Source organism: Mucilaginibacter pedocola (assembly GCF_002013915.1).
Lineage (GTDB): Bacteria > Bacteroidota > Bacteroidia > Sphingobacteriales > Sphingobacteriaceae > Mucilaginibacter > Mucilaginibacter pedocola.
On sequence record NZ_MBTF01000034.1, the window covers coordinates 288,231 to 518,916 of the forward strand.

194 protein-coding genes and 1 tRNA gene (1 of these 195 running past the window's edge) are annotated in these 230,686 nt (G+C 45.9%); 92 read left to right on the plus strand and 103 right to left on the minus strand.

Annotated features, from left to right (window positions below):
* Positions 1-93 precede the first annotated feature (93 nt).
* Positions 94-1,125: a 3-dehydro-L-gulonate 2-dehydrogenase gene (gene yiaK / locus BC343_RS21740; protein WP_238381826.1), complete on the plus strand. Its 1,032-nt coding sequence runs from the start codon at positions 94-96 to the stop codon at positions 1,123-1,125.
* A gap of 48 nt (positions 1,126-1,173) precedes the next feature.
* On the opposite strand, the gene BC343_RS21745 is transcribed toward yiaK, so the two are convergent.
* Positions 1,174-1,896: an RluA family pseudouridine synthase gene (locus BC343_RS21745; RefSeq protein ID WP_078349886.1), complete on the minus strand. Its 723-nt coding sequence runs from the start codon at positions 1,894-1,896 to the stop codon at positions 1,174-1,176.
* Between the two features lie 90 nt (positions 1,897-1,986).
* Positions 1,987-2,802 carry a 3-methyl-2-oxobutanoate hydroxymethyltransferase gene (gene panB, locus BC343_RS21750; protein ID WP_078349887.1) on the minus strand — a complete coding sequence of 272 codons (816 nt, stop codon included), beginning with the start codon at positions 2,800-2,802 and terminating at the stop codon, positions 1,987-1,989.
* Between the two features lie 150 nt (positions 2,803-2,952).
* Between panB and BC343_RS31090 the strand changes: the two genes are divergently transcribed.
* Both BC343_RS31090 and carA read left to right on the plus strand, forming a co-directional pair.
* Positions 2,953-3,123 (plus strand): hypothetical protein, encoded by a 171-nt coding sequence (locus tag BC343_RS31090; RefSeq protein ID WP_156088766.1) that lies wholly within the window; start codon positions 2,953-2,955, stop codon positions 3,121-3,123.
* Between the two features lie 183 nt (positions 3,124-3,306).
* The gene (gene carA / locus BC343_RS21755; protein WP_078349888.1) at positions 3,307-4,407 is read left to right on the plus strand and encodes a glutamine-hydrolyzing carbamoyl-phosphate synthase small subunit; all 1,101 of its coding nucleotides are present in this window, start codon (positions 3,307-3,309) and stop codon (positions 4,405-4,407) included.
* A gap of 100 nt (positions 4,408-4,507) precedes the next feature.
* Here the strand turns inward: carA and BC343_RS21760 are convergent, their stop codons facing one another.
* Positions 4,508-5,068, minus strand: coding sequence for a hypothetical protein (locus BC343_RS21760; protein ID WP_078349889.1), 561 nt, complete (start codon positions 5,066-5,068; stop codon positions 4,508-4,510).
* A gap of 324 nt (positions 5,069-5,392) precedes the next feature.
* On the opposite strand from BC343_RS21760, the gene BC343_RS31665 reads away from it, so the two are divergent.
* The 6 genes from BC343_RS31665 to BC343_RS21790 all read left to right on the plus strand — a co-directional run bounded on the left by BC343_RS31665 (position 5,393) and on the right by BC343_RS21790 (position 10,735).
* Positions 5,393-5,725 (plus strand): DUF6686 family protein, encoded by a 333-nt coding sequence (locus BC343_RS31665; protein ID WP_238381827.1) that lies wholly within the window; start codon positions 5,393-5,395, stop codon positions 5,723-5,725.
* A gap of 373 nt (positions 5,726-6,098) precedes the next feature.
* A complete protein-coding gene (locus BC343_RS21770; protein ID WP_078349890.1) occupies positions 6,099-6,950 on the plus strand; it encodes a helix-turn-helix domain-containing protein in 852 nt (283 codons plus the stop codon).
* Between the two features lie 79 nt (positions 6,951-7,029).
* Complete coding sequence (locus BC343_RS21775) at positions 7,030-7,743, plus strand: ferredoxin reductase domain-containing protein (RefSeq protein ID WP_143822304.1); 714 nt, start codon at positions 7,030-7,032, stop codon at positions 7,741-7,743.
* A 696-nt stretch (positions 7,744-8,439) separates the two neighbouring features.
* Positions 8,440-8,652, plus strand: coding sequence for a hypervirulence associated TUDOR domain-containing protein (locus tag BC343_RS21780; protein ID WP_078349892.1), 213 nt, complete (start codon positions 8,440-8,442; stop codon positions 8,650-8,652).
* Positions 8,653-8,736: 84 nt separating this feature from the next.
* Complete coding sequence (locus BC343_RS21785) at positions 8,737-9,504, plus strand: ABC transporter ATP-binding protein (RefSeq protein ID WP_078349893.1); 768 nt, start codon at positions 8,737-8,739, stop codon at positions 9,502-9,504.
* Between the two features lie 88 nt (positions 9,505-9,592).
* Positions 9,593-10,735: an ABC transporter permease gene (locus tag BC343_RS21790; RefSeq protein ID WP_078349894.1), complete on the plus strand. Its 1,143-nt coding sequence runs from the start codon at positions 9,593-9,595 to the stop codon at positions 10,733-10,735.
* Between the two features lie 21 nt (positions 10,736-10,756).
* Here the strand turns inward: BC343_RS21790 and BC343_RS21795 are convergent, their stop codons facing one another.
* Complete coding sequence (locus BC343_RS21795) at positions 10,757-11,404, minus strand: energy transducer TonB (protein ID WP_078349895.1); 648 nt, start codon at positions 11,402-11,404, stop codon at positions 10,757-10,759.
* A gap of 173 nt (positions 11,405-11,577) precedes the next feature.
* On the opposite strand from BC343_RS21795, the gene BC343_RS21800 reads away from it, so the two are divergent.
* The 10 genes from BC343_RS21800 (at position 11,578) to BC343_RS21845 (ending at position 19,740) form a co-directional block, all read left to right on the plus strand.
* Positions 11,578-12,312 carry a DUF2490 domain-containing protein gene (locus BC343_RS21800; protein WP_078349896.1) on the plus strand — a complete coding sequence of 245 codons (735 nt, stop codon included), beginning with the start codon at positions 11,578-11,580 and terminating at the stop codon, positions 12,310-12,312.
* A gap of 105 nt (positions 12,313-12,417) precedes the next feature.
* Entirely contained in the window at positions 12,418-13,713 is a 1,296-nt protein-coding gene (gene eno / locus BC343_RS21805) for a phosphopyruvate hydratase (protein WP_078349897.1), read from the plus strand.
* 265 nt (positions 13,714-13,978) lie between these two features.
* The gene (locus BC343_RS21810) at positions 13,979-14,242 is read left to right on the plus strand and encodes a type II toxin-antitoxin system HicA family toxin (protein ID WP_078349898.1); all 264 of its coding nucleotides are present in this window, start codon (positions 13,979-13,981) and stop codon (positions 14,240-14,242) included.
* Positions 14,235-14,603 (plus strand): type II toxin-antitoxin system HicB family antitoxin, encoded by a 369-nt coding sequence (locus tag BC343_RS21815; RefSeq protein ID WP_078349899.1) that lies wholly within the window; start codon positions 14,235-14,237, stop codon positions 14,601-14,603. The genes BC343_RS21810 and BC343_RS21815 overlap by 8 nt, the downstream gene beginning before the upstream one ends.
* Before the next feature lie 78 nt (positions 14,604-14,681).
* Positions 14,682-15,827 carry a serine hydrolase domain-containing protein gene (locus BC343_RS21820; RefSeq protein ID WP_078349900.1) on the plus strand — a complete coding sequence of 382 codons (1,146 nt, stop codon included), beginning with the start codon at positions 14,682-14,684 and terminating at the stop codon, positions 15,825-15,827.
* Between the two features lie 96 nt (positions 15,828-15,923).
* Positions 15,924-16,460 carry a signal peptidase II gene (gene lspA, locus BC343_RS21825; RefSeq protein ID WP_078349901.1) on the plus strand — a complete coding sequence of 179 codons (537 nt, stop codon included), beginning with the start codon at positions 15,924-15,926 and terminating at the stop codon, positions 16,458-16,460.
* A gap of 253 nt (positions 16,461-16,713) precedes the next feature.
* Positions 16,714-18,111: a DEAD/DEAH box helicase gene (locus tag BC343_RS21830; protein ID WP_078349903.1), complete on the plus strand. Its 1,398-nt coding sequence runs from the start codon at positions 16,714-16,716 to the stop codon at positions 18,109-18,111.
* Positions 18,112-18,273: 162 nt separating this feature from the next.
* Complete coding sequence (locus BC343_RS21835) at positions 18,274-18,570, plus strand: FtsB family cell division protein (RefSeq protein ID WP_078349904.1); 297 nt, start codon at positions 18,274-18,276, stop codon at positions 18,568-18,570.
* Between the two features lie 47 nt (positions 18,571-18,617).
* Positions 18,618-19,361, plus strand: coding sequence for a GNAT family N-acetyltransferase (locus BC343_RS21840; protein WP_078349905.1), 744 nt, complete (start codon positions 18,618-18,620; stop codon positions 19,359-19,361).
* The gene (locus BC343_RS21845; protein ID WP_078349906.1) at positions 19,348-19,740 is read left to right on the plus strand and encodes a hypothetical protein; all 393 of its coding nucleotides are present in this window, start codon (positions 19,348-19,350) and stop codon (positions 19,738-19,740) included. The genes BC343_RS21840 and BC343_RS21845 overlap by 14 nt, the downstream gene beginning before the upstream one ends.
* On the opposite strand, the gene BC343_RS31990 is transcribed toward BC343_RS21845, so the two are convergent.
* Positions 19,741-19,917 (minus strand): DUF5808 domain-containing protein, encoded by a 177-nt coding sequence (locus tag BC343_RS31990; RefSeq protein ID WP_394333385.1) that lies wholly within the window; start codon positions 19,915-19,917, stop codon positions 19,741-19,743.
* A gap of 80 nt (positions 19,918-19,997) precedes the next feature.
* On the minus strand, positions 19,998-21,782 hold the full coding sequence (locus tag BC343_RS21850; RefSeq protein WP_238381828.1) for a DUF885 domain-containing protein: 1,785 nt from the start codon (positions 21,780-21,782) through the stop codon (positions 19,998-20,000).
* Between the two features lie 94 nt (positions 21,783-21,876).
* Between BC343_RS21850 and BC343_RS21855 the strand changes: the two genes are divergently transcribed.
* Complete coding sequence (locus tag BC343_RS21855; RefSeq protein WP_078349907.1) at positions 21,877-22,350, plus strand: DinB family protein; 474 nt, start codon at positions 21,877-21,879, stop codon at positions 22,348-22,350.
* A gap of 98 nt (positions 22,351-22,448) precedes the next feature.
* Here the strand turns inward: BC343_RS21855 and BC343_RS21860 are convergent, their stop codons facing one another.
* The 5 genes from BC343_RS21860 to BC343_RS21880 all read right to left on the minus strand — a co-directional run bounded on the left by BC343_RS21860 (position 22,449) and on the right by BC343_RS21880 (position 28,454).
* A complete protein-coding gene (locus BC343_RS21860; RefSeq protein ID WP_078349908.1) occupies positions 22,449-24,554 on the minus strand; it encodes a putative porin in 2,106 nt (701 codons plus the stop codon).
* Positions 24,554-25,369, minus strand: coding sequence for a purine-nucleoside phosphorylase (locus BC343_RS21865; protein ID WP_078349909.1), 816 nt, complete (start codon positions 25,367-25,369; stop codon positions 24,554-24,556). Before BC343_RS21865 ends, BC343_RS21860 begins: the two co-directional genes overlap by 1 nt.
* A complete protein-coding gene (lpxK, locus tag BC343_RS21870) occupies positions 25,347-26,447 on the minus strand; it encodes a tetraacyldisaccharide 4'-kinase (protein ID WP_078349910.1) in 1,101 nt (366 codons plus the stop codon). Before lpxK ends, BC343_RS21865 begins: the two co-directional genes overlap by 23 nt.
* A gap of 35 nt (positions 26,448-26,482) precedes the next feature.
* Positions 26,483-26,674 (minus strand): DUF433 domain-containing protein, encoded by a 192-nt coding sequence (locus BC343_RS21875; RefSeq protein ID WP_078349911.1) that lies wholly within the window; start codon positions 26,672-26,674, stop codon positions 26,483-26,485.
* A gap of 70 nt (positions 26,675-26,744) precedes the next feature.
* Positions 26,745-28,454, minus strand: a complete 1,710-nt coding sequence (locus tag BC343_RS21880; RefSeq protein WP_078349912.1) for an amino acid permease — start codon at positions 28,452-28,454, stop codon at positions 26,745-26,747.
* Positions 28,455-28,537: 83 nt separating this feature from the next.
* Here BC343_RS21880 and BC343_RS21885 point away from each other — a divergent pair, with 83 nt between their 5' ends.
* Positions 28,538-29,206: a phosphatase PAP2 family protein gene (locus BC343_RS21885; RefSeq protein ID WP_078349913.1), complete on the plus strand. Its 669-nt coding sequence runs from the start codon at positions 28,538-28,540 to the stop codon at positions 29,204-29,206.
* On the opposite strand, the gene BC343_RS21890 is transcribed toward BC343_RS21885, so the two are convergent.
* The 10 genes from BC343_RS21890 to yihA form a co-directional block, all read right to left on the minus strand.
* On the minus strand, positions 29,203-29,862 hold the full coding sequence (locus BC343_RS21890) for a hypothetical protein (RefSeq protein ID WP_078349914.1): 660 nt from the start codon (positions 29,860-29,862) through the stop codon (positions 29,203-29,205). The genes BC343_RS21885 and BC343_RS21890 overlap by 4 nt on opposite strands.
* Before the next feature lie 134 nt (positions 29,863-29,996).
* Positions 29,997-30,506, minus strand: coding sequence for a glycosyl-4,4'-diaponeurosporenoate acyltransferase CrtO family protein (locus BC343_RS21895; protein ID WP_078349915.1), 510 nt, complete (start codon positions 30,504-30,506; stop codon positions 29,997-29,999).
* Between the two features lie 57 nt (positions 30,507-30,563).
* Positions 30,564-32,264, minus strand: a complete 1,701-nt coding sequence (locus BC343_RS21900) for a M3 family oligoendopeptidase (protein ID WP_078349916.1) — start codon at positions 32,262-32,264, stop codon at positions 30,564-30,566.
* Between the two features lie 98 nt (positions 32,265-32,362).
* The gene (locus tag BC343_RS21905) at positions 32,363-32,860 is read right to left on the minus strand and encodes a hypothetical protein (RefSeq protein WP_078349917.1); all 498 of its coding nucleotides are present in this window, start codon (positions 32,858-32,860) and stop codon (positions 32,363-32,365) included.
* A 52-nt stretch (positions 32,861-32,912) separates the two neighbouring features.
* Positions 32,913-33,842 carry an NAD-dependent epimerase/dehydratase family protein gene (locus BC343_RS21910; RefSeq protein ID WP_078349918.1) on the minus strand — a complete coding sequence of 310 codons (930 nt, stop codon included), beginning with the start codon at positions 33,840-33,842 and terminating at the stop codon, positions 32,913-32,915.
* A gap of 189 nt (positions 33,843-34,031) precedes the next feature.
* A complete protein-coding gene (locus BC343_RS21915) occupies positions 34,032-34,637 on the minus strand; it encodes a Crp/Fnr family transcriptional regulator (RefSeq protein ID WP_078349919.1) in 606 nt (201 codons plus the stop codon).
* On the minus strand, positions 34,625-35,479 hold the full coding sequence (locus BC343_RS21920; RefSeq protein WP_078349920.1) for a UbiA-like polyprenyltransferase: 855 nt from the start codon (positions 35,477-35,479) through the stop codon (positions 34,625-34,627). The genes BC343_RS21915 and BC343_RS21920 overlap by 13 nt, the downstream gene beginning before the upstream one ends.
* A 298-nt stretch (positions 35,480-35,777) precedes the next feature.
* Positions 35,778-36,677: an oxidoreductase gene (locus BC343_RS21925; RefSeq protein WP_078349922.1), complete on the minus strand. Its 900-nt coding sequence runs from the start codon at positions 36,675-36,677 to the stop codon at positions 35,778-35,780.
* Between the two features lie 78 nt (positions 36,678-36,755).
* A complete protein-coding gene (locus tag BC343_RS21930; protein ID WP_078349924.1) occupies positions 36,756-37,658 on the minus strand; it encodes a helix-turn-helix domain-containing protein in 903 nt (300 codons plus the stop codon).
* Between the two features lie 155 nt (positions 37,659-37,813).
* Complete coding sequence (gene yihA / locus BC343_RS21935; protein WP_078349926.1) at positions 37,814-38,452, minus strand: ribosome biogenesis GTP-binding protein YihA/YsxC; 639 nt, start codon at positions 38,450-38,452, stop codon at positions 37,814-37,816.
* 199 nt (positions 38,453-38,651) lie between these two features.
* Between yihA and BC343_RS21940 the strand changes: the two genes are divergently transcribed.
* Entirely contained in the window at positions 38,652-39,140 is a 489-nt protein-coding gene (locus BC343_RS21940; protein ID WP_078349927.1) for a VOC family protein, read from the plus strand.
* A 1-nt stretch (position 39,141) separates the two neighbouring features.
* On the opposite strand, the gene BC343_RS21945 is transcribed toward BC343_RS21940, so the two are convergent.
* Positions 39,142-40,050: a serine hydrolase gene (locus BC343_RS21945; RefSeq protein WP_078349928.1), complete on the minus strand. Its 909-nt coding sequence runs from the start codon at positions 40,048-40,050 to the stop codon at positions 39,142-39,144.
* A 116-nt stretch (positions 40,051-40,166) separates the two neighbouring features.
* On the minus strand, positions 40,167-42,128 hold the full coding sequence (locus tag BC343_RS21950) for a KUP/HAK/KT family potassium transporter (protein ID WP_078349929.1): 1,962 nt from the start codon (positions 42,126-42,128) through the stop codon (positions 40,167-40,169).
* Positions 42,129-42,964: 836 nt separating this feature from the next.
* Here BC343_RS21950 and BC343_RS21955 point away from each other — a divergent pair.
* The 11 genes from BC343_RS21955 to BC343_RS22005 all read left to right on the plus strand — a co-directional run bounded on the left by BC343_RS21955 (position 42,965) and on the right by BC343_RS22005 (position 52,069).
* Complete coding sequence (locus tag BC343_RS21955) at positions 42,965-43,465, plus strand: T9SS type A sorting domain-containing protein (RefSeq protein ID WP_078349930.1); 501 nt, start codon at positions 42,965-42,967, stop codon at positions 43,463-43,465.
* 202 nt (positions 43,466-43,667) lie between these two features.
* Complete coding sequence (locus tag BC343_RS21960; protein ID WP_078349931.1) at positions 43,668-44,279, plus strand: fumarylacetoacetate hydrolase family protein; 612 nt, start codon at positions 43,668-43,670, stop codon at positions 44,277-44,279.
* A 352-nt stretch (positions 44,280-44,631) separates the two neighbouring features.
* Positions 44,632-46,389, plus strand: coding sequence for a M23 family metallopeptidase (locus BC343_RS21965; protein WP_078349932.1), 1,758 nt, complete (start codon positions 44,632-44,634; stop codon positions 46,387-46,389).
* Positions 46,389-46,901: a hypothetical protein gene (locus BC343_RS21970; RefSeq protein ID WP_078349933.1), complete on the plus strand. Its 513-nt coding sequence runs from the start codon at positions 46,389-46,391 to the stop codon at positions 46,899-46,901. The genes BC343_RS21965 and BC343_RS21970 overlap by 1 nt, the downstream gene beginning before the upstream one ends.
* Before the next feature lie 57 nt (positions 46,902-46,958).
* A complete protein-coding gene (gene bcp, locus BC343_RS21975; RefSeq protein WP_078349934.1) occupies positions 46,959-47,420 on the plus strand; it encodes a thioredoxin-dependent thiol peroxidase in 462 nt (153 codons plus the stop codon).
* Positions 47,421-47,482: 62 nt separating this feature from the next.
* Positions 47,483-48,037 carry an RNA polymerase sigma factor gene (locus BC343_RS21980; protein ID WP_078349935.1) on the plus strand — a complete coding sequence of 185 codons (555 nt, stop codon included), beginning with the start codon at positions 47,483-47,485 and terminating at the stop codon, positions 48,035-48,037.
* A 51-nt stretch (positions 48,038-48,088) separates the two neighbouring features.
* The gene (locus tag BC343_RS21985) at positions 48,089-49,195 is read left to right on the plus strand and encodes a hypothetical protein (protein ID WP_078349936.1); all 1,107 of its coding nucleotides are present in this window, start codon (positions 48,089-48,091) and stop codon (positions 49,193-49,195) included.
* Positions 49,196-49,212: 17 nt separating this feature from the next.
* Positions 49,213-49,704, plus strand: a complete 492-nt coding sequence (locus tag BC343_RS21990) for a hypothetical protein (RefSeq protein WP_078349938.1) — start codon at positions 49,213-49,215, stop codon at positions 49,702-49,704.
* A gap of 175 nt (positions 49,705-49,879) precedes the next feature.
* Positions 49,880-50,251, plus strand: a complete 372-nt coding sequence (locus BC343_RS21995; RefSeq protein ID WP_078349940.1) for a DUF1634 domain-containing protein — start codon at positions 49,880-49,882, stop codon at positions 50,249-50,251.
* A 250-nt stretch (positions 50,252-50,501) separates the two neighbouring features.
* A complete protein-coding gene (locus tag BC343_RS22000) occupies positions 50,502-51,425 on the plus strand; it encodes a cation diffusion facilitator family transporter (protein ID WP_078349942.1) in 924 nt (307 codons plus the stop codon).
* Positions 51,426-51,661: 236 nt separating this feature from the next.
* Positions 51,662-52,069: a Dabb family protein gene (locus BC343_RS22005; RefSeq protein WP_078349944.1), complete on the plus strand. Its 408-nt coding sequence runs from the start codon at positions 51,662-51,664 to the stop codon at positions 52,067-52,069.
* A 262-nt stretch (positions 52,070-52,331) separates the two neighbouring features.
* On the opposite strand, the gene BC343_RS22010 is transcribed toward BC343_RS22005, so the two are convergent.
* Complete coding sequence (locus tag BC343_RS22010; RefSeq protein WP_078349945.1) at positions 52,332-52,835, minus strand: DUF5606 family protein; 504 nt, start codon at positions 52,833-52,835, stop codon at positions 52,332-52,334.
* A gap of 145 nt (positions 52,836-52,980) precedes the next feature.
* Positions 52,981-53,418 carry a peptidylprolyl isomerase gene (locus BC343_RS22015; protein ID WP_078349947.1) on the minus strand — a complete coding sequence of 146 codons (438 nt, stop codon included), beginning with the start codon at positions 53,416-53,418 and terminating at the stop codon, positions 52,981-52,983.
* A 388-nt stretch (positions 53,419-53,806) separates the two neighbouring features.
* On the opposite strand from BC343_RS22015, the gene BC343_RS22020 reads away from it, so the two are divergent.
* The gene (locus tag BC343_RS22020) at positions 53,807-54,988 is read left to right on the plus strand and encodes an asparagine synthetase B (RefSeq protein ID WP_143822316.1); all 1,182 of its coding nucleotides are present in this window, start codon (positions 53,807-53,809) and stop codon (positions 54,986-54,988) included.
* A 150-nt stretch (positions 54,989-55,138) separates the two neighbouring features.
* Here BC343_RS22020 and BC343_RS22025 read toward each other — a convergent pair whose 3' ends face one another.
* Positions 55,139-56,425 (minus strand): alpha/beta fold hydrolase, encoded by a 1,287-nt coding sequence (locus tag BC343_RS22025; protein WP_078349948.1) that lies wholly within the window; start codon positions 56,423-56,425, stop codon positions 55,139-55,141.
* A 208-nt stretch (positions 56,426-56,633) separates the two neighbouring features.
* On the opposite strand from BC343_RS22025, the gene BC343_RS22030 reads away from it, so the two are divergent.
* Positions 56,634-59,084, plus strand: a complete 2,451-nt coding sequence (locus tag BC343_RS22030; protein WP_078349950.1) for an outer membrane beta-barrel protein — start codon at positions 56,634-56,636, stop codon at positions 59,082-59,084.
* A 257-nt stretch (positions 59,085-59,341) separates the two neighbouring features.
* Here BC343_RS22030 and BC343_RS22035 read toward each other — a convergent pair whose 3' ends face one another.
* The 3 genes from BC343_RS22035 to rlmH all read right to left on the minus strand — a co-directional run bounded on the left by BC343_RS22035 (position 59,342) and on the right by rlmH (position 61,562).
* Positions 59,342-60,727: a S41 family peptidase gene (locus BC343_RS22035; protein ID WP_078349951.1), complete on the minus strand. Its 1,386-nt coding sequence runs from the start codon at positions 60,725-60,727 to the stop codon at positions 59,342-59,344.
* 100 nt (positions 60,728-60,827) lie between these two features.
* Positions 60,828-61,043, minus strand: coding sequence for a KTSC domain-containing protein (locus BC343_RS22040; RefSeq protein WP_078349952.1), 216 nt, complete (start codon positions 61,041-61,043; stop codon positions 60,828-60,830).
* Between the two features lie 45 nt (positions 61,044-61,088).
* Positions 61,089-61,562 carry a 23S rRNA (pseudouridine(1915)-N(3))-methyltransferase RlmH gene (rlmH, locus tag BC343_RS22045; protein WP_078349953.1) on the minus strand — a complete coding sequence of 158 codons (474 nt, stop codon included), beginning with the start codon at positions 61,560-61,562 and terminating at the stop codon, positions 61,089-61,091.
* 1,293 nt (positions 61,563-62,855) lie between these two features.
* On the opposite strand from rlmH, the gene BC343_RS31995 reads away from it, so the two are divergent.
* The 7 genes from BC343_RS31995 to BC343_RS22080 all read left to right on the plus strand — a co-directional run bounded on the left by BC343_RS31995 (position 62,856) and on the right by BC343_RS22080 (position 75,462).
* Complete coding sequence (locus tag BC343_RS31995) at positions 62,856-63,431, plus strand: MutS-related protein (protein ID WP_394333386.1); 576 nt, start codon at positions 62,856-62,858, stop codon at positions 63,429-63,431.
* 354 nt (positions 63,432-63,785) lie between these two features.
* On the plus strand, positions 63,786-66,566 hold the full coding sequence (leuS, locus tag BC343_RS22055) for a leucine--tRNA ligase (RefSeq protein ID WP_078349955.1): 2,781 nt from the start codon (positions 63,786-63,788) through the stop codon (positions 66,564-66,566).
* A 177-nt stretch (positions 66,567-66,743) separates the two neighbouring features.
* A complete protein-coding gene (locus BC343_RS22060) occupies positions 66,744-67,700 on the plus strand; it encodes an acyltransferase family protein (protein ID WP_078349956.1) in 957 nt (318 codons plus the stop codon).
* 112 nt (positions 67,701-67,812) lie between these two features.
* The gene (locus tag BC343_RS22065) at positions 67,813-70,392 is read left to right on the plus strand and encodes a TonB-dependent receptor domain-containing protein (protein WP_078349957.1); all 2,580 of its coding nucleotides are present in this window, start codon (positions 67,813-67,815) and stop codon (positions 70,390-70,392) included.
* 218 nt (positions 70,393-70,610) lie between these two features.
* The gene (locus BC343_RS22070; protein WP_078349958.1) at positions 70,611-71,801 is read left to right on the plus strand and encodes an aspartate aminotransferase family protein; all 1,191 of its coding nucleotides are present in this window, start codon (positions 70,611-70,613) and stop codon (positions 71,799-71,801) included.
* A gap of 378 nt (positions 71,802-72,179) precedes the next feature.
* Positions 72,180-74,456, plus strand: a complete 2,277-nt coding sequence (locus tag BC343_RS22075; RefSeq protein WP_078349959.1) for a glycosyltransferase family 4 protein — start codon at positions 72,180-72,182, stop codon at positions 74,454-74,456.
* A gap of 1 nt (position 74,457) precedes the next feature.
* Positions 74,458-75,462, plus strand: coding sequence for a glycosyltransferase family 4 protein (locus tag BC343_RS22080; protein ID WP_078349960.1), 1,005 nt, complete (start codon positions 74,458-74,460; stop codon positions 75,460-75,462).
* 164 nt (positions 75,463-75,626) lie between these two features.
* On the opposite strand, the gene BC343_RS22085 is transcribed toward BC343_RS22080, so the two are convergent.
* Complete coding sequence (locus tag BC343_RS22085; protein ID WP_078349961.1) at positions 75,627-76,022, minus strand: hypothetical protein; 396 nt, start codon at positions 76,020-76,022, stop codon at positions 75,627-75,629.
* Positions 76,023-76,343: 321 nt separating this feature from the next.
* Between BC343_RS22085 and BC343_RS22090 the strand changes: the two genes are divergently transcribed.
* Positions 76,344-77,240, plus strand: coding sequence for a hypothetical protein (locus tag BC343_RS22090; protein WP_078349962.1), 897 nt, complete (start codon positions 76,344-76,346; stop codon positions 77,238-77,240).
* Positions 77,241-77,384: 144 nt separating this feature from the next.
* Positions 77,385-80,114, plus strand: coding sequence for a DUF5695 domain-containing protein (locus BC343_RS22095; protein WP_078349963.1), 2,730 nt, complete (start codon positions 77,385-77,387; stop codon positions 80,112-80,114).
* A gap of 470 nt (positions 80,115-80,584) precedes the next feature.
* Here BC343_RS22095 and BC343_RS22100 read toward each other — a convergent pair whose 3' ends face one another.
* The 7 genes from BC343_RS22100 to BC343_RS22125 all read right to left on the minus strand — a co-directional run bounded on the left by BC343_RS22100 (position 80,585) and on the right by BC343_RS22125 (position 87,815).
* Positions 80,585-82,054, minus strand: a complete 1,470-nt coding sequence (locus BC343_RS22100; protein WP_078349964.1) for a glycoside hydrolase family 130 protein — start codon at positions 82,052-82,054, stop codon at positions 80,585-80,587.
* 178 nt (positions 82,055-82,232) lie between these two features.
* A complete protein-coding gene (locus BC343_RS22105; RefSeq protein ID WP_078349965.1) occupies positions 82,233-83,153 on the minus strand; it encodes a DUF58 domain-containing protein in 921 nt (306 codons plus the stop codon).
* A gap of 209 nt (positions 83,154-83,362) precedes the next feature.
* Entirely contained in the window at positions 83,363-84,082 is a 720-nt protein-coding gene (locus BC343_RS22110; protein ID WP_078349966.1) for a DUF2490 domain-containing protein, read from the minus strand.
* A gap of 161 nt (positions 84,083-84,243) precedes the next feature.
* Positions 84,244-84,843 carry a hypothetical protein gene (locus tag BC343_RS22115; protein WP_078349967.1) on the minus strand — a complete coding sequence of 200 codons (600 nt, stop codon included), beginning with the start codon at positions 84,841-84,843 and terminating at the stop codon, positions 84,244-84,246.
* Entirely contained in the window at positions 84,819-84,992 is a 174-nt protein-coding gene (locus BC343_RS31095) for a hypothetical protein (RefSeq protein WP_156088767.1), read from the minus strand. The genes BC343_RS22115 and BC343_RS31095 overlap by 25 nt, the downstream gene beginning before the upstream one ends.
* A gap of 63 nt (positions 84,993-85,055) precedes the next feature.
* Positions 85,056-86,078: a hypothetical protein gene (locus BC343_RS22120; RefSeq protein WP_078349968.1), complete on the minus strand. Its 1,023-nt coding sequence runs from the start codon at positions 86,076-86,078 to the stop codon at positions 85,056-85,058.
* Positions 86,079-86,090: 12 nt separating this feature from the next.
* A complete protein-coding gene (locus BC343_RS22125) occupies positions 86,091-87,815 on the minus strand; it encodes an ArnT family glycosyltransferase (protein WP_078349969.1) in 1,725 nt (574 codons plus the stop codon).
* 105 nt (positions 87,816-87,920) lie between these two features.
* On the opposite strand from BC343_RS22125, the gene BC343_RS22130 reads away from it, so the two are divergent.
* Both BC343_RS22130 and BC343_RS31100 read left to right on the plus strand, forming a co-directional pair.
* On the plus strand, positions 87,921-88,379 hold the full coding sequence (locus BC343_RS22130; RefSeq protein ID WP_238381829.1) for a DinB family protein: 459 nt from the start codon (positions 87,921-87,923) through the stop codon (positions 88,377-88,379).
* A 45-nt stretch (positions 88,380-88,424) separates the two neighbouring features.
* Positions 88,425-88,571: a hypothetical protein gene (locus BC343_RS31100; RefSeq protein ID WP_156088768.1), complete on the plus strand. Its 147-nt coding sequence runs from the start codon at positions 88,425-88,427 to the stop codon at positions 88,569-88,571.
* On the opposite strand, the gene BC343_RS22135 is transcribed toward BC343_RS31100, so the two are convergent.
* From BC343_RS22135 to BC343_RS22150, 4 genes are all read right to left on the minus strand, one after another.
* Positions 88,568-89,215 carry a nucleotidyl transferase AbiEii/AbiGii toxin family protein gene (locus BC343_RS22135; RefSeq protein WP_078349970.1) on the minus strand — a complete coding sequence of 216 codons (648 nt, stop codon included), beginning with the start codon at positions 89,213-89,215 and terminating at the stop codon, positions 88,568-88,570. The two genes, BC343_RS31100 and BC343_RS22135, sit on opposite strands and share 4 nt — an antisense overlap.
* A 1-nt stretch (position 89,216) precedes the next feature.
* Positions 89,217-89,714 (minus strand): helix-turn-helix transcriptional regulator, encoded by a 498-nt coding sequence (locus BC343_RS22140; protein ID WP_078349971.1) that lies wholly within the window; start codon positions 89,712-89,714, stop codon positions 89,217-89,219.
* Between the two features lie 135 nt (positions 89,715-89,849).
* Positions 89,850-91,433: a 2-oxoglutarate dehydrogenase complex dihydrolipoyllysine-residue succinyltransferase gene (gene odhB / locus BC343_RS22145; RefSeq protein ID WP_078349972.1), complete on the minus strand. Its 1,584-nt coding sequence runs from the start codon at positions 91,431-91,433 to the stop codon at positions 89,850-89,852.
* A gap of 111 nt (positions 91,434-91,544) precedes the next feature.
* Positions 91,545-94,364: a 2-oxoglutarate dehydrogenase E1 component gene (locus BC343_RS22150; RefSeq protein WP_078349973.1), complete on the minus strand. Its 2,820-nt coding sequence runs from the start codon at positions 94,362-94,364 to the stop codon at positions 91,545-91,547.
* Between the two features lie 121 nt (positions 94,365-94,485).
* On the opposite strand from BC343_RS22150, the gene BC343_RS22155 reads away from it, so the two are divergent.
* Positions 94,486-94,923, plus strand: coding sequence for a DMP19 family protein (locus BC343_RS22155; RefSeq protein ID WP_078349974.1), 438 nt, complete (start codon positions 94,486-94,488; stop codon positions 94,921-94,923).
* 3 nt (positions 94,924-94,926) lie between these two features.
* Positions 94,927-95,232, plus strand: coding sequence for a hypothetical protein (locus BC343_RS22160; protein WP_078349975.1), 306 nt, complete (start codon positions 94,927-94,929; stop codon positions 95,230-95,232).
* Between the two features lie 171 nt (positions 95,233-95,403).
* Here BC343_RS22160 and BC343_RS22165 read toward each other — a convergent pair whose 3' ends face one another.
* Positions 95,404-96,690, minus strand: coding sequence for a DASH family cryptochrome (locus BC343_RS22165; protein WP_078349976.1), 1,287 nt, complete (start codon positions 96,688-96,690; stop codon positions 95,404-95,406).
* Between the two features lie 157 nt (positions 96,691-96,847).
* Positions 96,848-97,348 (minus strand): RICIN domain-containing protein, encoded by a 501-nt coding sequence (locus tag BC343_RS22170; protein ID WP_078349977.1) that lies wholly within the window; start codon positions 97,346-97,348, stop codon positions 96,848-96,850.
* Positions 97,349-97,579: 231 nt separating this feature from the next.
* Here BC343_RS22170 and BC343_RS22175 point away from each other — a divergent pair, with 231 nt between their 5' ends.
* From BC343_RS22175 to BC343_RS22185, 3 genes are all read left to right on the plus strand, one after another.
* Complete coding sequence (locus tag BC343_RS22175; RefSeq protein ID WP_078349978.1) at positions 97,580-98,230, plus strand: TetR family transcriptional regulator C-terminal domain-containing protein; 651 nt, start codon at positions 97,580-97,582, stop codon at positions 98,228-98,230.
* Positions 98,231-98,431: 201 nt separating this feature from the next.
* Positions 98,432-99,109: an HAD family hydrolase gene (locus BC343_RS22180; RefSeq protein ID WP_143822307.1), complete on the plus strand. Its 678-nt coding sequence runs from the start codon at positions 98,432-98,434 to the stop codon at positions 99,107-99,109.
* Between the two features lie 6 nt (positions 99,110-99,115).
* Positions 99,116-100,441, plus strand: a complete 1,326-nt coding sequence (locus tag BC343_RS22185; RefSeq protein WP_078349980.1) for an ABC1 kinase family protein — start codon at positions 99,116-99,118, stop codon at positions 100,439-100,441.
* A gap of 73 nt (positions 100,442-100,514) precedes the next feature.
* Here the strand turns inward: BC343_RS22185 and BC343_RS30830 are convergent, their stop codons facing one another.
* The gene (locus BC343_RS30830) at positions 100,515-100,727 is read right to left on the minus strand and encodes a hypothetical protein (RefSeq protein WP_143822308.1); all 213 of its coding nucleotides are present in this window, start codon (positions 100,725-100,727) and stop codon (positions 100,515-100,517) included.
* Positions 100,728-100,868: 141 nt separating this feature from the next.
* On the opposite strand from BC343_RS30830, the gene BC343_RS22190 reads away from it, so the two are divergent.
* From BC343_RS22190 to BC343_RS22205, 4 genes are all read left to right on the plus strand, one after another.
* Positions 100,869-101,453: a hypothetical protein gene (locus BC343_RS22190; RefSeq protein WP_143822309.1), complete on the plus strand. Its 585-nt coding sequence runs from the start codon at positions 100,869-100,871 to the stop codon at positions 101,451-101,453.
* A gap of 60 nt (positions 101,454-101,513) precedes the next feature.
* Complete coding sequence (locus tag BC343_RS22195; RefSeq protein WP_078349982.1) at positions 101,514-102,956, plus strand: SDR family oxidoreductase; 1,443 nt, start codon at positions 101,514-101,516, stop codon at positions 102,954-102,956.
* 99 nt (positions 102,957-103,055) lie between these two features.
* Positions 103,056-103,961 carry a TIGR01777 family oxidoreductase gene (locus BC343_RS22200; RefSeq protein WP_078349983.1) on the plus strand — a complete coding sequence of 302 codons (906 nt, stop codon included), beginning with the start codon at positions 103,056-103,058 and terminating at the stop codon, positions 103,959-103,961.
* A complete protein-coding gene (locus tag BC343_RS22205; protein WP_078349984.1) occupies positions 103,954-105,264 on the plus strand; it encodes a cryptochrome/photolyase family protein in 1,311 nt (436 codons plus the stop codon). The genes BC343_RS22200 and BC343_RS22205 overlap by 8 nt, the downstream gene beginning before the upstream one ends.
* 4 nt (positions 105,265-105,268) lie before the next feature.
* On the opposite strand, the gene BC343_RS22210 is transcribed toward BC343_RS22205, so the two are convergent.
* From BC343_RS22210 to ggt, 4 genes are all read right to left on the minus strand, one after another.
* Positions 105,269-106,219: an FKBP-type peptidyl-prolyl cis-trans isomerase gene (locus tag BC343_RS22210; RefSeq protein ID WP_078349985.1), complete on the minus strand. Its 951-nt coding sequence runs from the start codon at positions 106,217-106,219 to the stop codon at positions 105,269-105,271.
* A 7-nt stretch (positions 106,220-106,226) separates the two neighbouring features.
* Positions 106,227-106,721 carry an FKBP-type peptidyl-prolyl cis-trans isomerase gene (locus tag BC343_RS22215; RefSeq protein ID WP_078349986.1) on the minus strand — a complete coding sequence of 165 codons (495 nt, stop codon included), beginning with the start codon at positions 106,719-106,721 and terminating at the stop codon, positions 106,227-106,229.
* 91 nt (positions 106,722-106,812) lie between these two features.
* On the minus strand, positions 106,813-107,253 hold the full coding sequence (locus BC343_RS22220) for a MarR family winged helix-turn-helix transcriptional regulator (protein ID WP_078349987.1): 441 nt from the start codon (positions 107,251-107,253) through the stop codon (positions 106,813-106,815).
* A 138-nt stretch (positions 107,254-107,391) separates the two neighbouring features.
* A complete protein-coding gene (ggt, locus tag BC343_RS22225) occupies positions 107,392-109,104 on the minus strand; it encodes a gamma-glutamyltransferase (protein WP_078350113.1) in 1,713 nt (570 codons plus the stop codon).
* A gap of 170 nt (positions 109,105-109,274) precedes the next feature.
* On the opposite strand from ggt, the gene BC343_RS22230 reads away from it, so the two are divergent.
* Positions 109,275-109,766, plus strand: coding sequence for a hypothetical protein (locus tag BC343_RS22230; RefSeq protein ID WP_078349988.1), 492 nt, complete (start codon positions 109,275-109,277; stop codon positions 109,764-109,766).
* Between the two features lie 106 nt (positions 109,767-109,872).
* Here the strand turns inward: BC343_RS22230 and BC343_RS22235 are convergent, their stop codons facing one another.
* Complete coding sequence (locus BC343_RS22235; protein WP_078349989.1) at positions 109,873-111,243, minus strand: IS110 family RNA-guided transposase; 1,371 nt, start codon at positions 111,241-111,243, stop codon at positions 109,873-109,875.
* 396 nt (positions 111,244-111,639) lie between these two features.
* Positions 111,640-115,392, minus strand: coding sequence for a S8 family serine peptidase (locus BC343_RS22240; RefSeq protein WP_078349990.1), 3,753 nt, complete (start codon positions 115,390-115,392; stop codon positions 111,640-111,642).
* Positions 115,393-115,940: 548 nt separating this feature from the next.
* Between BC343_RS22240 and BC343_RS22245 the strand changes: the two genes are divergently transcribed.
* From BC343_RS22245 to BC343_RS22265, 5 genes are all read left to right on the plus strand, one after another.
* Positions 115,941-120,521 (plus strand): T9SS type A sorting domain-containing protein, encoded by a 4,581-nt coding sequence (locus BC343_RS22245; RefSeq protein ID WP_143822310.1) that lies wholly within the window; start codon positions 115,941-115,943, stop codon positions 120,519-120,521.
* A gap of 5 nt (positions 120,522-120,526) precedes the next feature.
* Positions 120,527-120,757, plus strand: a complete 231-nt coding sequence (locus tag BC343_RS22250) for a hypothetical protein (protein WP_078349992.1) — start codon at positions 120,527-120,529, stop codon at positions 120,755-120,757.
* Positions 120,758-121,054: 297 nt separating this feature from the next.
* Positions 121,055-121,339, plus strand: a complete 285-nt coding sequence (locus BC343_RS22255) for a hypothetical protein (RefSeq protein ID WP_078349993.1) — start codon at positions 121,055-121,057, stop codon at positions 121,337-121,339.
* A gap of 97 nt (positions 121,340-121,436) precedes the next feature.
* Entirely contained in the window at positions 121,437-124,199 is a 2,763-nt protein-coding gene (locus BC343_RS22260) for a T9SS type A sorting domain-containing protein (RefSeq protein WP_162276913.1), read from the plus strand.
* Between the two features lie 11 nt (positions 124,200-124,210).
* Complete coding sequence (locus BC343_RS22265; RefSeq protein WP_078349995.1) at positions 124,211-124,411, plus strand: hypothetical protein; 201 nt, start codon at positions 124,211-124,213, stop codon at positions 124,409-124,411.
* Positions 124,412-124,467: 56 nt separating this feature from the next.
* Here BC343_RS22265 and BC343_RS22270 read toward each other — a convergent pair whose 3' ends face one another.
* Complete coding sequence (locus BC343_RS22270; protein ID WP_078349996.1) at positions 124,468-125,082, minus strand: DUF4136 domain-containing protein; 615 nt, start codon at positions 125,080-125,082, stop codon at positions 124,468-124,470.
* Between the two features lie 175 nt (positions 125,083-125,257).
* Positions 125,258-126,907: an NAD+ synthase gene (locus tag BC343_RS22275; protein ID WP_078349997.1), complete on the minus strand. Its 1,650-nt coding sequence runs from the start codon at positions 126,905-126,907 to the stop codon at positions 125,258-125,260.
* Between the two features lie 67 nt (positions 126,908-126,974).
* Here BC343_RS22275 and gldB point away from each other — a divergent pair, with 67 nt between their 5' ends.
* Both gldB and BC343_RS22285 read left to right on the plus strand, forming a co-directional pair.
* Positions 126,975-128,015 carry a gliding motility lipoprotein GldB gene (gene gldB, locus BC343_RS22280; RefSeq protein ID WP_078349998.1) on the plus strand — a complete coding sequence of 347 codons (1,041 nt, stop codon included), beginning with the start codon at positions 126,975-126,977 and terminating at the stop codon, positions 128,013-128,015.
* 68 nt (positions 128,016-128,083) lie between these two features.
* Entirely contained in the window at positions 128,084-129,142 is a 1,059-nt protein-coding gene (locus BC343_RS22285) for a hypothetical protein (RefSeq protein WP_078349999.1), read from the plus strand.
* Between the two features lie 73 nt (positions 129,143-129,215).
* Here BC343_RS22285 and BC343_RS31245 read toward each other — a convergent pair whose 3' ends face one another.
* From BC343_RS31245 to BC343_RS22305, 4 genes are all read right to left on the minus strand, one after another.
* Positions 129,216-129,401 carry a hypothetical protein gene (locus BC343_RS31245; RefSeq protein ID WP_078350000.1) on the minus strand — a complete coding sequence of 62 codons (186 nt, stop codon included), beginning with the start codon at positions 129,399-129,401 and terminating at the stop codon, positions 129,216-129,218.
* 61 nt (positions 129,402-129,462) lie between these two features.
* The gene (locus BC343_RS22295) at positions 129,463-130,470 is read right to left on the minus strand and encodes an NAD-dependent epimerase/dehydratase family protein (RefSeq protein WP_078350001.1); all 1,008 of its coding nucleotides are present in this window, start codon (positions 130,468-130,470) and stop codon (positions 129,463-129,465) included.
* A 114-nt stretch (positions 130,471-130,584) separates the two neighbouring features.
* Complete coding sequence (locus BC343_RS22300) at positions 130,585-132,363, minus strand: glycoside hydrolase family 9 protein (RefSeq protein ID WP_078350002.1); 1,779 nt, start codon at positions 132,361-132,363, stop codon at positions 130,585-130,587.
* Positions 132,364-132,414: 51 nt separating this feature from the next.
* Positions 132,415-133,899: an alpha-amylase gene (locus BC343_RS22305; protein WP_078350003.1), complete on the minus strand. Its 1,485-nt coding sequence runs from the start codon at positions 133,897-133,899 to the stop codon at positions 132,415-132,417.
* 263 nt (positions 133,900-134,162) lie between these two features.
* Between BC343_RS22305 and BC343_RS22310 the strand changes: the two genes are divergently transcribed.
* The 7 genes from BC343_RS22310 (at position 134,163) to BC343_RS22340 (ending at position 138,920) form a co-directional block, all read left to right on the plus strand.
* A complete protein-coding gene (locus tag BC343_RS22310) occupies positions 134,163-134,510 on the plus strand; it encodes an MmcQ/YjbR family DNA-binding protein (protein WP_078350004.1) in 348 nt (115 codons plus the stop codon).
* A gap of 138 nt (positions 134,511-134,648) precedes the next feature.
* Positions 134,649-134,843, plus strand: coding sequence for a hypothetical protein (locus BC343_RS22315; protein ID WP_078350114.1), 195 nt, complete (start codon positions 134,649-134,651; stop codon positions 134,841-134,843).
* Between the two features lie 239 nt (positions 134,844-135,082).
* Positions 135,083-136,312: a sensor histidine kinase gene (locus BC343_RS22320; protein ID WP_078350005.1), complete on the plus strand. Its 1,230-nt coding sequence runs from the start codon at positions 135,083-135,085 to the stop codon at positions 136,310-136,312.
* The gene (locus tag BC343_RS22325) at positions 136,312-136,722 is read left to right on the plus strand and encodes a response regulator (protein WP_078350006.1); all 411 of its coding nucleotides are present in this window, start codon (positions 136,312-136,314) and stop codon (positions 136,720-136,722) included. Before BC343_RS22320 ends, BC343_RS22325 begins: the two co-directional genes overlap by 1 nt.
* Positions 136,723-136,749: 27 nt before the next feature.
* The gene (locus tag BC343_RS22330) at positions 136,750-137,511 is read left to right on the plus strand and encodes a helix-turn-helix transcriptional regulator (protein WP_078350007.1); all 762 of its coding nucleotides are present in this window, start codon (positions 136,750-136,752) and stop codon (positions 137,509-137,511) included.
* 186 nt (positions 137,512-137,697) lie between these two features.
* Positions 137,698-138,102 carry a DUF1398 domain-containing protein gene (locus BC343_RS22335; RefSeq protein ID WP_078350008.1) on the plus strand — a complete coding sequence of 135 codons (405 nt, stop codon included), beginning with the start codon at positions 137,698-137,700 and terminating at the stop codon, positions 138,100-138,102.
* 95 nt (positions 138,103-138,197) lie between these two features.
* Entirely contained in the window at positions 138,198-138,920 is a 723-nt protein-coding gene (locus BC343_RS22340) for a DUF4397 domain-containing protein (RefSeq protein ID WP_162276914.1), read from the plus strand.
* A gap of 77 nt (positions 138,921-138,997) precedes the next feature.
* Here the strand turns inward: BC343_RS22340 and BC343_RS22345 are convergent, their stop codons facing one another.
* Together BC343_RS22345 and BC343_RS22350 are read right to left on the minus strand one after the other, a co-directional pair.
* Complete coding sequence (locus BC343_RS22345; RefSeq protein WP_078350010.1) at positions 138,998-140,299, minus strand: Na+/H+ antiporter; 1,302 nt, start codon at positions 140,297-140,299, stop codon at positions 138,998-139,000.
* 319 nt (positions 140,300-140,618) lie between these two features.
* A complete protein-coding gene (locus BC343_RS22350) occupies positions 140,619-141,662 on the minus strand; it encodes an NAD(P)-dependent alcohol dehydrogenase (protein WP_078350115.1) in 1,044 nt (347 codons plus the stop codon).
* Positions 141,663-142,006: 344 nt separating this feature from the next.
* Here BC343_RS22350 and BC343_RS22355 point away from each other — a divergent pair, with 344 nt between their 5' ends.
* Positions 142,007-146,233 carry a hybrid sensor histidine kinase/response regulator gene (locus BC343_RS22355; RefSeq protein ID WP_078350011.1) on the plus strand — a complete coding sequence of 1,409 codons (4,227 nt, stop codon included), beginning with the start codon at positions 142,007-142,009 and terminating at the stop codon, positions 146,231-146,233.
* Between the two features lie 251 nt (positions 146,234-146,484).
* Here BC343_RS22355 and BC343_RS22360 read toward each other — a convergent pair whose 3' ends face one another.
* Together BC343_RS22360 and BC343_RS22365 are read right to left on the minus strand one after the other, a co-directional pair.
* Positions 146,485-147,633 carry a DUF3095 domain-containing protein gene (locus BC343_RS22360; protein ID WP_078350012.1) on the minus strand — a complete coding sequence of 383 codons (1,149 nt, stop codon included), beginning with the start codon at positions 147,631-147,633 and terminating at the stop codon, positions 146,485-146,487.
* Between the two features lie 159 nt (positions 147,634-147,792).
* Positions 147,793-148,785: a ligand-gated ion channel gene (locus tag BC343_RS22365; RefSeq protein WP_078350013.1), complete on the minus strand. Its 993-nt coding sequence runs from the start codon at positions 148,783-148,785 to the stop codon at positions 147,793-147,795.
* A gap of 170 nt (positions 148,786-148,955) precedes the next feature.
* Between BC343_RS22365 and BC343_RS22370 the strand changes: the two genes are divergently transcribed.
* Positions 148,956-150,464: a glycoside hydrolase family 43 protein gene (locus tag BC343_RS22370; RefSeq protein WP_078350116.1), complete on the plus strand. Its 1,509-nt coding sequence runs from the start codon at positions 148,956-148,958 to the stop codon at positions 150,462-150,464.
* Between the two features lie 70 nt (positions 150,465-150,534).
* Here the strand turns inward: BC343_RS22370 and BC343_RS22375 are convergent, their stop codons facing one another.
* The gene (locus BC343_RS22375; protein WP_143822311.1) at positions 150,535-151,455 is read right to left on the minus strand and encodes a VOC family protein; all 921 of its coding nucleotides are present in this window, start codon (positions 151,453-151,455) and stop codon (positions 150,535-150,537) included.
* A 192-nt stretch (positions 151,456-151,647) separates the two neighbouring features.
* On the opposite strand from BC343_RS22375, the gene BC343_RS22380 reads away from it, so the two are divergent.
* The 3 genes from BC343_RS22380 (at position 151,648) to BC343_RS22390 (ending at position 153,931) form a co-directional block, all read left to right on the plus strand.
* Positions 151,648-152,760, plus strand: a complete 1,113-nt coding sequence (locus BC343_RS22380; RefSeq protein WP_162276915.1) for a S1/P1 nuclease — start codon at positions 151,648-151,650, stop codon at positions 152,758-152,760.
* A 70-nt stretch (positions 152,761-152,830) separates the two neighbouring features.
* Positions 152,831-152,904, plus strand: a tRNA-Ala gene (locus tag BC343_RS22385).
* Between the two features lie 169 nt (positions 152,905-153,073).
* A complete protein-coding gene (locus BC343_RS22390) occupies positions 153,074-153,931 on the plus strand; it encodes a DUF3800 domain-containing protein (RefSeq protein WP_078350015.1) in 858 nt (285 codons plus the stop codon).
* On the opposite strand, the gene BC343_RS22395 is transcribed toward BC343_RS22390, so the two are convergent.
* On the minus strand, positions 153,928-154,170 hold the full coding sequence (locus BC343_RS22395; protein ID WP_162276916.1) for a hypothetical protein: 243 nt from the start codon (positions 154,168-154,170) through the stop codon (positions 153,928-153,930). The genes BC343_RS22390 and BC343_RS22395 overlap by 4 nt on opposite strands.
* A gap of 89 nt (positions 154,171-154,259) precedes the next feature.
* Between BC343_RS22395 and BC343_RS22400 the strand changes: the two genes are divergently transcribed.
* Positions 154,260-155,951: a hypothetical protein gene (locus tag BC343_RS22400; RefSeq protein ID WP_078350017.1), complete on the plus strand. Its 1,692-nt coding sequence runs from the start codon at positions 154,260-154,262 to the stop codon at positions 155,949-155,951.
* On the opposite strand, the gene BC343_RS22405 is transcribed toward BC343_RS22400, so the two are convergent.
* The 15 genes from BC343_RS22405 to BC343_RS22480 all read right to left on the minus strand — a co-directional run bounded on the left by BC343_RS22405 (position 155,948) and on the right by BC343_RS22480 (position 176,293).
* On the minus strand, positions 155,948-158,305 hold the full coding sequence (locus tag BC343_RS22405; protein ID WP_078350018.1) for an AIPR family protein: 2,358 nt from the start codon (positions 158,303-158,305) through the stop codon (positions 155,948-155,950). The genes BC343_RS22400 and BC343_RS22405 overlap by 4 nt on opposite strands.
* Positions 158,302-159,261, minus strand: coding sequence for a PD-(D/E)XK motif protein (locus tag BC343_RS22410; RefSeq protein WP_078350019.1), 960 nt, complete (start codon positions 159,259-159,261; stop codon positions 158,302-158,304). Before BC343_RS22410 ends, BC343_RS22405 begins: the two co-directional genes overlap by 4 nt.
* Positions 159,261-162,239, minus strand: a complete 2,979-nt coding sequence (locus BC343_RS22415) for a Z1 domain-containing protein (RefSeq protein WP_078350020.1) — start codon at positions 162,237-162,239, stop codon at positions 159,261-159,263. The genes BC343_RS22410 and BC343_RS22415 overlap by 1 nt, the downstream gene beginning before the upstream one ends.
* A 4-nt stretch (positions 162,240-162,243) precedes the next feature.
* On the minus strand, positions 162,244-163,725 hold the full coding sequence (locus BC343_RS22420; protein WP_078350021.1) for an ATP-binding protein: 1,482 nt from the start codon (positions 163,723-163,725) through the stop codon (positions 162,244-162,246).
* 75 nt (positions 163,726-163,800) lie between these two features.
* Positions 163,801-165,384: a DNA cytosine methyltransferase gene (locus tag BC343_RS22425; RefSeq protein ID WP_078350022.1), complete on the minus strand. Its 1,584-nt coding sequence runs from the start codon at positions 165,382-165,384 to the stop codon at positions 163,801-163,803.
* Positions 165,385-165,460: 76 nt separating this feature from the next.
* Positions 165,461-167,905: an RAD55 family ATPase gene (locus BC343_RS22430; protein ID WP_078350023.1), complete on the minus strand. Its 2,445-nt coding sequence runs from the start codon at positions 167,903-167,905 to the stop codon at positions 165,461-165,463.
* 6 nt (positions 167,906-167,911) lie between these two features.
* The gene (locus BC343_RS22435) at positions 167,912-168,868 is read right to left on the minus strand and encodes a hypothetical protein (RefSeq protein WP_078350024.1); all 957 of its coding nucleotides are present in this window, start codon (positions 168,866-168,868) and stop codon (positions 167,912-167,914) included.
* 1 nt (position 168,869) lies between these two features.
* Positions 168,870-169,709, minus strand: a complete 840-nt coding sequence (locus tag BC343_RS22440; RefSeq protein WP_078350025.1) for a hypothetical protein — start codon at positions 169,707-169,709, stop codon at positions 168,870-168,872.
* Positions 169,710-169,809: 100 nt separating this feature from the next.
* On the minus strand, positions 169,810-170,229 hold the full coding sequence (locus BC343_RS22445; protein ID WP_078350026.1) for a very short patch repair endonuclease: 420 nt from the start codon (positions 170,227-170,229) through the stop codon (positions 169,810-169,812).
* A 33-nt stretch (positions 170,230-170,262) separates the two neighbouring features.
* Positions 170,263-170,550: a hypothetical protein gene (locus tag BC343_RS22450; RefSeq protein WP_078350027.1), complete on the minus strand. Its 288-nt coding sequence runs from the start codon at positions 170,548-170,550 to the stop codon at positions 170,263-170,265.
* Between the two features lie 259 nt (positions 170,551-170,809).
* Positions 170,810-171,352, minus strand: a complete 543-nt coding sequence (locus BC343_RS22455; protein WP_078350028.1) for a DUF1281 family ferredoxin-like fold protein — start codon at positions 171,350-171,352, stop codon at positions 170,810-170,812.
* Positions 171,352-173,334, minus strand: coding sequence for a conjugal transfer protein MobC (mobC, locus tag BC343_RS22460; protein WP_078350117.1), 1,983 nt, complete (start codon positions 173,332-173,334; stop codon positions 171,352-171,354). The genes BC343_RS22455 and mobC overlap by 1 nt, the downstream gene beginning before the upstream one ends.
* A gap of 170 nt (positions 173,335-173,504) precedes the next feature.
* On the minus strand, positions 173,505-174,806 hold the full coding sequence (locus BC343_RS22465; RefSeq protein WP_078350029.1) for a relaxase/mobilization nuclease domain-containing protein: 1,302 nt from the start codon (positions 174,804-174,806) through the stop codon (positions 173,505-173,507).
* On the minus strand, positions 174,794-175,183 hold the full coding sequence (locus tag BC343_RS22470) for a plasmid mobilization protein (RefSeq protein ID WP_078350030.1): 390 nt from the start codon (positions 175,181-175,183) through the stop codon (positions 174,794-174,796). The genes BC343_RS22465 and BC343_RS22470 overlap by 13 nt, the downstream gene beginning before the upstream one ends.
* A gap of 177 nt (positions 175,184-175,360) precedes the next feature.
* The gene (locus BC343_RS22480; protein ID WP_078350032.1) at positions 175,361-176,293 is read right to left on the minus strand and encodes a toprim domain-containing protein; all 933 of its coding nucleotides are present in this window, start codon (positions 176,291-176,293) and stop codon (positions 175,361-175,363) included.
* Positions 176,294-176,436: 143 nt separating this feature from the next.
* Here BC343_RS22480 and BC343_RS22485 point away from each other — a divergent pair, with 143 nt between their 5' ends.
* Together BC343_RS22485 and BC343_RS22490 are read left to right on the plus strand one after the other, a co-directional pair.
* Entirely contained in the window at positions 176,437-177,696 is a 1,260-nt protein-coding gene (locus BC343_RS22485; RefSeq protein ID WP_078350033.1) for an SMEK domain-containing protein, read from the plus strand.
* 102 nt (positions 177,697-177,798) lie between these two features.
* Entirely contained in the window at positions 177,799-178,086 is a 288-nt protein-coding gene (locus BC343_RS22490) for a hypothetical protein (protein ID WP_078350034.1), read from the plus strand.
* A 63-nt stretch (positions 178,087-178,149) separates the two neighbouring features.
* Here BC343_RS22490 and BC343_RS22495 read toward each other — a convergent pair whose 3' ends face one another.
* From BC343_RS22495 to BC343_RS22510, 4 genes are all read right to left on the minus strand, one after another.
* Positions 178,150-182,283, minus strand: a complete 4,134-nt coding sequence (locus BC343_RS22495) for an NACHT domain-containing protein (protein ID WP_078350035.1) — start codon at positions 182,281-182,283, stop codon at positions 178,150-178,152.
* Positions 182,276-183,019, minus strand: coding sequence for a hypothetical protein (locus tag BC343_RS22500; RefSeq protein ID WP_078350036.1), 744 nt, complete (start codon positions 183,017-183,019; stop codon positions 182,276-182,278). The genes BC343_RS22495 and BC343_RS22500 overlap by 8 nt, the downstream gene beginning before the upstream one ends.
* A 58-nt stretch (positions 183,020-183,077) precedes the next feature.
* Entirely contained in the window at positions 183,078-183,656 is a 579-nt protein-coding gene (locus tag BC343_RS22505) for a hypothetical protein (protein WP_078350037.1), read from the minus strand.
* 128 nt (positions 183,657-183,784) lie between these two features.
* Positions 183,785-184,375, minus strand: a complete 591-nt coding sequence (locus BC343_RS22510) for a UPF0758 domain-containing protein (RefSeq protein WP_078350038.1) — start codon at positions 184,373-184,375, stop codon at positions 183,785-183,787.
* Between the two features lie 110 nt (positions 184,376-184,485).
* Here BC343_RS22510 and BC343_RS22515 point away from each other — a divergent pair, with 110 nt between their 5' ends.
* A complete protein-coding gene (locus BC343_RS22515; protein ID WP_078350039.1) occupies positions 184,486-184,920 on the plus strand; it encodes a hypothetical protein in 435 nt (144 codons plus the stop codon).
* A gap of 231 nt (positions 184,921-185,151) precedes the next feature.
* On the opposite strand, the gene BC343_RS22520 is transcribed toward BC343_RS22515, so the two are convergent.
* The 6 genes from BC343_RS22520 to BC343_RS31105 all read right to left on the minus strand — a co-directional run bounded on the left by BC343_RS22520 (position 185,152) and on the right by BC343_RS31105 (position 188,490).
* On the minus strand, positions 185,152-185,385 hold the full coding sequence (locus BC343_RS22520) for a hypothetical protein (protein WP_078350040.1): 234 nt from the start codon (positions 185,383-185,385) through the stop codon (positions 185,152-185,154).
* Positions 185,382-186,476, minus strand: coding sequence for a S1/P1 nuclease (locus BC343_RS22525; protein WP_078350041.1), 1,095 nt, complete (start codon positions 186,474-186,476; stop codon positions 185,382-185,384). The genes BC343_RS22520 and BC343_RS22525 overlap by 4 nt, the downstream gene beginning before the upstream one ends.
* Positions 186,477-186,710 carry a hypothetical protein gene (locus BC343_RS22530; RefSeq protein ID WP_078350042.1) on the minus strand — a complete coding sequence of 78 codons (234 nt, stop codon included), beginning with the start codon at positions 186,708-186,710 and terminating at the stop codon, positions 186,477-186,479. It abuts the gene before it with no gap.
* Positions 186,711-186,762: 52 nt separating this feature from the next.
* Positions 186,763-187,389 carry a hypothetical protein gene (locus BC343_RS22535; protein ID WP_078350043.1) on the minus strand — a complete coding sequence of 209 codons (627 nt, stop codon included), beginning with the start codon at positions 187,387-187,389 and terminating at the stop codon, positions 186,763-186,765.
* Between the two features lie 168 nt (positions 187,390-187,557).
* Positions 187,558-188,334 carry a hypothetical protein gene (locus tag BC343_RS22540; protein ID WP_078350044.1) on the minus strand — a complete coding sequence of 259 codons (777 nt, stop codon included), beginning with the start codon at positions 188,332-188,334 and terminating at the stop codon, positions 187,558-187,560.
* A gap of 6 nt (positions 188,335-188,340) precedes the next feature.
* On the minus strand, positions 188,341-188,490 hold the full coding sequence (locus BC343_RS31105) for a hypothetical protein (protein ID WP_156088769.1): 150 nt from the start codon (positions 188,488-188,490) through the stop codon (positions 188,341-188,343).
* Between the two features lie 317 nt (positions 188,491-188,807).
* On the opposite strand from BC343_RS31105, the gene BC343_RS22545 reads away from it, so the two are divergent.
* Entirely contained in the window at positions 188,808-189,005 is a 198-nt protein-coding gene (locus BC343_RS22545; RefSeq protein WP_162276917.1) for a hypothetical protein, read from the plus strand.
* A 40-nt stretch (positions 189,006-189,045) separates the two neighbouring features.
* On the opposite strand, the gene BC343_RS22550 is transcribed toward BC343_RS22545, so the two are convergent.
* Together BC343_RS22550 and BC343_RS22555 are read right to left on the minus strand one after the other, a co-directional pair.
* Entirely contained in the window at positions 189,046-189,849 is an 804-nt protein-coding gene (locus tag BC343_RS22550) for an SOS response-associated peptidase (protein ID WP_078350046.1), read from the minus strand.
* 6 nt (positions 189,850-189,855) lie between these two features.
* Positions 189,856-190,344 carry a hypothetical protein gene (locus BC343_RS22555; RefSeq protein WP_078350047.1) on the minus strand — a complete coding sequence of 163 codons (489 nt, stop codon included), beginning with the start codon at positions 190,342-190,344 and terminating at the stop codon, positions 189,856-189,858.
* Positions 190,345-190,489: 145 nt separating this feature from the next.
* Here BC343_RS22555 and dinB point away from each other — a divergent pair, with 145 nt between their 5' ends.
* From dinB to BC343_RS22580, 5 genes are read left to right on the plus strand one after another with little or no spacing between them, the layout of a single operon-like run.
* Positions 190,490-191,647, plus strand: a complete 1,158-nt coding sequence (gene dinB / locus BC343_RS22560; RefSeq protein ID WP_078350048.1) for a DNA polymerase IV — start codon at positions 190,490-190,492, stop codon at positions 191,645-191,647.
* Positions 191,648-191,651: 4 nt separating this feature from the next.
* Positions 191,652-194,594, plus strand: a complete 2,943-nt coding sequence (locus BC343_RS22565; protein ID WP_078350049.1) for a DNA polymerase III subunit alpha — start codon at positions 191,652-191,654, stop codon at positions 194,592-194,594.
* A gap of 10 nt (positions 194,595-194,604) precedes the next feature.
* Positions 194,605-194,844 (plus strand): hypothetical protein, encoded by a 240-nt coding sequence (locus BC343_RS22570; protein WP_078350050.1) that lies wholly within the window; start codon positions 194,605-194,607, stop codon positions 194,842-194,844.
* Between the two features lie 36 nt (positions 194,845-194,880).
* The gene (locus tag BC343_RS22575; protein ID WP_078350051.1) at positions 194,881-195,576 is read left to right on the plus strand and encodes a hypothetical protein; all 696 of its coding nucleotides are present in this window, start codon (positions 194,881-194,883) and stop codon (positions 195,574-195,576) included.
* A gap of 23 nt (positions 195,577-195,599) precedes the next feature.
* The gene (locus BC343_RS22580; protein ID WP_078350052.1) at positions 195,600-196,037 is read left to right on the plus strand and encodes a hypothetical protein; all 438 of its coding nucleotides are present in this window, start codon (positions 195,600-195,602) and stop codon (positions 196,035-196,037) included.
* Positions 196,038-196,045: 8 nt separating this feature from the next.
* Here BC343_RS22580 and BC343_RS22585 read toward each other — a convergent pair whose 3' ends face one another.
* Both BC343_RS22585 and BC343_RS22590 read right to left on the minus strand, forming a co-directional pair.
* Positions 196,046-197,008, minus strand: coding sequence for an Abi family protein (locus BC343_RS22585; RefSeq protein ID WP_078350053.1), 963 nt, complete (start codon positions 197,006-197,008; stop codon positions 196,046-196,048).
* Positions 197,009-197,425: 417 nt separating this feature from the next.
* Positions 197,426-197,746 carry a hypothetical protein gene (locus BC343_RS22590; RefSeq protein WP_078350054.1) on the minus strand — a complete coding sequence of 107 codons (321 nt, stop codon included), beginning with the start codon at positions 197,744-197,746 and terminating at the stop codon, positions 197,426-197,428.
* 122 nt (positions 197,747-197,868) lie between these two features.
* On the opposite strand from BC343_RS22590, the gene BC343_RS22595 reads away from it, so the two are divergent.
* The 4 genes from BC343_RS22595 (at position 197,869) to BC343_RS22615 (ending at position 203,687) form a co-directional block, all read left to right on the plus strand.
* Positions 197,869-198,714 (plus strand): GNAT family N-acetyltransferase, encoded by an 846-nt coding sequence (locus BC343_RS22595; RefSeq protein ID WP_078350055.1) that lies wholly within the window; start codon positions 197,869-197,871, stop codon positions 198,712-198,714.
* Positions 198,715-199,088: 374 nt separating this feature from the next.
* Positions 199,089-202,817 (plus strand): DUF5977 domain-containing protein, encoded by a 3,729-nt coding sequence (locus BC343_RS22600; protein ID WP_078350056.1) that lies wholly within the window; start codon positions 199,089-199,091, stop codon positions 202,815-202,817.
* Between the two features lie 22 nt (positions 202,818-202,839).
* Positions 202,840-203,052, plus strand: a complete 213-nt coding sequence (locus BC343_RS22605; RefSeq protein WP_078350057.1) for a hypothetical protein — start codon at positions 202,840-202,842, stop codon at positions 203,050-203,052.
* A 332-nt stretch (positions 203,053-203,384) separates the two neighbouring features.
* Entirely contained in the window at positions 203,385-203,687 is a 303-nt protein-coding gene (locus tag BC343_RS22615; RefSeq protein ID WP_078350059.1) for a type II secretion system F family protein, read from the plus strand.
* 770 nt (positions 203,688-204,457) lie between these two features.
* On the opposite strand, the gene BC343_RS22625 is transcribed toward BC343_RS22615, so the two are convergent.
* From BC343_RS22625 to BC343_RS22640, 4 genes are all read right to left on the minus strand, one after another.
* A complete protein-coding gene (locus BC343_RS22625) occupies positions 204,458-204,943 on the minus strand; it encodes a hypothetical protein (protein WP_078350061.1) in 486 nt (161 codons plus the stop codon).
* A gap of 2 nt (positions 204,944-204,945) precedes the next feature.
* Positions 204,946-208,458 carry a DUF6443 domain-containing protein gene (locus BC343_RS22630; RefSeq protein ID WP_078350062.1) on the minus strand — a complete coding sequence of 1,171 codons (3,513 nt, stop codon included), beginning with the start codon at positions 208,456-208,458 and terminating at the stop codon, positions 204,946-204,948.
* Positions 208,459-208,896: 438 nt separating this feature from the next.
* Positions 208,897-212,001, minus strand: coding sequence for a gliding motility-associated C-terminal domain-containing protein (locus BC343_RS22635; protein WP_078350063.1), 3,105 nt, complete (start codon positions 211,999-212,001; stop codon positions 208,897-208,899).
* A gap of 306 nt (positions 212,002-212,307) precedes the next feature.
* Complete coding sequence (locus tag BC343_RS22640; protein ID WP_143822312.1) at positions 212,308-213,027, minus strand: hypothetical protein; 720 nt, start codon at positions 213,025-213,027, stop codon at positions 212,308-212,310.
* Positions 213,028-213,292: 265 nt separating this feature from the next.
* On the opposite strand from BC343_RS22640, the gene BC343_RS22645 reads away from it, so the two are divergent.
* Genes BC343_RS22645 through BC343_RS22655 form a run of 3 tightly spaced genes read left to right on the plus strand, consistent with a single transcriptional unit; the run spans position 213,293 to position 215,610 of the window.
* Positions 213,293-213,892 (plus strand): Crp/Fnr family transcriptional regulator, encoded by a 600-nt coding sequence (locus BC343_RS22645; protein ID WP_078350065.1) that lies wholly within the window; start codon positions 213,293-213,295, stop codon positions 213,890-213,892.
* A gap of 6 nt (positions 213,893-213,898) precedes the next feature.
* Positions 213,899-215,278: a hypothetical protein gene (locus tag BC343_RS22650; protein WP_143822313.1), complete on the plus strand. Its 1,380-nt coding sequence runs from the start codon at positions 213,899-213,901 to the stop codon at positions 215,276-215,278.
* A gap of 5 nt (positions 215,279-215,283) precedes the next feature.
* Positions 215,284-215,610, plus strand: a complete 327-nt coding sequence (locus tag BC343_RS22655; protein WP_078350067.1) for a hypothetical protein — start codon at positions 215,284-215,286, stop codon at positions 215,608-215,610.
* Between the two features lie 1,221 nt (positions 215,611-216,831).
* On the opposite strand, the gene BC343_RS22665 is transcribed toward BC343_RS22655, so the two are convergent.
* The 8 genes from BC343_RS22665 to BC343_RS22700 all read right to left on the minus strand — a co-directional run.
* Positions 216,832-217,437: a hypothetical protein gene (locus BC343_RS22665; protein ID WP_078350068.1), complete on the minus strand. Its 606-nt coding sequence runs from the start codon at positions 217,435-217,437 to the stop codon at positions 216,832-216,834.
* A 4-nt stretch (positions 217,438-217,441) separates the two neighbouring features.
* The gene (locus tag BC343_RS22670) at positions 217,442-221,080 is read right to left on the minus strand and encodes a DUF6443 domain-containing protein (RefSeq protein WP_078350069.1); all 3,639 of its coding nucleotides are present in this window, start codon (positions 221,078-221,080) and stop codon (positions 217,442-217,444) included.
* Positions 221,081-221,094: 14 nt separating this feature from the next.
* The gene (locus BC343_RS22675) at positions 221,095-224,439 is read right to left on the minus strand and encodes an RHS repeat domain-containing protein (protein ID WP_143822314.1); all 3,345 of its coding nucleotides are present in this window, start codon (positions 224,437-224,439) and stop codon (positions 221,095-221,097) included.
* A 148-nt stretch (positions 224,440-224,587) separates the two neighbouring features.
* Positions 224,588-226,171 carry an autotransporter outer membrane beta-barrel domain-containing protein gene (locus tag BC343_RS22680; RefSeq protein WP_078350071.1) on the minus strand — a complete coding sequence of 528 codons (1,584 nt, stop codon included), beginning with the start codon at positions 226,169-226,171 and terminating at the stop codon, positions 224,588-224,590.
* Positions 226,172-226,231: 60 nt separating this feature from the next.
* Positions 226,232-227,224, minus strand: a complete 993-nt coding sequence (locus BC343_RS22685) for a hypothetical protein (protein ID WP_078350072.1) — start codon at positions 227,222-227,224, stop codon at positions 226,232-226,234.
* Positions 227,225-227,456: 232 nt separating this feature from the next.
* On the minus strand, positions 227,457-227,975 hold the full coding sequence (locus BC343_RS22690) for a hypothetical protein (RefSeq protein WP_078350073.1): 519 nt from the start codon (positions 227,973-227,975) through the stop codon (positions 227,457-227,459).
* Position 227,976: 1 nt separating this feature from the next.
* Positions 227,977-229,176 (minus strand): hypothetical protein, encoded by a 1,200-nt coding sequence (locus BC343_RS22695; RefSeq protein WP_078350074.1) that lies wholly within the window; start codon positions 229,174-229,176, stop codon positions 227,977-227,979.
* A 1-nt stretch (position 229,177) separates the two neighbouring features.
* Positions 229,178-230,686, minus strand: the 3' portion of a protein-coding gene (locus tag BC343_RS22700; protein WP_238381830.1) for a type II secretion system protein GspD. Its footprint extends 447 nt past the window's final position; 1,509 of the gene's 1,956 nt are visible here — the last part of the coding sequence; its start codon lies beyond the right edge, outside the window; its stop codon occupies positions 229,178-229,180.

Here is a 230,686-nt window from a genome sequence, read left to right on the forward strand (position 1 = left end):
CGTATTATTTCACCGTTGCCAAAGCCATAACAAGCAAGGCCCAATTAAGTTGTAATTTTTTAACTTGCGCCCGGTGCTTAACTAAAATTACCTATGATGCTGAACCAGCCCATTAACCACTCCCCCGAACATAAAACCCTTCGAATACCTTACAATACTTTGAAAGCCGAATTTTACCGGGTATTGCTATCGCTTGGTTTTGAAGAAAGCAAAGCCGATGCCTGCGCCGGCATTTTTGCCGATAACAGCCGCGATGGCGTAGCCTCGCACGGGCTTAACCGCTTTGGTGTATTTGTAGATTATTTAAAAGAAGGCTTTATTACCCCCAATGCCGAACCGGCTTTGATAAATTCCCTCGGTGCCATTGAGCAATGGGACGGCAACTACGCCCCCGGCTTGCTAAATGCCCGCTTCAGTATGGATAGGGCCATTGCATTGGCAAAAGAAAACGGCATAGGCTGCGTAGCCATAAAAAACACCAATCATTGGATGCGGGGCGGCACTTATGGCTGGCAAGCTGCCGAAGCCGGTTGCGTGGGCATTTGCTTTACCAATACCATAGCCAACCTGCCCCCTTGGGGCGGCACGCAACCACGACTGGGCAACAACCCATTAATTATATCCGTACCCAAACAAGGCGGGCATGTGGTGCTGGATATGGCCATTTCGCAATTCTCGTTCGGCAAGCTTTGGCAATATGAGGCACAAAACAAGCCCTTGCCCCTGCCCGGCGGGTACGATGCCGAAGGCAACTTAACAACAGACGCCGCCGCCATTATAGCTACAAAGCGTGCACTGCCTATTGGCTTCTGGAAAGGCTCTGGATTATCATTAGTGCTTGATCTGCTGGCTACCATCTTAAGCGGCGGCAGTTCCACCGCTGCTATCACCCAAAGCGGACGTAAAGAAACCGGCGTATCGCAGGTATTCATCGCTATAAAAGCCGACGCGGACCAAAACGAAACCTTAATAAACGAAATTATCGCCTACACCAAAACCAGCGAAACCGCCGATGGCAGCGAGATACTGTACCCCGGCGAAAACATGCTGCGCACAAGGGAGAAAAATATGGCTGAAGGCGTGTTGGTGGATGAAAGAATTTGGGAAGAGGTGAAGGGGATGTAAAGCAGTTACCTATTTTATTCAGATAACTATCGGCACTGCATATCCAACCTACCTCACCAACCCCTCAAACTTATCCCAAAAGCCATCCTTTGGCAATGGTGCTTCTATTAATATAGGTTCGTTTTTTACGGGGTGGATAAATTGCAGGCGGCGGGAATGCAGGCAAATGCTTTTGCGGAGGCTGCCACGGGGGTAGCCATATTTATTATCAGCTACAATGGGGCAGCCCAGGGTTGATAGCTGCACGCGTATCTGGTGCGGGCGGCCGGTTATCGGGTCAACCTCAATTACGTAGTAGCCATCTAATTCGCCAACCAGTTTATAGTTCAGTTCTGAACGCAGGCTACCCTGCACTTCTTTATCGTGCGCCTTGGTAACGTTTTTTTGCGGATTTTTCACCAGCCAGTGTACCAGGTTGCCACTTTCGGGGTAAGGGCGTTTGCGCACAATGGCATAATAAGTTTTATGCATCTCGCGCCCCTTAAACATTTTATTTATTCTGTCTAAGGCCTTACTGGTTTTAGCGAATAAGATAACGCCGCTAACGGGCCTATCCAAGCGGTGCACTACGCCCAAAAACGCCCCATTGGGCTTGTTATATTTAGCGGCGATGTATTTTTTTACTTTTTCATCCAGCGGTTCGTCCATAGTATCATCTACCTGCACAATATCGCCGGCACGCTTGTTCACAGCAATAAGGTGGTTATCCTCATACAAGATATCCTTATCGGTAATAGCGTTATTAGTATAATTATGTTCGGGCTGAGCCATTGTTTTAAGTCTGAAGTCGGATGTCTGAAAGTCCGAAGTATTATATTTTCAATTCAAAAACTCCTCCGCTGGTTAGCGGAGGCTAGGGGCTTAATATTCCTCTTTCTCATTCGGGAAGCTATTCGCCCTCACATCGCTTACGTAGTTTTTGATTGCGCCATCCATCACATCAAAAAGGTTGGCGTACTGGCGCAAGAAGCGTGGCTTAAAGCCTTTGTTCAATCCCAGCATATCGTGTATTACCAATACCTGGCCGCTGCAATGTTTTCCGGCACCAATGCCGATGGTTGGAATATTGATACTATCGGTTACTTCTCTGGCCAGTTTAGAGGGTATCTTTTCCAGCACTACACCAAAGCAACCCAGTTCCTGTAGTTTTAAAGCGTCTTCTTGTAGCTTCGCAGCCTCAGCTTCCTCTTTTGCCCTAACGGTGTAGGTGCCAAATTTATATATCGATTGCGGCGTAAGCCCCAAATGGCCCATAACCGGGATGCCTGCGGTGAGTATACGGGTGATAGACTCAGCGATCTCAACGCCGCCTTCCAGCTTCACTGCATGTGCGCCGGCTTCTTTCATAATACGGATAGCCGAACTAAGTGCCTCTTTAGAGTTCCCCTGGTAAGAACCAAAAGGCAGATCCACCACCACCAGTGCGCGTTTTGCAGCACGCACTACTGATGAGGCGTGGTATATCATTTGATCGAGCGTGATGGGTAGCGTAGTTTCGTGGCCAGCCATTACGTTAGAGGCCGAATCGCCTACCAATATCACATCGGTGCCCGCCGCATCTACGATTGCCGCCATCGAATAATCGTATGCGGTTAGCATAGCTATCTTCTCGCCGCGGTTTTTCATTTCCTGCAAGGTGTGCACCGTAATGCGTTTTACTTCCTTATTTACCGACATATTTTTTGTGGTTGGAGTTTTATAAGCCGCAAAGTTAGAAAACTCCTTTCGCATTTTTCAGGTGGAAAAATTACAGGGCTTTGCACGGGTTGCATAATATTTTATATTTTAGTGCAGCCCAATTTTTAATGCTCATACTATTATATATTAATGAACGATAAAATATACCCTTGCTATTATTGCGGTAAACCCATGAACTATACCGACCGCAAGCCGCGTAATTTTTACCTCAGGAAATTCCTTCCTTTTTTGCCTATACGCCCCTATTGGTGCACGCATTGCCTTAAAACCACATTTTTTTGGGGGAAGAAAGGGGAATAACACCGCAGGTTGTAAATATTGATAGCGTTAAAAAAATTAAGGTGTAGGTATTCGCAAATTAAAATTTAATACCTACTTTTGCGGCGTGAATAAAGAGGTGTTTTACTTCATTCTTCCGTACATTTCTTCCGGAGCTTCGAGCCAGAAAATCCGAACAAATCACCCTTTCAATTTTTTTGCAAAATGAACCACTACACCAAGCTGCCTGCTGTATTGTTGTTAGCCGATGGCACCGTATTTTACGGTAAAGCCGCCGGAAAAATAGGTACCACCACCGGCGAGATCTGCTTTAACACCGGCATGACCGGCTACCAGGAAATTTTTACCGACCCATCGTACTTCGGGCAAATTATGGTTGCTACCAATGCGCACATTGGCAACTACGGCATCAGCAACGAGGAAGTAGAATCGGGCCAGATACAGATAGCAGGCCTGGTTTGCAAAAACTATAACATTGCCTACAGCCGCAAACAGGCAGATGAATCGATACAGGATTACTTTCAGCACCAAAATATAGTGGGTATATCTGATGTAGATACCCGTCAGTTGGTGCGCCACATACGCGACAAAGGCGCCATGAACGCCATCATCTCCTCAGAAATACTTGACCTTGATGAGCTGAAAGCCAAATTGGCCGAAGCACCTGATATGGATGGTCTGGAGTTATCATCGCAGGTATCTACCAAAGAAACTTACACTTTCGGCAGCGAAGATGCTACCTACCGTGTGGCTGTGCTTGACCTGGGTGTAAAGAAAAACATCCTGCGTAACTTTGACGACCGCGATGTTTATGCAAAAGTTTACCCCGCCAAAACCACCTTTGCCGAAATGGAGAAGGATTTTGCGCCATCGGGTTACTTCATCTCTAACGGTCCCGGCGATCCATCGGCCATGCCCTACGCTATTGCAACCGTTAAAGAAATTTTAGGTGCCGATAAACCTTTGTTCGGTATTTGCCTTGGCCACCAGTTATTGGCTTTGGCTAATGATATCCCAACCAAAAAAATGCACAACGGCCACCGCGGACTGAACCACCCGGTGAAGAACGTTATTATCAACCATTGCGAGGTTACCTCACAAAACCATGGTTTTGGTGTAGTGCCTGAGGCTGTGCGCGCTTCTGACAAAGTAGAGATCACTCACGTAAACCTTAACGACCAATCGATAGAAGGCATCCGCGTGAAAGATAAAAAAGCATTCTCGGTACAATACCACCCCGAATCATCTCCCGGCCCGCACGATAGCAGGTACCTGTTTGATGACTTTATTAATTTGATGAAATAGTTTTTGGTGATTACACCGATTAGGGACGATTCCACCGATTAGAATTGATTCCATAGATAAACGCCTCTCAAATGATAAACTTGAGAGGCTTTTTTATGGGTTATTGTTCCCCCTTCAGGGGGTTAGGGGGCAAATAATACGCCGGTATTGGCAGCGCCTTGCTTTCTACATCCCAAATAATACAGCTTACCTTCCAGCCTTTAGGTGTTTTTATGAGTTGAAAGCTGTTCACGCCACGCTCGGCAATACTATCGCGAGTATTTAAATAGGTATTGTAAGTACTTATACGATGGGCTATTTTACCGAACTGTTCCGTCTTGCCATAGGCTTCCTCCTCGTAAAACATCTCGATATGGTTGGTAGTTATAAAACTGCTATATAGTTCTTTAAACTTTGGCAACGTAAAGATTTCGAGCGTCCCCGTACGGAAATTTATCATTTGCGCCTCGGGTATAAAGTAATTGCCCACCTCATCAAACCTTGGTTTTTCGCCCTTTTTAAAACTGATGACAGCGTAAGCATCATGCACAGCTTTTGTAATGGCGCTATCATCGGGCACCGTGTATGTTGTCGTTGAGGCGGCTGTATCAACTTTCTTTTCGGGAGTTTGGCAGGCGGCTATAGCCATAGCCAGGGCAGCAATTACTACAAAGTTTTTCATAATGTGATTATGTGGTTTAGGCGAATATATTGATTTTGAATCATTTCTCAACATCGTAGAGACGCGGCACCTCGCATCGCTGGATTTATCAAATCCATGAATCCCATTTCTACAACACTTATATCATACGCGAAGTATCGCGTCTCTACATGCATAAAAATATTTCATTATTTTTATTTGGATTTATTCTAAATAAGGTTTTACTTTGTCAACGTTGAGCCGATAAACACGGCGATAAAAATCTTAAGCCCTGTTCTATGGCAAGTATTGATTGGTGCGATACTTTGCCGGTAGAGCAGGCACAAATTTTTTAACTATCTACCTATGTGCGACGCAAAAGTTCTTAGCCAACGAGGCCTAACGGTGATCAGCCGCTGCTCGGAATGCCGTTGTGTTTTCATCTGGAACCACAACCTTATCCTCAGTTTTTCGCCCGAGCAGTTTATGCAGTTTAAGGATTTTGCCAATGACCTGGATTTCACCGGGCACTCATTCCCCTTCCCCGACGGGCAGGAACGTATGGTGATGCGCACGCCAACAAATGATATTCAGTTTACTTTTACAACTGATGAGTGGGACGATTTTCATGCAGCTATGGACGAAGCCGCCTACATGCAGGAGGTGTACTCGCTGATGGACAGCCCACGAATAAGGTAAACCTCAAATGTAGAGGCGCAAGATATTGCATCTTAAAATATTCTCTTCCGCGCAAAGGCACAATGAAGCAAACAATTCATGGAGCGAAACAAAGCTGATTTGCTGCCTTTGCATGGAAGTTATTTGAGTGAACACGAATTTCACGAATAAGGCGAATTTCACAAATTTTTAAAGCGCACCAAGATTCTAAGCAGAATCGCCTTATTAAGATCAAAGCTCCCTTTTTATAAACTCATTAGACATTTTGCAAAGCTCTGTGCTTCTCTGTGCAACCTCCGTGCCCTCTGTGGTAAAATTCACCACCACACCATCCCAAATTTGTGAAATTCGAATCAATTAGTGTAATTCGTGTTCATTCAAATAGCATTTAATTATGAAGGACATCCCGGTACATCGAATGCAGGACAGGTGCAATATTGGCCTGGAGATAAAGCATTTTACGCCGGGATCGCAGCCCAAAGAAGTGGAAACGCTTGGCGTTCACCGCGATGATCATTACCTGTTCTTCATACTGAGGAATGGTAGTGCTTCACTGATGGTTGATTTTAACGAGGTACACTTTGCCGAAAGCTCTTTGTACTACCTCCTCCCGGGCCAGGTGCACCAACCTACGCGCTACAACATGGGCGATGGCTGGTTTGTGGCGGTAGACGCCCCTTTAATACCTCCCGATTACCGCATGGTTTTTGAAGGGCAACTGCGGCTACAACAACTCTATCAGCTAAACCCGCAGCAACTGGAGGAGTGCCATAATGTGCTTACCCTGCTGGAGAATAAATACAATAGTAACGAGGATGATGCCTTTTACCTGCCGGTGATACACTCGCTGCTGCAATCGTTTCTGGGGATGGTAGCCACATGCTATTGCAACGCTATACACGGCAGCAGGCAGCTACTGCGCCCTGCCCAGCTTTCGCAGCAGTTTAAAAAGCTGCTTACCGAAAATATGCGCACCCTGAAAAGCCCATCAGGTTACGCCATCAAACTTAATGTATCCGAATCGTACCTTAACGAGGCGCTCAAAAAAACTACCGGGCTATCTGTAAGTTACTGGATAATGCAGGAAGTAGTACTGGAAGCCAAGCGTTTACTCTACTACAGCGAATTGAACACCAAGCAGATTGCGCACAACTTGGGGTATGACGACCATACCTATTTCTCGCGGTTATTTAAGCGTGTGGCAGGCAGCACGCCATTGGAATTTCGCAGGCACTACCGTAAATAGTCCAATCATTACCCCAAAGCAGCCATTGCTTTGACAGCGCCCCCGGCATAACTTCGTGGTATTAAAAATATCATACCTTATGCAAACATCAACCCTACATAAATTAAAGGCCCGTGCCGCCCGCCTGCTCGAAAACAGGATGCTGCAAAGCGGCCGCGTGTTGGAGGTGCGCCACTGGGAGCCAGCCACCATGGTGGAGATAGACCTGCACCTCCCCTATGCCGACGTACAAAACTGGCAGGAAATACCTTATATAAAATTTAAGGTAGATGAATTTACTTACCGCGATTATACCCCCAGCGGCTGGGATGCCGAAACCAAAACCTGCACCATATATGTGGATGCAGCGCACAAAGGCCCCGGCAGCCATTGGGCAACCTCGCTGAAGAAAGACGACGCGGTAAACTACTTAAAAGTAGGCACCACCCGCCAATCGCCCGAAGGCACATCGGCCATTATTGCCCTGGGCGATGAAAGCAGCATGGGCCACATGCTTGCCCTGCAGCAAATGGTATTGCCGCGCGCCCGTTTTTCAGGAGCGGTTCTTATCGGCAACCCCGAGCATCGCAAGCAGTTTGAGGAGTATTTTTGGTCGCCCCTGCAACCGATAGAGCGTAGCGATGTTTACGGCCACCACAGCATGATACAGTGGGTAATACAACAACACTACGATATTGCACATACCGTATTTTACCTTGCGGGCAATAACATTATGGTGAACGAAGTACGCAAACTGTTGAAGCAATTGGGCTACCCTTCATCGCAAATTAAAACACAGGGATTTTGGGGGTAAGTTCAAATAACCACAGAGCTCACAAAGTTTTACATAAAGAGGCACAAAAAAGAAATTTATCACGCAAAGACGCCAAGCCGCAAAGAGTTTTCCGAGCAGCCTGGCGTTTTTGAGTTAACACGAATTCCACGAATTAATTTGAATTTTTCAAATCACAATGGCTATCAATGCTCTCAAAATAATTAGTGAAATTCGATACAATTCGTAAAAATTAGCGTTAACTCAATATAAGCTCTCTGCTTTTCTAACTGTGAATTCCGTGGTAAAATATCCGCTCACCGATTCAAAAACCTCCACTCACCGACAACCGCGCCATTCACCGATACCCGCCCCCCTGTTGGTTGCCGCTAAAAATCCATTCACCGACGTTTTGCCTCACTTCACCTAATAACGTTACCCCTTTTTTGCGTGCTGATGCACCTTTGTATTGTAAAACAACACAAAACATCATCATGACAACTCAACTTACCATCCCTTCGCTTTACTCCATCATGGCACTTGTAGTAGCCGTGGTTATCATCAGCGTAGGCTGCCTGGCCTGCTAACAAATACCTCCATCATATATCCGGATGCATTGGCCCGTAAGCCGAAACATCCGGCAGAATTTCTCCCTCGCCGGGCCTTATCAACCAACACCCCCCCACCGTCGCTGCAAACTGGCAGGCATATTGCTCCCAATAGTTAAAATAGCTATCAATGAAAAAGGGAGATACTGTACACTGGCAATGGGGAGCCAACGAAGCCGAAGGCAAAATAGAAAAGAAACACACCTCAACCGTTACCAAAACCATCAAAGGCAGTAAGGTTAAGCGCAAGGCAAGTGCCGATGAGCCTGCGTACGAAATAAAGCAGGAAGATGGCGGCAAAGTGCTAAAATCTGAAAGCGAATTGAAGAAGGGCGGCAAGTAGTTCAATTTAAAACTCTAATTAAATTCTAATCCTTAAACGCAAAGGTTGTATGCAAATAAATTATTGCATTGCTATATTTACCCAATGGCACAACAACCAATTATCACGGTTAACAATCTCACCAAAAACTATGGCGACTTTGCCGCAGTAAAAGGCATTAGTTTTGAGGTATTTGAGGGCGAAATATTCGGCCTGCTCGGCCCCAACGGCGCAGGCAAAACCACCACGCTGGAAATCATAGAAACCCTGCGCGACAAAACATCAGGCGATGTTATTGTAGGCGGATACTCAGTAGAAACCCATGCCGATAATATTAAAAAGATAATTGGTGTGCAACTACAGGCAGCGGGATATTACCCAAACCTCAACCTGTCTGAACTCATCGTACTTTTTTGCGGGCTTTACGGTATTGACAAAAGCCCCATGGAAATGCTGGAAAAAGTAGCGCTTACCGATAAGGCCAAATCGAAATACAAGGAACTCTCTGGCGGGCAAAAACAGCGTTTCTCTATTGCCACTACGCTGATAAACGACCCTAAAATTATTTTTTTAGACGAACCAACCACCGGCCTTGATCCGCAGGCCCGCCGCAACCTTTGGGACCTGATACGTGAGATTCGTGACAATGGCACTACGGTAGTGATAACCACGCACTATATGGACGAAGCCGAAGTACTGTGCGACCGCGTGGCCTTTGTTGACGGCGGCCATATTGTAGGCGACATTGACACCCCTGACCATTTTATTGACACCTTAGTTGCAAGTGGTTTTGAACGCGAAAAGAAAACCAAAGGCGCCAACCTGGAAGATGTTTTTATACACCTAACCGGAAAAGAATGGCGGGAAGGATAGTTAGCAGCTTGCAGTGGGCGGTTTACGGTTAGCAACCAAACGGCCAACAAACAATCCCCTACTAATGAACTATTGAACCAATAAACAAATGAACCATTACAGCAACACCAGTGCTACGCTGGCCATAGCCAAGGCCAGTTTCCGGTCAATACTCCGCAGTCCCTCGGCGGTTGTTTTTAGTTTAGCTTTCCCGCTGATATTTATTATTGTGTTTGCCAATATTGGCGAAAAGAGCGTAACAGTGGATGTAGGCATAGCCAAAGGATGCGATACGGTTGGCCCGGTTTATAAGGCACTAAAAAAGGTAAGCATGCTAAACCTGGTGACCGACGAAACAGAAGCAGAGATGAATGCCGAACTTTCAAAGGGCTCTATGGATGCAATTTTGAATATTCAAAAAAATGGCAACGGCTGGGTAATGCAACCCCCACTTTCTGCCCTGCCGAACCGAGTGCCATACACCGTTAATGTACAATACACCAAAGCATCTGCAAAAGGAGCTATATTGAAATCGGTGCTTACCAATATACTTGATGACATAAACGACGTTTTCAGGAAAGGCATTAAAGCCGAACAAGCCCCCGTACTGGCTGCCGTGAAGGAAACCACCATAGCCGGCCGTGAGTATAAATACATCGATTTTATTTTACCCGGGCAGCTGGGTTTTTCGCTACTCAGCAGCGGGGTGTTTGGTACGGCATTCGTGTTTATCAGCCTAAGGCTTACGCTGGTTATCAAACGTTTTTTTGCTACGCCGGTTAAACGTTACAGTATTATACTGGGTGAGGCGCTGGCCAGGATAACCTTCTCGTTACTGGGGGCGCTTTTTATATTATTAGTGGGTCACTTCGGCTTTGGCTTTACGCTGGTGCACGGGGTATTTACGGTTATCAATATGCTCATCCTATCGGCAATAGGCCTTATTATTTTTATGGGCTTTGGTTTTACGGTATCGGGCATAGCCAAAAACGAAAGCACGGTGCCGCCGCTATCTAACATAATCACGCTGCCGCAGTTCCTGTTATCGGGTACCTTTTTCTCGGTAACGGCATTCCCAAAATGGCTGCAGTACATAAGTAATGCACTACCGCTAACCCACCTTAATAATGCGATGCGTAAAGTAGCTTTTGAAGGCGCCGGGCTTGGCGATATTACGCATCAGCTTTTTATACTGATGATATGGGGTATAATTGTTTACGCCGTGGCTGTGAAAACGTTCAAGTGGGAGTAGAATATAGTAGCGATAAAAGTATTAGTCTTTTATCTTTATCAGGCATTTTTTGCTTTTCCTGTTCTCCTCCGGCTGCTCTAAAAATGATTTAATATAATCTATACGAGCTGAGCTAAATGTACTTCCTAATATAGGTTCGGCCTCGTTGATACTGTATACTTTGTCGCCAATTTGAAAATTGAACTTATAGGACGATTTCTTAAGTTCTTTCATAGAGATATCGGCGCGGGAAATATCAAACCTGAATGGCATTGTAAAAGTTTGCTCAACAGGGCGCCCATTTTGGATCGCCGGTTTCCAAAACGGTGCAGCGGCTACAGTAGCTAAAATATTTTTCTCGAACCCGGTACCGCTTTCACTTAGGGCTTGTATATTTTTCAGCCTGCCATCTTTTTGCACGGTAAAACTTATAACTATACGGCCTTTAAAGCCAAACAAGTTCACTAATTCGGGTGTGGTTGTTTTACCGGCTACAAATTCAACAAAGGCATTGTCATAAGTTCCAAAACTTGCCTGCTGTTCTACAAACACCTGCGAATTTGTGGCTTCGAGTGCGAGCGTCGCGCTGTCTTTTTTAACTTCAGGATTTTCGGGAATATTGGGCACCTCCTGCGCAAATAAACTACAAGAGATTAACAAAAAGGATAAGGTTAGGAAAGCTAATTTCATACAACTAAGGTAACATAATAAAATTATTAGTCCATGTTCAACAGCGCTGCAAAGGCTTTAATATTAACAACAACAACGCTTTGCGAATTAACATTAACTTAACATTAAGCTTTTAAAACTTAACATCATGGTAATATTGTGGTAATATATTTGCTGCAATAATTTAACAAACCATGTTTAAGCCCCTTGCTGCAATAGCAACTCTCACATTAATATTAACATTATCTTCATTAAAAGTTAACGCACAGGATAGCAAACTGGGTACCTGGGGCATAGTTACCATAGTAATGCCCGGCGATAGTGTACACCACTGGGGAGGCTATACCGAGTTTCAAACCCGTACTAACGGCCCCTTCAGCCAGTTTCAGTACTACGAGGCCAAGGGCGGTGTAAGTTATAATATCGACCAAAACTTTGTGGCTTTGGTAGGTACCGGTACTTACCACACCTTTGATTACCGCGACGTAGGCGCCGGCGCTACAGTGAACGAAACCCGTTTTTGGGAACAGATGACCATTAGCCAATACCTTAGCCGCTTAAAATTTGAGCACCGCTACCGTGCCGAGCAACGTATTGTGAACGATGCCTACCGAAACCGCTTCCGTTACCGCTTAAACATGTTTATTCCGCTCAATAACAAAAAAATCATACCCAAAACATGGTTCATTTCGGTGTTCGATGAGATATTTGTTAATAATAAAGCCCCAAATTTCGAGCGAAATCGTTTTTCTACTGCATTAGGGTACCAGTTCGATAAGAAATGGATAGCACAAGTGGGCTGGTTGAACCAAACTAACTTTACGGCAAGCACCAGTAGCGGTAAAAATAATATTATGCTAATGTTAATGTATCGTATAAACCGCAAAAACAGCCAGCAAAGAGAGCATTTACCTACTACAACCGATTAATAATCATTACAAATTCAAAATTAACGTTGCTATTTGCTGTATTTGCGCTTAACTTAGCCGACCAAACAGGTATAGTAAATTCCAAAAATCAGACAACAATAAACTATGAGCTTAATTATTGACGTTCATGCGCGCCAGATACTTGATTCGCGCGGTAACCCTACAATAGAGGTAGACGTTTTAACCGAAAATGGTGCACTGGGCCGTGCCGCAGTACCTTCTGGTGCTTCAACCGGTATGCATGAAGCTGTTGAGCTTCGCGATAACGATAAAGGTGTTTACATGGGTAAAGGTGTTTTGAAAGCCGTTGCCAACGTAAACGAAAAAATTGCCGCTGAACTGAAAGGCGTTGATGTATTTGAGCAAAACCTTATCGACAAGATCATGATCGATCTTGATGGTTCTGAAAATAAAGGCAACCTGGGCGCTAATGCCATCCTTGGTGTATCGTTAGCTGTTGCTAAAGCAGCTGCACAAGAAAGCCGCCAGCCTTTATACCGCTACATTGGCGGTGTAAACGCTAACACTTTGCCTATCCCGATGATGAACATCGTTAACGGTGGTTCGCACTCTGATGCGCCTATCGCTTTCCAGGAGTTCATGATCATGCCTATCGGCGCTTCTTCTTTCTCTGAAGCATTGCGTTGGGGTACCGAAGTATTCCACAACCTGAAAAAAATATTACACGATCGCGGTTTATCTACTGCAGTAGGTGATGAAGGTGGTTTTGCACCAACTTTTGAAGGTACCGAAGACGGCGTTGAAACCATCCTGAAAGCTATTGAAAAAGCAGGTTACAAACCGGGCGAAGATATCTACATCGCGTTCGATTGCGCTGCTTCTGAGTTCTACAAAGACGGTAAATACGATTACACTAAATTCGAAGGCGAAAAAGGTGCTATCCGCACCAGCGCTGAGCAGGCAGATTACCTTGCTGAATTAGCTACCAAATACCCTGTAGTATCTATTGAAGATGGTATGGCAGAGGATGACTGGGAAGGTTGGAAATTATTGACCGAAAAAATTGGCGACCGCGTACAATTAGTAGGTGATGACCTGTTTGTAACCAACGTAAAACGCTTACAACAAGGTATCGATAATGATACTGCTAACTCTATACTGGTAAAAGTTAACCAAATTGGTAGCTTAACCGAAACTATCAACGCGGTTTCGTTAGCACAAACCAACGGTTACACTTCGGTAATGAGCCACCGCTCGGGCGAAACTGAGGATGTTACCATTGCCGACTTAGCTGTTGCATTAAACTGCGGCCAAATCAAAACCGGTTCGGCCTCACGTAGCGACAGGATCGCAAAATACAACCAATTATTGCGTATAGAAGAAGAACTGGGCGAATCGGCCCGCTTTATCGGCAAGAACTTCAAATTTTTGAAAAAGTAATTTGACACGAATCTTTTCGAATTAAGTCGAATTTCACGAATTATTAAAGCCCCGGTTTTGCCGGGGCTTTTTTGTGTAAAAATGTTTTTTAATTTGCAACTAATTTTTAGTTGCAAATTAAAAGTTTGCAATTTATCTTTGTCTTACAAATTCAAAGGTAATTTGTAAAGTTCCGTAGGTAAAATGTTAAACTGTTAAATTGTTAGAATAGGAAGTATGATGGAACACATTAAAAATCTCATTTGCAACTTAATTCAAGACAAACATGTCTCGACAAGAAAAACTATTAAGCAGATTATTGGCCATCCCCAAGGATTTTACGTGGGAAGAATTATGTAAAGTACTAGCCTATTATGGCTACAAAGAATTAACTGGCGGAAAAACAGGCGGCTCACGACGTCGTTTTGTCGATGAAAAGAAAAACGTCATAACGCTTCACAAGCCTCACCCAGGCAATATTGTCAAAGGTTACGCGCTTCGTGAGGTAGTAGAACATTTAAAAGCCAAAGGATATATAAAAGATGAGTGACATCTTACAATATAAAAACTACTATGCCTCAGTACAGTTCAGCGCTGAAGATGAGGTTTTTCATGGAAAAATTTTGGGCGTAAGTGACTTGATTACCTTCGAAGGCGAATCTGTCAAAGAACTTAAAGCTGCATTTGAAGAAGCCGTTGAAGACTATTTGGAAACTTGTGCCGAAATTGGCAAAGAACCTGAGAAAGCGTACAAAGGTACTTTCAACGTTAGAGTTCCTTCATCTCTGCATAAGAACGCAGCTATCTTTGCAGCGGCTCATAATATAACGTTGAACGAGTTTGTTAAAAAAGCACTCGCTTTCACACTTGATAGGAAAGACCAGATGAGTCTGGTTTTAGATAACAACTAACAGAATCTGTTGTAGAATTACTAAAGCCCCGGTTTTGCCGGGGCTTTTTTGTGGTATATTGTGGAACTATATTACACCATGAAGATCCACACTTCTTTTATCCTAATTCTGCTTTTAATTACCGGCTTCTCCCACGCCCAAACGCGCACCCAGCGTTTCGATAGCCTGTTCAACTATCTGAAAGTCAACGAAGACTTCAACGGCAATGTGCTCTTTGCCGAGAAGGGCAAAGTGGTGTACAAAAAGTGTATCGGCTATGCCAACTTTAAAACAAAGGCGCGGCTGAGCGAGAACTCGATGTTCGAGCTGGCATCCTTATCCAAGCAGTTTACGGCTATGGGTATTATGATTTTGATGGAGCGGGGCAAACTGAGCTATGCTGATACGCTGGGCAAGTTCTTCAAAGGTTTTCCTTATGGTAATTTAACCATCCGCCCATTGCTGAACCATACCTCCGGTGTGCCCGATTATATGGATCTATTCGAGAAGCACTGGGATAAAAGCAAAACGGCGCATAATAAAGATGTGATAGCCTTGCTAAGCAAATATCACCCTGCGGTATCTTTCAAACCGGGTGAAACATTCGAGTATTCTAATACCGGCTATGCACTGCTTGCTTCGGTGATAGAAAAGGTATCCGGGCAAACTTATGCGGAGTTTTTGAAGCAGAACATCTTTATGCCCCTGCAAATGACACGCACCCGCGTTTACAACACCCGCCGTTCCAAAAAAGAAGTGATACCTAATTATGCCTACGGATATATCATTGACGAAAAAACAAAGAAACCTACCCTCCCCGATGACATGCCCGATTATCAGTATGTGAAATACCTCGATGGCATTACAGGCGATGGCACAGTAAATTCCACCATTATCGACCTGCTGAAATGGGACCGCGCGCTTTACACTACCAAACTGGTGAAAGCCGCTACATTGGCCGAAGCCTTCGAGCCGGTTAAATTTGCGAATGGCGGAATAAGTGGTTATGGCTTCGGCTGGGGCCTGCGCCCGGATAACCCAGAAACGGGCAGAGAAACCGGGCATAACGGCGCATGGGCAGGATACGACACCCACATTGGCCGGTATATCGATCGTGATAAAACCATTATTATCCTCCGCAACATTACCAACCAAAACGAAGTAAGCGGAGTTTACGAGGCTTATACGGATGTACTGTTCGGCAAGCCGTTGGTATTGCCCAAAATAACGCACCCGGGGAAATAGAGGGAGCGGCGGTGCCCCCATTCCATACGCAATCAATAAACGCCTCGACAACAACATAATTAGCAATTCTCAAAATCTCTTTTTAATTTCGTGCCGATGAATTGGAAAGCGTTATACCGGGCCGTTATTATTTTGTTTATACTCGCCCTAAACATTGGTTGCGACCAGGTTTCAAAATCTATCGTACGCAAAAAAATGAGTTACGACGAGCCCATCAGCTTCATCCAAAACCATTTCACGCTCATCAAAATAGAGAATACCGGCGCCTTTTTAAGCGTTGGCGATAACCTGCCCAACCCATATCGCTTTATCCTGCTTACGCTGCTGCCTGTTCTGTCATTATTGGCGGGGACCATATTTATGCTTACACAAAAGAATTTCAGCAGGCTTATTTTAGCAGGCCTTATCTGCATCATAGGTGGCGGCATCGGTAACATATACGATCGTATAGCCCACGGCTCCGTTACCGATTTTATGCACATCCGTTTCGGTATCTTCCAAACCGGCATCTTCAACGTAGCCGATGTATCTATTATGGTAGGTATTGGGCTGATATTGCTTGATGCTTTAGTGAAGCAGCGGGCAGAAAAGCGCTTGCAAGCCGCAACGCCAATAAATACAGCCGACGAATAAGACACTTCGACCTCATAAAAAAGCTGCAACGCTAATTAACAGCTAATTGCTCCATATCAGCAACACCACGGTCATTACCAAATCAAATCTGCACATCTGAAATTTGCACATCTGCACATCTACCCGTACTTGATATTAAAAAGCGTATCTTTGCGCAAACATTTACCCCGTTCAGTTACGGATTTGATCAATACACAACTCTTCAGATACGTTTAACGCCCGGCGTTAACACATCATACAATATATTAACTACATGTTATTTCAAGACCTTAAATTAATTGAGCCCATTTTGAAGGCTCTGCAAACCGAGGGCTATACCGCCCCCACCCCTATACAGGCGCAAGCCATACCCTACGTGCTGCAACAGCGCGACTTGCTGGGCTGCGCCCAAACCGGTACCGGCAAAACAGCTGCCTTTGCTATACCTACTCTGCAACTTTTATTCAACGACAGGCAGAAACATAAAGAGCAAAAATCCATCAAAGCTTTGGTGCTTACCCCTACGCGCGAGCTGGCCATCCAAATTGGTGATAGCTTTACTGCCTATGGTAAAAATACCGGCTTAAAAAACCTGGTAATATTTGGTGGGGTATCGCAAAACCCGCAAACCGACGCACTTAAACGTGGCGTTGATATTTTGATAGCAACGCCGGGCCGCTTACTGGATTTGATGAACCAGCGCTTTATTCATTTAGAGCACGTTAAAATGCTAATATTGGATGAGGCTGACCGCATGCTGGATATGGGCTTTGTGAACGATGTTAAAAAGATCATAGCCAAAGTGCCGCAAAACAGGCAAACCTTGTTCTTCAGCGCTACTATGCCTGCCGAGATACAGAGCCTTGCCGATTCGATACTGCAAAACCCTGCCAAGGTAGAGGTTGCACCTGTATCGTCTACCGCAGATACCATACAGCAATCGGTTTATTTTGTAGAGAAGAACGATAAAAAATTATTGCTCAATCACATCCTGAAGGATAAAACCATTAAAACAGCACTGGTATTTACCCGCACCAAGCACGGTGCAGATAAAGTGGTTAAAGACCTGACCAAGGCGGGCATTACTGCCGAGGCCATACACGGCAATAAATCGCAAAACGCAAGGCAGCGTGCACTTACCAACTTCAAAAATCGCACAACGCGCGTACTTATAGCTACGGATATTGCGGCCCGCGGTATTGATATTGACGAGCTTACCCACGTTATTAACTACGAGATACCCAACATACCCGAAACTTATGTGCACCGTATTGGCCGCACAGGCCGAGCTGGTGCCAACGGTATAGCCTTTACTTTTTGCGATGGCGAGGAGGAGATAGATTACCTGAAGGATATTCATAAACTGATAGCCAAGGAAATTCCTGTTGAGCAAGGGCACCCCTATCCGCTTAGTCCGCAAATGATAGCCGAAAAAATGCAAAGCAAAGCCAAAAATGCGCCTGCGGCGAAGTCTCAGGGCGGCAGAGGCGGGTCATCACGCGGTGGCCGTTCGCGCGGCGGTAACGGAGGTGGAAACGCGCCGGCTAACAATGGCGGTAACCGCAACGGCGGCGGCAGGCCAAATGGTGGCAACCGCGGAGGTTCGGGCAAAGCAGGCGGCAACAGCGGCATGAGTGGTGGCCCAAGTAGACGAAGTGGCGGTAGAAGATAGTGAATGGTTGATTGGGTTGATTAAGTGAATGGTTAAAAGCCCGCAAAAACCACTCACCTAATCAACTATTCTCCACTTACTAATTGTTAACAAGTTGATAATCCCTATTTTGCAACATCGCAATAAATTAAATAGCTTTATAATTAATTTTAGCAAGCAATAATGAAACGTTTGATAAGCCTCCTGAAGAATAAATTTTTCCTGGTAACGGTGGTATTCTTTGTTTGGATGGCTTTTTTCGACAAAAACGATTTTTACTCGCAGTTTCAATACCACCAGCAGTTAAGCAAACTTGAGCAGGAGCGCGATTTTTACAAAGCCGAAACCGAAAAAGTAAATAAGGACCTGGACGAACTTACTTCCGATAAAGCCAAACTCGAAAAATTTGCCCGCGAAAAATACCTCATGAAAAAGGATAACGAGGATGTTTTCGTGATAGAGCATCAGAAAGCGGACTGATATATTCTATGGTTCGAATTTCCTAAAAAAACTACCAATTCGAATAAATGCCCGCTAACAACCAACCTGATAGGCCGCAACAACTTAAGTTGGTTAAAGCATTAGGTTATAATATCATTAACGATTCCCCAATTGACTCTGAAAATGTGCTGCAACAACACTTCAGAGCTTTAAACCTGCATCATCTCGCAGAACTTATAGACAGTATTTTAGGTGAGTTAACAGTCGGAGATGTTCAAAAAACCATCACTGTAGATGCCGGCCCTCCTCCAAAATTATGTTTCGAATACTGTAATACCAATCCTTTAACTTTTGATGACGAGCTGTATTTACATCGAACATTTGAAAGTATAGAAGACGGGTTAATAGTTAAACATGACGTGTTAACATTGCCTACGATCTATCAGAAGCAGAATATTGGCAAAGCGGTATTAGCTGCTTTTTTGCAACAATATGAAGCCGCAGGCGTTAAAAAGATAAAGTTGTTAGCGGCGCTTTCAACCGGTGGCTATGCTTGGGCGCGAGCTGGTTTTAAGGCAATTGATAAGGCAGAAGTAGATATTATCCTTGCAAAAGCACGCCAAATGCTAAGTCCGTTAGAATATAGTATCATACAACGGCTCTACGACGGCCACTACAATAGCAACGCTAAAAACAGTGCATTTGCTATTGAGGAATGGGCAAGGCTAAAGTTTATGAAGCCTGTTTTGCTAAACAGTAAATGGCATGGGGAATTGGATTTGACAGACATCAAAGAATTATCTAAATTTAGGGATTATGTTACGCGATAGATCGACCGGTAAAGAAGAAGGCTATATAGCTGACGAATTGTTTAGCGATGAACAATACGAGCTTGAACGCCAATGCATGACAGTGGCAGACGTTGTTCAACGCAAGGTTCTATCGTTACAGGAAGCGCTTACAGCATACGAGGTAACAGAAGAGCAATATTTCAATTTTTTAGCCGCCAGTTATTTCACTAATATAACTTCCACTATTCAAGGCGATTCGGAAAAACTTGCCCAAATAAATGCATTGACTATAGTTGATAAGCTTTTGAAAAAGCTTTTTGCTGAGAATGGACAACACAAAGACTTAACCGCACTTTATTCTAGTCTCGGCAAAATTACCGAAGATGTTAAAAAAAATGAGTTGAAAGTGTCTTTATAGTTACTTAGCCAGCATACGAACCGTTATTGCTATCCCAGCAACAAATAGCAAAAACAACCATGATACTTTATGAACGAAGTTGAACGTCCAACCTAAACCGAAGCGTTTGGGGCATAACAACCTTCGAATCGTAGCGATTGTCATATACGATACCCCCCTTCCAGTGTCTTGCATCATTCCTGTATAACTCGTTCATCGTTACGTAACTTTACAAGTCAATTTAACACATCTGCACATCTGCACATCTGCACATCTGCCTATCCCCCATTTCCTTGCTGAGTATCTATTTTAGGCACGGCAAACATGGCCTCTTTAATGAGTTTTACCGGTGCGCTGCCATAGCCCAAGAACTTTTCGTTGAAGGCTTTTATCCTGAATTTATCGCCTTCCTTCTTTTTCCAGGCAAGCATCAGGTCGTTTATTTCTTTGTAGCCGGTAAAGTAGCTGGTTAGCTGCACACTGCTTACGGTTACTCGTTTCCATTTATTATCGGCCTCGGCTTGTTGTTGGAAGGCTTCGCGCGTAAGCATTTTTATAGCCTGCTCTTTACTCATGTTATTGGCGTGCACGCTATAATCCAATATGGCGTTGCATACCGAACGCAGATGCCACTTATACCACATCAATCGCATTTCGGGAGCGTTATCGCCAAAACCCGCATCCAGCATAAACTGTTCGCTAAAAACGGCCCAGCCCTCTACCATGGCCCCGCTGCCAAAAACCGATTTTACCATGCTTGGCGCTTTATTAGAATAAACCAATTGCGTATAATGCCCCGGAATGGCCTCGTGTATGCACAGTATCTCTAAGATGTAGTTATTGTACTCGCGCAGGTAGCTTTCCGCACGCTCGGGCGACCAGCCCGCAAGGCTGCCCACATTGTAATAGGTATTCCCTGTTTTATCGTATGGACCCGGCGAGGTAACCGATGCCCCTGCAACACCAGCCATATAACCTGGTTCTTTACGTATCACCAGCGGCTTGGTAGGGTCAAGTGTTATTAATTCTTTATTTTTTATGAAAGCGGTTAGCTTTGGTATCTCTGCCTCAATGGCCGCCTGGAACTCCGATGGCGCAACATGTTTAGCCGATAGCGTATCTATCATCTGCCCTATCAGGTCAAGCGAATCTGCCGGCATTTCTTTACTGCCAAAGTATTTTGGCCAAAGTGTTTTACTGATCTTGGCCATCTCGCGGTGCAGGTACTTTTTGCGCTCCATGGCGGCGTTGTATATCTGCTGTGCAGTAGCCTCAGCCTGTATCTCGTATTTAAACTTGTTTTCGTAAAACTCTTTACCCAGCCTAAAGCTGCGAGGTTTATCGTTCTTCAGGGCTTTTAAAAAGGCCACATAGCCCTTTATAGCATCAACCGATATACGCGCACGGTCGGCCATTTGGCGTTGCTCCGCTTCTGGTATTTTGGTTTTCTTCAACGAGTCGGTAAAGTCTTTTTCAATAACGCTAAGCCCGCCGGTATGCTGGTCAATGGCCAGGTCGGTTAGTTCAACTACCGGATTTTTAAGCTGTTTTTGAGCTTCTTTGTAATAAGCCGGAATGAACGACATGCGCTGGTAAAAGCTTTTCAAGCGTTTCTCCAGCGGGGCATAATTTTCGTTCAGGATAACCGCGAAACTGCTTATCACATTGTACGATGCCGGGTTCCACTGGTGTTCGCGTAATTGCTCCAGGTGCCATTGCATCGATTCCATTTGGTTTTGCATCATGCGGTGGTCTATCTTGTTGGCATCGGATAGCGAGCCCACCTCAAAACGGCTGAGCGAATCCATTTGCACTTTGGCAAATTTGATGGCCTTTTTACGGTTATCGTCGCTGGGTATTACCAGTATGCTGTCGTATTTATGATAACCCACCGTAGTGGCCCACTCGGGGTTCTCTTTCCAAAAATCATCTAAAAAGTGTTCTTCGTACTGCGTAAAAGCGGCATCGTCGCGCGCAGAAAGTTGCTGAACCGACGAGCCATCTTTTTTACAAGCGGTAAACGCGGCCACATATAGCGAAAGTAAAAGTAGTTTCCTGATCAACTTGGTAAGGGTTTGCTTTGGTTGATAAACTTAGAAATTTTGGCTGACATAAATCAATTATGTAGCCACTTTGTTAGAATAGAAACCAATAACCATGGACGAGCAGCATAAAATACTGATAACCGAACTGATAAAACTCATAGAAGGCGGCGGCGCGCACGCTACGCTAGAAGACGCCCTGAAAGATATACCTGCCGAACACCGCGGCGTAAAGCCGCATAACTTGCCCTATAGCATATGGCAATTGGCCGAACATATACGCATTGCGCAATGGGATATGCTGGAGTTTAGCAAAGATGGCAGCCACGAATCGCCAAACTGGCCCGATGATTACTGGCCAAAAGAAAGCGAACCAAAAGACGATGAGGCATGGGAAAGAACCATTGAACAAATATTTGCCGACCGCGCCGCTTTTCTGGAGCTTTTAAAAAGCGAAGATATCTACAAACCTATCCCCCACGGCACGGGCCAAAACATCCTCCGCGAAGCTTTACAAATTGCCGACCATAACGCCTACCACACCGCCGAGATCATATTATTGCGGAGGTTGCTGGGGATATGGAAGTAGTGTAGCGTCGCCCCCTAACCCCTTAAAGGGGGAATAGAATTTTAAGTGTTTATTTTTCAAAAGCTCCCCCTTCAGGGGGCTGGGGGGCTTGGCTCCTATTAATTATAAAACGTCCAGGCCACGCCTAATTTTAATACTGCATCCAGTTGCGGGTAGCGGTTCACGGTATAAAAACCTTTGCTGAACAGGCCCTGGTTGGCGTAATCGTACTGGAGGAAGATATTGGTACGCTGTAGCGTTGCTTTAAAAAACACGCTGGCTACAGGGTACGAAGTGAACGTTACATTGGCTCCGTTGTAAAATTGCCCGAGGCCAACGGCGTATGAGGGTGCTGTGTAAGCCGTGTTATACCTAACGCTTATACCGTATTGCGATTTCAGTACGTCGAACAGCGTTGAGCCATGATAAAGGCTGCTGTATGTATAAACTTCGGGGGTACGCAGCAGGGCCAGGTTGTCTGACTTTTGATAAACTACATAGTTATCAAAATGGAATTTGCGCCAGGTAAGGTTTTTGCCCACGCTTAGCTTCAGCATATTAATAGCGCTGCCAAATTGCATGGGCGCAGCATCTATACCGCCATTGCTTGCCGAAAAGTACAGATAATCGTTTATCAGGAAATACTCGGCCTTCAGGTCGAGTTTCAACACATCATTCACGTAGTTGAACGATAGGTTGGTAATTTTCTGCTTATTGAAACCGGGATGAAAAATATAGTGGTTACTGATCCAATCGGTATACATCAGCCCCGGCGAACTACTTTGTTGGTACGCCCCTAACACTATCCTGCCCGCCTTTTGTCCGCCTGCAAGGGTAAGTTTTACATCATAAAGCAAATCGCCAAAGTTGCGACCCTGTACAATTTGCCTAATGTCGCCATCAAGGTTTATACGGTCGCTAAAGCGGTAGCCAAGGCGCGCCTTTAAGGTAATGTTCTGGAAGTTCTCGTTTTGCATCCTCACTTGCTTCATTACCTTACGCCCAAACTCGTTCAGCACGGTATCGCTTACATACTGGCTATACTTATAATAATCCTGAACCAGCCCTACGTCAAGCTTCAATTCGTTTTTGATCATTTTTACCGATTTACCGCGCAGGTAAAAACTGTACGAAAAATCGTTTTGTAAATGGAACACACTCAGCGAATCGCGTGAGCGGGCAGCACTGAAAAAATAATCAGGGAAAACGCCGTAAGTATCCTGATCGTTCTGCAGGTATTCGTAGCGGCGGGTATTGTAGTACAGCGTGTACGATACACGCTGCGTTGGTAATACACTGGTGCTGCCGGTAGCCTTTTTGGCGGTATCAATATGCCCTATGTAGTAAAACTGTTTAACGTATATGCCGGTGTTTTTCCACGATGTGTAGCTGCTGGGCAACTTAACTGGGAGCGTGCTTTTGCCAAACGTTGCAGAGGAGAAGGCATCATCTTCTAACAGCCCTCCCGTCTCGGGTGCTTTAAGGTTGTTCACCAATATGTTGCCCAATAAGTTATACCTGTGGTTTACCGAGTGGTACCAGGTAAAAAAGCCCCCATTCATACCCGCCACGTTTTGCCGTAGTATGTTGTTATAACTGTAGTACCCCCGCGAGCCATTAAAGTTGAGCATAAAACCCACATTCCAGTTTGGTTTTACGTTTTGGGTATGCAGGGCCTTAAAGTATTGCTCGCGCGTACTGCCCAGCGTGTTATATAAGGATAGCAAGGTGTAAGGCGCACGGGCATTAAAATAGTTAATATCCTGCGGGTTTATTAAATAGGCATCAAGCGCATGCATGCTTTCATCGAACCCGATGGTTTTGCGCGGGTTGAAAAGCAAATCGCGCTGCGAAGTACCCAGGTAGCCTAAATGGATTTTAGGGTTACGCGGCTGGTTTAGCGGGCTGTAGTTCTCAAAGTTAACCAAACCGGTATCCAGCGGAAAAAGCTGTGTGCTATCGCTCAGCAAGCGCTCGCTGGTTACCTTGATGAATTTTGAGTTAAACTCTATGGAGTCTTTATTACGCGCCTGCCGTGCACGTATCGAATCGATATTATTGGCATCGCCGGGGCGGCCAGTTCTGCCACGGCTACTGGTGTCGCGGCTATAAACCGGTTCGCGAGTTTGCTGCCCGGGATAAGTAGATGGCACCTGCGCAAAAACCGTTTGCACGGCCGCGCAAAACAACAATAGTAATAATATGTACTTCAGCTTTGCTGCCATTAAAGCCCTGCAATAAGTTCTTTTAATATCTGTGTCAATTTAGGCTCGGCCTCGGTAGCGGTAGCCAATATCTCTTCCAGCGAAACGGGTTTCAATTCTTCGGGGAAACCTTCGTCGGTTAATACCGATATCGCAAAAACCGGCAAGCCCATGTGGTTAGCCACAATAACCTCGGGCACGGTACTCATACCTACCGCATCGCCGCCAATAATGCGCAGGTAACGGTATTCGGCCTTAGTTTCCAGGTTAGGGCCGGTAACCGCAACGTAAACGCCTTTGTGGCAGTTAATGTTGTTAGCGGCTGCTATTTTTAAGGCTTTATTGATCAGGACGCGTTTGTATGGTTCGCTCATATCCGGGAAGCGCGGGCCCATATCTGAGTCGTTGCGGCCGGTAAGCGGGTTCATGGGTTGCAGGTTTATATGGTCTTCTATCACCATCAGGTCGCCTTTTTTAAAGGCGGGGTTAAGCGAACCGCTGGCGTTTGATACGAAGAGCGTTTTAATACCCAGCAATTTCATCACCCTAACCGGCAAAGTTATCTGCTGCATGCTGTAGCCTTCGTAATAGTGCAGGCGCCCTTGCATGGCTACCACTTTTTTGCCTGCCAGCGTACCAAATATCAATTTACCCGAGTGGAACTCCAACGTAGAGATAGGAAAATCGGGGATATTGCTGTACATCAGCTGTTTTTCCACCTCAATTTCGTTCACTAAGCCACCAAGGCCGGTGCCTAAAATAATGCCTACCTCAGGTTCGAAATCGCCAATGCGCGATTTGATATATTTTGTGCTATTCTGAATACTTTCTAACATGATCAATTACTATTTTATTAAAAACTTCGCCTTCACCGTCCAAAAACTCCACCCCTATGGGCAGCACCAGTATGAACATCCTTGATACCTCGGGCAGCAAGCCGTGTAAGGCTAAACGTTGAGCATCCTTTTCTGTTGTGATGATCACTTTTTTTTGTGCTTTGCAGGCAGCAAATTCCGCAGCAAGTTTAGCGATATTTTTTAAGGTAAATTGGTGATGGTCGGGATAATTATGGTGGGTAATGCTATCGGTCAGCGTTGTGATATACTCTACCAGCGGAACAGGATTGGCGATACCCGTCAGTAAAAACACAGTTGTTTCGGCATCTATTTTATACCCTACCGGCCGCTGCTGCATATCGTGCAGGGGCAGGTAGTTTATGGTGCTGAAAAACAGGGGTTGGTTGCCATTCGGTTTTACGCGGTAATAGCATTTAGTTTTCTCCTCTTCGGATAGTGCCTGCGGGCATTTGGTTACCACCATAACATCAGCCCGCCACTTGCCGCTGAAGGGCTCGCGTAGGTTACCTGCCGGGAGCAGTAAATGAGCATCGAAAAGTTTATTATAGTCGAATAGCAAAATGCTTAACCCAGGTCTCAGTGCCCGGTGCTGGTAGGCATCATCCAAAACAATAACGTCGCCCGCGTGTGTAGATATTTCCGTTGCGGATTCCCTGTATTCTGAAAGGCTTTGCAACGAACGCAGCTTCTCTACCCCTGCTACCCTATCCTCACACACGGACACGGTAACATCCGGAAATTTGTGTTTGAACTGTGCGGGTTCGTCGCCTATTTCGGCGGCGGTAGTTGTTGTAGTGGCCAACAAAAAACCTTTAGTACTGCGGCCATAACCGCGGCTGAGTGTTGCCACGCAGTAGTCTTTCTTCAGTAAACGCAGCAGGTATTCAGTCATAGGGCTTTTGCCTGCGCCGCCTACTTCCAGGTTACCTACCGCTATTACAGGCATATCAAAAGCCGTGCTTTTAAACAACCCTGCATCGTAAAACCAATTGCGCAACAGCACCACCAAGCCATACAGCAAAGAAAACGGAAATAATGCCCGGCGCAGGTACTTCATAGAGGTTGTAAAGATAGGGAATTGAGCGCAGGGGTTTATGAAGCCACGTTTAATAGCGCAATGACCTGTTCCTTAAAAACCGATGGAAAGTCTTCCAGAAATTCATCCAAAGTAACACCAGCTTCCAAGTGATCGAACCGGGATTCAACAGGCACACGTGTACCTGCGAAAACCGGTTGGCCGCTCAAAACTTCTGAATCAATGCTAATTACCTGGTTAATATGCATATCCAAATTTACACAATTTATTCAAATACTGTTTTTGCTATAGAGATAGCGAGTATAAATAGCTTAGAAACTACTTCTTTACCACTTCTTTCCCCACCACACTATGCTTATATCCATAAACTGCATATATCACCAGCCCTATAAGCAGCCAGGCCAAAAAGCGTATCCAGCTTTGGTAGGTAAGCTCCGTCATGAGGTAGAAACAACTCAGCAGGCCCAATACAGGTATCAGCGATAATTGCTTCACTACGGCAGCTACGGTTAAACCTGCCGATAGCAGTATGAACAGGAAGAAAGGGAATTTCTCGTGAACGTTCTCGCCGGCTAATATGGTATGGAAAGTACCCCAAAACAGGTAAATGATGGCAGCGAAAACTATTGGCGCTATGTAGCGGGCGTTAACGTAAGGCAAATGGAATTTCCCCTGCACAGCGGCTTCGCGAGGCATTAGCAAAACACCGCCGCATACCAGCACAAAGGCAAACAAGGTGCCTATACTGGTTAAGTCGGTTACCTCGGTAAGGTTCATAAATAGGGCAGGCACAGCCACCACAAAACCAGTTACAATAGTAGCGAACGATGGCGTACGGAATTTAGGGTGTATCCGCGAAAAAGCCTTAGGCAGCAAACCATCGCGGCTCATGCTCATCCAGATACGCGGCTGGCCCAACTGGAATATCAACAATACACTGGCCGTGGCAATTACGGCACTTACCGATATTACATAGCTGATATTTTTCAAACCAACTTTAGCAAATACAAAGGCCAATGGGTCGCCCACTTGCAGGTCTTTGTAGCTTACCATACCTGTTAACACCAACGATATCAGGATGTACAGAACCGTACAGATCACCAATGAATAGATCATGCCGCGCGGCAGATCCTTCTGCGGGTTTTGGCATTCTTCGGCTGTGGTTGATATCGCATCGAAACCAATGTAAGCAAAGAACACGCCCGAAACACCCTTCATTACGCCCTGAAAACCGTTTGGCATAAATGGATGCCAGTTGGCCGGGGTTACATAAAAGAAACCTATTGCGATAACGGCAATTACAATAAGCACCTTTAAAACTACCATGGCGTTGGTAGCCTTTTTTGTTTCGCGGATGCCCACGTACACCAAATAGGTGATGATGATAACAATAAGCAGCGCGGGCAGATTAGCTATAAATTTAATATCGCCAATACCCGGTGCATTTGCCCAAGCGGCAGCGGCCGCTTTCATCCCATCGGTTATTTCGGCGGTTTTTCCGGCTGCAGTTAACTCAGCAATGGAGCTATGTGCCCTAAAGGCCGAAAAATAATCTAAGGTAAGATACTCGGGGACGTGGATGTGGAAGCCTTCTAAAAGGTTCACGAAATAGGTGCTCCAGGATATTGCTACAGCAATGTTGCCGATGGCATATTCCATCAATAGGTCCCAACCTATTATCCAGGCTATCAATTCACCGAATGATGCATAAGCATAAGTATAGGCGCTGCCCGCTACTGGTATGCGCGATGCAAATTCGGCATAACAAAGTGCGGAAAAACCACAGGTAATGGCCGTAATAACGAACAGGATAGAAACGCCGGGGCCACCGTAAAACGATGCTTCGCCTATGGTAGAGAATATACCCGCGCCAACTACGGCGGCTATACCCATCAGGGTAAGGTCTTTTACATTAAGTTCTTTTTGGAGCTGTGATGCGCTGCCGGGGTGTTCCGAATCGCTGAAACCACATTCAACATCGGATAAAATTTTGGCTACAGACTTTTTGCGAAAGATGCTTTTCGACATTTTTTAAGATCAGTTTTTTGTTCGTCATACCAAACATAACCATTTTTTTGCATTGAAAAACTATATGCGTTACTTTGTGGGCAATGAAAACAGGCGTTAGGGAGGTTTTATTCAGGATACGTTACTTTTTAATACCCTACCTTGTAGTTTTAAGCGGCTGTTTGATCATTAAACTACTTTATACCCGCCGCGAGATATATTTTACGGTAAACGCGGCTTACTATAAGCTCGGCGATATTTTAGCCCCTTACGTAACCGACCTCGGCGACGGGCTCACCATCATCATTATTGCTGCCGTTATTGCATTATACAATTACCGCAATGCATTTTTGTTAGCCAGCAGCTACCTGGTAACTTCCATATTTGCGCAAGGTATTAAGTACGCCGTATACAGCCCGCGCCCAAGGATTTACTTCGAGAACGAATTAAACAAGATACATTTTGTGAAAGATGTATACATAGTTGGTGGCATACAAAGCTTCCCTTCCGGGCATACGGTAACGGCTTTTTCGGCAGCTGTTGTACTAACCTATCTTATCAAAAACAAAATGTGGGGAACGGTTTTGTTGGTGGTTGCTATGCTGGTGGGTTACTCGCGCATGTATTTAAGCCAGCATTTTTTTGAGGATGTTACAGCCGGCTCGGCAATCGGGGCTTTTGTTACTATACTATGGTTAGGGTTTATAGATAGTAAACAATTTATAAAAGCCCCCCGTTGGCACAGGGGGCTTTTGAAGCGTCACGAAGATTAGCTTTCTAACTGCTCTCTTAATTTTCTGTTACGACGGCTGATATAAAAGGCCATCGAACCAATAACTATAACACCTACTACCACACCACCTATCAGGCCGGGCGAAATACCTTTTGCATCAGACAAGTATTGGTCGGTACGTTGTAACTCTGGCGAAACCTGTATCGAACTTGCAAATGTCTTATACTCGTCCTTGATCAAATCGGCACGGTTTTGCTGGTAATAATACTCGAAAGTATAGGTAATATCCTGCGTGTATATCACTATAAAATTACGCAGCTGTACACCGGCACCCTGGTCGGTAGACAAAGTAAACACTTTTGCTTTCAGGTGGCCAATGGTGGTGTCGCGTGCATTCAATGCATCCGAACCTTCTGCCTGGCCTTTCACGCCTTTTATATAATCCTTCATTACATTATTCAGGTCGCGCTCTTTTTTAAGCGGTTTGTTATTGGCATTTGGCTGGCGTATAACCACCATGTAACCGATATTGGTTTTACCTGAGTATATCGATTGGCCCAGGGTATCTTTCTTTGTAAAGCCTTCAGGTAACGAAACCGTAACAGCGCTATCTATCTCTACAGGTTTGAAGGGAACCTGTGCAAAACCCGTTGCTGCCAACAGCATCAGGCTTAAACTCATCAGTATCTTTTTCATATATTAATTTAACCTTTTGTAAACAACAAAGGTTCAAAACCGTGCCAAATATGGGTTAGGTATTATAATATTTAAGTAAGAATATTCTGAAAAGCTATGGTAAAAACCTCATTTCTACGCCAAAAAAGAAGTTTTTACGCTTTTAACGCAGCCTTTACCTTAGAAAGCCGTGTCAATCTTGCTCGGTTGTATTGTTGTAGTAAAATAGGACAAATATTGTAGATAACATTAGCCACCAAAATAATTATGGCTATTGGTATCTTGCCGATAAAAAGGGCAAAGGCAGTAGTAAGCAAAAAGAAAACAAAGCACAAAAAGTGGTAACGCTCATACATTACAATAGTGCTGCTATAACCAATGGCGCTTTCCCGCCCTTTGATCACCCTTAATTGTTGCCGGGTGTTTTTACTGATGCGCTTCACCAGGTCGCCGTTTTGTACAAATTTGCGGATGACCCGCACTCCCAGCTTTTCGTAGAATTTAGGGCTATTGCTTAATTGCAACAGCCGTGCTGGTATCAACAAGCTGATAATGCTAATGCTGCAAAAAATATAAAACCAGGTAGTAAGCCCTTCCGCGAACCAAAAGCCTATCACGGGGATGAAGCATAATATGGTCCAGAAGAAGTTTACTGCCTGGTTCATGGGCGTTGCGGTATAGATTTGACAACTTTTAAAAAGTTGTCAAATCTGCAGCAGGTACTATATCTTATCCATCTCCGCTTTCACAAATTCGGCAAGCTCTTTTACGTAGCCAGCGCTGAAATCGAACTTGATGCCTGCGGTTTCGTATATCTCGGTGATGGTTTTGGTATAACCCAATTTAAGGGCATCCAAGTATTGCTGCAGTCCTTTCTCGGGGTTTTCTTTATAGTTTTTCCAAACGGCAATAGCGCCAAGCTGGGCCATTCCGTATTCGATGTAGTAGAACGGCACCTCAAAAATGTGCAGTTGTTTTTGCCATAGGTTTTGCTCGGCAGCGGGGTTAATGCTCCAATCAACAAAGCCCGCACCAAACGGCTCGTATATTTTTAGCCATGCCTCGGTACGTTCTTCGGCCGTGTGATCGGGATTGGTATATATCCAATGCTGAAACTGGTCTACAACAGCTACCCATGGCAGGGTTTTCAGTACATCAACAAGCTGATCGCGTTTGGCGCGTTTCAGGTCTTCTTCGTTATCAAAATACACATCCCAATTATCCATCGATATCAACTCCATCGACATCGAGGCCAACTCGGCTACTTCGCTCGGGCAGTGTTTAAAATCGTTCAGCTCCAAATCGGCAGTCAGGAAGGTGTGTACCGCGTGGCCACCTTCGTGCACCATGGTAGTCAGGTCGCGGAAGGTGTTCGCCGAGTTCATGAAGATGAATGGCGCACCGGTTTCGGCCAGCGGGTAGTTATAACCACCTGGAGCCTTGCCCTTACGGCTTTCTACATCGAACAAGCCGTTATCTTTCATGATCTCTAAACGCTCGCCCAAATAGCGGTTAATATTGCTGAAGCACTGGATAGATTTCTCTACCAGGTCCTCACCGCTACTGAAAGGCTTAAGTGCGGCCCTGCCCGATGGATCAACATCCATATCCCATGGCTTCAAAGCGTCAAGGCCTAAGGCCTCTTTGCGTTTCTCGGCCTGCTCGCGCAGTATAGGTACGATCTCGGTCTCGATCGCTGCATGGAAAGCGTAGCAATCTTGCGGGGTATAATCAAAACGGCCTAAAGCCTGGAACATATAGTCGCGGAAGTTCTCGAAACCGGCATTCAGCGCAACTTTGTGGCGCAGGGCACGCAGGTGGTCGAACAGGGTGTCCAATACGGTTTTCTCCTGTAAACGACGAGCGGTTATCTTCTCCCAAACCTCCTGGCGTTTGGCACGATTGGTTCCTTTTAAAAACACAGATGCTTGCTCTAAGGTATATTCCTTATCATCCACATGTACCGACATAGCGCCGGTGATGCTCTGATACTTCTGCTGCTCTACCTGTATCTCGGTTTGCAACGGTATGTTCTCCTCGCGGAAAAGCTCCAGAGATTTTTTTACCGCGCGCAGCATAATGTAAAATTTCTCTTCGTTCAGGTCGGCTACGTATTCGCTTTCTACCAGCTTTTTATTAAGCTGATTGTTGAAAGGCGCGGTTTTAGGTTCGATCTCGGTAGCGAAGTACTGGAAGCTCTCCAGCAGGTCGGGGTTCATGGTATCGCAGGTCATTTTGATGTAGCGCCATGCGAAATCTTCTTCCAACGCGGCCTGTAGTTCGCTGCCGTCTTTCAGCCATTGTTCAAGCTCTTCAACCGAATTAATAGGGCGGCCTACCAATTCCTGGTAAATAGGTTCCAGCGTTTCCCATTTAATTTCAAGATCGGCCGGGATATAGTGTCGTGTTTTTTTATGGATCATGGTTTTTCAGATGTGTCCCGAACGTTCGGGACACATCTGCAAATGTGCAGATGATTTGGATGATGTGCAAATGTTGAGATAAAGGAAAAATGTTTTGACTAACCTTCGTGTTGTTCAACACTAACCACCTTGTCATTTAGAAATTTAATACACATATAGTCCGGATCTATATTACCGAATCCTGGTTTAAAGCCAAGTTCATAACACCAGCTACTATCATTATCTCGACCTTCGTCTGCGCCCAAAAGTCGTCGCACTTCCGTTTTCGTCTTGCCTATTAGCATTCTGCTTTCGATAAGGCTTTCAGAATATTCATAGCGCGTGTCTTTGTTGGTGTTCCATCCCTCCCTGTCAAAATCACGATCAGGGTAGTATGCCATTGCGGCAAAAAAACCTATTACTAATAACACGTAAAAAACAGGAGCAGCAGCAAGCATACAAGCCCAAATAAGTAGTGAACGTTTCCTTTTATCACCAATGCGTTTTCGAAATACGTTCTTAAAAATAAAATAAAACGGGATATTCAATACAGCCCAGATAACATAAACCTCAATACTTATTCCGAGAATAACGGGGATTTCGAGTAGCATGCTCATTGATAATGTTTAGTAACATAAAGTTAAACAAAATAAACAAATCAAACTTTTCCTATTCCGCCTTATACAACGTCTCCGACATCTTTTTTATCCCTTCTTGATACGGCGTTGGTTTAACATTAAAGCGTTTCTCGAACTTTGTTGAATCGAACACGTAATCATGGTCATACTGGTAATACATCTCCACCGTGCCGGCCACAACCTTCATAAACTTGCCTATTAACCATAGCATCCATTTTTTCAGGCTGAAGAAATTGGGTTTGATATCATAGATAGCTGCCGCCATATCGATGAATTGTTTGCCTGTGAGTGCCGGGGCGGTGGGCAGGTGCCATACCTGGTTATCGGTATCGGGGTTTTGGCCAAGCAGGTACATGGCTTTGCCCGCATCTTCAATAAAAATAAAGCAGTGTTTGGTGTTGGCATCACCTATCCATTGCGCGCTTTGTTTTTTGGCGTATTTGGCCAGTACCATCATATCAAAAAAGCTGTTGGTGCTATCGGTGCCGTAAAAATCGGGCGCGCGGGCTATGCTGGCTTTCAGGGTTCCTGCCTTTACCTCGTCCATTATAGCATTGGCCACGCCTACGCGAACTTTGCCTTTCTCGCTGGTGGGGTTATAGGGTGTTTCTTCTGTCATGGCGCCATTTACCAGTCCGTACATGTATACGTTATCAAAAAATATCAGGCGGGCGTTATTCTCTTTGGCAACGGCTATTACGTTTTTAATAATGATGGGCCATTGCGCTTTCCAGATATCGGCATCATAAACTAAACCTGCGCATAAATAGATAATGCCCGAACCCTTGGTTGCCCTGCGTAGTTCATCAAGTTCCAAGAGGTCGGCTTTTTGCCAGGTGGTGTTGCCCATGGTTTTTATTTCGCGGCGGCTCACCAGGCGGATGTTTTCGTTGTGGCTTTCTAACTCGCGGGTGAGGGCATTGGCTACCGGGCCGCCTGCTCCTAATATGGTGTGTATCATTTCTTTTTTGTTTTGGTATGATACAAATGTAGAGCGCTTAAGGCAGGCAAAACGTTAACAAAAGATAAGGAAATGGGAATTAGATATGAGTATTGAGACGTGAGATATGAGACTAAAACATCTTTTTACAGTAATATCTGAGAACGGTGTATTACATTCTGAAAATTCTAAAATTCTGGAAATTCTGATTCAGACAGTGAGTATCCGCTTCCGTATTCTGGATAGAGACACCGGCGTTATGCCAAGATAATTGGCTACATAGTGCTGTGGCATGCGCTTGAGTATGTCGCGACCGGTTTCGAGGAGTTTGAGGTAGCGTTCTTCGGGTGTTTGGGTAACAAAGGACGACAGGCGGTCTTCGCAGCAAATGAGGTAGTGTTCGGCTATCAGCCTGCCAAAGCGTTCTATTTTATAGGCCAGCATGGGGTTTGCCAGCATCTGGTCGAGGTTTTTCTTGCTGATGAGCATCATTTGCGTTGGCTCTAACGCTTCTATGTAGTTTACAGCGGTATCGCCGGTGAGGAAGCTTTTATAACTACTGGCAAAATCGTTCTCGAAGCTGAAGTAATTGGTTATTTCGGCACCATCCTTAATGTGGTAATACCTTACCGAGCCTTTCAGAACGAAGCCTACATATTGACAAACTTTACCTTCTTCGGCAAATAGCTGTTTCTTTTTAAAGTTTTGCAGGCTGATATATTGCGTAAACACGATCCACTCGGCCTCGTTGAATACCGCGTAGGGTTCCAACCCTTTACGGAAGGCCTCGAGTTGGGCCTGTGTTAGCGCATCCATACCCTATCCATTAAAAAGAAGGCCGCGAACACCACGCTGGCAATGCCGTTGGTGGTCATGAAGGCGATGTTTACGCGGCTCAGGTCGTTCGGTTTCACCAACAGGTGCTGGTAGATAAGCATAGCGCAGAAAAAGGCGATGCCCACGTAATACAACACACCAACATTGGTAAAAAACACGGGCATCATAATAAAGGCCGCCGAAAATACATGCAGCACGGTAGACAACCTTAAAGCGTTCACCTTACCCAGCCAGGCAGGTATAGAATGCAGGTTTTCGCCACGGTCAAAGTCCTCATCCTGCAAAGCATAGATGATATCGAAACCGCTTACCCAGCATAAAACTGATAGCGAAAAGAACACAGGTGTTAAAGCGAAAGCCCCGGTAACTACCAGGTAAGCACCGATAGGCGCTAACGATAAACCCAAACCTAAAACCATATGGCAAAGCGCCGTGAAACGCTTGGTTGCGCTATAGCCCAACACCACCAGTAAAGCTACCGGCGAAAGGTAAAAGCATAACGAATTGATGAACCAGGTAGTAAGTATAAACAACGCACAATTGCTTAGCGTAAACGTTAAAGCCGCAGCCGGACTAATACGCCCTGCCGGTATATCGCGTTGTTTAGTGCGGGGGTTTTTAGCATCTATATTCCTGTCGAGATAACGGTTAAAGGCCATTGCCGAGTTACGGGCAAACACCATACAAAACACCATCATAACCAGCTTTTGCCAAGAAAATGGGTGATCGGTTGTGGTTACTGCCAAAAAGAAGCCAATGAAGGCGAAGGGCATGGCAAATATGGTATGCGTAAACGTTACGAGGGAAAGGTATTTTTTCATGTATCCGAGGGCTGCAACACAAGCCTGTGCGGCTCTTATTTTTGATGCAAAGATACGTTGAAAATTAAATAAAACGCAGTGGTTGATATGGGCTGCGTTTTATTTACAACACGGTTGCATATAAAGCCTGCGAGTTAACTCACCCGCCGACGCTATCGCTGGACCACCCTCTCTACTCCGTAAAGAGGGTTAGCGAAACTTATTGTAGCTCACCCTCTTTTCCGCAGGAAGAGAGGGTCGAACAGCGGAGCGCATTCGGGGTGAGTTAATAGCCACGCGATATTTACGTTACAGCATGTTACGGATACACCACGCCTGTCTCCTTCTCACTATATTCCCATAACCGTTGGGCAATAACTTCATCCCTCCCACCTGATGTAATTTCAAATTCAGCGGGGTAGCCGCGGTAGCCGCCGTCCTGGTCGGGGCTGTAAAGTACATAAGGTTTAGCGGCAGGCTCCACGGCAGCGTATAATGATGGCAGCGCGCCCTGCCATGGTTCCATTAGCGGGCCAGTGCGTTTTACGGCAGCGTCGTAAACTGCTTTATCCATATAGCGGGCCAGTTCGGTTTTGTTAGCACCCGGCTGCACAGCAAGCGATAACACGCCATCACCGGCAGCATCTATCCTGCGCTGCAATTGCAGCGAAAACAAGACGTTGGCCAGTTTGCTTTGGCAATACTCGCGCATGGCATCGTAATCCTGCTCCGACTTTAAATTATCGAAATTGATGCTACCGCGCAGGTAGGCCATACTGCTTACGGTGACAATGCGCGCGCCTTCGGTAGCTTTAAGTACCGGGTACAGGTGCCCTGTAAGTGCGAAATGCCCTATATGGTTGGTACCGAATTGCAGTTCGTAGCCATCATCGGTTTTGGAGGCAGGCGTTAGCATAACGCCCGCGTTATTTATCAATACATCCAATCGGGTGTGTTTGGCTTTAAACTCGTCTGCAAATCGCTTTATCTCGCCGAGGTTAGAAAGGTTAAGGGCAATAAACTCCAGCGAGCCTTTGCAGCCTGTTGCTTCTAACTTACTTATCGCCTCTGCCGCTTTGGCTTCATCGCGCGACGCTATGATAACGTGTGCGCCTGCTTCGTACAAAGCCAGCGCGGTTTCGTAGCCTATGCCGGCATTTGCGCCGGTTACAATAATGGTCTTGCCCGATAAGTCTGGTATGTTTTTTTTAGTCCACATGGTAGTAAAATTTATACTACAAAGGTGAGCGTAAGTAAACGGGCGAGGATACCGATATGAAAGCAAAAACTACAAAAATCAAACCGACGCCTGCTGCCTGAATTTCATAGCTGTAGTTTTCGCGTGGCTTTTAAAAAAAGCGGAAAAGTGGTTGGGTTCTTCAAAGCCAAGGCACCAGGCAATTTCGTTGATAGTCCACGTGGTGCTTTTTAGCAGCAATTTTGCTTCGCGAAGTAGCCTATCGGCAATCAATTGCGAAGTAGTTTTGCCGGTGGTTTCTTTCAGTGCCTTGTTCAGATGGTTTACATGGATATTCATCTGCATAGCAAAGTCTCCCGGGTACCGCAGTTTGAGAGTTTGGCCGGTAGCATCTATTGGGAACTGGCGTTCGAGCAGGTCGGTGAAAAGTGTGCTTATCCGTTCCGCACCATTGGCGCCTGTTAAGGGTTGCCCTGTGGCTGGTTGCAGCTTTAAAGCTTCGTGCACTACCTCCATCAGTAAATTGCGCAGCAGATCGTATTTATAAGCGTAATCGCTTTGCAATTCGGTATACATCCGGGCGAACAAATGCTGAAAGCGTTCTAAGTTTTCATTCAAAGGCACTACTGCCGAGGCGGCGTTCTGAAAAACGGGGTAATCTTTAATATTGCCCGAGCGGCTAAAAAAGCCCTCAGTAAAAATGCATACAAAACCGCTGTGCCCGTCGCCAATGCGCTCCCAGGAGAATGGTATCAGCGGATTTGTAAATACCAATACGCCATTATCCACCTCGATGGTTTGGTCGGCATAGTGTATTTTATTGTGCCCTGTAACCAGGCTCACTTTATAAAAATCGCGGCGGGTGTAAGCAACGGGCTTGTTGCCGGGCAGCAGGGTATCTTCCACCCTAAAGATATTGAATCGCCCGCTATCGCTTTCGGGACCTTCTATCTGTTGGTTAAAATATTGGTAAAATGTATTTAAAGCAATTACCTTGGGCATAAGGTAAAGGTACGGAAATCAAATCCAAATGATAGTAAGCTATGGCTCCCCTCTTGAGAGGGGTTAGGGGTGTGTTAGTGGTTTTGCAAAGTCGTTACACCCTGCAGCCGCACTTTCTATCGCGCCCCCTCTCAAGAGGGGAAATTAATTCGACGTTATTTCGCCGGTTTATAATACTCCTCATTAAAAACCGGTACTTCAAAATTACGATTGATGCCGTCAATAAATTCCAGCACTTCATCGCGGCCGTAAAGCGTTTCAGATGAGGTTACAAAATGTTGTGGCGCTTCTTCAAACGTACTCATTATCGCCCTGCGGAATTTGGCTACATTCTGGTCGGTTTTTATGCTGCTTTGTTTATCGGCTTTGGTAAATACCAGTACAAAGGGCAGCCCTTTTTCGCCCAGCCAATTGCAAAACTCCAGGTCTATTTTCTGCGGTTCCAGCCGGCTATCTATCAATACCATTACGCATTGCAGGCTCTCGCGTTTATCTAAATAATTGCGGATGAATTTATTCCAGTCTTCTTTTTTGTTTTTTGATATACGGGCATAACCGTAGCCCGGCAAATCCACAATATACCACTGCTCGTTCACCAGAAAGTGGTTAATGAGCTGCGTTTTGCCCGGCGTTTGCGATGTTTTTGCAAGCCCCTTTTTCTGCGTCAGCATATTAATCAACGAAGATTTCCCCACGTTAGAGCGGCCTATAAAAGCAAACTCGGGCTTTAAAGGTAAGGGCAAACGCGATACCTGCGTGTTGCTGCAAACAAAATCTGCCGTTTTAATATTCATGCCGCAAAGGTAGGGTTTTATTTAGTTAATGGTTGGGGTAGGTTAGAAGGGTTGGAAAGGGTTAGGAAAAGTTAGAAGAGTTGGAAAAGTTAAAAAAGGGAAAATTGATTAATTTAAATGTTTAAACATTTAAATTGACTGAGTGGTGATAGGTATAACCTACAAACCTTGTACATTTACAACATTACAACAGAATAACATGAGCGAATATAAGATACCGGCACAAACCCGCATTGGGCATGTGCACTTAAAGGTGAGCGACATACAAAAATCGCTGGCTTTTTATAATCAGTTATTAGGGTTTGAACTGGTGACCATGTACGGCGACCAGGCGGCCTTTATTTCGGCTGGGGGCTATCACCATCACATTGGGCTGAATACCTGGCACAGCAAGGGTGCCGGCCGTGCACCCGAATACGCGCCGGGGCTGTTTCACACGGCAATCCTATATCCCGAACGTAAAGACTTAGCTGCAATATTACAACGATTGATAGATGCCCAATATCCGCTCACCGGAGCATCGGACCATGGCGTATCAGAAGCTATTTATTTAGATGACCCGGATGGCAACGGCGTGGAATTGTATTGGGACCGCCCAAAAGACAAATGGCCAACCGACGAGCACGGCAACCTTACCATGTACACCCGCCGTTTAGATGTTGAAGGGCTACTGGCCTTGCTGAAATAATTTATTCGTTCAGCATGTACTTATCAATGCCCGGGGCGGGTTTCCAGCTATCCTTCGGCTCGTAGTAGTGCCATAACAGGGCCGACACTTTGCGAATGAGGGTGGATGCTTCGTTCGTGGGCGTCCAGCTTTGGTCTTTATTGTTTTTGGTGATAACGGAGAATACATAATCGCCGTGCGGAGCATATACCAGCACCGTTTCGGATCGCGACTCGTCCACCGCGCCCGATTTAGACAGGCATTGAACATATGGCGGTATTTGCGCAAGGGCGTTGTTATCCCAATAAATGCGGTTGAGCGTGCGGGCCATGCGTTCGCTTGCTGCGGGGCTAACAACCTGCCCGTTGCGTACCATGGTAAACAGTTTGCACATTTCGTATGGTGTGGTTACGCCCCAGCCATATATGCTACGGAAGGCCTCGCGGCCCGGCGTACGCGAGTTAACCCGCATGCTTTTAAAACCATTACTATCCAGCCAGTTGTTAATGTGCGTACCGGTCACCAATTTTTGCAGCCACAAGCTGGCCGTATTGTCGCTCATGGTGATCATCAGCATGGCCACCTTGCTTAGCTGTATGGTATCTTTATCCTTAAACGAGCCTAAAATATCCTCCCCTGCATACAGTAACGAATCGCGGTAGCCCAGCTTTTGATTGTACCGCAGTTCGCCTTTCTCTATCTTATCCATCAACCCGCTCAGTATGCTCACCTTGATCATGCTGGCAGTGGGGAACAAAGTATCCTGATTAATAGCCGCGGTTTTACCGGTTTTTAAATTATGCACGTAAATACCTACCTGCCCATTAAAGCCTTTCACTGCTTCCTGCAATTGGGCGGTTAGCTTCCTATCGGTTTGCGCGAAGGTTGCGGTGGAGAATATCAGAATAAGGGCGAGGAAAAGGTATTTCATAACTGAAAAGGGTTTACCATCCTAAAGTAGCACTTTTTATTTAGAGAAGCATTTCAATGCCTACCAACAAAAAAGGGCTGCCCTAAAGCAACCCTTCCCATTCAAAATAATATCAATTAAACCACCCGCGTCAACTTCACCGTTTCGGGCGAGGTTAGCATAAGTGGTACTTTTTCTACGGTAACAAAACTCAGGTCGAGGCCAAAGTTGCGCTCTTCTGAGAGGCTTACGCGTTTCAGGTATGAGTAAATAAACATCACCACCCGCTCGTAGAACGAAAGGTTATGCGAGCGCGACAGCACCTTTTCGATCACCACAAAGCGGAAGTCACCCACAATTTTATGTTTGTTCAACGATTTGTAGGTGCTGGTAATATCAACCTCGCCATTCTTCACCAGGTCTTCCACCACACGGCGGAACAATAAGTTTATTTGCTGCTCTACCCTAAAGCCCAGCTTAAAATCTACACGGATAAGCTTGCCCGGTATCAGGTGGTCTACCTCGTACTCGCTTTTGTAAGGTTCATCCACTACATCTACGTGTACCAGCCAGTAAACATCGGCACGTTTGGGTTGCTTTTGCAGGATGGAATAAATGATCTTCGATTCTACTTCCGAATTAAAGTTGGCGCTGGTTAAGTAGATCAGCTGCGAAGCATATTTAGGCACACTCTCGTCTTCGCTCATCTCTTTGATGATGTTGTAGTAATCGTCTATCTCAATGAATTTCACATAGCGGTTCTTGATCTTGCGGGCAATGTGCCATGTCCACATCACCACGAACAATAAGAAGCCGATCGACAGAGTGAACCACCCCCCTTCGAGGAATTTGTGCAGGTTGCCCAGTAGAAATGTACCTTCTATCAATAAATAAACCGCCAGAAATATGCCGATGATATATGCCGGCACCTTACGGCGCTGCAGGAATTTCGACACCAGGATGGTAGTCATCAGCATGGCCATAGTGATACTTAAACCATAAGCGGCTTGCATACGTGCCTCGTGCTGAAAAAGCAATACCACACCAATACAGCCTGCACAAAGCAACCAGTTAGCGCTGGGCACATATAATTGCCCTTTTTGTTCGCTCGGGTAATTGATGCGCACCTTTGGCCAAAGGTTCAGCCTCACGGCCTCGGCTATCAGCGTAAACGAACCCGATATTAATGCCTGAGATGCAATAATGGCCGCAATAGTAGCTATACCTATACCAAATATAAGGAAGCCTTCGGGCATGATCATGAAGAAGGGGTTTTGCTTACTTATATCCACCTGCTGCCCTTCGCGCTGCAACAACCAAACGGCCTGCCCAAGGTAATTCAATATAAGGCAGGCTTTTACATATATCCAGCTTATTTGGATGTTTTTGCGCCCACAGTGCCCAAGGTCGGAATATAAGGCCTCGGCACCCGTAGTACACAGGAACACCGCACCTAATATGATGAAAGCATTATAATTACTGGTAAGCAATACCACTGCGTAATAAGGGTTGAGCGCCTTTAAAACCATAGGCATTTGCGCAATATACATAATACCCAAAACACCCATCATGGTAAACCAAATGAACATGATCGGCCCAAATGCTTTACCAACAAGCGATGTTCCAAATTGCTGTATGATGAATAGGCACGTTATAATGGCTATAACGATCTGCATTGTAGGCAGCCCCGGGTAATAGGTTTGCAAGCCCTCTATGGCAGAAGATATGGTGATCGGCGGGGTAATGATACCATCGGCAAGCAATGCACAACCACCTATTACGGCCGGTACTATAAGCCACTTAGCTTTACGGCGCACCAGCGAGAACAGCGAAAAAATGCCCCCCTCGCCTTTGTTATCCGCCCGAAGTGTTATTACTACATATTTAATGGTCGTTTGAAGCGTTAGCGTCCAAAAAATGAGGGATACGCCGCCAAGTACCAGTGTTTGAGAAATGGGTAACGATAAATTGTTGCCCTCGGTACCAATAATAGCTTTAAATACATAAAGCGGCGATGTACCTATATCGCCATAAATAATACCTAAACTTATCAGCAGCCCTGCCGCGGTAAGTTTTTGCAGATCTTTGTGATTCGACACGATTATTCTATTTAAAAAATACAGCAAAAAGCCCTTGTTTGTTTAGGCGGGCCTTTTGTTTTGTGATAAAGCCCCTATGCCGGGGCAGGCACTATAATGGCTGCCCTACAGAGGCAGTACTTTACTTACGCAACTTTTTACATATAATGCCGCAAGCCTTACCACTCATATATAGCCAATAGCCATTAAGCACGGGGCTAACATTGCCCTGCGGTAATTTATTGGCCAAAGGTTTTGCTGGTACTTGTGGTTTTGGCAGTATATACCGGTGGAGTAACGGCTGAACCGTTCATTATTTCCAAACTAACTGGTGGCCCATCGGCCTTTAGTTTTTGTAATTTTTTGTGACTCGACACCTTGTTATAAAAAGTCCACAAATTTATAAAAATTACATTAGCACAACCGTTATTTTAAAACTGTATATCGGCAACGTTAATATTTAGCGATAATTCGTACACGCCGCTTAGGTTTTGCATAATTTTTAATTGCGGCTTATAAAAGCCGCCTCAACTTGTAAAACTTACAATTTAATTTCGGGAGCGCTTACGCATTTTGGGAGTAGCCCATGCCCCATCACCCAACAAATTCTGCGTGCGGCGGCATGTTTTTATGATGTTGCAACAGTGGGCCATGTGCCCGTGTGGAAAACTACCACCCTATGTTAAATATTATTTACCAACTTAAACTATCAGTTAGCGTATAAGTCTGATATTATAAGTTTGTGAAAATGAATGCACAAATGCTTATATTGTTAAAAATTGTTAAAACTATTTAATTATCGGTTACATTACTGATTTGTAGCGAACAATATTTATACTTTTGCAGATAATATTGATATGGGTAAAAAGTTTACAAAAATTAATTCCTGGATAGCTTTAGCGCTGCTTGCCGTAATGGTGAACGTAGCCTTTGCAAAGGGAGTTGTTGCCCAAAAATCAGACACTTCGTACCTGAAGTATATCAATAAAGGCAAAGCAAAACCCATCAACAAAAACATCCTGCATTTATCGCTGCCGCCTATAAAGCCTGCCGTAATATCAAACACCAAGGTTTACGTACCCCGCCCCGACGATAAATTACTGAGCAATGTACAAGTTTACCCTAACCCGGTGAACGAGATACTTAACGTAAAGTATACTGTATCGCGCGAGGCATTTGTGAATATTAAGGTGATGGATGTATTAGGTAACGATGTACTTACCCTGTTCTCGCAACGGGTAGAAGTTGGTGAGCAAAGCATTACCTACCCGGTAAACAGCAAATTAAGCCGCGGCTTTTACTTCCTGCGCATAAACGTAGGTACCGAATCTATCAATAAGAGGATATCGGTACTGTAAGCCCCATTTAAATTTCGAACACCGAACACTGAATATCGAATGATGAAGTAAAACTTCGGCGTTGGGTATTCGAAATTCATTATTCGATATTAAAAAGCTATCTGCCTCTTAACTCGCAAACAGAATTTTTACAACGCAATTTTTCCTACTCTCTTTTGTTAGGGCATATAATTTTTAGCTTTGGGGTTATACGTTTTAACTCATGAAAATAATCGCCATTGGCCGCAACTACGCCGAGCACGCTAAAGAACTGAATAACCCGGTGCCAACCGTGCCGGTAATATTTATGAAGCCCGATACCGCCCTGCTGAAAGAGAATAAACCCTTTTATCACCCTGAATTTTCGCAGGATATACACCACGAGATAGAATTGGTACTAAAGGTTTGTAAGGAAGGCAAGCACATCAGCGAGAAATTTGCTGCTAACTATTACGATGAGATAGCCCTGGGCATTGACTTTACCGCACGCGATATACAGGCCAAACACAAAGAAAAAGGCCTGCCCTGGGAACTGGCCAAAGCATTTGATGGCTCGGCACCTGTAAGCAACTTTTTGCCCAAAAGCCAATTTGCGGACCTATGCAATTTAAGCTTTAAGCTGGACATCAACGGCGAAACAAAGCAAGAAGGCAACACCAAAGACCTGCTTTTTTCGTTCGAACGTATAATAGCTTTTGTTTCGCAATACATCACCCTAAAAAAAGGCGACCTGATATTTACCGGCACCCCACAAGGCGTGGGCAAAGTAGCCATTGGCGACAGGCTGGAAGGCTATTTGGAGGGAGAAAAGATGCTGGACTTTCAAGTGAAGTAATATCGAATGATGAATATCGAACACCGAATTTCGAAGTACTTCATTATTCGATATTCAACATTCGGCGTTCGATATTATTAAAGCCCACCGCCCATCCAGGCGTCCACGCCTATATGAGATCATTTGTAAGCGTCCACGCTTACCTTCGTAAAATTATCCGTAAGCGTGGACGCTTACAAACGTTATTGCGCCGGGCGTGGACACCCGGCACGGCGTAAAGAAATTGTAGCGATGGGTTTAAAACCCATCGCTACGGCACAGAAAAAAGAAAAATAAACCTTTGCGTCTTTGCGTGAAAACATCGCCAACAAAACGGACAACACACCGTTAAATAAAAAATTCAATAAAAAGTATGCGAGTTCGACCGTGCAGCCGATATAGAATACAAAAGCAGAATTGCAAAACCTTCGCAGCTATTTTAGTACTGCTATTAATAAGCTCATTAACACAAGCCCAGGATATCATCCAAAGCAAACAATACCCGCAAGGCTATTTCCGCTACCCTTTAGACCTTGCACCTACCACTGCAGGCTCATTCGGCGAGTTAAGGCCAAACCATTTCCATTCGGGGTTAGATTTTAAAACCATGCAACGCACGGGCTACCCTGTGCACGCTGTTGCCGATGGGTATGTTTCGCGTTTGCGCATACAGTTCGGCGGCTTTGGGCAAGCGTTATATATTACGCATCCCAACGGCTACACCTCCGTTTACGGGCATATCCAAAGTTTTACACCCGAGGTATTCAAATACATCCGCGAGTACCAGTACAAAAACCAAACTTTCGAGGCAGACATCGCCGTGCCGCCCGGAACCTTTAAAGTGCTAAAGGGCGATGTAGTGGCTATATCAGGCAACGAGGGAGCCTCGGCCGGCCCGCACGTGCACTTCGAATTGCGCGATACCGCTACCGAAGAAACCATTAACCCGCAATTGTTCGGGCTTACCATACCCGACGACGTTCCGCCAACTATTACCGCCATTGGCGTTTATCACCTCAACGGCAACCCCTTCAGCGAGAAAACACCCAAGGAGTTTTTAGGCGTAACCGGAGCGGCGGGCAATTACCACCTCACCGTGCCCAAAGTATTACAGCTAAGCGGCAACACAGGCTTCGGCATTGCCGTTACGGATCAAAACAGTGCCTCGCATAATCATAATGGCGTTTACTCTATCGAACTAAAGCTGGACGGGCGCACGGTTTACACTTTTGCTGTTGAACGTTTCGCGTTCGACCAAACACATGCCGTTAATGCCTATACCGACTACCCTACGTTTTTAACCAGCCGCCGCATGATACAAAAGTGCTTTATTATGCCAGGCAGCCGCATTAGTTTATACCCGCAATCGATAAACAGGGGCATCATCGCCTTTAACGATAACGAGGTGCACGATGTGGAATTTTTATGTAAAGATGTTGCAGGGAATATATCAACCGTAAAGGTAAAAGTACAATCAAGCGCCGTTGCCGCTAACCAGCCTCCCGCCCCGCCTACCGGCAAAATGATGTATTATAACGACCTCGGCGAGTTTACTACCGACCGCCTGAAAGTGTTAATACCCGTAGGCAATTTGTATGATAACCTCGATTTCCAATACGCATCGCTGGCAGCCAAACCGGGGGCTTATTCGGTTACCCATCGCCTCCATAACAGGTTCACACCGATACACGACAGCTATGAGGTTTGGATAAAACCCGACATCAGCCTTGGAAAATATACCGACAAGGCAGTCATTGTAAGTGAGGCAGCCGGCAGTATTGGTGGCGAGTACATCAACGGCTTTGTAAAGGCAGATGCCAAAACCTTTGGCGATTTTTATGTGAAGGTTGATACGGTGCCGCCGATTATTACGCCCATCAACATCCATAACGGCAGTAGCATGAAAGGCATCAGCGCCATACGCCTGCGCATGAGCGATAACCTATCTGGCATAAAAAGCTATAACGGTAAAATAGATGGTAAGTGGGTGCTGGTTGAACGCAGCTATAAAACCAAGATATTGAGCTACAATTTCACCAATGATATTGCTCCCGGAAAGCATACTTTTGAGTTTACGGTAGTTGACGCAAAAAATAATAGCAGTACATTTACTGCAGAGTTCACAAGATAATGTTGAGTCCAAGCCAGATCATTATCCACAAAAGCATCAAAGCAAAACGCGTTGTTCGCAAGATCAACGGTACGCTTTTAATTGAATATACTTTGATGTATTTCTTTGTAGCAATGATTCTTTCATTTGCCATCAGGCTCATCTTCTTTCGGCAGCCACAAGACGAAACAACACCACTATTTAGTATTGTGGTTGGCTTGCTGGCTGTGTTCATGCTGTTTAATTTATACTTCCGTAATAAATTGGTGAGCGTTAACAGCAACAGCTCTGAACTTATTATTGAGCTACTCAAAGAGAAGTATCCTAACGTTAAGCACTGGGTGGTAAATAAACCGTTAATAACAGGCGGAAGCCCTGAGACCTCAAATCACAGGAGCAAATTAATAATAGGGATCATTGATGATGATAGAACCTACATCAACGGCCAAACGGTATTTAAAGACGGACTGTGGTATTTCGACGGGTTTTATAACTACATAAAATGCAGGGCGGTAGCAAAACATTTTCGCTAAAAATTAAATAAAGCGGAGAATATCTTGATATTTACAGCCGAATTTACACGATAACCTATGGCAACTCTTAAAGCAGGCGATAAAGCCCCCGATTTTACAGCGAAGGACCAAAACGGCAAAGAGGTTTCTTTAGCCGACCACAGAGGTAAGAAGATCATCCTTTATTTTTACCCTAAGGATGACACCCCGGGCTGCACCGCCGAGTCGTGCGATTTTAGGGACAACTATCAGTCGTTGCTGAAAGAAGGCTATGACGTTATCGGCGTGAGTGTTGACGATGAGAAGTCGCATAAAAAATTCGAAACCAAATACAGCCTGCCTTTTACATTGATAGCCGATACCGACCACAGCATTGTTGAAGCTTATGATGTTTGGAAAGAAAAGAATATGTATGGCAAAAAGTATATGGGCACCGCGCGCACTACTTTTGTTATAAATGGCGATGGCATTATCGACCACGTGATAGATAAAGTGGATACCAAGGCATCGTCGCAACAGGTGTTGGACCTGGTAAAATAACCGTCAGCCAAACATATTAAAACAAAAAAGCTTTATATTTATTTAAAGATAAATTTTGATAAATGGCCATACAGGCAGAAGACGAAGAGATACTGAGCAAGTTTAGGGAAGAGAAAACCCGCAACGAAGCATTTAACATGCTGCTGAAAAAGTACCAGCAAAAGATATACTGGCATATACGCCGCATGGTGATAGACCATGATGATGCCGACGATATTACGCAGGATGTGTTCGTAAAAATATGGAAGAACCTGCCGGGTTTCCGTAACGATGCGCAACTATACACCTGGATGTACCGCATTGCCACAAACGAGTGCATTACCTTTTTAAATAAAAAGAAGCAAAAAAATAACATCCCGCTGGATGAGGTGGATTACGAGTTAGCGGACACACTATCGGCTAGCGACCATTTTACCGGCGACCAGATACAGCGCAAACTGCAGGAAGCTATATTAACACTGCCGGATAAGCAACGCCTGGTATTTAACATGAAGTACTTTGAAGATATGAAGTACGAAGAGATAAGCGAAGTGCTGGGCACCAGCGTGGGCGCGCTGAAAGCGTCGTTCCACCTGGCCGTGAAGAAGATAGAAGCTTTTGTTACCAATTCTGATTAAATTTTGAATTAACGTTAAACCTTTGGTAATTTTATTCATCTATAAGGGAGTATGAAAAGCGATATGGAGAATAAGGAGTGGGGCGACGAAGAAATGTCACTTAAACGGTTTACCCGAAATAACCCGTTTACAGTGCCGTCTGCCTATTTCGATGAAGCCGAGCAGCGCATTTTATCGTTAGTGAAATTAGATGAATTAAAAAGTACTGGCCCGGCAAATGGATTTACGGTGCCTGCAAATTATTTTGATGCGCTTTCGGCAAACATCAACAGCAGGATAAATATTGGCGTGGGCGCAAACGCGGAAGAAACCGGGTTTGCATTGCCTGCAAATTACTTTAACGAGTTGACGGCCAACATCAACAGCCGTATAAATATTGAGGTTGATGCCGGGGCGGAGAACCATGGCTTTGCTTTGCCTACCGGTTATTTTGACGAGCTTTCGGCTAATATTACCAGCCGCGTGAATATTGAAACAGAGGCAGAAGAGGAAACTTTTGCAGTACTCGCGGGTTATTTTGACGAACTTTCGGCTAATATTACCAGCCGTATAAATATAGAAATTGCGGCAGAAGAAGAAGCTTTTGCTATGCCTGCCGGTTATTTTGATGAGTTGACCAGCAAAATTCAAAGCCGTGTGGCTATTGAGGAGGCTGCCGGTGGCGAAGATTTTTTTACGGTGCCTGATGGGTACTTTGAAAACATGCAGCAGCAAATAACTGCCCGCATTGCTGTAGACGAACTATTAGAAGAAAAAGAAGCGGGCTTTGCCGTTCCGGATGGTTATTTTGAGGCGCTTAACCGCGACATTCTTAAAAAAACCGGAAACAAGGAAGAAGTTATACGTAAAACCATTGTGCGCAAGCTATTTGCCAGCAATAGCTTTAAGTATGCTACCGCTGCCTGCCTTGCTCTTATTGTTGGCGCAGGTGCCTTTCTAAGCCAGAACGGCTCGCAGGTTATTGTACCCGGGCAACCGGCGGCGCATCAGCATACTTTGCTGCACAGCGAGCTGGCCAATGTGCCTGTTGACGAAATAAGAGATTACCTTGAGCTAAATGTTGATGCCGGCGACGCAACCGGTTTGATACAGGATGATAAACAAATTAACACCAAAGCGCTGGCCGAAGACCTGAGCGACTATATTGATGTTAATTAAAATGCTACCCGTAAGTAATGAGTAAATTGTTCAGATATATTTTTATTGTATTATTTATTGCCGCAACAGCGGGCTACGAAGTATCTGCGCAAATACCTACCAATAGCCTGGTGCCCACCAATGGCGTAAAACGCAATTTACAACCAGGGGGTAACAAGGGTCTAGGCAAAAAAATAGAGGCTGCGCGCGATAAATTCCTTTCGCAGCAACTGGACCTTACCGATGACGAAGCCGATAAGTTTTGGCCGCTGTACCATCAATACCAGGAAGAACTAAAGGCCGTGCGCATACTGAAACGTATCAACAGCACCAGTGCATCTGGCAGCGCCCAGATTGATAAGGAACTTTATTACGACAACCAGATGCTTACTATCAAAAAGAAGTATCTGGATGAGTTTTTAAAGATCATTCCATCATCCAAAATAAGCATCCTCTACAAAAGCGAACGCGCCTTTAATGATGAGGTGATCAAACAACTCAGCGAACGCAGCATCAGAGCAGGCAATTAATTAGTTCACTTGTTCATTGGCCATTAGTTCATTGGTGGATAGCGGGTTAGCTTTTGTTGCTGATTTTAAAGCCCCGTTTGCCGTCCTCTTTCATTTTAAACCCTTAATTTTACCCGCATAGTACCACTGTTCATAGGCCTCTAAAACACCAATGAACAAATGAACCATTGAACTAATGAACAACAAAGAAATGCAATCTATCATCGGCTGGATACTCCGCGCAGGGGTGTTCATCTCTATGGCCATTGTATTTGTGGGTGGCGTGCTATACATCCTTCGCCACGGGCAGGAGCATGCCGATTATCATACTTTTAAAGGCATCCCGGCTTTCATTAATTCGCCAGAAGGAATTATCCATGGCATTTTAGAGTTTCGCGGGCAGGCCATCATACAGGCAGGTATTATATTGCTGATAGCCACCCCGGTTATCCGCATCGTATTTTCGGCCTTTGGCTTTGTTTTAGAGCGCGACTACCTTTACGTAGGCATTACGCTTATCGTTCTGCTCATCATCTTGTCGAGCATGCTGGGCGGGCACGCGGGGTAAAGGCCTCAGTTGGCTAATTTATCGCGGCACTATTGCATTCAGCGCCTATAGTTATCCTTCTGTTAAGTTTCGTTATCGCTGCCTTCCCTCCGACCTTCCCGCAAAAAGAGCTAAAAACTTTTATTAGCAATGCAGCTTGCCTCAAAAGGTAACCGAGTTTGATATTCAAAGTTGCATTTAAAAAGCTCCTCCGCTAACCAGCGGAGGCTTGGGGCCTCCTATTTGCACATCTTTTTTCTACCTTTACAATATGCATAGCCACGACCACAGCCACGCCGGACATCATCACCACGACCATGCGCCCAAGCTCGACCACCTCAACGCGGCCTTTATTTGGGGTATTGTCCTCAACTCGGCTTTTGTGCTTGTCGAAGCTATTGCCGGTTTTTGGAGCGGTTCGCTATCGCTGCTTACCGATGCAGGGCATAACCTTAGCGATGTGGCTTCGCTTGCCCTTGCGCTGCTGGCCTTTAAAATGAGCAAGGCAAAATCAAACAGTACTTACACTTACGGTTATAAACGTTCCACCATTATCGTATCGTTTTTCAATGCGGTAATATTGGTTGTCGCCGTAGGTTTTATTGTGTACGAAGCTGTAATGCGCTTTTTACAGCCCGAGAATATAGCGGGTGGCACGGTAGCATGGGTAGCTTTTATAGGTATTGCTATTAACGCTTTTACTGCCTGGCTTTTTGTGAAAGATAAAGATACCGACCTGAACGTAAAAGGTGCTTACCTGCACATGGCGGTCGATGCTATTGTATCTTTAGGCGTGGTGGTATCGGGTATTATTATCTACTTCAGCCATTGGTATTGGGTAGATAGCGTGGTGAGCATCATCATAGGCATTGTAATACTAACCGGCACCTGGAGCCTGCTGAAAGACAGCCTTCGCCTGGAGATGGATGGTGTACCCAAAGAAATGGACCTTGCCAAAATTAAGGCCGAACTGAAAAAGGCCAAAGGCGTAGTAGATGTGCACCACGTACATGTATGGGCCTTAAGCACAACAGAGAATGCACTAACCGCCCACCTGGTAATAAAACCACAGGACATGGCGGGTTTCAACGATATTAAGCACGACCTGCGCCATCGCCTGGAACACCTCTCCATCAGCCACAGTACCTTCGAACCCGAATTTCTAGATGAAGATTGCGGGCAGCCGAAGTGTTAGCAGCCATAATGAATAGCAAGGTAAAACTGCTGCTGCTGTTCTTTGCTGTGCTTTTAGTAGCATATTTTCTTTACAATTATAATCAACCATTGTGCGAGCGTTGTCTGCCAGGAAAGCAGTGCCCTCCCTGCGTTTCTAAAGAACAATATGCGCTTTTATACATTAGTGTATTTTTAGAATTAATAATTCTCTTGAGGCTTTTGTATATTTCGATAAAAAGGTAATTTACTCCGAAAATGAAAACCAACCGCAGAAAATTTATAGCAACCGCAGCAACCATGGCTGCCGGCGTGGCTGTTGCCAAAGCATTACCTCTTACAACTATGACAAATAAGTATCACATTGTGCACCATGCACTATTTTGGTTAAAAAATCCGGGCTCAATAGAAGACCGCGATAAATTGGTGGCAGGCGTAAAATCGCTTGGCAAAATAGCGCAGATAAAAGAGCTGCACGTAGGCATAGTAGCCAGCACCGAGAAACGCGATGTAGTTGATAACAGCTGGGCAGTATCAGAAGTGATGTTCTTTGCCAGCCTTGAAGACCAGGCCGCTTACCAAAGCCACCCTATCCATCAACAATTTATAAAAGACCATAGCCACCTTTGGGAGAAGGTTGTGGTGTACGATGCGATAGACGCTTAACACGATTTATGCTGGCTATTTGGACAGGATTAAGGGATTGATGGATTAAGACAAGATTTTTTCCTACACCGTTTCCAATTTGTCTATAATCCTTGCGAACAAAAGTTTGGAAGTTTTCGGGAGTACAGGCGCCATGCAAATCAGTTTTGCATTACTCCTACCTGCCGTGCTAAGTGCTGAAAAAACTCCAGCATTACGTTAGCGTGAAAACAATAAAGGCCCGATAGCAATACTATCGGGCCTCTTTGATATCTTAAAAACCTTATGCTTTTTTAGCAGCAGCTTTTTTAGCTTTTGGTTTTGGCGCTTCGGCTGGTGCTTCTGCTTCAACAGCTTCGGCAACAGGCTCAGCCGGTGCTTCTTCAGCAACAGGTGCGGTTGGCAATTCTTCGCTGAACAAAGGCAGATCTTTTAAGATCAGGAACCAGTTGATGATCTTCTTCATGTCGCTGGCGTATACCTTCTCTTCGTCATGATCAGGCGCTACTTCGCGGAAGAAGTTGCGCAGGGCTTTGCCATCATCTTTAACAGATGGTACGCTCGCAGCAGCTTTCATGCGTTCGAAAACGTCTACCAGTTTAATATCGTCTTCCAGCCCGAAGATGGTTATCTCGTTCAAAGCGGCCAATTTGGCGGTGCTCAGGTTGGCTATCAGTTTGGTTTTTTGCGCATCAAGGCTTTCTAAAACATAGCCGGTTTTGTTTTGCGCAAGCGCTTTCCACAAACCCGGTTTGCCCGATACCGCTACTATTCCTTGTAAATTCATTGTTCTTATATTGTTATGAGAGGTTATCAAAAGTTGGAAATGTTGAAAAGGTTAAAGAGGTTGGAAAACGTAATTTATCAAGCGATAAACATTTCAAACTATTTCAACTTCTCCAACCTTTCTAACTTTTTCCAACTTATTTTAACTATGCCTCAATTACTTCTACGCCTAAAATTTTATCACCCTGGCGAATGTCGTCAACTACGTCAACGTTCTCAACCACTTTACCAAATACGGTGTGGTGACGATCGAGGTGAGCAGTGTTTGCACGGCTGTGGCAGATAAAGAATTGTGAGCTGCCGGTGTTGCGCCCAGCATGAGCCATAGAAAGTACGCCACGGTCGTGGTATTGGTTTTCGCCGGTTAGTTCGCAGTCAATTTTGTAACCTGCGCCGCCAGCACCTGTACCGGTTGGGTCGCCACCCTGAACCATAAAGTTAGGGATAACGCGGTGAAACGTAACACCATCGTAAAAACCCGATTTAGCCAGTTTCAAAAAGTTAGCTACGGTGTTTGGGGCATCTTTATCGAAAAATTCAACGGTCATGTCGCCTTTTTCGGTTTTAATTATTGCTTTGCTCATAATTATTTTAAATAGGGTGCAAAGTTAATCATTTGAGGTGAAAGGAGAAAGCGCAAAGCTTAAGGCTTACAGTAGTACTTAATTAAGTATTTTGGGCGTTCCCTGCGGGCCGTGCTATACGCTGCAAATCCTCGCCCTTGCCTGCGCTAAAGGGCTCTCCCGCGGGCTGTGGGTTTTCCGCTGCTATCACTAACGCGGTTTATTTCAGCACCCCTATCCATTTCCACACCCTTGTAATACATTTATTCTTTAATCGTTACATTTGGTAATCATCAATCATATCAAAGTGATAAAAGCACTAAATAAATACTTCTCCCCTTTCACCTTTCTGCTTTTAGCTTTAAGCTTGCTGCCTTTCTTAACCAGGGCATCTTCCATTCTTATTCCTATGGACGAAGAACAGAAAGACCATCTTAAATCGTACGGAATTGCTTTTTGGGTGCTGAAGAACCAACAGGAGGTTGATTGGCTGCTGAACTATCGTGGCGGCAGCTTTTTAGTGAATTACGATAAAAAGATAGAAGATGAGTGCAAAATTCGCGGCGTAAGCTACGAGGTAATTGCCAATGCGGCAGCTACCCAGATCATTACCGAAGTAAGCGATCCATCAGTTAACATGGACCTGGTGAAACTGCAAAAGGCACCAAAAATGGCGGTGTATTCGCCAAAAAGTAAATTGCCATGGGATGATGCTGTTACCCTGGTTTTAAAATATGCCGAAATACCTTACGATGTTTTATACGACGAAGAAGTGATAAAAGGCGACCTGCCCAAGTACGACTGGCTGCACCTGCACCACGAAGATTTTACGGGGCAGTTCAGCAAGTTTTACGCATCGTACCGTTACGCGCAGTGGTATAACGATGATGTGAAAGCGCAAAACACCATGGCGCGTAAACTGGGCTTTCAAAAGGTATCACAAATGAAGCTGGCGGTGGTGGAGCACATACGCGATTTTTGTGCGGGGGGCGGCTTCCTGTTCGCTATGTGCAGCGGTACCGACACCTTTGATATTGCACTTTCTGCCTCCAATACCGATATATGCGGCCCCATGTTTGATGGTGATGCAGTGGACCCTGTCGCACAGAGCAAGCTGGATTTTACGCAAACTTTTGCCTTCCAGAATTTCCAGTTGGATATGAACCCCGAATCGCACCAGTTCAGCAATATTGACGTTACACCTACCCGGCAGGTAGATAGGACGAAGGATTTCTTCACCCTGTTCGATTTTTCGGCCAAGTGGGATGTGGTGCCCAGCATGCTCACCCAAAACCATGATAAAGTGATAAAAGGCTTTATGGGCCTTACTACCGCCTACAATAAAAACCGCCTGAAACCCGGCGTTACCATTATGGGCGAAATGAAAACCGCCAACGAGGCCCGCTACATTCACGGCGATTTCGGCAAGGGCCAGTGGACCTTCTACGGCGGCCACGACCCCGAAGATTACCAACACGCCGTTGGCGACCCGCCAACCGACCTGAAGCTGCATCCCAACTCGCCAGGCTACAGGCTCATATTGAATAACGTGTTATTCCCCGCGGCTAATAAGAAAAAGCAGAAGACGTAAGCCCCCTCCGCCCCCGGAAGGGGGAACTTTTGATTTGCAATACGAAAATACCTTAAAAGCGAAACGCAATGCCGACGGCATTGCGTTTCGCTGTTTCATCACATCAACTTCTGCTCCCCCTTCAGGGGGCTGGGGGGCCTGAGCTATGCTTTACTTCAGCCCATTCACAAACTCCACTATCGCCGTCACCAATTCAGGTTTTAGGGGCAGAGCTGGGTTGCTATAAGTAGCCATATTTTGCGTTTTATCGGCAGGGGCTTCTTTCAGCACATGGTTCATACCGGGGATAATTACCAGCTTGGCATCCGAATTGGCTTTTTTCAATTTCTCGGCATCTTCTACTGTTACCTGCTGGTCGGTTGTGCCTTGTAAAATTAAAGCCGGTATTTTAACACGCTTCATCAGCACATATGGGTCCCACCTAAACCACGACATGAGGTACGGTTGTATACTCGGTCTGGCTATATAATATAATTGGGGGTCTACATAATCGGTAGTTTTGCCTTTACGCAAACTATCAACAATTACCTTATACTGGTCGGCCAGGAATTTTGGCTGCGTTTTTTCTACTTGTTCCTGCACTATCTTTTCGGCGGGGCGGCCTGCGCCTGCAACAGATATAAAGCCTTTCACAGGCTGGTCGCGCACCGAAAGCATGCCGACAAGCGCACCTTCGCTATGCCCCAATACGATTACTTTGCTGAAACGCTGGTCTTCATTCAGCATTTGTACCAGGCTTACGGCATCGTCCACATAATCGGTAAAGCGCAGTTCTTTCTCTTTGGTTGATGATACACTTTGCCCCACCAGGCGTTTATCGTACCGTAAGGCGGCTATGCCGTTTTTACCCAGATCATTGGCCAGCATTTTATAGGTATTGCCATTAAGGCCGGTTTTAGAGCTGTTGCCATCGCGGTCGGTTGGGCCCGAGCCGGGAATGATGATAACTACCGGCACTTTGCCTTTGGCATCTTTAGGGATGCTTAACGTACCGGGGATAGTGCCGGTAAACATTTTTAAAAGCACAGGTTCCTCTTTTATAGAGGCATCCATTTGTATGGTTTTAGTTGCCTCGGTATAAGGCGTAAAAAAAACGCCTATCAATTTGTTCTGCGCGTTAAGCGAGAGATTCAGGAAAAATACCGCATTAGCAAATGTGGCCTTGTAAATAGCTGTTGGGGCTGCGTAGCGGTCTATAACCGCAGTGTTTAATGTACCCAACTGCGTTTTAATTTGGGTGGTGGTAGTATTCCATTTATCAGCCGGCATGCTGGCCTTCATTTCGGGGGCAAACATGGCGTAAATACTATCGGGCTTGTTGCTGTTATAAAACTGCGTAAATTTAGCAAGCACCGGGGCATAATTGGCCGGAACAGTTTGCGCCATGGCATTAAGCGCACAAACAAGGGCGAGAGCGGAAGCGTATAATTTCTTCATTCGGGGTTTAACCTGTTTATTCCTTGGGGTATTAGTGGCAAATTTATCAAAAAATAGAGAGCATTTTAGGCCATCTATTTTAAATTGCAGGGCAACTAATATGAATACCTAACGTAAAAAGGATATTAAGCATATTTAAAATTAATATTTTATTAAATTTGGAGTGTCCTAAACATACAATTATCGCATAAAAATCTACTAATAGTTAATGAGGGTTATAAAAGGGTGTTTGCTACTGCTAATGGTGGCGGTTTTTTATAGTTTTTGTTACGCCCAAACCGCATCAACAGTAATAAGGGGTAATATCTACATTCAAAATAATGCGGCTGCCGATGCTGCTACTGCCGTTTTGCTTAACGCTGCCGATTCGTCGGTAGTTGCCTCTGCTTTGGCCGATAATAAAGGCGCTTTCGAATTTAAATTTGTGCAGCCCGGTAATTACCTGGTGCTGGCGTCAAGGCTGGGCTATAACAAAGCATATTCGGCTGTTATTAAAGTAGCAGCCGGGCAGCAGGTTACTGTGCCATCAATTTATTTACAGCCCGCAAGCACCGAACTAAAAGAAGTTGCTGTTGTGGCTAAAAAACCATTCGTAGAAGTGCGCCCGGGCAAAACTATCATCAACCCGGCAGCAAGCATCACCGCCGATGGCAAAAACGCACTGGATATACTGGCCCAATCGCCGGGCGTAAAGGTGAGCAATAACGATGATGTAAGCATAAGCGGCAGGCAAAATGCCCTGATACTGCTCGACGGTAAAAATACCAACATGACGGGTGCCGACCTTGCAGCCTTACTCCGCAGTACCCAGGGCAGTAATATCGAGCGTATCGAACTCATTACCTCCGGCTCTGCCAAATACGATGCTACAGGCGGTGGCGTGGTGAACATAGTATTGAAGAAAGGTAAAAACATAGGCACCAACGGCACCATCAACCTTACGGCCGGCTATGGCAGGTATTACAAAGGCATTGCCGGCTTCACCTTCAATAGCCGCGGCAAGTATGTAAACGTATTCGGCTCGTACAATGCCAACGCCAATAAAACCTACCGTAATTTTTATACCGACCGAAACATCAATAGCGGAGGCGCACTTAGCAATTATTACCTTAACTACAACGGGCTGCAAAAAACCATCACCCATAATTACCGCCTCGGCGCCGATTTCACCCTGGCTGCCAACCATAACCTTGGCGTGCAGGTTTACGGCTTTGTTACCAATAACGATTTTGCCAAAAACAACAGCCTTAAAATATCTAACCAGGGCAAGCTCGATTCGGTGATACTGGTAGGCTCGTCAGTAGAGCGCGACTTCAGGAATATCAATTACAACATTAATTACTCAGGCAAGCTGGATAAAGCAGGGCGCACCCTTGCGGCAAGTGTAACTTATTTGCCCTACACCCGCCGGTCGGACGAGTATATTACCAATACATTTTTTGATGCAGCGGGTGCAGCGTATCGCGATGCTAACCAATTGCAAAACCTCTCGCCATCGCACAGGCGCAATATTACCGGGATGCTTGATTATAGCAACCCACTGGGCAAAACCGCCAAACTGGAGGCAGGTGTAAAATTCAGCCATACCAAAAGCGATAACGATTTAACCTTCGGGCCAAAAGTAGGCAGCGTTTATACTATCGACCCAACCTTCAGTAATAGCTTTTTGTATAAGGAAGATGTGCAGGCCGGTTACTTAAACTATACTGCCGCCTTTGGTAAATTTGATATGGTTGCGGGCCTGCGTGGCGAGTACACCCATGCGATTGGCAGCTCTTTAGGGGTGAATGAAACGGTGCCCAAGGTAAACACCTTCAATTATTTAAAGCTGTTCCCCAATGTGATGCTGCATTATGTGAAGAATGATAAGAACGAGTATACCTTAACCTTCGCCCGTGGCATTATGCGCCCCGATTACGAAAGCCTGAACCCGTTTTTGTATTACATAGACCCCTACGATTTCCAGAGCGGTAACCCGTACCTACAGCCCGAGTATACCAATACCGTTACGCTAACCTATCTGTATAACCAAAGTATTTCGGTAAGCCTTTATGCGGGACAGACTACAGGTGCAAACTTCACCTTCTACACCCAAAACGATGCCACCAAGGTGAACACTACCACCATGCGCAACCTGGGGAATGTAAAAGATATTGGCTTACAGGTAAGTTTGCCTAACGAGTTTACCTCCTGGTGGAAAAGCCAGTTGGATGTTAACGCCGGCTATTACCATTACAGCGCTTACCCCGAAAACGGCAGTTTTGAAAGAGGTGCAACAGATATCATCTTCAACACCACCCAAAGCTTCGCGCTAACCAAAAGCCTTGCGTTTGAAGTAATGGGCTATTACGAAACTGCCAACCAATACGGCGTACGCCGCTTTAGGCCAAATTATTATATGAATGCGGGGTTAAGCACGCTGGTATTAGGTAAGCGCGGCAAGCTAAGCCTCAACGTTACCGATATATTCAACACCAATCGCGACAGAGCCTACGCCCTTTACCAAAACATAGACCTGCGGGTGGCAGGCAAACCCGAAACACGCATAGCACGCTTAAGCTTCACCTACCGCTTTGGTAAAACAACCGTAAAGGCAGCCACCAAACACGAAACCGGTACCGAACAGGAGCAGGACAGGATGCGTAAGGCGACAAACTGATAAAGGTTGATAGAAGTTAGAAAAGTTGGAAGATGTTGGAAAAAGCGCGCCATGGGTGCGCAATGTTGGTAGAATATCATCAAGCCACATAAAAGCGCGCCGTTAGGTGCGAAACAAACGGTGTTGCATACCTGCGGCATGCCATAAACGTTTTGTGCGTTATCTACCGACATTTTGCACCGATGGTGCACCAAAATAAAAGCGTTATTTCATGTTGACGAATATCGTTTTTGCAGAAACCGGACGTGAAGTTTTTATTATCTCTCCAACGCTTCCTGCGCTTTTTGTATCCAGTTCTCTCCGGGTTTCAGGTATTTATCGGGCTTTATGCCGGTGGCATCTATCCCTTCGCCTTTATCAAGACGACGGCTGCGCGATGTAGAGTAACGCAGGATGTAAGGCATACACGAAAATGGCGCTTCTACCCAGTTAGAGTAATCCAACGTGCCCGAGGTATTTTCGCCCATCAGGGTTACTTTGCTGCTTTGGCGCGCAAACAGCAGAAATTGTTCGGTACTGCTGGCCACGTTTTTATTTACCAGGATAACTATTTTTTGCGGATAGGGAAGTTTGGTAAAATTATTTATCACGCCATCCGGCGAGTTTACCACCCATTTGCCTTTGTTGGCTTCCAGTAGTTTTACGGTTGCCCTAAGCGAGTTTTTATTTTCCTCCGAACGTTCTTCATCATCCAACTTTGCTGCCCAGCCTTTTATGTTGGCATCGGTAGATAGCAGGCTTGCGCCTGTTTGCTTTACAGGGTTAGTGTAAACATATTGCATCAGCGGGCCGTAGGTATAATCAGAACCGCCGCCATTATCACGCAGGTCTAATACCAAATTGGGTGTGGTTTTCAGCGCTTCGGCATTTGCCTTTACCACCGAATCGATGTTTTTTGCATTGTATGCCTCAAAGCTGGATATTTTAAGATAGAGCGTTTTATCAGATAATTTTCGTGAAGCCACGGGTTCCCATTTGCCGGAAGAACGGGCGGGTTTGGTGTTCTCGCGGTGCCAGTCGCCCCAGATGGCATCTTTGCCGAAGTAGAAGGTTTCGGGTTTTGGTTTGCCGTTCAGCATGTATAAAGCGCCGGCGGCCAGGCTATCGCTTACCATTTTGCCTTCCCATTTTATCATGCCTTTTTTCCATCCAGGCAGGTTCGAGCTTACAATTACGGCAATGTAATCGTGCAGCTCGGTTTTATCCTTCATCACCGCTATCTTGTACTTAGCCGCATCGTGAAAATCGTAAATGCCCTCAAAGCCTGTCGATTTGCGCAACTCGGCAATCTTCTCATCGCTTACCGGGATAATTTCGCGCTGCGCCATGTACGCCGAATCTAACTTGGCAGCATCAAAATTCATGCGTATGGCAACATGATGGTCTTTAAACTTGGCCAAAAACTGGTTGATGATGAGCAGGCATTTCTCGGGTGCGTTGGGCAGTTTGGTAAATGCCCTGTATTGGGCAACCAGCTTATCATATTTGGGCTTGGTCATCTGCGCCTGCTTATCTTTAAAGCCGGCGTAGTTTTGTTCCATAAAGTTTTTGATGTAGGTAAACTCGGTTTCGCAATTGCAGGTTTGGGCAGATACTTTGCCGGCTATGGCAATTGCAGCAATAAATAAAAGTAGGCGTTTCATTTTGGGTAGAGGGCTGTTTAGGCTCTCAATTTACAAGTTTAAACTTGTTATTGAAACGGGTCTATGCCTTTGCAACCGTTTCTTTACAAAAGCCCGGCGCTTAACCAACACGTTCTTCGCGGTATTTACCTTTGATATGCGTAACAAAGAAATTGCCTAACGATACGCTCCGAAGGAATTTCTTTAATACCGCCGGTTTAAAGTTGAAGTACTGCCAAACGCCGCTATTCTCTTTAAATTCTAACTCGAGCGTAAGGGTTTCAGCATCGTACCCAATGCTTTGCAGGGCCGATGATTGTACGGGTATCCGTTGCATATGTATAGAGCAACCGAAAGTAGAAAAGGTTTTTAGGGCTGCGCCCTACTGATGATGATACGGCTCTCCTTTAATTATCGTAAAGGCCCTGTACAATTGCTCTACAAAAAACAGGCGTACCATTTGGTGCGAGAAAGTCATGCGGCTGAGGGATAGCTTATCGTTGGCACGCTGGTAAACCGACTGGTCGAACCCGTAAGGGCCACCCACTACGAACACCAGGCTGGCTACCGAGCTGATGGCGCGCTTATTTAAATAATTGGCGAACTGTACCGACGTGAACTCCTGCCCTGCTTCGTCTAACAATATTAAATGGTCTTGAGGGGTTATTTTTTTCAGGATGAGTTCGGCTTCTTTACTCTTTTGCTGCTCCTCGGTGAGGGCTTTGGTATTCTTCAGCTCGGGTATATCTGCAAGTTCAAGCTTGGTGTAGTGTTTTAACCGTTTCACGTACTTTTCTATCCCTTCCTTCAGGTAAGCATCTTCGGTTTTACCAACGGTTATAAAAGTCACTCTCATTGCAGGCGCTAAATGTTGTGTATTTGTTGTAAAATTGAACCCGGGCAAAATTACCCAAAATAAAGCGCAGCTACCTCCATGAACCAAAATATTATAACCCGATACCAAACGCTGGCAACGCAAGCCGGGCAGCAGGCCGACGAATTTAGAAAGCTGGCCAATTTTTATTCACTGTCGCGCCTTGGCGTGTTCGGGTTAATGATATTCGCCGTAACGCTTACCATCTCGTTCGATAATTTTTACATTGCCGGCATAGGCATAGTTTTACTGCTATTGGTATTTGCCTGGCTGGTAGCGCGCCAGGGGGTATACGAGCGCGAGCGCGACTACTACCTCAACCTGCAAAAAGTGACATTAAACGAATTGGCCGACGATAACCTGTATAACAACGGGCAACAGTTCAATAACGATAAACATTTCTACACGTCGGACCTGGATATCTTCGGACCAGCATCCTTATTCCAATTGATAAACCGTGCGGCTACAGCAACGGGCAATAACAAACTCGCCGGCTGGTTAAAAGCGCCCGCATCGCGTAAAGTTATCCTGCAGCGCCAGCAAGCCACCACCGAGGTAGATACCGAATGGAAACTCCAGTTACAGGCGCTGTTACTCTTCGCCAATACCGAAGCCCCTACGCGCTTGCCCAATCTGTTTAGGTTTTTGCAAATGCCGCTCAACCTCCCGGGCGAAAAAGCTTTAGAAAAATACGCTAAAATTGCCCCTTACCTGTTGGCGGCAGGTATTGTTGCAGCGGTTTTTATGCCCGTATTAAAGGTGATACCTGTGCTGATGGGCCTTATCCATTTAGGCATTGTATTTTCAAAAGCGGCTTACATCCGCAAAACCGACGTAGTGGCCGATAAAATTGGCAAAGTGCTCAACAGCTATGCCGATGTTTTCCGCAAAATTGAAACCTACGATTGGAAAGCCGAATACACCGCTGCCCTGGCTCAAAAGCTGAAGGACGATAAAACATCTGAAAAAATAAAAGAGCTGGCCGAGCTAATTAATAAGCTTAACTACCACCTCAATATGATAGTCGGCGTGGTGCTTAATGCTTTTTTTCTGTGGGATATTAAGCAGATAACCGCCATTGAGAACTGGAAACGCAGCAACAGCAAAAACATAGAGGAAGCCTTTGATGTAATAGCCGAATTTGAGGCGCTCATCAGCATAGCGGTACCCACCCTTAATTATACCGATTGGACAGTTCCCGTTATTGCAGAAACAGAAGGCTACACGCTTACCGCCACCAACATCGCCCATCCGCTCATCCGTAACGGCAACCGTGTGGCTAATGATTACGAACTGAATGATGCCCTGCATATCGATATCATCACCGGCAGTAATATGGCGGGCAAGAGTACTTTTTTACGTACCATAGGCATCAACGCCGTGCTGGCGCTGGCGGGTGCAAAGGTTTGCGCATCGGCCATGCAGGTATCGGTAGTTACCATTGTAAGCTATATGCGTATTAAAGATAACCTGAACGAAAGCACATCAACATTTAAAGCCGAGCTCGACCGACTGCAAATGCTGCTGGCGGCCGTGGAGAACGAAGAGCGCGTTTTCTTTTTGATAGACGAGATGCTGCGCGGTACCAACTCGGTTGATAAATACCTGGGGAGCAAAGCGGTGATAGAGCAGCTAATAGCCAAAAAAGGCGTAGGCATGGTAGCCACTCACGACTTGCAGATAGCCCGACTGGAAGACAAATACCCGGCCTACGTACGCAACTATTATTTCGACATACAAATCATCAACGGCGAAATGCTGTTCGATTACAAACTGAAATACGGCGAGTGCAAAACCTTCAACGCGTCACTGTTGCTAAAGCAAATCGGAATTGAATTTACAGAGGATTGATGTGCAGATGAAGCTCTTTTTAAACATCGGAAAAAAATGCGACAGGGATTGGAAGGGTTTAGCCACGGTGCGGTGGGGGCGAGCGGGGCAACGGGGCCGGAGCGCAGCGCAGCCCTGGAAAGCCCGGTCCGCAGGGGGCGCCATCATCTCATTTTCGGAACTCGAATGTTAAAGAATTAAGCAAATGGGCAGAAATGAAAACGGATGATATATTGAATCCTCATTCTAACTTCTCTAACCTCCCCACCAACCACTCACCTAATCAACCACTCTCTTTCGCCCTAAACCCATAATCTCTACCAAACTAACCGTCATTTTTCTTATTTTCGCCCCCTCACACGCGCAATTAATAAAATGGACTATCAATTTAAGGAAATAGAGAAGAAGTGGCAGCAGTTTTGGGCAGATAACCACACCTTTAAGGCCGAAAATAATACCGATAAACCCAAGTACTATGTACTGGATATGTTCCCCTACCCAAGTGGTGCCGGGCTTCATGTTGGCCACCCGCTGGGCTATATAGCATCAGACATTTTTGCGCGTTACAAACGCTTAAAAGGCTTTAACGTATTGCACCCAATGGGCTACGACAGCTTCGGCCTACCCGCCGAGCAATACGCCATACAAACCGGGCAGCACCCTTTGGTAACTACCGAAGATAACATTGCCACCTACCGCCGCCAGCTGGACCAGATAGGTTTCTCGTTCGATTGGAGCCGTGAGGTGCGCACCAGCAGTCCGGATTATTACAAATGGACGCAGTGGATATTTATGCAGTTGTTCAACAGCTGGTATAATAAAGATGCGGACAAGGCTGCGCCGATAACTGAATTGGTTGCACATTTTGAAAGCAAAGGCAGCGCCGGCATAAACGCCGTGTGCGACGAAGATATTTTGAGCTTTACCGCCGAGGAGTGGAAAGCCTTTAGCGAAGCGGAACAACAAACCGAATTGCTGAAATACCGCCTAACTTACCTGCGCGAAAGTACCGTTAACTGGTGCGCCGCATTGGGTACCGTATTGGCGAACGACGAGGTGAAAGATGGATTTAGCGAGCGCGGCGGCTACCCTGTTGAGCAAAAGAAAATGATGCAGTGGAGTATGCGCATCACCGCCTATGCTCAACGCCTTTTGGAAGGTTTAGATACCATTGACTGGCCCGAACCTTTGAAAGAAATGCAGCGCAACTGGATAGGAAAAAGCGTTGGCGCTTCGGTTAAATTCCCTGTAGAAAATAGCAGCGAGGTTATCGAAGTGTTTACCACACGTGTTGATACCATCTTCGGTGTAACCTTTGTTGTGCTGGCACCGGAGCATGAGTTGGTTGCCCAATTAACTACACCAGAGCAAAAAGCTACTGTTGAAGAATACATTGCCAAAACCAAAAAGAAAAGCGAGCTGGACCGCATGGCCGATACAAAAACCGTATCGGGTGCATTTACCGGCAGCTATGTATTAAACCCACTGAACGGCGAGAAGATACAACTTTGGATAGCCGATTACGTACTGGCAGGCTATGGTACAGGTGCTGTAATGGCCGTACCAAGCGGCGACCAACGCGATTACCTTTTCGCTAAACACTTCGACTTGCCGGTAGTGCAGATATTGGATATTCAAAAGATAGATACCGAAGCCGACCCGACCAAGGAAGGCACCTACATCAATTCGGACTTTATGAACGGGTTGGATTACAAAGCAGGTACCGCCGCCGTAATTGCCAAACTGGAATCGATAGGCTCTGGTAAAGCAAAAGTGAACTTCAGGATGCGCGATGCCATTTTTGGCCGCCAGCGCTACTGGGGCGAGCCGGTGCCGGTTTACTTTAAAAACGGTTTGCCCTACTTAATCAAGGAAAGCGAACTGCCATTGTTGTTGCCCGAGATAGATAAGTACTTACCAACCGAAACCGGCGAACCGCCATTAGGCCGTGCTACGGATTGGAAACACGCCGAGGGCGAGTACGAACTGAGCACCATGCCGGGTTGGGCGGGTAGCAGCTGGTACTGGTACCGCTATATGGATGCGCAAAACGAAACGGACTTTGCATCGAAAGAAGCTATTGACTACTGGAAAGCGGTTGACTTATACATTGGCGGCAGCGAGCATGCCACCGGCCACTTGCTCTACAGCCGTTTCTGGAACAAGTTTTTAAAGGATATAGGCAAAACGCCGGAGGAAGAGCCTTTCAAAAAATTGATCAACCAGGGGATGATACAGGGCAGAAGTAACTTTGTGTACCGCCTGATAGATGCTGAAGGCAAAGGCACCAATACTTTTGTATCGCACGGATTGATAAAAGAATACAATACTTCGCCTATACACGTAGACGTAAATATTGTAGAGAACGATGTGCTTAACCAGGCTAAGTTTAAAGCATGGAGGCCTGATTTTGCCGAAGCAGAGTTTATATTAGAGAATGGCAAATACGTTTGCGGTGTTGAGATAGAAAAAATGTCGAAACGCTACTACAACGTAGTGAACCCTGATGATTTGGCTCAACGTTACGGTGCCGATACCCTGCGTATGTACGAAATGTTCTTAGGCCCGCTGGAGCAAAGCAAGCCGTGGAACACCAACGGCATTGAGGGTGTGTTCAAATTCCTGCGTAAATTCTGGAAGTTGTTCCACGATGCGGACTTTAATTTTAACGTGAGTGATGCCGAGCCAACTAAGGCAGAGTTTAAATCGCTGCATAAAATTATCCAGAAGGTAGAGCAGGATATTGAGCGTTTCTCGTTCAATACTTCGGTTTCCAGCTTCATGATAGCCGTGAATGAACTTACCGATCTAAAATGCAACAAGCGCGCTATTTTGCAGGACCTGGTTATTATTCTTGAACCATACGCACCGCATATTTGCGAGGAGCTTTGGGAGCTGTTGGGCTATACCAAAGGCAAATTATCATACGCAGCATACCCAACTTTCAATCCGGCTTATTTGGTAGAGGATGAGTTTAGCTACCCTATCTCTATCAACGGTAAAATGAAAACCAACATCGCTTTGTCGTTAGCCCTTGGTAACGATGAGATAGAGGCCATCATCCGCTCGCATGCCGACGTACAAAAATACCTCGACGGCAAATCGCCTAAAAAGGTAATTGTTGTGAAGGGCAGGATAGTGAATATAGTGCTGTAACAAAATAGCATACCGATAAAAGCGGGGGGATGTGCGATTCCTTCCCTGGGGAAGGTGTAGGAAGGGGTTTAGCCACAATGCAAATACGCTTGGCATTGTGGTTAAACCCCTCCCTGCCTTTGCGCTCATGCCCGGCACACCCCTCCCCCGGGAGGGAATTTTAAAAATCCCAATAGAATGCCTAAAGCAACAACTGCACCCAAACACATCCCGCAGGTAGACTATATCCGGGCAATTGCATCGGTCGGGGTGGCGTTGTTCCATTTGGGTGGCAAGGCTTTGCCGGTTTTAAAATATGGCTGGCTGGGGGTACACATGTTTTTTGTACTATCCGGCTTTATTATTTTTAAGGCCATCCCGCAAAACTACAGTTGGCGTTTGGCGCCGAAGTTTATTGCTAAACGAATTATCCGCATCGAGCCTCCTTATATTATCTCCATTGCGGTGGTATTGCTGATAAACCTTATTATGGCGGGCCTATCGCTGGCACCATATACCAAACCCGATTGGGCTAACCTTGCGGGGCATTTGGCCTATATCAACAATTTTAGCGATGCTCAATATGTTAACCCCGTTTATTGGACGCTGGGCATCGAGTTTCAATTTTACCTTTTTGTTGCTTTGGCCTTTCCGCTATTGAACAATAAATGGGGGGCTTGGGCTTTACTGGGCTTGTCGGTATTATCACATTATCTGCATTTGCCCGGAGCCAACCTATTGGGCTTATTCCCTGTTTTTGCGTTGGGTATATTATTTTACCTGTACTCTACCCAAAAAACAACGCTATTAACGGCACTACTTTTCGCCCTGCCCATAACCTTCATCAGTTATTTAAATATGGGCTGGATGGAAACTTCTGCTGGCTGGTTCGCGCTAATATTGCTGGCCTTGCCACTTAAGGCAAACCGCATTATCGGCTTTTTTTCCGCTATATCATTCTCGCTATACCTCACGCACGATACCGTTGGCAGCCGCCTGGTAGCCACTATGGGGCAGCACCTGCCTAAAACCTTTGGTTTTAAAGCACTGGAGTTTGGCACAGGCATTATTGTAAGCATCCTATTTGCCTATGCCTTTTACATTTTGGTAGAAAAACCCTGCCTCAAACTTTCCAAACGCATCACTTATAGCTAATTACCATTAGTGTAACATCTACATTACACTTGCCAATATTTTACAAAAAAGGGAGAATGGCTTGTAACATTTTAAGCAATTTCGCCTCCAATTACCAAAATTGAACATATACATGAGACGTGTACTTTTACTTTTAATGATCTTTAGTGCTTCCTTTTCTGCCAAAGCCCAGTTCACGGGCGGGGGAGGCGGCTCTTCTATAGTAGGGAAGATATCCGGTACGGTTATCGACTCGGTTACTAAAAAGCCGGTAGATTATGCTACCATCAGCTTGTACAGGAGCGGTGGCAAAGCGCCCATGAACGGTGTACTTACCGACGAAAAAGGTGGCTTTAAACTCGATAACATCAAAGCGGGCAGCTACAAGATCACCATATCTTTCCTGGGCTACCAAACTAAAACTATCGACCCGGTTACCACTACCCTATCTAAACCCGATGCCGGTTTAGGCAGCATCATCCTGTCGCCAAGCGCCCGTGCCTTAAAAGAGGTACAGGTAGTAGGCCAGGCCGCCTTGGTTGAAAACAAGATAGACAAACTGGTTTACAATGCCGAAAAAGACTTGACCGCTGCCGGTGGTAACGCTACCGACGTATTGCAGAAAGTGCCTATGGTATCGGTAGATATGAACGGTAACGTAGCCCTGCGCGGCGACCAAAACGTGCGCGTGCTCATCAACGGTAAACCATCGGGTGCAACATCTGCCAGCCTGAGCGATGTGTTAAAAACCATCCCTGCCGACCAGATCAAGAGCATTGAGGTAGTTACCTCGCCATCTGCCAAATACGATGCAGAAGGTTCGGCCGGTATCATCAACATCATCACCAAACAAAAAAATGCTACCGGTATTAGCGGTGGTGTTAGCGGTGGTGTAGGTACCCGTCAAAACAATGGTAACATCAACTTAAACTACAACAAAAATCGCTTTAACCTTTCGGCTAACCTGGGTGGTAACCTTACCTGGCCGCAAACTACGCATACCGAAAGCGACCAAACCATCCAAACACCGGCAACAGCCACTGCAGCGGCGGTTGATGTACACAACTTTGGTAACAGCAGCAGCCGTATGAAAAGGCATGGCGCTATGGGTTCTATCACTGCCGGGTACGAGTTCAACGGTTTCAACAGCATCAACAGCACCTTAAGGCTTAACGATGGTGGTTTTAACCTTGATGGCCAGGGCTCCAGCAACCGTGTAGATAATTTAGACCCTACCAAAAGCATGGCCTACACCAGCACCAACGTATCGCACAATAAGTTCAGCGGTTTCGACTGGAATATCGATTATACCCACAAGTTCAAAAAAGAAGGCCACGAGTTAACCGTATCGGGCCAGTGGAGCCACAGCATCATTAAAACTGATTTCCAAAACTTGTTCACTGCAGTTAACCCAAGCCAAAAAGGTGCTAATGATGGTAAAAATAACGAGTACACCGTACAGGCCGATTATGTATTGCCGGTAAGCAAACTATTAAAGGTTGAAACCGGTGGTAAAACCATACAGCGCCGCATTAGCAGTGTGTACGATATCTTCTCGGTTGACAACAGCGGCCTTAACCCGGTACGCGATAACCTAAACTCGAACCTTTACGATTACGACCAAAACGTATACGCAGGTTATGGCGTGTTAACTTTCAGCCTGCCTAAAAACTATTCAATTTTAGCAGGCAGCCGTTACGAGAATACCCAAATAACCGGCGACCCTAAAAACCCATACCAATCTTCGGGCAGCAGCAACTTCCAGGATCTGCAACCGTTCAATGCAAGCTACAATACCTACATACCAAGCTTAACTATCCAAAAACAAATGGGTACGCAAACCTTCAAGGTATCGTACAGCAAACGTATACAAAGGCCAAGCCTGCAGGTATTGAACCCGTTCATCAACCGCAGCAACGTACAGGCGCAATCGGTAGGTAACCCTAACCTTTCGCCCGAAACATCACAAACTGTTGAGTTGAACTACAACACTTTCATTAAATCGTCGGTGTTAAACTTCTCTGTTTACTATAAAAACACCAACAACCTGATAGAAGGTATTGCCAGCCCTATAAGCGAGGTGATCAATGGTAACAACATCGTAGGTACCCGTACCGAATCTAAGAACATCGGTAGCAACAATTCGTTCGGTGCCAGCTTCTTCGGTTCTATCAACCCTATTAAAATATTAACCATAAGGGGTAGTGTAAACGTGTTTACTTACAACCCAACGGTAGATGCTGCTTTCCTTAACGCGGTAAATCCTGATGCTTTGAAAACCCGTGCGCAATATACTGCCTTCGGTAGCGCACAGTTAACCTTGCCAAAAAACTTTATTGTGGAGGCGTTTGGTTTCACCAACTCGGCGCGCCGTACCATACAGGGTTCCAGCCCGGCATTCGGTATCTATGCAATGGGTGTTAAAAAGCAGTTCATGAACAAAAAGGCGTCTATCGGTTTCAACACCGTGCAGCCATTTGCGGTTAACAAATCGTTCAACCAAAATATATCGAGCACCGGTTTCAGCCAAACCAGCCGTACCAAGGTGCCGTTCCAATCGTTCGGTGTTACGTTTAGCTACAGCTTTGGTAAGCTAAGCTTCAGCAACCCGCAACAAAAGAAAAAAGGCGTAAACAACGACGACCAAATGCAGGGCGGCGACCAGGGCGGCGTAGGCGGCGGTGGTGGTGCACCATCAGGCGGCCGTCAGTAATTATTGCCAAAAACCCCACCACGGTTAAAACAGGCCTTCCGGTAAAACGGAAGGCCTGTTTTGGTTTGTCGTCTTTTTCTAATTTTTAGAATTTAGATCTTCACAATTAGAATTTCTTTCTTCTTAGAATTTCGATATTAGGAATTAGAATTTGCCTTTCTCCCTTTAGAATTTAGAGTTTCGGTCTTAGAATTTCCTAATTTCCTACCTTTGCCCCCATGCTTACTCTTCGCCAACTCTTCCTGAACAATAATGCCCAAACCACCAACTTCCCGTTGCTGCTGGAGTTTGAGCGTGCCGAAGGTGTTTATATGTACGACAAAGAAGGCCGGCCGTTTACCGACCTGATATCGGGCATTGGGGTAAGCAACCTGGGCCATAGCCACCCCGAAGTTGTGGCGGCCATAAAAGAACAAGTTGATAAATACATGCACCTGATGGTTTACGGCGAATACGTGCAAACCCCGCAAGTGCGTTTCGCTGAGAAACTGGCCTCGATATTGCCGGATAATTTAGCTTCGGTTTACTTTACCAACTCGGGTGCCGAGGCCGTGGAAGGTGCGCTGAAACTGGCCAAACGTTTTACCGGCAGGCAGCAAATAGTGGCCATGCACAACTCCTACCATGGCAGTACGCATGGTGCACTCAGTGTAATGGGTAACGAGGATTTTAAGCAAGCCTACCGCCCTTTGCTGCCGGGTGTACGCTTTATCCGTTTTAACGAACCTGCCGACCTGCAATATATCACCACAGAAACCGCCTGCGTGATCATAGAAACCGTACAGGGCGAGGCAGGCATCCGCGTGCCTGATGTAAACTATATGCAGGCACTGCGTAATCGCTGCACCGAAACCGGCACTTTGTTAATATTAGATGAGATACAAGCCGCCTTTGGCCGTACGGGCAAACTGTTCGCATTTGAGCATTTCGGCATAGTGCCCGATATTTTGCTGCTGGCCAAAGCGCTCGGCGGCGGTATGCCGGTGGGAGCTTTCATCGCATCTACGGAAGTGATGTCGGCATTGAAAGAAAACCCGATACTGGGCCACATTACTACCTTTGGCGGGCACCCGGTTTGCTGTGCAGCAGGTTTAGCAGCGCTGAATGTTTTATTGAACGATAAGCTGGTAGATGGTGTTGCCGAAAAAGAAGCGCTGTTCCGCAGCCTGCTGGTACACCCGGCAATAAAAGGCATCCGTGGCAAGGGCTTAATGTTGGCCGCCGAATTTGAAAGCTTCGACCTGAATAAAAAGATCATAGACCGCTGCATAGAGAACGGCTTGATAACCGACTGGTTCCTGCATTGCAGCAACTCCATGCGCATTGCCCCGCCACTCATCATTACCGAAGAGCAGATACGGCATGCTTGTGGGGTGATACTGGAAGCAATTGAGTTTTACGTCGGCTAATTTTACCGCAAGGGATACAAAGTTTTCGCAAAGAGCCGCAAAGGTTTTCAAGTCGACGCTATACTTTCTTTATCAAAATATTCTTTATTTTTTTCTTTGCGCTCTTTGCGGCTCACCGCCTTGCTAAGTCTCTGTGCACTTTGCGGTTAAAAAATACGATAACCTCAATTTTAATTAATACGATAATCTTAATGTAAAAACGCAGTTACCCGCAGCCTTGCGGCGTTAACTTGGTACAGTTTGTGCACTACAGTGCATGCCCGGCAAAAACCTGCTTTTTACCCCCGTAAATGCGCTTTTTAAGCCAACAATTGCATGTTTTTTGGGCCACAACGTTCTATTTCATCAAAACAAAAGTATCGGCATACACATCTACCTATGAAAATCGCTTATATATCTACCTACCCGCCGCGCGAGTGCGGTATCGCTACCTTCAATCAGAACCTGATGCGGGCCATCAACGCCAATTTTCCTAAAAGGAAAAGCGTACTGGATGGCGGCTTCGTTGTCGCCCTGAACGACTCGGAGGACCTGCAGGAATATGAATACCCTGAAGACGTGAAATACGTTATTCGCCAAAACAGCCAAAAGGATTATATCCGCGCAGCAAACTACATTAACACCAGTACGGTTGATGCTGTGATACTGGAGCACGAGTTCGGTATTTATGGCGGCGAAAGCGGTATTTATATTTTGCCCCTGATTAACAGGCTGGAGAAGCCCCTGATATCTATCCTGCACACTATCCTGAAAGACCCAAGCTACGTGCAGCGCATCATCATCCGCGAGATAGCCGAACAATCGTCAAAAATTGTAGTAATGAGCAAACGTGCGGTAGAGTTTTTGGTGAATATTTACGATATCCCTGCCGATAAGATACAGATAATAGAGCACGGCGTACCCGATCTGGAAGCGCCTGCCGATAACCCTGTTAAAAACATTACGCCATTTAAAAACCGTCGTGTGATGCTCACTTTCGGATTAATCAGCCGTAACAAAGGTTTGGAAACCGTAGTGAAGGCCCTGCCCAAAATCGTGGAGCAACACCCCGATGTGATGTACGTGGTGCTGGGCAACACCCACCCCGGCGTGGTAAAACACTCGGGCGAAGAGTACCGCGACCACCTGAAAAGCCTGGCCGCGCAACTGAAAGTATCGCAGCATTTGGCCTTTGTAAACAAGTTTGTAGCCGAGGATGAGCTGATAGATTACCTTACTGCCTGCGAGGTTTACGTAACCCCGTACCTCAACGAAGCACAAATTACCAGCGGTACCTTATCTTATGCGGTAGGTGCTGGTGCTGCGGTGGTATCAACCCCATACTGGCATGCTACCGAGTTATTGGCCGAAGGGCGTGGCCGTTTGTTCGATTTTAAAAATGCCGATGCGCTGGCTGCAACCGTGAATGAATTACTAAGCAACGATGCCGCGCTGTTAGAGCTGAAAGAAAACGCTTATGATTATGGTTTACACCTGCGTTGGCCGGTTATTGGTGCCGAATTTATTAAAACTGCGCAGGAAGCCGTTGACAAACACGATTTCAGCGAGAAGATATTAAAGAACAGCATTGTTGACCCCGAAGTGCTGCCAAAATTCAGCCTGGCGCATGTATTGCGTTTAACAGATGATACCGGTATCGTTCAGCACGCCAAATACGGCATCCCTAACCTGAAGGAAGGGTATTGCGTGGACGATAACTCCCGCGCCCTTATTATGGCGCTGATGGCATATCAGCGTAACGGCAGCCAGGAAGCATTCAGGCTATTGCCCATCTATTTGAGTTATATACATTACATGCAAACGGATGATGGCAACTTCCGCAATTTCCTCAGCTTCGACAGGCGGTACTTGGACGAAGTAGGCACCGAGGATTCCTTCGGCCGTACCATATGGGCGCTTGGCCATCTCATTAGCTGCGCTGCCAGCAACTCGTACCGCGAGTTTGCGCTGGAGCTGTTTCACCGTTCGTACCCGCACTTTAAAGCCTTACGCTACCTGCGTGGCTTTGCCAATACCATCATCGGCGTTAGCCTGTACCTTCAAGCCTTCCCGCAGGATGAAGGGATGGTGCACGAATTGAAACGGATGACCCAACCCTTGGTAGAAGCCTATGAGAACACCCGCAGCGACGATTGGGAATGGTTCGAGGAGAGTATGACCTATGATAATGCCATACTGCCGCTTGCGCTGCTGCATTCCTGCGAAATAACCGGCGACGAGAAGGTTAGGAAAATAGCATTAACTACCATGGGCTTCCTGGATAAACTCACCCTATCTAACGGTTACTTAAGCCCTGTGGGTAACGATGGCTGGTATTACCGTGGCGGCAAGTTCCCGGTTTACGATCAACAGGCCATCGAAACAATGGCCATGGTGCTGATGCACTTCCAGGCCTACCAGATATTCCGCAAGCCGCAATATATCGAGAAAATGTTCCTCAGTTACAAATGGTTCCTGGGCGAGAATACACTTCGCGCGCCTTTGTACGACCACGAGACCAAAGGCTGCTGCGACGGCTTGCTGCCAACCGGCATTAACCGCAACCAGGGCGCCGAAAGTACGCTTGCATACCTGATATCGCACCTTACCGTACTGAAGGCCTTTGAGCTGGAATACGAATACAACAAAGTTGGCGAACACGTAAAGATCTGCTAACGTGAAGGCCGCCATATTAGCACCCGTTGCCTGGCGCACACCGCCCAGGCACTACGGACCGTGGGAGCAGGTAGCATCAAATATTGCCGAAGGTTTAATAAAACTGGGCGTAGATGTTACGCTATTTGCCACGGGTGATTCTATCACCGCAGGCAAGCTGGAAGCCATTTGCGAACATGGGTATGAGGAAGACCGCACGCAGGATGCAAAGGTATTAGAGTGCCTTCACATCAGCAACCTGATGGAGCGGGCGGATGAGTTCGACATCATCCACAACAACTTCGATTTTCTGCCGCTTACTTATTCGGGCTTGATAAAAACGCCGGTGATCACAACCATCCACGGTTTTTCGTCGCCGCGTATCATTCCCGTTTATAAGAAATACAATTCGCGGGGGCACTACGTATCTATCAGCAATGCCGACCGCAGCGCCGAGTTGGAATACATTTCCACCGTTTATAATGGTTTAAATACGGCAGACTTCGCCTTTACTGAAACGCCCGAAGATTACCTGCTGTACTTCGGCCGCATCCACCACGATAAGGGCTGCGCCGAAGCGATACAGATAGCAAAAAAAGCGAATAAGAAACTACTGATAGCCGGCATTATACAAGATGAGAACTACTGGCGCGAAAAAGTAGAGCCCTTTTTGGACGAGCAGATACAGTACATCGGTCACGCCGGCCCCGAAAAACGTAACGAACTTTTAGGCAGAGCCGCTGCCCTACTGCACCCCATAAACTTCGCCGAGCCCTTTGGCATGAGCGTAGCCGAGGCCATGCTTTGCGGCACGCCGGTAATAGCCTTCAACAAAGGCTCAATGCCCGAACTGATACAGCATGAGCGCACAGGCTTTCTGGTAAACACCGTTGAAGAAGCCGCAGATACCGTAACGCAATTAGGCAACATTAGCCGCCAACGCTGCCGCGATTGGGCAAGCTCACAATTCTCCGCAGAGAAAATGGCTGAAGATTATTTGAAGCTGTATGAGCAGATATTGGCATAAATAAGAACCCGCTGCCGCGAGATCAGCGAAAGCGTATCTCGTGGCCGGCATGGTGGAAGCTTCCAGCTTCCGTCAGCTGAAAGCTGACCTTGTGCGCACCACGAGTTGAAAACTCGCGGCAGCGGAAAATGGCGCAATGTAAACCACTCACCACCCTCCACACACTACCCAATATCCCTCAACCCCTCGCCTACCGAAATATCGCTCAACTCAGGGTTGCTATCGTAGTTCAGCACCGGGCGTAACTTAGCTTCTGCGGCAGGTTTATAGGGAGTTTGCACTACCTCTTCGTTATAGCTGCCGGGCTCCATAGGGCGGGCATAGCTATAGCCAAGGCGTTTGTTCTCTTCGTCGATAAAGGTGAACAGGTCGCCAAGGGCAGAATGTACCGCTTGCAGGTATTTATAGTTGGTAGAAGTAAGGCATTTGCCCTCATCCTCGGGGCCTTTGCCGGGTTCCCAAAAATTGAGGCGGGTGATCACGCCGTTGGTCAACTCTACCTCAAACTTACCTTCGTTATGCCAGGTAAGGTTATTCTTTATTTCTCTGTAATGGTCCATGGTGTAGGGTATTAAATGTAAACGGGGGCTTTGTATCAAGCATTTAAACAGCGTATTGCAAGGGGTATGCCATGGCGCATGTTCGAGGGTGTTTATCAGTCATTTACGTGTAATAACAGCCTATGCTTAATTAAACATTAAAAAACTTGAACCCACATTAATATTCCTGTAACAAGCCCCCTCTCCGCACCCGAATAAAAAAGTTAAATGCCTTAAATACAGCACAGCGAAAATTTGCGTTTCAGCTTTTGTTCGGTAATTCATACACAACCTGTTTGTTTATTTATAGCCGATATTTTGTAACTTGCTTTGTATAAACCCATGCACAACAAGCAAAAATTAGCCAACCCGTTTTTTGTGGCCGCGGTAATTACCCTGCTGCTGAACGACTGGTATTTTAAGTATGCCTTTCATAACGCATTAACGGGCAAACTGTCGGACATTGCGGGCTTGTTTGCGCTGCCTTTCTTTTTGAGCACGTTTTGGCTTAGGGGAAAACATGGAATTTACATCGGGACAGCATTGGTATTTATACTTTGGAAATCACCGCTGGCGCAACCGCTGATTGATAGCATTAATGGTATCGGCATCCCCGTTAACCGCGTTGTAGACTTGAGCGACTGTTGGGCGTTATTGGTTTTACCAGTTTCATATTATGCTTTCCACCAAAGCAGTACTTACCAATTAAAGCCTATGCTAACGCATGCCATTATGGTAACAGCAGCCTTTGCTTTTGTGGCCACCAGCATGCCAAAGGGCAAATACACCACTTTCGCTAACATCAACAAAACTTATAGCTTCAATTTCTCCAAACGCGAATTAGTGTCACGCATTAATGCCCTGCAACTGGACTATGTGAAGGATATGCAAACCTACACTTTCAACCGAAACATAGTTTCAGGGGTGATGCAGCCCGATACCGCCCGCTTAGATTTTGACAGTAAGGCCAATATTTTTTACTACACCATTACCTTCAGCAAAAAGAAAGATACGCTGGCGCAGATACTCGACTATGAACAATTGAAAGATGCCGACACCATCCGCCTGCGCACCATGTTTTCGAAGATCAATATCTCTGGCGACAATGCACGTTCAGAAATTAAACTACTCAGCCTGAATAATTACGTGCAGCTAAAACAAAAAGGCGATGCAAGAGAAAGGGCCATCGGTATTTTTGAACGGTATGTTATCAAGAAAATAAGGAAGTATGGGAAATAGATGATAGGCAAGGTAAAATTTACCCCATCGATATAGCTTAACAACAAATATCCAGGTAATATTCTGCCATAATCAGGGAAATTCCTATTACTCCCCTCTTATTTATCAACTACATTTACATTACACAAACCAGCTTAATGTAATATGCGTTTCCCCTACTTTTTCCGTTTTAGCTTCCTCCTATACTTTTTGGTTGCGATACTTTCCGTACAGCAGGCATTCGCGCAAGACCCATGGAAAAACCTGGAGAAAAAACCATCTACACTGCATTTAGAGCAAGGCTATTCCAGCTTTAACACACCGGCCTTTCGGCTAAAATTGGTAAAAGCATCGCAAACGGTAGCTGTGTTGGAGCCTATTACTGAAAAAGACTTTGATTACACCCCCGGCGCACGTTTGGCGCAACGCAGCGGCAACGGGCTTTACCACTTAGGCGATATTAACCTGCGACTTAAAACCGCCAGCGATACTGCTTGGGTGAGCTATAGCAGCGCCGCAAACCGTGCAGACGTAACCACGCTTAAAAGTACCGAAACCGGCGTTTTAGCCGCTGCCGACCTCGCGCCTACCTTTCCCGCAAATATCCCGCTAAAAGTACAACGCTATTGGAAACAGGTGAACGGCAATCTGGTATTACTTTTCAGGTTGACCAACACCGGCACTAAAGCTGTGGAAATTGGCTCGCTGGGTATCCCTTTGATCTTCAATAATATTTTACAGGGCGAAGAACTGGAACAGGCACATGCCCGCAACGTGTTTTACGACCCCTACATCGGCCGCGATGCCGGTTACCTGCAAGCTACCCGCCTGAGTGGCAAAGGACCTGCCTTATTGGTGCTGCCTTACGGACATTCGCCATTTGAGGCTTACAACCCACTGCTGAACGACCCAACGCCTAAAGGCATCGATTTTGAAGGCTTTCATGAGTGGATGATACACAGCAAGGCCTACGCTGAAAATGAATGGAAAAAAGCCGAACCCTGGAACAAGCCCACCTCAGCGGTAGTACAGCCCGGCCAAACGGTAGAGTATGGCCTGCAATTTGTATTATCGCCCACTATCAGGGGCATCGAACAGAAACTAATTGAGCAACACCGCCCTGTTGCCGTTGGTATACCGGGATATGTATTGCCGCAAGGTACCAATGCGCAATTGTTTTTGAACTATGGTAGCAAGGTAAAGTCGATACAGGTAGAACCTGCAGGTGCGCTCAGCATTACCCCGGGTTTGGCAGAAGATAAAAAACTGCAGGCCTACAGGGTGAAAGGCTTGCAATGGGGCCGCGCCAGGCTAACCATCACTTATGCCGACGGGCTTTGCCAAACTATTAGCTACAAAGTAATAAAACCCGAACGCGAGCTGGTGAAGGACTTCGGGCATTTCCTCACTAACCAGCAATGGTTCGATAAACCGGACACCTTCCACCGCAACCCATCGGTTATAACTTACGATTACGATAAGAAACAACAGGTAACCCAAGATAGCCGCGTATGGATAGCCGGGCTTAGCGACGAGGGCGGGGCAGGCAGTTGGCTGGGTGCCATGATTAAACAATTGGTGCAACCCGACAAAGCCGAAATAGCCAAACTGCAGCAATTTGTGGATCACACCCTGTTTGGCAACATACAACATGCCGATGGGCCACAAAAATACGGGGTAAAGAAAAGTGTGTTTTACTACCAGCCCGATTCGATACCCAAAGGCATTTATAGCGACAGCCTTAACTGGAAGACCTGGGCCGCATGGAGCCATAAAGATGCCAACGATGTAGGGCGCTCATATAACTACCCGCACGTAACCGCGGCGCATTGGGTAATGTACCGCCTCGCGCGCAATTACACCGGGCTGGTAACACAAAACGACTGGCAGTTCTACCTCAATAACAGCTACGAAACCGCCATGGCCATGGTAAAACAAGCACCTTACTACGCACAATTCGGGCAGATGGAAGGCACAGTATTCTTCTTGTTACTTATGGACTTGAAAGCCGAAGGTTGGAGCGACAAAGCAGCGCTATTAGAAACCGAAATGCGCAAACGCGCCCAACATTGGGATACTTTGCAATACCCTTTCGGCAGCGAAATGCCTTGGGATAGCACAGGGCAGGAAGAAGTGTACGCGTGGTCGAGTTACTTTGGGTATAACGATAAAGCTTCGGTTACCATTAATGCCATATTGGGTTACATGCCCACGGTGCCACATTGGGGCTATAACGGCTCGGCAAGGCGTTACTGGGACTTTCTGTACGGTGGTAAATTATCGCGCATTGAGCGGCAACTGCACCATTATGGCTCGGGCTTAAATGCCATACCGGTACTAACCGAATACCGCAGCCACCCCACCGACCTTTACCTGCTGCGCGTAGGCTACGGCGGTTTACTGGGTTCGGTATCTAACATCACGCAGGATGGCTTTGGCCCGGCGGCATTCCACTCCTACCCGTCCACCTTAAAAATAGATGGCCTATCCGGCGATTACGGGCCGAACTTTTTTGGCTATGCGGTAAACTCGGCAACCTACATTACGCATGATAAAAACATGGGCTGGCTGGCCTTCGGCGGGGATTTGTCTGTAGAAAAAGGTATTGTGAAAGTGCAGGTAACTACAGCATCGGCACAACGGGTATTTATTGCGCCTGCCGGTTTATGGCTAACATTAGATGCCGGTATCTTTAAAACGGTTGCTTATAATCCAGCAACAGGCAAAGTAACTATTACTTTAAATGCGGCGGATGCATCTACCTCGAAAGCATTTTTACGGATAGAGAAAACGATAAAAGGCAAACTGGTTAAATTGAAAGTGGCGATGGAACGAGGGGCTTATGTGGTACCATTGGGACCGAAAGCTATAGAGCTTAGCATGGTAGTGAATTAACCGCAAAGGGCGCAAAGAAAAAACGCAAAGAAACGCAGAGCTTTGTATGCTTATTAGAAGGCAAAACTTTTCTTTAATGTTCTCGCAGGGTCTCCTGATAAGGGACCCTGCGATGGAACGAGACAAACGCACGGCCGCCTACTGAGCTTATCCATCTGAATGGCATTTCGTCAATAAAAAAACATCCGCTTCCGCAGGGTCCCTTATCAGGAGACCCTGCGGTGACGAAAGGGATATATAAAAAAGCAAATAGAAGAGAACCAAAATAGTTAGAGCAGCCACAAGTAAATGGGCTGCCCTAATGAGGCTGGCTTGATGCCGCCTTGAATAGCAAAAGTAAAAAATCATTTGGTAATCAACACAGAATCTTTGCGTGAAAACTTATTAACCAATTTGCAAGGCTCTGCGCTTCTTTGCGCTAACCACCTCGCAAATCCTTTGCGAACTTTGCGGTTAAATAGCGCCAACGGTTATTCCACCCCATCAGCCTTCAGTTTATTTAAAAGCTCATCCAGATCCACCTCCGCAAACGCCGTTGACGAATCCGACACACCGTAAGGTACTATGAGTTTATTGTTATGAATGATAGCCCCGCAAGAGTATAACACGTTAGGTACGTAACCCTCGCGCTCATCGCTGTTTGGGATTAATAAAGGTTCTTTCAGGCGGCCTATCTCTACAGCGGGATCATCCAGTTTCAGCAGGCTTGCTCCAAGCACATAGCGGCGCATAGGGCCAACGCCGTGGGTGATCACCAGCCAGCCTTCGGGTGTTTCTATCGGCGAACCGCAGTTGCCTATCTGCACAAACTCCCAGGTAAACGTAGGTTTTTGCAGTAATACGGGTTTCTCCCAAATGTTTATCTTATCCGAGTACATGATGTAGTTGTTGCAACCATCTATGCGGCTTATCATCATGTATTTACCATTCACCTTACGCGGGAATAGTGCCAGGTTTTTGTTTTGCGCACCGGCACCATAAAGCGGCATTATCTTAAAGTTATAAAAATCCGTGGTTTGGAGCAGCTTGGGCATGATGAGCGCACCATCGTAAGCCGTGTAGGTGGCATAATAAACCGAAGTACCGTCATCATTCACGAACTTCACAAAGCGCGCATCTTCGATACCCTTACGCTCGTATTCAGATATGGGGAAGATAACGCGGTCGGAAATATCAGTATCCAGCGAAAATACGATCTCGTAGTACGAATCTGCCAACCAGAGTACCTTGTCGTATTCCAGACGTTTCATATCGCTCTCCTGCAACTTCTGCGAATCAAGAATGATGCGGCGCAGGGTAGAGTATTCGAAATGATGATCGAGTTTGGCTTCCAGTTCGTTCAGGATATCGATATTGATCTGGGTGATGGCAGCCTTATCAAAGAAGAGTTTCTTGTTGTAAACGGCATTACGCACTATCTCCGCCTCATCTATATAACTACCTGCCGGCAATACGGTAATGTTGTTGGCCTTATCTATCATGGCGCGGCGGAAGGTAATGGAAGAGATGTGCCCCTCACCCACTGCCCTGAAGCTGATGATTACACGGCGCTGCCCGTCTTCCAGTTCGGTTTGGTCGGGGTCTTCCACAATAGATGGGTTAAAGAATGCTGCCGACTCGATAGAATACTCGTGCGTAAAGTACGAACCGATAAGTAGTTTGCGGTATACGGTAAGCGCATCAAAATCTATCCCCAGTTCCTCAAATAAGGGTTTCAGTTTGCTGCAATGGCGGTTTAAAACGCGGGTAATATTACGGTGGCGTTTAGAATACTCCTGCAACAACGGCGACACAATGCCAAAGGCAACATCCTCGCTGATGTTCATCACCCGTTGTAAAACTTCCTTAGCGCGGTCGTTACCGTTGAAAAAGAATCTTGCTATAACACGTTTCGGATCCGGATTTACTCTTACTGGTTTTCTTTCTATGGAAAGTCTCATCTAAAAAATAGTTTAATTGAAAAACGCAATTCGTACTTAATTGATCTGTTTAATTTCAATTATCACCGTTAAGTGATATTTCATTAACAAATGACCGCGCTAAGGCTATTGCGCGTTAAAACTTTTAGTAAAAGCGTTGAGACATGGAATTGTTTAACAAATCTGAAACTATCAGCCGTTAAAGCATTCGGTTGCGTTTGATGAGGTATTCGTTCAGGATATTGGTGTAGCCCTGCTCAATGTCGGCATCCACAATATCAATGTGGTACTGGGCGCATTTAAGTTCCAGTTGATGGCGGTATTCTTTAATAGAGGCTATATAGCTATCGCGGATTTTATTGGGATGCACGCGCACCTCTTCGCCCGTTTCTATATCCACAAAATGGTGCGGGCGGTTATCAAAGTCGAAATCGAGCTCTTTTTGTTTGCTGGTAACGTTGAAAATCACCACCTCGTGCTTTTTGTATTTAAGGTGCTGTATGGCAGCGAACAGGTCCTTAGTTTTTTGCGGGTTGAGGCTATTCTCCAGCATATCGCTAAAGATGATAACCATTGAGCGCTGGTGTATCTCGCCCGCCAAGTGATGGAGCACAGCAGAAATATTGGTGGCGGTATTGGCTTTAGGGTTGTTGTAGGCCTTCTCTAACTGGGCATACAAATAAAAAAGGTGCGCCGATGTAGAGCGCGCCGGGCTCATCCAGTCCATTTTTTCAGAGAACAGGCAAAGCCCGAAGGCATCGCGTTGTTTCTTGAACAGGTACATCAGCGAGGCAATGGCATAAACCGAGAATTGCAGCTTGCTGGTGCCCTCTGCCGGGAAATTCATGGATGAGGAGGTATCCAGCAGTAAATAACAACGCAGGTTGGTTTCTTCTTCGAACTGTTTTACGAACAATTTATCGGTACGGGCAAGCAGTTTCCAATCGATATTTTTTACCGATTCGCCGCTGTTATACAACCTATGCTCAGCAAACTCAACAGAAAAGCCATGGAAAGGGCTTTGATGCAGCCCCGTAATAAAACCTTCAACAACCTGCCGGGCAAGCAGCTCCAGATTGGCCAATTGGCGTACGTGTTGGTTGGTGTTTAACTGAGGCATACGCTAAGGTAGTGGTTTCGTTGTGAAACGCTAAATACAAACGCACGCGGAAGCGAAATATTTCGGCATGCATTGCTCAGCCGTCGGTTAAAACCGACGGCAATGAAAGTGGGGCGCTTGCTGGTTGCATGGATAATGAGTACCCCAACTTCATTGCCGTCACATTAATGTGATGGAGGACGGCATAGCTATTCAGCTAAGAAAAGCGCCTAAAACCTTGTATAAAACGCAGTTTGCACCACATGGTTTACAGTGTAAGCAGTGGCCTGTTTGGTGTATTGGTTAAGATACCCCACCTCGGCATCGAACTTTTTGCTGAAACGGAAACCGATGGCGCCATAAGCACGATTTTGGTCGAAGAAGTGTTTGTTTACTTTGTTCTTGTTCTGCACGTTCAGGAAAACTTCATTCTGCAAAGCAAAGAACGGGCCTTTGGTAAATACCGAATCGCTTTTGAAAGGGATAACCGCACGGGCAAAATAACGGAAGCGCTGGGCGAAATAACTATCGTTGGCGGTTGCTGATGTATTGCCAAGAAAGCGCTGTTCTAACCTTAGGCGGTGCTGCAAAGTTGCGTTACGGCTTATTTTATGGTTGTAGATAAATTGCTCCCAAATTCGGCTCTCGGAGCGGAAGGTATGGGCACCCGTTCCCGTGCGCCCGTTTGCGGTTACATAAGCATAACCTAATGCGCCTATTTTATTATTGGCGAAGTAATAGTTTACTGATGGGCGCAGTAATATATTCCGTAAGTAATCGAACTGGTCGGCAGAGCGAAACTGCCCGTCGAAGGACATGCCCCAGTGCTGCGAAAACCTTTGTGTATGGAACAGGGCGGCCCAGCCCGAAAATTGGTTATCCTGCGCCAATAGCTTACAGGGCGCCAAAAGCGTAAAAAGCAGCGAAAGCTGTAATAATTTCTTCTTCATAAAATAGCGGGTACGCGCAGCCAGTACGCATGGTTAATGGTTAAGCCTAAGCGTGGGGGGCACAGCTTGTTGTTGGCTTACGCCATCAAAAATAACATTTTAGATGTTAATTGATCCTTAAATTTTAAAGCCGCGCAACTTTGTGTAAATAAGGCAAGGTCTTAAAATTTGACATTAAACCGTGGCAGAAAGAATCCTTTTATGCAATTGGGGTTTCTTATGCATATTTGAACGTGATTCTTTTCTTTGAAACCTGCATTTGGGTAAGGAAATTCACCTTCAGTAAACATGCCTCTTACGGAATCATAACGATTTGATGGTTCGTTATTATTATGGATAGTTTCAATTACTGCGCAATCTAAATGTCGCATCAGCAACTCGTTCGATTTTCCAATTTTTAAATTTTCAGGTAGTTGTAAGCCTTCTGTTTCCAAAAGATCTTTTAGTGTTTCATACCCACTTTTTAGAATTTGCAGATTTGAAAACTCAGTAAGGTCGAGGCAATGCTTTAGATCGATCACTGCGCCAAGTACCGCAGGAGTACTTATCTTCTGGGTGCGCTTTTTAGAATTCCGTTGTAGTTCTTCGGCAAAGTCGAGAGCCCTTGCGGGACTATTCTCCCAAAAGTATATGCCATGCCCGAGCCAATCGTATGAATTGGTGCTTTTTCTTAGTTGTTCCTGACCTAATATTACTTTATCCCGCAGCTCGATGTCGCATCCATGAAAGCCAAGTACTAATCCTGACCTATCGGAATACATATCTCCTTGTATGCGTTTGAAACGTTGCCGGCTTTAGTTAAAATACCGAGTTTCTTTAGGAAAGCTGTTGTCTTAGATTTATCTCTGGCAATCTCCTTCCCATTCTTTCGAATCGAAAGAGCCACAGACTTTATTTCTTTATCGCTCATGGGAAGTTAAAATTAATAGCCTCTAACAAATATAACTATAATCTACAACATATGTTGGGTTTGTTACTCCTTAAATTTCGCTATTCGTTTCCTGCCCAGGTCGAATGATAACCTGAAGGCTTCCTGGTTACTACCGCTGCTAAACGGCGTTTGGTGGAAGCTCAAAATAAACTGACCGGTTAGGCCTTTGTATAAAAATGGCGTGTAAATAATATCCAGCCTGTTGTAGGTTTTGTATTGGTAATAAGCATCGCCGTAAGCCACGGCATGCCCGTCGCCTTTGTAAAACTCATCGTACAGGGCAAAGCGTTTGTAACTTAAGAAGGCATTGGCAACAAAGCCGGCAGGTTTTTTAAAACCCGATACATTACGTTCCCGCTCGAACGACATCATGCCACCTGCTTCGATATTTAATGAATCGAGGAAGGTTCTATGGCTAAAGTTCGCACCCAATTTTAACTGTATGGCGCCGTTATCGCGTATGTGGTCATCAGGAATGGGGATGGCGGGGCCGGCATCGTGCAGTAAAAAGAAATAATCGGCAACGTAAAGCGGGCCTTTTTTAAAGGGCTGGTACTTGCCCGAAAAGCCAAACAGGAACTGCTCGCGTTCGGTATCGGTTTGGCGGCTTGTCCAATCTATCCAAACGGCTTGTTTAAAATTGCCCACATGGTATTGGGCGTATAAACCTTCTACATTGGGGCGGAAGTACCGCAACGTATCGTTCAACAAGGCACGCGGATAATCGGTAAGCAAACCTTCGCGCGGGAACATACCGGCATTGAACAACCAGTTTTTGCCATTATGCTCGAAGTAGGCTACCGGGTTCACCTTTAAAAAATATGGTTTGGCACCAAACTCGTGCAAGCCGTTGGCACCAAATACAAAGCGGTTGGCGCTATCCAAATTCAGCCCAACGTCTAAAGCCAAGCGCGTGCCCGAGTAGGTGCGCGAGCGTATCAGCGATTCTTTATACTCCCTGTTATCAAAAAACACCGAGCCGTTAAAATGTATATCTACCGTTTGGGCGGCAGCGGCGCGGGCAATTAAAACAGTAACTAAAAACAGGTATATCTTTTTGTGCATGGTATCAAATTATTATTCCACTATAAATTTTATCAGGCGGCTGTTCTTGCTGCCGCGAAAAGGCTCGGTACGTATCGAGAACATCAGGTAATACGTGCGCTTCTCTTTGGGTGCTACTACCGAGGTATGATATGCCGCTGTTGCGCCCGGCTTCAGGCTGATATTGTTAAAATCGGCACCGGCGGGCTGCACATCCGCAATATCTGTTGGCCCGGTAAAAAAGCAGCTTTCCAGGTAAACCGGGTGCTTGTAGCCCAAGTTGGTAAAATTAACATCGTGCCCGTAAGGGTTGGTTATCTGCAAGTCAAATTCCACTTTCTGGCCGGGATGTAGCTTAACCTGCTGCGTTTTGGTATCAATGGCTATTTTTTGGTAAGTGCGCGCATCGTCTACCCAAACGCCGTACCAGGCGCCGGCATCCTTGGTTTTTATGGTATCGTTTTTATAACCATCCAGCGGACCGGCTGATACAACATAAATACGCTTATGCTGCAAGCTATCTTCCATGGGCCAAATATCGAACATGGTGCGCCCGTAGTACCGCGAATCGTAAGCAAAGCCTTTTAGCGTATGGTTATAAAAATCGTATTTAGAGGGGTTTTGGAAACCATCGTCCATTACCATCCATGCATCGCCTGCCTTCTCATGCACCTTTGCCGCCCATTCGCGGAAACCGAAATAAGTACGCAGGGCGATAATTTTCTTCACAAAGGGGAAGCCCGCCACCAGCGATATCCGCAGAACCAAAATAAGCGCAATGTTGACAATAGTGAGGCTGAACAGCCATTTAGGATGGTAGTTATTCCGTTGCAAATTGATGAGCGCCAAAGTAACCAGCGGGATAAAGCCAATAAGTGTATAATGTGGCTGAACATTGGCAAAAAAAGTGTTTACGCAAAAAAAGCCGAAGGTACCAATGGCGTTAAATATCAATGCACGGGTAAAAGTATCTGTAGCCTTTGTGCGGAACGCTTTGTAGAACAGAAACCAGCTGAGCAATATACCTCCCAATAACAGCTGCCCGCCAAGGTATTCGGTGGTAAGCGAGATGTTATACGTTTTGTCGGATGAGCGCTCGAACAACTGGTAATTTACCGCCGGGAAATTGCGCGCGGCCTGCCATAAAATGTGCGGCGTAAAACATATTAAACCCACCACTATCGCAAGGTAAAATGATGGACGCTTAAATAATTTCAAGTTTGATAACACCGTGAAGCCCACCAGCAGCACCCCATGGTATTTGCTGTAAAGCAAGCAGGCAACCACTATGCCTATCAGCAAGGCGGTAAGCCAACTATCTTCCTCTGTATATTTTTGATAGAGGTAGTAAAACAGCACCGCAAAGAAAAACAGCGGTGCATCAGGCGTGGTGGTAAAGCCGTAAACATGGATGATCAGCACACAGGATACCAGCAGGATAAACCATTTGGCCGTTACGGCATATTTTTTTACGATGAGCCATAGCAGGTAAAGCGCCAGGCTATTGGTAAGCACAGCTACCAGCCTTGCGCCAAACTCGTTGTGGAAAAGCGTGTAGCCAATTTTAATGAATACCGCCATCATGGGCGGGTGATAAAAATACCCCCAGTCGGGCTTTTGGGCATAGAGCCAATAATAGGCTTCGTCGCCATGTATTTCCAGCACATAGGCCTGCAGCAGGTTCAGGGCCGTCCAGCAGGCAATGAAATACCAAATGGGTTTATTGCTTTGTGCGGGATGGGTTGCAGTATTGGCCATGGAACAAATTATGCTGCAAAGGTAAAATAAATGCCGTTAGCCCAATGCGCCATTATTTTAGTGAAACACCTGTAGTATTCATTTAAAAAATCGAATATTTGAATTATGATAGCCAAACAGATAGACATAATGCGCCAGCCCCGTATGAAGATACTGGAAACGCTGCAAGCCTTCAGCCTCGATCAATTGAATACCATCCCCGCCGGGTTCAACAATAACATTTTATGGAACCTTGGCCATATGGTAGCCGCCCAGCAAGGTGTTTGCTACAAACGTGCAGGCCTGCCAGTGCACGTAAGCGACAGCTTCTTCAATGCCTACAAACCCGACAGCAAACCCGAAGGCTACATTGGACAGGAACAATTCGATGAGATAAAGTCGCTTTTAGAGAACACCCTTGTTCAATTAGAGCAAGATTACCAGGCCGGCATATTTACCAATTACCCCGCATGGACCACCCGCTACGGCGTACAAATAGCCAGCATAGAAGATGCCATTGCCTTTTTGCCTTTCCACGAGGGCTTGCATATTGGGTATATTATGGGGATGAGGAAGTTGGTGTGAGGAAGCCCCCTAACCCCCTGAAGGGGGAACTTTTGGTTAGCAAATATGGAAGACGAAGAAATAGAACTTAACGATTCGCAGTCTCAAATCATTGAAGCGCGGCGGGATGACTACTACGCCAATCCCTTAGCCGTAGAGAATTTTAATGAGATGATTAGAGAGATGGTAAACTCCGTCAGCAATTTAACTTAAGAAGACTTAGCAACAGCCTCCTTAATATCTTCTTTGATGAATACCCATTCTTTATGCTGAAGGCATATGGGGTCGAACTCATTATCAGCTTCATCGAAATTGGTTAAGTTTTCACGAATAAGTTTTTCGTCATGCGTCCACTCATACCTCTTTCGGTGGAGTGCTATCATATCCTTGATAGTATACCTGCCTAAAACTTCGTGCAGATCCCAAAAATCTTTCTTCCTGCCAACGCGTTGTATTACATCTATTTTCATGGCAATTATTTCTTCTATAGTTGCCATGCGTATATTCTCATCCATTTTTACCGGCTGGAAAAATGGATCCATAGCATAGTAAATGTCTACTTTTACTACTGAAGACGAATTATCTCCAACCAGATAAGATCTGCCCAGCCCGGCGTTCCCTCCGAAATCTCCATTCGCATAAGGGAAATTCGTTTTTAAAAACCGCTCGATCAATTCAAAGTCGATGGTTCCATAAGCACTATCTGTAAAAAGGTCGATATCAACCGACATTCGGTGCCCCAATTGTAAACTGAGTGCAGTGCCACCTATCAATCTAAAGTCCTTCAACTCGGCAGAACCCATTAACTGAATGAGCGTGCATTTTAGAGTATTTGTTACAGTATTCCAGAAAAGCATATCATTTAGCAAGGTGATTCATGATCGGGATCCTCTTATTCTCTGCGTTACCGATAACCGCAGCAACGCCTTCTTCTCCGTAAAAACGAATGATCTCCGCCCGTTCTTCCTCATTCCCGCGCTCGAAAACACGCTTAATTACAGCACGCTGATGCTTATGCCAGTCTATTTTCTCAATTGCGGTATCCCAAAAAAGGATGCGTCTTAATATCGTCAAATCCGGATGATTCGATGATGCAGTTTTTTCCTTTTCCCGCTTAATTTCATAATAAGCCTGAAGCACCAACATCGTTCCCTCTTGTAAACCTAATGCCTCATCGATTTTTAGCGACAATGCGGGAGTTAAACCTCTGCGGCCTTTGGTTATCTCGGTCAACGTTTGCGGATACTCCTGTAACGAAAGTGCGAACGGCCCTTTCCTCATCTTCCGCTTTTTTAATTCCCGTTCCAATATCAGCCCCGGGTGAATGCCTTTATACTTTTCTATCAACCCTGTCATATTCAAATATAAACAAATTTGTTTATATAATTTAGTTTATTAAGAATCATGAATAAAAAAAAGCCCGGCTTTCACCGGGCTTCGTATTTCTAAGATTTGACAAATTTAAAAAGTTGTCAAATCTGCTCATGGTAATTACACACCTAACAACAATCTTGTTGGGTCTTCCAACAGTTGCTTAACTCTTACCAGGAAGCTTACCGATTCGCGACCATCGATGATGCGGTGATCGTACGATAGGGCGAGGTACATCATAGGGCGGATAACCACCTGACCGTTTACGGCTACAGGGCGCTCAATGATGTTGTGCATACCTAATATCGCGCTCTGTGGCGAATTGATGATCGGCGTAGACATCATAGAACCGAATACACCACCATTGGTAATGGTGAAAGTACCACCGGTCATTTCGTCGATAGTTAGTTTGCTTTCGCGGGCTTTGCCGGCTAAAACCACAATGGCTTTCTCGATCTCTGCCAAGCTCATGCTTTCAGCATTGCGAATAACCGGAACCACCAAACCTTTTGGTGCAGAAACCGCGATAGAGATATCAGCAAAGTTGCTGTAAACAATCTCTTCGCCTTCTATACGGGCGTTAACAGCAGGCCATTCTTTCAATGCCTCTGTAACAGCTTTGGTGAAGAACGACATAAAGCCTAAGCCAACGCCGTGTTTCTCTTTAAATTTATCTTTGTATTTGCTGCGTACTTCCATAATTGGCGACATATCCACCTCGTTGAAAGTGGTCAGCATCGCGGTTTCGTTTTTCACAGCAACTAAACGCCTTGCAACGGTTTTGCGCAGCGACGACATTTTTTCGCGTTTGTCCGTACGTGAACCGGCAGCAGGTGCAGGTGCCGAAGCGGCAGGAGCAGCTGCAGGTTTAGCAGCCGGAGCAGGTGCAGCAGCGGCTGGTTTCTGTGCAGATAGTGCATCGCCTTTGGTAATGCGGCCGTCAACACCGGTACCGTTTACTGATGATGCTTCAACGCCTTTTTCGGCCAGTATTTTAGCTGCAGCAGGTGAAGGCACACCTGATGCATAAGTTGTGCCTTTTGATGGAGCCGCTTGCGGCGATTCGTTAATGGCATCTGCAACGGCAGGCGTTACAGCAACTTTGCCACCGCCCGATGAGCCGCCTTCTATAGTACAAACTACAGCGCCAATGGCAAGTGTATCGCCTTCAGCAGCTATGGTTTTTAATATACCTGCTTTTTCGGCAGTTAACTCAAAAGTTGCTTTGTCTGATTCCAGTTCAGCAATTGGCTCATCCATTTCAACGGCATCGCCATCTTTCTTGATCCAGCGCGAAAGGGTTACCTCGGTTATCGATTCGCCTACAGTAGGCACTTTTATTTCTAATGATGATGAAGCTTCGGCAGGTGCAGCAGCAGGTGCCGGTGCAGCAGGTTCTTCTTTAGCAGCAACAGGTGCTTCAGGTGCTTTTTCGGCAGCAGGGGCCGGCGCAGAAGCAGCGGCAGCGCCACCTTCGTCGATAGTTGCAACCACAGCGCCAATAGCAAGGGTATCGCCTTCAGCAGCTTTAGTGGTTAAAGTCCCGGCTCTTTCGGCGGTAAGCTCAAACGTAGCCTTGTCCGACTCCAGTTCGGCAATTACTTCGTCCATTTCTACATGGTCGCCGTCTTTTTTCTTCCAGGCAGATAAGGTTACTTCGGTTATCGATTCGCCAACCGGCGGAACTTTTATTTCTAAACTCATATTTTCTTAGTTAGTAGTCTTGTAGTTAAGTAATTGATGACAAGAGATGGATGATAGCTAAAAATGGTGAACAGAACTATTCTCTACTCACCATTCTCTATTCTCTAACCATCAATCAGCACCCGCATTCGCCATTTTCTCGGCTGTTTTTTTGATAGCAGCCTTTACGGTTTTACCAACAGGGGTATCAAATGCTTTGGCAACAATGTGCGCCTGTTGAGCGGCGTGCTGCTTAGCAAAACCTGTTGCGGTGCTGCTACCTTCAAGGCGCGATATCACCTGCAGGTTAAAGTGTTTATCGTTATGGAATTTGCGGCAGATGTATGGCCATGCGCCCATGTTCTCCGGCTCTTCCTGCACCCAAATAAACTCGGTGGCTTTTTCGTATTTCGCTTTTATTTTGATGATCTGCTGTATAGGTGTTGGGTACAACTGCTCTATACGTACAATGGCAACATCCTTTCGCTTGTCTGCCTGTTGTTTCTCTTGCAGATCGTAGTATATTTTACCGGTGCAAAGCAATACGCGTTTTACCTTTTTAGGGTCGGCGTAGTTATCGTCTATCAGCTCCTGGAATTTACCGTTAGTGAAATCCTCTATCGGCGATACGCATTTAGGGCTTCTTAACAAGCTCTTAGGCGTAAATATGATAAGCGGTTTGCGGAAATCGCGGTGTATCTGCCTCCTTAATATATGGAAGAAGTTTGCAGGCGTAGTACAGTTAGCAACCTGTATGTTATCATCGGCGCAAAGCTCTAAAAAGCGCTCAACACGTGCCGAAGAGTGCTCAGGGCCCTGGCCTTCGTAACCGTGCGGTAATAGCATTACCAAACCGTTACCACGCTGCCATTTTGTTTCGGCGCTGGCAATGTACTGGTCAACGATGATCTGCGCACCGTTGAAGAAGTCGCCAAATTGTGCTTCCCAAATAGTTAATGCGTTAGGGTTTGCCATGGCATAACCATACTCAAAACCCAGTACACCATACTCTGATAGCAGGGAGTTGTAAATACTCAACCTTGCGTCGGGGTTAATGCTTTCCAGCGGGCTGTATTCGTTCTCGCTATCGGCAAGCGTTAATACGGCGTGGCGGTGCGAGAAGGTACCGCGTTTAACGTCCTCACCGCTTAACCTTACGGGCACGCCTTCTTTCAGCAAAGTACCGTAGGCTAACAATTCACCCATTGCCCAGTCGAAAACGCCGGTTTTGTTTACCATGGCGTTGCGGTCTTCAAACAATTTCTCAATTTTCTTGAAGAACACTTTGCCTTTGGGCAGAGTAGTTATCTGATCGCCAATGGCCACAATGTCCTCTTTAGGCACTGCAGTATCAATAGCCGATATTAATTCTTTATGGTTGGCCAAATGCAAACCTGTCCATGCACCTTCAAACATCGGTATGGTATCGGTAAAGCGGTCGGCAGCTTTTGCTTCATCAAGCATCTGCTGCAGCTCGGCGCGGAAATCTTTCTCCAATGCTTTCACAAAAGCTTCGTCAACCGAACCTTCGGCAATCAGCTTTTTGCTGTATATCTGCAGCGGGTTAGGGTGTGCATCAATAGCTTTGTATAATACCGGCTGGGTGAACTTTGGCTCATCGGCCTCGTTATGGCCGTAGCGGCGGTAGCAAAGTATATCAATAAACACGTCCTCATTAAACACCTGGCGGTATTCCATAGCCAGGTTTATTACGTAGGTAAGGGCCTCAACATCATCACCGTTTACGTGGAAAACAGGCGAAAGCACTGTTTTGGCCACATCGGTACAGTAGGTGCTCGAACGGGCATCCCTGTAGTTAGTAGTAAAGCCTATCTGGTTATTGATCACCAGGTGAATAGTACCACCGGTTTCGTAACCATCCAGTTTCTCCATCTGCAATACCTCGTACACAATACCCTGGCCGGCAATAGAAGCATCGCCATGTATCAGTATAGGGGCAATTTTAGAGTGGTCGCCTTTGTATTTAAAATCAATTTTAGAGCGGGTGATACCTTCTACAACCGGGTCTACCGCCTCTAAGTGCGATGGGTTGGGGCAAAGGCTTAAGTGGACATTCTTACCGTTTTTGGTTTTCACATCTGTAGAGAAACCCAAGTGGTATTTTACGTCGCCGCCGAAAGGTGATTCAGAGTCGTAGTTTTTGCCTTCGAATTCAGAGAATACCTCTTTGTAGGTTTTCTCCATAATATTGGTAAGCACGTTCAAACGGCCGCGGTGAGCCATACCAATGATGAACTCCTGTATGCCCAATTCCGAACCTTGCTTGATAACCGAATCCAACGCAGGTATCAAAGCCTCGGCACCTTCTAAAGAGAAACGTTTTTGACCCAGGAATTTTGTACCCAGGAAGTTTTCGAAAACAACAGCCTCGTTCAGTTTCGAGAGCATCATTTTCTTTTCGTCCACATTGAACTTTGGCGTATTGCGGCCCGGCTCCATCCTGTCTTCAAACCATTTTAGTTTGATAGGGTTGCGCAGGTAGCGGTACTCGGCACCAATGGCGCGGCAGTAAGTGTCTTCCAGCAACTGGCGAATATCGCGCAGTTTTGCAGGGCCTAAGCCAACTTCCACACCGGCGTTAAACGTGGTATCCATATCCGCTTCGCTAAGGCCGAATGTCTCCAGCTCGCGGCCGGGGAAATACTGGCGGCGTTCGCGCACAGGGTTGGTTTTGCTGAACAGGTGGCCGCGTGTACGGTACCCGTTGATCATGTTCATCACATTGATCTCTTTCAGCAGGTTATCAGGTGTTGCGGCTGCCGATGGCTTGGCTGCGCCAGCTTTTGCAGGCTGCGATTCGCGGCCAAAATCAAAGCCTTCAAAAAATTTTTGCCATCCGAAATCTACCGATTCGGGGTCTTGTTTATAAGATTCGTATAGAGAGTCAATGTAGGCTGCGTTTCCGCTATCAATATAATTCAGGCGATCCATGAGAAACGATTGTAGTAAAACGCTGCAAAATTAAGCATAATAGTACAATAAGCCCCAAATTATATGTTATAACTTTGCAAGTAATTTCATGTTTTCGGGATAAATTATCCTTTAAATCAATATGCCGACATCTCAAAAGAAAACCCGCCTTGATTTTCCCGAATTATGGGAAACCGTTGCCGATAAAGCTTACAACAATTTCGAGGCCCTGAGCAGCGACGAACGCGCCCTTTTCACCGTTGGTTATTTGATAGACAGCACCAACAATGGCGGGATATTGGCTCACTACTGCAACATAGGTGCCAACTACAATGCCGAAACCCTTGCCGACCTGGAATACCTTGGCTTTACTGATGTCGCGGATATGCTGCGCGAGATAAATAAACTATTCCCCGGCGGTAAGGCACCAACCGACATAAACGAGCGAAACGAAGTAATGGAAACCTGGGAGTACAGCGAAAACGAAGACTTATTTGAGGACCTTGACCAGGATTTTTACAGGAGAGAAGAGGCGATGGAAGATGCGTTGGTGAAGCATATTGAAGGTAAGTTAGTTTAAATTATGATCATTGTAAGCAATACCGAGCTGAGTGAACTTTATAACAGAGCTATTGCAGGCTACTACAGATGTATAAGTGATGAGGACAACGCTTTTTTATCAGATGAAATTTCGATACCCATTGACGAAGTAGTATTGAAATACTTTAAGGCAAAAGCCGTTTTTTGCGACAATGTTTCCAAGATAGATTCCTGGGAGGTAGAGATAATTTTGTGGGACGAATCGTCTATGATAGGAAGATATACCCACATTGAAGACGATATGGGAAATGAGTTAGACGACAGTTTGGTTTTTGACTATAAAGGATAACCTACTTTGCAACCAATAATATCATTCGCTAATGCATCAGTTTGTGCAGGTAATTGCGCACATAGCCCAGCCCCTCTGCAAGCACGGCAAGCAAGCCTATAATAACGGTAAATTGCTCGAAGGAGTTCATATACTGGCCTATACGATATAGACAGCACGTTTATTGTTTTGTTACGCCGAAACCGGCAGCCAGGTAGTAATAAAATCGCTCTTGCTATCCAATTGGTTAACGGGTTTGGCGGCGTTAAAGTAACGGTTGCTCTTGGTATCGTTACCTACGCCGGCCACAAAGGCCCAGTTACCCCAGTTGCTTGCAGGCGAATAATCAATCAGCTTCTCTTCAAAGTAAAGTGCGCCTTTTGTCCAGTCTACCTCCAGCTCCTTGGTTAAATAAGCGGCAACTGCCTGGCGGCTGTAGTTGCTGATGAAACCTGTAGCATTAAGCTCGTGCATGGCTGCATCGATATAAGGTACACCGGTTTCGCCGGCTTTCCATTGTGCAAAAAGTTCATCCTGGTTAGTAGCGGCGGTTGGTGCTTCGTTGTTAAAGCCCTGCGCCCTAAAGTACTTTTGCCCGTGCTTTTTAAACATAAAGCGGAAGTAATCGCGCCAAAGCAATTCCAACATCAGCGCATCACTATTTGGCAGGCTGCTGCGGTGTTTCACCACTTCCCAATACACCTGCCTTGGCGAGAGGCAGCCCAAAGCCAGCCAAGGCGACAGGCACGAAGAAACTGCCGTAGCGTTCTTCCCCCCTTTTTGCCCGCAATTCTGCTGGTTTGCAAAGAACTGTTCCAGCCTGTGCAAACCTTCGGTTTCGCCGCCTTTAAATTGGTTGGTGGCACGCGAATCGTCAATGGGTGCGGGCACGCCCAACTCCTCTAAAGTGGGGATGGTGCCGGCATCGATAATTTCGGGCGTATGTATTTCGCCCGGTGTGGCAATGCTTTGGCGTACGCTGCTATCACGTTCTACCTTCTTTTTAAAGGCAACAAAGCTATCGGGAATATCTTTTATCGGGAACGGCAGGTCCTCTTTGTGGTACATGGTATGCCCGATGAAATGCTTCAGGTTCAGCTTCATCTTCCACAAAGCCGCCTCTACCTTTTCAGATACCGAGGTTTCTTCGGGAGCCACCTCGCGGTGATGGTACACTTCGCTTACATGGTATTCTTCTGCCAATTGGGTAAGCACTTCAGCAGGGTCGCCCGTACGTACTACCAGTTCGGCACCATGTTTTTGCAGGTTTTCGCGCAGGTTAGTAACCGATTCTACCAGGAAACGCGCACGAAAGCTCCCCGTTTTTTGGGTGCCATTGGCATCGGTAGTAAAATAATAGGGATCAAAAACATATACGGGCAGTACTTTATCGGCCTTGCGCAAGGCTTCAGATAATATCTCGTTATCATGTAAACGCAAGTCGTTCCTAAACCAAACCAGTATAGTCCTATCACTCATCGGGGAGACAATCTAAGCTATTTAGATTGAATACAAAGATGGTAATATTTTTTTTTTGAACAATAAAGCATACTGATAAATGACAGCATGCTAACATTTGTTGAAACACGTAATGTTTTGCATGGCCCAGCCCAAACATACATTATATAATATATAGCTACATGGTTGGCGATTGTTGATAGATACTCCATTGCTGGCTCTTATCGCCTTTTTTGGGCGCCAACACCACCTGCGCATTCACGTCTGCATCTGGCCCGGGTGCGGTAATATATTGTTTGGTGCCGCTTAGCTTTATCAGGTAGGTATCTTTCCCAACGGCTTCAAAATCGTATTGCTGGCTGCTTTTGCCTTGCTCCAATGGCTGCTCGTTAAATATAGCACCTGCATCGGTACCCAAGGCCTGCATAGTTTTATTGCTGAAAAGATTTTGCAGTTGATAGGTGTTACCGCTCACCTGTTTAAAGTCCCAGGTCATGCATTTCCAATCCTGCGGGTTATACAATACTATAGGTGTACCGTTTTTGGTGTTGGCATCTTTTATCCTTAATAACAGCCCGGTCTGCACATTTTTAATGGCGTAAGTACCTTTAATGGTTTGAGCACGGGCGGCCCCAACAAAAAGGGCGACTACTAAGAGCATACTTGCAAATAATTTCATAGGATGGCGTTTTGGTGTTATAACAAATTTAGCGGAGTAATTAATTCGCCTTTAGTTATTTACTATCATTTTGTGCGTCAGGTTGTCTCATCTTGATAAATAAACTCATGAATTGCAGCAATAGTTCCCCCTTCAGGGGGTTAGGGGGCTTGGGCTCAGGGTTTATAACACTTTTATGATATTTACGTTTATAATAAATTGGTAACTTTAACAGCAAAACCATCTTTTACTATGGCAACTACCGAAAGCATCCAGAAAGCCTACATAGACTTTGTACTTACCGAAGGCGCGCAACCCAAATCGGTTTACATCTTCGCCAAGAAAAATAAAATGGCCGAAGAAGAATTTTATAAGTTCTTTGGCTCCTTTGATGCCGTAGAGCAAAGCGTGTGGAGCGGCTTAACCGAACGCACGCTTACCGAGATACGCGCGCAAGAAATTTGGCCGCAATACTCGGCACGCGAAAAGGCACTATCGTTTTTCTACAGTTTTTTCGAACTGCTGAAAAGCAGCCGCAGCTTTGCCGTTTACAGCATAAAAAAACACCGCGGACTGGGTACGCCAAAGGTATTGGAGCCAACAAAAGAATTATTCGAAAGCTTTGCCGAAGGCATTTTGAACGAAGGTATAGAAACCCAGGAACTATCCGACCGTAAATTCTTCAGCAAACGCTATAAAGACGCCCTTTGGTTACAGTTTGGCTTTGTGCTCAACTTTTGGATAAATGATGATTCGGCCGGTTTCGAAAAAACTGATGAAGCCATTGAAAAAGGCGTAAACGTAACCTTCGACCTCTTTCAGCGCTCGCCTATTGATAACCTGTTCGAATACGGCAAGTTTTTGGCCAAGAACGGCGGGTTGAAGGAGAAGATGGGGTTTTAAGGAAGCCCTACCAAATACCGAAACGTCATGCCGAATTTATTTCAGCACCCCACACGGCAGGTAGCGTTCACGCAAATTCCGCTTAGCATGTTGAGATGCGAGATGGGGTACTGAAACAAGTTCAGCATGACGTATTTTTTGTAGCGATGGGTTTAAAACCCATCGCTATAGCACACCACAACACCCTTTTAACAAAACATATTGAGCACCACCCCACCTACTCCCTATTTCGCCGCTATTTTTGATATGGATGGCACTTTGGTTGATAATACGCCCTTCCATTACAAAGCCTGGCAGTTGCTGTTTGCCAAATACGACCTGCCCGAGCTCAGCCGCGAAACTTATAAGGCCAGCATCAGCGGTGTACCCATACCTGTTACCGTGAGGCGGTATTTTGCCGATGCGGATGAGGAGCTAATAAAAACCATCTCCCACGAAAAACAAGCCTTTTACCAGCAGGAGTACCGCCCCTACCTGCGTGCTATAAACGGATTGGAGAATTTTTTGGCAGAACTGAAAGATGCGGGCGTGAAAATGGCAGTAGCCACATCATCAGACATGGACGACGTGAATTTTATTTTTGATGTGGTGCCCATCCGCCAATATTTTGATGTTATTATTACCGGCGATAGGGTAAGCAAGCCCAAACCCGACCCGCAGATATTTTTAAAGGCAGCAGATGACGTGGGTGCCCGCCCCGAAAACTGCCTTGTTTTTGAAGATTCTACATCCGGATTACAAGCCGGCAATGCAGCGGGCATGAAGGTTGTGGGGATTACTACCGCCCACCCGGCAGAAACGGTTGCTAAAGTGGCGAGCCTTGTGATAGATGATTATGCAGGGCTTAGCCTGCAAAAGCTATCGGCATTATTTGATTGATATTTTATGAGCGATAATACCTCCAAAGAGCAAAACAGCATACCCACCACCAAGGTTGAACGCAGCGCCAAATTTGTAAAAACGGGCTTCAAAATTGGGGGCAATTATATTAAGCATTATTCGAAAAAACTGTTCAACCCCGAGCTGGATAAAACAGAACTGAACGAGGATAATGCCAGCGATATTTACCAGTCGCTAAGCGAATTGAAAGGCAGCGCCCTAAAGGTTGCCCAAATGCTCAGCATGGATAAAAACCTGCTGCCGCAGGCTTATGTAGATAAGTTCACGCAATCGCAATACAACGCGCCGCCACTCTCGGGGCCGCTTATTGTGCAAACTTTTAAAAAATACTTCGGCAAAGAGCCGGGGCAGATATATGATAAATTCAACATCCGCTCTACCAATGCCGCCTCGATAGGCCAGGTACATCAAGCCGAATTAAAGGGCAAAAAACTGGCGGTGAAAATTCAGTACCCCGGCGTGGGCGATTCCATTTCATCCGACCTGAAACTGATAAAACCTTTCGCCTTCCGGATGCTGGGCATGAGCGAAAAAGAACTGGATATTTACATGCGCGAGGTAGAAGAGCGCCTGCTGGAAGAAACCGATTACGAACTGGAGGTGCGCCGCTCGATAGAATTTTCAGAAGCTTGCTCTATCCTGAATAACGTAGTGTTCCCCAACTACTACCCCGAGCTTAGCAGCAAACGCATTATCACTATGGACTGGCTGGAGGGTAAACACCTGCGCGAGTTTTTGGCCACCAACCCTTCGCAGGAATTGCGCGATCGCATTGGCCAGGCGCTGTGGGATTTTTATAACTTTCAGCAGCACGAACTCCGCGCCGTACACGCCGACCCGCATCCCGGTAATTTCATGATAACGCCTGATGGCAAATTGGGTGTGATAGATTTTGGCTGCATCAAAGTGATGCCCGACGATTTTTATTACCCCTTCTTCTCGCTCACCTCGACCAATTTATTCGATAGCAAGGAGGATACTATTAAGGCTTTCCGGGAACTGGAAATGATATTACCGAACGACACGCCGGCGCAAATAGAGTTTTATTATACCATGTTTAAGCAGATGATAGGGCTGTTTGCCAAGCCATACATCACCAGCGAGTTCGATTTTGGGGAGAAAGCCTTTTTTGATGAGTTATTTGGCTTTGGAGAGAAGGTATCTAAGATGCCCGAGTTTAAGCAAGCCCGAGGCGTAAAACATTTCATTTATGTAAACCGTACCAACTTCGGCCTTTACAACATTCTACACGACCTAAAAGCCAAAGTAAAAACCGACACCTACAAACCACACGTTGCGGTTACAGTATAATCGGTGGGAAAAAATCGGTGAAATCAAGTCAATCTGTGAAATCACCAATAATAATCGGTGGAATCTGTGAAACTTAAATATAGTTGATTATAGCCACTACCGATAGGCCGAAGGTGGTTATCCAGGTCATGGTTTCTTTAATATTCCAGGCCTCCATATCGGCAACACGGCCCGTACCAATGTACGATTTGCTTTTACGGTTGCAATAAAAACCGTAAGCAACCAAAGCAGTCATGGCCAAAAAGAAAACACTAATAAGCAGTCGTTGAAAATCGTGTGTTAGCATAAGTAAATGTTAAAGCTTTTACGTACGTACGTTAATTTTGTTTATTTAATTTCAATATTTTTTAATTGAGCGCAAAACCACTCGTTGTACCTTCCTTTTAGGCGGGAATTTTATTACATTTATTGAGTAATTTCTACACCAGTGAGAACATCCGCCATTCTGTTTTTTGCCTTGCTTTTTATAGCTTGTAACCCCAAACCTGCTAAACCCACACTAAGGATCAACAAGATCACACCTGTTGCGCAAATAAAAACTGCAAGCAACACTTTAAATGGAGCCAATAATAATGCCATCTCACAGGCAGATTCGACCGAGAGCGGCATCGATGACCCTGATGCTTTCGCCGATTACTATGTTGTGGTTGCCGACACCGGGCTTAGCTACCATGAGCTGCATACTAAAATGTTGGCGTTGAACCAAACCCTGAACACGCCCATTGATACCATGGACCGCGGTTATAACAGCAAAAAAGACCTGATAGCCCTACCTGAGGATTCAGATGATGATATGTACGCCGGCGACTATTTCCCCAGGCGCTACCCATCAAGTGCTTTAAGCCTGGAGTATATGCAGTTTTACAAACCAAACTCGGCGGAGAAAACCATTGCTTTGGTAACCGGTATATATGAAAGTAAAACAAGTGCCGATAGTGCTTTGAATGCCTTAAAGCCTTCCGCCGGTGCTTTTGCTGTAAAGGCGCATATATATGTAGGCTGTATGCATTAATACTTCACATCTAAAAGCGCTACCCTAAAACACCCCGCCCTTTTTGTTGTTGCATGCCTTATGAAAGTATTGCTTGCAGGTGCAAATGGGTACATTGGTACGCGGCTTATACCGGTTTTGCTGGAGGCAGGGCATACCGTTGTTTGCCTGGTGCGCGATAAACGCCGTTTCCACGAGCAAAGCGATTATAGCGATAAAGTAACCCTCATAACCGGCGACCTGCTGCGCGAACAGAGCATAGAAGATATCCCTACCGATGTTGATGCCGCCTATTACCTGGTGCACTCCATGTCGCAATCGGCAGATTTTGCTGCGCTGGAGGCTTTATCGGCACACAACTTTTCGCAAGCGCTCGATAAAACAGATTGTAAGCAAGTGATCTTTTTAAGCGGGATAGTGAACGACGATAATCTATCAGACCATCTGCTATCGCGCAAGCACGTTGAGGATGTTTTGAAAGAAGGTAAAGCGCCGGTTACCGTACTGCGCGCAGCCATCATCATAGGCTCGGGCAGTTCATCATTCGAGATCATCCGCGACCTTACCGAAAAGCTCCCCATCATGACGGTTCCGCGCTGGGTGCATACCCGCTGCCAGCCTATTGCCATACGTGATGTATTAGGCTATTTGGAAGGTGTATTGCTGAATGACAAAGCATTCGGCAAAACCTTTGACATTGGCGGGCCCGATATCCTAAGCTTTAAACAAATGATGCTCGGCTATGCTAAGGTGCGTAAACTGAAACGTTATATTATTACCATTCCCTTCCTGTCGCCTAAAATATCATCGTACTGGTTGTACTTTGTAACTTCTACCAGCTACTCCCTCGCCCAAAGCCTGGTGGATAGCATGAAGAACGAAACCATTATGAAGAACCACGACATCGACAACGTGGTAAAGCGCGATTGCTTGCCTTACGAAGAGGCGTTGGCGCTTGCTTTTAAAAAGATAGAGCAAAACTCCATAGTGAGCAGCTGGAAAGATGCACTGAACAACGGCTACCTCACATCCGGCTTTATGGACCAGATAAAGGTTCCGCAGAACGGCACGCTGGAATATAAAGTAAAACAGCCCTTTAAACGCGAGAGCGCCGAGGTACTAAAAAACATCATGGCCATAGGCGGCAACCGCGGTTGGTATTATTGGGACTGGATATGGAGCATCCGCGGCTTTTTAGATAAACTATTTGGTGGCGTGGGCAGCCGCAGGGGCCGTACCAGCAACATCAACGTTTCGGCCGGCGATGTGATAGATTTTTGGCGGGTGCTGCTGGCCGATAAAATAAACCGCCGCCTGCTGCTGTATGCCGAAATGAAGATACCCGGCGAGGCCTGGCTCGAATTTAAAATAATTGAACGCAATGGCGGCACATTCCTGAGCCAGGTTGCTACCTTTAGGCCGCGCGGCTTATGGGGGCGCTTGTATTGGTACCTCATGTGGCCGTTCCACCTGTTTATATTTAACGGGATGGCGAAAAGGATAGTAAATTTTGAAGAAAGATAATATCGAATATCGAAGGCCAAATATCGAATAATGCAGTAAAGACACTGCGAAATTGGACATTCGAAATTCGGTGTTCGATATTAATTCTCACAGCATATCATGAATAAAAACGTACTCATCACCGGCGGCTCGGGGCTTTTAGGCAGGCAACTTACCAAAGCACTGCTGGCGCAAGGTTATTTGGTTAACCATCTTAGCCGCACCAAGGGGAAAGACCCGCATGTAAAAACCTTTTTATGGGATGTTGATAAAGGGCAGATAGATGAGCACTGTATAGATGGCGTTGATACCATAATACACCTGGCAGGCGCCGGCATTGCCGATAAACGTTGGACCGAAGAACGCAAACGCGAAATTGTGGAGAGCCGCACCAAATCTATAGCCTTGGTTTATGGCTTGCTGAAATCCAAAGCCCACCGTGTGCATTCGGTGGTATCAGCATCGGGCATTGGTTATTACAGCGACCGGGGCGATGTATTGCTTAGCGAGGAAAGCGCCCCCGCGCACGATTTTATTGGCACCTGCTGCATAGATTGGGAAAAGGCCGTTGACGAGGGCTTGTCAATGGGCCTGCGGGTTTTAAAATTCCGCACGGGTGTGGTTTTAACCAAAGAGGGCGGCGCACTGCCTCAACTGGCGATGCCGGTAAAGCTGGGCATTGGTTCACCATTGGGCACGGGCAAACAATGGGTGCCCTGGATACACCATGAAGACGTGCTGAACATGTACCTGCTCGGCATCGGTAACGAAAAACTAAATGGCGTTTACAATATGGTAGCGCCTGAACCTGTAACCAACGCCGGCCTCACCAAAGCAATGGCCAAACAATTGCACCGCCCGCTGTGGGCACCAAATGTGCCTGCATTCGCTATTAAATTGCTGTTTGGCCAAATGGGCAGCATTGTTTTGGGCAGTACCAAAGTATCGGCACAAAAAATAAGCGATGCCGGTTTTAAATTTAAGTTCCCCGATATAGCATCTGCCTTACAAGAAATTTATGGATAAAAATACGCCGATAACCATATTCTGGCACCGCCGCGATCTGCGAACTGAAGACAACGCGGGGCTTTACCGCGCACTTAAAAGTGGCAACCCTATTTTGCCCATTTTTATTTTTGATAAAGAGATACTGGATGACCTGGAAGATAAAGATGATGCCCGCGTAACTTTTATTTACGAAGCTATTGAAGCCCTGAAAGATGATTATCGTAAGCACCATAGCGACCTGGAAGTGTTTTACAGCAAGCCCGAACAGGTTTTTAATAAACTGATAAAAGAACATAAGGTAGCGGCGGTATATACTAATCACGACTACGAACCTTACGCCGCCGTGCGCGACAAGGCAGTTAAGGAATTGTTGGCCAAACACGATATCGAATTTAAAACCTTTAAAGACCAGGTGATATTTGAGCGCGACGAGGTAACTAAAGATGACGGCAAACCATACACGGTTTTTACGCCTTACAAAAACAAGTGGATGCAAAAGCTAAAGCCTTTTTACCTGAAGGCCTACCCTACCGGTAAATACTTCAAAAACTTAGCGGCGTTTAAAGCATCGGCAATACCAACCTTAAAAGAGATGGGCTTCGGGAAAAGTGATGCCAAATTCCCGGATAAAGGCTACGAAAAGTTTATTGACGATTATGCCGAAAAGCGCGATTATCCGGCCATAAAAGGCACATCGCACATTGGGCTGCACCTCCGTTTTGGCACCGTGAGTATACGCGCCTGTGCTACCGATGCAAACCACGCCCGTGAAAAAACATGGCTGAACGAATTGATATGGCGCGAGTTTTACATGATGGTGCTGCACCATTTCCCAAAAACAATGGATCATGCCTTTAAGCCCGACTACGACAATATTAAATGGATAAACAACGAGGCGCATTTTAAGGCATGGTGCGAGGGCAAAACCGGCTACCCTATGGTAGATGCCGGCATGCGCGAACTAAACGCCACCGGCTATATGCACAACCGTGTGCGCATGGTAGTAGCCAGTTTTTTAAGTAAACACCTGCTGATAGACTGGCGCTGGGGCGAACGCTACTTTGCCGCCAAATTGCTGGATTATGAAATGGCCAGTAACGTAGGTGGCTGGCAATGGGCCGCCGGCAGCGGAACGGACGCAGCACCTTATTTCCGCATATTTAACCCCGAGGCGCAGATGAAAAAATTTGACCCGAAGCTGGAGTACATAAAAAAATGGGTTCCGGAATATGCTGACTTCAGCAAGTATCCGCAACCCATTGTGGAGCACGCTTTCGCGCGCGACCGTTGTTTAAAAGCTTTTAAAGCCGCCCTTACATAGGGTACTATAAACTGGTTACCGTTGTAATCTGAAACTCAAATTTCAGCGGTGAAAATGCTGGTATAAGGCCGGTTGATTGTGCAACGTTGCCATAACCCAGGCCCGATGGTATTAATAATGATATTGATGTGCCTGCAGCAGCATGCTCTTTAAGGCCTTCTTGTACACCTTTTATCAACCCGGCAATACCGTCAGAAGATACCGGCGTAAATGTGTAAGCGGTAGTTTTAGAAGCCTCGTCGAAAGCTGTACCGTTTAGCAACGCACCGGTGTAGGTAGCTGTAACTACCGAAAGGTCGTTTATTTCGCCTATTGTACCTGTACCCGGGGTAACCGTTTTGTAATACACACCCGATGCTGTTTTAAGGTAACCGGTTAAGCTATTGGCTGTAATAAAATTACGTATAACCAAATCATCATAATCAGCCTGTTTGTCAATTACGTGCACATAGTATTCTAATGATTGGTTACCGGCAATACGTGTGTTAACGTTGGTGATACTACCGCTACCATAACCGCTTTTGCCATAAGCCAGGCGCGAGGGTATAAGTAAACGCATGCTGGCACCTTTGTATTTTAACAAATTATGAATGGCCGATTGTAAGCCTTTAGGCAAACCGTCCTGAGTTAAATGGCCCAGGTAATCGTAAAAATGGTTAGCAATAGTGTCGGCAGAGGTGTATTTACCATCAAAACTTTTCAAGGTAAACACCAATGCTATCTGGTCGGAGTATTCCAGTTGGGCGCCCGTTCCGGGGTTGATTATTTTATAATACATACCGGTAGTATCGCCGCCGGTAGTATCGCGTACAAACCCTGTAAGGCTATTTGATGCAATCCAGTTTTGTATCTGTTGTTCGTCGTACTGTTTTATATCAATATCCTGAACGTCTTTGCGGCATGAGCTTAAGCCGGCAACGGCAATCAGTAAAAAAGTAAAGATCTTTAGTTTCATTTAAAAATTAGTTCGTTACATCTAAAAGTTGTATATCAAAATCTACTACCGAATTGGCAGGCAACCCAATAGTTGGTTGGTCGTAAGGCCCGTATGCATAACGCGATGGTAGTAATAATCGTACCCGGCCGCCTTTGTTAATTTGCGGTATTCCTAACCGCCAGCCTCTAATTACCTCGCCAAGCGTAAACGACGGATGAAAATTATTGCTTTTGGCAAACTCCTTCCCCGTTGTTAGTATACTGCCTGTATAATCAACCGTTACGCGGGTAGAGGTAGTAAACAAGCTGCTGCCTGTGCCCGGTGCTAATACTATGTAATATACGCCGGTAGTATCAATACGCTGGGCGACATCGGTAAGCCCGTTGGCAGCTATATAGTCTTGCACTATCTTATCATCAATAGCCGCCTGCGCCCGCACCTCTGCCACTACATCGTACCCCTTTTTGCACGACGATAGCCCCGCAGCAAGTAAAAGTATGGCAACCAGTATCCTCTTCATTCGCGTAATAAGCCGCAAATTTATTGTTTTATATCGCAAAAACGGCAGGTTAACACTTTTTAACAATTCGGACGAGAAAACAAGGCCTAGATTAGGGCTTGTAGTTAAGGGTAAGCTGGTTAATTTTCTTCAATATTTCGGTTAAATATTGTTTATCGGCCTCGCTGATGTGTGCGTTAAGGTAGTTATTAAACTGTTTCACCACATCCTTAGCCATCTGGCGTTTCTCTTTACCAAGCGGGGTCAAAAATATTTTTACCGAGCGTTTATCACCTTTGTTGCTTTGGCGGATGATAAGCCCGGTTTCTTCCAATTGGTTAAGCATGCGCGAAAGGCTGGTTGATTTTAACCCAAGCAATGCAGCCGCCTGCGATACGGTGGTGCCTTCCTCATCAATATTAATAAGAAGGTAACCTATAGATTGGGTAATACCAAACTCGGTAACTATTTGGTTATACCTGTTAGCCACAGTTTGCCAAACTATCTTCAGGAAATAATCGATAGTTTCCTGGTGTTTTACATTGCTACGCATACGTTGACAAACATAGTATTTTTAGTCCATAGTCTTTAGTCCGAAGTCTTTAGTCAAAAGCCCTTAGTTCAAAGTCAAAAGAAGTTTAGAAGTACTTTTCCTACTTTAGACTTTTCGCTTTAAGCTTTCGGCTTAAAACTACCACCCCAGCTTGGTATCGTCCCCTCTCGGGTCGGCGCCACCTTCGTAGTAGCCCCATTGGGTTTTTAGTATACCGTCTACCCGGCCAATGGCACCGCGGTTTTTAAATTTATAACCCTTTTGCTGCAATTTCTGCACCGTGATACTGTCTAATGCATCTTTTTCAGCGGCAACCTCGTCGGGCAGCCATTGGTGGTGGAAGCGCTTTGCCGATACCGCGCCCTGCATACTTTTATCAAACTCAATTACATTAAGCACGGTCTGAAAAACTGAGGTAATGATGGTAGCCCCGCCCGGCGTACCTACCACCATAAACAGTTTGCCATCCTTTTCAACTATCGTAGGCGTCATGCTCGATAGCATGCGTTTGTTTGGTTGTATGCTGTTGGCCTTGCCGCCTACCAGCCCGTACATATTAGGCACGCCCGGTTTCGAACTAAAATCGTCCATTTCGTTATTCAGCAAAAAGCCCGCGCCGCCCACAAACACGTGCGAGCCAAAGGTATCGTTAAGGGTAGTGGTTATGGATACGGCGTTGCCCTCGCGGTCTACAATAGAATAGTGGGTGGTTTGGTCGCTCTCGTACCCTACGAATGATCCGGGCTGTATAGCGGTGCTTGGCGTAGCGGCATCCCATTTAAAGTTTGCCATACGGCCAATAATGTATTTGGTATTCAGCAGGCTATCAACCGGCACTTTGTAAAAATCGGGGTCGCCAAGATATTTGCTTCGGTCGGCATATACGCGGCGCTCGGCTTCAACTATTACCTGCACGGTCGAGTCGGAGTTAAAACCCCAACGTTTTAGCGGATACCCCTCAACCGATTTGAGCAACTGCACCAAAGCTATGCCCCCGCTGCTTGGCGGTGGCATAGTAATAATTTTATAGCCTTTATAGCCACCTATGATGGGGTTACGCCATACAGCATGGTAGTTTTGCAAGTCGGCTTTGGTCATGATGCCTTTGCCCCGCTGCATTTCAGTAACAATCAAGTCGGCAGTTTTGCCATCGTAAAAACCATCGCGCCCTTTATCGCGAATAAGTTCCAGCGTATGCCCAAGGTCTTCCTGTATCAAAATGTCGCCTTCTTTCCAGCCACCTTCTTTTTGCAGGTACTTTTTGCCGGGGTTTAGCGCTACAAACTGTGCATTATCGCCATTAATATCTTTAGCCAGCCGGGCGGTCATTTTAAAACCATTCAGGGCCAGGTTTATGGCGGGCTGCACCAAATCGGCCCATTTTAGTTTGCCATACTTTTTATGTGCCTGCACCATACCATCAACCGAGCCCGGCACGCCCGATGCAAAATGCGTGTAAAGGCTTTTATCGGGAATGATATTGCCGGCGCTATCTAAATACATATTGGTTGTGGCCTGCCCGGGGGCCTTCTCCCTGAAATCGAGCGTATTGGTTTTCCCCGAAGCCGAGCGGTAAACCATAAAACCACCGCCGCCAAGGTTACCGGCCTGCGGGTGCGTAACGGCCAGCGCAAACTGCACGGCTACGGCAGCATCAACAGCGTTACCTCCCTTTTTTAGTATATCTAACCCTGCCTGCGAAGCATCGGGATAAGCGCAAACCACCATTCCGTTGCGGTATTGGCCGCTTACGTTTTGGCCGAGCTGCCCTCTCACGCAGCCTGCGGTAAGGCATAAAACCAATGCAGAAAAACTTATTTTTTGAAATATACTAATTGGGGCTTGTTTCATTATCCGGAGATGTATTTTTTGCCAAATTAGTTTATTTAGCGCTAAAAATACAACGGGCAGCCGTGTAATTTTCTTTCTGGCAACCAAACAGATGGGGGCAAAAAAGCTTATCAACTTTTGTGGAATACGCATAAAACGCTAATTATGCCGTTTATTCGAAAACTACTGTGATGAAAAAACTTTTCTTAATTGCACTAACTGCCTGCACTTTTTTACTGATAAGCAACCGCTCGCAGGCGCAGGATTACAAAACAGCCGTAGGGCTAAAATTTGGAGGTTACGAGAACGGACTCTCTGTAAAATATTTCGTGGACGAGGGTACCGCGTTGGAAGGTATATTGGGTTTACGCTCGCACGGGGCGGTACTCACGGGGCTTTACGAATTACATCAGTCCGCCTTCAACACTGCCGGCCTAAAATTCTATTATGGTTTTGGCGCGCACCTGGGTTCGATAGGCAAAGGCGCGTACAAGGCTTTTGGTAAAGACCAGTATTACGATAGCACCCACATTTTAATTGGTGCCGATGGTGTGCTGGGACTTGAATACAAAATACAGGAATCGCCCATTGCTATCAGCCTCGATCTTAACCCTCGTTTAGAACTTGCTACCGGGCCTTTCTTCGATTTGGCACCGGGATTGGGGGTGAAGTATACGTTTTAAACTGTTGTGGCGATCTTAACCGCAAAGTTATACCGTTCAAAAGCAAGAGCTGTTCAAACAATTTTATATGTTTGTTTAGAGAGCAGGTAGTAAGCCCGTACATTCTTCAGCTTGAAGCTTGGGACGCTATCTGCTTTCTTATTTTTTGTTCTTTCCTTCGAGATATAGGAGCATCTGATGTTGCTTCCTGGAACCTGTGCTTTTTTTGTTTATTTATTTTCTTTTCAGCCTTATCCTGCTGCTCTTTTTCCTGTTGCTTGCCTGCCGCCTTTTGCTGGTTCAGTTCGTCTACTTGTGGGTTGAATGCTGTTTTATTTTTTAGTACTCCATAAATGATCCTCAAGAACTTATGCATAACAACACCCATAGCAGGATAATGCTTCATTCCCTTTACCCGGGCGTTCACATATACTTGTTTTAAGATAGGGTTATATCTGATAGCGCTCAAAGAAGCCATGTATAGCACAGCCCTTATTTCGCCCCGGCCTTTCTTGCTCATGTGGTTTCCCCATACCTCGTCCCCGCTTTGCTTAAAGGTAGGGTGCACACCAAAAAACGCCCCCAGTTTTTTCGCGCTCGCAAACTTACTGATATCCTCTATCTCTAATGCAACCGTAACTGCGCTGCTTTGCCCTAACCCCGGTATTGTTTTTAATAAAGCTACCTCTGGTGTATCGGCATGCAACGATGCCAGGTATTCCTTCTCATCCTTTACAACTCCTTCCTTATGCAGTATTTCCTTTGCTGTAAACTGTATGAGGTGAGCCACTTGAGGGCTTACATCCTGCACATTGTTTTTGGCTTTCCCGATAATGGCATCTGCTTTTGCCTTACTAATACTCTTTATCATCGCAAGCTTTACCGCCCCGGCTTTTATTGCCATAGCTGCTGTGGGGTATTTAGACAGCATGGTTAACAGCCAGGCCGGTATCCCATTCCTGCAGTAAACGAGTACCTCGCCAAAGTACTGATAAAGCAATTTTTCCAACTGGTTGCTCAATTGCACTTTCTGCTTTTGGTGCATCCTGATGCATGTAAGATGCTGCCTGCCTTCCTTAAAGGCTGTACCGGTTTCTTCCAAATGGATGCCATAATCAAGCTTTTCAGGGAAGCTGAGCATATAAACAGCTATATTCTCCGCGCTTACCGCATCAGTTATGGTCCGTTTCAATGAAGCATCGCTAACTGATTTTACGCCTTTAGGGTTAATACGGCATACATATACACTGCTCTTTTTAAGCGCCTTCAGGCATGAATACCAATTATTCTCATAGCCCCCCGTGCTTTCTACGCCGCAAAACAACTCTTCAAGCCCCTGCTGCTGCCAGCCTTCAATTAATTCCCTCAGCTTTTCGCGCCCATGTTTGTTATCATGTAACTGGAACCCCTCTTCTATGGCACTCTTGCTCTCATCTAAAAGAAGGAAATCCGAATAACCCTTACTTACATCGATACCTAAATACCCCTTTTTATTCATACTTAATATTTGATGGATAAAATATCAAGCCCCGTTCAGCCTTATCAGTAATGCGGCATCTTTGTGCCAAGTTATACCCCGAACTCAACTTGATGAAGAAGAAACTTTGCGTCGGCATCTTTGTGCCAAGACCGCTCCCTCCTTGCCATCAAAATTGATTAATCTTTCAAAAAACCAAACATATAAGGCCGCAAAGTTTTCGCAAAGAACACAAAGCCTTGCAAGTCGATTAATTATAACACGTCACCAACCGATCAACCATTTGCAAAGAACAGAAAAAGCACTTCTTTCTGTTCTTTGCACCTTTAGCTGAAGAATTGCAGACTATGCCCTTTGCATTCTTTGCGCTAACTAAAGAGCAAATCTCTGCGCACTTTGCGGTTAAATAACAAAGCTCTACTTCACAATAATTATCTTCTTTCCATAAACTTTTTTGCCCAGCGTTACCCGCAGCACGTAAGTACCCGGCAGTTGCCCGCCTGTGTTAACGGCTGCGCTGAAGTTACCCGCAGCAATAGTTTGCGATTGCGCGTGCACTACCTGGCCTGCGTTGTTTACTATCTCTATTTTAACATTCCCCGCTTCTTTGGCTACAAAAACAACGTTCAGGTTATTAATGGCCGGTATCGGGAAAAGCGTTAGCCCTATATCGGTACTCTTATCAGGGTTCTTGGCTACCAGCGCAAAATTGTAAGCATCAGATCGGCTTACGCAGCCTGTTTCAAGCGTTGCCTCTACCGTGTAGTTGCCGCTTTGTATAGGCGTGTAGGTAGCTGCAGTTGCACCGGGTACTGCAACGCCGTTTAAAAACCATTGGTTACCATCGGCAAAGCTCGATGTAAGTACATCTCCCGTTTGGGTAATAACCGGCTTACCTACCGTTACCGGCAAACGCTCCGCCGAAGGGCAGCCCATACTTTTCACATGCAAGTCGTAAAAATAGTAGTAGAAGCCTTTGTAATAGGTGCTATCGTTAGCGTTGTTAGGGTTTTGCGCATCATTACCCAAAATGCTGAATATATTGCCAAGTTTAAACGGATAGCCTGTAATGCCGGCATTATTGCGAAAGACAGTTACTGTATTATCATACGATGGCGTAATAGCATAGGTACCTGCTGTAGGCAGCGTTAGGTTAAGGTTTACAATGGTACCCTGGTCGTTAGCATCATCTGTTTGCCCCCCTGCGCCGGGTGCAGTGCGCGTTGCATCAGCATTAATGGTTGTTGATGATACCGTTTCGCCATTGGCATTGGTTACTGTAAAGGTTAACTTACCGGCATTGCCAAAATACATCCGCGCTGTTTCTAAAACTACCGGTACGTTGGTATACACTATTACCGAGGGGCCAAACTGGTTGTACCCTCCGCCTGAAAATACATTTTTGGTAGCAGGGCCGATGTTGCCGCTAAAATCATTTAACCCGGCGTAATAGGTATTATTAACGGGTGTGGTAGTTGTATTGGCTATAGGGCCGAAGGTAAGCGGCAAAGTGGCTGTTGGCGATGCATACCATAGCAGTTGCCCGTCGCCGGTGCCGTTGAGCTGGTACGAGTTGGTGTTGCTGCAAAGGTAGGCGCTCAGGGTACCTAATGCGGGCGGCAGGCTAATGGTGATGCTGCCGGTGGTTTTATCGTTATCTGCAATTGGGTCGCCGGGCAGATGGGTTTCGGCGCTGATGGTGTAGGTTGCGCCCGCTACCGTGTTAAATTTGCCGCTCAGGGTGAAATCAACTTCATCGAGCGGGTTAAGGGTTCCTGTATAAGTTTCGTTAAAGGTTGATACCGTGTTATTAGGCGAGGTAACAGTAACGGTTACCGGTATATTACTGATAGCAGCACTGCCGTAGTTTTTTAAACGCACCACTACAGCGGTAGCCACAGCGCATGATGTACCGTCTTCCGCATTAACAATGGCGGTTACACCTGCATCGGCAGTGGGTTTTAAAAATTGTACGCGGTAATCCTGCGTTTCGCCTTTGGCATAATTGCCGCAAGCGCTTATGGTTGCTGCATCCGAAGTTTCGGTAAGCACTACCCTAAGCAGCGTAGCATTACCCGGAATTACTGTTAAGGGCACTGTAATGTTACCTGTGTAAGTGGCAGTACCGTTAACCACGTTGGTAGTAGCCACCAGTTCCGAGGCATCAAAAACACCGTCGCCGTTCCAATCGGAAAATATTTTGGCGGCTTTATTAAAGTTGTTGCCGCAAGTGCCTAATGTAATGCTGAAGGGGTAGGTTTGGGCTTGCTCCAATTGTATAGAGAGGTTGGTATAATCTGAATACCCGGTGCAACCCGCAGCAGGTGTGTTGTTAACGTTTGCCAGTGTAAAATTATTTACCCGCGAATCGGCTGTTGAAAGTGGTGCCGAAGTGCAATACGCCGCCCCGCCAACACCGGTAGCAATAAGCGAGTAAGCCTGGCTGCCCGACGATAGTGTACCTTTATGCGTTACCGTAACGGTGTAAGTTTTACCGGGTGTTACACCTGCAATATAAACCTGCTCAATATTATCGCGGATGTTATCGCCGGTGGTGGCTACCGCCGAAGGGTTATCGGGCGTTAGTACATAAGGGCGAAAGGTGGTAGTACCATCGCTTACGCGGATATCAAGGTCGTTTACCAGCTTGGGGGTACGGCTATTGATTGTACCATCGGCTGTGGGGGTGCCTTGTGGGTCGGTCCAGGAGATGGATACCGCAAGCGGCCCGTTGCCTGACGCTGTTACGGTGAATACTTTGCTCTGGCCTTGCGTTAGCGTATTCTCGCTGATGAGGCTTTTGGTACCATTATCGGTAATGGCTTGTGCGGCGGCGCGCATGTTAAGCAGGCCCCAGCCATAAATATAATCGGGGCCAATGTTGCCTGCATCAAATGCGGTATGGCAGGCAAGCCCTTTCAGCGTAGCTGCCCGCATAAAAGCTCCCGAGTTTTTTTGCGCATAATATTCCTGCAACAAATACAGCGAACCAGTAACACTTGGGGCCGACATAGAAGTACCCGATAGCGTAAGGTACGAATTTGGGCTGCTTACCCCTGTAGATAGCACGTTTTCGCCATCGGCGACGATATCGGGTTTTATGCGCCCATCGTCTGTAGGCCCCCAGCTGCTGAAGTAAGATACCGCCACATCGGTACGGTTAACCGGCCCGTTTGGTAAAGGCGAAACTGCACCAACCGTTAAAATATTTTTGGCCGTGCCAGTGGTGCTGATGATATCGTACCCATCGTTATTACTGATGTTTGCCGGGCGCGGGCCTTTGTTGATGATGGAAGTATTGGTTTTGGTGGCATAACCATAATACGTTTGCCCAACCGCCGGGCCGTTGCTGGAGCGGCTGTTACCTGCCGACTCCACAATAAGGTAATAAGGCGCATTATAGGCTACCCTATCCCATGCTTGCGTACGTGAATCGTAAAAGCCAAAGTTGTAATCAACCGTATCGCCGGGCAGGCCGTACCATTCCCAGTGGCCCGTGCTGCTATCGTACTCCCAGCCTGCTACATCGCCATACGAGTGGTTAGATAGCAGCATGCCTGTGGCCGCCGCAGCGCTCATTTCCGAAACATCGTTATCAAAATCCCACGACGATAGCACGGGGGTATTGAAGGCCATGCCCCTGGCCGGGCCGTAAACGCCTTTGGCTATCATGGTACCGGCCACGTGTGTGCTATGGTCGAGCACCGAAGCGCCATCTTTAGAAGTTATCGTTTTGCCGCCGAACTCTACATGCGAGCTATACACCGAGCCACCATCCCATATACCCAGTTTGTTGTTCATGTAGGTGCTGCTGCCCGATAGGTTAAGCCCCAGTGCGCCACCCGGTTGCACGGCATTAGTGCCAATGGTAGCTGCCGAAATAGTATTGTTATGCGTAACCAAATACACCGGGAAGCCCAGGCTGTTTATTCCCTGCAATGCTTTAAGGTTGCCCGTACGCGTTTTACTGCGAATAGCCCACCCCCGGCTTTTAGCCATTGAAATTGCTTTTTGCTGCCCCGCATCAAATGCCTGCGCCGACTGTACAGACATACGATCGAGTTCTTGTTTTTTATTGGCATCTACCAGCGGGCGCTGGGCGTAGGCCGGGGCCATACAGCATAACAAAACAATACTAAACAACCATGCTGCAGCGCGCTTTCCCGTCATAACAAATTAAGAGTGATGTATCTACAAGTTTGCACAATTATCGGCGGATTATAAAATGGAAACGAAGACGATTTTTTGTTGGCTGAATACCTGGAAAAAGCAAAAATCATACTCCAAATATGTTTAAACAATAATAAGCGGAAAACAAGATGTGGAAAGCGCTTTCGAATTGGCTGCTTATTGGGGATAAAATTACCAACAAAAGGGCACGTATTACCCAATAGTTAAGGCAGTTAAACTGTCGATTACTGAAATATGAGCAAACCAACAAAACATAGTTTACGTATACAGCAATAATGCCCTTTTATGCGTATTTTAGGGCGATTTGCACTGTTTTTGTGTTATTTTCGCAGATATTAACTTTAATCTCGACGGCTTTGAAAAAACTGTTACTTTCTATCTCAATGTTAGCTGTATGTTTTATTTTTCAAAACAATATAGCTTACGGTCAGGAAACACTTTATTCCTCGGGAGGGAACAACTTTTACTATAACACATTTGATAATAGTTCCTATAATTCATTCGTGGCAGGGGGTACCACAGCTGCCATGGGATTTTCAGCGGCTGCTGCAGGAAACTTAAATCAAGTATCCGGCACGAGCGTAAGTGTTCAATCTACTACCACTACATCGGGTGCGGGTTCTATCAGCTATTCTATATTGCCAAGTGGTACAAACCTTAATGGCGCCAGCTATGAGTGGTCGTTACTTTACCGAACCACCACCACGACTGGTAATATTGTGGATCTACAAAACGGTACTCCCGCTTCCAACAGAGCGGGGTGGCGATATTGGTTAAACTGTACTGATGCTGTTCCAACTTCAACATCGCAAGGATTTTATGTTACTCAAATTGGCAATGCGATAGTAGTAAGGGCCAGAAACAGTAACTACAATACCGATATAATATCTTACACTTTACCTACCACCACCACTACAAACCCGGTTTACAATATCAAAGTACAAAGAAAGTATCAAAGCGGCACTGTCTACTGGTACTTAGCAGTTGGCGAAAGTAATGCTACCACGCCCGAAACCTATATTTCCGCCGGTTTTAACGGTTCCTCGGTTACACAGTATAACACTTATAATTATACTGTATTAGAAAGCTATTCGAGAATCGCCACGAACGGCATTTTCAGATGGGATGACCTCAAATTATATACAACTGTTTTAAACGTAACGGGCTTAAATACCGCAGCCAATGGCATAACTCAAAGTAGCACATTATATACCGGTTCTTCTTACGCTCTTTTTGGATTTGATGTAAACCCCAGAGGGCTAACGTATTTTGAACAACAAAGGGTACTAGTTTCAGGTATAGATAATATCAGTAAGCTCTTTTCGAGTTTTTCACTTGTGCTGTCTACCGACAATATTTATTCCTCAGATGACGCGGTTGTTACTACCACTACAGATATAACATCCAGTGCGATTCGCTTCGCAAACTTTAAACAAGGCTATGGCACTTCCGACCTAACCAGCCATTACTATTATTTCTTAGTTGGTACTGTTAAATCAAGCATTGCAACGGGCGACATGGGTTCAAATGTGCAATTTAAATTTGATTCAGGCGGCAATGCTACCGATGGCGCATTTGTGAATAACTCAAGTGCACCTTATACGCCATACTACTCATTCAACAGCTGGAATATAGTGAACAGTATCACGTATACTTTTGGCACACCTACCGATTGGACCGGCGCTTATAACACTAACTGGAATGACTCCAGGAACTGGAGCCCTGCTGCTGTACCAACCTCCTCAACATTGGTGCGTATTGGAGTTACAACCGGTACCATTACAGGTTCTACGGCAAGCGGAAGTTTAAATAACGGATCCTCAGGAACTTCGTTTATCTCTCAACCCACAGTAAATGCCAGCGCAACGTGTGCGCAGATCATTTTAGGAACAGCAAAGGCAATTACCCTAACCGTAACAAATACACTTGCCGTTTCGGGTGCTATTACCCAAAATCATAACACTACCACCAGCAACGTTACTACTACACTTACGGGCGGCGGTACCTTAACTGCATCATCCTTTACGGTTGGCGATGCCAGTACCCCGCCGGCTCCCAGCGGAGAATCGTTTTTTGGAACCGGTGGGCCGAAAACAGTAACAACCACTATTAATTCTGATGTAACTACCATGACCATAAGTGGTACAATTAATTTGAACACCACTTCTTCTGCGTTAGGTAATTATACTACTTTTTATATTCCACAAACAGGTTATTCGGTAAACAATGCCTATTTCTATCAGAATGGAGGCACGCTTACTGCAGGTAATTTAACTACAACAAACACCAGTTATACGGCAAATAACGCTGCAATATTTAGTACCGATAATACCAGTGCTAATACTACATTAAATTTGACAGGGGCTACACCTATTTCTGTAGCAACAGGCGGAACCATAGACTTTACGAACAACGGCTCAGGTACAGGCACCGTGAATTATTCCGCCACCTCCGGCACTCAAACGGTTTACACAACAGCAGATGCTATAGGGGTAGTAGATTACAACTATGATAACTTAACCCTATCGGGTGCTGCCGCAAAAACCGTAACCGGTGGTGCACTTACCGTAGGTGCAGCTATGAATACCAGTGGCGGTGCCGTTAGTTTGGCTAACAACCCTACCATTACCGTAACCGGTAGCTGGGCCAACTCTGCCGTAGTTACCCAAAACACCGGTTCAATAACCGTCGCCTCGACTACCAACAATGGCACTTTCAATGGCGGTGGCGGCACGTTTACCACATCATCAGGATTGCTCATCAATAACGGTACTTTTAATGCAAGCACCGGCACAATAACCACAGCGCAAACTTTGAATAATCAGGGCACTTTTAATGCAAGTAGCGGCACTATAGCAGTAGGCACAAATTTCAACAACAACACCAGCGGTGCCATTTTTAACGCTGGTACCGGCCAAATAACTGTTACCGGTAACTTTACAAACAATGGTACCTATACAGGCTCTACCGGTAATATTGATGTAAACGGCACAACATTTACCAATACGGGCACACTAACTTTAGCTGGCGGCACTGCAAACATTTCTTCTACAACTTTTACCAATACAAGCCCGGGTACTTTTATCGCCAGTGCCGGTACGGTAAATTTTGACCGTGGTAGTACACAAAGCATTATCAACACCAATACCGCAACACCGGTTACCTTTCAAGATCTCACTTTTAGTGGTAGTAATACAAAAACTTTTAACCCCACTCCCGCCAGCCAAACGGGCAAGTTTAACGTTAACAGCACCGGCACTATAACACTTTCGGGTACCGCAACGGTAGCAGCAGGCGACGGTTTTTTAACGCTAAAATCTGATGCAAACAGTACTGCAAGGTTGGCGCAGCTTACATCAACCAATAATACCATTTCGGGCAACGTAAATGTAGAGCGTTGGTTTACCGGCGGCGTTGCAGCCAACCGGGGCTGGCGTTTGATGAGTTCGCCAGTAAATAATACAAGCACTGCGCAATTAGCAGCTAACGGCAGTACTGCAACCTCGGCGGCATTCAACTTTAGTAGTTTAAAAACCAATATGCTTGTAACCGGCTCGGGGGGGAGTGGCCAGGGTTTCGACCAACCTACCGGCTATACGGCCAACGGCTCAACTATTTTGTTCTACACCCAACTAAGTACAGGCTATGGGTCCAGGTTCGACGGGCCCGCATCAATAATTTCAACAAGAGGTGTTGGTAGCGGTTTTTACTTTTATTTCAGGGGCGACAGAAGCAATGCTACCGGTAAACTAATTAGAACCGGTAACAACCCCTACCCGGCACCCGAGGCTGATGTGGTAGGTTTACAAACCGGGTACTTAAACCAGCACTCATTCAGGTACGCGCTTGGTAATATTGGGCGTAAATTCAATTTGGTTGGCAATCCATATCCTTCTTCTATTGTGCTACCCGCAGCAAATATGGTAGGCACTACCGGTTGGGTTTATACGTTTGCGCCCGGTGGAAATTCTATAGGCACAGGTAACCCGGCCGCCGCTGTTACACTGGCCAGCGGGCAGGGCTTTTTTGTGGTAGCTAACAACAACACTACTTATATTAACTTTACCGAAAGCCTGAAAACCGCCAGCCAACCTTCAGGAAGCTCGTTATTAATGGGCACCCCGCTTGATACCGAAGAACCGATGATCACCCTGAAAATGATACAGGATGATAACAATTGGGATATCTCGTACCTGCGTTTCCTGGATAGCTATAAAGATACTTTTTACGACATGGAGGATGCCGAAGACTTTGACGGCCCCAACCAGGCGACGCTTTTCAGCGCATTAACCAGCGATAAAAAATTGGTAGCGGTTGCCTCGCAACCTTTAGGCAAGCAACGCACGTCGGTATTTTTAAGCGTAGATGATACCGCTACAGGTATTTATAAAATACAAAGAACAGGTTTGGTTGGTATACCCGCCGAGTTTGATGTTTACCTGATGGACCACTTTAAAAAGGATTCGTTAGACCTTCGCGCCAACGATACGTACAACTTCAACCTTGATAAAACCAACCCGGCCAGCTTTGGTACCGAAAGGTTTGAAGTTGTTATCCGCAAGAAAATATTGCCTCCTTACAAACTGGTATCGTTTACCGGTAAAAAGGCCGGCACTAACGTAACGTTAAGATGGGATACCCAAAACGAGTTTGACTACACCAGCTTCGAGCTGCAAAAAAGTACCGATAATAAAACTTTTGACGCGGTACGTAATTCAAGGTCAACTTCATCAGGTACGTATACCTACACCGATAACTTTTTGGCCACAGATACCCAACCCATTTACTATCGCTTAAAACAAACCGATATTTACGATAATGTAACGTATTCTAAAGTTGTTATTATTGTCACCAACGGCGATGGTAAACTGAGCCTTTACCCTAACCCGGCAAGTAATAGCATACAATTTGTATTGGCCAAGCCTATCAAATCAAAGGTTAACTTAAGAATATATAACGCCATGGGTATATTGGTGAAAACAGGTACCTTTGCATCCGAGACCGGGCAACAGGATATCTCATCGTTAACAACAGGTAGTTACACCATCGAAATAGTAGATGCCAGCACTAAAGAAACTGTGCTTACCGGTAAATTCGTAAAACTTTAATATATATGTGGAAAAGGCTTTGTGCGCTGATAGCTGTTTTAGTATTAGGAACGTTTAATAATTTGGTACTTGCCCAGTGTAACGAGGTACCAAACCCCGGCGACCCAGATGACCCGGGATATGACCCTAACGGTTGCCCGGTGCCACTTGATACATGGGTTATAGTATTGGTTGTAGCAGCCTTCGCTTACGGCTACTACAACCTCAATAAAAAACAAAAGGCCCTAATGGCCTAAACGGTTTTCCGTAGATATTCTATAAAAATATAAGCCTGTTCATGAACAAAATGAACAGGCTTTTTTTATTCCACTAATCCTCTGATATACTGCTAAATACCTCCACTTCTACTGTTAGGCTACTTCTCCCCTCTTATTAAACCGAAACATTCCACCGACCTTTACGTACTCCTTATAGGAATATTTGGTTAAAATTTGCCAGCATATTTATGTATTAACCAGCTGTTCTGTTAGGGAATCCCTTATTAATTAAGCCCGACAAGAGAAAGATTTTGAGAATTAGCATTGGCCTTAGTTATGAAAAGATGTTTTACCCGCTGCCTGGTGGTATTGCTTTTTTTATTGGCATTTAACCCCATAAAAACCTATGCCCAGGATGGCGACCCGCCTGAGGACGGCTGCGATATTTACGATGGCTGCCCTGTACCATTGGATACCTGGGCCTGGTTATTGGCCGGTTCGGCTGCTGTTTATGCGTTTGGTAAGCTTAATAAACATCAGCAGGCCTTACCCGGAAAAAGGGATGGGCATACGATACCACAACATTGCAAGCAGATAAAAGAGCAGTTGAGCATTCAGTAGTAAAATTATGGCAACATTAAGGTTTACCCATTTAAATGTACGCTACACTATTTGCAACTGTATAAGGTTAGGTAAAAGGCTGCAAACAACATGCCTTATGCTTGCCGTTATCGTGGCGGTATCTTTAATGCCTTCCAAAGCCAACGCCGCCGTTTATTACTGGACAGGCAACGGCGGCAACACCGATTGGAATAATGTTAACAACTGGTATATATGGCCATTTCTGGGCGTTTTCACCGGCTACCCCGGCGCGGGCGATGATGCGTATATTGGTTCTTTTACTCCCATACTGGGCACCGATGTTTTTACAGGGCCATACTCGCCCACGGTTAATGTGGCCACAACCTGCCAGCGCGTATACGTTGGCCAAAATAAAGCAGCCACTTTAACGGTATCATCGGCATTAACATTAACAGGCGCTTTTTTGGCTACAGATGCGCTAACGGTTTACAGTGGTGGCACCGTAAATGCAACAGCAAACATTACCATATCTGCCGGGAGCAATGTATTCGCTAACGCCGGTGTAGTCAATATCAGCGGTGCTACACTGGCTTTAAGTGGCAGCAGTTCGTCGTTACAAAATACTTCCACCGGGGTAATAACTATCAACGGCACCTCTACGGTAACATTTGCCGGCAGCGCCGTTATCACCAATTCAGGCACTTTTAACGCGGGTACATCGGGATCGCGGTGTACACTTAACCTAAGCTCGGCAAGCAATTCCGTTACCAACAACAGCGGCGGCTTTTTTAATTTGGGTTCCACATCCATCATCAACCTAACGGGAAATTCGGCACGAGTTACCAATAGCAGCGGCGGGCGGTTTACCCTACAGTCGGATGCCTTGGGCTCGGCAGCCATAGGTAACATAAGCGGCAGCAGTGCAGGTCTTACGGGGTATTTTGACGTTCAGCGCTTTTTTACGGGCGGTGGGCTTACATCCAACAGGGGGTACCGCTTGCTTTCGTCGCCGGTTAACCAAAGCAACTCCACAACATCTACCAGTACATTCGGGCTTAGCTATCTTAAAAACCACACATATTTAAATATAACCTATACAGGTGTATTTACAGGAGGCACAGGTGGCACGGGCAGCGGGTTTAGTGGCACCAGCCTTGGCCCAAGCATTTATTTGTATAAAGAATCGCTCGCGGCCAGTAACACCAGCTATATATCGGGCAAGCATGTGGGTATAGCTTCTATCGCTGTAACCGGCTCGCCCACCAGCACTACTACCGGTACGCTATCTACCGTAAATACCGTGCATGCTACGGATGCCGCCGTAACCGGGCTAAACATCCCTATTGGCAATGGCTACCTTTTTTACTTTGTGGGCCCAAGTACCCGCACCACAGGCAGCGCTACCGGTGCCCCCCCGGTAGATGCCATTACCACCGCCAACGGCTATATAAACCAGGGCAACTTTGTGGTACACTTATGGTTTAACGGCACGGGGGTAAACACGCTATCGTACGCCGCGCCCGGTCCCGGTATAAAAGGTTACAATATGCTGGGCAACCCCTACCCTTGTACTATTGATTTGGCTACGGTTATAACCGATAACCCCGGGGTTGATAATTTCTATTTGCTTAACCAGCGTGCAGGCGGAACCAACCAAAACTATGTGGCTTATTCTAAAACCGGCGGTAATTCATCCCCACTTGCACAGCAATATGTGGTAAGCGGTGGCGGTTTTTTGGTGCACGCCATAAACGGTTCGCAAACTTTCACATTTAAAGAAAGCCAAAAAGTACCCACTATTAACCCAACGGGCACCGGCCTTATTATGAGTGCCCCCAAAGCAGAAATACTGGCGGTGAACGGCCAACTTACTAATGCACAACAACGCACCATGGCCATGCCCGCGCAAAATAACACTGCACTAACCGGCTTGTACATGAAAATGGAAAAAGACAGCCTGAATTTTGACTACTGCGGAATTTACTTCGGTACTAATTACGATGCAAAATTTGAAGACGGGGATGCGCGGTATATTAACGGGCCTAATAATGTGGTTACCATGGCAAGCCAATCGGCAGATGGTATTAGCAGTGCCATTAACAATATGCCCGACTACCACGCAGGCGGCCGTATAAAGCTAAATGTGAATGCCGCTGCTACAGGCCTCTATAAGTTAAAACTGGAAGGCGTACGCAATATTGATACCCTGTATGATATTTACCTGATGGACCGCTACATGAACGATTCGTTAGACATACGGCGGCACAGGGTTTACAATTTTAACCTAAACAAGGCCGACAGTGCTACTTTTGGCGCCAACAGGTTCGAGCTCTCCATTCGCCGCAGGCCCCTGCCCCAATACCTGCTTACCGATTTTTATGCCGCTAAAGTGACCGGGGGGATAAATATTACATGGAAAACCCAAAACGAAAGCAATTACACCGGCTTTACGCTGGAGAAACAAACCCGCGGCAGCAACGAATATACCTCCCTTTTTGATGAGCAAAGCGACGGCAGAGGCGCATACAACACCATAGACCGCCAGCCAACCTCCGGCAACAACGTGTACCGCCTCAAACAAAACAATGCCGACGGGCGCATTAGTTATTCGCAACCAATTACCATTTTTTACGATAGTCAGGCGGGCAACGGGCTTATCAATGTGTTCCCCAACCCTACCGCACAAATGATAAATGTGAGCATACCGGCAACAACAGCGGCGCAGCAAAATTATCGAATGAGGGTGTATAATTCGACGGGCTATATGGTAATGCAAAAAAACACACCGAACAATAACTGGACAGAGAACATAGCCGATTTTCGCCCCGGCGTATACGTGGTAGAGGTGATAAAAGCTGATGGCAGCACTTTAGGAAAGGTAAAATTCATTAAAAATTAACCCCTTATGCAATGGCAACCGCAAATAAAATACCCTTATGGCTGCTTGTAGCGCTTATATTGCTTACAGCCCCCATGCTTATACAAGCCAAGTATGTACTGCCCGTGGCCTGCAGCATGTGCTATAGCTGCACAGCCGGAGTAGAAAATTGGGTACTGGTTACCGGCATGTTAACTTTTTTTGTGCTGGTTTACTTGTCTGCCAAAAAGTAAAGCCCTTTTAGCTTTTACACCAAAAGGGCTTTTATATATTTCAGAATGTATGGGCTTTATGATTTCCTCATCGGCGGAGCCAAATCCAATTGTTTTATAATGCCTTCTACTACCTTTGGTATTTCGCGCAGGGTGCTTTTTGGGTTGTGCAACTCACCAACGCCGTAGCCGCGCCATACCAATACGTTGGTTTTAGGGTCTATTAGGTCGATAATGATGGTACCTTCTTTATACGGCACACGGGCAGGGTAAGCGCCGCCGCCATAAAACGGATAGCCGTAACCATAATAGCCATAGCCAAACGGGCGATACCAGCCATAACCAAAGCCACCATAATAGCCGCCATACATTGGAGTGTAATAATAAGTGATTTTGGTACCCTTACCCGTTGCAGTAGCGTAGCCTACCAACAGATCCGGGTTTTGCTCATCAAGCGTTAACCCTTTCCCTATGAGGGCCTCTTTTGCAGATTCTTTTAGTTTACCGTTACCAATTTCGGTGAGGGGGCGCCATTGCTTGCTGCTATCGCGCTTCATGGGCGCCCAGGCAAAGGTGTGGTAACTGCTAAGGTTTGTTTTGTTTCCGGCGGCAGTATAATAATTGTAACTGCTGCAGGCCGAAAGTGCCGATAAGAAGGACACCGCCAGCACGAGGTAAAGATATTTTTTCATGGCAACACCTTGTATTTATAATGCTTAGACTACGAAATGTAGAATGGTTTAATGGGAAATAAAAAAATATTCAATTAAATATCGAACACCAAATTCCGAATATTGAATTTCAAAGTTCAGGGGCCTATACTTCTATATTCGGCGTTCAATATTCATCATTAGATATTAAATAGATCTAAGAAAGGTATTTCCCAACAATCGGCATCCTCCTGCCCATACCAAAAGCCTTTGGCGATACGCGCAGTATAGGCGGTGTTTGGTAGCGCTTATGCTCTGCAATGTTTACCAGCCTAAGCACTTTACGCACAACCGCTTCATCAAATCCGAGTTTTATGATCTCTGCAGATGAGCGCCTGTTGAGTATGTACTCGTACAATATCGCATCAAGTATATCGTATTCGGGTAGCGAATCGGTGTCTTTTTGATCGGGGCGTAACTCGGCAGATGGTGGTTTTACGATAGTATTCTCGGGGATTATCTCGCGTTCTTTATTTATCTCGCGTGCCAGCTCGAATACTTGGGTTTTAAACACATCGCCTATGACAGATATACCGCCGCACATATCGCCATACAAAGTACCATAGCCTACAGCTGCCTCGCTTTTGTTGGATGTATTCAGCAATATATAGCCAAACTTGTTGCACATAGCCATCAGCACTACAGCCCTACTGCGCGATTGTATATTTTCTTCGGCAATATTAAAGGGCAGCCCGTTGAATTGCGGAGCAAGCGAACTCTCGAAAGCTTCCGTAATTTTGGCAATGGCAACCAGTTCGCTTTTGCAGCCCAGGTTCTTCACCAGGTCCTCGGCATCTTTTACAGAGTGGTCGCTGGAGAAACGCGAGGGCAGCAACACCGCCATCACATTCTCGGGGCCAAGAGCCTCGGCGGCTAAAGCACAAACTACAGCAGAATCTATCCCGCCGGATAAACCCAAAATGGCTTGTTTAAAGCCTGATTTTACAAAGTAATCTTTTATACCCAGCACCAGGCCACGGTGTATTTGCTCAATATCGCTTTCGCGTTCGGTACGGATGGTGGTTTCGTGCGCAAATGATACTGCGGCGTTGTCATCCAGATCGTAATAACGCAGGGCTTCTTCAAAGTAAGGCAATTCATCAACCAAATTACCTGCATTATCAAACACTAACGATCCGCCATCAAATATCAGTTCGGTTTGGGCGCCTACGTGGTTTACGTAAAACAGCGGAAGATTGTAGCGGCTTGCGTTATCTTTCAGTATTTCAATGCGCTCTTCATCGTGGTTATAAGCAAATGGCGATGCAGCAATATTGATCATCACATCGGGGTTCTGCTTTATTAACGAATCCATTGGGCGGGTTACATACAGCGGGTTTTCGATGGTGTTCCACAGGTCCTCGCAAATAGTAAGCGCTATGCGTTTGCCCTTAAAATCAATACAACTAAACTGTGTTGATGGCTCAAAATAGCGGTACTCGTCAAAAATATCGTAGTTGGGCAACAGCGCCTTATTCACTACAGCTTTAACCTGCCCGTTCTCGATGAAGTAAGCGGAGTTGTTCAGGTCTTTGCCCTCCGGTTTATCGTTAGGTGTGGGCAAGCCAATAATGCAGGCAATATCTGTACACTCGGCAGCAATGGTTTTGGCGGCTTCATCGCACAGGGTGATAAACTCGTTAAACTCCAAAAAATCGCGGGCGGGGTATCCGCAAACACATAATTCGGCAAACACCACCAGGTCGGCACCGTTTGCTTTAGCTTCGCGGATATGCTGGATGATCTTGCCGGTGTTCGACTCGAAGTTGCCTATATGGTAGTTTAGCTGGGCTAATGCTATCTTCATTGTTGTATGGTAGTAAGGGCTACGCGGTAATGCAAATAAAAAAATTATTTTTGCTAAAACGACAGAAATGGACTTCTATTCTCTTAAAGCAAGGCTTATTTATATTCTTTCTATCGGGCTGATACTATCTGCCTGTAACAAACATAGAAAAATTGATGTTAGCGATATACAGGTTGATGTAAAAATAGAGCGCTTCGACCATGATTTTGATTCGTTGCGCCTAAAACCGATGGACGAACAAGCCGGCGTGCTTTACAAAAAATACGGTGTGTTTTATACCGATTTTATTGAACGGATATTAAAGGCCGGAACCTCGCGCGATACATTGTACTATACTAAGCTGCGCGATATATTTGCAGATAAATCGTACGGCGAACTGAAGCATGATGTAGATGCCGCCTACCCTAACCTTGATAAACAAACCGAAGAGTTAACCGATGCCTTTAAGCATATTAAATACTTTTATCCCCAACAGCGCTTGCCTAAACTATATGCTTACCTATCGGGCTTTCAAACGCAGATAGCAGTTGGAGAAGGCTACTTTGGTATAGGCTTGGATCTTTTTCTGGGTGCCGATTCCCGCTTTTACCCCGCGCTTACCAATGCTTTCCCGCACTACATAAGCCGCAGGTTTACTGCTGATAACATTACACCGCGGGTAATAGAAGGCATGGCGCGCGAAGATATGTTCCCTGAGCGCGAGGCTGACAGAACGTTGCTGGCCAAAATGGTTTACAATGGTAAAATTATGTATTACATGGACCAGGTACTGCCTGATGTACCCGACTCTACCAAAATTGGCTATACCGATGCCCAGCTAAAATGGTGCGAAAGTTTTAAGGGCGATATATGGGGTTACTTTTTAGAAGAGAACCTGCTTTACGAAACCGATTACCAAAAACTTACCAAATACCTCAACGAGGCCCCCTTCACTCCCGGCCTTGGCGAAGAAAACGACTCAGCGCCAAAACTGGGTATCTGGACCGGCTGGCAAATTGTTAAAGCCTATATGGAGAAACACCCTGACATAACGCTACAACAACTAATGCAGGATAGGGACGCACAGAAGATATTGAACGAGGCTAAGTATAGGCCGAAGAATCCGTAGGCGCTGCGGGTAATGTAAAGATTTGGCAACTTTTGAAAAACTTAAATCCTCACCGTAAGCTGCACATCATGAGATCTTCGCCGCCAACAGGTTTAATTATCTTTATCTTACTTGTGTTTATATCGATACGGGCTGTTGGGCAAAAAGGCTATTTCCGGATAAAACCCATTACTAACACAAAATACACCGGTAAACTTCAATTTCCTATCCTGCTTAAAGACACATCAAAAGGGGTAGCAATTGAGAAAATAAATCAATTCTTGCAGTTGGCAGAGTTAGAACTACTAAATGGGCATCAGCACGATAATATTTTCGAAAAAGTAGCGGTTGGCAAAGTCGGGCTTTATGGAAACAAAAGCGATCTATCGTATTCTATCTATTCAAATAATAATAAAACGTTAAGCATTGGCCTGCAAGAAACGGCAAGCGGGATGACCATGCATTACTGGAGCAGTTATTATACCTTTAATTCGGGCAATGGGGATCTAATACAATTATCAGACCTGTTTACAAAAACAGGGTATCAACAATTCAGGAAGCAAGTGGTCAAAAAAGCCACCCGTCAATTAAAAGAACAAGTTGAGGAAATGGGCGATCAGGCCACATTCACATGGCTGACAGATGCTTTGGCTTCGTTGAAAGAGATAAATAATTTTGACTTTTACCTCCAACGCGACACAATTGTAGTAAACGCCGAAGCCATTCTTCCAAAGGAAGGCAGAGCGCAATTTGACATGCACCTAAAGTTTCATCTTTCTGAATTTAAACAATGGCTGGATGATCAAGGCAAATGTTTGTTCAATATCAACAAAGCGGATATAGCTTCGTATCGATGCCGGTCTCTCCCACAGCTTTTTGCAGGCAACATTGGCAAACACCGCATACTGCTTATCATAAGGCCAAGTTACGGCGATGAATATCAGGGAATTTATTGCTACGAAAAATTTGGCAAAGGAATTTATATGGAGGGCAAAATTACCAAGGGGCACATAACCATGGAGGAAAAAACAGAGGATTTTGATACACAGGCTACAATATCCGGCGTTTTTCGCCAAGACTCAATAATTGCTACATGGAAAAAAAACGGCAATTCGGTACGGTTGCCTCTCTTCGCTCATCGGAAGTAGATCGCAAGTTTTAATCGCAAAAAAAAAGCGTCGCCAGTTACGGCAACGCTTTTAAAATATATCACGATTAAATTTAATCCAGAATTTTAAATACGCCTCTTAATACTAAAGCAGAACCTATAACCAACAGTATGTTGGAAATGGCAGAAGCGTAGTGAAAATCGGCAAAGCGAAGGAATACGCCTAATAAACCTACAACAATTGCAAGTACTAAAAATTTATAGTGGCTTTCCGAGTTCGCGTTCTCCATTGATTGCATAGCAGTATTTGTTTTATGTTGCGACAAAAATAAAAATCTTTACCGAAAAACCGATAAATTTTTAAGCGTTTACGGCTTTTTTTGTCCAACCCTGCGGCAGGTTTTCTTCAATCTCGATATTCTCAAATTCGGCGCTCGCACGTGAGCCTACAACCTTGGCCCAGGCAGCCATTTTGCTGATGCCTTCTTTCAGGCTTACGTTTTGGCTTTTACCAAAAACACCGGCCGCTTTAGAGTGGTCGCTATGGGCGTGCATTACTTCTTTGCGGGCTTCCAGGTGGGTAACTTTTGGTTCAACACCCAATTCGCTGGCCACTACCTGCACCAGTTCGTTCACAGTGTATGGCTTATCGGCACCTACGTTAAATACTTCGTTGTAAGCAGCAGGCACGTTAACGCTATTGGCAATATGCGGCGCTACATCATCAATATAGCTAAAGGCGCGGGTTTGCTCACCATCGCCAAAAATAGTCATTGGTTTTTCCTGCATTATCTGGTTCATGAAGATACCGATAACGTTGCGGTATTTGTCGCCAATGTTTTGGTTTTCGCCATACACATTGTGCGGGCGGAAGATAACATAGTTTAAACCGAACATATGGTGGGCGGCTTTCAGGTCCATCTCCACAGCATATTTCGCTACGCCATACGGATCTTCGGGTTGTGGAACCAAATCTTCGCGCATCGGCAATTGGCCTGCACCGTAAACAGCTATAGACGAAGTGAACACAAAGCATTTTACTTTATGCAGTACCGATAAATTGATCAGGTTTACCGAACCAATAAGGTTGTTATTATAGTTGAACCTGCGGATAAAGTGCGATAAACCTTCGGCAGCATAGGCGGCCAGGTGGTACACATAATCAAACTTATGTTCCTCAAATAATTTCTCCAGCAGTTCGTAATCGTTTATCGAACCTTCAATAAACTCCACACCTGCGGGCACGTGGTCTTCAAAACCACCGCTAAGGTCGTCAAGTACAATTACTTTGTGGCCTAAGTTAAGGCAATGTTTAGCTACGTGTGAGCCTATGAACCCGGCACCGCCGGTTACCAGTGATGTTATCATAATAATATAGAAGTATGTTTAAAGTGTCAGTTCAAAAAATTTGGGGGCCTGCACTATTCCCATCCCGTCGTGCTCAAAGATGGCAAAAAAAATGCCAACGGCGCCCCTTACAACCTATTTGTTTGCGTCTACCGGCTGCGCCATTGCGGCCACGGCTTGCAAAAACCAAGCGGCGTGGGGGATCCATTGTTCGGTCCAACGCCACTCGTTGCCCGCCGCTTCGCGCTTAAAATCAATACCCGAGCCATCTGCACAGCCATCTTTACCTGTTACGCCGTTAGAAATGCCGCCACGTTCGCTGCCATGCCCATAGTTAGATGCCATATACGGCACATTATTTTTGCCGAAGCCATAAATAAAACTCATATCGTAAGGGTTGCAGCCCATTATCCACGATAGCTGGCGTTCGGCATAATCGGCAAGTGTTGCTTTTATTCCCCAATTCCCCTCGGCGGGGTAAACCAACCTGCCACCTACTACCGCAGCTGTAGCAAGTGAACCTAAGCGGGCGTTCTCTCCCTGCCACCACCAGCCCGTTTCGTTTTCATGAGGAATAAAAAAACCATCTTTCACTTTCCCCTTAAATAAAAAGCTTTGGCGGGCATAGCCAAAGGGATTGCTGATGCGGTTGGTAACAGCCAAATTGTAATCCAACGCCTGCTTAATGGTTTTTAGTGCGGAAACACGATAGGTTTCTTCTTTTTCCTTGCTTAGATAACGAGTTAAAGCCACTACCGGCAAGCCCGCATCTGATGCATGGAAGTATGGACGGTTAGCATCGTTAGATAGAAAATAACCCGCTGCCGTCATCCTGCCGTTTAGGTTTGCGGCGCGTTTGCGTGCTTCGGTGCGGTATTGTTCCTCGTCGGTAGCTATCCAAAGTTCGGTGGCTGCCATCAAGGCACAATAATCGTCTATAATATTTTCCTTGCCATCATCATCGTATTTGGTATTGTTGGCCAGAAGGTGGGCAAAGGCGCGTTTAGCACCGTCGAGATATTGTGCTGATGTAAAATCGCCATCCTTTTTCCATTGCGATATACGGGCAAGGGCAGCTATGGCCATGCCTCCACCCTCTCGGAAAGCACATTGGTACTGGTTAGTGGTAACACTATTAGCCAGCAAACCCACCACGCGGCGGGCATTAGGGTCTTTATTAAAATAGCTGAAAACGATCATGTAAAAATAATCGTCCTTGCTCAGGGCACGCATCATGTAATCGGCACCGTAAAGGGCTTCGGTTTCCAGCGAATCTTTAAGGTTCCATTTTTTGAGCAGGCCGGGGATGGCTTCATCAGCGCTAACCATGCTCCAGGTAACCAAGGGTATTTGCTGTGGCGAAAAGTAATTGGCATAGGCCAGGTGCGAAAAGTATTTGCTTACATCGCCTGAAGCATCGCACCAGCCGCCCCGCAAGTCTACCTTATCGTTACTGCCGAACAGCTGCATTTTAGCATCAGCCGCCAATTCGCCCGGGGTATTGGCGCGTTGTTTATTGTAATAATGAATAATGGCAGAAAGCGTGCGTTTGGCAACGGCATGTTCGCCTATCTCGAAGGGCGATGAGGTGTAAACCGCCCCGGCATATTTAATACGCAACCGGTATTTACCCGCCACCCGGAATGCCGAAAAGTTTGCCTGGAAGAACAATTTGCCCGGAGCCCAGTCGCTAATGGTTTCGGGCTCGCTTAACATGCCGGTATGGGCTACCCTGCCTGTAGCAATATTTACCAACTCAAAGGCGAAGGCTTTGGTAAGCTTACTATCGAACTGTACCACACCACTTTTGGGGCCATTGCTATCAAAAGCAATTTGGTTTACGTAGATAACGGGAGTAGCAAAAGCTGCAAAACAGGCGACTGAAAAAAGCAGGCTGAAGTATAGTTTCTTCATAGATAGGGCAGCCGCCGGGTGAGATGCAACGGCTGCCCTAAAAATAGCAACTTATTTTTTAATTGCCCATACGGAAACCGAACCGGCACGCACCGGAAATTCGGCCCAGCCTTCTTCGTTAATGGTTACCTCGGCATCGTGCTTGTTCAGGTAGTCTACAAATACTTTGCCTGCATGTGCTTTGCCTACTTCCATGCTTTTGCTGCACTCATCACCATTGGTTAATAGCACGGCGCAGCCCGAGTTTTCGTGCTCGCCGTCGCCTTCGCGTGTCCAGCCTATGCAGTTGGGGTTGTCGAAGTAATCGCGCTGGGTGCCGTAGGCAATATGCTTGCGGGTGTATAGCAGGCTTTCCATTTCGGCAACTGCGGGTAGTACCACTTCGTGGTCTTGCCCGTCGTCGCCTTTGTCGGTATATTTTGTACCGTACAGATCGGCATAGAAAACGCAGGGGTAGCCATGCTCGCGCAGCAATATCAGCGCGTAGGCCAGCGGTTTAAACCATTGCTCTACCGGCATGGCCAGCGATTGCAAAGGCTGGGTATCGTGGTTCTCTACCAGCGTTACTGCCCTTGATGGGTTTGCTGCAACAAGGGTATTATCGAATATTTTGGTCAGGTCAAAATCCTTACCGCCTGCCGATGCCTTGTGCAGGTTCTCGTGCAGCGGCGCGTCAAAAAGCGACAAGCGGCCTTCTGTTGCCGCAATGTATTCTTGCAGCAAGTCGACCTCGTAGCTCCAGTATTCGCCAACGGTAAACAATTCTTTACCGGTCTGTTCGCGCAGGGTATCCAGCCAATCGTTATAAAAATCGTAGGAGATGTGTTTAATAGCGTCCAGCCGCATCCCATCGAACTGCACGGTATCATGAAACCATTTGCCCCAGCGTTTCAACTCATCGCGCACGGCGGGGTTGCGGGTATCAATATCGTCAAGCATCAGGTAATCGTAATTGCCGTTCTCGTCGCCAACTACGTCTTCCCAGCCATCGCCATACTCATTCTGTATACTGTAAATGGCCGATTCGTTTTTGGCAGCATCATAATCAACACCGCTAAAGCATTGCCAGTCCCACACAAATTGCGAGTACTTTCCCTGCCTGCCGGGGAAAGTAAATTTAGTATAAGCCTCTATCTCGAAAGTTTCGCTGATGAACTCGTTACGGTCGTCGGGGTTTACCTTGCGTACGGTTACTTTTTCCTTTTCATCGGCACCGCCCATATGGTTCAGCACAATATCCATATAAACCGATAGGCCTTTGCTTTTGGCGGTTTGCACAGCATCTATCAGTTGTTGCTTGGTGCCATACTTGGTGCGCACGGTACCTTTTTGGTCGAACTCGCCCAAGTCGTAAATATCATATACATCGTAACCAACCGAATAGCCCCCTGCTTCGCCTTTATACGCAGGCGGAAGCCAAACCGCATCTATACCTATATTTTTAAGCCTCTCGGCATCGTTCTTTAAGTGATCGTATAAGCTGCCGTCGCCGGGGTAGTACCATTCAAAAAACTGCAGCATTGTAAAATTTTCCATAGATGAACAAGAAATTACATGTTTAAACAGCATACATAACTAAGCAACATGAAATTGGTTTGCGGTGCACTTTATTTGAACAACATATTTTAACAGGATTTTGAAGATGGAGGGATGAAGCAGGATTCTTCTCAGCGATTTTGAATCTATTGAAATTTAAAATAATCCTGTAAAATCCCTGCATCCTGTCATCCTGTAAAAACGCTTCAAAAGGTAATCGTAAAACAACCCGGTATTATCAAACATCTTGTTTACCTTTAATTATGGAAGACGCCGCCTTTATTTACCTGCAGTTTTTGCGAAATACGTTGTTGCCATTACCCGGCGTAACCGAAAAACTTTGCTTCGGCACGCCTGCGTTCTACGTAAACAAAAAGACATTTACCCGCATTTGGGAAGACGGCGAAACGCTGGTGGTAGGCTCCACCGAGCGGGATAACCTCATTGCCGCCAACCCCAACGTTTACTTTGTGACCGACCATTACCTCAATTACGATTACGTGCTGGTACACCTCGCCCAAGCCGACCCCGAGGAATTAAAACCGCTGCTTATACAAGCCTGGAAAAACAGGGCGACAAAGAAACTTTTGGGTGATTACACCGATAGGTAGAAATGATTCCACCGATTAAAAAAATCCTGTCTCAATCTTTAAATCCCTTAATCCTGTTAAAAAGGCTAACATCTCTAAATCTTGTTTGGCATCATCCTTGCAACCACCACTATATATTTACTTAAAAAACATAAAGTGATGGGCTTATTAAAATTTATAGCAATTGGTGCGGCCGTAGGTTACGGCGTAAACTACCTGATAAAGAAAAATGAAAACGGCCGTTCGGTGCTTGATGATCTTGTTGAAGATGCACCGCAATGGTTTGATAAAGTAAAACAGTTCGCCGAAGAAAAAGTAGAGCAAACTGTAAAAGCAGCACAGCCCAACGGCTGATAGCCAAGCCCCGGAAATATATTTCGGCGCACTCGCTAAAAGCACCTGCATTTATACCTGCAGGTGCTTTTTTGTTTATAAGCAACCGCACACAACTAAAGGGGGGCAAACCCGGGTTATTTAAACATCAATTAAGCCGTTTAAATTTACATTAAGCCCTACAAATCAACACTTAAATTATTTCGATAAGTTTTTAAGCAACATTTAATTAATTATATTTATTGCAAAACTTTCCAGCCTTGAAACTTATCGATAGCCTAAGCCACACAAGCAAATTGTGCGGCCCCGTTTGTGCCCCCGTAAAACCACCTGTAAAGGCCTCGTTAGGCACACAGGTTGCCGATTTTTTCAGCAATATATTCAGCACTGCCGATTGGCCCCCGCGCTGGCATTGCGGCAGCTGGAGCGATTTCCATGGCTGGCTGTACATTATATCCGACATTGGCATTTGGGCGGCCTATTTTGCTATCCCCATCATGATGCTTTTACTGTTGCGCAAGAAGAAAGATATCCCCTTTCATAAGATCTTTCTGCTTTTTGTGGCTTTTATACTGCTTTGCGGGCTCACGCATTTGATTGATGCTGCCATATTTTGGTGGCCCGCCTACCGCCTCAGTGCGTTGGTGCGTTTTATTACGGCTGTCGTATCCATATTTACCGTATATGCCCTGTACCGAGTAATACCCCTGGTGTTTAACTTGCGCACCGTTGCCGAGCTGGAGGCTGAAATAGAGAAGCGCCGCATTGTAGAAGAAAAACTAAGCCAAAATGAAATAGCCCTCAACCGCTCGTTGGAGCTTACCACGCAGCACAACCAGCAACTAAAAAACTTTACGCACATCCTATCGCACAACATACGCAACCATGCCAGCAACATCGCTTTAGTATCGAGCCTGGTTCAAATTGAGAAGCTGGATAAAACTAATGCCGAACTGTTCGAAAAAATAAACAATGTATCGCGGTCGCTCAACAATACGCTGGAAGACCTGTCGCACGCCATTAAAATAAAGGAGAGTGTTATCAAATCAACCACGCTTAATTTTGAGGCAGTTACCGATGGAGTGCTGAAAATATTCGAGTCGGACCTTAAGGTAAATAATGCTAAATTCGCCGCCGATTTTGAGGCTGCAGAGGTAACTTTCCCGCACATTTACCTGGAAAGTATACTGATCAACTTAATATCCAACGCCCTGAAATACCGGCGGGCAGATATTCCGCTGGAAATAAAATTAAAAACGTATATTAACAACCAGTTACGTACGGTTTTAGAGTGCAGCGATAATGGATTAGGCATAGACCTTACCCTGCACGGGAAAAAGATATTTGGGTTGTATAAAACCTTTCACAACCGTAAAGACGCGCACGGCGTTGGGTTGTTTTTAGTGAAGACTCAGATAGAATCGCAGGGAGGGCAAATAGAAGTAGAGAGTACACCGGGTAACGGTGCAACGTTTAAAATAATTTTTTGATGACTAAAGTTGATATTGCATGTGTGGTTGACGATGATGAGATATACACCTTCACCGTTAAACGCATCATAGGCCGATCTGAAATTGCTAACAAAACCATATTCTTCCATAACGGGCAGGCTGCATTAGATTTTTTTATAGCCAATGCGCACAACGCCGAAGCCCTGCCCGACCTGATACTGCTCGACATTAATATGCCTGTATTGGATGGGTGGCAGTTTTTGGCCGAATATGTAAAGCTGGTGCCCGAAATGGGCAAGAAGATCACTGTATTTATCGTTAGCTCATCTATCGATGAGGAAGACTACGCCCGCGCCCGCGCTATTGAAATTGTTAGCGATTTTATAGTAAAGCCGTTAACGGTAGATCACCTGCACGAAATTTTAAAGAGAGTACAGGAAGCGGAATAACACCACAAAGCTTTCTCCTGATGTTAAATGAGATTCCAATGCTACATACCCTGCAGTGCGCTAAAGCCGTATGTAAAGCAATTTGTTATTTCGGAAAACGCCGAGGCCCAAACCTATAAAGTACTCCCCGGCACATCGCTGGTAATGGGGTTCCAGTACTCGGGCACTTTAGCATTTGAAAACGGCTCTGCAAATGTTTCTCTCGCCACATCGGGCATTACGGGTTTACTTGATACCTACCGCGTATTTAAAAACTCCCCCAACATTGGTACGGTGCTGGTGATGTTCACCGAAACAGGTGCCGCCAATTTCCTCCGCCTACCGCTTAATGAGTTATTTGGCGAAAGCATTCCGCTCAATAATTTCTTCTCACATAATCAACTGGCCGAAACAGAAGAGCGGCTTTGCGCTGCAGGTACCGATACCGAACGCATTGCAATAGTAGAAAATTTACTGCTCGCTCGCCTAAACCCGCTCTCGCCCGACCTACTGGTGAACAAGGCCATCGAAACCATCTATCAACACAATGGCAACGTCCGAATAGCCGAATTGGCCAACCAACTGCATACCAGCCAAAGCCCGCTCGAGAAACGCTTCCGCAGTTTAGTGGGTGCAACGCCAAAAAAGTTCGCTTCTATTATACGCATCAAGGCGGTAATGCATGCGCTTAAGCAAACAAATTATCGCGAGGTTATCTATCGGTCGGGCTATTTCGACCAGGCGCATTTTATTAAGGACTTTAAAAGTTTTACAGGCGTAACGCCGGAGCAATACCTAAAAGATATTTAGGCAACGCAGCATATACCTCTATTTAAAACCATGCTTAATTTTAGCAACAACAAAGTCCGCATAGCGGACGAAACATATTGTAGCCGTGGGTTTCAACCCACGGGGAAGCACGGCCCGTATTAAACGATTTTTTACAATGGGCAGTAGCACGGGCTCGGTAGTTTTGCATCATCAAATCAAAGCACCATGTTCACACTACAGCAACTAAAAGCAGCGCACAGCAAAGTAAAAACCGGCGCCGATTTCCCGGCGTACATTCAGGAAATAAAACAGCTCGGGCTGATAACCTATGAATATTGGGTTGCCGACGGGCACACTATTTACTACGGCGAAGGCGGGCATAGAGTATCATCGCCGGCCATATACGAGTCGCTGCAAATAGCATCATCATCCTCTGCCGATGCTTTGCGTAACACTATCACCATACACCAGCAAGGGCAAACCGATTTTATAACCTTTTGCAAACAGGCTTCCGATGCTGGCGTAGAAAAATGGGTAATAGATACCCAAAAAATGCTTTGTATTTACTACGATGCGGCAGGCAGCCAGATGGTAGCAGAACCTATACCACAGTTGGGCTATCAATTTTAACGCACTACAAAACAACTATTTAGCAAAATAAACCACCGATTTGTATCGTTTTCATCAGTAGCCCCGTAATGTTGGTATTACAAAAAAAAAAATTTATGATGAAAAACGTTCAACACAATTCAAGGAAGTGGGCAGGCATGGTCGGGATGATGTGTTTGCTGGCCGTGGCGCTAAGCTCATGTTTAAAAACTAACGATAACCAGCCGCAAGCGCCTATTGCACTGCTATCAGTGATCAACGCTGCACCGGATGCACCTTCGCTCGATTTCTACTTAGATGCCAATAAGGCAAACGTATACTCTTTTGGCTTTGGAAACGGTATTGATTATGTGAGCGCTTACACCGGCAAACGTACTGCTAAATTTACTACAGCGGGTACACAAACCGTCTACAAATCTGACACGCTTACGCTTAACCAAAACAGGTATTACTCGTTGTTTCTGACCAACACCACAGGCAATGAGCAACTTTTGTTATTGAGCGATACTATTGCTAAACCGGCAGATGGCAAAGCAGGCGTAAGGCTGATAAACCTTAGCCCCGATGCTCCGGCTGTTGACCTGGTTATAAAAGATGGCGCTACAGTTGTTGCTAACAAAGCCTTCAAAGCTTACTCTGGCTTTGTACCGGTTGCTTCAAACAAGTACACGCTTGAAATTCGCCAGGCAGGCACTGCTACCGTATTAGCTACGCTAACAAACGTTAACTTAAGCAATGGCTCGTTATACACCGTATGGTTACAAGGCCTTGCAGCAGCCGGCACGCCCGACGCTAAAAAACTGGCTGGAAAAATTCAAACCAACGTTTACTACTACTAAACGCATTCTCACCTACCTATTTAAAAACAGGAAACCGGCCATAGCGCCGGTTTTTTTGTTTTATATGATAACCGGCTTCAGGGCTTTATAACCGTGCTACGGCTGCGCGAGGGTTTTACCTCCGCGGGAGCTGCCTGCTCTTTACTTAAGCGCCTTACTATCCAGGGCAAAGTAAGCCCCTGCCCTACTACGGTAAACAGCACTACCACTACCGATATAAAAATGATATCGTTACGCTGCGGAAAGGGCGTACCATCGGCAAGTTTAAGCGGCAAACCGATGGCAATGGCCAACGATACAATGCCCCGCATACCCGACCAACTGATGATAAAGCAGTTCTTCAGGTCGAGCAAGGCATCTTCGGTTATTTTATGTTTGCCCTTGGCAAAAGCTTTTTGCAGGTTTATTCGTTGGCCAAACACGCGCCACATAAGCAGAATAAGCGCAACCACGGTGATTACAAACGAATACCCAACATAGGGCCAAACCTGGCTGCTATCGATATGCTTTATCACAAAAGGCAATTGCAGCCCCAAGAAGATAAATATAAGCCCGTTGAGCAAAAAGATAATGATATCCCAAATGTTCTTCGATTGCTCTTTCAAGCTATCCGGAAAAACCTTACTGCTGAAACGGGCAATCCCCAGCCCTAAAACCACTACCGCAATAACACCCGATACGTGCAATTCCTCGGCAACGCGGTAGGTTACAAAGGGTGCCAGCAACATAAAACTAATAACGGCCAAACTATTCTGCTTAATGCGCTGAATAATCATGGCCAGTATTTTAGACATTACCGCCCCTACCAAAAAGCCGCCTGCCATTAGCCCCAAAAACACCAAACCCGCCTTCCAAAACACAAAGGCTGCACCGGTTACGGCGGCCACCGCAAAACGGTATACCACCAATGCCGAAGCATCATTCACCAGGCTCTCGCCTTCTAAAATAGTATTGGTTTTATGCGATAGCCCAAGCCCTTTGGTAATACTCATGGCCGCCACGGCATCTGTTGCCGAAAGGATGGCACCAAGAACAAAAGATACCGGCCATGTCATCCCCGGTATCATATAATGTGCTACCACGGCAATACCCGCCGCTGTAACAAACACCAGCGAAATAGCCAGCGTGCTGATGGTGCTTATATTGGTTTTAAAAGTTTGGTAGTTGATATTAAAGGCAGCATCGTACAACAAGGGCGGCAAAAATATCAGGAAAACTATCTCGGGGTCAAGTTCAATATCGGGCAGGCTGGGTACAAAACCAATACCCACACCGGCTATAATCAGTAGGACGGGCGTAGGCAGCTTTACCTTATCGGCAATAGCCGAAAACCCTATCATAATAGCGAGGATGAAGATGACGATACTGTAGTTTTCCATGCGGTATTTAAAGGTAACAGATAAATTAATATCCTGTTCTTTTTTGGGAGGACGCCATTGTGGCTATTTTACCGCAAAGGGCGCAGAGAATTTGCATATCTGTTAACGCAAAGAAACGCAAAGCCTTGCAAACTAAATAAAAGATTTAGGTTTATGGTAATAAGCCTTATAGCGGTTATATCTTATTCTTAAAAATAGCGACAAAACAGGCTTTGCGCTTCTTTGCGTTTTTTCTCTGCGTTCTTTGCGGTTAAACTCCGCCGCAAAAAAAAAAGCGCAGATTCACCATCTACGCCTTTCAAATTCCAAAAAGATATCCTTACAAAGTCTTCATATCAATTACAAACCTGTAACGTACATCACCTTTTTCCATGCGTTTGTAGGATTCAGTAACATCTTTGATATCGATCAGCTCGATATCTGATACGATGTTGTTTTCGGCGCAGAAATCCAACATTTCCTGGGTTTCTTTTATGCCGCCAATGCCCGATCCGGCAAGGCTTTTACGGCCGCCTAACAGGCTGAATGCCGCTACTTGAGCAGGCTCGGGCGGTACGCCAACGCATATCATCACACCATTGGTGCGCAATAACGATAGGTACATATTAAAATCGTGCGGGGCCGATACGGTATCCAAAATAAAATCGAAAGTACCCATGGCAGCTTTAATTTGCTCAGGGTCTTTAGTTACCACAAAATGGTGCGCACCCAGTTTTTTAGCATCTTCTTCCTTAGCAGGCGAGGTGCTTAGCACGGTAACTTCGGCACCAAAAGCAACGCCGAACTTAACACCCATATGGCCCAAACCACCTAAGCCCAACACGGCAAGTTTATGCCCTTTGCCAACTTTCCAGTGGCGCAGCGGCGAGTAGGTAGTAATACCGGCACACAACAATGGCGCAACAGCGGCCAGGTCGACACCTTCTTTTAAAGATAGCACAAATTCTTCGCGAACAACAATGGTGCTTGAGTAACCACCATAGGTAGGCATCGAGCCATCGCGCTCCATGCTGTTGTAGGTTTGGGTGCTGCCTTCCAGGCAATACTGCTCCAGATCTTGCTTGCAGTTTTCGCAAACCTGGCAGCTATCAACCATACAGCCGGTTGCGGCAAGGTCGCCTACTTTAAATTTTGTTACGTGGTTGCCCACTTTTACAACGCGGCCCACAATCTCGTGGCCGGGCACCATCGGGAATATCCCGGGGAACCAGTCGTTTTTAATTTGGTGAAGGTCCGAGTGGCACACGCCGCAGTACAAAATATCAAACTGCACATCGTGTGGGCCAACTTCGCGGCGCTCAAAGTCCCAGGGCGCCAGGTCGGTTTTCTCGTCCCGGGCTGCATAAGCTTTTGCTTTGATCATGGTAAATTTAGTTTTTGATAAGTAAGTTTTCGTTTTTCGGCCGAATGGCCTAAACAAATATACACCCACATATTGCTATGCAAAGCACAACTCATCAAAATTACTTTTACATTGCACCAGGAGCAAAAAGGGGCATTTTTGTCCATTAAATTTAATTAGTAATTTAATATCCTTACCGGCACTTTAAGTAACTCATAATAAATGGAGAAGCGCATACTTTTTTTTCAAAAAATGCCGATATTCCAAATCTGTTTAAGAACCTTTTGCGTATACATTGGAGAAGCTGCCCGGCTGTTAGTTATTTTTTACCGTCGGCAGTTTTTTGTTTATACCCCTAATTGATAATGATAAGCCCAACCCCTACGGCATATATTCACCGTGTAAGCGTTCTTTTAAAAAAGCTTTTGCTTTTTTTCTTTTTTGCTGTTCCCCAAATTCTTGCTGCTCAAATTTCCGACGAACGCTTCCGCCATATCAGCGATGAGCAGGGCCTCTCAAACAGCACCATCAATTGTATTTATCAGGATAGCCGCGGCTTTATGTGGTTCGGCACGCGCGACGGGCTTAACCGCTACGATGGCATCAACGCTGTTATCTTCCGTACCGATAGCGCTAACAAAGCCAGCATTGGCGATAACTTTATCAACTGCATTTACGAAGACGGCAACCATAAACTTTGGATAGGCACCTCAAACGGAATAAGCCGCTATGACCCTATTACTAAAACTTTCCGCAATTATCCGCTGCCGCATGCAAAATGCGTAACTGCTATTACAGCTTACAATGCCGGTAAACTTTGGGTAGCCACGCTGGAAGGAGGTGTAGACCTGTTCGATATGCAAAGCGGTAGCATTAAAGAACTTAGGCATTCTAATGGCGGCATCAATTCTGATTCGGTAAACACCCTCTATCGCGACAAGCAAAACCATCTTTGGGCAGGCACGCAAAAGGGACTGAGCCTTTACGATGATAAAAGCGGCACCTTTAAACCCTTTGCTATTGCAGGGTTAAGCGGCAACAAAAACATCGTATCGATAGCGGAAGGCATGGGCCAAAACCTGTGGCTGGGCATCAACGAGGTGGGCGTAGCACGTTACGGCCTTGCCGATAAAAGTTTCAGGTTATTCAGCAATCAGGCTAATGACCCGGGCAGCCTGTCGGGCAATTTAATTTTGCAGGTATTTGCCGATAAAGATGGCAATATTTGGGTAGGAACGGTTAACCAGGGCATGAACCTTTTCAGGCCAAAAACCAACAGCTTCCATAAATATCGCCCTAAACCCGAGAATCCGTCGGGCTTATCTAACATGACGGTATCTGCCATTTACCAGGATAACCAGGGCAGTATGTGGATAGGCACCCACCGCGGCGGCGTAAACCTTTATGTGGCCGAGGCCGATAAATTTAAACTTTACCGCCCCGGTATAAGCACCAACACGCTTACTTACGATGATGTGAAAGAACTTTACGAAGACCGTAAAGGCAACATCTGGATAGGTACGGATGGCGGCGGGATAGATCTTTACAACCGCGAAACCGAAAGCTTTAAGCACTATAAAAACCAGCCGGGCAACCCAAAAAGCCTGTCATCAAACAACATACAGGATATTACCGAAGATGCTGCGGGCAACCTTTGGGTAGGTACCTGGGGCAGCGGCCTAAACCTGATGGACGCCAAAACCGGCACCTTCACGCGGTTTACCAATAACCCTGCCGTTGCTGGTTCTATCAGTTCCGATTTCCTGCAAGCCATGCTGCTGGATAGCAAGGGCAACTTTTGGGTTGGCACCTATTACGGTGGACTGAATCTGCTTGATACCAAAACACATCGCTTTACCCGCGTTACCAAAAGCCCTGATGGAAAAACCAGCTTCAGTGGTAAAAACGTGGTGTCCATAGCTGAGGATAAAGAAGGCAATGTTTGGTTCGGTACCGATGATGGCGGGCTTAATAAGTACAGCTTAACCGATAAACAATTTACGCACTATTTAGACCCGGCCATTAAAAAGACCGACTCGCGTGTGTTGTTTGCCGATAGCAAAGGCCGCTTTTGGGTGGGTATGGCGGGCTTATACCTGCTCGATAAAAAGACTAACGACTTTAAATTATTCACTCAAAAAGCCGGGCTTAATATCAACTTCATTAAAGGCATTGCCGAAGATAAACGCGGCAACCTTTGGATATCTACCAATCGCGGCGTAGTAAAGCTCAACCCCGAAACCGGCGTAACCAAGCAATACAATACTTACGATGGTTTACAGGGGATGGAGTTTGAGGCCAACGCGTACCTCAAAACCCGCAACGGCGAAATATTTTTTGGTGGCATAAAAGGCTTCAATAGCTTTTACCCCGATAGCGTAAAAACCAACCTGCAGCCGCCGCCGGTTTACATTACCGATTTCCAGATATTCAACAAAAGCATTGTTACCGGTGCCAAAGATTCGATACTAAAACTTGGGGCCACCTATACTAAGTTGATCACACTCAACTACAAACAATCATCTATAGCGTTCAGCTTTGTGGCGTTGAATTACATTATCAACCGCAACAACCAGTACAAGTACAAACTGGAAGGCTTTGATGACGATTGGATAACCGCCGGCGAAGAGCATCGTGCCAGTTACACCAACCTTTCGCCGGGCACGTATACTTTTAGGGTGATAGCCTCCAATAACGATGATGTTTGGAACACGCAGGGAGCAACCATCACTGTGGTGATAAACCCTCCGTTTTGGGTGACCACGTGGTTTAGGGTACTGGCGGTGCTGTTTATTATAGTGGCTATTTATACCATTTACTACATCCGCGTAAGCACTATAAAACGACAAAAACGCGAACTGGAGATACAGGTTGCCGAGCGGACGAAAGAAGTGCGTCTGCAGGCCGAAGAGCTATTGCAGGCCAACGAAGAACTGCACGCACAATCGGAAGAGCTGCAAACCCAAAGCGATTACCTGCAGGACTTGAACGATGCCCTGGCCATACAAAAAGAACAGGAACAAACGGCCCGCGAAGATGCCGAAAAGGCCAACCAGGCCAAGAGCATCTTTTTGGCTACCATGAGCCACGAGATACGCACACCGATGAACGGCGTTATAGGCATGGCCTCCCTGCTATCCGAAACCAAACTGGACCATGAGCAGCGCGAGTACACCGATACCATTATCAACAGCGGCGAGAGCCTGCTGAGTGTGATAAACGATATCCTCGATTTCTCGAAGATAGAATCGGGCAAGATGGAAGTAGAGCACGAAGATTTTGTGCTGCGCCGCACCATTGAGGAAGTGATGGACCTATTCGCCAAAAAAGCTACCGAGCAGCGGATAGACCTCGTTTACGAAATAGATGAGAACGTACCGCAGCACATTATAGGCGATAGCCTGCGGGTGAAACAGGTACTCATCAACCTGATCAATAACGCCATTAAGTTTACCTCGAAAGGTGAAATTTTCGTGAAGGTATTCCTTACCGAGAACTCAGCACCCGGCAACCTGCAAATCGGTTTTACCGTGAAAGATACCGGTATAGGCATCCCTCAGGAAAAACTGTCGCGCCTGTTTAAGGCCTTCTCTCAGGTAGATTCATCTACCACCCGCAAATACGGCGGCACAGGTTTGGGCCTTGCTATATGCGAGCGATTGGTACACCTGATGGGCGGCGAAATTTGGGCGGATAGTGTTTATGGGCAAGGCTCGGTATTCGGCTTCTTCATCACTACCGATGAGAGCAAAAACCCGATAAAAGACAACCACATATACGACCTGAGTAGCCTGGCCGGCACACAGGTTTTGGTGGTTGACGATAATGCGACCAACCTTACCATTATAGAACGCCAGCTGGCCAATTGGAAACTGAAACCGGTACCGGTTCTGTCCGCCTATGACGCTTTAAAAATACTTGGCGAAGAGAACGACATTAAGCTACTGATAACCGATATGGAAATGCCGCTAATGGACGGCATAGACCTGGCCAAGCAGTTGAAAGTGAAATACCCCGCCCTACCGGTTATTATGCTTAGCTCGATAGGCGATGAAACGCGTACTAAATACCCGGGGCTGTTCTCGTCGATACTGGTAAAACCGGTTAAGCAGCACCATTTGTACGAGGCTATAAACAAAGCCTTTAATAAGCAAGCCACTGCCACTGCAGAAGTCGCAGGTAAAAAGGTATTGGAGGCCGATTTTGCAGAAGCGCATCCGCTTAGCATTCTGGTTGCCGAGGATAACATGATCAACCAAAAACTGATAGACCGCGTATTGGGTAAACTGGGTTACAAACCCGAGATGGTAGAGAACGGTTTAGAGGTGCTGGAAAAATTGAAGGAAAAGGAATACGATATTATACTGATGGACATACAGATGCCGCAAATGGACGGACTGGAAGCCACCAAACACATACGCGAAAACAACGGCTACCAACCCTACATTGCAGCCATGACGGCCAACGCCATGCCCGAAGACCGCGAGATATGCATACAAGGCGGCATGGACGATTATCTATCAAAACCAATGAAGCTTGAGGATCTGGTTGGGGTATTGAAAAGGGTAACGGAAGCGAAGGACCTGGCGTAGTTACTACGAGTCGGTGGTGGTAAAAACATAATACACAATGCCCTGCCGCCCCGTCAGGGGCGAAAGCTTTGTAGAAAAAAACGTACAACCAATCTGTCGAGTGCCGTAGGTACTCAACGAAATGGAGTTCAACACCTAACGGCGTTGATTTGCTTTTACTATATTTTCTACAAAGCTTTAACCTCTACGGGGTTGTTACAATTGGCTCAATTGCTTTGCCCTACCGGGACATTTAATGGTATTTAAAATACCTATTTCTTCACTTTACCTTTTAACATACGTGCGGCTTGTGTATAACCACCTTCGGAGCCATCAACGAAATGAATGTGCCCGTCCTTTAGGTCGCGAACGTAACAGGACATAATTGAGGCGCGGCTTACATGCAACCCGTAAATGAGTTTACCATCGGCTTCTAATTCGTCTAAAACTTTTGTAAGGCTATTGCGCTGTTTCGTGGTGCCCGATATTACGGTATTTATCTTGCCATCTATCACCAGTGTATCAGCCATTTCTACCAGGCTTTTCAGGTATTTTTTACCATTGCGAGTATGGAAGTAAAGGTACCCGAACAGCCCCGTTGCCCAGGTTTTAAGTAGTTGAAGCCATTTTACACGGCCAATACGGGCAATCATTTCGGTACTTATTTTAGAGAAGGTACTGTTGAACCTGAGCTTCGCGACAGATATAGGCTGGCGCTTTTGCGGCGGGCCGTAAATATTATCCATCGCATCTATCACCTCCTTAAACACTTCCGATTGGCGATGGCCGGGTAGCGCTACAACCAACAGGCTCACCACCTCCTCCTTATTCTCGGGCGGGGCTATGCGGTCCCAGCGGCATTGCATACCGCTCAGGTCAGGCTCAGTAGTTGCGCCGGTGGCGGCCAGCATGTAATCTTCACCCTTGATGATGCGTTCGGCATGGTTAAGCCCGTTGCCTAACACCACCGGGATAAAGAATGTTTCGCTGCTGCTAAAGCGGGCTATATGCAAATGATGCCCGGCTTCATAAATATCCTTTACCGGTATGGTACCGGTGCGCAGTTCTAACCCGAAGTTTTCTTGTGTTTGCATTTTGTAAGCCGCCAGCGCCTGCATGGCCTGTTCGATAATTTCGGGTGGCAAAATAAATGTAGCACCATCCCCACCGAAAAAGAACGGCACAGTTACGCCCATACCAAAAGCAATATTCAGCACGGTTACAATACTGCCGGTGGCAATCAGGTTAACGTTCTCGTGCGAGCCATTCAGTACCGATTTAGTGGAGTTCTTGATATCGGTAACCACCACATGCCAGTTGGCCGGCACATCAGCAAAAAGCGCATCGCTCACCAGCAGCTCACCTAAAGGCATGCGGTTAATAGGCAATTGCGCATAAAACTGGCTGTTATCGGCAGGCATGGGTTGATGTTTATTTATAAAGATATACGAGTTAATATTAGCATTGGGATGTATCGGCTTGAAGCGCCATTTTGAATTTACACGGCTTTCATTTTGAAATTACATGGGTTTTATTTTGAAATTACATGAATTCAATAGGCAAACAAATGACAATCAATACTATTTAATAGTTGCCAATACCGGCATATGGTTAGCGCCGTATATCAGCCAGGCATTTACGGCGAGATATGCGAAAAGCAGCACTTGCGCACATAAAAAATCGAAGCGTTTGGCTTGGTCTATCTTTTCCAGTTTCACCAACCTGAGTGAATAGGCGGTGCATATAATTACCGTTAGGATGAATAACAACGTAGTGCCATGCAAACTATCCACTAATGTGAAGGTCGTCGATTCGGGCAAGGCCGAATCGACAATATACTTGTTACCAATAACTGCGAACAGCGCCCCCACGCTAAGCCCAAAGCGCGAATCGATACTATCCGTATGGATGTAAAAACACATGTAGGCTATCAGGAAGGCCACGTACATACCAAGGAACATCTTCCAAAAGAGGCCCATGGCATCGCGGTCTATCTGTAGCCGCATTTTAAAATTGCTGTATTCGGTGTGGGGTTTGGGCAGGCTTTCGTCACCGAAGGCCGTTTCGTATTTTTTGATGCCGGTGGTAATATCGAGGCTGTCTACTGTCCAGCCGCGCAGGGTGAAACGTTTATCAAAGTGCTCGCCCAGCGTATCCGCCTTAAACACCAGCGATTTTGAGTCGAACTGCGAGTTCTCGATAGAAAAGCGCAATTTCTGTTTATCAAACGGGAAGTTATTAATGGCCCAGGTATCCTTCATTACACACTGCAGTTTCATCAGCAGGTAAATGCGCCCGCCTGTGCTATCAACTGTAGAGTAGGATGTAGTGAACGATTTCGCCTGCGGAATTTCGAGGTTCTTCACAAAATCGAACTTTTTGTTTTTGTATTTGAGCCACAGCCACAGGTTGATGTTGTACTCTTTATCCTTAAAGTTGATATCGTGTATACTAGTTACATAAATGCCGGCCGTCACGGTATCGGGAGCAGCCTTTTGCGCTTTTGCTGAAAAAACAGGGAATAAAAATGCAATAAGTGCGATGGCTAAAACTATGCGTTGGATGTTTTTCATGAAAGGGGCTTAAACAGCTAAAATTAGCTTTTTTTTATTTCAAAGCGCATAACCATCTATAACAACCTTAATTCAAATTAACCAACTATTGATACGTTATGACGAATTAAAAATTTGCCTTGCCCAAAGGCATTTATTTATCTTGGCTAACCTTCGTGACCTATTTTTTTATGAGATTTTTTAAACCATTTTTCCTAAGCTTTGCTTTAGGCCTTTTACTCCCTTTTTCCGTTTTCGCACAGCGAAATGATGGTGCTGTTATACCCGGCGATTTTGCCGACCCATCCATCATCCGCGTAAAAAATACCTATTACGCTGTGGGTACCTCGTCGGAATGGGCGCCGCATTTCCCCATTTATAAATCTACCAATTTAAAAAACTGGCAGCAGGTGGGCTACGCTTTCGATAAAACGCCCGCGTGGACATCCGGGTCATTCTGGGCGCCCGAGTATTATAAGATCGGCAATACCTATTACCTGTACTATACCGCCCGCCGCAAATCCGACAATACCTCCTACATCGGCGTGGCCACTTCCCGCTATCCCGACAAAGGCTTTGTAAACCATGGCGTGCTCATCCCATTCGGTAAAGAAGCTATAGATGCTTTCATTTTTAATGATAACGGGCAGCTGTACATCACCTTTAAAGCTTATGGTTTAGACAACCGCCCTATCGAGATATTGGGCTATAAGCTTTCTGCCAACGGCTTGAAATTGGAAGGCGAACCTTTCTCACTATTAAAAGATGAGCCGCGTATAGGCATGGAAGGGCAAAGCATCCTGAAAAAAGATGGCTACTACTACTTGTTCTATTCCGCCGGCAATTGCTGCGGAACCGGTTGCAGCTACAACATCAGGGTAGCACGCGCCAAAAACTTTGCAGGCCCGTATGAGGTGTATGCTAATAACCCTATCCTTTCCGAAAACGAAAAGTGGAAATGTATGGGGCATGGCACTTTTGTAACCGGTACAGACGGTGCCGAGTACTACCTGCACCACGCCTACAACCGCGAAAGCACCGTATACACCGGCAGGCAGGGACTGATGTCGCAACTTACCTGGCCACAAAACCATGGCTGGCCCGTGTTTACCACGCAAAAACTTGCAGGTGGCATTGTGCCAAACATAACAGACAACTTCAATACTGCAAGCATAGCCAAATATTGGGCATGGGACTTCCGTAATTCTACCCCTAAAATAAAACAGCAGGCCGGCACATTGCATCTATCGGGCAGTACAAAAGCGGGTAACCAAACAGGCATTGTATTGGCAGCACGCTCGTTTTCGGGCAGTTTTGATATGGCCGTAACCGTAGCCAATAACAACACGGCCTTAAAAGGCCTTGCCTACTACGGCGATGCCAATGCGGCGTTGGGGATAGGTACCCAAAACAACAAGGTGATAGTATGGCAGGTGGCCGACAATAAGTTTGCTAATCTTGCAGAGGCATCAATAAAAAATACATCGCCCGTAGAGGTAAAGTTTGAGGTAGCAGAGGGTAAAGATATCCGTTTCTTCTATCGCCAGGGCAAAACTGCCTGGACAGAGTTAAAAACCGCCGAGCCTGCAAAACTTTCATCGCTACCACAATGGGACCGCAGCCCGCGTGGGGGGCTGCACTTTAAAGGTGCCGCAAATCAGGAAGCGGCATTTAAAGCATTCAGCGTAGTAAACAAATAAAGACTTTCCCTAACCCTAATCAGTAAGGCGATCTCGAAGAGGCATAACCTCATCAGATCGCCTTTTTTATTTACCGCTTATTCGCCATCGAAAGCTTTTTGGATGGTAGCAACATCCACTTCCCCATCCCCATAAAACTAGACGTAATGCGCTCTATCTGTTCGGGCGTGCCGTTTTTCAATCCATTCAGCATTACCACCGATGACACTTGCCACGATACACCGAACTTATCCTTCAGCCAGCCACATTGCCCGGGCTTGCCACCATCTGCCGGAAGGGCATCCCACAGATAGTCTACCTCTTCCTGCGTTTCGCATGGGATCAGCAGCGATACCGCATCGTTAAATTTAAAGCCATGCGGGTGCGCGCTATCCATAGCGGCTATCCAGGTTTTATCTGCATAAAAGTCGGCAAACATCAGCGAGCCTGCTTTATCCGGACCCATATCTTCCGGGCGGGGTGCGGTGGTGCCGCGTTTGCCATCTTTAAATATCGAGGTATAAAAATCAATGGCTTCCTCTGCCCTGCCGGCAGCATCTTCGGTAAACATCATCGATGGGATGATCACCGGGCGCTCTTCGCCTTCGGGGTTGGTGAGTATTAGTTGCCAGGATACGCCGTATTTATCGGCTACCCAACCATAGCGTTTGCTGAAAGGGTAGCTACCCAGCGGCATCATCACTTTGCCACCGTCGGACAACTTCTCCCAAACCTCATCTATTCGGGTAACTGCATCAGCATCCTGCGAGGGATCGAAATTGATCATGAAAGATATCGCGGGCTCTATCTTCAGCCCCGGGTTGTTGCTGCTGATACCCAAAAAAGACTGCCCGGCAAAAGTAAACTCTACAATATCACATTGGCCACCGCCCGGCATAGGGAAGTGGTTTACATAATCAACAGCCGAATTGGGCATTAGCGATGCATAAAATTCGGCAGCTTCTTTTGACTGGCCTTGATCGAACCAGATATGTGGTTTAATGGCTAACATGGTTTTTAAATTGGTGTTTAATAATAAGTGTTTTTAAAGAGTGATGTTTTAACGAAACAAAACTAACACAAACGCACACCATGCGTAAGGTGCCGAAAAGACATTTAAAGGGCTATTTGCGACAAACACTGCCCCAATGTTAAGTTTGTGCTTCGGTTCGCCATTAAACAAATGCATGCCTACATTTGCTGCATGAAAAAACGTGTTCTATCGGTATTGGCCGTTGCGCTGGCATTAGTATTGGTTTCGTGGGGATTTGTTGGGCACCAGGCAGTAGGCATCATAGCCGAAAAACACCTTACACCCGAGGCAAGCAAAGGTGTAAAATTACTGCTCGGCAGCGATTCGTTAAAGGATGTAGCCAACTGGGCCGATGATATTATTGACGAGAAAACCTTCCCGCAGCATTTTATCAACGTGCCGCTTGGTCTCTCGCGCGGGCAGTTCGATGATGAAATTACCAACCAGCCGCAGGATAACGTTTACAAAGCCATACAGGCCAAACAGGTCATTATTAAGAATCCCGGAAGCAGCTTTGAGGAAAAACAACAGGCACTCAAGTTCCTGGTACACTTTGTAGGCGATCTGCACCAGCCCTTCCATGTATCGCGCAAGGAAGACCAGGGCGGCAATACCATTATGCTGAAATTTGACGGGCGCGATGTAAACCTGCATTCGCTTTGGGATAGCCGCCTGATAAGCAAACAGGGCCTTAGCTCGGCACAAATGTCCGAAAAACTGGATACCGCGAGCGCCACCCAAATAAAACAATGGCAGGCCGATGACCTAAAAACCTGGCTTTGGGAAAGCTACCAACTAAGCACCCGCCTCTACGATGAGTGCAAACCCGGCACCGAACTGGGCGAAGAATTTTACCAATCGCACATTGGTATTGTAAACGAGCGTGTTGAAAAAGCAGGCATACGCCTTGCAGGGTTGTTGAACGTTTTGTTTACACCTAAACTTGTGAAAGCTCTGGAGAAAAAAGCATCTGCACAACCGGCAGCAGCGCCTGTAACTTACACACCGATAGAAATAGCTGATGCTGCCAAACACATTGGCGAAACCGTAAGCATAACCACAGAAGTAGCCGGCATTAAAGAACTTGACGGCATAACTTTGATAGACCTTGGCGCTGCGCAACCAAATACACCATTAACCATGGTTTTCCGCGGCGATGCAAGGGCATTTGCTGGCCCAATAAAAACCATTGGCACCAAACTCACCATCCACGGCAAAGTGGCCGACCGCCGGGGCAAACCGCAGATAGAAATTACCAAACCGGCGCAGCTGATAAAGCTGTAAAAAAGCGGCTGCAAAAATTTTTATTATAATTTTAAATTAACCCGTAATATAATATATTTGCAGCCCCAACGGGGGATTAGCTCAGCTGGCTAGAGCGCTTGCATGGCATGCAAGAGGTCATCGGTTCGACTCCGATATTCTCCACACTTGATAATCAGGGCTTTACGAGTTTTCGTAAAGCCCTTTCTCTTTCAAGTAAAACCCAAGTAAAACATAAATTGGTTTAAAAAGGTTTAAAATGAAACATTAATCTGGTATTCTCGATTGATGATCATTTGAAATCCCCCGCCATTTTTACCACCATTTACATTATATGATACGAATTTTTATTGATGACACCGGAAGTCCAGGTACAGTTAGTGAAAGTATTTATGACAGTAAAGATGCGAAGACATGGGTCGCACTTGTTCTAAATGATAGTGATTATAATGATGCCTGTTGCGAAATGACAGAACTTTTGAAAGACCTTACCCAAACAGGCCCGAAAGAATTTCACTTTTCAGATATCTTACAAGGACAGGGCGATTTTAAGTCTATGGAACTGGGTGAAAGATTGGCGATAATACATTATTTCGCCGATTATTTTAGAAATAAAAACTTCCCGGTTTTTGTACAAACTTTCACATCTAAAGATTATGAACGCAACCGGATAATCGCGGAGGGTAAGAATTTTAGAAAAGATAATTTCAAAGTAAGCGACAACGGAGATCTCGCACTTATTTGCCTTCTTGTTCAAATAAAAACTTATTTAGCTGAACACCGCCTTGATAATGAGGGACTGGAAATAATAATTGACTCCGGCAGGCAAAAAGGAGGGACAGTTCAAAAATGTACACTATTTGGCAGCAGGCTGAAAAATGAATTAATCAAATACGAAAAGTCACATGATGAGCCGATGCTACAATTGGCTGATTTTGCTGCATTTATGATGAACAAGCAACGACTGTTCCTTTCAAAATCCAATAATACTGATCTTGAAAAGACAATCAGGGAATACTTTACCTATGCGCAATTCAATGCCCCCAACATGGTTAAGATCCCGTTAAAAAGCGATGCGGACACAGTGGCGATATACGATACGTTATTTAGAAATAAATATAAACAGTCGGAAAACTTGCCGCGTTTAAGCGTGGAGGATTTTGTGGAAAGCTTTTACAATGCGCGGAATTAATTATTCCAGCTTTTAATATATTCTTCCAGATTATCTGCAATGACATTCAAATCGGATTTCCGGACAGTAATGTGCGGCGCGGCAGACGGGTTTCGGATGCTTCGCTGCAAATCCCTTAATTTTACAATCCGGATTTCATCACCTTCTTTAAAAGGCGCAGGGTCTTCAGTGATAATGTAAACATCAGTCGAATTTTCGTTCGTATTTAAATTCGATATTTGGCAAATCTGGCCAGCCATGGTGGGTGTCTCCATACTCAAAAATACTTGTAATTTTAAAGATTACTTGCAGACTATAAGTTACATCTGCGATTACAAAGACATATAAAATGATACCTGCCGAACTCTTTAAATTGTTAAATTCTGAAATTGAAAAAGAGCTGGACAGTATAGAAAGCGACATCGGGGCCAGCAAGGCGATAAAACTACTTGAGCTTGCAAAATGCACTGACCATTGTTTTGTCGCTGTATCTTTTATCATGCCGAAAGAATCGGCAGAATATCAATCATGGGCTGATCTTTTTCAGCAATTTTCTACAGGATGGTATGTGTCGTTAAGATTGACACTAGAAGAACAGCAATCATTTGTCAGTATTCTTAACGTAAATTCCCGTCAAAAAGAGATAGGCTGGGCCAACAAGATCATGCAGAGGTGCGGTGATGCTGGCAATTTGATAAAGCTTTTTTCCTTGGCTAACACGAATGATTTTGTTGAGGCAGAACAGCCTGAAGAGTATACAGTGTTATTTCGTTTTTCCGGGCAGTCTTTGGGCATCGAGCATTTGGAAACTCAGCGGCAAAAGTGGTTCGCTGAATCATTACTAAGCAGGGAAGAAACAGGTTATGATTTTGAAAAGGTGATTATACCTCTCGTTAAAGCCGGTGTGTCTTCGCCGGATGGCCAGCGTATCATTTATAAACCAGATAAAACCGTCGACCATTTCTTTTTTGAGGAGGGTAAAATATATAGCCAGGCCCTCATAGGCTCAGATAGTTTTAATGACAATTCAAATTTTGGCGGAATTCCGTTCGATAGTTACAAAAGTGTGATGTCGGTTTTGATCGGGAACGCATTTCGCCATCTCCATTATTGTTTTGCCTATCAGGGAAAAACAGGATATAAAGTTATTAATCCGTGGAATACCTACACCCGGATACTGGAAATAGCGCAGATAACCGAACTTATTTGTAAACAAACATCTTTACCTGATTTGGTTGTTAATACTATCCTCGAAGCTATCATACTGGATAAAAAGGGCCTAAATAAAGTCGGTTTTGCTCCCGGCTACGCACCGCCCCCCCTTATCCGTATCAGTGAGAAAAGGGTAATTTCATCGATGATGGGACATTTATCAAATCCAATGGCTTACCTAAGCCGTTGCCTTGTAAAAAAATTCCCCGATGATTACTCCATAGCTGTGAACCTGCGGGAACAAAAATTTAAAACAGAATTGTATAGCCTTTTCGGTGAGAATTTATTCAAAGTTAAGGGTAATGTGACTATCAGGAAAGACAAAAAGCTTTTGACAGATATTGACGCTATCATATCCGACGAAAAAAGCAGGATAGTTTTTCTGTTCCAGCTTAAGTGGATGGACGATTGGGGATCAGATATGGGACAGCGCAGCAGTATGTTTAAAAACTATACAAAATCGGTTGCAAAATGGCTTGAAGTTGTGGACAGGCATATCAGTGCAAAAAGCGTTTTGACGTTCTTAAAAAATGCGGGCATCAAAAAGCCATACGCTGATACGGTAATCGTTAAAATTGTGCTTGGACGGCATTTCTCCAGATTTTCCAATATTTCGCCACCGGATGATACTTTTTTTCTGAACTGGGCTTCGCTGGTAAAAATAATCACTGAAAACCCGCAATGCGGTTTGTCATTGTCTTCCTTAAATGATCATCTTAAAAACAATCAGCTTTCTGAAGAACTTGCGGCAAATCCACCAGCCACTAAAGATGTTAAACTTCGGCTTGGCCCTTATACGATTATTACCGAATCGTTTGCCCGGAATTAATCATTTAATAATTCGCAAACTTTGTAAATATCTGACAACTGCGGATCTTCATCCCGGCTGATATACATGCCTATATTCTTCCATGCGTTCGCTTTGTTTTCCGGTACACCTTTCTTCATCGCTTTGACAGCCTGCGCTTCAAACGCTTCCTTATAGCGGTTCAGGTTTTTATTGTAAATATTTGTGACCTGACCAATAGTGTTTATCAAACCGGCGTTTTCAATCTTGAAATTAAGGAACCATTCCGGGTCTGCCGCCTGCATTTTTCTGATGATGGCGTTCTCGAACTCTGCCAGTTCCTCAGAAAGATTATGCTTAACCTGTATCTTATGAACCAGTTCTTCAATTTTCCGGAGCTCATTCGCTGTCAGCATATCGCCGAATTTCAGCTTGAAAGAAATATAGAATTTTGTTCCGTTGGAGTGTATCCGGCAATTTTCGTTGATCAGCGAAAAATCGAATGTCTTAACAGAGGTGTAACGCTTTTTAAAATCGCTTTCGCTCAACTGATATCTGGAAACGATTGCTTTTGTTTCCGGAGATTTCTCAAAAGCAGCGAACTCCGGGCTTTTCAGTACATCATTCCATAAGTCTTCTTTTTTGGCATATTCACCAAGGTCATCGCTCTTGCTGTAGGCCTTCAGCCATTCCTGTACAGATTCCAGCAGTTTCCGTGAGAAGGCCTTCAGATCTTCAGGAAGGCCCTGTTTTACCCAAATGGCACCAAGGTCGAAGTAATTGTGTTTTTTGATGAGTGTCATTTTGTAAAGCAATGACAGTGCATATGGCACTACAGAGGAACGGATCTGCCCAATCGCGCCTTCTCCGGCACCATAAATCTGCTCAAAATCCTTAAACATAATCGCTTTGGCGATCAGGTCTTCATAAAATGCCCTGCCCAGATTTTCCGGATTCAGCGGCTTTTCATTATGGTCAAGCTGAATAAAGTCCATAAAATCCCGGAACACTTTTTCGCCACCCTTACGTACAAGGTACGGGCTGGTTCCCCAGGCCACATAATATTTGGCAACCTGTTCCTTGCTAAGCCGTTTTTGCTTCGGATAGTTGCGTTCGATCTGTGCCTTCTGATTTGGATATATTCTGAGCAAGGTGTTAAAGTCGCCACGGATACGTTCAAAAAACCATTTTGTGCCTGACGGATCGGTAATGCTTTCAGAAAGTTTTTTGATCTTGACCAGATGCGGGCTGCGTGATTTCAGGTCTACGCTTGATACTTTATTTTGTGAGTTGGAGTACTGGGATATTTTTGAGATGAGTTCATCCAGGCTGTCCCGGTCATCGGCATTAACAATATTGATCTTGGCAGTAACATTGACTTTGGATACATCTATGCCGTCCTTGTTGGTAAAATAGATCGATGCGGTGGTTTGACCGCCGTTAACGATCTGGAAGTCGGTCAGTGAGCTTATTGTGGCTATACCGCCTGACTGACTGATCTCTGATGCGGTAGCTGTAATGGTAAGCCCGTTGTTATAGGCAATGAATTTTTCCGGTTCGCTGTCAATAGTATCCTTCAACTGCTTGTTGACGCCCTTGAACTGCAAAAACGAGCGCACGTTTCGCTCCAGTAAACGGGAACTGTAACTGTGATATAATTTTACCAGTAAGGTTGCAGGCAAAACCGCTAAATATGATTTGAATACACCCTCATCATCAGCAGCCTGGATGGCTGGCAGCGGCGGATCGAAATTTATTACAATCGGTTCGGCGGTTCCTTCACTGATCTCATAATTGTAAATTTTATTGAGGTCGATCAGCTGATAGATGATTCTGATCTTCTTTGTTTTTCTTTCTTTGTTTCTGGTATAACTTACCGTTATTTCATCGTCCGTAAACGCGAAATTCTTCGCTGACTGTGATCCGCGTGTTTCAATTGAGATCGTATTGGAGATCAGAAATATTTCCAATACGTCTATCTGTTCCTGAAAATCGGCTGTTTCCAGTGAACGGATAAGTATTGCTGCCGGATCACCTGCCTGAACATCTGAAAGCTGTTTTTTAACAGCCTTCGTAAAAAAGTTCTTGGGGCGCGAAAAAAGCTGGTCATAATATTCCTTGCGGGCGATCTGCCGTTCAGCACCCGGAAGGATCAGGTTTGAAAGGAACAACTGTAAACGCTCACCGGACTCATTGATCTGATAGCCGTCTACTTCCGCATTTTCGCCATTTCTCAAAAAATAAGACTCATTGATCTCTTCCGAATCGGTAAGCCTCGCCAGGTTAAGGGCAGGTAATACATAAGTCAGCAGCCCGCGGCGGTTAACATTATTATCTTCCGATGTGATATTGTTCAGCAGCGTTCCGAAAAAGGAGTTCAGTTCATTTAAGGTCATATTAACGGCGATATATCTGAGATGGTAAATTCCTGTATAATATTGAGCGCGAGGTCATATTTTACTGACCGAACGGCATCGGGCAGGCCTTTTCTTTTTATCGACGGAAACCCTTCGGCTGTACAGTCGAACCAAGACGTCTGCTTTATCGTGAAACTATGGTGATCATATTGCTGAATACTTTGATAATCAATACCGGCTTTGGATAAAGCGGTCCATAAAAGATGAAGTTTTGAACCGGTAACTGCACGAAGTATAGCAGCAATACTGCCAATAGTTTCACTGAGCGTAACAGCTTCGGCAGTTACCTCACCGAATTCAAAAACACCCAGTAATAACTGCTGGCCGTCGAGAAAATCAAGCTGATACTCACTGGAGATACTGACTAGCTGTTTAAATTCTGCAATGCTTTTTATCTCGAAATGATTATCGCCGATCTCAAAATCATGACCTTTTCCATAAGGCCCTTTCCAGGCCGACAAAACATCATTGGGCGTATGCCTGGAATTTTCAAGCAGTGTTTTAAGAAAATGAAGCTCTGCAAAGATCCCCTGCAACTCAGGCAGTGAAAGCTGGCCGGATAGTGGTTCAAAAAGTTCAAACCATTCATTGCAAAGGGAAACAAAGGCTTTCTTGACCGATGCCGGTTGAACATTTCTGGTCTGTTCAACAATACTGACGATCAGGTCGCTGAACACTTCACGGGCATTATCATTCAGCAGGGTCAGTACCAGTACCGGTTTGCCCTCATCAGTTGTCTCTTCCAGCGAAATGTTTGCCCTTAGCTGCGGCTCAACCGGAATGTTTCCGGCTGCCGGACCAAAGTAAAAGTAAAGGCAGTAGTGCATCTGCGCATCTATGCCATAACGAAACCGCTCATCCGCAAACTCTCCGAAAAAGAGCAGACGGGGAAAGCGGGAATCATCGTTCAGTAATATGTCCCATTGCAGTTTCATCAGTTAATATCGTTTACTTCTGTATCGTTAATATCTTCGGGTATTTCGTTATCCTCGTTTTTGATCTCTGCTTCTTCCAGTTTGGTATATTCATTCGCCATGTAAATCGCGCCAGGATCATTGTTGATCTCCGGGAAACTCAGGGCATACCCGATCAGCGGGATATTCAGGTCAATGCCGTTTGCATTAGCTACTGCCCGCAGTTCGTGATTATTGAAGACCTGTTGGAGATCCATCAGATAAATGAGTAACAATCCCTGATTTTCCGGGCGTATCTTCCTGAATATCCATCCTGGGATCGTCATGCTTTGTGATTTCTCGGTGGCTTCTGCTTCACTAAGATTGCTTTCGATAAATTTCTTCTTTTTGTATGCTCTGAATTCAGCAATCACGTTATCGCAGGCTTCCTTATTTAAACCAAGCGATTCATCAGAACCGGACGTCATAATATTTGCTGACTTGCCTGACGCCGTAAATAAAAGTTCGTTCTTTAATTCGCTGTAATAAAGTGACTCTTCTTTTTTGGGCGCACTTCTTTTGGTAAGATTTGTGATTTCTATGCCGTCTTCCGTAAATGCCCTTCCTGTTCCTGTGCGTCTTATTGCAATTTTCCAGTTGGTTAACATACCCCGTTCAGTGCACATTTCGAGGTAACGAATCATGTCATCTTTTTTGAAGGAGTTTGGGAGAAATACTGAGGGAAGATTCAGAAAATCGAACAAGTCGGCTTTACTGCCGTCGAAAGTATAAAAGCCACTATCTTCTTTAGTGTTGAAATCAGTTGCTTTAAATAACTTCTTAAAACCGTCCCATGCATTTTGCAGCGCTTCCTTTTTAAGTTTAAAATGAACCGACTGGTGTACCGCATCCTGAAAAGAATAACGAACTTCGACTGCATTTTTGAGAATTGCTGCACGGGTGATCTGCAAGATATCAGGGTGCTTGCGTATGCGCAATTCAAATTCTTTCGGAGATTTCTTTTGAATCTCCATGTTTTCAATCTGCTCTTCGAGTTCACAGAGTGCCGCTGTAATGAAGTTATATTTATCTTCTGTTGCGGCATCAATAAACAGGCGGCAGGCATCAAGATAACCTGGGCGGTAGCCGAACCACCTGCCCATCTGAAGCAGCGTATCGTAAAGGTTGGTATCGCGCAGGAAATAGTTAATGGTCAAACCTTCCAGTGTAAATCCCCTCGAAAGCCGGTTACCACCAACCGCAATGTATTTTTTGGTTTCATTGTCGGGATAGATCAGCTTATCATGGGTAAAAGAGTTGACTGCCTTTACCTGAATATTCTTAACTGCAGTCGGAAGCAGTTCCGAAATATCATCCCAGGTCTTTGATATCAGGCCGTCTGCATTATATTCGTCAGGCAGATAGGAACGGATATTTGCTACTTTATAAGCGAAGAATTTATTCCATTGCAGGCGCAGCTTTTCATAAATTCCATTAGGGTCTTTAATGCTGTCGTCTTTCAGCTTTTTGGTGATATGCGCTACATACTTTGTAATGCGGTCGGCAGCGATATTCTGATCGGTGATCAGCCGCGAAATATGGACCAGCATGGTATGGTGCGGCGTGTATCCGGGCAGGATCTCCAAAACGGCTTTCCTGCTATCGCGCAGCGCGATGGAAAGGACATAACAGTCTATTGCATCAGTCAATGACCGGCGCAGGACGGTTTCATCATCACCGAAAATATGGTCTTCATCATCGGGCGCATCCGGAATCGTCTCGATGAGCGGTATTTTCTGATCGCCTTCCTGTTCCCTGCCCGTTGAGAAATAACGGCGCGGGCCGAGATATGACGTCGGTGTAGCCAGCTTGTAAATAAACTTATCGGGAAATAATCCCGGTGAGAGTGTGCAGTTCAGTTCACGCACTTCCCCCTGATAACGGTATTTTATCGGCCACGCTCCATCCATAGCACGTTCACCGTGCTGATCCTGCAAAATATTGGCAAAGGGCGTTGCCGTATAGCCGAGATAGGAACGCCTTTTGAACAAATCCAGCAAAGCCCTGATATGGCCGTTCACCTTACTCGCATATTCCGCGCCTTTGTAGCCGAGGTTATTCAAAGAAGCATTATCCGCCTCGTCATCGACCAGCAGGACGCTTTTGGGCAAACACGTAGCTCCTTCAGGCAGCGAAGACATCAGCCAGAAAATAAGATTTGTGAGTACAGATACGTTTTTCTTACAAACTAAAATGCGTTGACTGGTGAAATCAAAGTGATTATCCACCATCGACTTTCGAAAATCCGCAGTACCTGTTGTGATCGAATTAATTTGATTTATTCCATCCCTTCCAAATTTCTGAATCTTGCCTACACCGACATCCTGATTAAATTGTCCTCCCTTTTCACCGATACCTATAACATCATGGTTAATGCGTTTTTGGGTCTGAACACGCAGGTCTTCCATGATACCTGAAAACACGATAATAATATCGTAACCGGCATCAATTGCCCGGTTCACAACTCCATTAAAGTTGGCTGTTTTACCCGACTGCACCGATCCGAGTACCAGGCCTTTTTGCAGCTGTTCAATATCACGTTTGGGGTCACCCAGCCGCTCAATGATCGCATGAGTGCTTTTTTCGGTATTCTGAATAACATCTACAGGCCGCTCCAGCGTCCGCAGATAATGGATATATCTTTTAAAATAATTCCATTCGATCTTTGGCTCGCGGCGGTCGATCCATCTATCATAATCTTCTTTTTCATCGATTACACTATCGGGGTCATTGGTCGTTACGATCACGGATTTCAGGCGTAACTTGATGTTACCAAGCCATTCAGCCAGACGAGAGTCGTCTGCACCTTCAAATTCATAATCGAAATCAGGGTTGTCTTTCAGTGACGCAAAGTGCGTATCTATCTGATGGTTTAACTGCTCGACGGTGATAAAGCCCTGTTCGCGTTTGTAGCGTTCAGCGCGCCTTTTGATAATATCGGATAAGTGTTCCCAGGCCATTTATTCAGTATAAGGTCTCTAAAAAAGTCTTCACATCGTTATTTTGTCCGAAGCTTTCCAAAAGAAATTCCCGGATCTCATCGGCAGAGTATCCTGCTTCTTCGTAATACTTCTTTAAACGACTGATCTTTTGCCTATCGGCTTCCGCCACTCCTTCACCTATTTCAGACGGTGCTGCGGTATCGCCTTTCCAAACCTGGTTTAGTTTTTTCTCAAGCAATGAAGTTACGGTGCGCAGCATTTCCTGTTGTTCAGCGTTAAGCTGGCTTTCGAGCTGCCGCAGCAATTCAAAGTCATGGCTGATCCGTAAAACGGGACCGGCGGCACTGTTCTCGCGGGTGATCAGCGATAGTCCCTTTTTTGTGGTATTGCTCCTGGTCACGCCAGATGCCAGCCTTTCCCGGTATTCCTTGGATGCCTGTCCCGCTACACTGGAGATCATTATCGCCATAGCACGTTTCAAACCAAAGGGCAGTTTGAGCGATGATTTGGCAACATTAAGGTGAAATTCACTGTCATTGATATTGGTGATGTCAATTTTCAGACGGCCAAACTGAAGCCAGATCGTGCGGGTGATCGTCCTGAGCCAGCCACCGTAGCTGATCAGCCTTTCGTTCCGGTAGACATAAATACCCTGACAATCTTCCAGCGTTTTTCCGGGCGGTGCCCAGACGGATATTTCTTCACGCGCTTCAATTGCAGCCCGCTTTGGCAGTATAATGCCCTGAAAGCGGATGAATGTATCGCCGGACTGCCAGTAGTCTTCTGAGATGATCTGTACACCTGTGGCGTTCACGGGGAAAGGGTCGAAACCTTCAACCAGTGAATTGTTCAGCCTAATCTCAATTTTTCCCGCCTGAAGAAAACGGTGAAATACCAGGCCAAGGTGACTGCGCAGTTCTTCCAGTTCGTCGTTGATCTCTGATTGTTTTTTCAGGCGCTCCAGTTTATAGAGGTCATCCCATATTACAATTGTCCTCGGCACAAATGATTCGCTGCGGCCATGAAAGTCTGCGCTGGTCTCTGCGAAATCCTGTAAGAGTTTTTCTGTAGCAGTTTCTTCTTCAATAATCAGCGTCCAGTCTTCTGTTTTTTTAAGATACCCGACATCCCATGTTCTTGCCTGATAGGGGGCACCGGACTTTGAGGAAACAAGCGTGAAGCGTCTTGCCTGCGAAAACGAGCCGGTTTTTAAACCGAGCCCGAACCTGCCCAGGTCGTTTCCGGCACGTCCGGCATCAAGGTCAGCACTGGGAAAACGCATGTTGGCTGTCAGTTCCTCGCTGGTCATTCCGCAACCGTCATCGGCAATATAAAGCCGGAGCGGCGATACATTTGCGTTAATGAGCAGTTCTATCCTGCGGGCACCGGCGGTAATGGAGTTATCAACCAGATCAGCAACTGCGGTAGAAAGCGAATATCCCTGCTCTGAGATTGACTTGATAAAAAATACTGGCGGCGGGGATAATACTATACTTTCCGGCATAGGTTAATGATATGGCTTTGGGTTGTTAATATTATAAAATGTTTATGTGATCTGAAACTTATATATTGTTTTTATTTAATATCTGAATAACAAAGGCTCTCTTACCTCCCTTGCATTTGCCGGCACAAGGATTTCATGAACCACAGCAGCTATCTGCCAGGCAAGGTATGGCGGTACCGCATTGCCCACCTGATGAAATTGTTGCGTCCGGCTTCCGCAGAACCAATAGTTATCAGGAAATGTCTGTATGCGGGCAGCTTCGCGTACGGTAAGGCTACGGCACTGCGACGGGTCATAGTGAATAAAATAATGTCCGTCCTTTGAAATGTGGCTTGTAACGGTGGTTGCCGGTTCATCCGGAAGCTGAACACGGAAACGGTCATTGAATTTACCCGATTCCGCATTTTCATGGTCGGGGATCAGATCAGTGCCAAATTTACGGTAGTCCTCCATCCTCGGGAATTTTTTAAACTCGCGGGTATAAAGCGAAGCAAACAGGTAACGCTTCAGATCCTGGGTCAGGTGCCCCCTTGACTGGTGCTGTATAACTCCCTGTAACTTTTCGTCTGAATACCACCTGCTGAGTGGATGTGTTGCAGCGATTGTACACGGAGTCCGGCGAAAATCCGAACCGGTAGTTTCCGGCAGTGTTTGCTCAAATTTCACATCATATCCCAGCTCTGAAAATGAATTTAGTAGTTCGACCGTATAAGCTTTTACCCGTTTCGACCAATTTAAAAATGAGTCTTCCAAGTTCAGATATTTGCGGACTTTCTTCGTGCCAGTTTCAGTACTAACCACTTCAGTGCGGGTAAATTCACGGTAGATCCCGCTTCTGACAGACGGAAGCGCACCGATCACCGACCGCAGATCTATTCTCCGGGAGGGTTCGAGCGTTCCGGGTTGAACATCAATATCTTCGCGGATGCCGAGCAATATTACCCGGTGACGCCTTTGAGGTGCACCGTAATTTTCAGCTTTTATAAGATAATCGGTGTCTGCACGGACATCGCCTTTCACAAGGGAATAGATACGGTATGCCGGGGGCGCAAATTCTGGAAAAACTGTGGCCGGTGTGGTCAGGTCGGCCATAATTTTACCGAATATTTTTTCACCATTAAGTTCTGCTGAAAGCAGACCCTTCACATTCTCCATGACAAATACGGCAGGTTGGTGCCTGGCAATGATGCGTAAATATTCCTTGTATAAATGAACCCGGTGGTCTGTTTCGCTGATGCCGCCGACACGTGATCTTCCTACAAGGGAGTAAGCCTGGCAGGGAGGTCCGCCAATTAGCACCCAGTTGGTTTCGCCGTCCAATTTTTCCGCAATCCGATTATCTATTTCTGCCTCCGGTGTTTCGCCGAGCGTAGCCTGCCAGGCTTCATGTAATGCCTCTTGATGCTGTTCAGGCCAGGCATTATAAAGTTCTTCTATAGTAATCTCCTGTCTGAGAAAAGCGTAATATTCTTCAGGCAACTCGCGAAAAGGAAACTGTCGTAAAAAGGAACGAAGGGTTAGAGTTTGATGCGCATGGCTGTCTTTTTCAATAGAAAGCTCAATTTTGAAAACACGCTCATTATCATTCCCTATTAGCGAACTGAACCCTTCGGCTAAGCCACCAGGGCCTGCAAACAAATCTATTATCGGAAAAGGCATTAAAAAAATTAAAGTAAAAGACTAAGATATACATATTATTCTTTTACCATATAATGGGTTTGTTGCTTGAGCTGTGCTAGGATTTACTTTCCAGCATTTCTATAACGTCATTGTAGGAATAATTTTTAATAAATACACTTCGCTGACGATCCCACTCCAAAAGGTTTGTCGGAACAGATTGACCAATTCCTCCTTTAATTGAAAGGAGATATTTTCGCTCGCCATCATTGAATATCATCTGTTCCAGAAAAAAATAATAATCGGAAGCTTTAACCAAAGCGTGCAGAAATGGAGCCATTCCTTTTTGCATCAAAAGGTGATCGGGTGATTGATTAACCATTTGATTCCTTGATTGAGGCTCATTATCTAATAACTTATCGTTCAGCGCAAAGTTGGTGAATGTGCTTACTACCGTCAGGTCATATCTGGCTAAAATATTATATAAAAGGGGCCATACCATATCATTTTCCTGAAGTTTGACAAACTGAAGGAATACATTGTGAAGACCGTCTATCAAGATACCTGTAAAAGGGTGTCCCTCCAATGTTGCCTCATCAATTTTACGGGTAATTTTATTAATGAAATCTTCCGGTGAAATAAATCCCGGATAAAATATCAGATATTCTACTAACGGATCGGGCAAAGATTGATAAGACGAATTAATTTTTTTTGAAAGTTCACCTTTTTCAAAAATCAGATCGTGATAATATTTTTGCGGATATAAAAAAGAAATAATCAAGATTTTTCGACGATAGACCGAACTTGAAAAATCAATATTACAGATATCGCAGGTAAGATGATGACTTTCAATTGGTGGTGTCAAAAGTAATTTGAGAGCGAATCCAGCCTTTCCTGTACTCCCATAGCCATGTACGAGAATGTGAGTACGCGGGAAGATTTTAAAAAAAGGCCCTTTTTTTTGCTCAATTTCTTTACTGTATATTTTTTCTAACTTCCGGTCGTCATTGAGATAATTAAGGGCGTGAATTATACTGTTTTCATCGTGCAAGTAGCGCTTCAGTTTTTCCTTACGGTCCATCTGCGAAGGTATTTGCGGCGATATCCTGAATCCGTCTTGTCCACTAAGATGAAAAATATGAGTGCCCTGACGCGACATTTGTTGCCGGGTTTTATAAAGATTAAATAGGCGGAGAGGCTTTTCCCCTTTTTTATCCAATCCTTTGTGTAAAAGTTTTACCCCCGTATCTACTAAATATTCCAATTTTAGCTTTTCAAGCACTCCTTCACCCCCAACCAGTATTACTATACTTTTAAGCTTCCGCAGATTGTCCACGAGGTTCTCTATTAAAGCATAATCTTTTGAGTCCCAAAATTCATTGAGGTTGTCAATTACAATGATAGATTGATAATATTGGTTGACAGTTTTCTCTGATTCGAGTTGATCCTTGAATTTATTAATAAGCTTATAAAAATCTTTTAAATCGAGGGTAAGATCTGATTTAAAAGGGAAAAACCATTTATCAGTTTTCTGATATATAGACAATGTTTTTTCGAACGGAGTCTGCAGACTTAGCAAACGTTTCCTGATATCGCTGATATCCTCTTCAAGGCTGAGGTAAAAACAATGAACGCCAAGTGGGGCAAGAGAATTTGCCAAAGCGAGAGCGAAAGAAGTTTTGCCAATTCCGGCCTGGCCACTAAGACCAATAACGAGTCCACCCGAAGAAGCAGGCTTCATGCCGCCAAAAAAAACAACATCCGCCCCTTTTATTGGAAGCGGAATACCATATAGTTGATTAACAAGTTCTCCTGTGTCAGGAAGCTCATCATATTTATTAGATATTCGAAATCTGGGCATCAACAGCCTTCCGGAAAACTCTTCAGAAAACGATTCTATTTCGTCTATTGTTACAAAATTCTCAGCTTCAATTTTATTGGCAAACCAAAGATGAGTTATTCCTTTCATGGCCAGAAAATGCCCAACAATCATGTTCTTATATGATTTGGACGAAGTGGCTTTGGCATCGCGCGGCCATCTTGCTTGAATCCTAATATGTCTGGACAACGAGTCAGTTGCATCCGAAACGTCTTCTTCATTAAATGCGCCAATCAATGTTTCGTCACTTGCGGGATTGTTCTGGCTGTAATTTTTCTCAAGCGCATTGAAAAGCAAAGTGCGACAGGCGGCTAAAGAATACCCGGCTGTCTGAGAATGTTCAGGCACGATGAGAACATAATAAAGTATATGCAAAGGGGAAGGTAAAACGTAGCCGGACTTAACATTAACTTCCTGAGCATCTTTAAATGCATTGATTGTAAGATTTAATATTCTTGGAAAAACTTTTTCGCCCCTTTTTTGATGGCTGGAGAATAGTCCTTCAAGAATATGACGATCAGCATTTTTCTGGCTCAGAAGAGGATTGAAACATTCTATTAAGTCCGGATTTTCCGGTCGAAGTTCGTTGATATTTTCACCGATTCTAATACATTTCAGCAATGCTTTATTGATACAGGCTAAAACTGGTACTGCTATATCAGAATAGATAAATTTATTCTCCATTGCCTGTTAGTGATTTTCTAAAGTTCTTTTATTGTTATCCTGGGATTTTTTTTGCGAATTCAGAGAACGGTACCTCGCAGTATTACTTGACCGTCCAACAAAAACGGCAAATCCGGAATTTAATTTATTAAGTTCTTTTAACTTATTTATTCTGTCGGCTGCAAACTTAAGTCTTTTGGTTTTGGAACCTCCACTGGATGATTTTATCGGATATTTTCGTTGTCCGGTAGTCTGGTTACCCCGCTTTTTAGAAACCGGGGGTTCATTGCGAATTGGTGCTGCATTTGTTGAAGGCACGGAGTGGGTTAATATCTTAAAGCCATAATTTTCGGCATAGTAGGCTGCAAGTTCCTTATCATCCCCATTGAAGTATTGATTCCATTTACTGAAAGCAACCGAAAGCTCTTCATTGGATTGTCCTTTAAGAATCTGCGGAATCAACGCAAAAAGATAACTAGCGTCATAATCTGTTTGAAGCAGAGATGTAATCATGTCAACACCTTTGACATAATTAACATTTAAAATTAATTCAGCAAACAACCAAGGGTCCAGTTTTCTGAGCAATGGGAACCGCTGCTCAAGAAACCCAGCAGAGAATCCTCGTGGCTCCATTCGTTGGACAGCTCTAGCCACACAAGCTTTAAGTATAATATCTTCTTTTTCTGCCTGATGTTCAACATAGCCTTTCAACGCTTCCAACATCTTTTCAAGAGAAAATTCGGAGACGCTGATATAGGACTCCAACTCGGAGAAATTAACCTGATGGAATTCAGAAAATGACCCCACAAGATTGCATACTACCATTTCCTCGAATTTCTTTTCGGGACTTAGCGGTGACATCGTTGCATTTAACTGGGCCTTTTTAAGAAGTGGAGTTACGCCGCTAATATCAGGCATTTTCAAATCCTCATTGAGGATTAACTGTTTCAGTTCATCGGTACTCTTTTCAAGTTCTGTTACCATTTCAAAAAGTCTCGTATAGATTGGGATTAATATTAAAAAACTGATTTGGTGTATGTACAAATTCTTCGAATCCTGTTTCAGTCATACAGGAATCTAACGGCTTTGTAAGCCCATTTGGGAGGAACTGTTCATAAAAACCAGCATCGAATGACGTAGGTTTCCTAACGTTATAATCAGCGGAAAGCTTATGGGTAAAAATAATTTTTTTTGATGCGCCCATGATTCCTGCTCTGCATGGAAGTTTCTGGATTGCAATTTGATTAGCAAAAATATCCTCCGACGACGGCATTGGGAATGACCATTGAATACCTTTGTAAAACGTCAGATAAGCGTCGCGTAACTTCGGGCCGTCTTTGCCGGCCCAAGTCTCTAAGCCAAAATATTTCAGGCAGTTCTTTTCATTTTCGTAACTGCTTTTCACTGCTTTGTTGTTAAGAAAAGATTTTAACAAAAGCCTTCGTGCATCATCATCCCGTGCATACATAAGTTCCTTTACTTTTGCTGATGTATTGGACGCTACAATACCTGTAATTTCTGAAATCCATGAAATAAACGCAGCAGCATCGCTGATCCGGACAAATGGATTCAGGTTGTCAACTACATGACATTCGACACCTAACAACTTATTGGTATAAAAAAAGACGTTGTTCGATTCCTGATGAAACAATTCCGGCGACATACCTGCTTTGATACCACATAAAGTATTTAGACAGCGTTCTTTATCGACGTCTTTTAGTTCATTATCAGCAAGTAACTGATTAAAAAAATAACCAAAATGCGTTTTGATCACATCGTAGGAAGGAAATTTTATGGAATCTTCGAATAAAGTAAGATCAATCATTAAGCCAGATGAAATAAAAAGTCAACACACTTTCGGGAAATTTCGTAATAAAATCTGAAATAACAAGCCAGTTTTTTTATTATCTCTTAATTCTGCAATTCTATGACAACCTGATAAGTGAATTTTCAATTGCATAAAGCGTTTCTAACGTCTTTTTCTTTAAGTCACATTCCCAAACCGTGATTACCTTGTAGCCTGCCGTTTTTAGCGCAAGTTCAGATTTATCATCATTTTCAATGTTACGATTAATCTTACTAAGCCACCAGTCTGTCCTTGTTTTAGGAATTACAAAATATCTGCACCCTTGATGGCCATGCCAGAAACAACCATGAATAAAAATAACGGCTTTATACTTAGGAAGTATAATATCAGGTTTGCCCGGCAGTTTTTTTTCGTGCAGCCTAAACCGGTAGCCTCTGGAGAATAAAAACTTCCGGACGAGTATTTCAGGCTTCGTATCCTTGCTTCGGATACGGGACATATTGTAACTCCTGGTCTCTTTGGTGTGAACGTCCGCCATGTATCTGATTAACGTAAACTCAGGCAGTATGTTCTACTGGACCTGAGACGGCAGAGGAATGTACTGATCAAGCCCCGTTTCTATCAGAAATACTTCATGCATAACACTGTAAACATCAAGCCCGTTCTTTTCACAAACCTCAAAGCACTGCTCCATCAGCCGGTTCCTTAAATCAGCTTCTTGTGGCGTATAACAGGGCAATCCCGTTTCCATAATGACATAATTATGGAAGTCCTCATCCGGATGGGCATTGGTGCCCTCAGCCACCAGTTGTTTCATGAAAAGTTCCACATCGGCAGGGGTTAATATTTCGGTGATCATGGTGGTTAATTTTAGTGAAATTACTCTTAAATATAACGATTTTTCTGTATATTAAGTATGGATTTCTGAAAAAAATCGGGTTTTAGCTATGCTGGATTTGCTGAGCTTCCACTGGAAAATATGCTGGTGCTCATCCCGGCAATGTCGAGGGAGGATATCATTGAATGGCTGTGCTGGAATGACCATAACGGCTTTTACCGTGATGAACAATCTCTTAAAGAATTGGCTAATTTAATAGGCCGGGATGAAGGAATTGAGATCATGGTCCGGTGGATAGAGGACGGGCGTCCTGCTGCTTATTGAAAAACGCCATTAGGGATGTTTGGGTTTTAAATGCAGCTTTTTTTTCCACTTTCCCTTTCACCTGCAATCTTTCCTGTAGCAGCAGGCGCGATAACGTTTCGATTGACCGGTAATGGGTATTTTGATAAACATACACATCATCGTCCTCCAGGTAACTTACCCCTGCGAAATCCTTTTGCCCCAAACGTATGTCGCAGGCCTGGCCTTTTTCGTACCTGGCCTGTCCGTACAGGCTCATCATCGGCTCACAATAATCATAGACAAAACCAACCCCGAAACGGTCAGCGATTACTCGGGCTGTCTCCAGTTGCGGACCCCAGCGCGTCCCGAACAGGAAACGCCCCCGGCTAAAACCGATATCCTGAAAATAGCCATCGGTGCCCTCTATCGTAACACCGCCCCATTCGTCCCGCGGCAACCCTGCGAGGAAAAGATTTGCCCGCTGGACTTTTGCGCTATCACCGGTAAAATAAAGTTCGTTAAAACATGTATTTGCCATTATGCTGTTTTTCTAATGACCAAATGCGACAGCTCCGGGTCGTTCAACAGCCGCTCCATTTCCAGTTCGATAATGTCCCGGATATCCTGTCTGATCTGTAAATAATTTCGTTCCACGATAGCCGCATTGATCTTCCTGACCTCCGGCAGCGGCACATAGCCATCGATCTCTTTTTTGAGTGCCGCATGGTCGTTCACGATCTCGCTGTGGAAGGCTTTGAGTTCAATCTTGCAGTCGGGGTTATCCGCTACCATGCCCACGAACTCGCCCGAACTCAACGCCGAAATACGCGATGCCGGTACCGCCGCCTCCAGTTGTTTCGAGCGGCTGATGGACGTATCGCTGCGGTTGATGGACAAGCTTTCACGCTCCTGCATGATACGCCCGATCTTTTCCGATACCGATTTGGCCGTATCGCCGGATACCTGCCCGACCGCCATATTGCCGACAATGTTCATGATCACGTCCGCCTGTTCGCGCCCGTAATCCTTGCGCAGCTGGCTGGCATCCTGTATACCCAAAGTCGTGGCGATCAGGTTACTTCTGCCCGTACTGATGGTGGGGATGATGTCCGTGGTCAGGGTGGGGAACTCGTCAAAAACCAGGCTGCATTTCAGCTTATCCTTTTGGTTGATGATCTTCAGCAGCCGGTTGGTAAAGAGCGATAGCACCGCCCCATAGATCTGTATCTTTTGCGGGTTATTGCCCATGCAAACGATCTTCGGTTCCTGCGGATTATTGATATCCAGCGTAAACTCATTACCGCTTAAAACGTAGTATAATTGCGGGGAAGCGATACGCGCCATCGTAATCTTTGCCGATGCGATCTGCCCCTCCAGCTGCTCGACCGCATCCCGCTTGTAAGCGCTGATGAACGGATTGATCAGCACATCGATTTCCTTTTGCGTGCTAAGCAGCGTGAACAGGCTATCGTAATCCGCCTGCATCAGTTCAATGACATGCGGCAGCGTACAGAACTCCCCGTTATCATATTTACGCAGATACCAGATAATAGCGGTTAAAAAGTTGATCGGTGATTCCACGAAGAAATCACCCTGCCGCTTGATCCACTCCCGGTTCAGCCCCAACAAGATGGTACGCGCCGATTCCACTGCATCCGTGAGATCCAGCATCGCCGAAGGGTCGAGCGGGTTGCAGCGGTTGCTGCGCGACAGGTCATCAAAATTGATCGAAAAGAACTTTGGGGTGACCTTGTAAACGTGCTTATACTTCAGCCAGGTATTGTAGGCAATGACCGCCAGGTCAGGCATTTTGAAGTCATAAACGAACATGGCAAAACCCTTGCGGATATGCTGGGTAATGACATGCCGGATAATGAAATAGCTCTTGCCCGAACCCGGCGAACCGAGCACGATCAGCGCGCGGAACAGGTTGATGAAATTGATCCAGCCATCCCGCACTTTCCCTTTCAGCACATACTTCGCCGGCAGATTGACCGAGAACTCATTCTCCAGCAGCCGCTCTTCCTGCGGGAAGGTTTCCTGGTCACGGTTAAAGATATCGCCGGAAAGCTTATCGCGGATGATCTTAGACACCATCGTGCCGCCGCTGAGCATCAGCAAATAACCCAGTCCGGTAACCCCCATATAAAGCGAGGCTGCGACCGCCATCGTTAATTTAACCTGCAACACCAGCCAGCTAGCGAGATAAACCAGCAACCCAACGAGCAGGTATAACACCGCCGTTTTCCAGGTCTGTTTTTCATCCTTTTTACCCTTAACCCCGATCAGCGCAATGGCCAGAAAAGCCAGCGCCAAGAACTTTGGTTTCAGGAAGCTGCTCAACAGCCCCGTCTTCACCACATTGCCCAGCAGCCGGTCGGTCAAACCCGACACTAAATGCCACCCGGCGAACGCACCGTAACACACCACATAAAAATGCAGCAGCAATATAAATATACTGATCAGCCTCGTCATATCGAGGATCTTGCGCATCGCCTGATCGTTTTCCCCTGTTTGCATAAAACCCCTCCCAATCCCGGTTTTCACCGGGACTTTTCTAATCGTTTCCACTAAACCTTTACTCAAAGCCCGTCCACTCATACCCAAAAATCCGGGCAGGACAGCGGACAGGCCATTTTCCCGGCACCGGGAAAATGGTTGCCAAAAACCGTCCTGGATTATCAGGAAATTTAGCCCGGCGACAGCCGCAGCTTCTTCTTTTTCTTCTTCGTCCGCTTCAACTCCCAATCCATGCCCTCATGGGTTGAACCAGTGTCGAACAACACGTCCACCAATCCGGAAGCAGGAATATTTCCACCACCTGAACGCACCCCAAATTCTGTCAAAAACTGACGCTCCTTGTTCCCGTTTGCATAGCCGCCGACCCCGACCCGCGCCACCTTGCCGTTTTGTTTTTTCCCCTCATTAGCCCCCATGTTAAGGCAACGCTCTCGAAGCGCGTTGGCACTGTACGCCTTGCCCAATGCACTGCCATTAAATACCATCTTGCTTTGATGGTCAACATAAGTAACCCCGTAAAACAAACCCTCATCATTGCGCCGCAACACCATATCCACGCTCTGCGATTTTAGCGCCGCGACCAAGCCATCCAGACTTTTATCACCATTTAAAAAATACCGGTCGACCATGTTCTTCAGCCGTGTTTTTACTTTAGGGTCGTCCTTTGCCGCCTTGTTCACCTCAAAGCGTTCCTGCAAAAACTTCAGCGTCGCATCCTGAAAAAACAAACTCGCTTTGATCGGTACGCCCACCTTATTGCCCTCTTCGTCCAGCACCCGGTAAACCAGCCCGCCGTGCCGGAAAACACGCGAGTTTTCCTCGCCACGGTCGGCAACGATATTGTACTGCCGCAGCACTGCATTTAACTCCGCCAGCGAAGCATATTTATATTCCTTTAATACTTTTACCAGCACATTGCTGACCGCCTGCTTCGTCGCCGATTTACCATAAGCTACCCGCGCCGCGTTCACTGGTTTCGCCCCCAAAACCTGCCTTTGCTGCCGCTTGTCTGCTTGCACCAAACCGAATAGCTGCTCTATCGCTTTGCGCGCCGGTTCCGACTTATTTTTACCTAAATAATTCATTCGGATGGCGCTGCCATCGGCTTTGATATTCGTTGTCACCAGGTGCAAATGCGGATGCCCCGCATCCTCATGTTTATAGAGCAAATAAGGCTGCCCGCCAAAGCCGATTTTTTCCAGATACGCTTCCGCAATCGACTTTAAAACCTCATCCGAAAGCTTTTCAGAAGGGTCAAAATTCAGCGACACATGCAGGCAATTATGCTTCGTCCTTTGGTTCAGTTCGGCAAGCATTTCCAGCCCCCGCAGCTTCTGGTAAAAGTTTAAATCTTCCGGCCCTACCGGGTAATAACCTGCCTCTAAACAAGCCGCCACACCCGCCTTGACCTTATGCTCGTTATAGTTCAAAGCATTGCGTAAACTTGATGACTGATGGATTACTGCAACCATGCCGAACTCAATAATTTTAGGCGCGAATTGATCGCATCCACCGCCGCAAAATACCGCGCCTTATCCTGCTCAAAACGCTGCACCCAAGACTGCATCTGCGGCGAATGATCCAGCATATTCAGCCGGTGTACCGCTTGGTTAAAATTCACGCCCATCGCATTTAACTCACGCCTTAACAAAGCCAGTTCTGCAAGTAATTCATCTTTCGACTGGTCGCGCATATTTACCGTAATTGACCGCCCGAAAAGCACCCGCCGCACATATTCGCTCAACTTGCGCACCGTAGACTGCTTCCAGTTTTTGGCTAATTCTGCATATTCGTCGCCCGTTAATCGCAGCGTGATACGCTGCTTACGGTTTTTATTTTCCTCTGCCATCAATCATCTCCCACACAAAAAAAGCTTGTAAGCGGTTACCCCGTTTTCCCAGCGCCCCCGACTTCGGAGAAGGGGCGCAATTTTCCAATGTTGTCAGACAATGGTACATCTTGCCGATTGCAAACCGGCAATCTCCAGACGGCTGCCGGTGAGGGAAAAAATTAAAAAGCCCCATCATCAGCCCGCAGGGCGCAAACCCGTACCCAGGCGCTGCACCTGCTTTTGACCCTCGCCCTTGCAGCGCAGCCAGTCGTTCAGATCCTTGAATTTTTCATACAGCCCGCTTTCATCCACAAACCTGCTATCTAAAGACAAGGCGTAATCGCGGTAAGCCAACCCCGTTACATCCCTGTCCAGCCAGAGATGTACCCGTTCATGCTGCTTCAAAAATGGCAGCGCCCGGTCGAACAAGCCTGCACCGTTCAGCACTACAAAATCTGCCGACTTCGGATCTGTATAAGGGTGCAAAGTAACCCAGGAAAGAAAATCCATAAAGCCCTCGAAAAGATGCACCGCAGCAGTGCCGGAACCCAGGCAGGTAATATCTTTGGGCGAACTGCTTTGCTTGAAATTTTTGTTGCGGATCTCCCAGCCGCCGCTGTCGTTGGCGAAGCCTATACCGTAGTAAATCCCGCCGCCGGTTTCGTAGCTAACTTCCCGGCAAAACTGATCCGCGACAGCAACCGGTATCGCCCTTTCATGCAGGTAATTTTTGAGCGGGTAAGCGTACAAGGCGCGCACTTCTCTGATCACCAGCGCCTGCTTTTTTTCGGCCTTTCCGGCATACCGTTCCGGCTCAAATAAACCAAGGTTGGACACCGCAAAATCGGTGGTTACCCGCTCCAGCATTTCCGAAACAGGACAGTTAAAATACCGCAATAAAAAGTCCACCGGGTTACCGCCCGCAGCCAACCCGAAATCATACCATTCATTACGCAAACGGTCAATATGAAAACTCGCCGTCCGCTCATTCCGCAGCGGCGAAACATACCACCAATCGGTATCATTTTTCTTTTTCGCCACCGGCTGGTACCCCAACCTTTCCAGCAGGAAAGCCAGGTCTGCTTCCCTGACACGGGAAAGCGAAAACACCTCGTTCGTTATATCCATCACACAGTTCCCTTTCACTAATCGAAACCAAAAGTAGAACGCCTGAACCGCATCCACCTATCCCGGCTAAATTTTGAACAGGATACTGATTGTTAATTAAGCCAAATAAGGAAGTTACGTACCTTTGCCTAAAAATAAATTGCATGTACACCACAACCAGTCACATCGATAAAATCATTGAAAAACTCGCCCTTATAAAATCGGCGCTGGAACTTCATGGCAAGAACGGCACACTCTCTCTTCACAAAAACTCAGAGCTGATCATGATGCATGTGCTCACATTAGCCTATAATTACCAATTAGAATTTTTGGGAAAAGATAGCCGTTTTCCGGGCGTTGACCTCGGATCGCAAACCGATGGAATCGCCATCCAGGTAACTTCTCGAAACGACAATGATAAGGTGAACGATGCGATTGAAAAGTTCCTTAAAAACAATCTGCAAAAAACCTTTCCGCGTATGATTGTTTTGATGATGAATACACGTATCGCCAAATATCCGCTTAAACCATTCATCGACCCCACATTCCAGTTTGACACGGCAAAGGATATTATAGATTTTAATGATCTGGTACAAAAGATTAAAACCTTAATGCCAATACAAATCCAACTGATAGCAGAATATTTGGAAAAAGAGATGCCGGGCGCAGGCCTGGCAATTGAGGACGACAAAAAATACCTGATCAACACAGAAGCTGACAAAGCTAAGCGGAAACTTGATTACTATTTTCACTCGGCAGTAACCATCGAGTTTACAGGTGCGGGATTGAGTGCAGCGAAGATATACCGCTGGCTGAACGACTATTTTAATGATCCCCATAAACGATTTTATTATCTAACTGTCCTGAGCGAACATTTTCGCAACAGGACAGGAGGATCCGGTGAAGTCGTTTTTGAAATACCCCTGAATGACGAATCCGCAGTTAATTATGCGAAGCATACCATCTTAAAAATTAGCCAGGATAAAATCCAAATCGAATTTGCGACCTACTACAGCAACCGCGAGCACAATACGAACCTCCAGGATGAACTTGGACCCATGCTTGTCATTCTACTCGCATTACCCGCCTTGAAATTACCGGCACAGGCAGGCATCAAAATATCATATGACTATAGAACTAATGGCAAAATAATGTTTTACAACATGAACGCCATTCTTTCGGCCGATACCCACATGCAGATATTTTATATTGATAAGCATACTTCCGTACAAGAGGACTTTAAAAACATCGGTGACGAAGAACTGCTGGAATTGCTGCAGGAGATCGCAGATACTTTCGTTAACGAACCATTGCCTCATCAAAGCAACCAACCGTTTATGGCCTTTGATCGTAACGGCCAGTTGCTCACACTAAACCATCTCCGCTCACGTATTCAGCCGGCACTCCGGGAAATAAATGAATAAGCAAAGGTGAGCTTGCACCGTTCCCGGCTAAATTTTGAACAGGATCGTTTCAGGCCTATCCGATAAATTTGTTGCCGGTATTAATCAATTAAATTAAAGCGTATGGCAACGAACAATGTGTTAGGGAAGGTGTATGAAACGTTATTATGCAGTCCCGGAATGAATGAGGTAGTGAAGATCGATGTCAAAGTAAATCGCAAAGCAATTCTATTGCTATCAAGCGTTATCGAAAGTGGCATCAATAAACAAAGCGGCAACCTCGAAGAGTTATTGGAACTTGTCCCTGAAGCCGATGTTCAGGAACTAAAAGCGTTTGCCGAAGACTGTCTTCGAAAAGCAGGATTGACAGAACTAAGTGAAAAGGTAAGATCTTTGCAGGTCAAAGCCTAATCCAAAGGCCGTATTGTTTTATGCAATACGGCTTTTCCCTTATTTAGTAAATATATTATTGGTTCAGCAATCTTTAATTGCCTGTAAGATTTTTTTGATATGCCTGTTACCTAACGGTATAATATTTATCTGCCTGTACTTTTCCATCATTTGCTCCGCATGCCAGGCTATATGGCCGGCATTGGCCGGATAAGTTATTGATAGGTCGTTTACACATTGGTTCATGAAAGCAGTTACTAAACTTAAATCGGGTTCACTTTTCGCAGCAAAGCCATTCAGTATTTCCAATAACAGGTATTTTGGAGAATCATGAAATCTTAGCGCTTCGGTCTTTTCGTCCACCAGCAAAAACATCAAGGACCTTAATTGCTGCAAGCCCCATGATGTATCGACGTTCCAATAATGGACCTTACCCTGAACATCAAATGGAGCACGTTTACCCGCCTCAAATTTATTGATCAGGAATAAGAAGCCTTCCTCATTACCTAATTGTGCCAGCCTTTTAGCTGCTTCGATTTTCCGGCCTTGCTCGGTTGTTTCAGCCCTTAAGCATTCTAATAACCGGGCTGTAACTTGACCGGGGTAAACTGGTTCCAGCAATTTGACCATGAACATGAATAGGTAATCGTTCAAGTTCGTCACTGCTTCAAACAAAGGCAATAACCGATCATAGCCCCCCCCAAGAGAAATATATAAGGCCATGTAATCATCCACATGGTGGGTGTAGGACTTTTGGTGCTGGATAGCATCTAAAAGATAAGGTACAGCTTCTTTGATTTCAAGTTCCCTGCAAATTTCGAACTGTGTGCCGAGAACATCATAATGCCGCACCCCGCTGGCCAGATTCTGTAAAATTTTTATTTTTAAAATTTCTTCCCGGCCAGCAAAATGCTTGAGCAATAAATCGGTCACAGACTTTCGCCGATTCAATTCCCTATGATGCATCCCACCGTAACCCTCCGTGTTAATCCGTGAAAATTCAAGTAGAGTTTGATCGCTGGTCGGCCATTGATGTTCCGCCCATATTTTCATTAGCAATCCAGCCAAAAAAGCGGCATTATGTTCGCTATTGATATTGATTTCCGTAAATGGAAAACTAACGATTTCTTCATCATAGTAACCCCTCAGCATTTCTTGCACCTGCCCTGGATAGTAACGATTGAGATAGCCAGTAAAAAGCCGTTCTCCTCGCCAACCTTTAAAATACACCTCATCGTCAACGGCTTGCAGACAAGTTTCCAGAGAAGCTGTTTTTTCCTCTGCCTGCAAGCTGATAAAATGCGTCAAATAACTGGAGAGTAAAGGGTTCCTTGGATTATCTTCGTCGAATCTCGTATGCAAGGTATTGGTCTTGATAACAGGACCGCCTGCTATTTTGAATAGTTTAATGACCCCTTCCCGGAAAGCTTCCTGCGATGCAATAAGATGAAGGTCGTTTTTACGTTTACGTTCCTCTAATTTTTGCCAAGTATTCGCTTTAGGATCGGGCTTGTCAACGAAACCAAATATTTTTTCACCGAGTTCCTCCAACCTTTTTGAATCATCGGCGCGGCCGCTGTAATAAAGTCCGTTACTAAAGTCGCGAAATCCCCGCTGATCTAAACACCCTTCTTCTACCGCGTAGAATAACGCGTCAAAACAATCAGGGTGCATCGCGCCGCAGTAAGCATAATTATGACGGTGACCTTCGTAAAGCGGTAGTAAAGCGATCTGCATACCGAGGGAATGAGTTTGCGTCAAGTCCAAAAACTCCGACATTTCGTTAGGCTCCCGGTCAAAATTATGCCGTCCAGTATGGGCAAGATAGTCAACGACAAGGAATATTATTAGTGGATCAATGCGGTAAATTTCAGCACATACTTTAGTCAGTGAATGGTAAAAGGCTTTGGTGCCGTCTTTATCATCGCGGAACATTTTTTGGAACGCCGATCCTTTGACTACATCCAATAATTTTGAGATATGCTTCAGTTCTCTTGTGGCCAGCAATAAATCCAGCAGGCGTTTTTCAGAACCGAGGTGGATCGTGCTGACGTTGTGTTGGCGGAGCGGCTCAAACCCACCCAGCAACCAGTCATAATATTGATCAGTCAACTGGTGTGCAGCCAAGTATTGGTAAAAACCCTGACGGAATTCATGGGATTGTTCTAAAGTCGGATTTTCAAAAAGGCGTATTAAAAAACCGTTATCGCCCAGTTTGTAGTGCGCCAATGCTTCCAACAATAAACGCCCGAGATCCGCATTGTTCAAGACCGGCAATACCTCAATAGCGAAAGCAGCGTACCGGCCTGCCTGTGCCTCGCTCAATTTAATATGCCGCAAGGTACGACAAGCCACAATTTTAACGATCATCACCGCATCACTGCGCAGAATGCCAAGGAGTTCATTCACGACCGCATCATCGTTACCCGCGAAAGCAGCCAAGTCAGCTTCGTCTATTATAACCAAACGGGCCTGGTACCGGATCGCCCGGCCAAGTATTTTCTGTAATACCTCTAAACGAAAGACATTATTGAATTTACTGCCCTCGCTCAATGCTAACAATTCGATGTTGTCGGCTTCAATCACCTTGACCACTTCCTCACGGTCGGGATCATTTTCGGGCAACAAAGAAAGGTATGTCGCCAACGTTTGTATCCATTTCCTACTAACCTTTTTGATCTTATCGCCTAACGTGATTAGGCTAATTACAGTTGCCACGTCCAGCTTATGCAAAGCCAGCGCCGCTAATTGTTCTTGAAAAATAGCGTTGATAAATGACCATTGCGGGCCTTTAATATTTAAGATGGAACTTTGCAGCAATAAGTCCGTTTCACCCTGTTCAAATAATTGTTGCAAGTCGTCTTCCGAACAAGCATTCCACCCCTTGATCTGCAAAAGTAAAGCGAATTGCTGCAATGCTATTCGATATTTAACGCGGTGTTTATCCAGGCTAAGTCCTGAACGCAACTTGCGGCCTGCCGAAATTTGTAACGATTCATCAACAAAACGATTGGTGATCGCCATTTTATTTTTTGGCATTTCTGTTGCCAAATCGCTAAACCATTTGGCCAGATTGACCAAATAAAAAGGGGTACCCAAGAGATCGGCGACACCTAAGCCATTCATATCACTATAGAAATTCATGGCCTTCTCCCGGCTGCCCAACAATGGCTCCAGGTAATCAAATATCTGCCGCATGTGCAGTTCGAGCAGTTCATAAGCCTCAAAACTTTTTAGCGTTGTTGCCAGGTTCTGATATTTATAAAACATCGTCCGGCAGGACACCGCCAAACGCACTGCAGGGTGTTCCTGTTGAAAGTCCCTTATATGGCCAGCTACGGTATCTAAGTGCTCTGCCGCTACTTCGTCCAAGCCATCGATCAGAATAATAAGATCCTTCGCGGGCACTTCCCGCCATGTTCCAAAGTTGATATCTAATAATTGATGAACCGGTAATACCGAGCAAAATTTAAGGTCGAGTATCAAAGGAACTAAGCCAAGGTCAAGGCGACTCAAATCCCAAGCAGTTTGTCTAAACAAACTGCTTTTACCTTCATAAGCTTCGGCAACCAAACAAATTCTTTTATAATCTGCCGGAACTGCCAGTACAGCTGCCAATGTTTGGGTGGAACGTGGTGTGTCAGAGGCATGCCAACGGTCTTCACTGACCTGATCTTCAAAAGGCTGGATGTGACGGGTGATAAATCCCTGGATCGCTAAAAGTTCAGGTGCCGTGAATGCAGGTTTGAAACAGTTAGCAATTGCTTCAGCTTGCCCAAAATATTTTTCAACGAGCAAATAATGCCATTCCAGACGATCTTCTAATCGTTGACGATCCCAAACATCGAAAGCTATCCCTTTTTGTTCCCGTAGAGCAATTTTTTGTTGGCTGATCCAGGTTTGCACCGCTGGTTTTTGCAGATCCGCTGAAGTGCTAATAATAAAGGTTTCGGTCATTGCCGCAAAGTCACCCGACAAAAATACGCTAAGCGCATCTTTCAGTTTGGCCAGAGTCAGGTTCGTGTGCTTGCATTGTATGCAAATATATTTTCCGGTGGACTGCTGAAAAGAAAGCAAATCAATTCCTGCCTGAAAATGCCCCTGCCGCAGGTATTCTTCTATGGCTGGATCTTGATGATCTTCCCGATATAAAAACAAGCTTACCCGCTGAAAATCTTTCCAATCCAGCTTCTCCCAAGTAAATTCCTTTTTATTCATCCGGTAAAGATAAATGATTTTCGGACGGCTGTTGTTCCGCTAACGCGTTGGCTGCCGCGATCAGTTGTGGGATCATTTCCCGGCAATATCTTTCAAGATCTGCTGTATTGACCGGTACTTTTGTGTTCAGGTGGTTTTTACGAACTGTTTCTAAAGTTTCAGGTCCGATCATACCTGCTATTTGTGGCAAATGGATGATGAGATCTTTTTGGAGCTCGCCTAAAAACGTCGGTCGCATCAACTGGTTCATAAACGCCGTTGCGTCGGGCAATTCCATATCTTCCGGAATAACACCGTTCAGATAATCTTTCATTAACTCCAAATTCTCGGTAAGTTGGTATTTACCTGTAAGGTCATACGCAAAAAATGGGTCTATTTCTGAATAATCCCGGACAATCTCCGAGATATTCTGTTCTAAACGCGGCAATTGTGGTTGTTTAAAGATAGCGCGTTTGATTCCTGCTGCTATTACAGTAAACATTTCACTTAACTCAGCATCCGTTCTTTCTGGCTCAATAGCTTTTATGGTAACGCACATTTGTTCCATAGCTTTAGTAACAAAAGGTTCCGCGCTGATCTCTTTATCTACCCAATGCTTTAATTCCAGCATGTTATAAAGCAAACGGTTAAGCCGTTTCTTTTCCTGCTTGCGTTCCTCGCGATTAGTATTCCAGCGCCCTAAAACCCATACCAGTAAGCCTGAAATAACTGCGGTAATAATTGGTAAGTAAGCCATGATGAATAATTTAGGTTGGTCAAAATAAGAATTGCATGGAGAAATATTGCATTGAGCCTTAAAAAAGGCTCAATTGAACCTTACTCACTTCCATCGCAGCAATTGCTTTCAGTGTCTTACGCAATACATCCTGTTTGTAATTGGTGGTATCGGTGTCACCCAAATATTTCGTCATCTGCGCTTTCACATCTGCCAGCGCAGCGTTTAGCGACGCATCGCGGTCAGGGTACTTTTTGCAGAAAACACAAAGCGGCCCGCTGCTTCCAGCAGTTCCAAAAGTCAGCCTTAAAGCATAAGCCCAAATTCCGTTCGGGCCATGCCCGATACGAATCTCACTTTGCTCCAGCTGAATATCTTCCCGGTCTAAAAACTTTGGCGAAGAAAACCAGCCGTATTCATTAAATGCAATATCAGTAAAACCAAACTCCAAAGCCCGGCGGTGCTCGTTTAGGTTCATCGTAATCTTGCGAAAACTTTCCCCAAATGAAGCGAAATAATCCAACTGCTCAATATCACCGGCTGCAATAGCGGTAACTATTTCTGCCATAATCGCCTTTTCGTAAGGCATCAGGTGACCATCGCTGATGTAGCTGTCGATGGCAGCCTGGGACTGAAGGGTTAATGCGAACTTTTCCATAAGCTAAGTATTAAGTTTTTATTGCCCTGCCGCGCGGCACGGTTGCCTGTCAAGGGCCGCGGCTCCGCCGCGGTTCATATACCCTTGACAGGCAATCCGTGCAAGCGCGACCTTTGCAATCCCAAAACTTAATGCTTAGCGGGAAGGTACGCCCGCCGTCCCAACTCGAGCGCCGCCATCAGCGTGGCTGCTTTTGCCACACCAACGCCCGGAAAACGGCAATAGTCTTCCGCTGTCCGCAGCGGCAATCGCGAAGGTTCATCGCCCACCGATTGCATGATCCTGCCACACAAGTCCAGCACCGAAAGTTCCGAACTGCCCGTGCCTAACAGGATTGCCAGCAACTCCGCATTGCTTAAAGAACCCGCACCCAAAGCATGCAGTTTTTCGCGCGGCCGGTCATACTCCGGTATCGCCATCATCCCTTTCGGTTCTTCATCTTTCAAAACCTCCATTCTGGCAGGTGGCAATTCCAGTTGCCCGTAAGCCAGTTTGCTGAGCACCATCGAAAAGGCTTCCACGAACACCGCCAGGTCTTCTTCCCAGACCATCACCGTTTGCCGGTCATACCGCTGCTCATTCTGGTACTGCTCACTCGACGTAATCAGCAGGAAATGCTTATTGTTCACCGCCCGTTTAATATCAATAAAGTAATGCTTTCTCCCGTGGTTGAACGTCTCGCTCGCCAGGTTAGGATAATTAGTTTGAACTGCTTCCATCGTCTTTCAGGTATTTGTCCGCCACAAAATTGAACACAACCCCAACCATTTCGCGGAATTTGCTGTTGTTTAATCGATTATATCCGTATCAACCCGTGCCGATGCCATCCATGAAAGAAGAAACAACCCTTACCGAAGAGCCCAAAACCTGCCTGGAATGCGGGCAACCGCTGGGTGCCGGGCGCAGCGACCGCAAGTTTTGCAATGAATTTTGCCGCATTGCCCACAATAACCAAAAGCGCAAAGAAACCCAGGTAAGTGATACGGAAAACAGCAATCCGGACAACCCCGATTTCCGTAAAGTCTACGACATACTGATCAAAAACCGGGAGATATTAATGATGGGCTATCTTTATCAGGGGAATACTGCCGAATTGCGCGACCTCCTGGGCAGGGGATTCAACCTGAAATACTTTACCACCGAATATACCGACCCGCAATATGGTACCTATAAATTCTGCTTTGACTATGGTTACCAGATCCACAATGAACACGTAGTTATTATGGAGCGCCGCGAGGAAATATTTTTGCCACATCATCCCTGACAAAACGATCATAGGCTGACACCAAATAATCCCGCAACTGCCGTTGTTTTGGTCAGCGCAGGGACGGCTTCAGCCGCCTGCGCTGGCGAAGCGCAACTAAAACTGCGGCTGTTGCAACAGCGGGAAAAGCGGGTGAACCGTAGCGGCGTGCGCGATAGCGCGCAGAGCGAAGGTGAACCTGCTTTGCCCGCGATTACAGTCGGCAGGCTGGCCTTTAGCAACAGAAAAATACTAAGCCAGCTTCGCCAATTTTTCTGCTATCGCCTGCAGCAAACCAATATCAGGCTGCATACTTGCGGGTGAACCTAAAACCCGGTAGTTACCTTCTTCATCGGGTTCAAATACAAAAGGCTGCTCATTGACCGAAACGGCAATACGGTAAGTATACCCGTACCGCTGAAAAGCCGCAGGAAACTCCAGCGGCTTATTTTGATAGGTTAGTTCCAGGACAAAAGGTTCGTTCATTGCACTTTCACTTGGTCTGTTGAGGTAATAATAATCTCCGGCTTGCCACGGTACTCGATAACCTGGCCGCTTACGCTGACCACCTTTCCTTCTAAGGTATTGGCCAATGCTTTCGTGTCACCCTTAAAAGCTAAAGTCAATAATTGGTTCGGATAGGCCGCCCCCATGTTCGCAAGCACCATACTGCTGATATCCTTTACGCTGTAGATTTTGCCTTGCACACTTACATTTTTGCCAGTAAAGTTTTTCAGGTCCTCCAATTTTACCAGGCCTGCCGGTACTGCTGCCTGAACAGGGGGAGCAGCCTTTACCTGCGGCACAGCTTCATTGCCAAATAATTTATTCAGTTCACCGGCCAGCCGGATACCCGCCTGGTCAATACGCTGGCGCACCACGGGGATATACTTTTTATAGTAGGCCTCATCAATTTCCTGCCCCGGTTTGGTTGCAGCATAAAGCTGGGTGCTGATTTGATAACTTTCCCAAAGCCATTCCAGCGGGCTGTCCTTCTCCCAAGCTGCGATTTGGGCGGGCGTAGCAGTATCATAGGTTTTGGCAATATCCGCTTCGCTCAAACCCTCATGATCAATCAGCCGGCTATCCCATAGCGTATGCAAATTTGTTCCCTTATTGTCAAAACGAACCTGGATCGTGTTGCCCCCTTTATCTTCCTTTCCGGCAACATGCATCGGCTGATGCGCATCGCCTACTAAATGGATGAGGTATTTCAGGGCTTCGTTCTTTTGCTCAACGCTTAAACTCTTGTCCTTTAATTGTGCTTCTGTTTTCACAATGGCTGAATAAACATTGCCATCGCTTTGGGAAACCAATTTGACAAACTGGTCGTGGCTCAGCCCTAACGGAAGGTTCATAAAATGCCAGGGGGCGGTTGCCCGGTCCTTGTTCTCATCCGCCCAGGTTGAAACGTCTGCCAGGCTGCTGCCGCTTAAATAAGCAGAAACCACATAGGCAGTATTACTCGTCAAATGTTTTTGCGCGATGGTTGCCACCGCACGGTGGCCCTTAAATCCCCAGGAAATTAAACACAAAGCACCGCTCAGGGCCAGCGCAGTTAAAAAAGTCTTTTTCATTCAGATAAAATTGATTTGCGCTAAATACGGCGCAAGCCTTTGTGTATTGGAAAACGCACGAAATTCAACAATCTTATTGGCTTCCGTATCATAAAACACCTCCACATAACAGCCCGGCAACGAATACAATTGAATCCTGCGGCCATCTTCCTCACGGTCAGCGAGGAAAGCCCCGCGCCATACCGCGTCGGCTTTTTCGTTCAGGTTGAGGGCTTCAAACTCGTACAGCGTCATTGGCCAAAAGTAATTATTTCAGCCTGAAATGCCGGAATTTGAAAAATGGCCATCACTCAGAAAAGCACTTGATCCAGCGTTTGTTCTCGTATAAAGTAGACTGGTAAATTCTGCTCTCCGGGTTTTTCGTGATCCCCTTTAAATAACCTTTAATTGTTTTGAACACGCTCCGCGGCATTTGCTGGCTGACCGTGATCCGCTTGATAAGCGTCAGCGGAATATCAATATCATAAAAGCTCTCCGGGTGGTTACCTTCGAGAATGATACGGTATTCTTCTTCGCAGCGGTAAGGCCATCGCTTCGTAAACGGCATCTGTTCCAGTTTGATCACAGCTCCTTTACCCTCCACATCGGAAAGTTTCCGGTATTTGACAAGGCCATGCCTGATGCCCGGCACATCTTCCAGGATGGCCAATAATTTAGGGGCATCAAATTCGATCATACAACCGCTCCCGCCCCCTGAAAAGGTTTTCCAGTGATGCACCGTATCATCGCCATGGGAAAGGCAAACCGCATGTAAACTCTTTATGCCTTGCTGGTTTTTGTAAGAATTGATCACCGCGGAATCATTCTTATCATCCCACAGGTCAGGTGTAAGCAGGGTCAGTTTTTTCCGGTCCAGCATATCCAGCAAGATCGGCAGGGTAGTGTAACGCTTGAGTTTAGTGATTTTCTTCATGGCTTTGCGATCATACGGGATTAACGGTGTACAGTAAATATACAACGCCACTAACAAAGAATATATCATCAAAGCTTGGATGACAAACAAAAAACCGGATCGGCGTTTACTGAACTGATCGATAACCGCATCGGAAACCTATTATTGCTAAGCTTAACTGACTGAAGTTTAGTTCAGCTGTTTTCGAAAGGCACGTACATATTTGCCTTTATGAAAAGCCCACTTTTTATCCTCATCCAATAAAACTTCAAATACATCTTTACTCATACTGGGGCCGAATCCATGGAATATCATTACCAGGATCATATCATAAGCACGGAATATCAGTTTGTTGACCGCGGTTAACATGGCAGTGCTTTCGAAGCCAATCGTATTCCCGTTTTGCCTGTTCTTCAATTGCTCATCCAGTTGTTTACGAGAAGGATGTACATATGCGCAGGCTTTATAGAAAAAATCTTTAACTTCATCGCGGAACTGTTGCTGTTCAGGCGGCGGGAAAGGTGTGCTGTACCGGTCGATAACTTCAATAGATGAATTTGGAATACCATTGCGCAGGTGGTCAAGTTTATCCTCCAAACCAGCACCCATTTTTTCGTAGTCGATAATTACATATTTGGTTATTAGCTCTATCAGATAACGCAACTCTCTTTTTGGGATATTATGAATACCGTTTTCCACCAGGGTTAGAATGCCCAATGCCGATTCGTTGAGTTCATCGATCACATGGATGGTTAAAAAGTTATCGTAAATGTGTCTTGCACGGGTGCTGTAAATGGAAATACTACGAAGCGTTTCTGCAAAATGCAATGTAATCTTCTTCAGGTATTTAATTTCATCCTGATAGGATTTGGATTCAAATACTTCCGCATGGTGCCTGCTAAGTTTATCAGCCATGGCATCCCTTACCGACGCTGCCCATTCTTCCAAAGAAAAGTTTTCCTCCATGCCTTATTAATTAAAACCGGCTTGCTGCCCTGTCGCACAAGCGTCATTCCATTTGTAAACTTTTATCTTCTGCATAGCTGTAATAAGCAGGATGTATAGTAGCACCTGATTTAGGCCTCCTATGCCAAATACGAACCTGACTTGGTTATTCATCATATGCTCGTCTCTAAAAATAAAAGAAATCAATTATAGTCACTGCTTATATTGAAAGATATCGGCTGTTAATGACTAAATAATTCCCGGCTAAACCTGGTATACCAAAGCTTGGAGTACAAAGCCTACACACTGATTGCATTATAGAATAATAATTTACCTGAATACTTGACATCAATTGCGGATTGCCTAACTTACAATCAACTTTTGATTGACGCCCCGCTATTCCAAATATTAATCAAAGAGCTGGACCTTTAATTTGATAAGCCTTGTTTGACATTGAAACCATCTTAGCAGACTGCCCTCCATTTAGGATAACCGTGGAGATCGGCCTGAAAGAAACCGAATTGGAGATCGTGCCGCATTGGTCCGGTAATGAATATTACTGTAGCTTTTACGTATTCCATGAAGGCAGGGAAGCCGGAACGGTAATCAGTACCGATATTAATGAGTGGGCGTGGTTAACCAAGCCGGGACCCGAATGGCTGGCTCAGTATATCGGAAATGAAATCGACTAGTATTACCTGTAAGCTGCACCCATAGAAACAAAGAAATAAACTAAAAAAGGTTGGATTGTGCCGGACCTGCCTCATCCTCGCCATAAACCGGCAACTTACCACCCCAATCATACAGCGCATCCCGCTGTTTGCCCTCCGGCTGTTCTTTGCCGCCACGAATAGAGAATACCGGGTAATGCACCAGGTCATCGGATGGGATACTATAATGAAAAAATTCCTCCATATCATCGTCGCCCAAATCATCCAAAACCCAGGCCTGCTCCATTTCCCTGGTCAGGAATAAAGGCATGCGGTGCTTATTATCGCCATCATTATGGATCCACATCATCTTCTCGTTGGGACCGCGCGTGAGCATCGAAAATGAGGCGAAATTATAAATATCGCCCGTTTTCTGGTCCACCTCCTGGCTTACCTGGTACAAAGCCGGCACATAAAACTGCTCCCGGCCCGCGATACTGATATGATAAGGGATCTTATTTTTAAAGCCTTTGACCTTACGGTGTTCAAAGATGCCCGTAGCCGGGATCAGGCAGCGGTTCTTACGCAAACGGTACCAATAAGATTTTTTGTCTTCGATCACTCGCTCTGAGCGCGCATTCACATAATTCCTTCGTTGGGCCTGGCGTTCCCTTGGGTTGTCAATAAAGACAGGCACCACGCCCCAGCCCATGTTCGCCAAAGCCAACATCTGACGGTTAACCACAATCGGGTGCGTCGGCAAAACCTCGCAGGTAACATGGATCATATCATTCGGGTAATGCGCCAGATCGGGGGCCAGTTTGATCCCCTGAAAGTCTTTAGTGACCAATTTTATCTCTGAGTGAAAGCTGATATCCCTGCACATGCTGAATTATTTTATCATATCATAAAAAAGCGCCGTATGGCTTTGCTCACCCGAAGTGATCTCTGCTTTTAAACGGCCGTGTTCAACAAATATACGCACATCGTAGTGATCTTCCTTTTTCATGCGGATATAATGAATATAGGCCGAAACGTTTTTTACATAGGCTTTTTTCAACCTTTTTTCATGAAGCGCATCTATCGTACCATTAAAGAATAGGTTCAGTCCCGAACCGTTTTTCAACAGTTTTACAACCGCCTGGTATTGGTTGAGGTCGAGCAGGTTTTGCATCTTGCCTTCTTTAGCTGCCAGCTCCGCTTCATGGCGGCGGGCTTCCTGCTCATCCGCATAAGCGGATACCAGGAATGTTTGTTGCGCAGGCTGACCCGGCCACTGAAAGCGCTGGATCACCACATGGGGTTTGCCCATACCCATCAACTTTTTCAGGGTATCTTCCTTGATGCGCAAAAACGGATTATAAAACAAGCTATCAGTCATTTAGCCCAGCCTCCAAATTTATTTTCAAATATAAACAAAATGCTAATATTTTTAGTATTAGTTTTGTTATCCGTTTTGAAAACGAATAAAAATAAAATTCTGATGTGATTAACAACGAAGGTTGAACGAAGATAATTAAGGCAAAATGAGCACAGACCGCCAGATCATCCACATGGACCAGGACGCATTTTTTGTTTCCGTGGAAGTCCGTAAAAACCCCCAACTGACTGGCAAACCGGTGATCATCGGCAGCCTTTCCGACCGTGGCGTGGTCGCTTCGTGCAGCTATGAAGCCCGAAAATTCGGTATCCACTCCGCCATGCCCGCGCGCATGGCGCGGATGCTCTGCCCGCACGGCATCTGGATCCGGGGCAACATGGACGAATACTCCAAAGCCTCGCATGAGATCACCGAGATCCTCAAACAAAATGTCCCCCTTATTGAAAAAGCCAGCATCGATGAGCATTACATCGATATGTCCGGCATGGACAAGCATTTCGGCACCCTGCGCTATGCCAAGGAACTGCGGGCAAAAGTCATGAAAGAAACCGCGCTGCCGATCTCCTTCGGGCTTTCCGTCAACAAAACGGTATCCAAAATGGCCACCAACGAATGCAAACCCAACGGCGAACTCAATATTGAAAAAGCCGTCGTGCAGCCCTTTTTAAACCCGCTATCCATCCGTAAAATACCTGGGCTGGGCGAAAAGACTTTTATCAAACTGAGCGATATGGGCATTAAACGCATCTATGAACTGTCACAGGTGCACCCCGAATACATGAACAGCATCTTGGGCAAGAACGGCATCTGGTTGTTACAAAAAGCCAGGGGCATCGATGATTCGCCTATTATCCCTTACCAGGAACAAAAATCCATCGGTACGCAAAGTACCTTCAAAAATGACAGCATCGACCTCGTATCCATCAATTACCTCCTGACCGCGATGGTCATGGAACTGGCTTTTGAGCTGCGCCAGAAAAAGAAACAGACCGCCTGTATCACCGTAACAGTCCGCTATTCTACGCGGGAAGACGTGACCAAACAGTCCAGCATTCCCTATACCGCGCTGGACGGGCCATTGATCAGCAAAACGAAAGAACTCTTTAAACAGGCCTATCAAAAACGGCTTCTCATCAGGCTCGTGGGTGTCCGCCTGTCCAGCCTGGTCAACGGCTTTGAACAGATCGACCTGTACAGCGAATCGGAAGAACAATACAGCCTGTGCCAGGCCATGGATAAGATCCGCCGCCGCTTTGGCCCGGATGCGATCAAACTGGCCTCGGGCATCAACCTCAATCTGTAAGGCTATGTACCTGAACGTCCATTCCCAATACAGCCTCCGCTACGGCACCCTGTCCATCCCGGCGCTGGTCGAAGAAGCCGTTGCCTGCGGCGTGACCCAAATGGTGCTGACCGATATCAACAATTCCACCGGCATCATGGAGTTTATGCGGGAATGCGACGAAAAAGGCATCAAGCCCATTGCCGGGCTGGAGTTCCGTAAAAACAAGCGCCTCCTGTATTTCGGCATCGCCCGCAACAAAGAAGGCATGAAGGAACTGAACGATTTCCTGACCGAACATAACCTCGAACAAAAGCCCTTACCTGACCTAGCCCCGGGCTTTCAAAACGCTTATGTAGTTTATCCTTATGGCCACCCGGAACCCTTAAACGAAAACGAGTATTTAGGCATCCGCCACGAACAGCTCAACAGCCTGTTTAATAAGGATATTACCTCCATAAAAGATAAACTACTCACTTTACAGCCGGTTTTTATCGGCGATAATATCGAATACCGCCTGCACGAATACCTGCGCGGCATCGACCTGAACGTGGTATTGACCGAGGTTAGCCCGGAAGATAAATGTAAAAAAACAGACCGGTTCCTGCCGCCCGGCCAGCTGGAAGCTAAGTTTGCACGGTATGCCTTTATCCTGGACAATACCCGCAACCTCATGAACCGCTGCGTCATGGATTATCCCAAAGGGCGGGTCAACCTCAACCGCCGCACTTTTACCGGCAACAAAAAGAACGACCGCGAACTGCTGGAAAAACTCGCGCTCAGCGGCATGGAATACCGTTACGGCAAAACCAATAAGGAAGCCCTGAAAAAAGTAAAGCATGAACTGAAGGTCATTTACGAACTGGACTTTTGCGCTTATTTCCTCATTACCTGGGATATCATCCGTTACTCCGGCTCGCAGGGCTATTACCATGTGGGGCGTGGCTCCGGTGCCAACAGCATTGTGGCCTACTGCCTCAAAATTACCGATGTTGACCCCATAGAACTGGACCTTTATTTTGAGCGGTTCCTTAATGCCCAGCGGACTTCCCCGCCCGATTTTGATATCGATTATTCCTGGGATGAGCGGGAAGATGTACAGGATTACATTTTCAAACGTTACGGCAGCCAGCATACCGCGCTGCTCGGCACTATGTCCACCTTCAAAGACCGCAGCATCATCCGGGAGATCGGCAAAGTGATGGGCCTGCCCAAAGCCGAAATAGACGGCTTTACCGACCAGACGCGCGCAGCCGTTAACCAGAACAACGATACCTTCCGGAAGATCGTCGCCATTCATGAACGCATGGCCAATATGCCCAACCAGCGCTCCATCCATGCCGGCGGCGTTTTGATCACCGAAGAACCCATTACGTATTATACCGCCCTTGACCTGCCGCCGAAAGGCATGGCCACCGTGCAATGGGATATGTACGAAGCGGAAAAGATCGGTTTCGACAAATACGATATCCTGAGCCAGCGCGGCATCGGGCATATCAAAATGGCCGTCCAACTGGTCGAAGAAAACCAGCAGCGCAAGATCGATATCCACCAGGTCAAAACCTTTATGCAAGACCCCTTAGTGAATGCCAATCTCAAAAAGGGAAATACCAAGGGGTGCTTTTATATCGAATCACCCGCCATGATGCAGCTCAACCGTAAACTCCAGTGCGATAACTACCGTGTCCTCGTTGCTGCCAGCTCCATTATCCGCCCCGGCGTAGCCAGTTCCGGCATGATGGGAGAGTACATCAAGAACCACCATAACCCCGGCCAGGTGAAATACCTGCACCCCGTGATGGAAGAACAACTCAAAGAAACCTATGGTGTGATGGTTTACCAGGAAGATGTGATCAAGATCTGTATCCACTTCGCCGGGATGGACGGTACCGATGCCGATATCCTGCGCCGGGGCATGAGCGGCAAGTACCGCTCCAAAAAAGAGTTTGACCGGCTGGTAGAACGTTTTCATGAAGGTGCCATCAAACTTGGCCGCGCCGAACACATTGTGAAAGAAGTATGGCGGCAGGTATCCTCATTCGCCGGTTACAGTTTTTCCAAAGCACACTCCGCCAGCTTCGCCGTGGAAAGCTACCAGAGCCTTTACCTCAAAACGTATTTCCCCAGGGAGTTCATGGTCGCCGTCCTCAATAATTACGGCGGCTTTTACGACCGCGCACTCTACGTACAGGAACTGCAGCGTTCAGGCGGCATCGTGCACCTGCCCTGCGTGAACAACAGCGACAGCCTGGTGAACATCGGCGGCGTGGATGTCCACCTCGGCTTTGTCGGCATCCATGGGCTGAACGAAACCTTCATCGAACTCATACCAACAGAGCGCAAACTCAATGGCCCTTACCAGAGCCTCGAAGATTTTGTCAAACGTACCAGCATCGGTTTAGAACAGGCCATTACCCTCATCCGCGTGGGGGCGCTCCGTTTTACCGGCAAAAGCAAAAAAGAACTGCTGTGGGCCATACACCTGCTCCTGGGCAACAAATCCAAACCCAGCAACAACGCAGAACTTTTCCAGGTAGAAGCCAAAAACTATGCCCTGCCCGTGCTCGTCAACACCCAGCTGGAGAATGCCTACCACGAACTGGAACTGCTCGGTTTCCCCATCAGCATGACCCTGTTCGACCTGCTGCAAACCGATTACCGGGGCGAGATAGGCGCTAACGACCTCATCAACCACGTAGGGCAGACCGTCAAAATAGTCGGCGAATATGTTTGCGAGAAAACCGTACACACCAAAAACAACCAGCGGATGTGGTTCGGCAACTTCCTCGATGCCGAAGGCAATACCTTTGACACCGTACATTTTCCCAACAACACGCCGCAATATCCTTTCCGCGGCAAAGGCTGCTACCTCATCCTCGGCAAGGTCGTCGCCGAATTCGGCTTCGCCAGCCTCGAAGTACAAAAATTCGCCAAGCTGCCCATCTTACCCAACCCCGTAATCTCTTAAAACCAACCCCATGGAAAGAATCAATATCCAATGCCTCATCGGCGGAAAAGAAACCCAGCTGCAGTTAGACAAAAAGGCCATGCCCGGCGAAAACGGCCCCTGTTTCATGATCACTGCGGATGGCTGCTTCAAAGGCTATATAACTCAAAAGAACGGAGCCTACCAGCCCATTGGCAGCCTTTACTTTATTATAGAAGACCTGCGGGCCATAGCTGAACAAATCGAAAGGCAAACTTCTTCCGCCATATAGCATTGGGCAGTTGCCAATTATTATTTAGCTTCGTTTATGGAAAACAGCCAAACGAAGAAAATGCTGATCCTGAGAGCCTGCGGTTCGGCCGGCGAGGATAAAGAATGCGTCAATATCAAAGCCCAAGCCGAGCTTTATGGTATATCCGTACATGATCATTGCCCAAAGACAAACGAAGAATTGATCCAGGCACTTAACGGCGGCGAAACCTTTGATTATATTTATTTAGCCAGCCATGGCAATGAAGAAGGTTTTGGGAATGAAGATGGTACCATCGATCTAACCTGGATGAACTTTGGTACACAGCTTTGTACTGCGACGTGTATGAACGAAGATTGTATTATTTTGCTGTCCTGTTGCCGGGGCGGCTTGAACCAGGTAGCGTACACTTTATTCTACTGCTGCGAAAAAATTGCCTATATCGCCGGGCCAAGGCAGAGCCTTTATCCATACGACTTACTGATCGGGTTTAATATATTGTTATATAACCTGGAGCACCGCGGCATTGACCCGATAGTTGCCTGTGAAAAGATAAAAGCCGGAACTGATATCCGCTTCGTTTGTTTTGACCGGCTGGAGACCGAGTCGGAACCTGCTTACTGGATGCACATCAAACGCTTCAATCCAGAAACGCTAAATCAGGTAAACGAGGCCAAAGAAAAAGCAAACGAAACACCCGCCTATATCCCGCCGGAAGTAAGCGGATACGTAAAAAGCAAAATCGTTCCCTGAAAACACAACATAAAATCATCATCATGACACCTATAGCAGAAAGATTTTTACAAATATTCAAAGACACTAATACTGCACGCAATGCGATCCTTATGCCGCAGGTTATTACTCTTCAGGTAAATAAATGGCCTTTTGAGTTGCGTGAAAAGGCAGGCGAGGCTTACCAGACCTTAGCGGATGAAGAATACTTAACTTTTGAGCACAACAAATACAAGTTACTGGATAAAGGGTTTGATCACCTGTATGCAGATCAAAGCATTGCTCAGACGAGGCAGCTTGTTCTCGGCTTGTTTGAAAAGAACAACCTGAAACCCGGCCATATCTTACCCCATGGCGTATTGAACAGCGCGAGGTTAAAATGGAACGCCTATCACCAGGAAAAACTGGGTACCACATTAACGGACCTACAAAAGGAAGGTGATCTTGGGTTGGAACAGTTGGGTTACCGCTTGCTTAAATAAAAAGCGAACTACACCCAGGCCGGTGTTTTTTCCCAACCCGCCGGGAAGCCCATATAGCCAAGGTTGATCTTGGGGTACTCCGCGATCAGGGCCTGAAACTTGTTCACTAAACTGTGCTCCGGATTAATCACATTCAGCAGCCGGATCATGATGCTCAATGTGCCATAATAGCATGTGTTAAAATTTTCATCTATAGTGCCGCTGAATTTAAATTCTTTGCGTTCGGGTACTTTGAACCTATCCGCAGTCGTCCGGCGGTTCCAAAGGCGGCCATGGTGTGCGCAGATATTACGGATATTCGTCAGGTAGAGGAACCAGCTGGACAAATACAAATGCGGTATGCCGAAGCCGGAAGCGACCGCTTGCTTTTCGGCGCTGTTCACCAATGCATCGTACAGCCGGGCGATCTTGCCCATAGATAAGATTTCCATCGCCATATTGGATGGTGGTAAGCGTTCAGCAGTATACTTGGACTGGAACTTTTTGATGAATAGTTCTGTCGATTTGTCGAAATTCTCCTTTACTTCTGCCATGATAAAGGCATGGGTATCCAAATATTTTCTCGGCATTTCCATTTCACCCTTTTCGACTCTTTCGATAACATCCTCAGGCGGTGTCAGCCGGCTGTAGTGAGCGGCCTCCGTATACCAGTAAAAGTCATGCTTCGCGGAATAAGTATTGGTCAGCAGGATTCGCATCGCCACTTCGATCCGTTCCAGGTAAGAGGCAGTCAGATACCTTAGTTTTTTATCAAAAGTATAAGTATCGATGATATCATCGAAAGTAGTGCCGTCTTTAAACTGGTGGCTGCCGTCATTGGCCTGCAGGTGGTACATATAACCACTTAACCTGTAATAGCCTACTGTTGTCAGATATTTGGCAGCACGCGCTTCATCAGGAATCGCCAAACCTCGATTTTTGAGCAATTCGATCTGCTCATCACAGGTGGTGGAAGGTTTGGTGTATCTCATACGAAAGTATAGGGCAAAAAAAAGCCCCGCAAGTGTGCTTAACTTTCGTCATAGGCATGCGAGGGGTTATTGATACAAATATAAAGTTTCTTAAATGGATATGCAAAAAAAATTTACATGTCTATTTAAGTAGTAAAAACTCGGCCTGTCCAATGCAAAAACTTGAGATCATCATTTACCTCGGATACTCGTGATCATCTTCTCCAAAAATTCAGTGGCGATCTCCTTATTCCGCGGCTCCGCCCGTCCCGCGATACTGCGGATCGTATCCCAGGAAGTATCCGTCTTCCAAGGTGTCGATAAAAAGGAGCCACCGCCTTACAAACCTTGCGAAAACTTTTACCCAAGATAAGCTTCACGTCAAAAGCCGATTTCAAAACGATCCCTAACTTGTCCGCGCTTAAAGAACATAACACCTTATCGAAAAAGTTCGCGGCGTAGGTTTAGCGCTGCTCTAACCAAGCCCTCAGAACGCGCAGATACCAAAGATTTATCCAGCCATGACGTAAAACATGCTTTCATGGCCATGCTTAAACCCATACTGACATTGCCAATAACCGTACTGATCTCGTGCAGATAATGCAGGCACTCATGAAAAAGCGCCGGTAAATTCTCTTGTTGTAACTGTTTTTGCACAGGCTCCGGTAAATATAAATCTACCGGTTTTAAGCCAACCTCATGCCGGAAGCGCCGGGTGTTGATGCGAAAGTAATATTGGTTTTTAAAATAGCCCCTCAATAGGTTTTGCTGAAAGTTTATTGGCGAGCTGTTGTAATTCGGTTGTCGGTACCATGAGTGCAATTTTGCCAATTTTCAGTTTACTGCTTGAACACCAATTTAGCAGTGTTTAACTTAGTGGTATGGCAGCAATCATCAATTATGATCCTTTGGGTATGTTCTTTACCGGCAATCGCGATTTTATCGATCAGTACTATTTTGAGCACTTTCATTTGAGAAAAACCTATGAATCATTGCTTCAGCAGAAATTTCGGGGCATTGATGCCTTTACCGTAACCGATGACGAACTTCGGGTTCTGTTCCTGGCCACGGAAACGGGCATACAACTATACGGCAATGGTTTTAATGACGAAATAATCGAAATGCTTTATCAAAGAGCCACCCAACATATCCACTATAGTAATATCAGGTTGTCCGGCCGCAAGGACCTTGTCAGCAGGATAATGGAGAAATACCAGATCGCGTTTCAACCTGAAAAAGACCGGATCATTTATGAAATAACCTCTGTACTGCCTCTAAAGAAGAAGCATCTTGGCAAGGCCGTCAAATCAGGAACGGACGATTACGAGCAGCTTGTGAATTATTCCCATGCTTACAGCCTGGAAGAATGGGGCGAACGTGAAGGCCGCGGTATGGACTACGTTCGAAATATGGTCATGCAACTGATACATGAAGGCAACCTGATTCAGTATGATACCAGTCACGGTATTGGCTGTATCGCTCAGGTATTCAATTTGGAGGATGATATGCCAATTATCGGCAGCTTATACACGCCCCCTGATCGCCGCAATAAAGGTTATGCCACTATGCTGGTACATGCGTTGGCCAAAAAATTACTGGAGAGCGGATTTGAAAAAGTAGGAATTTTGTCAGATGCCAGCAATCCGGTAACCAACCGGCTTTTTAAGCAAATTGGCTTTCGGCCGATATATGAACACCTCGCTGTCCACTGCCCCAAATTTAACTAGTAAGCCGCAATTAACAGAACATTCGCTATAATAAAAAATAAGACAGGAGGCAAAACGCTGGGCTATTTGCCCGCATTGAAGCAACCAGCCAAGTAAGCCGTTTTGGTTCCACCAGAACATCTTGTTACCCATTGATACTACTCACTCCATCAATTCAAAAACAAACGTGCCTTCATTCGCGGTTTACTAACACCAATAAAAATAGCAGAAAACATTTTCACATCTTATTGCGAATATAAAACCCAATATTTAAATTGGCATTTATAAACCTTTATTCCATGTACGCCCAATTTCCTTATTGCAACGACGCTTAGAGTAAGAGCTATTTTACTTTGCCTATTATTAAACCGAACCTAAACCTAAAATCATATCACATGCTATATAAATTTAAGCCGGTTACCTTGCTGGCGCTCATGATAACCATCTTGTTTTCGGCCGTTGAAGTAAGCGCCCAATCAAATCCTTACTTTTTGCCAACCATTTTCCGCAAACCGCCTAATAGTACGGCGCAGGAAAAATATGGCAATTACCCTGTCAATTTTTTTAGCGGCGTACCGGACATTTCCATCCCTCTATATGAGATCAACGCCGGCGACCTTAAATTGCCCATCACATTATCCTACCATGCTTCAGGGAATAAAGTAAACGATTTTGCCAGTTGGGCCGGACTGGGCTGGTCCGTTTCTGCCGGGGGAGAGATCAGCCGCCGCGTTATGGGCCTGCCGGACGATGTCAACACCACAGGATACCTGAATGGTACCATACTGCTTGCTGCAGGAAATAATATTAACGACAATTACGACGACGGACGAATTTTCATGGCAAAGGCGAAAGACCGGCAATATGATTTAGAGCCGGACATATTTAATTATAGTTTCCCCGGTGCATCCGGAAAGTTTTTTTTCGACGGACGAAATAGTAATGCACCGGCAATTGTTCCATATGCTCCGATAAAAATCACAAGGATTGGCGTCCTCAATTCCTTCATTATCAACAACGAACAGGGAGACAGGCATTTTTTTGGCACCACCATAACTTCCAGCGGTACACTTAGCTACGGTAGTATTTCAGAAAATGGTAAATCCGGATGGCCATTGGAAAAAATAATTTCTCAGTCGTCGAAAGATACCATTTCCCTTGGCTACACTGCTATTTCATATAATACGCCGGCCGAAACGATGGAAACATTTACAATAGACGATAACGTAACGGTTATATCATCAACGCCTTCTTGTACTACCTACCATCCAAGCTCCGGCTCCGCATCCTCAAGCAGTAATAGTAGCTGGGTAACTGAACAGCAATTGTCTACGATCAATTTCAAAAATGGTAAAGTCGTGTTTGTAAAAACTACAGCGGACCGCCAGGATAATACTGCCTTAGGGCTTAAAAGCTTACAGGCCATTGAAGTATATGGTTACAGCATGGCTACCCGCCAATACGTGTTGCAAAAAAAAATCTGGTTTTACCAAAGCTATTTTTATAATGGCGTAGATGCGCTATCCCGCCGCCTGCGGTTAGATTCCCTCGCGGTAATGGATGCAGCAGGTTCTGTTATGCAAAAATACCGCTTTGGTTATAATACCACCCCCCTTCCGGTTTACAGCTCGAAAGGGAAAGACTATTGGGGTTATTATAACGGGAAAAACTCACAGTCCTCATTGATACCGCAAACCACGATAGATTACGTTACAGGCCCCGGCGGCGGTGCAGGCAATCCATTAACCGTCGGAAGCACAACGGCTAATGGCCGCGAACCTGATACCGCCTATATGCAGGCATGTATATTGCAACGAATTTATCACCCTACCGGCGGGTATACTGATTTTACATACCAGACGAACAGGTATAATGACGGAGGTGTGAAACTTGCCGGCGGTTTACGCATCGCAACGATAAAAAGTTATACTGCTACCGGCGCTACACCGGTAGTCAAAACCTATGTATATAACCAGTCAAGGGCAAATTTCCATTTAGGGAATTACTCATTTATGACCGAACAAACAGTGCGCCATTACCCCGGAAGTACCTGTGGAGTGCAATCTACCGAACGAATGCGGAGGCGGACTTTCGTTTCAACGCCAACCACTGATATAGAACCATGGGATGGCATTCCGGTTGCATACCCTATGGTCACCGAATATGATGGCGATCCGGCAAATAATATCGGAAAAACAGTTTATACATTCAGGGATGTAACGGATGCCGGGACCTCCGCGAGCTATTACGGAAAACCTGTGTACCAAAGCAATTTTTTTGCGCGCGGCCAATTACTTTCCAAAAGCCTTTATAAAAACCTCGGCGGAGGGAATTATAGGGTCGTCCAACGCGAAACTATGACTTATACTGCGTTTCCTCCAACAAATTATGCCGGAGTTGGCTTCCTTGTAGGCAGGCAGGAAGTTAATGACGTGCCCGGCAGTTATGACGCTACATTCCCGGTAAATGGCGGTACAGGCCCGGATGATTCCGGCCGGCTAAAACCTGCATTTTATTCCGTCACTTCTGACGACAACTACCTTACCAGCAAAGCCGTAAACGTATTTGACGGCCTAGATACCACAAAGTTCACATCATCGGCTACGGAATTCAAATACGATAATATTGCTCATAAACAGGTTACACGTACCCGCCACACCGACACTAAAGGGGTGACGACCATCAATGTAAGCAAATATGCTGCCGACTATTCGACGCGTAATGCGCTGCTCGACAGTATGCTTAACCGTAATATGCAGGCGGTGGCTATTGAAAGGTGGGATAGCGTGAAAAACGCAGCCACAAGCGTTTACGGTGTTAGTGCAGGGCAATTAAATGTTTATTCCAATACGATCGGCGTCAATAACGCGGTATTGATGAGCTCGGTTAAAAAACTGGCTGTGGGCGCCCCTGTAAATAATTTCACCCCCTCCGCAGTAACCGCAGGCGTAATAACCGGCGATTCGCGATATGTTCAAATGGTCAGCTTTAACAGTTACGACAGCAAAAATAATATCACTAAATACACACCCCGCAATTCCAGGCCGGTTGGTATTATCTGGGATTACCAACAAGCACTGCCTGTTGCTCAAATTAACAATCACAGTATCGCGATGTATACCGGTTTTGAAGCGGACGGAAGCAACACTTACCTGACAACCAACGGCTGGTTTTATAGCAGTAACCAAACGGTGACTGACGTTACGGCACCTTCCGGTGCCAGGTCTTATAAGTTAACAGCGGGGAGCATCACCTCCACTGTATTGGACAATACGCGCAACAACGTCGTCTCGTACTGGAGCAACGGAGCTGCTGCGACCGTATTGTATAACAGTGCATATGTATCTGCTACCGGTGTAAAATCGGTTAATGGCTGGACGCTTTACGAACATTATCTACCGGCATCCGGCACCGCTTCCAGTGTAACATTGAGTGGTTCGGTTTCCATCGACGAATTACGCGCCTACCCCGCAGACGCACAAATGACCACCTATACCTATTCACCTGACGGCTTAGTGCAGATCGATGATGCTAAGGGTATGGCAAGCCGGTTTGAATACGATTTTGCACAACGACTAAGAAATATCAAAGATTGGGAAGGGGATATTGTTAAAAACTTCAATTACCACACTTACGACATGGTTATTGGAAACGATGCCATGAGCAGTACTTTTACACGCAACAATTGCCCGGCTGGAACTACGCCTCAATCTACCACTTATGCTGTAGCTGCAAATGTATACTATTCATCTACCAAAGCATCTGCAAACGCGTCGGCAACGTACGACCTCAATATCAACGGGCAGCGCAAAGCCAATGACCCGGCTGTCTGTGGCTGCCCGGTGGCCACCATGTCTTTTACTCTTTCAAACACCAGTAGCGTTAATGGCTGGCAAGCCAATTTTTCAGGGACTTCGAGTTTCTCTTTCAGCCTGCCCACTACCGGAAATACCAACGTGGTGCAGGTACCATTAGGGACATACACGGTTACGATAAATGCCATTGGCACCTACGTTAAAAATTTTAAACTAGGAAGCCGTAACACCGTAAATGGACACAGCGCGACCTTCACCAATGTAAACATATCTTCCGGAAGTACGGACAATAGTTTATCTATATTTTAACCATAAGCGGCTAATAAAGTATATGAAAGGCAAAAAACTGGATTCCCCTTTATTAGCCGCCATCTTAATCATCTGGGGAATGATTATTTACCCCACAGTATCGGCTTTTTCTTCCCAAGAAGATGCCCCTGTTATCACAACTGCTACGGCAAAGCAATCCATTAATGATTATTCTATTAAAACAGATAACAATAAACTCGGGCTGCATTACCGGGGCCCTTTTTGGGCTGGCTAAGCAGCTCCGTGGCCCCGTGTGCGCGGACGTCTTCAAACGTTTTGGAGGAGAGCTACCCTGGATCACACAAAAATCATTCTAATATCCGATGCGCTGTCTGCTAATTTCTACATTTCCTTATTCTTTGTATAGCCGTAGCAGGGGCGTTGTTCCTTTCGAAGAATACCGTAAAATTTAAAGCCATTTCATCCGCGCTTGTTTTGAAAACGCGGGGCATAGGAAAGATTGTACCAAAAATTTTTACCCCGCACGACTTTGCAATGCCACGCGGCTGTTCGTCAACGCGTGCCTTTATTAAGGGCTCATAAGCAAACAGATGATGGGCTACAACCATATCCCTTCAAAAAGTAGAAGAAGACATCCTCCGTGGAAAATCACTCCACGAAAGTTTAGCACAATTCTCTAAATATCCTCTCAAAATGGTCCAGCTGATCAAAGTCGGCGAAGAAACCAGCCAACTAGGACGGTTCTTTGAGCGTATAGCCAATCAATATATTGATGATGTTGAACATGGGGCTGCCAGGCTCAGCACCGTATTAGAGCCAATAATTATCATTTTCCTGGGTATAATTGTCGGAGTCATATTGGTATCTATATACCTCCTGCTGATACAAATGAGCAATAGTTTTCAATAAAAAACTGCTATTTATGGATTACGATTAGTTTAATTAATTCGGCACTTTTTTACCAAACAAAACGATCCCTTTATTTATATACTATAACGCCACTTAGTCAGCAAATTGTAAGACTAAACTTTTATCACCTTTGGTCGTAAACATAATCCGTAAATAATATGATTTACCACAAATTCCCCTCTGAAAATATATAACAATGCCTCATCCGCTCTACGGCTGTAACAATTTTCATTATAATTATCATATGGGCAAACCTGCCAATCAGTCGAATACTGCTAGTAAAATACGTAATTACACATTTTGTTAGCATCTCAAAGCTTCATTGATTATTGTGTTGTATTTACTCCGATCATTATAAATATGACTTAACGCCGATGATATATTTAAAGAGTTGAACTCTTACGATAAGTCGATCTTTAAAAAGCTGGCTTTGATAGATTAGCTTTAAGAAAAGGAAAGTTTTGCTTTCCTCTCCATACTTGATGCACTGTTATATAAATAACGGTTGAAGATACTTTAGTTCCCACGCTTAAATAGAGATAACGGAAGAGCTGACCGTTTCCGTGTGCCTTGGTATTCTGTTTAATTTTTTTCTTGTTGACTAGCTTCCGCCCTTGGACACTGTCCGCACACATGGGGCAATTTCGCTTGGGGTCTTTTTTTGCATAAGGTTCTAAGCGCGGTGGGCGCTGCCCTGCCGCACCGTTTATCCATTAAGTGTGAGAGGCTCGATTAGCAGCAGTATTAAGATAAGGTTCCTCATTGCATTTTTACCGTTTCACTGGTGACAAACTATACTCAAAACAATTAACACAACTTTCCTTTATTTTTCCCTTATCTGCTACGAATATTGCATTAGATGGGGTCAGGTATGGGGGATTGGAATGCAGCAGACTGTCAATAATATCGGGGAAATTTATCGTTGATTTGCTATAATCAAATGATTTAAAGTCCTCTTCGTAAACAACATTATTGTTATATACAAATACCATTCTTCTATAATCATCTTGTATATCTTCCCCGTCATATTTCAATTTAATTACTTTTCTAATAGAGTCTGATGTTGTCCATGAACCAAAAAAGTACAGTTTGTCCCACTTGAATCGTGTTGCATCAATTAAAACTATAGTGCAGGAAGATTTATTTTGTTTCACACAGTTTCGATCTATATTATTTATTAGATCATCCGTTAGCCTGTTTTTACATCCTGAAAAAACTGCTATAATTATTATAATATTTACTACTCTCTTGATCATATCTACATTACTGGTGGATTATGTCCTGCTTGCGCTTGTTGAAGTTGTGCTTTGCCGTTTTCTTCATCTATTTTTGCCTGTCCTGCGGCTGTACGTGCATTGTTATTAAGTTGCTTGAATCTTGCCTGCAATGCCTTAAACTGCTTAGAAGTTATTTTTGTCATACTTATTGTATATGAACCATCTTTTTGTCTAGTGGCAGTCCATAATCCTGTATTTGCGAACTGATTCAAGACTTTTCCGGCTATAGCATTCATTCCTTGCCCTGAACTGGCGGTTCCAATTTGCCGTCCGATTTGATTATTTAATAAATCTACATGCATATCAGCATTATCTAAAGCATTTTTACCTGTAAATACTCTCTGACTAAGATCCGCATTAGGGTTATTTTCATGTGCATCTCCAAAGGACTGCGCTATATCGGAACCAAATTGGCTTGCAATAGTTGCCTGCCATAATGTATGCCGGAAGGCATTACTTTCTGTTCCTGCGCCTTCCTGCCCTCCTGCTAATACAGACCCAGAGTCATCCGATGCCCCACGTGTTGCAAATCTTTCTGAATTTGCTGAGATATTGGAAAAACCACGAGTTGGGGGACCAATAGCGAGAGCTGCAATTGGGTGAAAAACCTTAGCAAAGAACGTTCTTACTCCAGACGAAAATGTCGGTTCTGCATGTGGGTCATCATTATCAGCTTCCTCAGCTTCCATTCCATCCGGGTCAATAAACCTGATTGGATTATTATTCCCATAAACAAAAGTACTAAACCTTCGGGCCTTTTCAGCGAGCGGGTCGATGCCTGTCCACCTGGCGACAACAGGGTCGTAGAACCTTGCGCCGTAATCATACTGTGCCAGTTCGTCCTGCAGCTCCTTCCTGTTGTAAAGGTACTTGTTCGATGGGCTGTTGACCAGCCCCGGTACCTGCATCCCGAAAGGAAGGTAATCGGCGCTTTCTACCTTCCTCGCGTACCCCATCTTCGTATCGAACATCACCCGCGTATTACCCAGGTGGTCCGCTAAAAAGTACTCGTAGTTGTAGCTTGCCCCTTCCCTGAACGCCTGCCCTTCCTCCGTTTGGATAAAGTCGATCGTGGTTGTATTGCCGGTATACTGGATGCCATCGATATACTCCGTCGTGGTACCCGGGCCCGCTGTACTTACCCGCCGCAGCTTGGCCCCCGACGCATCGTACGTATAGTTGATCGTACTGCCCGAGAACGTGACAGTTTTGGGCAGGTTCACCAGGTTGTAAACGATGCCCGTTACCCCCTTGCCCGGGTCTGCCGCCAGGTTACCGTTAGGGTCGTATTTCCCCGCAAAGCTTGTTGTGCCTGACTTTTGCCCCGCATTATTGCTTGTCGCATCGGTGACGCTCTGCAGCTGGTTGCCCCCGCCGTATACATACGTGAGGTTATCTGCCAGCGTACTGTTCAGCGTCCGCTGCAGTGCCGTGATGTTCCCCTGCTTATCGTACGTAATCCCCTGCTCTATAGAACTGTTGTCGTTCCGTACGCCGGACGTCAACCTGTTCAGCTTATCATAAAGGTAGGTATAATAGCTGGTATTCGGGGCCGCCCCAGTACCCCAGAACTGGTACATGATGTTCCCGTTATAAGCCTTGTTCGTCCCTGTCTCGTAAAAAAGCTCTTCCTCGAAAAGCCCCGAGCTCTGCTTCTTCAGCCAGCCCCGCTGGTTGTACGTGTAAGTGACCTGCTCGTAAAAGTTAACGCTGTCCGTACTGTGCAGCCATTTGTCCTGCAGCTGCCCCACCTCGTTATAGGCGGACTTCGATATTAACGTGCGCGGCGTGGCCGTGCCGCTGTTATATACCTGCTGCCAGGTTTTCAGCTTACGCCCCGCATGGTCATATATGTACTGCACGTTCACCATGTGGAGCGGTGTGCCGGCATTCGCGGAGGTGAAGTGCTGGCGGCTAACCGTAGTCGGTGCATTCGTGAAATCGTATGTGGTGCTTACAGCATCATAATTGCCCGTGTTGTTCACCCCGCCAAGGTAATGCTGCTTGTATACTTTCAGCGGCCGCGCATCGCTGTCGTAATAAGTGACCGACGTGAGCATCGTACCCGTGCCCAGCACATTGGTATACTGCTGCGTCGGAAGCCCCCGCACCGACTGGCTGGCACCATAAGGCGCACTATATGCTGCCGGCGCCAGCGAGGTGGCGCTGTAGTCGTCGTAAAGCGTAATGCTCAGGAAGGTATAGCCTGTGCCTACAGGCGTACTGGCATTGTTATACCCTGTCGTTGTACTGTTATCCCGCGTTTCCCAGTTGGGCGCCGTGAGCGACGGGCTATCGTAATAGGATTGCAGCCAGGCCTGCCCTGCTCCACTCGGCGTATAAAGGCTGGTATCCGGCATGGAGCCCCCATACTGGTAAATACCTGTAATAACTACGCGCCCCAACGCGTCATATTTAGTAAACGTCCATTCCTGCGGCATTTTAGCGCGTTGGTTCGCATCCTGCACCATCGCTACCTGGTCCAATGCGTTATAGACCATAAAGTCCCAGCCCTTTCCCGGGAGCTTCTTCCGGTAAGGGCGCCCCAGCGCATCGTACCAGTATTCGTAGCCTAGTTTACTGATCGTTTGAGATGTGATAGCGATGTCCTCGTCCGCATTCGTTTCCGGTGGCAGCACATAGCACAGGTTACCTTTATCGTCGTAAACATAGTACGTGCTCAGCCGCTCCAGCTTTACAACCGCATTCTTATAATTGTACGACCTTTTCAGCACTACATGCCCCTCCTGGTCTTTATATTCCTCCGTCGTGCCCGCACGCCCGCTTACCCAGTTCTCGTCCTTGCTTACCGTTACCGTTAAGCTATTGTCCGGGTAAACCGCATTGCTGTAACGGGCAAGGCTCCGGCTGTTATCCGAATTGATAATGACATGGAAAAGAGATACCCGCCGCGAATTCACCGAGTCCGATGCCCACGTTATGCTATTGTTCAGCCGGTAATCCATCCGTACCGTATGCCCTCCCCCCAATTGCCACGCCGTGCCCGGTGCACCAACCTCCTCAGGCCGCCCAAGCGGGGAAGCCTCCAAGCCGGTAACAGAATACGGAGCAGTGTTCGTCGCCACACCGGAAGGTGGGGTACTGTAAAAACCGGAAACGCCTGTCGTTAATGCCGATGCCTGGTAAGCACCCGCCGTCGAACCCGACGGAATATAAGGCAGGTACTTCTTTACCTCACGCCCATACTGGTCGTACTCGTTCGGCGTTACCACATCATAACCCAATGGCGAGCCCATACGCTGGACCGTTTGAAGCCCACGCCCCAAGCCATCTGCATACTGGATGACCGACTGCACCTTAGTCTTGTCGCCGCTTACAGCCCGTAAAGAGGCGTCGTCCTTAACCCCTCCTACACGTAACGTATTGCTGATAATATAGTTCCGGTCAAGGCTCTGCCCAAACGATAATAATGGGCAAGATAGTACCCCTAAAAGTAGGGACGCACTTAATATAATCCTTCTGTCTCTTCTCATCTCGGTTTAGGTTTGTAGATGATTTACTAGGTTGGTGTATCAGGTAATTAATTAAAGGCGCGGGCATTAAACGCTAATGCCGTGTTAGCTTACAGCATCGCCGGAAAACAATATGCAACAGGTAATAAATATTCATTCTCATATATTATAAGGATAGGTTAACTTTTATAATTGGTATATGGCGCATAAACTAACTGGTAGTAAAACAAACCAGCTGATTATTACACCTTATTTAGGCAACACAATGTAAAATATCTATTTGATTATTACAAATTTTACCGCCCTATTATTTAGAGGAAAATAAATAAATTCTCACCGTTAAAAGTAATTCTCCTCCGGGCCTCGCTGCAGCATCAGGTGATAAGGTAAAATAGTAAAATGAAATGCCAAAAAATAAATTATTGGAATTAGCTATGCTTTTAACTTCAGGTTGCCCATTTAATAAAAAATGGTCACAGGCCCGCTAAAACGCTGTTTACCCTTTTTAGCCGTTACGATATAGTAGTAAGTGCCCGCCGGCAATGCCCTACCCCTGAATTTACCATCCCAGGGCGTGTAATACCCTTTACTGTAAAACACCTCAGCTCCCTGCCTGTTATATATCCTAACAACTGCAGAAGGGTCGTTCTCTATACCGGATATTCGCCAGGTGTCGTTGGCCAGGTCGCCATTGGGCGTAAAAGCATTGGCCAGGTTAACGTCTGCACAGGCTGATGATACTACAATTTGCTGGCTGGCCTGGCAGCCATTTTCATCCTCTACTGTCAGCAAAATACTTTGCGGCTCCCTAATGGCGTACCCGGAGCTTCCTTGAATATTATTCCAAAAATAACGGCGGAACCCGGCAGGGGCGGTTAAAACCACAGTAGATTTTGTATAGGTGCAAACGGAAGTGTCGGGGACATGAAATACAGGCGCGGGGAGCATCTTGATTTTTATACTATCTTCTGCAGCACATCCGGTGGCACTGGTTACTTTTACTTTATATAAACCACTATTGTTCACGGTAATACGAGGCGTTGTTTCACCGGTAGACCAGTTTATATACCCTCCTGCATAGGAAACTGACAAGCTAACCTCCTCTCCACTACATAAAGAAGTGTTTATCTTTTGGGAAATATGGACAGTGGGCACCTCGTAAAATACCAGTGAGTAGGGCGGTGAAACAGTATTGCATTGTGGCCTTTCTTTACTTATGGCTATTACCTGGTACGTTCCGGGTAATAGCGTGGTAATTTCCGTCTTACCCTTGAGTTCAGGCAAATCAAGGCCATCACGCCTCCAGGAAATATTGTAATTCCCGGCGAGGCCCCCGCCCAAAAACAGCCTGGCTGCTTCCCCAATGCAATACGCCTGCTTTATCGTTTTGATAAGTAAACGCGGCATTTCAATAACTTTCAAGGAAACTTTACTACTTGGCACCCAGGTTCCCGGGCAGGAACTGGCTTCTACATAGTACTCACCCGGCGATGAAACATTTATATCACTTACATCCTCCCCTGTAAGCACACCGTTTAAATACCACCGGTATCGATATGCAGGGTTGTTAGTTGCGGATAGCTTAACGCTTTCCCCCTCGCAAATAATAATTTCGCCGGCCTTGTCCAGGTTTACAACAGGTGATTTGATAAATTGGATCACCAGCGGCTCAGACTCTTTTGTACAGCGCTGCCCTGTAGCACTTAACAACACCTTATAAGATCCGGCTTTATCAATTTGGACGCTGGAGCGATTCGCAAACGAATCAATTTCGTATCCATCCAGGAGCCAATGAATCGTATAACCGGAGCTTACAGGAACGTTTAAGTTTATCGTTACCGGCATTCCCTCACAATTAATAAGGGCACCGGTATGCAACTGGGGTACGGGAAGATTGATAAGCTCCAGTTTAACATCCTTGGACGGTAACCAGCTGCCGCTACATGCACTTACTTCTACATGGTATACCCCGCTTTGCGTAGCCGTCATTTTAAATTCGGTATCACCCGTAAGTTGCCCGTCCCTCCACCACCTGTAGCGGTAAGCAGGGCTATAGTCAGTATTTAATGCCGCAGATGCACTGTCACAATACGATAGATTATCCGGATAGTTAAATGAAAAAACCGGGGAACTCACGACAGATAATTCCAGGCTATTGGTTTCGAGGTGAGAGTTCTGGCATGGGTCATAAAGTACTGCATGGTAATTGCCGGGAATGCTGGTTACTAATTCAGCATGGCTTTCCCCGATAAGCTGTTCATTACCACGGTACCACTGAATGCTGCTTCCTGTGTAATGCTTCGGGTCAACAGCCAATATAGCCTGCTCTCCGGAACAAATGCTAAGCTTATGCTGCATACCTGGCGCCCCTTTAAAAGACGCTGCCTGGAAACTGCCTTGTCCAACAAATTTTGCATAGTCAGGTTTCAGGAAGTAAAGCCCCGTTCCGGTAGCAACCCAGGCGCCATCCTCGCAAAGCGGCACATGCATTGAGGCTACATTTACACATATGTCATTTACTTTGGCCATGCCGAGCGCGTCCAGATGGAACAATTCAAAGGGCCGTAACCCTACAGAAGTTCTTGTATAAATGGAATTGCTGAAATACAAGCCCCGGTCCGTCCCGACCAACAAATTTTGTTTGATCATCCCCGGATCCCCAAACCACTCTCCTTCCCCAAAGGCAGCCAGCCCGTATATATTTGTAACCTTGTTAACCTGTATGCCATTCAGGTAATGCGCGACAGGAGAATGAACATAATAGCTCTGGTTAAAATTATTCTGGAACAAGCCATTGCTGTTCCCCCAAAACATTTCCATCCTGCTGGTAACCGCGTCATAAACATACATGGAAGGGGAAATCATACAAGCGGTCTTAATATTATAGCCGTAGCCATTTCCGCCCTCCCAAAGAAAACCCATAAATGTGGCATATTCTCCCCGAAAGGTTACCGGTAATTGTTTCAGGCCATCATATTCACTTGCACCGGCGGTACTGTCCCGGTACATCTCAGTCCGGTAAGTCGCCTCATAGACCAGGCTGCTATGTTCCCCTTCCGGATGTGTGGCTTTTTCGGCACGTATATCATAAAAGTAAAGCCCTTTATCCGAGCCCACAATAAGCACTGGTGGTGCGCCCGCATCGAAATAGAAAAAATCATAGTAAGTATTTTTCTTTATCCCGATAGAATTAGCGGCACTCAGAATACCTTCGGCAGCCCCGATCGTTTTAAGGCCTCCGCTTTTATATTGAACCACTGCCCCTGTAGCTGTTGCAAGGAATACAGTATCCTTATTTAACCCTGCAATATCAATAAACGAATCATGGGAATAGGCCGAAAAATTTGCTGTGAGGTCTTCGACCTGGCTGGTAATACTATTGATCCGGTATACCTCATTGTTTTGAGACAACACCCAAACATAGGGGTCAAAAAAGTCACGCTTTACTTTGATAATTTCCTTTCCCTGTAAAAAAGCCCCGCTAACCTGGAATTCAACATCTTGTTGTGCGTACAGGCAACGGCACCATACCATGAAAGATAATATCACAAACAGCCGGCGCATTGGGATAGCGATTAGGTTTAGGCAAGCAATATAATTATTTTTAAACTATTAAATAAAAAACAGGTAATGAGATAACCGTATCCTATTCCGGTGGGCAACAACACTCCACCCATTGAAACACTTACACGGCAAGCTATTACCCTTTAAGTAAAGAAGCGGCCTTTTGAGTTGCGTGATCAAGACGGCGAACCCTGCCAAGCGTTAGTTGATGAAAACAGGCAGGTTTAAGGACCGTAATTACACGTTAACGGATAAATGTAAACCCTGCCAACAGGTAAAACCGGGCACAGCATTAGCGGCAAGGAATCACCGGTATTCCCTTACTATTTTAGATAAAACACCAAGCGCCTCGATGACTTTATCCACATCTCTGCGCTCCGGGCGCCCGGAGTTGCTGCGCAGGCTTTCATGTGACAGGCCATCCCGATGCGGCGTTGATAAAAAGGGCGTTAAAGCCTGAAAGGCGGCCCGTTTCGATACCGTATCAATCAGGCCTGCATCGAATGCGCCGCGCACCAGGATGCCAATCTGGTCTCCGCTTAACTTTAGCAGGATTTTAAATAAAGAGAAAGGCCGCACCTGAGCAGCCGGTGCAGGGGCATGGGTGCCATAGCGGCGCTCTAAATTCTGCGCCAGGCCGGCAAGGCCGCTGAATATCAGCTGGCCAGTCGTCCGCAATATACCTTTAGCCGGGTATTTGTCAAGATTTGATGCGGCTTGCTGCAACAGCAGCCTTACGGCCTGGTCATAATGCCCCGCTATAGCCTTCAATTGTTCACCGTTGTAAAGTGAAAAGGCCTGCGTTTTTGCTGTGGTGCTGATCTCATCGAGTTCAACAGGCAAACGTTCAGATACAGCCTGGAAAAAATCAGAGGACAACAACCCCAGGTCACTTCTATCCGGATTTAATGCCCTTTCCACAAGATCATCCAGCCATAAAAATGGATATGTTTCTTTGGTTTCATTTCTATTCATAATTGCGGGGCTATGGTGAATATTAAATTTCGTTAAAAGCAAATCTGCCAACTATATGCAATCTTCCACTTGACAATTATCATTTTCTCAATTCTTCACAATCCAATAAAAACAATACACAATAAATTGATTAACAACCACTTTTAACAACTACCCATCATTCAACAACTATCCAAATTTGACATTTGTCAAAAAAACGCAGCTAACTGTATAATAATTCCAGACCGAAACATGTTTAATTAAACGAAACCCTATTTAACTTAAGAGAACACCCATAGTACCCAATTGGCAATTTTTCCATATAACACATTGACTGATGGATACGAATTTACTGATCACAACACTGAACTTTATTGCGCCATTATCAGCCGCATTAGAACATCAATTAATTAAGCAGCTCCGGCCGGAAACCTACGAAGGGAAACATTTGCTTTTGCAGGAAGGGCAGGTCGCCAGGCGGATCTGGTTCATCAATAAAGGATTCGCGCGTGCGTATTACCATACCCCCGAGGGCCGGGAGTGTACCGTCTGGTTTATGGGGGAAGGCGACCTGATGATATCTGTTTACAGCTTTTACACCCAGCAACCAGCCAGGGAAACCATTGAACTCGTAGATGGTGGTGAGCTTTTATCAATGTCCTGGGCAGAGTTACAGGCCATTTATGCCGGGCATCCGGAATTCAATTACATCGGGCGTAAGGTTACTGAAAAATACTACATTCTGGCTGAAGAACGCGCGATACTCCTACGGACGCTCACCGGCCGTGAGCGTTACGAAAAGTTACTGGCCAATCATCCGGATATCCTGCAGAAAGCATCGCTCAGCCAGATCGCATCCTACCTGTCTATTACGCCGGAAACCCTCAGCCGGATCAGGGCAGGTAAAGTACAAATGAACAGAAAAGCATCCGCATGACCCGTTATGAAGAAAACGACCACTTCTTTTTTAGCAATATTCCTGATCGTGGCTGCTGCCTGCCGAAGGGATAACACAAATGACATCAAACCGGGTACAGAGGCCAGTACCAGCCGTGATACATTGGCTTTGAGTACCGTGGAAAATTGGCATAACGCCATGGCATCATCTACCCCTATAAGGACTAATAACACCTCCGCTCCCTCTTTCCGCCTTGCCGATGCTTCTATAGACTGGAGCCAGGCTGTGTCAATGCCCTCCACGGCAAGCAATTATTGGCTGATTGCCATGAAAGGCACTCCGACATTCCAGGGCGTGGGGCAAGGTTACCGCAAGATCGCTTTTTATGCAGACAAGCATCACACCCTGCATGCAAGGATACTGGAATTCATCCCGGATGCCAATTGGCTTCAGCGGCAAAACCATATTACTCCCGCAAATTACACAGGGAGGATTTTTGTATTTGATGAAGCTTATAACCTTTTGGGCGGGCGGATATTTTCAGAGGGAAAAAGTATCGGTGAAGCTAAACCGGCAAAAACTAATGATATCCAGCCATCCATACACATTAATAACCTTCAGCCTACCACTGATTGTTATTGGGTGGATCATAATTATATTAACGGTGAAGGCGTACTGGTTATCTACTCAGAACAGATCTGTACGACGACCTACACCGACATTGATGGCCCGTACGGCGGCATGGACCCGGGTGGTTCATCCGGCGGTTTCGACCCCGGCCATGGCGGCTATGCCACCCCTCCGGCCGATAGCAGCGTCCCTTCCGTTTCCAACCTTCCCGGGGAGGAGAAGCCCGGAATCAAACCAAGACAACTAATGGATTGCTTCAACAACGTTCAGGATGCAGGGGCAACAATGTCCGTTACCGTTTACGTACAGGAGCCCCAGCCGGGCACTTACTTTAATATCGGCAAGAACAGCGTTGGGCATACCGCAATAGGGCTAACGAAAGCGAACGGCAGTAATAGTATAACACAGGTGGTAGGTTTTTACCCGGATGCCACCGGAATGGACAAAATGCACGCACCATCGAAAATCGTGGATAACAGTATTTTAGATTATAACGTAAGCATTACCTTCAATGTAAATGCAGTAAATTTCCGGCATATAATAGATTACATTTCCTCCCCACCTGTCACCTATGACCTAACCCAATTCAATTGTACTAATTTTGTGATCGAGGCCTGCCTGAAAGGCGGGATCATCTTGCCTGATGCCACGAATACAGTCGGACTTTCAGGCCCTGGCGGGGCGATGACCGCACAAACACCTGCGGCTTTGGGAGCGAATCTTGAAAAGATGAATGGAGATAATATAAATAAAAATGGTGGAACTGCGCCATCAAGCAAAGGTGCGTGTAATTAAGAACAATGAAAAAAACACTTATAGTAGTAATCTGTGTATTGGTGTTGACCAACTTACCGATTTTCGATTTTTTTCTTAAAGAAAATTACACCTATTCAAACATCGATGGGAGTTTCATTTATAGTGAAGAAAGCGGGAAAGGACAGTCTTTTAAAACTTGCTTAATGCGATACGGTTACTTTCTCTGCCAGCACCCGGAGAAAGATAAAGGCGACAACAACCTGTACCGAACATTCACCATCAAACCCTGGCGTTTTTGGGAGTGGGCCGACTTCATATTCCAACATGAACGATTTGCTTTGCCGTACAAAAGGACGCGCGAAACTAAGTAATGAATGTATAACTGTCTGTCAATTTCGGTGGTATGGTGGTTCCGAACGTGAAGTTACAAGTGATTCCCCCGGTAAATCTCCAATGATCTGTCTCGGTTAACGTAAATGTACCGGAAGTGGTTAGGGTGCCCAATAGCGTTTTTGTAGCCGCAGCATAGACCAGGCGGTAAGGTACCTGATGCGGCTACTGAATACTTACCATAGCCCCGTAGGAAGTTGAAATTTATACTACATGGCTTTCAGCGGAGTAAAATTGTAGGTTAAGAAAAAAACACTCTGCTCTAAGCAATAATGTAACGGCAGGGATAGCATCCGGCGAATCTAATTCAGTATAATTTTTATTGCTTTGCAGTTTCTGATCCAATAATCCGGAAGACTTAAGCGTCAGCCTACCCGAAATGACAACCCTATTTTCCCGCCCTATAAATAAGTAAGGCCCGGCATGAAAAAAGGCCGGTTATTGCCACAGTTGTACTTACGCCGAGGCTCCCTCGTAACCTTACAACACTTAACGATTCTCTGTAAAAATGCATTGAAGGGGCCACGGATACCAGTGCCTGAGAACCGCGATCGGCCGTCAGAACCTGCCGGTGTGTATCATCAATGTTTTGATGATAATAAGTTTGGACCAGGAAATTGGCATTTCCGAAATTCGTAAAAGCACGAGTAGGGCACGCGATTGCCAACGGTACATACTCGCGCAAGAGGGGTCGGTAGAGAGCATCGGAAGTACGCACAGCACTTTCGTAATGGCCGAGATAAAGAATACGCAAAATATCTTTTTCTAAAAGCGGTGGAAGTTGGAGTTAACAGGTGCCGGTTTTTCTTCGCCCCAATCTATCAATACCCGGTGTATCGTCATGCCATAGCACACTATAAGTTTTCTTCATTTTAGGCCGAAGTTATAAACTTCGACCAGCGGGGGGCGGTATATCATATAGAAAGCTGCCGCCGTTAACTTAGGCACGAGTACGCCGCGCTATTGCCAACCCTGATACTCGCGCCAGAGTGGGACGGAAAGGCTCGAAATTAGTTTTTTACAACTTTCATAAACAAGAAAGTCAATTGAAATTGTTTCCAATTGGCTTAATGCACATGTTTGATATTCAGTATACTTACAAGAATCGCCAACTATTTTTCATCCCTACCATCTCGTAGAACATTAATAAAAATTGGCAAATTTACTCTGTCTTATCCGCCCTATGACCAAATGTTCGGTATTTATCTAAACCTAGTTACGGGTAAGACATTAACCTGTACTGAATTGAGGCTGTCATAAAGAAGCACATCTTGCTTTGAATAGTCGATCGTATCTAGACGGTTAGTATTTAAAAACAATTTACGATAATAATTGACCTGTACGACATTGAGGTGTTTGGGAATGTCAAAAACTAATCTAGTGATATATGAAGCCCCGGATTTTATTTCTCTAATACCATGTATTTTGAATTGATTATAAAAATTGACCTGACTCTTGATCTTAACTGTTGTATCTGGTGAGACACCATCTATCTTTTTTGCTGTATAAAATTCGAACGGGAATACTTTACTGTACTTATAAAAATAGGTCACCCCATATTTTTCCTTGTTGACAACGCTCATATACAGTGTATCGGTATTTGATGTAAAATCAACTTCATAATCTTCTGGAATATAGATAACGCTATCCGAGTTATTTACGATTTTGACATGTAGTGTATCGTTGTCCACTAAACATACTATTTCAACTTTCTTTCTCTCAGGGTACTTCTTAATGGAGAAATAACCACAGGAATAAAAAGCAAAGATTAATAACAAGTTAAATAGCGTGAAAATTGGTTTTCTCATAAGGTTATGGAGCTAATGTACTTTCAACGTGCCATGGATCAAATTTCCTTAAGGGTATCGGGTTTCCATTAATATCTCTGAGATCGTTTCTTATTTCATTTTCATTATTAATCGAATTACCCTTAGTTGAGCCAAAAATAATTGGAAAAGCATGCCCAACGAATTCGTGCATAAGGATTAAAGAAGCATCATCTGGTACTGGTAGATTGTTTTCACCACGTATATTGTAATTAGGATTACCCGAAATAGTTATTACCGGATCACTAGCGACCTTGTTCCTACTATCATTTGCAGGCCCCACGGTCAATTTACCATTAGTGGACGTTACACCGCCACCAGCATCGATATCAACTGACTTTTCCTTACCATCCTTGCCTATAAACGACTGTCCAATTGCCACGGTAACGGTTTTGTCATTCTTAATAGCATTATTGATCTGCGTAGAATACTTTGCAGAACCATTTTTATTTATTGCGGCACCTTTTTTAGGCTGCAAGTAACCATTTTTATCAAATTCATATTGTGTTTTAGATCTAAAATTAATCAAGCCCAAAATTTTGGAACGCTGCCCAATGATTGGTGCTTTAATTTTTGTTGGAGCCATCCCATCCGGATCAATAAACTTGATCGGATTATCAAATCCATAGTTATATACTGAATGACGCCTCATTTTCTCCGCCAATTGGTCTATGCTTGCCCACCTGCCTATCGTTGGGTCATAGAACCTTGCGCCGTAATCGTACAGCCCCAGGCTCTCCTGTAACTCTTTCTTGTTGTAAAGGTAGTTATTTTTAGGGCTGGTGCTGGTGCTGCCGGGCGTTTCCAGGCCAAAGGGGTAATAATCGTTAGTTTGCACCAAACGTGCTACGCCCGTGCCCGTGTCGAAGCTTACCCGCGTGTTGCCCAAATGGTCGCTTAAGCTGTATTCATAGTTATATGCCGTGGTGCCGTTTGGCAAGGCCCTGCCCTCTTCGGTCTGGATAAACGTAATGCTTGGCGTAGCGCCGTCGTATTGGATGCCGCCGATGTATTCGGTTGCTGCTGTACCGATAACACGCCTAAGCTTCTGCCCGGCAGCATCGTAAGTATAGGTAGTGCTTTTACCCGTGAAGGTTTCGGGCAAGTTAAGCAGGTTATAACTGATACCTGTAATAGATTTACTCGCATCACTTTTCAGGTTGCCGTTAGCATCATAAGTATAAGCCTGATTAAACCCTGCGGTTAACCCCGCGTTATTGCCCGAGCCATCGCTGATCGACTGCAATTGGTTGGTTGCATTCCCTGCAGAAGTATAGATATAAATGAGATCATCCGTGAGCGTGCCCGCCTGGTAGCGTTTGAGCGCAGTGATATTGCCCATCAGGTCGTAGCTGATGCCGTTCTCGTGGTGGCTCAGCGTCGAATTACCGCCTTTCAGCCTGTTCAAAGCGTCGTAGCTATACGTATAGCTTTTGCTGTTGGGCACCGCTTCGGTGCCCCAGCTTTGGCTGGCAATATTGCCGTTGTATTGGGCAGAAGGCGTTATGCCGCTGACATTATTAATGCTGTTGTATTGCAGGTATTCTTCAAACAATGGAGCCGTGCTTTTCTGCAGCCAGCCGCGTTCGTTATAATCATAAGCCACGTCCTGCTTATAGCTGGTGCTGTCCAGGCTGTGCAGGTGTTTCTTCCACAACTGCCCTAATTCGTTATATTCTGATTTGGACAACAATACTTTGGCATCAGCTGCCAAAGCCCCGTTCTTCAGTTGCTGCCAGCTGCTCAGCTTGCGCCCCATATGGTCATAGTGCCAGGTGTTGCTTACCGTCAGGCTTAAGGCTTTATCGTTGCCTGCGGCATTTTTGGTAAAGTGCAGGCGCGTGGCAGAGGTGGGCTGGTCGTTGAAATTATAGGTAGTGCTTATCTCATCGTAATTGTACTTGTTTAACCCCGTGGTGCCGCCCAAATAATGCTGCTTATAAGTTTTGGTATTCCGTCCTTCCCGGTCATAGTAGTTCACGCTCCAAAGGGTGTCGGGCACTGCATTGCCTATCGTGTTCAACACCATTACCTTAACTGCGGTTGCCAGGCCTTTTGGCCTGGCTAAGGCCTTAGCAGGGGCTACTGCATATGGCTTTGAGGCCAGGCCAGGCACGTCCGAATAGTTATCATAATAGCTGATGGTTAAGGCTTTGCTGATGGCAGGGTAGCTGCTGATGGTATAACCGGTAGCTGTATTCGCTTGGTTGGGCGTATCCCATTGTGGTTTGCTGTAAACGCTGTCTTTCAGGGTATTTAAGGGGATAGCGCTGCCCGCATTCCAGAGCGCTGTCAGGATTACCCTGCCCAGTGCATCGTACTTGGTTGCCGTCCATTGGTTGGACGCACGCTGGTTGGCATCCTGCGCCAATACGGGTTGGTCCAGCCTGTTGTATACCACATATTCCCAGCCTTTGCCAGGCAGCTTCTTTTGCGTAAGGCGGTTGCGGCTGTCGTAGCGGTACTGGTAGCACAAGTTATCCAGCACGGTTTGCGAAGGCAGCCCGGCATCAGCATTGCTCATCGGTGTGAGCACATACGCCAGGTTGCCCAGGTCATCGTAAACATAATAGGTACTCAGTACCTGGAAGGCGGGAGTGCCGCCCGGTACATAATTGAACAGCCGCTTTAAAAGCACCCGCCCTTCTTTGTCTTTATACTCCTCCACCGTACCCGCGCGCTGGTTGTTCTTATTGTTTTCGTCCCGGGTAACAGTAACTGACAACTCATTGGCATCATACCGCGCCAGGTTGCCGCTGCCTAAAGCAAGCGTACGGCTCTGGTCGCTGTTAATGGTGCTGATGTAGTAACGGGCCACCCAGCGCGAATTCAAGGTGTCTGATAAAGCGGTAATATTGTTAAGTAAATTGGCAATTTTGATGGTGTGCCCGGCGGTACTGCCATCGATGGGCTGCCAGTCTGCCCCGGGAGCGCCCTGCTCAACTACCCTGTCAAGCGGAGAGGCCTCGAATTTGCTCAGCGAGAACGATGGCGTAAGCCCGCCGGATATGGGTATGGCAACAACGCCCGGCGCATTCCACGTTACCCCCGAAGGGTTGTTGTAAAACGAGGCCTGGTCCGTCAGGGCACTGGCTTTAAAACTGCCGGCAAGCGTGTCTTTCGAGGCATAGGCAAGGTACTTTTTGGCTTCCCGCCCGTATTCATCATACGCTACCGGCTGCACGATGTCCCTCGCCGTCGGGGAGCCTTTAACCTGTACCGTTTGGATAGGCCGCCCAAGCCCGTCGAAATATACCACCGTTTGCATCAGCCCGCAATTGGATAGGCTTGACAGCATCTGGCCGGAGGTGATGCCTCCTGTACGGGGCTCCGAGGTTATAATATAATTCTGGTTTTGGCTCGGTTTGACAGACAGGATCTCGCAGCCCTCCTGCTTGATAAAAAACTCCAGGCTGCTGCTAGGCCCCGCCTGGAAATTAACCCCGGGGTTAAGCGTAATGCTGGTATAATTATAATACGAACCTGCCGCAGGTGTCGTCGTATACACCTTCTGCGGCGTTACTAACGTTTGTGCCTTTGATGACTGGAAGCAAAGCACCGCAGCCATCATAAATAATCCGTTAACCGGGTACTTTTTCAGCTTTAATAAGGTTTGAATGTTCATTTCGGTTTAGGTTTTTATTGCCCCTGGTAATGGTAATCCATATGCTTAACGATATTCCCGTCCTGGTCTTTGGTATCTGCCAAACGCTGGAAGCCGTCGTACTCAAAATAGGTGGTTTGCCCTTTTGCATCAGTTTGGCTCGTCATGCCTACCAGGGGGTCGTAGGTAAATGTCGACATCTGCGCGTCTGATGGGTATATCCGGATATCATCGTAACCGCCGCCGGTATCCGCCCCCGTTAGCGTAAAGCTACTCCCCGTGTAAGCTTGTTCTTCTTTATAAACCCACACGCCTCCGCTCCGGTACCAGTAGCTGATCACGTAGCTCCGGCCGTTGGGCTTTGCCCAATTTACCAGGTTATTGGTAGAATATTTCCGTCCGGTATGGCCTGCGCCGCTTACCGTGCTCCCCGCCGTGCTTTCTTCAAATCCTTCGTAATAAAACTCTGTGCTTAAAGCGTTCGTAGCCACAGCGATTGGGTATTGGTTACTATACCCCCATTTATAGCCGCTAACAGGCGCATCTGCCTTTTGCTGTTCCAATATATTGCCATAAGCATCATACTTATTGAATTTCACCCGTGGTTCTACCGCATTATTAGCAACCTGCCCGTCTACCGTTTGCGGGAGCAATAATGTACTGTTCCCAAACCAGTCGTTATAATTGATGTTGGCAAGTTCCAGCTGGCTGCTGTTCTTTAGCTGCTGGGCACTGACGACGGAAGCGACCATATTCCGGTTCAGCAGCTTTTGGTAAACATTCGTGCCGGATGCCAGGTCATGCGGGTATTTGGTAACGCTGGAAAGCATATCCCCTTTGCTGTTAAAGGTTTGCACTTTCGTCGGTAGCGTATGCGTTAAATCATCATAAGAGAGGTTCTTTACCTGCACGAACTTATTACCCAGGTCATCGTAGGTCGTATCCGACTCCGTTTGCAGGAGCATTGCGCCTGTGTAGGACGGGGTCCGGCCAATAAAGAAATGTGTTTTGTAATTGTTTTCAGGGCCTATGTACGCCTGTCGGGTATGGACGGTATCCTGTAGCTCAGAGCCGCTGCCCAGTTTAATGTATAGCGGCTTTATTTTTAGCCCCCACAACGTGTCCCGGCGAAAAACGTTGTAGTCGAAATTTTTGATGGATACGGGTGTAAATGCCGATCCGTTAGATTTATAGGTGCTTTCACTCGCCAACAAGCCATTTTTCCAGGCGTTCGAAGTCAGCCAAATACCGATGAGGCCATAATCTGTCACGGGTAGCGCAGCCTGGTCATTGTAAACTCTATAGGCGAATACGCTCTTGCCGTTTGGCTGGCCCAGGCTGTTGACTTCAGTTTTGGTAACTGCACCGTAAACAACGGGGCTGCCACTAAATTGCGTGGCCGGGTAAATACTTTTGGTGTGGTAAATGATACTGTTATCGCCCAAAGATAACGAACAACCGGACGAACCCGCCTCGCCAAGCTGACAAACCAACAAGCGGTAAAACACATTTTCATAATTGATCAACAAATAGGCCGCATCGGTCATTAAGGTACCAAGCCCGTTGTTACCATATTGATAGGTTTCTTTACCGATAAAGCTGTTATTGGCGTCGTAATTGGTGATCGACTTGATACGTAACCCGCCACCGAATTTGACGTTGACACCGCTAACCGGGATACGCCAGGAAACCGTGCTTTGCGCCGATACGTTCGAATTAACTGTATAAATATCGGTGGTCATTACATAGGTATGGCCGACAACAAGGTTTAACGCGATTGTTCCGCTATCATAGCTTTGGCTTGGGTTATTAACATTCGATTCAAAAAAGACCTGTTGCCCGGTTGTTTGGTCGACCAGTTTCGCTCTTGGCCGGTCGGTGACGTTAGGGTAATTGTAGGCAGACAAAACCACCCGGTAGGTAAAGTTACTTTGGTTTGCTAAAACCGTAAACGAATAGGTATTAGTGCTTTGGACGCTGCCATATGCGTTGCAAACTGCCGATTGTGTTTGTGTGGACTGGTAGCTGACAGGGTATTGGTGCGGTTCGAAATCAAAAACTGTATAGCCTTTCGTCGGGTATTTGATGCTTTGCAACATGCAGGCCTGCATCGAGTTGCCCGTCGAGTCGGGATCGGTATTCGCTTCCCCAAAGGTGTAATAAATATTTTTCCATAACACCCTCTGCACAGGCATTGATGTTGTGTTATTGAATTTACCGTTATTATACCCCCACAGATCCTGCCCGAAAGACTCATTAGGCGCTATCGGTGTGTTGTTATAAGTCATCTGATAGGTTTGTGCTTTAAGCGCAGGAGAGGCTACGGGCAGAAAAGCAACAGAATCCAATCTTAAGCGGTAATTACGGTAATCGGGGGTAGCACCGCTAACCGGGTTACTGTAAAAATAGGATTGATAGAGTTTAACACTTTTATTGAGCTGGTAACTTCCGTTTAGCTTTGCATAAACTTTCACGCTGTCCAGCCGCATCTCGGCCGGGCGGTCTGTACGGTCCAAAACATTTTTAAAAGTAACCTTCCCGCCACGCCAGCTGATCTCTTTCGGAAATAATTCCAATGTATGGGCTATCTGAGATACTGATGAATTCTCGCCGTTGGCAGATACCAACTGGGAGGGTGATTCTTCATTGGGCTTATTACCGATCGTGTATGTAAAATTCCAACTGCGTTCTATGCTTCCGGAACTGCTTTGGTAGGTAAAATAAACGGTATCGGCCATATTGGGCGCGATCAGTTTTGACAAGCGGTAAGTACTGGGGTAATTGCCCGGGCCCGATGCACCTATGATTTCGGTCCGCTCCTGTTGGTCGAATATATAGGTTACGCCTTTTTCATCTGTGATCTTAAAATTCCCCGCAATTCGTTCGATGCGGTTATTGGTTACCGGGATCTGCATCGCGGTGCCATTCTGCCGGAAAATAAATTTTCCGCTGCTCCCGTTCAGCGTGTAGGAATAAACGTCCGGCTCTGTATCGTTTAAATTGTCCCTCACGCCAAGTATAAACTCAGCAAACCTTAGTTTAGTAGCAACAGGATAATTAGCATAGTTATAATAATCATAAAGGGAGTCCAGCGAAGGTGCAGTTAAATAACCGCTTGATTCGTCCGGACGGCCGATCATGTTTCTGGTGATTTGAGGAATACCATTCAGTGCCCAGCTGGTGCCAACGCTTGATGAAACTTCATCCACCCGCACGCCGCCGCCATGGTAATCAAGGGACAACGGGATCGTCATGCCACCAATAGAAATTTGGTAAAGCGGGATGGTAACCGAAGGCACCCCCGTTGCATAACTCACAGGAATGTTCCCAAATTTACCCAGGCTCGCGGCATTAGGCGATACGGTGCTGACCGGTACCACGTTTTGAAATTCCCTTGGCGAGGATTGTGCGTGAATATTTTGAATTACGCATACAATAAGAACAAGCGACAATATGGCGCCCCTGCAAAAAGGGCGCACAAAAAATTTAAACAACATATGAATTACTTTTAAGGTAAAAGATAAGGAGCTACTTTTTCAACGCTTCGAGCTTTTTCTGTAAGGACAATATAAGCTCGTCCCTTTCCTTGTCCTTTTTTTCCTTTTCGATCAGGTACAGTGTCAACTCTTCCACTTTCTTCATCAGGATCTTATTCATTTCGCCAAGATCCAGGCCTTTTTGCTCGACCTCTTGCGCGGCGGGTACACCCGGTAGGTGATGGTTTTTCTCGATATAATCTTTTACCTCGCTAAGTTTCGCCAATTGATAAGCCTCACTGAACACAAAATCCGGCCAGCCATTGAGATCTACCACCACTTGTTTGGCATGAATTTTACCGTTCACGGCAAGCGGAGCATCGGGTGTAGTAGTTCCTATGCCCACAAAGCCATTAGCAGCGATCCTCATCTTCTCGGTAATTGCCCCGCCACCATTCGCTGTGGAAAAAGCCATATCCCCCCTATCGATGAAATAGTTTTGCGGTTGGGTCATTTTAATGCTCCCCAACGTGTAGGATTGTGAGGCCGCCAGGCTTTGGAAGGTTAGTTTCTGCCCCTCATAATCGACCTCTGCGCTGCCATTGTTCGGGTTGGCATTACCTGTGCTGGCCAGGGTAAGGCTGGATACGGGGTTACTGGTACCTATACCCAGCTTGCCGTCGCTGGTAAGCAAAAGCTTCGACGTATGCGTACCGGCACCGGCGGCAGCCGTATTGGTACCTACATCCATTAATAATTTTGATCCGGTACCTGTGGTGTTCTCATAGGCGGAGAGGTAAAATGCACGGTAGGCACCTGCATTGCCCACGCTTTGCTGGATAGTTGGCGTAAGGCCAAAAAAGTTCTGCTGGACATTACCGGTCAGGGTACCGCGTACAGAAAGGATACCGGCGGCGGCGCCAATACCGGTGGTAGAGACGTTCATTAAGATTTTATAGCCCGGGTTTCCGGAATTCGAGTAGGTCGTTTGGATTGACCCCGAACCAATCAGCAGGTCGCGCGTGGAGGTGTTCGTTCCGCCGTTTTCTGTCCTGATATAATAGGTACCCGAAGACCAATACGCGCGCAACCTTTCGTAGTTGGTTACTTGGTCGGGAGTATTATACATCGAAAGCCCGGTACTGGTGGAACCAAACGTCAGCGATTGAGTAGGTGCCGTAGTTAAAATACCGATATTATTATTGGAGCTTAAAAAAAATGGGCTGATACCTGTGGCTGCGTTGTGGAAATAAAGGTTCCGGTCGCCATCCATATTCAGGTCGGTCCCTAACTCCCATTTGTTCTCTAAGGCCGTACCCGCAAAATTGTAGCCGCCAAAAATGATTGCGGAACTGGCGTTCTTGTTAGGAGCATTATAGCTGTTGAAGATATTTATCCGCGCCCTGTCGCCGCTGGTGCTAATGAAGTCTGCGACGGAAGCGTACCCGGATAAAGAGGAGGTCTGCGTGCTGGATACAGTAAGTTTGGAAGTAGGTGTTGAGGTGCCGATGCTAACGCGCCCGCTTAAATTGAAATAGGCATCATTAGTCGATGTGGTCCATTGCTGCGCATGTGCCTTTAGGCCAAAACAGCTCAGGGCGATGCCCATGGAAAAAAGGTTAAGGAGTTTTTTCATATAAAGTTACGGTGATCGATGATATTAGGTCTGTCCCTTAGAATGCGGGCCACATTCTGTTCATTTTTTTAACTTTTTCACAACGTGATCGATTTGTTTTTGGAGTGACCTGTTGATTTTCTTTTGCTCCTCCATTTGCCTGTCCTTCTCAATGAGATAGAGTGTCAGTTCTTCCACCTTCTTTAAGAGCACGCTATTGATGCGGCCAAGGTCCTGGCCTTGTGTGGAGACTTCTTCGGCCGTAGGGACATCAGGTAAGTGGTGGTTTTTATCTATATAATCCTTTAATTCACTTAAAAGCGGCAGTTTGTAGGATTTCTTGAATACATAATCCGGCCAATTAGTCCTCAGCTTTACCGTAACCGCCGTGGTAATTATACTTCCATTCACCGCGAACTGAAAACCTGAAGGTATGTAGGACGAATTTACCCCTACTTGGCCCGAACCAGTAACAGTTAGGGCAGTTGCATTGACCAGGTTACCGGTGGTATTGAATACTGCCCAGGCTAAATAGTCGGGGGTTGAGCCATTGGCTCCGGTATGTTGAAATTGGTAGCCGAATTTGGTGTTATCGTAGATCGCGCCCGTAGCTACCCGCCTGTTGAAGCCCAAACTTGAACCGCCTAATGAAATGCGTTCGGTAATGGTTCCGAATGCCGGGTTTCCATTCACATCAAGCGCTTCTGTCGGTGTGGTGGTGCCGATACCCACGAAGCCGTTATTTTTTACGATCATGGAGGTTGCTGAAGGGTTACCAGTCTGAAATTTGACGTCCGCCAAGGTTGCCGTAATGTTCAGGTTTTTACCGGTAGCGCCATAGAAGTATGAATCGGTGCTGGAAGTGCTTAATCCGGCGATATTATAGCCGCCAACCTGGAATAATATATCGCTTGTAGTTGATGAATTTATCGTAAGTGCTTTTGAAGGCGTGGAGGTACCTATACCAACATTACCGGTATTATAATAGAGGTTGGGGTTACTGTACAACCACTGCTGTGCTTTGGACACATGAAACATGATCAAAAAGGAGATGATTAAAAGTAGCTTTTTCATATAAAATGAACTGCTGATATGAATGATTGGGTTAAAAGGTTGTAGCCAAAACGCACCTTGGCCATTCGAGGAAACATCTCGATAAAAGCAAAGAAAATTATCCCTCAACGCAATAGCGCGAGGCAGTTTTAAACTTAACTGAGGTCTTTGGGATGTGTATAAAATCGCATGTGATAAGTATTAAGGTTACGAAATAAAATTAACGATAAATATTATGTTTCCCAAAAAATATTTAAAATCCGTTAAAATACATCGTAAGTTCTATTTCCCCTGCTTTTTTATCGGTATGGTTGTCCGCATCCGGCTTTTTCCAGCTTACCGATGAGGCCATGCCGGTGCCTTTTTGCTTTTCGGCGAGGGCGTAAAAGCGCAGCAAAGAAAAGAAATCGCCTTTTGCGCCGATTTGCTGGCGGGTGATGCGGCCGTCGGCGGAAGTGTTACTTTTGGGGATATTGATGAGGGTGATGTGGCAACTGTCGGCCAGGGGAGCAAGTTTGCTGAGGAGCTGGGTGCGGTAATTGGCGGTATCTACGTGGTAGGAAGATGCCAATGCGGTAATGGTTTGGTATTGGCGTTCCAGGAAGGCGGGCTGTAAAGACAAGCCGTCATTGGCGGTTACTTGTTGGCTTAACCGGCTGTACAGTTGCGAGGCGGCGATGGTCTTTTTAAAGGCCAATTGATAGCAGAGCAGCAGTACCAGTAATGTGCCGGCTGTGATCCAATATTTTCGATAGCGGTTCAGGAGTTCCATATCAGTAAGTGAGTATGATGACGACCCGGGCAAGGTCCGACTGGGCGTCAAACCAGTAATTTTCGATACGTACGGACTTGGCCCAGGCTTGCAGTTTCAGGCGTTCTACCCATTCATTCACCGGCAGTACCGATTTGGAATAGGCAGAGAGCCGGATCGTATTGGCCAAAATACCCTGCGCGTTGGGTGCTCCGCCCGGACGCACCGCCGACGGCTGCACTTCTATGCCGGTGACCGTCAGATCCCGGGGAACGCAGCGGGCTACGGAATCGATCAGGCGGGCCTTGTTAAATTTACCGTCCCAGCCTAATTGTTTCAGCAGTTGTTTTTGCTGTTGGATCTTTTCATTAAGCCCGGATACGTCCAGATCTTGCTGCTGCGATCGGCCAAGTTGTTGTGCCAGGGCGGTGTTTTGGCCTTCCAGCGATAGGAAGGCAATAAAGTTAAGCAGGAGCATGAAAAAAGTGATGGCCAACAAAACGGCTCCCTGTACCCGCAGCTTTTGTTGGAACAGGGCATTTGCATGTTTTTCAGTAACAGTGGGCGCCTCGGCTTGGATAAGGCCGTCGGAAAAGAGCAATTGAAAGGCTGAAGCGTAGGGTAATACCAGCCCGTCATTCAGGAGCTCGCTATCGGCTTTGATCTCAAAGGGGGCGTACTCTCCTACTTTATACTGGTACTGGGCCCAATGCCGGTTGTCATCCAAACTGATGTGGTGCCCGTCGAAAATAACCGGGCTGCCATAAAAATTAAGTTGCGGGAGGATGCGATCTACAGCGAAAGGGCCAAGGCTCAGGCAAAGTACCTGATAGCCCTTAGCCTCGACCTCGGCGATCAGTTTATCGGCTTCCGATTTGCGGATGAGGGCAACAAAAACTGCATTTCCGCTTTGGAAATGCTGGATATAAAAATCACCTGCCTGCGCATTAGGCAAGATGGCGGCGAAGTCCGGCGCTTTGCCGTTAAAAGTTTTGATCAGGATGCCTTTACCGCTCAGGTTCAGGCTAACCGATACTTTTTTGTCCGCATGCTTTTGGAGTTCTGCAAAACTCTCCAGCAAGCTTCTTTTATGCGCAAAGGCCAGCTGCCCGCCTGCCAGTGCAATTTCGCACATGGCAATTTGGTAGCTGCCGTCATTATTAATATGCAGGTTGATGCCGGTGGCACGCCCTAAACGGTAATATTTATCCAGCAGCCCCATGTTAGCGGATGATGGAAGGTTTAATGAATACCAGCGTCACGACCTTGGATCTTGTGCGGTTCTTGCTGCTAAAAATATACTTCAGCAGGGGGATACGCGAAAGCAGGGGCACGCCGGAATAATTATCCGCATTCTCGGTACGCTCGATACCGCCCAGTACTACCATATCTTCGTTATGCACACGCAAAGTAGACTCGAATTTACTGGTCGATTTAGGCGGCGGTGAACCATCCGTTGGCAACGAAGTAAAATCTGAGATATCGATACCGATACCCAATGTCACCTGGTCGTCCCCCGAAACAACGGGCTTGATTTTGATGCTGAGGTTGGCATCCGAGGATTGGTAAACGTTGCTGAAAATAGAAGTATTAGACGTAGCCGAGGGGATAATATTCTGTGTTACGTTTTTGTAATAGACCGTATTGCCGATACTCAGGGTGGCCGTATGCCCGTTTAAGGCGGCCAGTTTGGGTACGGAGCGGACCTCTACATTATCTTTAGTCTCCAAAGCGCTTACGTTCAAATAGAAGTTGGGGGTTACTTTACCGAGGTTGGTGGAAAAAATGCCGCCGATACGGTTCAGCAGGTCGTTCACCGAGCGCGAGCCCATGGTAAAATCTACGCCGGGCAGTAAGGTACCGCCGGTTTTCACGCTATCGGCCGTGCCGGCAGATAAACCCGTGGCCACGCGGCGGGTTTTGCGTACGTCGATCAGGGTGACTTCAATGAGTATTTGCGGCACCAACACGTCGATCTGTTTGATGAATGAAGCGATCTCTTCGGTTTGGGGTTTGGAACCCGATAACAAGATGGTGTTCTGTTCCCGGAATTCTTTGATTTCCACCCCGCGCTTCCATTCGGCCGGGATCATGGCGAGTACGGTATCTATCGAACGGTTTTGCAGCATAACCGCTTTATTGGCCCGTAAGCCTTCCAGTTTACGGTCGCCGATCATATACACGCCGGCCTCCTGATTGAAGGTGTAGTCTGTACCTTTAAATATCAGGTTCAGAAAACTCTCGTAAGAAAGATTAGCGGCGTTCATAAAATTGATATTGCCTTTGATATCAGAATAGATAAAATAACTTTTATCCAATTCCTGCGAGGCGGAGCGGACCAGGTCTGCGATCGAGGCATTTGACGCATTTACCGAAAGGAGTTTTTGCCCGGCCACTGTTTGTGTATAAAGCCCGAGGTTACCCGCGGGGGCATTGTTTTGCGGGCGGAAATTGCGGCGCACCGCAGTTTTTTTCTCCCCGTTCACGTAAAGTTGTTCCCCCTCATCCAGGGGCTGGAACAGGTAAAAATTGTCATTGGTCTTCACCATTTTAAATTCGTTGGCGAAGGCCATTTTCTCCATAGCCACATCAAAAGGAGTGGAAGCCATAAACGCGTTGATGAGCTTTTGTTGCAAGGGCGCCGGTACGATAATATTCTTACCGGAAAGCTGAGTGATCTTCCTGGCCACGGCCGAAAGCGTATCATTATTCAATTCCAGCGCAATGGTGTT

Excerpts from the sequence above, each read along its gene's own strand:
- BC343_RS21780 (WP_078349892.1), top strand. The coding sequence starts at position 8,440 with ATGAAAAAGGGAGATACTGTACACTGGCAATGGGGAGCCAACGAAGCC.
- BC343_RS22310 (WP_078350004.1), top strand. The coding sequence starts at position 134,163 with ATGGAAGACGCCGCCTTTATTTACCTGCAGTTTTTGCGAAATACGTTG.
- BC343_RS21980 (WP_078349935.1), top strand. The coding sequence starts at position 47,483 with ATGGCCATACAGGCAGAAGACGAAGAGATACTGAGCAAGTTTAGGGAA.
- BC343_RS22215 (WP_078349986.1), bottom strand. The coding sequence starts at position 106,721 with ATGAAGAGGATACTGGTTGCCATACTTTTACTTGCTGCGGGGCTATCG.
- BC343_RS22585 (WP_078350053.1), bottom strand. The coding sequence starts at position 197,008 with ATGAGATACACCAAACCTTCCACCACCTGTGATGAGCAGATCGAATTG.
- BC343_RS22130 (WP_238381829.1), top strand. The coding sequence starts at position 87,921 with ATGATAGCCAAACAGATAGACATAATGCGCCAGCCCCGTATGAAGATA.
- BC343_RS22200 (WP_078349983.1), top strand. The coding sequence starts at position 103,056 with ATGAATAAAAACGTACTCATCACCGGCGGCTCGGGGCTTTTAGGCAGG.
- BC343_RS22375 (WP_143822311.1), bottom strand. The coding sequence starts at position 151,455 with ATGTTAGCCATTAAACCACATATCTGGTTCGATCAAGGCCAGTCAAAA.
- BC343_RS22635 (WP_078350063.1), bottom strand. The coding sequence starts at position 212,001 with ATGCGCCGGCTGTTTGTGATATTATCTTTCATGGTATGGTGCCGTTGC.
- panB (WP_078349887.1), bottom strand. The coding sequence starts at position 2,802 with ATGTCGGTAAATAAGGAAGTAAAACGCATTACGGTGCACACCTTGCAG.
- BC343_RS22455 (WP_078350028.1), bottom strand. The coding sequence starts at position 171,352 with ATGGCAAATACATGTTTTAACGAACTTTATTTTACCGGTGATAGCGCA.
- gldB (WP_078349998.1), top strand. The coding sequence starts at position 126,975 with ATGGACTTCTATTCTCTTAAAGCAAGGCTTATTTATATTCTTTCTATC.
- BC343_RS22695 (WP_078350074.1), bottom strand. The coding sequence starts at position 229,176 with ATGGGGCTGCTGGATAAATATTACCGTTTAGGGCGTGCCACCGGCATC.
- BC343_RS22680 (WP_078350071.1), bottom strand. The coding sequence starts at position 226,171 with ATGAAAAAACTCCTTAACCTTTTTTCCATGGGCATCGCCCTGAGCTGT.
- BC343_RS22295 (WP_078350001.1), bottom strand. The coding sequence starts at position 130,470 with ATGATAACATCACTGGTAACCGGCGGTGCCGGGTTCATAGGCTCACAC.
- BC343_RS21995 (WP_078349940.1), top strand. The coding sequence starts at position 49,880 with ATGAACAACAAAGAAATGCAATCTATCATCGGCTGGATACTCCGCGCA.
- BC343_RS21915 (WP_078349919.1), bottom strand. The coding sequence starts at position 34,637 with ATGGATGCGCTAACACAGGCCCAACTCGAGGCCTTCCGTAAAGGGTTG.
- leuS (WP_078349955.1), top strand. The coding sequence starts at position 63,786 with ATGGACTATCAATTTAAGGAAATAGAGAAGAAGTGGCAGCAGTTTTGG.
- carA (WP_078349888.1), top strand. The coding sequence starts at position 3,307 with ATGAACCACTACACCAAGCTGCCTGCTGTATTGTTGTTAGCCGATGGC.
- BC343_RS22250 (WP_078349992.1), top strand. The coding sequence starts at position 120,527 with ATGTGGAAAAGGCTTTGTGCGCTGATAGCTGTTTTAGTATTAGGAACG.
- BC343_RS22325 (WP_078350006.1), top strand. The coding sequence starts at position 136,312 with ATGACTAAAGTTGATATTGCATGTGTGGTTGACGATGATGAGATATAC.
- BC343_RS22365 (WP_078350013.1), bottom strand. The coding sequence starts at position 148,785 with ATGAAAAACATCCAACGCATAGTTTTAGCCATCGCACTTATTGCATTT.
- BC343_RS22195 (WP_078349982.1), top strand. The coding sequence starts at position 101,514 with ATGAAAGTATTGCTTGCAGGTGCAAATGGGTACATTGGTACGCGGCTT.
- BC343_RS22275 (WP_078349997.1), bottom strand. The coding sequence starts at position 126,907 with ATGAAGATAGCATTAGCCCAGCTAAACTACCATATAGGCAACTTCGAG.
- BC343_RS22015 (WP_078349947.1), bottom strand. The coding sequence starts at position 53,418 with ATGAGCAAAGCAATAATTAAAACCGAAAAAGGCGACATGACCGTTGAA.
- BC343_RS22530 (WP_078350042.1), bottom strand. The coding sequence starts at position 186,710 with ATGACGCTGTACGAGTTTGAAGCCCTCAACCTGAACGAAAAAGCCGAC.
- BC343_RS22265 (WP_078349995.1), top strand. The coding sequence starts at position 124,211 with ATGGCAACCGCAAATAAAATACCCTTATGGCTGCTTGTAGCGCTTATA.
- BC343_RS22565 (WP_078350049.1), top strand. The coding sequence starts at position 191,652 with ATGTACCTGAACGTCCATTCCCAATACAGCCTCCGCTACGGCACCCTG.
- BC343_RS22445 (WP_078350026.1), bottom strand. The coding sequence starts at position 170,229 with ATGGCGGACGTTCACACCAAAGAGACCAGGAGTTACAATATGTCCCGT.
- BC343_RS22370 (WP_078350116.1), top strand. The coding sequence starts at position 148,956 with ATGAGATTTTTTAAACCATTTTTCCTAAGCTTTGCTTTAGGCCTTTTA.
- BC343_RS31095 (WP_156088767.1), bottom strand. The coding sequence starts at position 84,992 with ATGAGCGATAAAGAAATAAAGTCTGTGGCTCTTTCGATTCGAAAGAAT.
- BC343_RS22105 (WP_078349965.1), bottom strand. The coding sequence starts at position 83,153 with ATGCCTCAGTTAAACACCAACCAACACGTACGCCAATTGGCCAATCTG.
- BC343_RS22540 (WP_078350044.1), bottom strand. The coding sequence starts at position 188,334 with ATGGAGGAAAACTTTTCTTTGGAAGAATGGGCAGCGTCGGTAAGGGAT.
- BC343_RS21785 (WP_078349893.1), top strand. The coding sequence starts at position 8,737 with ATGGCACAACAACCAATTATCACGGTTAACAATCTCACCAAAAACTAT.
- BC343_RS22595 (WP_078350055.1), top strand. The coding sequence starts at position 197,869 with ATGGCAGCAATCATCAATTATGATCCTTTGGGTATGTTCTTTACCGGC.
- BC343_RS22685 (WP_078350072.1), bottom strand. The coding sequence starts at position 227,224 with ATGAAAAAGCTACTTTTAATCATCTCCTTTTTGATCATGTTTCATGTG.
- BC343_RS22075 (WP_078349959.1), top strand. The coding sequence starts at position 72,180 with ATGAAAATCGCTTATATATCTACCTACCCGCCGCGCGAGTGCGGTATC.
- BC343_RS22575 (WP_078350051.1), top strand. The coding sequence starts at position 194,881 with ATGGAAAACAGCCAAACGAAGAAAATGCTGATCCTGAGAGCCTGCGGT.
- BC343_RS30830 (WP_143822308.1), bottom strand. The coding sequence starts at position 100,727 with ATGCTAACACACGATTTTCAACGACTGCTTATTAGTGTTTTCTTTTTG.
- BC343_RS22185 (WP_078349980.1), top strand. The coding sequence starts at position 99,116 with ATGAGCGATAATACCTCCAAAGAGCAAAACAGCATACCCACCACCAAG.
- BC343_RS22115 (WP_078349967.1), bottom strand. The coding sequence starts at position 84,843 with ATGTATTCCGATAGGTCAGGATTAGTACTTGGCTTTCATGGATGCGAC.
- BC343_RS31245 (WP_078350000.1), bottom strand. The coding sequence starts at position 129,401 with ATGCAATCAATGGAGAACGCGAACTCGGAAAGCCACTATAAATTTTTA.
- BC343_RS21770 (WP_078349890.1), top strand. The coding sequence starts at position 6,099 with ATGAAGGACATCCCGGTACATCGAATGCAGGACAGGTGCAATATTGGC.
- BC343_RS22110 (WP_078349966.1), bottom strand. The coding sequence starts at position 84,082 with ATGAAGAAGAAATTATTACAGCTTTCGCTGCTTTTTACGCTTTTGGCG.
- BC343_RS21790 (WP_078349894.1), top strand. The coding sequence starts at position 9,593 with ATGAACCATTACAGCAACACCAGTGCTACGCTGGCCATAGCCAAGGCC.
- BC343_RS22160 (WP_078349975.1), top strand. The coding sequence starts at position 94,927 with ATGATCATTGTAAGCAATACCGAGCTGAGTGAACTTTATAACAGAGCT.
- BC343_RS22380 (WP_162276915.1), top strand. The coding sequence starts at position 151,648 with ATGAAAAAACGTGTTCTATCGGTATTGGCCGTTGCGCTGGCATTAGTA.
- BC343_RS22480 (WP_078350032.1), bottom strand. The coding sequence starts at position 176,293 with ATGGATATAACGAACGAGGTGTTTTCGCTTTCCCGTGTCAGGGAAGCA.
- BC343_RS22085 (WP_078349961.1), bottom strand. The coding sequence starts at position 76,022 with ATGGACCATTACAGAGAAATAAAGAATAACCTTACCTGGCATAACGAA.
- BC343_RS22395 (WP_162276916.1), bottom strand. The coding sequence starts at position 154,170 with ATGGCTGGCCAGATTTGCCAAATATCGAATTTAAATACGAACGAAAAT.
- BC343_RS31990 (WP_394333385.1), bottom strand. The coding sequence starts at position 19,917 with ATGATGCAAGACACTGGAAGGGGGGTATCGTATATGACAATCGCTACG.
- BC343_RS21840 (WP_078349905.1), top strand. The coding sequence starts at position 18,618 with ATGCCCGCTAACAACCAACCTGATAGGCCGCAACAACTTAAGTTGGTT.
- BC343_RS22300 (WP_078350002.1), bottom strand. The coding sequence starts at position 132,363 with ATGAAGAAACTATACTTCAGCCTGCTTTTTTCAGTCGCCTGTTTTGCA.
- BC343_RS22650 (WP_143822313.1), top strand. The coding sequence starts at position 213,899 with ATGAAGAAAACGACCACTTCTTTTTTAGCAATATTCCTGATCGTGGCT.
- BC343_RS22430 (WP_078350023.1), bottom strand. The coding sequence starts at position 167,905 with ATGGAGAATAAATTTATCTATTCTGATATAGCAGTACCAGTTTTAGCC.
- BC343_RS22470 (WP_078350030.1), bottom strand. The coding sequence starts at position 175,183 with ATGGCAGAGGAAAATAAAAACCGTAAGCAGCGTATCACGCTGCGATTA.
- BC343_RS21775 (WP_143822304.1), top strand. The coding sequence starts at position 7,030 with ATGCAAACATCAACCCTACATAAATTAAAGGCCCGTGCCGCCCGCCTG.
- BC343_RS22020 (WP_143822316.1), top strand. The coding sequence starts at position 53,807 with ATGGACGAAGAACAGAAAGACCATCTTAAATCGTACGGAATTGCTTTT.
- BC343_RS21835 (WP_078349904.1), top strand. The coding sequence starts at position 18,274 with ATGAAACGTTTGATAAGCCTCCTGAAGAATAAATTTTTCCTGGTAACG.
- BC343_RS22155 (WP_078349974.1), top strand. The coding sequence starts at position 94,486 with ATGCCGACATCTCAAAAGAAAACCCGCCTTGATTTTCCCGAATTATGG.
- dinB (WP_078350048.1), top strand. The coding sequence starts at position 190,490 with ATGAGCACAGACCGCCAGATCATCCACATGGACCAGGACGCATTTTTT.
- BC343_RS22450 (WP_078350027.1), bottom strand. The coding sequence starts at position 170,550 with ATGATCACCGAAATATTAACCCCTGCCGATGTGGAACTTTTCATGAAA.
- BC343_RS22000 (WP_078349942.1), top strand. The coding sequence starts at position 50,502 with ATGCATAGCCACGACCACAGCCACGCCGGACATCATCACCACGACCAT.
- BC343_RS22285 (WP_078349999.1), top strand. The coding sequence starts at position 128,084 with ATGAGATCTTCGCCGCCAACAGGTTTAATTATCTTTATCTTACTTGTG.
- BC343_RS22600 (WP_078350056.1), top strand. The coding sequence starts at position 199,089 with ATGCTATATAAATTTAAGCCGGTTACCTTGCTGGCGCTCATGATAACC.
- BC343_RS31105 (WP_156088769.1), bottom strand. The coding sequence starts at position 188,490 with ATGATGAATAACCAAGTCAGGTTCGTATTTGGCATAGGAGGCCTAAAT.
- BC343_RS22035 (WP_078349951.1), bottom strand. The coding sequence starts at position 60,727 with ATGAAACGCCTACTTTTATTTATTGCTGCAATTGCCATAGCCGGCAAA.
- BC343_RS22235 (WP_078349989.1), bottom strand. The coding sequence starts at position 111,243 with ATGAATAAAAAGGGGTATTTAGGTATCGATGTAAGTAAGGGTTATTCG.
- BC343_RS21900 (WP_078349916.1), bottom strand. The coding sequence starts at position 32,264 with ATGATCCATAAAAAAACACGACACTATATCCCGGCCGATCTTGAAATT.
- BC343_RS22625 (WP_078350061.1), bottom strand. The coding sequence starts at position 204,943 with ATGATCAAGAGAGTAGTAAATATTATAATAATTATAGCAGTTTTTTCA.
- lpxK (WP_078349910.1), bottom strand. The coding sequence starts at position 26,447 with ATGAAGTACCTGCGCCGGGCATTATTTCCGTTTTCTTTGCTGTATGGC.
- BC343_RS22630 (WP_078350062.1), bottom strand. The coding sequence starts at position 208,458 with ATGAGAAGAGACAGAAGGATTATATTAAGTGCGTCCCTACTTTTAGGG.
- BC343_RS22390 (WP_078350015.1), top strand. The coding sequence starts at position 153,074 with ATGATACGAATTTTTATTGATGACACCGGAAGTCCAGGTACAGTTAGT.
- BC343_RS22330 (WP_078350007.1), top strand. The coding sequence starts at position 136,750 with ATGAGATTCCAATGCTACATACCCTGCAGTGCGCTAAAGCCGTATGTA.
- BC343_RS22010 (WP_078349945.1), bottom strand. The coding sequence starts at position 52,835 with ATGAATTTACAAGGAATAGTAGCGGTATCGGGCAAACCGGGTTTGTGG.
- BC343_RS22120 (WP_078349968.1), bottom strand. The coding sequence starts at position 86,078 with ATGCACAAAAAGATATACCTGTTTTTAGTTACTGTTTTAATTGCCCGC.
- BC343_RS22150 (WP_078349973.1), bottom strand. The coding sequence starts at position 94,364 with ATGGATCGCCTGAATTATATTGATAGCGGAAACGCAGCCTACATTGAC.
- BC343_RS21860 (WP_078349908.1), bottom strand. The coding sequence starts at position 24,554 with ATGGCAGCAAAGCTGAAGTACATATTATTACTATTGTTGTTTTGCGCG.
- BC343_RS31665 (WP_238381827.1), top strand. The coding sequence starts at position 5,393 with ATGTGCGACGCAAAAGTTCTTAGCCAACGAGGCCTAACGGTGATCAGC.
- BC343_RS21930 (WP_078349924.1), bottom strand. The coding sequence starts at position 37,658 with ATGCCCAAGGTAATTGCTTTAAATACATTTTACCAATATTTTAACCAA.
- BC343_RS22030 (WP_078349950.1), top strand. The coding sequence starts at position 56,634 with ATGAGGGTTATAAAAGGGTGTTTGCTACTGCTAATGGTGGCGGTTTTT.
- BC343_RS21925 (WP_078349922.1), bottom strand. The coding sequence starts at position 36,677 with ATGTGGACTAAAAAAAACATACCAGACTTATCGGGCAAGACCATTATT.
- BC343_RS22415 (WP_078350020.1), bottom strand. The coding sequence starts at position 162,239 with ATGGCCTGGGAACACTTATCCGATATTATCAAAAGGCGCGCTGAACGC.
- BC343_RS22260 (WP_162276913.1), top strand. The coding sequence starts at position 121,437 with ATGCTTGCCGTTATCGTGGCGGTATCTTTAATGCCTTCCAAAGCCAAC.
- BC343_RS21880 (WP_078349912.1), bottom strand. The coding sequence starts at position 28,454 with ATGTCGAAAAGCATCTTTCGCAAAAAGTCTGTAGCCAAAATTTTATCC.
- BC343_RS22350 (WP_078350115.1), bottom strand. The coding sequence starts at position 141,662 with ATGATCAAAGCAAAAGCTTATGCAGCCCGGGACGAGAAAACCGACCTG.
- BC343_RS31090 (WP_156088766.1), top strand. The coding sequence starts at position 2,953 with ATGAACGATAAAATATACCCTTGCTATTATTGCGGTAAACCCATGAAC.
- eno (WP_078349897.1), top strand. The coding sequence starts at position 12,418 with ATGAGCTTAATTATTGACGTTCATGCGCGCCAGATACTTGATTCGCGC.
- BC343_RS22005 (WP_078349944.1), top strand. The coding sequence starts at position 51,662 with ATGAAAACCAACCGCAGAAAATTTATAGCAACCGCAGCAACCATGGCT.
- BC343_RS22060 (WP_078349956.1), top strand. The coding sequence starts at position 66,744 with ATGCCTAAAGCAACAACTGCACCCAAACACATCCCGCAGGTAGACTAT.
- BC343_RS21815 (WP_078349899.1), top strand. The coding sequence starts at position 14,235 with ATGAGTGACATCTTACAATATAAAAACTACTATGCCTCAGTACAGTTC.
- BC343_RS22520 (WP_078350040.1), bottom strand. The coding sequence starts at position 185,385 with ATGAACGAACCTTTTGTCCTGGAACTAACCTATCAAAATAAGCCGCTG.
- BC343_RS22550 (WP_078350046.1), bottom strand. The coding sequence starts at position 189,849 with ATGTGCAGGGATATCAGCTTTCACTCAGAGATAAAATTGGTCACTAAA.
- lspA (WP_078349901.1), top strand. The coding sequence starts at position 15,924 with ATGAATTGGAAAGCGTTATACCGGGCCGTTATTATTTTGTTTATACTC.
- BC343_RS22245 (WP_143822310.1), top strand. The coding sequence starts at position 115,941 with ATGGGATTTTCAGCGGCTGCTGCAGGAAACTTAAATCAAGTATCCGGC.
- BC343_RS22570 (WP_078350050.1), top strand. The coding sequence starts at position 194,605 with ATGGAAAGAATCAATATCCAATGCCTCATCGGCGGAAAAGAAACCCAG.
- BC343_RS22170 (WP_078349977.1), bottom strand. The coding sequence starts at position 97,348 with ATGAAATTATTTGCAAGTATGCTCTTAGTAGTCGCCCTTTTTGTTGGG.
- BC343_RS22670 (WP_078350069.1), bottom strand. The coding sequence starts at position 221,080 with ATGAACATTCAAACCTTATTAAAGCTGAAAAAGTACCCGGTTAACGGA.
- bcp (WP_078349934.1), top strand. The coding sequence starts at position 46,959 with ATGGCAACTCTTAAAGCAGGCGATAAAGCCCCCGATTTTACAGCGAAG.
- BC343_RS22525 (WP_078350041.1), bottom strand. The coding sequence starts at position 186,476 with ATGAAAAAGACTTTTTTAACTGCGCTGGCCCTGAGCGGTGCTTTGTGT.
- BC343_RS21910 (WP_078349918.1), bottom strand. The coding sequence starts at position 33,842 with ATGATACACACCATATTAGGAGCAGGCGGCCCGGTAGCCAATGCCCTC.
- BC343_RS21890 (WP_078349914.1), bottom strand. The coding sequence starts at position 29,862 with ATGAAAAAGATACTGATGAGTTTAAGCCTGATGCTGTTGGCAGCAACG.
- BC343_RS21945 (WP_078349928.1), bottom strand. The coding sequence starts at position 40,050 with ATGAAATACCTTTTCCTCGCCCTTATTCTGATATTCTCCACCGCAACC.
- BC343_RS22270 (WP_078349996.1), bottom strand. The coding sequence starts at position 125,082 with ATGAAAAAATATCTTTACCTCGTGCTGGCGGTGTCCTTCTTATCGGCA.
- BC343_RS22220 (WP_078349987.1), bottom strand. The coding sequence starts at position 107,253 with ATGCGTAGCAATGTAAAACACCAGGAAACTATCGATTATTTCCTGAAG.
- BC343_RS22495 (WP_078350035.1), bottom strand. The coding sequence starts at position 182,283 with ATGAATAAAAAGGAATTTACTTGGGAGAAGCTGGATTGGAAAGATTTT.
- BC343_RS21800 (WP_078349896.1), top strand. The coding sequence starts at position 11,578 with ATGTTTAAGCCCCTTGCTGCAATAGCAACTCTCACATTAATATTAACA.
- BC343_RS22665 (WP_078350068.1), bottom strand. The coding sequence starts at position 217,437 with ATGAGAAAACCAATTTTCACGCTATTTAACTTGTTATTAATCTTTGCT.
- BC343_RS22405 (WP_078350018.1), bottom strand. The coding sequence starts at position 158,305 with ATGACCTTAAATGAACTGAACTCCTTTTTCGGAACGCTGCTGAACAAT.
- BC343_RS22095 (WP_078349963.1), top strand. The coding sequence starts at position 77,385 with ATGCGTTTCCCCTACTTTTTCCGTTTTAGCTTCCTCCTATACTTTTTG.
- BC343_RS22355 (WP_078350011.1), top strand. The coding sequence starts at position 142,007 with ATGATAAGCCCAACCCCTACGGCATATATTCACCGTGTAAGCGTTCTT.
- BC343_RS22580 (WP_078350052.1), top strand. The coding sequence starts at position 195,600 with ATGACACCTATAGCAGAAAGATTTTTACAAATATTCAAAGACACTAAT.
- BC343_RS21810 (WP_078349898.1), top strand. The coding sequence starts at position 13,979 with ATGTCTCGACAAGAAAAACTATTAAGCAGATTATTGGCCATCCCCAAG.
- BC343_RS22040 (WP_078349952.1), bottom strand. The coding sequence starts at position 61,043 with ATGCAACGGATACCCGTACAATCATCGGCCCTGCAAAGCATTGGGTAC.
- BC343_RS22410 (WP_078350019.1), bottom strand. The coding sequence starts at position 159,261 with ATGAAACTGCAATGGGACATATTACTGAACGATGATTCCCGCTTTCCC.
- BC343_RS21985 (WP_078349936.1), top strand. The coding sequence starts at position 48,089 with ATGAAAAGCGATATGGAGAATAAGGAGTGGGGCGACGAAGAAATGTCA.
- BC343_RS22165 (WP_078349976.1), bottom strand. The coding sequence starts at position 96,690 with ATGAGTGATAGGACTATACTGGTTTGGTTTAGGAACGACTTGCGTTTA.
- BC343_RS21875 (WP_078349911.1), bottom strand. The coding sequence starts at position 26,674 with ATGCATATTAACCAGGTAATTAGCATTGATTCAGAAGTTTTGAGCGGC.
- BC343_RS22335 (WP_078350008.1), top strand. The coding sequence starts at position 137,698 with ATGTTCACACTACAGCAACTAAAAGCAGCGCACAGCAAAGTAAAAACC.
- mobC (WP_078350117.1), bottom strand. The coding sequence starts at position 173,334 with ATGCAAACAGGGGAAAACGATCAGGCGATGCGCAAGATCCTCGATATG.
- BC343_RS22555 (WP_078350047.1), bottom strand. The coding sequence starts at position 190,344 with ATGACTGATAGCTTGTTTTATAATCCGTTTTTGCGCATCAAGGAAGAT.
- rlmH (WP_078349953.1), bottom strand. The coding sequence starts at position 61,562 with ATGAGAGTGACTTTTATAACCGTTGGTAAAACCGAAGATGCTTACCTG.
- yihA (WP_078349926.1), bottom strand. The coding sequence starts at position 38,452 with ATGAATATTAAAACGGCAGATTTTGTTTGCAGCAACACGCAGGTATCG.
- ggt (WP_078350113.1), bottom strand. The coding sequence starts at position 109,104 with ATGAAACAAGCCCCAATTAGTATATTTCAAAAAATAAGTTTTTCTGCA.
- BC343_RS21895 (WP_078349915.1), bottom strand. The coding sequence starts at position 30,506 with ATGAACCAGGCAGTAAACTTCTTCTGGACCATATTATGCTTCATCCCC.
- BC343_RS22645 (WP_078350065.1), top strand. The coding sequence starts at position 213,293 with ATGGATACGAATTTACTGATCACAACACTGAACTTTATTGCGCCATTA.
- BC343_RS22510 (WP_078350038.1), bottom strand. The coding sequence starts at position 184,375 with ATGGAAGCAGTTCAAACTAATTATCCTAACCTGGCGAGCGAGACGTTC.
- BC343_RS21905 (WP_078349917.1), bottom strand. The coding sequence starts at position 32,860 with ATGAGCATGCTACTCGAAATCCCCGTTATTCTCGGAATAAGTATTGAG.
- BC343_RS22230 (WP_078349988.1), top strand. The coding sequence starts at position 109,275 with ATGAAAAAACTTTTCTTAATTGCACTAACTGCCTGCACTTTTTTACTG.
- BC343_RS22400 (WP_078350017.1), top strand. The coding sequence starts at position 154,260 with ATGATACCTGCCGAACTCTTTAAATTGTTAAATTCTGAAATTGAAAAA.
- BC343_RS22465 (WP_078350029.1), bottom strand. The coding sequence starts at position 174,806 with ATGGTTGCAGTAATCCATCAGTCATCAAGTTTACGCAATGCTTTGAAC.
- BC343_RS21990 (WP_078349938.1), top strand. The coding sequence starts at position 49,213 with ATGAGTAAATTGTTCAGATATATTTTTATTGTATTATTTATTGCCGCA.
- BC343_RS22305 (WP_078350003.1), bottom strand. The coding sequence starts at position 133,899 with ATGGAAAATTTTACAATGCTGCAGTTTTTTGAATGGTACTACCCCGGC.
- BC343_RS21965 (WP_078349932.1), top strand. The coding sequence starts at position 44,632 with ATGCGAGTTCGACCGTGCAGCCGATATAGAATACAAAAGCAGAATTGC.
- BC343_RS22490 (WP_078350034.1), top strand. The coding sequence starts at position 177,799 with ATGGCAACGAACAATGTGTTAGGGAAGGTGTATGAAACGTTATTATGC.
- BC343_RS22535 (WP_078350043.1), bottom strand. The coding sequence starts at position 187,389 with ATGAAGAAAATCACTAAACTCAAGCGTTACACTACCCTGCCGATCTTG.
- BC343_RS31100 (WP_156088768.1), top strand. The coding sequence starts at position 88,425 with ATGGAAGACGAAGAAATAGAACTTAACGATTCGCAGTCTCAAATCATT.
- BC343_RS22125 (WP_078349969.1), bottom strand. The coding sequence starts at position 87,815 with ATGGCCAATACTGCAACCCATCCCGCACAAAGCAATAAACCCATTTGG.
- BC343_RS22205 (WP_078349984.1), top strand. The coding sequence starts at position 103,954 with ATGGATAAAAATACGCCGATAACCATATTCTGGCACCGCCGCGATCTG.
- BC343_RS22420 (WP_078350021.1), bottom strand. The coding sequence starts at position 163,725 with ATGCCGGAAAGTATAGTATTATCCCCGCCGCCAGTATTTTTTATCAAG.
- BC343_RS22140 (WP_078349971.1), bottom strand. The coding sequence starts at position 89,714 with ATGACAGGGTTGATAGAAAAGTATAAAGGCATTCACCCGGGGCTGATA.
- BC343_RS22440 (WP_078350025.1), bottom strand. The coding sequence starts at position 169,709 with ATGATTGATCTTACTTTATTCGAAGATTCCATAAAATTTCCTTCCTAC.
- BC343_RS21955 (WP_078349930.1), top strand. The coding sequence starts at position 42,965 with ATGGGTAAAAAGTTTACAAAAATTAATTCCTGGATAGCTTTAGCGCTG.
- BC343_RS22655 (WP_078350067.1), top strand. The coding sequence starts at position 215,284 with ATGAAAAAAACACTTATAGTAGTAATCTGTGTATTGGTGTTGACCAAC.
- BC343_RS22505 (WP_078350037.1), bottom strand. The coding sequence starts at position 183,656 with ATGGAAAAGTTCGCATTAACCCTTCAGTCCCAGGCTGCCATCGACAGC.
- BC343_RS22425 (WP_078350022.1), bottom strand. The coding sequence starts at position 165,384 with ATGCCTTTTCCGATAATAGATTTGTTTGCAGGCCCTGGTGGCTTAGCC.
- BC343_RS21960 (WP_078349931.1), top strand. The coding sequence starts at position 43,668 with ATGAAAATAATCGCCATTGGCCGCAACTACGCCGAGCACGCTAAAGAA.
- BC343_RS22255 (WP_078349993.1), top strand. The coding sequence starts at position 121,055 with ATGAAAAGATGTTTTACCCGCTGCCTGGTGGTATTGCTTTTTTTATTG.
- BC343_RS21745 (WP_078349886.1), bottom strand. The coding sequence starts at position 1,896 with ATGGCTCAGCCCGAACATAATTATACTAATAACGCTATTACCGATAAG.
- BC343_RS21830 (WP_078349903.1), top strand. The coding sequence starts at position 16,714 with ATGTTATTTCAAGACCTTAAATTAATTGAGCCCATTTTGAAGGCTCTG.
- BC343_RS22340 (WP_162276914.1), top strand. The coding sequence starts at position 138,198 with ATGATGAAAAACGTTCAACACAATTCAAGGAAGTGGGCAGGCATGGTC.
- BC343_RS22025 (WP_078349948.1), bottom strand. The coding sequence starts at position 56,425 with ATGAAGAAATTATACGCTTCCGCTCTCGCCCTTGTTTGTGCGCTTAAT.
- BC343_RS22605 (WP_078350057.1), top strand. The coding sequence starts at position 202,840 with ATGAAAGGCAAAAAACTGGATTCCCCTTTATTAGCCGCCATCTTAATC.
- BC343_RS21795 (WP_078349895.1), bottom strand. The coding sequence starts at position 11,404 with ATGAAATTAGCTTTCCTAACCTTATCCTTTTTGTTAATCTCTTGTAGT.
- BC343_RS22210 (WP_078349985.1), bottom strand. The coding sequence starts at position 106,219 with ATGAAACTAAAGATCTTTACTTTTTTACTGATTGCCGTTGCCGGCTTA.
- BC343_RS22515 (WP_078350039.1), top strand. The coding sequence starts at position 184,486 with ATGAAAGAAGAAACAACCCTTACCGAAGAGCCCAAAACCTGCCTGGAA.
- BC343_RS22100 (WP_078349964.1), bottom strand. The coding sequence starts at position 82,054 with ATGAGACTTTCCATAGAAAGAAAACCAGTAAGAGTAAATCCGGATCCG.
- BC343_RS22070 (WP_078349958.1), top strand. The coding sequence starts at position 70,611 with ATGCTTACTCTTCGCCAACTCTTCCTGAACAATAATGCCCAAACCACC.
- BC343_RS21760 (WP_078349889.1), bottom strand. The coding sequence starts at position 5,068 with ATGAAAAACTTTGTAGTAATTGCTGCCCTGGCTATGGCTATAGCCGCC.
- BC343_RS22090 (WP_078349962.1), top strand. The coding sequence starts at position 76,344 with ATGCACAACAAGCAAAAATTAGCCAACCCGTTTTTTGTGGCCGCGGTA.
- BC343_RS21940 (WP_078349927.1), top strand. The coding sequence starts at position 38,652 with ATGAGCGAATATAAGATACCGGCACAAACCCGCATTGGGCATGTGCAC.
- BC343_RS21920 (WP_078349920.1), bottom strand. The coding sequence starts at position 35,479 with ATGAAAAAATACCTTTCCCTCGTAACGTTTACGCATACCATATTTGCC.
- BC343_RS22315 (WP_078350114.1), top strand. The coding sequence starts at position 134,649 with ATGGGCTTATTAAAATTTATAGCAATTGGTGCGGCCGTAGGTTACGGC.
- odhB (WP_078349972.1), bottom strand. The coding sequence starts at position 91,433 with ATGAGTTTAGAAATAAAAGTTCCGCCGGTTGGCGAATCGATAACCGAA.
- yiaK (WP_238381826.1), top strand. The coding sequence starts at position 94 with ATGATGCTGAACCAGCCCATTAACCACTCCCCCGAACATAAAACCCTT.
- BC343_RS22240 (WP_078349990.1), bottom strand. The coding sequence starts at position 115,392 with ATGACGGGAAAGCGCGCTGCAGCATGGTTGTTTAGTATTGTTTTGTTA.
- BC343_RS22345 (WP_078350010.1), bottom strand. The coding sequence starts at position 140,299 with ATGGAAAACTACAGTATCGTCATCTTCATCCTCGCTATTATGATAGGG.
- BC343_RS22500 (WP_078350036.1), bottom strand. The coding sequence starts at position 183,019 with ATGGCTTACTTACCAATTATTACCGCAGTTATTTCAGGCTTACTGGTA.
- BC343_RS21885 (WP_078349913.1), top strand. The coding sequence starts at position 28,538 with ATGAAAACAGGCGTTAGGGAGGTTTTATTCAGGATACGTTACTTTTTA.
- BC343_RS21820 (WP_078349900.1), top strand. The coding sequence starts at position 14,682 with ATGAAGATCCACACTTCTTTTATCCTAATTCTGCTTTTAATTACCGGC.
- BC343_RS22485 (WP_078350033.1), top strand. The coding sequence starts at position 176,437 with ATGTACACCACAACCAGTCACATCGATAAAATCATTGAAAAACTCGCC.
- BC343_RS21865 (WP_078349909.1), bottom strand. The coding sequence starts at position 25,369 with ATGTTAGAAAGTATTCAGAATAGCACAAAATATATCAAATCGCGCATT.
- BC343_RS22360 (WP_078350012.1), bottom strand. The coding sequence starts at position 147,633 with ATGCCTGCCGATAACAGCCAGTTTTATGCGCAATTGCCTATTAACCGC.
- BC343_RS22065 (WP_078349957.1), top strand. The coding sequence starts at position 67,813 with ATGAGACGTGTACTTTTACTTTTAATGATCTTTAGTGCTTCCTTTTCT.
- BC343_RS22690 (WP_078350073.1), bottom strand. The coding sequence starts at position 227,975 with ATGGAACTCCTGAACCGCTATCGAAAATATTGGATCACAGCCGGCACA.
- BC343_RS22135 (WP_078349970.1), bottom strand. The coding sequence starts at position 89,215 with ATGCTTTTCTGGAATACTGTAACAAATACTCTAAAATGCACGCTCATT.
- BC343_RS21970 (WP_078349933.1), top strand. The coding sequence starts at position 46,389 with ATGTTGAGTCCAAGCCAGATCATTATCCACAAAAGCATCAAAGCAAAA.
- BC343_RS21845 (WP_078349906.1), top strand. The coding sequence starts at position 19,348 with ATGTTACGCGATAGATCGACCGGTAAAGAAGAAGGCTATATAGCTGAC.
- BC343_RS22175 (WP_078349978.1), top strand. The coding sequence starts at position 97,580 with ATGGCAACTACCGAAAGCATCCAGAAAGCCTACATAGACTTTGTACTT.
- BC343_RS21855 (WP_078349907.1), top strand. The coding sequence starts at position 21,877 with ATGGACGAGCAGCATAAAATACTGATAACCGAACTGATAAAACTCATA.
- BC343_RS22435 (WP_078350024.1), bottom strand. The coding sequence starts at position 168,868 with ATGGTAACAGAACTTGAAAAGAGTACCGATGAACTGAAACAGTTAATC.